The sequence below is a fragment of the Nocardia transvalensis genome (assembly GCF_015477765.1).
GTDB lineage: Bacteria > Actinomycetota > Actinomycetes > Mycobacteriales > Mycobacteriaceae > Nocardia > Nocardia transvalensis_A.
This window is the reverse complement of the sequence record NZ_JADLQQ010000001.1, coordinates 403208-633893: the sequence shown is the minus strand read 5'-3', so window position 1 is coordinate 633893 and position 230686 is coordinate 403208. Positions and strand designations below refer to the sequence as shown.

The 230686-nt window shown below is 68.3% G+C and carries 215 protein-coding genes, 1 pseudogene and 1 riboswitch (2 of these 217 cut by a window edge); of the genes and pseudogenes, 128 read left to right on the top strand and 88 right to left on the bottom strand.

Translation table 11 applies throughout. From position 1 onward, the window contains the following. The 7 genes from IU452_RS37870 to IU452_RS02860 all read left to right on the top strand — a co-directional run. Nucleotides 1-1572, top strand: the 3' portion of a protein-coding gene (locus tag IU452_RS37870; protein ID WP_228816291.1) for a hypothetical protein. 480 nt of this gene lie to the left of the window's left edge; the window shows 1572 of its 2052 coding nt (coding positions 481-2052); the start codon falls outside the window, past its left edge; the stop codon is at nt 1570-1572. Nucleotides 1573-1992: 420 nt separating this feature from the next. Continuing rightward, nucleotides 1993-2436 carry a 50S ribosomal protein L13 gene (gene rplM, locus IU452_RS02885; protein ID WP_195107262.1) on the top strand — a complete coding sequence of 148 codons (444 nt, stop codon included), beginning with the start codon at nt 1993-1995 and terminating at the stop codon, nt 2434-2436. Further along, nucleotides 2433-2936 carry a 30S ribosomal protein S9 gene (rpsI, locus tag IU452_RS02880; RefSeq protein WP_324192404.1) on the top strand — a complete coding sequence of 168 codons (504 nt, stop codon included), beginning with the start codon at nt 2433-2435 and terminating at the stop codon, nt 2934-2936. The genes rplM and rpsI overlap by 4 nt, the downstream gene beginning before the upstream one ends. Nucleotides 2937-3151: 215 nt before the next feature. Continuing rightward, entirely contained in the window at nt 3152-4519 is a 1368-nt protein-coding gene (gene glmM / locus IU452_RS02875) for a phosphoglucosamine mutase (RefSeq protein WP_195107261.1), read from the top strand. A gap of 180 nt (nt 4520-4699) precedes the next feature. Next, complete coding sequence (locus IU452_RS02870) at nt 4700-5023, top strand: hypothetical protein (RefSeq protein WP_195107260.1); 324 nt, start codon at nt 4700-4702, stop codon at nt 5021-5023. Beyond that, nucleotides 5020-6399, top strand: a complete 1380-nt coding sequence (locus tag IU452_RS02865) for a hypothetical protein (RefSeq protein WP_195107259.1) — start codon at nt 5020-5022, stop codon at nt 6397-6399. The genes IU452_RS02870 and IU452_RS02865 overlap by 4 nt, the downstream gene beginning before the upstream one ends. Then, nucleotides 6386-7354, top strand: coding sequence for a hypothetical protein (locus IU452_RS02860; RefSeq protein ID WP_195107258.1), 969 nt, complete (start codon nt 6386-6388; stop codon nt 7352-7354). The genes IU452_RS02865 and IU452_RS02860 overlap by 14 nt, the downstream gene beginning before the upstream one ends. A gap of 27 nt (nt 7355-7381) precedes the next feature. Here the strand turns inward: IU452_RS02860 and IU452_RS02855 are convergent, their stop codons facing one another. Then, entirely contained in the window at nt 7382-9031 is a 1650-nt protein-coding gene (locus IU452_RS02855; protein WP_416382263.1) for an ABC-F family ATP-binding cassette domain-containing protein, read from the bottom strand. A gap of 143 nt (nt 9032-9174) precedes the next feature. Here IU452_RS02855 and IU452_RS02850 point away from each other — a divergent pair, with 143 nt between their 5' ends. The 5 genes from IU452_RS02850 to IU452_RS02830 all read left to right on the top strand — a co-directional run bounded on the left by IU452_RS02850 (nt 9175) and on the right by IU452_RS02830 (nt 12351). Further along, nucleotides 9175-9366 (top strand): PspC domain-containing protein, encoded by a 192-nt coding sequence (locus IU452_RS02850; protein WP_195107257.1) that lies wholly within the window; start codon nt 9175-9177, stop codon nt 9364-9366. Between the two features lie 116 nt (nt 9367-9482). Beyond that, nucleotides 9483-9788, top strand: a complete 306-nt coding sequence (locus tag IU452_RS02845) for a DUF6802 family protein (RefSeq protein WP_195107256.1) — start codon at nt 9483-9485, stop codon at nt 9786-9788. 29 nt (nt 9789-9817) lie between these two features. Continuing rightward, nucleotides 9818-10129, top strand: coding sequence for a hypothetical protein (locus IU452_RS02840; RefSeq protein ID WP_195107255.1), 312 nt, complete (start codon nt 9818-9820; stop codon nt 10127-10129). A gap of 28 nt (nt 10130-10157) precedes the next feature. Then, complete coding sequence (locus IU452_RS02835; RefSeq protein WP_195107254.1) at nt 10158-12002, top strand: hypothetical protein; 1845 nt, start codon at nt 10158-10160, stop codon at nt 12000-12002. Between the two features lie 67 nt (nt 12003-12069). After that, nucleotides 12070-12351, top strand: coding sequence for a hypothetical protein (locus IU452_RS02830; protein ID WP_195107253.1), 282 nt, complete (start codon nt 12070-12072; stop codon nt 12349-12351). On the opposite strand, the gene IU452_RS02825 is transcribed toward IU452_RS02830, so the two are convergent. From IU452_RS02825 to IU452_RS02805, 5 genes are all read right to left on the bottom strand, one after another. Further along, a complete protein-coding gene (locus tag IU452_RS02825) occupies nt 12324-13523 on the bottom strand; it encodes an RDD family protein (RefSeq protein ID WP_195107252.1) in 1200 nt (399 codons plus the stop codon). The two genes, IU452_RS02830 and IU452_RS02825, sit on opposite strands and share 28 nt — an antisense overlap. Further along, nucleotides 13520-14188, bottom strand: coding sequence for a hypothetical protein (locus IU452_RS02820; RefSeq protein ID WP_195107251.1), 669 nt, complete (start codon nt 14186-14188; stop codon nt 13520-13522). The genes IU452_RS02825 and IU452_RS02820 overlap by 4 nt, the downstream gene beginning before the upstream one ends. Next, the gene (locus tag IU452_RS02815; protein WP_195107250.1) at nt 14185-15501 is read right to left on the bottom strand and encodes a hypothetical protein; all 1317 of its coding nucleotides are present in this window, start codon (nt 15499-15501) and stop codon (nt 14185-14187) included. Before IU452_RS02815 ends, IU452_RS02820 begins: the two co-directional genes overlap by 4 nt. Further along, entirely contained in the window at nt 15498-15845 is a 348-nt protein-coding gene (locus IU452_RS02810; protein WP_195107249.1) for a hypothetical protein, read from the bottom strand. Before IU452_RS02810 ends, IU452_RS02815 begins: the two co-directional genes overlap by 4 nt. A 202-nt stretch (nt 15846-16047) precedes the next feature. Beyond that, on the bottom strand, nt 16048-16914 hold the full coding sequence (locus IU452_RS02805; RefSeq protein ID WP_195107248.1) for a dienelactone hydrolase family protein: 867 nt from the start codon (nt 16912-16914) through the stop codon (nt 16048-16050). A gap of 118 nt (nt 16915-17032) precedes the next feature. Here IU452_RS02805 and glmS point away from each other — a divergent pair, with 118 nt between their 5' ends. Continuing rightward, nucleotides 17033-18898: a glutamine--fructose-6-phosphate transaminase (isomerizing) gene (glmS, locus tag IU452_RS02800; protein ID WP_195107247.1), complete on the top strand. Its 1866-nt coding sequence runs from the start codon at nt 17033-17035 to the stop codon at nt 18896-18898. A 168-nt stretch (nt 18899-19066) separates the two neighbouring features. Here the strand turns inward: glmS and IU452_RS02795 are convergent, their stop codons facing one another. Next, complete coding sequence (locus IU452_RS02795; RefSeq protein WP_195107246.1) at nt 19067-20251, bottom strand: MFS transporter; 1185 nt, start codon at nt 20249-20251, stop codon at nt 19067-19069. 134 nt (nt 20252-20385) lie between these two features. Here IU452_RS02795 and IU452_RS02790 point away from each other — a divergent pair, with 134 nt between their 5' ends. Then, entirely contained in the window at nt 20386-20850 is a 465-nt protein-coding gene (locus tag IU452_RS02790) for a MarR family winged helix-turn-helix transcriptional regulator (RefSeq protein ID WP_195107245.1), read from the top strand. Here the strand turns inward: IU452_RS02790 and IU452_RS02785 are convergent. Continuing rightward, nucleotides 20837-21262 (bottom strand): plastocyanin/azurin family copper-binding protein, encoded by a 426-nt coding sequence (locus IU452_RS02785; protein ID WP_195107244.1) that lies wholly within the window; start codon nt 21260-21262, stop codon nt 20837-20839. The genes IU452_RS02790 and IU452_RS02785 overlap by 14 nt on opposite strands. Before the next feature lie 694 nt (nt 21263-21956). Here IU452_RS02785 and IU452_RS02780 point away from each other — a divergent pair. Beyond that, the gene (locus IU452_RS02780) at nt 21957-23393 is read left to right on the top strand and encodes an NAD(P)H-hydrate dehydratase (protein WP_195107499.1); all 1437 of its coding nucleotides are present in this window, start codon (nt 21957-21959) and stop codon (nt 23391-23393) included. Nucleotides 23394-23911: 518 nt separating this feature from the next. On the opposite strand, the gene IU452_RS02775 is transcribed toward IU452_RS02780, so the two are convergent. Continuing rightward, nucleotides 23912-24730 carry an SDR family oxidoreductase gene (locus IU452_RS02775; RefSeq protein WP_195107243.1) on the bottom strand — a complete coding sequence of 273 codons (819 nt, stop codon included), beginning with the start codon at nt 24728-24730 and terminating at the stop codon, nt 23912-23914. A 136-nt stretch (nt 24731-24866) separates the two neighbouring features. Here IU452_RS02775 and alr point away from each other — a divergent pair, with 136 nt between their 5' ends. The 7 genes from alr to IU452_RS02740 all read left to right on the top strand — a co-directional run bounded on the left by alr (nt 24867) and on the right by IU452_RS02740 (nt 30659). Next, nucleotides 24867-26015, top strand: a complete 1149-nt coding sequence (gene alr, locus IU452_RS02770) for an alanine racemase (protein WP_324192403.1) — start codon at nt 24867-24869, stop codon at nt 26013-26015. Continuing rightward, the gene (locus IU452_RS02765) at nt 26012-27109 is read left to right on the top strand and encodes an alpha/beta fold hydrolase (protein ID WP_195107242.1); all 1098 of its coding nucleotides are present in this window, start codon (nt 26012-26014) and stop codon (nt 27107-27109) included. The genes alr and IU452_RS02765 overlap by 4 nt, the downstream gene beginning before the upstream one ends. Then, nucleotides 27102-27548, top strand: coding sequence for a tRNA (adenosine(37)-N6)-threonylcarbamoyltransferase complex ATPase subunit type 1 TsaE (gene tsaE, locus IU452_RS02760; RefSeq protein ID WP_195107241.1), 447 nt, complete (start codon nt 27102-27104; stop codon nt 27546-27548). The genes IU452_RS02765 and tsaE overlap by 8 nt, the downstream gene beginning before the upstream one ends. A 310-nt stretch (nt 27549-27858) precedes the next feature. Next, complete coding sequence (gene tsaB, locus IU452_RS02755; protein ID WP_195107240.1) at nt 27859-28539, top strand: tRNA (adenosine(37)-N6)-threonylcarbamoyltransferase complex dimerization subunit type 1 TsaB; 681 nt, start codon at nt 27859-27861, stop codon at nt 28537-28539. Further along, a complete protein-coding gene (rimI, locus tag IU452_RS02750) occupies nt 28536-29069 on the top strand; it encodes a ribosomal protein S18-alanine N-acetyltransferase (protein WP_195107239.1) in 534 nt (177 codons plus the stop codon). The genes tsaB and rimI overlap by 4 nt, the downstream gene beginning before the upstream one ends. Then, entirely contained in the window at nt 29066-30100 is a 1035-nt protein-coding gene (gene tsaD, locus IU452_RS02745; RefSeq protein WP_195107238.1) for a tRNA (adenosine(37)-N6)-threonylcarbamoyltransferase complex transferase subunit TsaD, read from the top strand. Before rimI ends, tsaD begins: the two co-directional genes overlap by 4 nt. Nucleotides 30101-30227: 127 nt before the next feature. Next, on the top strand, nt 30228-30659 hold the full coding sequence (locus IU452_RS02740; protein ID WP_195107237.1) for a pyridoxamine 5'-phosphate oxidase family protein: 432 nt from the start codon (nt 30228-30230) through the stop codon (nt 30657-30659). Between the two features lie 17 nt (nt 30660-30676). On the opposite strand, the gene IU452_RS38800 is transcribed toward IU452_RS02740, so the two are convergent. Further along, nucleotides 30677-32128 carry an Hsp70 family protein gene (locus IU452_RS38800; RefSeq protein WP_195107236.1) on the bottom strand — a complete coding sequence of 484 codons (1452 nt, stop codon included), beginning with the start codon at nt 32126-32128 and terminating at the stop codon, nt 30677-30679. Nucleotides 32129-32796: 668 nt separating this feature from the next. Between IU452_RS38800 and groES the strand changes: the two genes are divergently transcribed. Beyond that, on the top strand, nt 32797-33099 hold the full coding sequence (gene groES / locus IU452_RS02730; RefSeq protein WP_195107235.1) for a co-chaperone GroES: 303 nt from the start codon (nt 32797-32799) through the stop codon (nt 33097-33099). Between the two features lie 86 nt (nt 33100-33185). Beyond that, nucleotides 33186-34793, top strand: a complete 1608-nt coding sequence (gene groL, locus IU452_RS02725; RefSeq protein ID WP_195107234.1) for a chaperonin GroEL — start codon at nt 33186-33188, stop codon at nt 34791-34793. Between the two features lie 140 nt (nt 34794-34933). Here the strand turns inward: groL and IU452_RS02720 are convergent, their stop codons facing one another. From IU452_RS02720 to IU452_RS02710, 3 genes are all read right to left on the bottom strand, one after another. Next, nucleotides 34934-35239: an RskA family anti-sigma factor gene (locus IU452_RS02720; protein WP_228816287.1), complete on the bottom strand. Its 306-nt coding sequence runs from the start codon at nt 35237-35239 to the stop codon at nt 34934-34936. A gap of 1 nt (nt 35240) precedes the next feature. Beyond that, nucleotides 35241-35816 (bottom strand): sigma-70 family RNA polymerase sigma factor, encoded by a 576-nt coding sequence (locus tag IU452_RS02715; protein ID WP_195107497.1) that lies wholly within the window; start codon nt 35814-35816, stop codon nt 35241-35243. Nucleotides 35817-36260: 444 nt separating this feature from the next. Then, nucleotides 36261-36554 (bottom strand): WhiB family transcriptional regulator, encoded by a 294-nt coding sequence (locus IU452_RS02710; RefSeq protein ID WP_195107233.1) that lies wholly within the window; start codon nt 36552-36554, stop codon nt 36261-36263. Between the two features lie 660 nt (nt 36555-37214). Here IU452_RS02710 and IU452_RS02705 point away from each other — a divergent pair. The 3 genes from IU452_RS02705 (at nt 37215) to IU452_RS02695 (ending at nt 39890) form a co-directional block, all read left to right on the top strand. Continuing rightward, the gene (locus tag IU452_RS02705; protein WP_324192402.1) at nt 37215-38111 is read left to right on the top strand and encodes a hypothetical protein; all 897 of its coding nucleotides are present in this window, start codon (nt 37215-37217) and stop codon (nt 38109-38111) included. A gap of 119 nt (nt 38112-38230) precedes the next feature. Continuing rightward, nucleotides 38231-38809: a sigma-70 family RNA polymerase sigma factor gene (locus tag IU452_RS02700; RefSeq protein WP_195107232.1), complete on the top strand. Its 579-nt coding sequence runs from the start codon at nt 38231-38233 to the stop codon at nt 38807-38809. Then, nucleotides 38802-39890, top strand: a complete 1089-nt coding sequence (locus IU452_RS02695) for an anti-sigma-D factor RsdA (protein WP_195107231.1) — start codon at nt 38802-38804, stop codon at nt 39888-39890. The genes IU452_RS02700 and IU452_RS02695 overlap by 8 nt, the downstream gene beginning before the upstream one ends. Before the next feature lie 102 nt (nt 39891-39992). On the opposite strand, the gene IU452_RS02690 is transcribed toward IU452_RS02695, so the two are convergent. Continuing rightward, nucleotides 39993-40406 (bottom strand): DUF5319 domain-containing protein, encoded by a 414-nt coding sequence (locus IU452_RS02690; RefSeq protein ID WP_062512720.1) that lies wholly within the window; start codon nt 40404-40406, stop codon nt 39993-39995. A 416-nt stretch (nt 40407-40822) separates the two neighbouring features. On the opposite strand from IU452_RS02690, the gene guaB reads away from it, so the two are divergent. After that, nucleotides 40823-42364 carry an IMP dehydrogenase gene (guaB, locus tag IU452_RS02685; protein ID WP_228816285.1) on the top strand — a complete coding sequence of 514 codons (1542 nt, stop codon included), beginning with the start codon at nt 40823-40825 and terminating at the stop codon, nt 42362-42364. A gap of 209 nt (nt 42365-42573) precedes the next feature. Continuing rightward, on the top strand, nt 42574-43779 hold the full coding sequence (locus IU452_RS02680) for an IMP dehydrogenase (protein WP_195107230.1): 1206 nt from the start codon (nt 42574-42576) through the stop codon (nt 43777-43779). On the opposite strand, the gene IU452_RS02675 is transcribed toward IU452_RS02680, so the two are convergent. Further along, complete coding sequence (locus IU452_RS02675) at nt 43776-44573, bottom strand: alpha/beta fold hydrolase (RefSeq protein WP_195107229.1); 798 nt, start codon at nt 44571-44573, stop codon at nt 43776-43778. The genes IU452_RS02680 and IU452_RS02675 overlap by 4 nt on opposite strands. A 474-nt stretch (nt 44574-45047) precedes the next feature. Between IU452_RS02675 and guaA the strand changes: the two genes are divergently transcribed. Together guaA and IU452_RS02665 are read left to right on the top strand one after the other, a co-directional pair. Further along, on the top strand, nt 45048-46619 hold the full coding sequence (gene guaA, locus IU452_RS02670; protein ID WP_195107228.1) for a glutamine-hydrolyzing GMP synthase: 1572 nt from the start codon (nt 45048-45050) through the stop codon (nt 46617-46619). A gap of 125 nt (nt 46620-46744) precedes the next feature. Beyond that, nucleotides 46745-47188, top strand: coding sequence for a ribonuclease domain-containing protein (locus tag IU452_RS02665; RefSeq protein WP_228816284.1), 444 nt, complete (start codon nt 46745-46747; stop codon nt 47186-47188). Between the two features lie 67 nt (nt 47189-47255). On the opposite strand, the gene IU452_RS02660 is transcribed toward IU452_RS02665, so the two are convergent. Next, nucleotides 47256-47459, bottom strand: a complete 204-nt coding sequence (locus IU452_RS02660; protein ID WP_195107226.1) for a hypothetical protein — start codon at nt 47457-47459, stop codon at nt 47256-47258. Beyond that, entirely contained in the window at nt 47452-48987 is a 1536-nt protein-coding gene (locus IU452_RS02655) for a PspC domain-containing protein (protein WP_195107225.1), read from the bottom strand. The genes IU452_RS02660 and IU452_RS02655 overlap by 8 nt, the downstream gene beginning before the upstream one ends. Nucleotides 48988-49185: 198 nt before the next feature. Between IU452_RS02655 and IU452_RS02650 the strand changes: the two genes are divergently transcribed. Next, entirely contained in the window at nt 49186-50526 is a 1341-nt protein-coding gene (locus IU452_RS02650; protein ID WP_195107224.1) for an ATP-binding protein, read from the top strand. A 47-nt stretch (nt 50527-50573) separates the two neighbouring features. Here the strand turns inward: IU452_RS02650 and IU452_RS02645 are convergent, their stop codons facing one another. Further along, nucleotides 50574-51065 (bottom strand): AAA family ATPase, encoded by a 492-nt coding sequence (locus IU452_RS02645; RefSeq protein ID WP_324192401.1) that lies wholly within the window; start codon nt 51063-51065, stop codon nt 50574-50576. 45 nt (nt 51066-51110) lie between these two features. Beyond that, the gene (locus IU452_RS02640; RefSeq protein WP_195107223.1) at nt 51111-51644 is read right to left on the bottom strand and encodes a GrpB family protein; all 534 of its coding nucleotides are present in this window, start codon (nt 51642-51644) and stop codon (nt 51111-51113) included. A gap of 84 nt (nt 51645-51728) precedes the next feature. Between IU452_RS02640 and IU452_RS02635 the strand changes: the two genes are divergently transcribed. Continuing rightward, nucleotides 51729-52421 (top strand): response regulator transcription factor, encoded by a 693-nt coding sequence (locus IU452_RS02635; protein WP_195107222.1) that lies wholly within the window; start codon nt 51729-51731, stop codon nt 52419-52421. 249 nt (nt 52422-52670) lie between these two features. On the opposite strand, the gene IU452_RS02630 is transcribed toward IU452_RS02635, so the two are convergent. Continuing rightward, the gene (locus tag IU452_RS02630) at nt 52671-53813 is read right to left on the bottom strand and encodes a protein kinase domain-containing protein (RefSeq protein ID WP_416382262.1); all 1143 of its coding nucleotides are present in this window, start codon (nt 53811-53813) and stop codon (nt 52671-52673) included. Between the two features lie 206 nt (nt 53814-54019). Here IU452_RS02630 and IU452_RS02625 point away from each other — a divergent pair, with 206 nt between their 5' ends. Both IU452_RS02625 and IU452_RS02620 read left to right on the top strand, forming a co-directional pair. Then, nucleotides 54020-54757, top strand: a complete 738-nt coding sequence (locus IU452_RS02625; protein ID WP_195107220.1) for a hypothetical protein — start codon at nt 54020-54022, stop codon at nt 54755-54757. A gap of 350 nt (nt 54758-55107) precedes the next feature. Further along, a complete protein-coding gene (locus IU452_RS02620; RefSeq protein ID WP_228816283.1) occupies nt 55108-56985 on the top strand; it encodes a DNA polymerase Y family protein in 1878 nt (625 codons plus the stop codon). Here IU452_RS02620 and IU452_RS02615 read toward each other — a convergent pair. Together IU452_RS02615 and IU452_RS02610 are read right to left on the bottom strand one after the other, a co-directional pair. After that, nucleotides 56976-57353 (bottom strand): VOC family protein, encoded by a 378-nt coding sequence (locus IU452_RS02615; RefSeq protein ID WP_195107219.1) that lies wholly within the window; start codon nt 57351-57353, stop codon nt 56976-56978. The two genes, IU452_RS02620 and IU452_RS02615, sit on opposite strands and share 10 nt — an antisense overlap. 63 nt (nt 57354-57416) lie before the next feature. After that, nucleotides 57417-58118, bottom strand: a complete 702-nt coding sequence (locus IU452_RS02610) for a class I SAM-dependent DNA methyltransferase (protein WP_195107218.1) — start codon at nt 58116-58118, stop codon at nt 57417-57419. A gap of 117 nt (nt 58119-58235) precedes the next feature. Here IU452_RS02610 and IU452_RS02605 point away from each other — a divergent pair, with 117 nt between their 5' ends. Genes IU452_RS02605 through IU452_RS02595 form a run of 3 tightly spaced genes read left to right on the top strand, consistent with a single transcriptional unit; the run spans nt 58236 to nt 60533 of the window. Further along, nucleotides 58236-59003, top strand: a complete 768-nt coding sequence (locus IU452_RS02605) for an alpha/beta fold hydrolase (RefSeq protein WP_416382273.1) — start codon at nt 58236-58238, stop codon at nt 59001-59003. Nucleotide 59004: 1 nt separating this feature from the next. Next, nucleotides 59005-59613: a YdeI/OmpD-associated family protein gene (locus IU452_RS02600; RefSeq protein ID WP_195107216.1), complete on the top strand. Its 609-nt coding sequence runs from the start codon at nt 59005-59007 to the stop codon at nt 59611-59613. Beyond that, nucleotides 59613-60533, top strand: coding sequence for a sucrase ferredoxin (locus tag IU452_RS02595; protein WP_228816282.1), 921 nt, complete (start codon nt 59613-59615; stop codon nt 60531-60533). Before IU452_RS02600 ends, IU452_RS02595 begins: the two co-directional genes overlap by 1 nt. A gap of 293 nt (nt 60534-60826) precedes the next feature. On the opposite strand, the gene IU452_RS02590 is transcribed toward IU452_RS02595, so the two are convergent. Next, nucleotides 60827-61804, bottom strand: coding sequence for an SDR family NAD(P)-dependent oxidoreductase (locus tag IU452_RS02590; protein ID WP_195107215.1), 978 nt, complete (start codon nt 61802-61804; stop codon nt 60827-60829). A 162-nt stretch (nt 61805-61966) separates the two neighbouring features. Here IU452_RS02590 and IU452_RS02585 point away from each other — a divergent pair, with 162 nt between their 5' ends. The 5 genes from IU452_RS02585 to IU452_RS02565 all read left to right on the top strand — a co-directional run bounded on the left by IU452_RS02585 (nt 61967) and on the right by IU452_RS02565 (nt 68251). Continuing rightward, nucleotides 61967-65254, top strand: coding sequence for an error-prone DNA polymerase (locus IU452_RS02585; RefSeq protein WP_195107214.1), 3288 nt, complete (start codon nt 61967-61969; stop codon nt 65252-65254). A gap of 172 nt (nt 65255-65426) precedes the next feature. Then, nucleotides 65427-65723 carry a hypothetical protein gene (locus tag IU452_RS02580; RefSeq protein ID WP_195107213.1) on the top strand — a complete coding sequence of 99 codons (297 nt, stop codon included), beginning with the start codon at nt 65427-65429 and terminating at the stop codon, nt 65721-65723. Beyond that, the gene (locus IU452_RS37860; protein ID WP_228816281.1) at nt 65720-66859 is read left to right on the top strand and encodes a glycoside hydrolase family 19 protein; all 1140 of its coding nucleotides are present in this window, start codon (nt 65720-65722) and stop codon (nt 66857-66859) included. The genes IU452_RS02580 and IU452_RS37860 overlap by 4 nt, the downstream gene beginning before the upstream one ends. Then, complete coding sequence (locus IU452_RS02570; RefSeq protein WP_195107212.1) at nt 66856-67980, top strand: hypothetical protein; 1125 nt, start codon at nt 66856-66858, stop codon at nt 67978-67980. Before IU452_RS37860 ends, IU452_RS02570 begins: the two co-directional genes overlap by 4 nt. 40 nt (nt 67981-68020) lie before the next feature. Continuing rightward, a complete protein-coding gene (locus IU452_RS02565) occupies nt 68021-68251 on the top strand; it encodes a DUF167 domain-containing protein (RefSeq protein ID WP_195107211.1) in 231 nt (76 codons plus the stop codon). A gap of 19 nt (nt 68252-68270) precedes the next feature. Here the strand turns inward: IU452_RS02565 and IU452_RS02560 are convergent, their stop codons facing one another. The 4 genes from IU452_RS02560 to IU452_RS02545 all read right to left on the bottom strand — a co-directional run bounded on the left by IU452_RS02560 (nt 68271) and on the right by IU452_RS02545 (nt 71868). Continuing rightward, on the bottom strand, nt 68271-69524 hold the full coding sequence (locus IU452_RS02560) for a YhgE/Pip domain-containing protein (protein WP_195107210.1): 1254 nt from the start codon (nt 69522-69524) through the stop codon (nt 68271-68273). A gap of 61 nt (nt 69525-69585) precedes the next feature. Then, nucleotides 69586-70050, bottom strand: a complete 465-nt coding sequence (locus IU452_RS02555; protein WP_195107209.1) for a tRNA (cytidine(34)-2'-O)-methyltransferase — start codon at nt 70048-70050, stop codon at nt 69586-69588. A 28-nt stretch (nt 70051-70078) separates the two neighbouring features. Next, nucleotides 70079-71158, bottom strand: a complete 1080-nt coding sequence (locus IU452_RS02550) for an alpha/beta hydrolase (protein WP_195107208.1) — start codon at nt 71156-71158, stop codon at nt 70079-70081. Between the two features lie 545 nt (nt 71159-71703). Further along, complete coding sequence (locus IU452_RS02545; protein WP_195107207.1) at nt 71704-71868, bottom strand: hypothetical protein; 165 nt, start codon at nt 71866-71868, stop codon at nt 71704-71706. 557 nt (nt 71869-72425) lie between these two features. On the opposite strand from IU452_RS02545, the gene IU452_RS02540 reads away from it, so the two are divergent. After that, the gene (locus IU452_RS02540; RefSeq protein WP_195107490.1) at nt 72426-72671 is read left to right on the top strand and encodes a DUF3017 domain-containing protein; all 246 of its coding nucleotides are present in this window, start codon (nt 72426-72428) and stop codon (nt 72669-72671) included. Here the strand turns inward: IU452_RS02540 and metX are convergent. Next, nucleotides 72649-73815: a homoserine O-acetyltransferase MetX gene (metX, locus tag IU452_RS02535; RefSeq protein WP_195107489.1), complete on the bottom strand. Its 1167-nt coding sequence runs from the start codon at nt 73813-73815 to the stop codon at nt 72649-72651. The genes IU452_RS02540 and metX overlap by 23 nt on opposite strands. A 215-nt stretch (nt 73816-74030) precedes the next feature. Next, a riboswitch (SAM riboswitch) is annotated at nt 74031-74141 on the bottom strand. A 387-nt stretch (nt 74142-74528) separates the two neighbouring features. Between metX and IU452_RS02530 the strand changes: the two genes are divergently transcribed. The 3 genes from IU452_RS02530 (at nt 74529) to IU452_RS02520 (ending at nt 78318) form a co-directional block, all read left to right on the top strand. After that, nucleotides 74529-75746 carry an NADP-dependent isocitrate dehydrogenase gene (locus IU452_RS02530; RefSeq protein WP_195107206.1) on the top strand — a complete coding sequence of 406 codons (1218 nt, stop codon included), beginning with the start codon at nt 74529-74531 and terminating at the stop codon, nt 75744-75746. Nucleotides 75747-76196: 450 nt separating this feature from the next. Next, complete coding sequence (locus tag IU452_RS02525) at nt 76197-77537, top strand: MFS transporter (RefSeq protein WP_228816530.1); 1341 nt, start codon at nt 76197-76199, stop codon at nt 77535-77537. A gap of 136 nt (nt 77538-77673) precedes the next feature. Then, entirely contained in the window at nt 77674-78318 is a 645-nt protein-coding gene (locus tag IU452_RS02520) for a TetR/AcrR family transcriptional regulator (protein WP_195107205.1), read from the top strand. Nucleotides 78319-78356: 38 nt separating this feature from the next. Here the strand turns inward: IU452_RS02520 and IU452_RS02515 are convergent, their stop codons facing one another. Further along, nucleotides 78357-78788, bottom strand: a complete 432-nt coding sequence (locus IU452_RS02515) for a T6SS immunity protein Tdi1 domain-containing protein (protein ID WP_324192399.1) — start codon at nt 78786-78788, stop codon at nt 78357-78359. A gap of 217 nt (nt 78789-79005) precedes the next feature. Here IU452_RS02515 and IU452_RS02510 point away from each other — a divergent pair, with 217 nt between their 5' ends. Genes IU452_RS02510 through IU452_RS02490 form a run of 5 tightly spaced genes read left to right on the top strand, consistent with a single transcriptional unit; the run spans nt 79006 to nt 83685 of the window. Beyond that, complete coding sequence (locus IU452_RS02510; RefSeq protein ID WP_195107204.1) at nt 79006-80211, top strand: lipid-transfer protein; 1206 nt, start codon at nt 79006-79008, stop codon at nt 80209-80211. A gap of 33 nt (nt 80212-80244) precedes the next feature. Continuing rightward, entirely contained in the window at nt 80245-80679 is a 435-nt protein-coding gene (locus IU452_RS02505) for an SRPBCC family protein (protein ID WP_195107203.1), read from the top strand. Next, nucleotides 80676-81548, top strand: coding sequence for a MaoC/PaaZ C-terminal domain-containing protein (locus IU452_RS02500; RefSeq protein ID WP_195107202.1), 873 nt, complete (start codon nt 80676-80678; stop codon nt 81546-81548). The genes IU452_RS02505 and IU452_RS02500 overlap by 4 nt, the downstream gene beginning before the upstream one ends. Nucleotides 81549-81560: 12 nt before the next feature. Beyond that, complete coding sequence (locus IU452_RS02495) at nt 81561-82430, top strand: SDR family oxidoreductase (RefSeq protein ID WP_195107201.1); 870 nt, start codon at nt 81561-81563, stop codon at nt 82428-82430. A 10-nt stretch (nt 82431-82440) separates the two neighbouring features. Further along, nucleotides 82441-83685 (top strand): acyl-CoA dehydrogenase family protein, encoded by a 1245-nt coding sequence (locus IU452_RS02490; RefSeq protein ID WP_195107200.1) that lies wholly within the window; start codon nt 82441-82443, stop codon nt 83683-83685. A 49-nt stretch (nt 83686-83734) separates the two neighbouring features. On the opposite strand, the gene IU452_RS02485 is transcribed toward IU452_RS02490, so the two are convergent. Continuing rightward, entirely contained in the window at nt 83735-84595 is an 861-nt protein-coding gene (locus IU452_RS02485; RefSeq protein ID WP_195107199.1) for an alpha/beta fold hydrolase, read from the bottom strand. Between the two features lie 62 nt (nt 84596-84657). Here IU452_RS02485 and IU452_RS02480 point away from each other — a divergent pair, with 62 nt between their 5' ends. From IU452_RS02480 to IU452_RS02470, 3 genes are read left to right on the top strand one after another with little or no spacing between them, the layout of a single operon-like run. Continuing rightward, a complete protein-coding gene (locus IU452_RS02480; RefSeq protein WP_195107198.1) occupies nt 84658-85446 on the top strand; it encodes an exodeoxyribonuclease III in 789 nt (262 codons plus the stop codon). Then, nucleotides 85443-85910: a ribonuclease domain-containing protein gene (locus IU452_RS02475; RefSeq protein ID WP_195107197.1), complete on the top strand. Its 468-nt coding sequence runs from the start codon at nt 85443-85445 to the stop codon at nt 85908-85910. Before IU452_RS02480 ends, IU452_RS02475 begins: the two co-directional genes overlap by 4 nt. Then, the gene (locus IU452_RS02470; protein WP_195107196.1) at nt 85910-86389 is read left to right on the top strand and encodes a barstar family protein; all 480 of its coding nucleotides are present in this window, start codon (nt 85910-85912) and stop codon (nt 86387-86389) included. Before IU452_RS02475 ends, IU452_RS02470 begins: the two co-directional genes overlap by 1 nt. A 4-nt stretch (nt 86390-86393) precedes the next feature. On the opposite strand, the gene IU452_RS02465 is transcribed toward IU452_RS02470, so the two are convergent. Next, entirely contained in the window at nt 86394-87029 is a 636-nt protein-coding gene (locus tag IU452_RS02465; RefSeq protein WP_324192398.1) for a TetR/AcrR family transcriptional regulator, read from the bottom strand. 98 nt (nt 87030-87127) lie between these two features. On the opposite strand from IU452_RS02465, the gene IU452_RS02460 reads away from it, so the two are divergent. From IU452_RS02460 to yhjD, 3 genes are all read left to right on the top strand, one after another. Further along, nucleotides 87128-88051 (top strand): oxygenase MpaB family protein, encoded by a 924-nt coding sequence (locus tag IU452_RS02460; RefSeq protein WP_195107195.1) that lies wholly within the window; start codon nt 87128-87130, stop codon nt 88049-88051. 33 nt (nt 88052-88084) lie between these two features. Then, a complete protein-coding gene (gene trpS, locus IU452_RS02455) occupies nt 88085-89110 on the top strand; it encodes a tryptophan--tRNA ligase (protein ID WP_195107194.1) in 1026 nt (341 codons plus the stop codon). A 147-nt stretch (nt 89111-89257) separates the two neighbouring features. After that, on the top strand, nt 89258-90271 hold the full coding sequence (yhjD, locus tag IU452_RS02450; RefSeq protein WP_195107193.1) for an inner membrane protein YhjD: 1014 nt from the start codon (nt 89258-89260) through the stop codon (nt 90269-90271). A 15-nt stretch (nt 90272-90286) separates the two neighbouring features. Here the strand turns inward: yhjD and IU452_RS02445 are convergent, their stop codons facing one another. Further along, a complete protein-coding gene (locus IU452_RS02445; protein WP_228816278.1) occupies nt 90287-90787 on the bottom strand; it encodes a hypothetical protein in 501 nt (166 codons plus the stop codon). Between the two features lie 248 nt (nt 90788-91035). Between IU452_RS02445 and IU452_RS02440 the strand changes: the two genes are divergently transcribed. Further along, a complete protein-coding gene (locus IU452_RS02440; RefSeq protein WP_195107191.1) occupies nt 91036-92622 on the top strand; it encodes a serine/threonine-protein kinase in 1587 nt (528 codons plus the stop codon). Nucleotides 92623-92688: 66 nt separating this feature from the next. Here IU452_RS02440 and IU452_RS02435 read toward each other — a convergent pair whose 3' ends face one another. Together IU452_RS02435 and IU452_RS02430 are read right to left on the bottom strand one after the other, a co-directional pair. Then, the gene (locus IU452_RS02435) at nt 92689-92889 is read right to left on the bottom strand and encodes a hypothetical protein (RefSeq protein WP_195107190.1); all 201 of its coding nucleotides are present in this window, start codon (nt 92887-92889) and stop codon (nt 92689-92691) included. A gap of 108 nt (nt 92890-92997) precedes the next feature. Next, the gene (locus IU452_RS02430; RefSeq protein ID WP_228816277.1) at nt 92998-94299 is read right to left on the bottom strand and encodes a D-alanyl-D-alanine carboxypeptidase family protein; all 1302 of its coding nucleotides are present in this window, start codon (nt 94297-94299) and stop codon (nt 92998-93000) included. Nucleotides 94300-94475: 176 nt separating this feature from the next. On the opposite strand from IU452_RS02430, the gene IU452_RS02425 reads away from it, so the two are divergent. Together IU452_RS02425 and IU452_RS02420 are read left to right on the top strand one after the other, a co-directional pair. Next, complete coding sequence (locus tag IU452_RS02425; RefSeq protein WP_228816276.1) at nt 94476-96026, top strand: MFS transporter; 1551 nt, start codon at nt 94476-94478, stop codon at nt 96024-96026. Nucleotides 96027-96075: 49 nt separating this feature from the next. Further along, on the top strand, nt 96076-96636 hold the full coding sequence (locus tag IU452_RS02420) for a TetR family transcriptional regulator (protein ID WP_195107484.1): 561 nt from the start codon (nt 96076-96078) through the stop codon (nt 96634-96636). A gap of 98 nt (nt 96637-96734) precedes the next feature. Here the strand turns inward: IU452_RS02420 and IU452_RS02415 are convergent, their stop codons facing one another. Continuing rightward, nucleotides 96735-97625 (bottom strand): phenylalanine 4-monooxygenase, encoded by an 891-nt coding sequence (locus IU452_RS02415; RefSeq protein WP_195107188.1) that lies wholly within the window; start codon nt 97623-97625, stop codon nt 96735-96737. 454 nt (nt 97626-98079) lie between these two features. On the opposite strand from IU452_RS02415, the gene IU452_RS02410 reads away from it, so the two are divergent. The 3 genes from IU452_RS02410 (at nt 98080) to IU452_RS02400 (ending at nt 101327) form a co-directional block, all read left to right on the top strand. After that, complete coding sequence (locus tag IU452_RS02410) at nt 98080-98781, top strand: ATP-binding protein (protein ID WP_195107187.1); 702 nt, start codon at nt 98080-98082, stop codon at nt 98779-98781. 103 nt (nt 98782-98884) lie between these two features. Further along, nucleotides 98885-100369, top strand: coding sequence for an alkaline phosphatase (phoA, locus tag IU452_RS02405; RefSeq protein WP_195107186.1), 1485 nt, complete (start codon nt 98885-98887; stop codon nt 100367-100369). A 253-nt stretch (nt 100370-100622) separates the two neighbouring features. Then, on the top strand, nt 100623-101327 hold the full coding sequence (locus IU452_RS02400) for a pyridoxamine 5'-phosphate oxidase family protein (RefSeq protein WP_195107185.1): 705 nt from the start codon (nt 100623-100625) through the stop codon (nt 101325-101327). Here IU452_RS02400 and IU452_RS02395 read toward each other — a convergent pair. Further along, nucleotides 101317-102150, bottom strand: coding sequence for an EamA family transporter (locus IU452_RS02395; RefSeq protein ID WP_195107184.1), 834 nt, complete (start codon nt 102148-102150; stop codon nt 101317-101319). The two genes, IU452_RS02400 and IU452_RS02395, sit on opposite strands and share 11 nt — an antisense overlap. Nucleotides 102151-102568: 418 nt before the next feature. Here IU452_RS02395 and IU452_RS02390 point away from each other — a divergent pair, with 418 nt between their 5' ends. Continuing rightward, on the top strand, nt 102569-103234 hold the full coding sequence (locus IU452_RS02390) for a GNAT family N-acetyltransferase (RefSeq protein ID WP_195107183.1): 666 nt from the start codon (nt 102569-102571) through the stop codon (nt 103232-103234). Nucleotides 103235-103283: 49 nt separating this feature from the next. Here the strand turns inward: IU452_RS02390 and IU452_RS02385 are convergent, their stop codons facing one another. From IU452_RS02385 to IU452_RS02370, 4 genes are read right to left on the bottom strand one after another with little or no spacing between them, the layout of a single operon-like run. Beyond that, nucleotides 103284-104246 carry a glycine betaine ABC transporter substrate-binding protein gene (locus tag IU452_RS02385; protein WP_416382272.1) on the bottom strand — a complete coding sequence of 321 codons (963 nt, stop codon included), beginning with the start codon at nt 104244-104246 and terminating at the stop codon, nt 103284-103286. 5 nt (nt 104247-104251) lie between these two features. Further along, on the bottom strand, nt 104252-105010 hold the full coding sequence (locus IU452_RS02380; protein ID WP_195107181.1) for an ABC transporter permease: 759 nt from the start codon (nt 105008-105010) through the stop codon (nt 104252-104254). Then, nucleotides 105007-106206 (bottom strand): ABC transporter ATP-binding protein, encoded by a 1200-nt coding sequence (locus IU452_RS02375; RefSeq protein WP_324192396.1) that lies wholly within the window; start codon nt 106204-106206, stop codon nt 105007-105009. The genes IU452_RS02380 and IU452_RS02375 overlap by 4 nt, the downstream gene beginning before the upstream one ends. Then, on the bottom strand, nt 106199-106849 hold the full coding sequence (locus tag IU452_RS02370) for an ABC transporter permease (RefSeq protein WP_324192395.1): 651 nt from the start codon (nt 106847-106849) through the stop codon (nt 106199-106201). The genes IU452_RS02375 and IU452_RS02370 overlap by 8 nt, the downstream gene beginning before the upstream one ends. Before the next feature lie 381 nt (nt 106850-107230). Here IU452_RS02370 and IU452_RS02365 point away from each other — a divergent pair, with 381 nt between their 5' ends. Further along, nucleotides 107231-108358 (top strand): hypothetical protein, encoded by a 1128-nt coding sequence (locus IU452_RS02365; protein WP_195107178.1) that lies wholly within the window; start codon nt 107231-107233, stop codon nt 108356-108358. Between the two features lie 248 nt (nt 108359-108606). Then, nucleotides 108607-109326, top strand: coding sequence for a DUF1906 domain-containing protein (locus IU452_RS02360; RefSeq protein ID WP_195107177.1), 720 nt, complete (start codon nt 108607-108609; stop codon nt 109324-109326). Nucleotides 109327-109330: 4 nt separating this feature from the next. Here IU452_RS02360 and IU452_RS02355 read toward each other — a convergent pair whose 3' ends face one another. After that, a complete protein-coding gene (locus IU452_RS02355; RefSeq protein ID WP_195107483.1) occupies nt 109331-109645 on the bottom strand; it encodes a hypothetical protein in 315 nt (104 codons plus the stop codon). A gap of 186 nt (nt 109646-109831) precedes the next feature. Further along, nucleotides 109832-110665, bottom strand: a complete 834-nt coding sequence (locus IU452_RS02350; protein WP_195107176.1) for a hypothetical protein — start codon at nt 110663-110665, stop codon at nt 109832-109834. A gap of 337 nt (nt 110666-111002) precedes the next feature. Between IU452_RS02350 and IU452_RS02345 the strand changes: the two genes are divergently transcribed. Beyond that, the gene (locus tag IU452_RS02345; protein ID WP_228816517.1) at nt 111003-112274 is read left to right on the top strand and encodes a mannosyltransferase; all 1272 of its coding nucleotides are present in this window, start codon (nt 111003-111005) and stop codon (nt 112272-112274) included. Between the two features lie 5 nt (nt 112275-112279). Here IU452_RS02345 and IU452_RS02340 read toward each other — a convergent pair whose 3' ends face one another. Both IU452_RS02340 and IU452_RS02335 read right to left on the bottom strand, forming a co-directional pair. Continuing rightward, the gene (locus IU452_RS02340; protein ID WP_195107174.1) at nt 112280-112573 is read right to left on the bottom strand and encodes a 4a-hydroxytetrahydrobiopterin dehydratase; all 294 of its coding nucleotides are present in this window, start codon (nt 112571-112573) and stop codon (nt 112280-112282) included. A 21-nt stretch (nt 112574-112594) separates the two neighbouring features. Next, nucleotides 112595-112771: a hypothetical protein gene (locus IU452_RS02335; protein WP_011211296.1), complete on the bottom strand. Its 177-nt coding sequence runs from the start codon at nt 112769-112771 to the stop codon at nt 112595-112597. Nucleotides 112772-112934: 163 nt separating this feature from the next. Here IU452_RS02335 and typA point away from each other — a divergent pair, with 163 nt between their 5' ends. From typA to IU452_RS02285, 10 genes are all read left to right on the top strand, one after another. Beyond that, nucleotides 112935-114836, top strand: coding sequence for a translational GTPase TypA (typA, locus tag IU452_RS02330; RefSeq protein WP_195107173.1), 1902 nt, complete (start codon nt 112935-112937; stop codon nt 114834-114836). 72 nt (nt 114837-114908) lie between these two features. Beyond that, entirely contained in the window at nt 114909-116672 is a 1764-nt protein-coding gene (locus IU452_RS02325; protein WP_195107482.1) for an ABC transporter family substrate-binding protein, read from the top strand. Next, nucleotides 116669-117583, top strand: coding sequence for an N-acetyl-1-D-myo-inositol-2-amino-2-deoxy-alpha-D-glucopyranoside deacetylase (gene mshB / locus IU452_RS02320; RefSeq protein ID WP_195107172.1), 915 nt, complete (start codon nt 116669-116671; stop codon nt 117581-117583). The genes IU452_RS02325 and mshB overlap by 4 nt, the downstream gene beginning before the upstream one ends. A gap of 123 nt (nt 117584-117706) precedes the next feature. Next, nucleotides 117707-118876 (top strand): serine hydrolase domain-containing protein, encoded by a 1170-nt coding sequence (locus tag IU452_RS02315; protein ID WP_228816274.1) that lies wholly within the window; start codon nt 117707-117709, stop codon nt 118874-118876. A 43-nt stretch (nt 118877-118919) separates the two neighbouring features. After that, the gene (locus IU452_RS02310) at nt 118920-119078 is read left to right on the top strand and encodes a hypothetical protein (protein WP_195107171.1); all 159 of its coding nucleotides are present in this window, start codon (nt 118920-118922) and stop codon (nt 119076-119078) included. Then, on the top strand, nt 119075-119491 hold the full coding sequence (locus tag IU452_RS02305; RefSeq protein WP_324192394.1) for a hypothetical protein: 417 nt from the start codon (nt 119075-119077) through the stop codon (nt 119489-119491). The genes IU452_RS02310 and IU452_RS02305 overlap by 4 nt, the downstream gene beginning before the upstream one ends. Nucleotides 119492-119660: 169 nt before the next feature. Beyond that, nucleotides 119661-121982 (top strand): nitrate- and nitrite sensing domain-containing protein, encoded by a 2322-nt coding sequence (locus tag IU452_RS02300; RefSeq protein ID WP_195107170.1) that lies wholly within the window; start codon nt 119661-119663, stop codon nt 121980-121982. Then, nucleotides 121960-122373: a roadblock/LC7 domain-containing protein gene (locus IU452_RS02295; RefSeq protein ID WP_195107169.1), complete on the top strand. Its 414-nt coding sequence runs from the start codon at nt 121960-121962 to the stop codon at nt 122371-122373. The genes IU452_RS02300 and IU452_RS02295 overlap by 23 nt, the downstream gene beginning before the upstream one ends. Beyond that, the gene (locus IU452_RS02290) at nt 122370-122744 is read left to right on the top strand and encodes a DUF742 domain-containing protein (protein WP_195107168.1); all 375 of its coding nucleotides are present in this window, start codon (nt 122370-122372) and stop codon (nt 122742-122744) included. Before IU452_RS02295 ends, IU452_RS02290 begins: the two co-directional genes overlap by 4 nt. A 57-nt stretch (nt 122745-122801) precedes the next feature. Continuing rightward, nucleotides 122802-123407: a GNAT family N-acetyltransferase gene (locus IU452_RS02285; protein WP_324192393.1), complete on the top strand. Its 606-nt coding sequence runs from the start codon at nt 122802-122804 to the stop codon at nt 123405-123407. A gap of 7 nt (nt 123408-123414) precedes the next feature. On the opposite strand, the gene IU452_RS02280 is transcribed toward IU452_RS02285, so the two are convergent. Beyond that, nucleotides 123415-125367 (bottom strand): GMC family oxidoreductase N-terminal domain-containing protein, encoded by a 1953-nt coding sequence (locus IU452_RS02280; RefSeq protein ID WP_195107166.1) that lies wholly within the window; start codon nt 125365-125367, stop codon nt 123415-123417. Nucleotides 125368-125611: 244 nt separating this feature from the next. Here IU452_RS02280 and IU452_RS02275 point away from each other — a divergent pair, with 244 nt between their 5' ends. After that, nucleotides 125612-127024 (top strand): MFS transporter, encoded by a 1413-nt coding sequence (locus IU452_RS02275; protein ID WP_195107165.1) that lies wholly within the window; start codon nt 125612-125614, stop codon nt 127022-127024. A 14-nt stretch (nt 127025-127038) separates the two neighbouring features. After that, nucleotides 127039-127734, top strand: coding sequence for an HD domain-containing protein (locus IU452_RS02270; protein WP_195107164.1), 696 nt, complete (start codon nt 127039-127041; stop codon nt 127732-127734). Here IU452_RS02270 and IU452_RS02265 read toward each other — a convergent pair. Next, nucleotides 127725-129275, bottom strand: a complete 1551-nt coding sequence (locus tag IU452_RS02265) for a PH domain-containing protein (protein ID WP_195107163.1) — start codon at nt 129273-129275, stop codon at nt 127725-127727. The two genes, IU452_RS02270 and IU452_RS02265, sit on opposite strands and share 10 nt — an antisense overlap. After that, nucleotides 129272-129808, bottom strand: a complete 537-nt coding sequence (locus IU452_RS02260; RefSeq protein ID WP_195107162.1) for a PH domain-containing protein — start codon at nt 129806-129808, stop codon at nt 129272-129274. Before IU452_RS02260 ends, IU452_RS02265 begins: the two co-directional genes overlap by 4 nt. A 126-nt stretch (nt 129809-129934) precedes the next feature. On the opposite strand from IU452_RS02260, the gene IU452_RS02255 reads away from it, so the two are divergent. The 3 genes from IU452_RS02255 (at nt 129935) to dapC (ending at nt 134111) form a co-directional block, all read left to right on the top strand. Then, the gene (locus IU452_RS02255) at nt 129935-132535 is read left to right on the top strand and encodes a bifunctional FO biosynthesis protein CofGH (protein ID WP_195107161.1); all 2601 of its coding nucleotides are present in this window, start codon (nt 129935-129937) and stop codon (nt 132533-132535) included. 128 nt (nt 132536-132663) lie between these two features. After that, on the top strand, nt 132664-132987 hold the full coding sequence (gene fdxA, locus IU452_RS02250; protein WP_195107160.1) for a ferredoxin: 324 nt from the start codon (nt 132664-132666) through the stop codon (nt 132985-132987). Nucleotides 132988-133010: 23 nt separating this feature from the next. Then, nucleotides 133011-134111, top strand: a complete 1101-nt coding sequence (dapC, locus tag IU452_RS02245; RefSeq protein WP_195107159.1) for a succinyldiaminopimelate transaminase — start codon at nt 133011-133013, stop codon at nt 134109-134111. Here dapC and IU452_RS02240 read toward each other — a convergent pair. Together IU452_RS02240 and IU452_RS02235 are read right to left on the bottom strand one after the other, a co-directional pair. After that, nucleotides 134108-134377, bottom strand: a complete 270-nt coding sequence (locus tag IU452_RS02240) for a hypothetical protein (RefSeq protein ID WP_195107158.1) — start codon at nt 134375-134377, stop codon at nt 134108-134110. The two genes, dapC and IU452_RS02240, sit on opposite strands and share 4 nt — an antisense overlap. Before the next feature lie 9 nt (nt 134378-134386). After that, nucleotides 134387-135709, bottom strand: coding sequence for a S8 family serine peptidase (locus tag IU452_RS02235; protein ID WP_195107157.1), 1323 nt, complete (start codon nt 135707-135709; stop codon nt 134387-134389). A 185-nt stretch (nt 135710-135894) separates the two neighbouring features. Here IU452_RS02235 and pruA point away from each other — a divergent pair, with 185 nt between their 5' ends. Together pruA and IU452_RS02225 are read left to right on the top strand one after the other, a co-directional pair. Next, nucleotides 135895-137532: an L-glutamate gamma-semialdehyde dehydrogenase gene (gene pruA, locus IU452_RS02230; protein ID WP_195107156.1), complete on the top strand. Its 1638-nt coding sequence runs from the start codon at nt 135895-135897 to the stop codon at nt 137530-137532. Nucleotides 137533-137576: 44 nt separating this feature from the next. Continuing rightward, complete coding sequence (locus IU452_RS02225; protein ID WP_195107479.1) at nt 137577-138509, top strand: proline dehydrogenase family protein; 933 nt, start codon at nt 137577-137579, stop codon at nt 138507-138509. Between the two features lie 8 nt (nt 138510-138517). On the opposite strand, the gene IU452_RS02220 is transcribed toward IU452_RS02225, so the two are convergent. Next, nucleotides 138518-139387: an oxygenase MpaB family protein gene (locus IU452_RS02220; RefSeq protein WP_195107155.1), complete on the bottom strand. Its 870-nt coding sequence runs from the start codon at nt 139385-139387 to the stop codon at nt 138518-138520. 173 nt (nt 139388-139560) lie between these two features. On the opposite strand from IU452_RS02220, the gene IU452_RS02215 reads away from it, so the two are divergent. Continuing rightward, nucleotides 139561-140193, top strand: a complete 633-nt coding sequence (locus IU452_RS02215) for a TetR/AcrR family transcriptional regulator (RefSeq protein ID WP_195107154.1) — start codon at nt 139561-139563, stop codon at nt 140191-140193. Here IU452_RS02215 and IU452_RS02210 read toward each other — a convergent pair whose 3' ends face one another. Continuing rightward, nucleotides 140194-141051 (bottom strand): oxygenase MpaB family protein, encoded by an 858-nt coding sequence (locus IU452_RS02210; RefSeq protein WP_195107153.1) that lies wholly within the window; start codon nt 141049-141051, stop codon nt 140194-140196. A 131-nt stretch (nt 141052-141182) separates the two neighbouring features. Between IU452_RS02210 and IU452_RS02205 the strand changes: the two genes are divergently transcribed. Together IU452_RS02205 and IU452_RS02200 are read left to right on the top strand one after the other, a co-directional pair. Continuing rightward, nucleotides 141183-142610, top strand: a complete 1428-nt coding sequence (locus tag IU452_RS02205; protein WP_195107152.1) for an acyl-CoA synthetase — start codon at nt 141183-141185, stop codon at nt 142608-142610. Nucleotides 142611-142643: 33 nt separating this feature from the next. Next, on the top strand, nt 142644-143015 hold the full coding sequence (locus IU452_RS02200; RefSeq protein WP_195107151.1) for a PPOX class F420-dependent oxidoreductase: 372 nt from the start codon (nt 142644-142646) through the stop codon (nt 143013-143015). 381 nt (nt 143016-143396) lie between these two features. On the opposite strand, the gene dapD is transcribed toward IU452_RS02200, so the two are convergent. Further along, nucleotides 143397-144350, bottom strand: a complete 954-nt coding sequence (gene dapD, locus IU452_RS02195) for a 2,3,4,5-tetrahydropyridine-2,6-dicarboxylate N-succinyltransferase (protein WP_195107150.1) — start codon at nt 144348-144350, stop codon at nt 143397-143399. Nucleotides 144351-144390: 40 nt separating this feature from the next. Here dapD and dapE point away from each other — a divergent pair, with 40 nt between their 5' ends. The 6 genes from dapE (at nt 144391) to IU452_RS02165 (ending at nt 150595) form a co-directional block, all read left to right on the top strand. Continuing rightward, the gene (gene dapE / locus IU452_RS02190; protein ID WP_195107149.1) at nt 144391-145485 is read left to right on the top strand and encodes a succinyl-diaminopimelate desuccinylase; all 1095 of its coding nucleotides are present in this window, start codon (nt 144391-144393) and stop codon (nt 145483-145485) included. 44 nt (nt 145486-145529) lie between these two features. Continuing rightward, nucleotides 145530-146333, top strand: a complete 804-nt coding sequence (locus tag IU452_RS02185; protein WP_195107148.1) for a TIGR00730 family Rossman fold protein — start codon at nt 145530-145532, stop codon at nt 146331-146333. Next, nucleotides 146327-146881, top strand: a complete 555-nt coding sequence (locus IU452_RS02180; RefSeq protein WP_195107147.1) for a TIGR00730 family Rossman fold protein — start codon at nt 146327-146329, stop codon at nt 146879-146881. Before IU452_RS02185 ends, IU452_RS02180 begins: the two co-directional genes overlap by 7 nt. Nucleotides 146882-146906: 25 nt before the next feature. Further along, nucleotides 146907-148673, top strand: coding sequence for a long-chain-acyl-CoA synthetase (locus tag IU452_RS02175; protein WP_195107146.1), 1767 nt, complete (start codon nt 146907-146909; stop codon nt 148671-148673). Between the two features lie 108 nt (nt 148674-148781). Continuing rightward, nucleotides 148782-149660: a dihydropteroate synthase gene (gene folP / locus IU452_RS02170; RefSeq protein WP_195107145.1), complete on the top strand. Its 879-nt coding sequence runs from the start codon at nt 148782-148784 to the stop codon at nt 149658-149660. After that, entirely contained in the window at nt 149657-150595 is a 939-nt protein-coding gene (locus IU452_RS02165) for a glucosyl-3-phosphoglycerate synthase (RefSeq protein ID WP_195107144.1), read from the top strand. The genes folP and IU452_RS02165 overlap by 4 nt, the downstream gene beginning before the upstream one ends. 253 nt (nt 150596-150848) lie before the next feature. On the opposite strand, the gene IU452_RS02160 is transcribed toward IU452_RS02165, so the two are convergent. The 5 genes from IU452_RS02160 to sigE form a co-directional block, all read right to left on the bottom strand. Next, the gene (locus tag IU452_RS02160) at nt 150849-151685 is read right to left on the bottom strand and encodes a hypothetical protein (protein WP_195107143.1); all 837 of its coding nucleotides are present in this window, start codon (nt 151683-151685) and stop codon (nt 150849-150851) included. Between the two features lie 153 nt (nt 151686-151838). Continuing rightward, entirely contained in the window at nt 151839-152246 is a 408-nt protein-coding gene (gene tatB / locus IU452_RS02155) for a Sec-independent protein translocase protein TatB (protein ID WP_228816499.1), read from the bottom strand. Between the two features lie 80 nt (nt 152247-152326). Further along, entirely contained in the window at nt 152327-153877 is a 1551-nt protein-coding gene (locus IU452_RS02150) for a S1C family serine protease (RefSeq protein WP_195107141.1), read from the bottom strand. Nucleotides 153878-153887: 10 nt separating this feature from the next. Then, the gene (locus tag IU452_RS02145; protein ID WP_228816270.1) at nt 153888-154310 is read right to left on the bottom strand and encodes a zf-HC2 domain-containing protein; all 423 of its coding nucleotides are present in this window, start codon (nt 154308-154310) and stop codon (nt 153888-153890) included. A gap of 64 nt (nt 154311-154374) precedes the next feature. Beyond that, complete coding sequence (sigE, locus tag IU452_RS02140) at nt 154375-155106, bottom strand: RNA polymerase sigma factor SigE (RefSeq protein WP_195107140.1); 732 nt, start codon at nt 155104-155106, stop codon at nt 154375-154377. A gap of 282 nt (nt 155107-155388) precedes the next feature. On the opposite strand from sigE, the gene IU452_RS02135 reads away from it, so the two are divergent. The 7 genes from IU452_RS02135 (at nt 155389) to IU452_RS02105 (ending at nt 161157) form a co-directional block, all read left to right on the top strand. Then, complete coding sequence (locus IU452_RS02135; protein ID WP_416382261.1) at nt 155389-156117, top strand: O-methyltransferase; 729 nt, start codon at nt 155389-155391, stop codon at nt 156115-156117. Between the two features lie 103 nt (nt 156118-156220). Then, entirely contained in the window at nt 156221-156949 is a 729-nt protein-coding gene (locus tag IU452_RS02130) for a phosphodiesterase (protein WP_195107138.1), read from the top strand. 95 nt (nt 156950-157044) lie between these two features. After that, complete coding sequence (locus tag IU452_RS02125) at nt 157045-157704, top strand: TetR/AcrR family transcriptional regulator (RefSeq protein ID WP_195107137.1); 660 nt, start codon at nt 157045-157047, stop codon at nt 157702-157704. 18 nt (nt 157705-157722) lie between these two features. Then, on the top strand, nt 157723-158670 hold the full coding sequence (locus IU452_RS02120) for an ABC transporter ATP-binding protein (protein WP_195107136.1): 948 nt from the start codon (nt 157723-157725) through the stop codon (nt 158668-158670). After that, a complete protein-coding gene (locus tag IU452_RS02115) occupies nt 158667-160328 on the top strand; it encodes an ABC transporter permease (protein ID WP_195107135.1) in 1662 nt (553 codons plus the stop codon). The genes IU452_RS02120 and IU452_RS02115 overlap by 4 nt, the downstream gene beginning before the upstream one ends. A gap of 206 nt (nt 160329-160534) precedes the next feature. Continuing rightward, on the top strand, nt 160535-160759 hold the full coding sequence (locus IU452_RS02110) for a hypothetical protein (RefSeq protein WP_195107134.1): 225 nt from the start codon (nt 160535-160537) through the stop codon (nt 160757-160759). Nucleotides 160760-160932: 173 nt separating this feature from the next. Further along, a complete protein-coding gene (locus tag IU452_RS02105; protein WP_195107133.1) occupies nt 160933-161157 on the top strand; it encodes a hypothetical protein in 225 nt (74 codons plus the stop codon). Nucleotides 161158-161160: 3 nt separating this feature from the next. Here the strand turns inward: IU452_RS02105 and glgC are convergent, their stop codons facing one another. Further along, nucleotides 161161-162375, bottom strand: a complete 1215-nt coding sequence (glgC, locus tag IU452_RS02100) for a glucose-1-phosphate adenylyltransferase (RefSeq protein WP_195107132.1) — start codon at nt 162373-162375, stop codon at nt 161161-161163. A 126-nt stretch (nt 162376-162501) separates the two neighbouring features. Here glgC and glgA point away from each other — a divergent pair, with 126 nt between their 5' ends. Continuing rightward, nucleotides 162502-163671: a glycogen synthase gene (glgA, locus tag IU452_RS02095; RefSeq protein WP_195107477.1), complete on the top strand. Its 1170-nt coding sequence runs from the start codon at nt 162502-162504 to the stop codon at nt 163669-163671. Nucleotides 163672-163679: 8 nt separating this feature from the next. On the opposite strand, the gene IU452_RS02090 is transcribed toward glgA, so the two are convergent. The 5 genes and pseudogenes from IU452_RS02090 to IU452_RS02070 all read right to left on the bottom strand — a co-directional run bounded on the left by IU452_RS02090 (nt 163680) and on the right by IU452_RS02070 (nt 166501). Further along, a complete protein-coding gene (locus tag IU452_RS02090) occupies nt 163680-164534 on the bottom strand; it encodes a putative RNA methyltransferase (protein ID WP_195107131.1) in 855 nt (284 codons plus the stop codon). Between the two features lie 13 nt (nt 164535-164547). Further along, on the bottom strand, nt 164548-164715 hold the full coding sequence (locus IU452_RS02085) for a DUF3117 domain-containing protein (protein WP_019929283.1): 168 nt from the start codon (nt 164713-164715) through the stop codon (nt 164548-164550). Nucleotides 164716-164897: 182 nt separating this feature from the next. After that, nucleotides 164898-165455, bottom strand: coding sequence for a DNA-3-methyladenine glycosylase I (locus tag IU452_RS02080; RefSeq protein WP_195107130.1), 558 nt, complete (start codon nt 165453-165455; stop codon nt 164898-164900). Between the two features lie 392 nt (nt 165456-165847). Beyond that, a pseudogene (locus IU452_RS02075) lies at nt 165848-166207 on the bottom strand (DivIVA domain-containing protein); the annotation flags it as partial. 105 nt (nt 166208-166312) lie between these two features. Continuing rightward, entirely contained in the window at nt 166313-166501 is a 189-nt protein-coding gene (locus tag IU452_RS02070; RefSeq protein ID WP_195107518.1) for a hypothetical protein, read from the bottom strand. 222 nt (nt 166502-166723) lie between these two features. Between IU452_RS02070 and IU452_RS02065 the strand changes: the two genes are divergently transcribed. Together IU452_RS02065 and IU452_RS02060 are read left to right on the top strand one after the other, a co-directional pair. Continuing rightward, nucleotides 166724-168010: an XRE family transcriptional regulator gene (locus IU452_RS02065; RefSeq protein ID WP_195107129.1), complete on the top strand. Its 1287-nt coding sequence runs from the start codon at nt 166724-166726 to the stop codon at nt 168008-168010. 5 nt (nt 168011-168015) lie between these two features. After that, nucleotides 168016-168933 (top strand): aminoglycoside phosphotransferase family protein, encoded by a 918-nt coding sequence (locus tag IU452_RS02060; protein ID WP_228816491.1) that lies wholly within the window; start codon nt 168016-168018, stop codon nt 168931-168933. A gap of 75 nt (nt 168934-169008) precedes the next feature. On the opposite strand, the gene IU452_RS02055 is transcribed toward IU452_RS02060, so the two are convergent. From IU452_RS02055 to IU452_RS02035, 5 genes are all read right to left on the bottom strand, one after another. Then, on the bottom strand, nt 169009-170145 hold the full coding sequence (locus tag IU452_RS02055; RefSeq protein ID WP_195107127.1) for an Mrp/NBP35 family ATP-binding protein: 1137 nt from the start codon (nt 170143-170145) through the stop codon (nt 169009-169011). A 159-nt stretch (nt 170146-170304) separates the two neighbouring features. Then, nucleotides 170305-171168: a lytic transglycosylase domain-containing protein gene (locus IU452_RS02050; RefSeq protein WP_195107476.1), complete on the bottom strand. Its 864-nt coding sequence runs from the start codon at nt 171166-171168 to the stop codon at nt 170305-170307. Nucleotides 171169-171281: 113 nt separating this feature from the next. Beyond that, nucleotides 171282-172748, bottom strand: coding sequence for a lytic murein transglycosylase (locus IU452_RS02045; protein ID WP_195107126.1), 1467 nt, complete (start codon nt 172746-172748; stop codon nt 171282-171284). 124 nt (nt 172749-172872) lie between these two features. Further along, a complete protein-coding gene (locus IU452_RS02040) occupies nt 172873-173463 on the bottom strand; it encodes a DUF1003 domain-containing protein (protein WP_195107125.1) in 591 nt (196 codons plus the stop codon). Then, nucleotides 173460-174776 carry a magnesium transporter MgtE N-terminal domain-containing protein gene (locus IU452_RS02035; protein WP_195107124.1) on the bottom strand — a complete coding sequence of 439 codons (1317 nt, stop codon included), beginning with the start codon at nt 174774-174776 and terminating at the stop codon, nt 173460-173462. The genes IU452_RS02040 and IU452_RS02035 overlap by 4 nt, the downstream gene beginning before the upstream one ends. 36 nt (nt 174777-174812) lie before the next feature. On the opposite strand from IU452_RS02035, the gene IU452_RS02030 reads away from it, so the two are divergent. From IU452_RS02030 to IU452_RS02020, 3 genes are read left to right on the top strand one after another with little or no spacing between them, the layout of a single operon-like run. Then, nucleotides 174813-175769, top strand: coding sequence for an HpcH/HpaI aldolase/citrate lyase family protein (locus tag IU452_RS02030; RefSeq protein WP_195107123.1), 957 nt, complete (start codon nt 174813-174815; stop codon nt 175767-175769). 12 nt (nt 175770-175781) lie between these two features. Continuing rightward, complete coding sequence (locus tag IU452_RS02025) at nt 175782-176273, top strand: general stress protein (RefSeq protein WP_195107122.1); 492 nt, start codon at nt 175782-175784, stop codon at nt 176271-176273. Nucleotides 176274-176276: 3 nt separating this feature from the next. After that, complete coding sequence (locus IU452_RS02020; RefSeq protein WP_195107121.1) at nt 176277-176852, top strand: suppressor of fused domain protein; 576 nt, start codon at nt 176277-176279, stop codon at nt 176850-176852. Nucleotides 176853-176854: 2 nt separating this feature from the next. Here IU452_RS02020 and corA read toward each other — a convergent pair whose 3' ends face one another. After that, the gene (gene corA, locus IU452_RS02015) at nt 176855-177931 is read right to left on the bottom strand and encodes a magnesium/cobalt transporter CorA (protein WP_324192392.1); all 1077 of its coding nucleotides are present in this window, start codon (nt 177929-177931) and stop codon (nt 176855-176857) included. Nucleotides 177932-177982: 51 nt separating this feature from the next. Here corA and IU452_RS02010 point away from each other — a divergent pair, with 51 nt between their 5' ends. From IU452_RS02010 to IU452_RS01995, 4 genes are all read left to right on the top strand, one after another. Continuing rightward, a complete protein-coding gene (locus tag IU452_RS02010) occupies nt 177983-178837 on the top strand; it encodes a PHP domain-containing protein (protein WP_195107119.1) in 855 nt (284 codons plus the stop codon). 10 nt (nt 178838-178847) lie between these two features. Next, nucleotides 178848-179114, top strand: a complete 267-nt coding sequence (locus IU452_RS02005; RefSeq protein WP_195107118.1) for a hypothetical protein — start codon at nt 178848-178850, stop codon at nt 179112-179114. 51 nt (nt 179115-179165) lie between these two features. Beyond that, complete coding sequence (locus tag IU452_RS02000) at nt 179166-180755, top strand: FAD-binding protein (RefSeq protein ID WP_324192391.1); 1590 nt, start codon at nt 179166-179168, stop codon at nt 180753-180755. A gap of 668 nt (nt 180756-181423) precedes the next feature. Continuing rightward, nucleotides 181424-182635 (top strand): NAD(P)-dependent malic enzyme, encoded by a 1212-nt coding sequence (locus IU452_RS01995; protein ID WP_416382260.1) that lies wholly within the window; start codon nt 181424-181426, stop codon nt 182633-182635. 63 nt (nt 182636-182698) lie between these two features. Here the strand turns inward: IU452_RS01995 and IU452_RS01990 are convergent, their stop codons facing one another. The 6 genes from IU452_RS01990 to IU452_RS01965 form a co-directional block, all read right to left on the bottom strand. Then, the gene (locus IU452_RS01990) at nt 182699-183031 is read right to left on the bottom strand and encodes a heme-binding protein (protein WP_195107116.1); all 333 of its coding nucleotides are present in this window, start codon (nt 183029-183031) and stop codon (nt 182699-182701) included. Between the two features lie 165 nt (nt 183032-183196). Further along, nucleotides 183197-183619, bottom strand: coding sequence for a CBS domain-containing protein (locus IU452_RS01985; RefSeq protein WP_195107474.1), 423 nt, complete (start codon nt 183617-183619; stop codon nt 183197-183199). Nucleotides 183620-183687: 68 nt separating this feature from the next. After that, nucleotides 183688-184401 carry an ABC transporter permease gene (locus tag IU452_RS01980; protein WP_195107115.1) on the bottom strand — a complete coding sequence of 238 codons (714 nt, stop codon included), beginning with the start codon at nt 184399-184401 and terminating at the stop codon, nt 183688-183690. After that, complete coding sequence (locus tag IU452_RS01975) at nt 184398-185093, bottom strand: ABC transporter permease (RefSeq protein ID WP_195107114.1); 696 nt, start codon at nt 185091-185093, stop codon at nt 184398-184400. Before IU452_RS01975 ends, IU452_RS01980 begins: the two co-directional genes overlap by 4 nt. Next, nucleotides 185090-186304 carry an ABC transporter ATP-binding protein gene (locus IU452_RS01970; RefSeq protein WP_195107113.1) on the bottom strand — a complete coding sequence of 405 codons (1215 nt, stop codon included), beginning with the start codon at nt 186302-186304 and terminating at the stop codon, nt 185090-185092. Before IU452_RS01970 ends, IU452_RS01975 begins: the two co-directional genes overlap by 4 nt. A 12-nt stretch (nt 186305-186316) precedes the next feature. Further along, on the bottom strand, nt 186317-187213 hold the full coding sequence (locus IU452_RS01965) for an ABC transporter substrate-binding protein (RefSeq protein WP_195107473.1): 897 nt from the start codon (nt 187211-187213) through the stop codon (nt 186317-186319). A 243-nt stretch (nt 187214-187456) separates the two neighbouring features. On the opposite strand from IU452_RS01965, the gene IU452_RS01960 reads away from it, so the two are divergent. From IU452_RS01960 to IU452_RS01940, 5 genes are read left to right on the top strand one after another with little or no spacing between them, the layout of a single operon-like run. Next, the gene (locus IU452_RS01960) at nt 187457-188422 is read left to right on the top strand and encodes a glycine betaine ABC transporter substrate-binding protein (RefSeq protein WP_195107112.1); all 966 of its coding nucleotides are present in this window, start codon (nt 187457-187459) and stop codon (nt 188420-188422) included. Between the two features lie 58 nt (nt 188423-188480). Further along, nucleotides 188481-189395: a DMT family transporter gene (locus IU452_RS01955; protein WP_195107111.1), complete on the top strand. Its 915-nt coding sequence runs from the start codon at nt 188481-188483 to the stop codon at nt 189393-189395. A gap of 32 nt (nt 189396-189427) precedes the next feature. Further along, complete coding sequence (locus IU452_RS01950; RefSeq protein WP_195107110.1) at nt 189428-191437, top strand: bifunctional phosphatase PAP2/O-acyltransferase family protein; 2010 nt, start codon at nt 189428-189430, stop codon at nt 191435-191437. Between the two features lie 50 nt (nt 191438-191487). Continuing rightward, a complete protein-coding gene (locus tag IU452_RS01945; RefSeq protein ID WP_195107109.1) occupies nt 191488-191985 on the top strand; it encodes a hypothetical protein in 498 nt (165 codons plus the stop codon). A gap of 2 nt (nt 191986-191987) precedes the next feature. Continuing rightward, nucleotides 191988-193553: an MFS transporter gene (locus tag IU452_RS01940; protein ID WP_195107108.1), complete on the top strand. Its 1566-nt coding sequence runs from the start codon at nt 191988-191990 to the stop codon at nt 193551-193553. 172 nt (nt 193554-193725) lie between these two features. Here IU452_RS01940 and IU452_RS01935 read toward each other — a convergent pair whose 3' ends face one another. Then, entirely contained in the window at nt 193726-194355 is a 630-nt protein-coding gene (locus IU452_RS01935) for a TetR/AcrR family transcriptional regulator (protein WP_195107107.1), read from the bottom strand. A gap of 68 nt (nt 194356-194423) precedes the next feature. Between IU452_RS01935 and IU452_RS01930 the strand changes: the two genes are divergently transcribed. From IU452_RS01930 to IU452_RS01915, 4 genes are all read left to right on the top strand, one after another. Then, the gene (locus IU452_RS01930; RefSeq protein WP_195107106.1) at nt 194424-195980 is read left to right on the top strand and encodes a flavin-containing monooxygenase; all 1557 of its coding nucleotides are present in this window, start codon (nt 194424-194426) and stop codon (nt 195978-195980) included. Further along, the gene (locus tag IU452_RS01925) at nt 195977-196813 is read left to right on the top strand and encodes an SDR family NAD(P)-dependent oxidoreductase (RefSeq protein WP_195107105.1); all 837 of its coding nucleotides are present in this window, start codon (nt 195977-195979) and stop codon (nt 196811-196813) included. The genes IU452_RS01930 and IU452_RS01925 overlap by 4 nt, the downstream gene beginning before the upstream one ends. 11 nt (nt 196814-196824) lie before the next feature. Continuing rightward, nucleotides 196825-197739 (top strand): alpha/beta hydrolase, encoded by a 915-nt coding sequence (locus IU452_RS01920; RefSeq protein ID WP_195107104.1) that lies wholly within the window; start codon nt 196825-196827, stop codon nt 197737-197739. A gap of 155 nt (nt 197740-197894) precedes the next feature. After that, on the top strand, nt 197895-199685 hold the full coding sequence (locus tag IU452_RS01915) for an AMP-dependent synthetase/ligase (RefSeq protein ID WP_195107103.1): 1791 nt from the start codon (nt 197895-197897) through the stop codon (nt 199683-199685). Nucleotides 199686-199748: 63 nt separating this feature from the next. On the opposite strand, the gene IU452_RS01910 is transcribed toward IU452_RS01915, so the two are convergent. Next, entirely contained in the window at nt 199749-200660 is a 912-nt protein-coding gene (locus IU452_RS01910) for an alpha/beta fold hydrolase (protein WP_195107102.1), read from the bottom strand. A 199-nt stretch (nt 200661-200859) separates the two neighbouring features. On the opposite strand from IU452_RS01910, the gene IU452_RS01905 reads away from it, so the two are divergent. The 5 genes from IU452_RS01905 to IU452_RS01885 all read left to right on the top strand — a co-directional run bounded on the left by IU452_RS01905 (nt 200860) and on the right by IU452_RS01885 (nt 206494). Next, nucleotides 200860-201282, top strand: coding sequence for a VOC family protein (locus IU452_RS01905; RefSeq protein ID WP_195107101.1), 423 nt, complete (start codon nt 200860-200862; stop codon nt 201280-201282). Nucleotides 201283-201444: 162 nt separating this feature from the next. Then, nucleotides 201445-202446 (top strand): dihydroxyacetone kinase subunit DhaK, encoded by a 1002-nt coding sequence (gene dhaK, locus IU452_RS01900; RefSeq protein ID WP_195107100.1) that lies wholly within the window; start codon nt 201445-201447, stop codon nt 202444-202446. Between the two features lie 2 nt (nt 202447-202448). Beyond that, entirely contained in the window at nt 202449-203069 is a 621-nt protein-coding gene (dhaL, locus tag IU452_RS01895) for a dihydroxyacetone kinase subunit DhaL (protein WP_195107099.1), read from the top strand. Further along, nucleotides 203066-205486 carry a phosphoenolpyruvate--protein phosphotransferase gene (gene ptsP, locus IU452_RS01890; protein WP_195107098.1) on the top strand — a complete coding sequence of 807 codons (2421 nt, stop codon included), beginning with the start codon at nt 203066-203068 and terminating at the stop codon, nt 205484-205486. Before dhaL ends, ptsP begins: the two co-directional genes overlap by 4 nt. A 138-nt stretch (nt 205487-205624) precedes the next feature. After that, nucleotides 205625-206494: an alpha/beta fold hydrolase gene (locus IU452_RS01885; RefSeq protein ID WP_195107472.1), complete on the top strand. Its 870-nt coding sequence runs from the start codon at nt 205625-205627 to the stop codon at nt 206492-206494. A gap of 146 nt (nt 206495-206640) precedes the next feature. Here IU452_RS01885 and IU452_RS01880 read toward each other — a convergent pair whose 3' ends face one another. From IU452_RS01880 to IU452_RS01850, 7 genes are all read right to left on the bottom strand, one after another. Further along, the gene (locus tag IU452_RS01880) at nt 206641-207819 is read right to left on the bottom strand and encodes a S1C family serine protease (RefSeq protein WP_228816267.1); all 1179 of its coding nucleotides are present in this window, start codon (nt 207817-207819) and stop codon (nt 206641-206643) included. Between the two features lie 393 nt (nt 207820-208212). Next, nucleotides 208213-209697, bottom strand: coding sequence for a DHA2 family efflux MFS transporter permease subunit (locus tag IU452_RS01875; protein WP_195107097.1), 1485 nt, complete (start codon nt 209695-209697; stop codon nt 208213-208215). Beyond that, nucleotides 209694-210380 (bottom strand): PadR family transcriptional regulator, encoded by a 687-nt coding sequence (locus IU452_RS01870; RefSeq protein ID WP_195107096.1) that lies wholly within the window; start codon nt 210378-210380, stop codon nt 209694-209696. Before IU452_RS01870 ends, IU452_RS01875 begins: the two co-directional genes overlap by 4 nt. 142 nt (nt 210381-210522) lie before the next feature. After that, a complete protein-coding gene (locus IU452_RS01865) occupies nt 210523-211236 on the bottom strand; it encodes an AAA family ATPase (protein ID WP_195107095.1) in 714 nt (237 codons plus the stop codon). Nucleotides 211237-211332: 96 nt separating this feature from the next. Further along, nucleotides 211333-215175: a multifunctional oxoglutarate decarboxylase/oxoglutarate dehydrogenase thiamine pyrophosphate-binding subunit/dihydrolipoyllysine-residue succinyltransferase subunit gene (locus IU452_RS01860; RefSeq protein ID WP_195107094.1), complete on the bottom strand. Its 3843-nt coding sequence runs from the start codon at nt 215173-215175 to the stop codon at nt 211333-211335. A gap of 208 nt (nt 215176-215383) precedes the next feature. Beyond that, nucleotides 215384-219148: an ABC transporter ATP-binding protein gene (locus IU452_RS01855; RefSeq protein ID WP_195107093.1), complete on the bottom strand. Its 3765-nt coding sequence runs from the start codon at nt 219146-219148 to the stop codon at nt 215384-215386. Between the two features lie 150 nt (nt 219149-219298). Next, nucleotides 219299-220183 (bottom strand): oxidoreductase, encoded by an 885-nt coding sequence (locus IU452_RS01850; protein ID WP_195107092.1) that lies wholly within the window; start codon nt 220181-220183, stop codon nt 219299-219301. 74 nt (nt 220184-220257) lie between these two features. Between IU452_RS01850 and IU452_RS01845 the strand changes: the two genes are divergently transcribed. The 3 genes from IU452_RS01845 (at nt 220258) to IU452_RS39385 (ending at nt 222307) form a co-directional block, all read left to right on the top strand. Continuing rightward, nucleotides 220258-220854, top strand: a complete 597-nt coding sequence (locus IU452_RS01845) for a TetR/AcrR family transcriptional regulator (protein WP_195107091.1) — start codon at nt 220258-220260, stop codon at nt 220852-220854. A 25-nt stretch (nt 220855-220879) separates the two neighbouring features. After that, entirely contained in the window at nt 220880-221710 is an 831-nt protein-coding gene (locus tag IU452_RS01840) for a thioesterase family protein (RefSeq protein WP_324192389.1), read from the top strand. A 66-nt stretch (nt 221711-221776) separates the two neighbouring features. After that, nucleotides 221777-222307, top strand: a complete 531-nt coding sequence (locus IU452_RS39385) for a carboxylesterase family protein (RefSeq protein WP_195107469.1) — start codon at nt 221777-221779, stop codon at nt 222305-222307. Here IU452_RS39385 and IU452_RS01830 read toward each other — a convergent pair. The 4 genes in view from IU452_RS01830 to IU452_RS01815 are tightly spaced (at most 1 nt apart) and all read right to left on the bottom strand, a layout consistent with a single transcriptional unit that may run on beyond the window. Next, a complete protein-coding gene (locus tag IU452_RS01830) occupies nt 222202-223173 on the bottom strand; it encodes an esterase/lipase family protein (RefSeq protein ID WP_195107090.1) in 972 nt (323 codons plus the stop codon). The two genes, IU452_RS39385 and IU452_RS01830, sit on opposite strands and share 106 nt — an antisense overlap. After that, a complete protein-coding gene (locus IU452_RS01825) occupies nt 223173-224309 on the bottom strand; it encodes an FAD-dependent oxidoreductase (RefSeq protein ID WP_195107089.1) in 1137 nt (378 codons plus the stop codon). The genes IU452_RS01830 and IU452_RS01825 overlap by 1 nt, the downstream gene beginning before the upstream one ends. After that, complete coding sequence (locus IU452_RS01820; protein WP_195107088.1) at nt 224302-225528, bottom strand: FAD-dependent monooxygenase; 1227 nt, start codon at nt 225526-225528, stop codon at nt 224302-224304. Before IU452_RS01820 ends, IU452_RS01825 begins: the two co-directional genes overlap by 8 nt. 1 nt (nt 225529) lies before the next feature. Next, a protein-coding gene (locus tag IU452_RS01815) for a non-ribosomal peptide synthetase (protein ID WP_324192388.1) crosses the window boundary here: on the bottom strand, nt 225530-230686 show its 3' portion. Its footprint extends 1983 nt past the window's final position; only the last 5157 of its 7140 coding nucleotides appear in the window; the start codon falls outside the window, past its right edge; the stop codon is at nt 225530-225532.

Sequence of the window (230686 nt, the reverse complement as noted above, 5' to 3'; positions counted from 1 at the left end):
CCCGAACACGGCCGCCCGCCGGTGGGTGCCACCGGTGTCTACTCCGACGGCCGGGTGTGCCTGGTGGTGGCGGTGCACGGCGACGACGAGCAGCCGACCGAATCGGTCGGGGTGCACATCGCGCCCGATGCGATGCGCGATGCCCATTCCGCCGACAACGTGGTGATCGAGGTGATGGCGGCGGCCCGCTCCATCGGTGCCGACACCTCCACCGTGCTGCTCACCGGCAATGTGTGTTTCAACGATGCATTGCGGCTGGCGTTCCAGAACCATCTGGGCCATCGCCTGCGCGTGGCCGATCATCCGATGCACGCGCTGGTGCTCGGGGCGGCCCACCTGCTGGTCACCGACAGTGAGTACGCCGAGGAGCAGCCGTACTACCCGGGATCGGGGTACGGGCCGAATCCGGCTGCGGGGCAAGCGGGCTCCGGCGCGCCGGGCCCCGCGCGGGCCACGGGCGCGCAGGCCACTCCCGCTCCCGGCCCGGGGAATCGCGCTCCGGGCTCGATCGGTCTGGAATCGGGGCCGCAGTCGAATCCGAGCTCGGATCGGATGCCCGGGACGGCCAATCCCGGCATGTCCTCGCCGGGGCCGCGCGGTACGGCGAATCCCGGCGCGGGGCCGCCCGCGACGGACGCTGGGTGGCAGCCGAATGCGGGCCCGGCCTCCCCCGGACCACCGGGTGGCGCCGATCCCGGTGCCTCGGGTGCGGATGCGGGACGGCATATCTGGCGGGCGCCGGAATCCGCCTCGAATCCGGGGGATTCGGCACGGCATGCGTCCGGTTCGCGTCCGATCGAGCAGGGGCCGCGCCATGTCGCTGCCTCGGCGCAACCGTTGCAGCGCCAGCCCGAACCGATGGCGCGGCAGCCGGAAATGACTCCGCGGCATATGGATTCACCGCCCGGTGGAGAGGGGCGGCATGCCGCGCGGGAGGTCGGTGAGGAGCCGACGACGCGCGTCGGCCGCGGCGAGATGACCTCCGGGCCCGGCGACTACGGCAGCCGCTTCACCCGTCCGCCCGGTGCTGCCGATGATCAGGCGACTACCGTGATGGGCCGCCGTCCCGAACCGAGCGGTTCGGGTCCGGCCCCGGCCGAGCACGAGGACGAGGATCACTCGCGCAAGGGCAAGCTGTGGCACAGGGTCAAGGACAACCTGTTCGGCGCCCCGACGATCGTCGGCGCCGTCGCCCTCGCGGCCGCGGCCATGCATCCCGGCACCGGCCCCGACAGCGTGGCTCGCCCCGCCGAGGCGATCTCCGTCGACCCCCAACCCGTCGCCGGCGCATCCGCGCCGACCGCGCCGGGCCGGGCCGCCGACTTCGACGTACGCTCGGCCGCCTTCCAGGCGAACACCGACTTCGGTGCCTGGCCCGCCGTAGAGAAGGCCGCCCGCATCGCCCCCACCACCCCGCAGTGCTCCCTGACCCCTTACACCACCAGCCCCGGCCAGGGCCCCCAGTCGATCTCCGACCGCGCCGACTGCCCCCGCCTGGGCATCGACAACCTCCACTACGTTCTCCCGACCCTCCCCGACGCCATCGACCCAGGCCCACCCATGCACATCTGACCCGTCGTTCCGGCCGAAAGCATGCCGGAACGACGGGACGGGGGCGCCCTCCTACCTTCCCGGGGCCGAGTCGTCCTCTTTCCCGGAGTGGGCGGACATTCCCTTTTCCCGGCGTGAGCGGGTACTGCTTGTCCTAGCGTGGGCGGAGCCGTCTTCATGTTCCCGGCGGGCGGAGCCTTCTTCTTCCCGGCGGGCGGAGCCTTCTTCTTCCCGGCGTGTGGAGCCTTCTTCTTCCCGGCGTGCTCTTCGCCGGGACCGATTTCCGGAGGTGGGCGGGCTGCTGGTATCGTGGCCCGTTGGCGTGCGGTACGTCGCGGGTTTTCCCGTGTCGTCGCACGAGCCCCGGGTCTCAACCGGCCGCCGGGAGCACTCGACCGTTCGCCTGGCTGGCAGCTAACGACGACAGACAAGGGAAGCACTGTGCCTACGTACAGCCCGAAGGCCGGTGACGTGACCCGTAAGTGGTACGTCATCGACGCCACTGACGTAGTGCTCGGCCGTCTTGCCGTGCAGGCAGCGAATCTGCTGCGTGGCAAGAACAAGCCGACCTACGCGCCGAACGTCGATGGTGGCGACTTCGTCATCATCATCAACGCCGACAAGGTTGCCGTCGCCGGCAACAAGGCCGACCGCAAGTTCATCCACACCCACTCCGGATTCCCGGGCGGCCTGAAGACCCGGTCCCTCCGGCAGGTGCTCGAGACCCGGCCGGAGCGCGCCGTGGAGCGGGCCGTCAAGGGCATGATCCCGAAGAACAAGCTGGGTCGCCAGATTGCCGGCAAGCTCAAGGTCTACGCGGGCCCGTCGCATCCGCACGCGGCCCAGCAGCCCGTTCCGTTCGAGATCAAGCAGGTGGCCCAGTGACCGCTCCCGAGGAATTCAACGAGGACATCGTCGCCGACCCCACCGCCGAGGTCGTCGAGGAGGAGTACACCTACGAGGCCGAGCCGGCCTTCACCCCGGGCCCGGTCGTGATCGACCGTCCGGTGCAGACCGTCGGCCGCCGCAAGGAGGCCGTGGTCCGTGTCCGCCTGGTGCCGGGCACCGGCCAGTTCGTGCTGAACGGCCGCAGCATCGAGGACTACTTCCCGAACAAGGTGCACCAGCAGCTGGTGAAGTCCCCGCTGGTTACCGTCGAGCGCACCGAGGCCTTCGACGTGCACGCCCGCCTCGTCGGCGGCGGCCCGTCCGGTCAGGCCGGCGCGCTGCGCCTGGCGATCGCCCGCGCGCTGATCGAGGTCACCCCGGAGGATCGTCCCGCCCTGAAGCGGGCCGGCTTCCTGACCCGTGACCCGCGTGCGACCGAGCGCAAGAAGTACGGCCTCAAGAAGGCCCGCAAGGCTCCGCAGTACTCGAAGCGCTGATCTTGCGACATGCCGTGCTGTGCCCGATCCGATCCCGGGTCGGGCACAGCGCGTTCGAGGGCCGGATCACCTGCTCTCGTGCAGTTCGGCGTCCTCCTCGCCCCGAAGGCAGAGTATTTCCGAATTCGGCTGTGCCGGGTGCTGATTCGATGCGCCCCCTGAACGACGGTGCACGGACGTTACGATTCCTTGATTCGACCGACCAGAGGTGAGGTATGGGACGTTTGTTCGGCACCGACGGAGTTCGCGGACTCGCCAACGACTCGCTCAGTCCTGAACTGGCATTGCGGGTTTCGGCTGCGGCGGCGCAGGTTCTGAGCCGAGGGAAGAAGCGTGCGCTGGCGGTGGTGGGCCGCGATCCGCGCGCCAGCGGGGAAATGCTGGAGGCCGCGGTGACCGCGGGCCTGACCGCCGCGGGGGTGGACGTGCTCTCGGTGGGGGTGCTGCCGACTCCGGCGGTGGCGTATCTGACCGCGGCATACGACGCGTGTTTGGGCGTGATGATCTCCGCCTCGCACAATCCGATGCCCGACAACGGAATCAAGATCTTCGCCGCGGGCGGGCACAAACTCGACGACGCCATCGAGGATCGCATCGAGGAACTCGTCCATCAGAAGGCCTTCGCGCGGCCCACCGGCGCGGGAATCGGCCGGGTGCTGAGCCAGTCCGGTGTGGACGGTCATGTCGACGCCCATTACAGCCTCGCCGGAACTCACGAGCGCTATGTCGAACATCTAGTCGAGGCGACCGGGCGTGATCTGAGCGGCCTGACCGTCGTCGTGGACTGTGCGCACGGGGCCGCCTCCGATGTCGGCCCGGCCGCCTACCGCGAGGCCGGTGCCCGCGTGATCGCGATCAACGCCGAGCCGAACGGCCTGAACATCAACGAGCGTTGCGGCTCCACCCATCTGGACCATCTGCAGCGTGCGGTGCGCGAGTACGGCGCGGATCTGGGATTGGCCCACGACGGCGACGCCGATCGCTGCCTGGCCGTCGACGCCGCGGGCGCGGTGGTGGACGGCGATGCGATCATGGCGGTCCTGGCGCTGGACATGCACGAGTCGGGCGAACTGGCCCAGGACACGCTCGTGGCCACCGTGATGAGCAATCTGGGCCTGCACATCGCGCTGCGGGAGGCGGGAATCACCGTGCGCACCACCGCCGTCGGCGACCGCTACGTGCTAGAGGAGTTGCGCCGCGGCGGCTACAGCCTGGGCGGTGAGCAGTCCGGCCACGTGGTGTTCCCGAAGTACGGCACGACCGGCGACGGCATCCTCACCGGACTGAAACTGATGGCGCGGATGGCCCGGACCGGCCGCAGCCTGGCCGAGCTGGCGAGCGTCGTGCGGACCGTCCCCCAAGTGCTGGTGAACGTCCCGGTCGCCGACAAATCCGCGGTGGCCACGGCCCCCGAGATCCGCGACGCCGTAGCCGAGGCCGAACGCATCCTCGGCGATACCGGCCGGGTCCTGTTGCGCCCCAGCGGCACCGAACAACTCGTCCGAGTCATGGTGGAAGCCACCGACTCCGACCGCGCCCGCCAACTGGCCGACGACCTCGCCAAACGCGTCGCTGCCATATAGGCCCTTGCCCCGTCGCTTCACGCCGGGGCGGGGGTCCACCGCCCCTGACGGGAAAGCGAATTTTCGCTGGTCGTGGGTAACAAGGGGGAGGATAGGGACGCATTGGGCCGTACCGCGAAGTATGGTGGACGTCGAATCATGATGCGACAGCGAAAGCTTGGGTTTCCGTGAGGGGGAACAGTGAACACGCTGAAGCTGGATCCGGCGGCGATGGCCGCCTACACCACCATCGCGGATACGGTCTCGGAACAACTGGCGTCGGCGGCCGCGGTCGCGGCGGGCGCGGTGCAGCCCGAGAAGCTGTCGGCCGACCTGGGTTTGGTCGGTGCGGACTTCGCGGCACGATTCACCGCCGCGGTGTCCGAACACGCCCAGGCACTCTCGACGGCGGGCCAGCTGGTCGCCGCCTACGGGCAGGTGCTGCGCGGCTATAACACCACCGCACAGGTCACCGACGCCGACAGCGCGGGCGCCATCGCACAAACCGGGGAGGAATTGGCATGAGGCCCGCCGCGCTCATGAAACGCCGCCCCGCGAACGATTCCGGCTCCACCACGCCCGCCGCGGCCACCGACCCCTCGGTCGACCCCCCGATCGTGCAGACATTGGTGCAGCCGCTGCTTGATTTGCGCGCCTCCCTCGGCAGCGGTGTCGGCGTTCCCGACGAGGCCGTCGCCACCGCGCTGTCCAACGCCTCCGCACAAGCCGCGGACACCGAGCGCCCCCACCGCGACGGCATGCACGGCCTGGAATCGACCTGGACAGGTCCGGCGGCCGATGCCGCTGTCCCCACGTTGCGCACCACCCAGACTCGGATCGGCGAGATCTCCGACCGCGGCCCGGCCTATCTGTCATTGCTGGCCGATGCCCAGGCCACCAGTGCGCGCGCCGCCAGGAAGGTGGATCGAATCATCGAGGACTTCCGCCGCGACGCCCGCACGATCCTCGGCAATGCCACCGCCGCCCCGGACACCGACGCCGTGATCACCCGGGCCACCCAGGCACTGCGCGAGGCGATCAAGACGGTGCAGGCCGCGCAGACGGAGATGGACGATCACACCCAGCGCCTGTCGGAGATGGAGCCGCTCACCGTCACCACACCGACCGGCGCCGCCCCCACCTGGAACGGCACCGGGCAGTACGGCGTCGGCGGCACGGCCACGAACCAGTACGGCGCACCGGGAACGACCCAGCCGATGGACCCGGCGCTGGCGGCGCAGCTGCAACTGCAACAGCAGCTCATCCAGGCCGGTGTCCAGGTCGGTACGGCCGCAATCAACGCCGGTGTGGATATCGGCACCCACCTGATCGACAAGATCGCCGAGGTCGGCACGCACGCCATGGATACGGTGGCGGCCTCGGTGAACAACGTGGTGGACACGGCCGTTCCCGAACTGATCCGCCCCGGCTCCACCACCGGTGGCGACGGGTCCACCGGATCGAAGATCTTCGATTTCGGCGGTAACCAGCCGTCCGGGCAGTCGTCGCCGAGCACACCCGGCGTGGTCATCCCGCCTGCCCCGAATGCCGCACCCGCGCCGAACAATTCGTCGGCACCCGCGCCGAGCGCATCGGGCCCCGGTGCAAACCCGGCGAAACCGGAGGTGCGACCGGAACCGGCCCCGCAACCTCCCGCATCGACGGCGCCGCCCGCACCAGAACCACCCCCGCCCGCGGCCGCCGCGCCGCCCGCCCCGGACCAGTCCGGTCACGGGGGCGGTGTCGCCGGTGGCATGGCCATGCCGCCCCCGCAGGCGAACAACGATCAAGATCACAAGCCGCGCGAGGGGCAACTGGGCGTGACAGTGCCCGCGGCCGTGGCGGAGGAAGAGACGGTTCCCGCCGCCGTCATCGGCGATTTCGGCGATGACACGCTCTGATTCCGGCGGTCCTGGCAAGGACCAGGGCAATCCGTTCGACCTCGGGCTGCCGATGCTGCGGACCCCGGAGCGGAAACCGTCGAGGCGGCGCCGGTCCGGTCGCCGTCCGGTCCGGCGCGGCAATCAGGCGAGCGCCGTGCCCGAGCCGCTACCGGGCCCGCAGGGTTCGTCGTATCCGTCCGGCGAATGGGAACGGTGGCTCGATCCGAGCCCGGTGCCGCAGCGGGAACCGATCGCGGCGCCCGGCGAACGCGTGCACCACGCCAGCGAGTACGACGCCACGGACGATCCGGCCGACAAGTCCGATCTGATTCCGGTACTGATCGATCGGTCGGGAGGTAATCCCGGCGCCCGGTTGCGGCATCCGCGTCGGCCCCGCCGCGACAACCGCCGCGGCGACAAGGTGGTGGCCGCGCTGATCGTGCTGGGCCTGGGGGTCGTGGTGGTGTCGATCGTGCTGACGGTGATCCATACCGGCAAACGCGCACAGCCCGCGACCGCCACGAAGCCGGTGCCCGTCCATACCTCGGTGCCCGGGACGGCGGCCGTGGGCGTGCCGACCGCCGTCCCGAATACCATTGCGGCCGACGGCTGTCAGCAGCGCCGCACCGCGGATGTGGTGTCCGGGACCGATCCCGGCGGCACCGGCAGCGGCCCCGACGCCATCCTCGCCTTCGAACGCGCCTATTACGTGCAGCGCTCCGGTTTCGCGGCCCGGGCCGTCGTCGCCGACGATGCGACGGTGCGCACCGCCGAGGAGATTCAGCGCGGCATCAACCAGGTCCCGGTCGGCACCCGCTACTGCGTGCAGATCACCCGCGCCGGCGACGAGGGCCAGTGGGAGGTCCGCCTCACCGAACAGAGGCCCGACGAACAACCCCGCACCTTCACCCAGATCATCACCACCCGCACCATCGCCACCCGCACCCTCATCACGGCCATCCACGCGGGGTGATATCCCGGCCGACACAGCGGTCGATGCTCAGTCCTCGAATAGTTGCCCGCGATCCATGCGCCAGCGGCGGGTGGCGCGGATGCTGTCGAGCATGCGGCGGTCGTGGGTTACCAGCAGCAGAGTGCCGGTGAAGGATTCGACGGCCTGCTCGAGCTGTTCGATGGCCGGGAGGTCGAGGTGGTTGGTGGGTTCGTCGAGGACGAGGAGGTTGACGCCGCGGGCCTGTAGCAGGGCCAGGGCGGCGCGGGTGCGTTCACCGGGGGAGAGGGTGTCGCTCGCGCGCAGGACCTGGGTACCGCGCAGGCCGAATTTGGCGAGCAGCGTGCGCACGTCGGCTTCGGACCGGTCCGGGACCTCGGCGCTGAACGTGTCGGCGAGGGAGGCGCTTGCGCGGAACAGGCCGCGGGCCTGATCCACCTCGCCCACGGCCACACCGGAGCCGAGCGCCGCCGTCCCCCGGTCCGGCCGGATCCTGCCCAGCAACAGCGCCAGCAGCGTCGACTTGCCGGAGCCGTTGGCGCCGGTCAACACGATCCGATCGCCCCAATCCACCTGTGTCGTCACCGGTCCCAGCGTGAAATCGCCGCGGACCACCGTCGCATCCGACACGGTGGCGACCACCGAGCCGCTGCGCGGGGCGGGCGCGATCGACATCCGCAACTCCCACTCCTTGCGCGGCTCCTCCACCGTCTCGAGCCGCTCGATGCGGCGCTGGGTCTGGCGCACCTTCGAGGCCTGTTTCTCGGTGGACTCGGCCCGCATTTTGCGACCGGCCTTGTCGGAGTCCACTTTTCGGGGATCGCGGGCCTTGCGGCGGGCCGTGCGCACGCCGTGCTCGAGCCAGTTGCGCTGCATCTGCGCACGGGCCTCGAGGGCGGCCTTGGTGTCGGCGTACTCGTCGTAGGCCTCCCGGGCGTGGCGGCGCGCGATCTCGCGTTCCTCCAGATAGGACTCGTAGCCGCCGTCGTAGCTGCCGACCTGCTGCTGGGCGAGATCCAATTCGATGATCCGATTCACCGTGCGCGCCAGGAACTCCCGGTCGTGGCTGATCACCATCAACGGCACCCGCACCCCGGCGACGAACTGTTCGAGCCGGGCCAGCCCGTCCAGATCCAGATCGTTGGTGGGCTCGTCGAGCAGCAGGATGTCGAACCGCGACAGCAGCACCGACGCCAATCCGGCGCGGGCGGCCTGCCCGCCGGACAGTCCGGTCATCGGCGCCTGCAGACCATTGGGCAGGCTGTCGATCAGGCCCAGATCGGCCGCGACCTCCTCGGCACGCTGTTCCAGGTCCGCGCCGCCGAGCGCCAGCCAGCGTTCCAGCGCGGGCGAATACTCGTCGGGTCCGCCGTCGGCGAGTCGTTCCGCCGCGGCGTCCATGGCCCGCTGCGCCGCGGCCACTCCCGTGCGGCGGGCCAGAAATTGCAGCACCGTCTCGCCCGGCACGCGTTCGGGTTCCTGCGCCAGATATCCGACGGTGGCGTCGGGCGGGCTCAGGGTGATCTCCCCGGTGGGCGGATTCTGCTCGGCCAGCGTGCGCAGCAGCGTCGACTTACCGGCACCGTTCACCCCGACCAGACCGACCACATCACCGGGAGCCAGCACCAGGTCGAGATCCTCGAACAGGGTCCGCTCGCCGTGGCCGGCGGACAGGCCGCGTGCATGCAGAGTGGTCACCCGAGACAGTGTGCCGGTGTCGGGGTCGGACCCTGAGGTCGGGCCGTCGGAAATCAGGGTGGTGATGGGTCCTGCGCCCGATGCGCGGAAGGGTCCGCACCCAGCACAGTGGAGTCGTACCGTTCGAGACAAGGAGAAACCCGATGACCGCACCCACCCGCCGCCTCACCCGCTCGCGCAGCGACAAGTGGATCGCCGGCGTCTGCGGCGGTATCGCGCAGTACTTCGGCTGGAACGCCACCATCGTGCGGCTGCTGTTCGTGCTGTCGTGCCTGCTGCCCGGCCCGCAGTTCGTGATCTACCTGGTGCTGTGGCTGATCATCCCCAAGGCGTGATCTGCCTCGCATTCTCCGTGCTGTCCGCAGGAACTGGTGATAGACGGCTGCGCGACCGGCCTTGCGGATGACAGGATGGTGCGGCAACCCGTCGCACGTCCCTCGAGGAGCCGCACATGATCTCATCAGGCGATCTGCCGGGCATGGATCTGCCGCACGTCGACGCCCACTCCGATCTCGGGGGCCTGGGCCCCGTCGAACTGCACCATCCCACACAGGATTTGAGCGGCGACGGCATCCCGGACACCGAGACCGTCCAAGGCGATCACTCCATGGAGGTCTGGACCGATATGGACGAGGACGGGATCGCCGACCATGTCACCATCGTCGACAAGGACGGTGACTACGCGGCCTGGGAGTTCCACCATCGCCCCGACGGCACCACCGAGTGGGTCCGCACCGACCAGGGCCATATGGGTTAGCGACTGACCACAGCACGCAAGGGGTGGGTATGGGGTATGTGACGGTCGATCCGGACGCCCTTCGAAAACTCGGATCGAATCTGCGGAACTCCGGCGCTGTGATCGGCACCGAGGCGGCCGGGATCGGCGGCCACGATTTCGGCCCGGCACAGGCGGGCAGCGCCTACGGGCCGGAGGGCAAGAAGGTGCACGACGGCCTCGGACGCCTCGGTGCGTGGTTGAAGAACTGGCAGGGGGCGGTGGAGCAGACCGGCGCGCAGTTCGCCAGGCGCGCCGATGAATACGTCGCGACGGACGCGTCCACCGTGCACAGGATCAAGGCCGTCGGGGTCCAGCTGTGAGTCCCGGCCCGCGGGCGGGGGACAGCCGGTGACCTACGACTACCACGCGCCCGCCGACGCCGCTGTCGAGGAGATGCTGGACCAGGGTGCCACCGGGCTCGAGTATTTCGAGAACTATCTGCCCCGATACACCGAGGTGCGCACATCGTTGGGGCTGGGGCGGGCGGATATGCCGGACTATCTCACCCTGTGCGCGATGTACGACGCCGAACGCGAGATGGATCTGGCGCGCCTGCAGGGAGTGCACGACGCTCTGGTGCGGGTCAATATCGTGGTGGCCGCCGAGCTGCAGAAGCAGCAGGCGCAGTTGGGGGCGCTGAATGCGGTGTGGCAAGGCGGCGCCGGTGAGGCCGCGCACGCCCTGCTGGCGAGTCAATTGCGCCGCGCCGAGGACGATTACGTTCAGTCCAAGACCGTCGAAGCCGCCCTGCGCTCGGCTGTCCGCGGGCTTCGGGAGATCGTCAAGGCGAAGGCCGAGACGGTGTCGCGGTATTGGCATCCCACGGAGCCGGACATCTACGGCGTGGGCCGGGCGGATATCGACACCATGATCGTGAAGTCGTGGACCTATCTGCAGTCGCAACGGGGTGGGGTCGAACTCAGCGATGGTCAGAAGGACGAGTATCGCAAGGCCTACGAGTGGATCAGGGACAGGTTCGTCTTCCATGTGGACAACACCGTCTACGGCTTCGAGGCGCTGTGTGACAGCACGCAGAGTGCGGTGCGGCAGTTGTACAGCAAGCTGTCGGAGGAGTTGAGCAAGCTCGATACCACGCGGTATCCGATGCCTGTCGATGATGCGGGGGTGCCGACCGATCGTCCGGGGCCTGGGGTTGCGAGTGGGACCGGTAGTTCCGAATCGGTGCCGTCGCTGTCCGTTGACCGCGGGCGGAGCGCTCCGCCTGTCTCGTTGCAGTCTGCCGTGGGGGGTGTCCCCTCGCAGTCTGCCGTGGGCGGTGTCCCGTCGCAGTCTGCTGCGGCAGGTGTCCCCTCGCAGTTTTCGGCTGCGGCAGATGTCCCCTCACAGCCGGACGCCGGTGCACCCGCACAGCAGCCCGCCGGGAGAGTGCCGGGCGCGGGCGACGGCCTCGCACAGATCTCTCGGCTCGCTGGGGAGATGTCGCCACTGGTAGGCGGTTTGGTTCAGCCGCTCGAGCATGGCCTCGGCGTTTTGTCGGGGATGATCCACCAGGGAGTCGGCGACGCCGTCGGGAAACTGGACGAACTGACCGGTCATCCGGGTGAGACCCCCAGGGCCGAATTCGACGTCGCCGGACGGCATCTGACGGTCGAGATCGGCAGCGGCGAGCTGAAGCTCGACGTGTCCGAACCGAGCGGGCACGGACAGGAATTCGCAGTGCGGCTGGACGACCACGGCATTCCGGTCATCACCGCGGTCGAGCACAACCCGCCGGAGCCGAACCAACACGAGTCCGGCGCACCGCAGCCCGAGCACCACCCGCCCACCCCTCACGCCGGTGAAGAGAAGCCGGAACAGCAGGCTCCCACGAAAGACCGCGACCCCGATTCATCACCAATGGCTCCTCGGCCCGACCAGCCCAGCCCACCACCCGCGGCCCCCGACCATCCTGTTCCGCCGCCTGTGGTGTCTTCGCGTGATCAGCCCGCTGCGCCGCCTCAGGTCTCCGATCAGCCTGTCCAGCCGCCTGCGGCGTCTCCACCCGACAACCCCAAAGGCAGCGGCGCAACGTTGGCCGAAGCCGGACCCCTCCCCACGGCAGACAGCGGTGCCGCCTTGGCCGGAGCGGGCCCCCTCCCGGCCTCGGATGGCCCCACCGACAGCGGCGCCTCCCTCGCCGAGGCCGGTCCCCTCTCACCCGCCCGCAGGCGCGCCGAAAGCGATCGCGTATGAACGAGCGAACAATCGGCGCCGCCGCCCCGGCGATCCTGCCGGAACCGACCACCGGCGAGGCGCACCCATGAGCGCCGCCGACGACATCGACGACCTCGTGGACGCCCACCGCCGCCTCGTCCGGGGCCTGCAGGAGGAGTGCGACGAGCGAAGACACGACCGCTCCGCCGAGGTCGCAGACCTCTTGGCCGCCATCCACCGCGCCGACACCGAAGCAGCGGAAACCGCCCGCCACGAGGCCACCCCCCGCGAGCCCCGGCACACCGACCAGCCTCCTCAGGTGATCCCCAGCCAGCCGCCCACCCCCGACGACGACGCCTATTACCGCCGCACAAGCTGGCTGGTCTGACCGCGCATGCCGTCCTCCCCCTTCACATCCCGCCGTCGCACCGCGGGCAGGAAGTAGTCCTCGAGGTTGTCGGGCCCGGGGAGGTTGGAGAAGGTCAGCAGCCCGATGGGCAGTGCGATGGCGAGGTAGAAGTCGACCAGCCAGACGCCGAGTAGCTTTCCGAAGGAGGGAAAGCGCCCATTGTCCGGTCGTATCACGACCAGGCCGAAGATCGCCTTTCCGAGGGTCGTGTGGAAGATCGACTGAACCAGCACTCGATCCGCCGCCGATGCTGCGAGCCAAAAACCGACCATGGCAACGAGGTTGACACCCACATGGCGCCAATCCAGGCTGCGTACAGCTGCTGTGGAGAAGTCCGGGGACACGGCCACGCCGCCGCCTATCGCGCACCCGACATGCAACAGCCAATCCACCAGGAAGGCGATGGTGCGCCGCATGCCGCGCGGCGACGGATATCGTGAATCGCCGAGCGCACCGTGGCGAGTCTCCGGCCGCCCGTCGGGTGGCTTCATCACCACCTTCCCGTTTTCCCGGTGCATTTCGAAGTTATTGGTCGCACCGTTCGTGCCCCCCGTGGTCCGCGGATGGCCGTCAGGTTCGCGGTCACGGAATGTGAACCGTGGTGGCGGTCGCGACTTGGCGCGGTAGGCATACCGCAGATCGCCGCCACCCGGTCGCGAAATCACCCCGTACTTCTGTGGATCTCCGGCGAACCAGACTTCGGTGGTGCTCTGATTCACCAGCTTTCCGATGTCCTTCGCCCAGGTGCTCAGAATGAGCCCGGACACCGGCTGTCCGTTCGCATCCAGCAGTTCCACCCACTCGTTACGACCGGTGCTGATGTAGTTGATCGGCCACCGCACCCACGGATAACGCCTCAGCGCCTTCCGCCGCCGTCGCCGAATCCACCCATAGCCGCCGCCGAAGATGATCCCTACCGTGAAGACGGCCGCCGAGAGATTCGCCGAAACCCCGATCGCCGCACGTGCTCCCTCCGAGGGTGCTCGGTCCTGGATGTCGATGAGTACCAAACTCAATGGCAGACAGGCCAAGCCGGCGATCAGCAAAAGCCACGGCAGCACACTTTGTCTCCGAACCGCGGCTCGGGTGGCGGGCCAGGAGATCGCAGGCTGTGCCTTGCCGTGCGGCCCGGCGGTCGGCTCTTCGGTCATATTCCCAGCAAAGACTTTCCTAGGTGAGGGTTGGGTGCGGCGATGAACTCGATGGTGCCGGCCAGCGCCGCGACCACCGGGACGTACTCCTCCCCGGATTCGACAAAGGTGGTGGAGAGTTCCACCACGGCGATACGGGATCCATCCCGCGAGGGGACGACAGCCTCGATCTGGTAGACCTCGGTCTCCGTCGGTTCGTCGGGTTCGGATCCTGACGTCGGAAACTCGGGCGAGGGCATCCGTGTTACGCGGTCCGATATCAGTATCGTATTGCCTGAAATCTCAATGATTTCGACGTTCAGGCATCCTGCCGAGCCTTCCTTTGCGGATAGATAGTCGGCCAGCGTCAGTCGAGGGTTTCTTTGCTCGCCATATCTACTCGCCGTGATGACGAGTGTCGATGTCATGGTGCGCCCATCGCTGGATCGATGTTTACCGAGCCCGCAATACGCGACATTCAGCGAAGAGAGCCTGGTCAGAAACGTGCGCAATGTTCGGAGAACGGCCGGTGCGGCATCGCTTACACCCCCCGGCCCGAGTTGCTCGAACAGAGACGTCGCGGCGGAGATGGAATCGTCGATGCCTTGCAGGGGCAGTGCGATGTAACCTTCCGGAATAGCCACCCTGATGGTGGTCTCGTCCGCAGGTGTGTTGTCTTGCATCATTTTTCGTGACCTCCGACCCACGATTCCACCGGGTTCATGAGGGAGTGCACGACCTTGCCGGACCGAGCGAACAGGTCTATCCCTTCGGTCGCGGTGGCCGCCACGTACTGCCCACTGGTCACGCCGGTGGCCTGCAGCACGGCTACGGCGGCTTTGTCCATGCCCAGAGCCGTGGCCACATTCGGCACACCGGGAACTTTGTCGAGCAGATTCACCACGCTCGACACACCCTTCGAACTCAATGTCGGTTCGTGAGTCAACGCCTGATACATCGCGCTGCCGATGCGCTCGCCGGCCCCGACCGTCTGTGCCGCATGGGCGCCGTCGGCTACCGCCTCGGTACCCCGCAGCAGGCCCCAGCCGACCTTGCCTGCGGCCATTGCCGAGCCACCGGCGGGCGCCAGGCCCAGCGAATCCAGCCCGACCGTCTTCCACGCGTCGAGTTCCCCGTTCATCAGACCCTCGCGGATATTCGGGTCGGAGAGATCGATGGCGAGCAGACCAGCGGTGGCGGCGGCGCCGACGGCGAATCCGATGATGTCGATGGGCGGCGGGGTCACCAAGGCGACGAGCCCGCCCACCGCGGCGACAATGGACAGGATCTGATGAAGGCCTTTTCGATGCTCATCGAGAAACTTTCCGACACCTTTCACCGCGTCCGCAATCCGATCCCAGATGCTCTTGTCCGGTGGGCTGGGGGCGAAATCCTTGGCGGCGGCGTCGAGTTCGGCGGCGATCTTCTTGGCCAGCTTGTCGTGTTCGCCTTCGAGGTCGCGGGCTCGCTGGATGATCGAGGCGATCTGGCCCTGCAAGTTGTCGACGGCGGCGCTTGCCGTGCGGACCTGGGCTGCGGCGGCGTCCAAGCGCGCCTGGGCGGCGGCGAGTTCATTCGGGTCGGAGAATCGCATATTCGCCAGGCCCAGATCGGGGTTGGATTGGGCGCGCTGCAATGCAGTGACGGCTTGCGCGTGTTGTCCGCGGGCTGCGGCGGCCTCGGTTTCCAGGCCCTTGGCGGTGTCCTGGAAACCGACGAGGCCGGTGTGCCATTGGCCGAGCAGGCCTACAGCGCGTTCGAGTGAGTCCTGTGCATAGCCGAGGTCTTGGGCCAGCGTGGCGTCGAAATGAGCGCGAAAGGCATCGCCGCCCTCGCCTTTCCACACGTCGTCGTTGCTGTTGCGCAAGCGGCGCAGCAGATCGTTGGTTTCCTTGACCGCTTGGGCGGCGGAGTTGATCTGGCCGTGTAGAGCGGTGACGTCGCTGGGTGCGCCTGGCACCGGATTGAAACCTAGGTTGGGGTAGGGGTTTTCGCTCACGCCTTCGCCTCCGGCGCGGGAGACTGCCGAGGTGTCGGGCCGCCTGCTGTCCCCCTCAGCTGCTGCAGAATCTGCGCGAACTGGCTATCGACCTGCTGGTAGGCGTCGCGGCACTGGGCGATGCCGTCCGCCGTGCTGCCGGCCGTCTCGCCGATGCGCTCGACGCCGTAGTGCCATCGCTGCTGGAAGCTGTCGGCGGCGTCGTTGAGCACCTTCGTGCCGATGTCGCCGTGCCCGCCTTGCGCCATGGCCTTCAGCACGTCGTTGAGCACCTGTTCGGAGTTGCGGAGCGACTGAACGGCCTTGCTCAGCGCCTCGATATCCACCTGCAGAAAGCCGGCCAAGTAAACGCTCCTTCGTACTGTCTCGGGTAACTGGGAGGACGTGGATCCGGATGACCACTCGGGGGGTTGGACGCACGGAACGTCGATTCCGTTCCCTCGACTAATGAATCGAGGGCTGCAGAGGCCGTCGTGTACCCAGCGACCGGCCGGACCGGGACGCGCCTGGGTTGGCGTCAGGCAGACGTTGCGGGTCGAGCAGCCGTCACTTGCGCAGCATCTGAACTACGTGCAGCAGCTGCAGTTTCGACGGCTGCTGGGGCTCGTCCTCCTCGGTCGCCTCCGGGTCGAGGGCCTGGGTGTGGGGGATGACCGCCTCCGGATCGGCGAAGGCCTCATAGGTCTTGTCGCCGAGAAGTTGATAGTTCAGGTAGCCGACGAGCAGGCCGCGCGCGATGCGTTCGGTTTTGGGTTCGTGTTTGCCCGCGCCGAGGGCTGCGAGGGCGCGGCGACCCTCGACGATGCCGTTGTGTGAGGCCTTATCGATGGACCGCAGCACCATCGGACCACCCCACGCGGCGGCGAGGGACAGGGCATTGGAGCCGAACGAGCCGATGTCCTCTCCGCCGGCCAGGATCAGGGCCGGCGTGTCGATCTCGGGGGCCAGGGACTCCGCGGACGGCGCGGTGGGGGCCGGGAACAGGGCCGCGACCGCGGCGACCTTGCGCTGGGAGGCGGCGATGGCGGCGGCTCCCGCGCCCATTCCGTGTCCGGCGAGCGCGAGACGGTCGGGATGAACACTGATCCTGCCCTCGCCCAGGCGCACACCCGCGCAGATATCGAGGGTGGTGAGCAGATCGGTGGACAGGTTCAGATGTGACGGAATCGGCCCGCGTTCGGTATCGGGTGCGGCGGCGACGAAACCCCAGGACGCAAGGTGTTCCAGCAGCTTGCGATAGTTGCCGACGCCGCTCAGCCAGCCGTGGCCGAACGCGACCGCGGGCAGATTCCGGCCCTCCTCCGGGGTGAACACCACACCCGGCTGCCCGGTAATGCCCAGGTTGCCGCGCATGACCCGGTGCGGGCCGGTAGCGGACAGGGTGCTCAGGAGTGATTTCACAGACGCCGACACGTGCTCGAACTTAACCGATGTGGTGTGGAATTGCCCCGCCCTCGGGCCCCTATGCCCGCGAACAGGGCGAAGGCTGTCGGATTCGCATGTCGTACGGCTCCCAGTAGGCTGGGTACCCATGTGCGGAATCGTGGGCTACGTCGGTTACCGGGACGCGCTCGGCGTCGTCGTGGACGCGCTTCGCCGCATGGAGTACCGAGGATACGACTCCGCAGGCGTGGCGATCCTGGACGGCGCGGGCACGATCGCGGTGGAACGGAAGGCGGGGCGGCTGGCCAATCTGGAGGCCGAGCTCGCCGAGACCGGCATCGACGCATTCGCGGGGACGACCGGAATGGGGCACACCCGCTGGGCCACGCACGGCGCCCCGACCGACCGCAACGCCCACCCGCACCGCGACGCCACCGGCAAGGCCGCGGTCGTGCACAACGGGATCATCGAGAACTTCGCGCCGCTGCGCCGCGAACTCGAGGACGCCGGGGTGGAGCTGCGCAGCGATACCGACACCGAGGTCGCGGTGCATCTGGTGGCGCGCGCCTACGCCGCGGGCCCGACCGCCGGGGACTTCGTGGCCAGTGCACTGGCGGTGCTGCGCCGGTTGGAGGGTGCGTTCACGCTGGTGTTCACCCATGCCGACCACCCGGACACGATCATCGCCGCCCGCCGCTCCACGCCCCTGGTGGTGGGCGTCGGCAAGGGCGAGATGTTCATCGCCTCCGATGTGACCGCCTTCATCGAGCACACCCGCGAGGCCGTCGAACTCGGCCAGGATCAGGCCGTGGTGATCACCGCCGACAGCTACACCGTCACCGATTTCGACGGCAACACCGGCGTTCCGACCCGTCCGTTCACCATCGACTGGGATATGGCCGCGGCCGAGAAGGGCGGCCACGACTACTTCATGCTCAAGGAGATCGAGGAGCAGCCGGCCGGTGTCGCCGACACCCTGATCGGGCATTTCGCGAACGGCCGCATCGTCCTGGACGAGCAGCGCCTGGCCGATCAGGAGCTGCGCGAATTCGACAAGGTCTTCGTGGTCGCCTGCGGCAGTTCGTATCACGCCGGGCTGCTGGCCAAATACGCCATCGAGCATTGGACGCGGCTGCCCGTCGAGGTGGAGCTGGCCAGCGAATTCCGTTACCGGGATCCGGTTCTGGATCGGTCCACGCTGGTGGTGGCGATCTCGCAGTCCGGCGAGACCGCCGACACGCTGGAGGCGGTGCGGCACGCCAAGGAGCAGAAGGCGCGCGTGCTGGCCATCTGCAACACCAACGGCGCGCAGATCCCGCGCGAATCCGACGCGGTGCTCTACACCCGCACCGGTCCGGAGATCGGGGTGGCCTCCACCAAGGCGTTCCTCGCCCAGATCACCGCGAATTACCTGGTGGGCCTGGCCCTCGCGCAGGCCCGCGGCACCAAGTATCCCGACGAGGTGGCCCGCGAATTCGCCGAACTGGAGTCGATGCCGAGGCTGGTGGAGCGCGTCCTGGAGACCGCCCCGCAGGTGCGTGCCATCGCCCGCCAGTTCGCGCATCAGTCGACCGTGCTGTTCCTGGGCCGCCACGTCGGCTACCCGGTGGCCCTCGAGGGTGCGCTGAAGCTCAAGGAGCTGGCGTACATGCATGCGGAGGGCTTCGCCGCCGGTGAGCTCAAGCACGGCCCGATCGCGCTGATCGAGGAGGGGCTGCCGGTGATCGTGGTGATGCCCTCCCCGAAGGGTCGCGCGGTGCTGCATTCCAAGCTGCTGAGCAACATTCGCGAGATCCAGGCCCGCGGCGCCCGCACCATCGTGATCGCCGAGGAGGGCGACGACACCGTCCGCCCGTTCGCCGACCATCTCATCGAGATCCCCGTCGCGCCAACGCTTTTCCAGCCCCTGCTGTCGACGGTTCCCCTGCAGGTCTTCGCCGCCGAGGTCGCCCAGGCCCGCGGCTACGACATCGACAAGCCCCGCAACCTCGCCAAGTCCGTCACCGTGGAGTGACCGAAGGCCCAGCCGCACCCCGTGCGGACAAACGCACCCTCTCCGAGGACTCGAAGAGGGTGCGTTTGCGAATAAGGGGTGCGGCTCGAACTTGTGGTGGGGCTGGTTCTCCTTCCGGGGATCGGGGCTCCCCTCTCCTTTTGGCGACGGGGTCACTACGTTCGTCGATCAGCTCACGGTGACAAGGTCTTCGGCCGGTAGCTCGGTCTGCTCACGCCGTTCCAGCGCGCCGGACAGCACCGCCAGGCCGACGGCGCTGCCGGACAGCGCGACGCCCACCCAATTGGAGGCGGTGTAGCCGAAGCCCGCATCGATGACCAGGCCGCCCAGCCAGGCCGCGAGGGCGTTGCCGAGGTTGAAGGCGCCGATATTGAGGGCAGAGGCCAGGGTCGGGGCGCTGGCGGCGTAGTCCAGCACCCGCTTCTGCAGCGGAGGCACCGTCGCGAAACCCGTTGCGCCGATGAGCACTACGGTGACAGCGGCCGCGAACTTGTTGTGGGCGGTGAGGGTGAACAGCGCCAGCACCACCGCGAGCGAACTCAACGTGAGGTAGAGCATCGGCATCAGATGCCGGTCGGCGTAGCGGCCGCCGAGCAGATTGCCGATCAGGAAGCCGACGCCGAACAGCGCCATGATCCAGGTGACCGAGCTGCCCGCGAATCCGGTGACGTCGGTCATCATCGGCGCGAGGTAGGTCAGCGCCGCGAAGACTCCGCCGAAGCCGAGCACCGTCATCGCCATCGCGAGCAGGACCTGCGGATTGCGTAGCACGGCCGCCTCGTGTCGGATTCGGGCGCCGGGCTGGGCGGGCTGATCCGGAACCAGCGCGACCACGCCCGCGAATGCGGCCAGCCCGACCACCGCCACCAGCGAGAACGCCAGCCGCCAGCCGAAATGCTGCCCCAGCAGCGTGCTCAGCGGCACGCCGACGACCGCCGACACCGTCAATCCGGTGAACATCATCGAGATCGCTCCGGCGCGGCGCTCCGGTCGGACCAGAGTTCCGGCGACGATCGCGCCGATCCCGAAGAACGCCCCGTGCGCCAGCGACGCGACGATGCGACCGGTCAGCATCAGGCCGAAGCTCGGCGCGGCGGCGGACAGCACGTTGCCGCCGATGAGCAGGGTCAGGCTGATCAGCAGCATGCGCTTGCGGGAGACGCGGGTGCCGAGGCCGGTCATGACGGGTGCACCGGCGAGCACACCGAGCGCGTACCCGCTGACCAGCCATCCGGCCGTGGGGATCGAGACGCCGAACGTCTCGGCGATTCCCGGCAGCAGGCCGACCACGATGAATTCGGTCGTGCCGATGGCGAATGCCCCGACCGTGAGGGCAAGGAGGGCGAGCGGCATGAGTGAAGCCTCCACATGGCATGCGTACGAGTGTTACAAGCGACAACAATAATTGCATGCGCAATCTAATTGCAAACGCGGGCTATTGATCGGAAGGGTTATCCTGGAAATCGACCCCGTACGCAGGAGGACATATGACCGCGGACGCCACGCTCACCGGGCTCGCCGACGGCTGGTGCGCACTGTCGGTGCTGCACGATCGGATCGCGGCCCGGATCGAGCGCGCCCTGCAATCCGGACACGGGCTCAGCGTGCGCGAGTACTCGCTACTGGTTGTGCTGAGTCGCCAGCACGACGGGCCGGGAGGTCATCTGCGCATGAATCAGGTCGCCGACTCGGTGGCGCTGAGCCAGAGCGCGACGACCCGCCTGGTCACCCGATTGGAAGACCGCGGCCTGCTGCAGCGGTACCTGTGCCCCGACGACCGTCGCGGCATCTACACCGACGTGACACCGGCGGGCCTGGAGTTGCTGGGACTGGCGCGCCCCACCTACGACACCGCCCTGTCGGCCGAACTCCGCCAAGCCGCCGCCGACCCCGAACTGGCCCCGCTGGTCGCGGCCGTCGAGGCCATGAATTCGGCGGCTATTGCACGGTGACGGTGCCGCGCATCTCCGGGTGCAGCGGGCACAGATAGCGGTAGGTCCCGGGGACGGTGAAGGTGTGGCTCCACTCGCCGTTCTCGGTGATGGGACTGTTGATCCCCATCGCGGCATCCCCGATGCCCTGCACCGCATGCGGGAACCGATCGGAGAACTTCCAGGTCACGGTGCCCCCGACGCGGATGCTCACATCCGCGGGCGAGAACTTCATATCGTCCACCTCGACCGTGACCGTGGCCGGCTGCGCGGCGGTCGCCGGTGCGGTCGTCGACGTGGCGGAAGCGGTCGTCGACGGCGACGCCGATTCATCTGTCCCTGAACCACATCCACCCACCAGCAACATCACCGCCACCGCACCCCCAGCGACCCCGATATGCACACGTGCCCTGCGGTGCTTGCCAAGCGACATACCCCCAGCCTAGTCCGGCCCCGATAACCACCCGTTCGCCACACCACCCCGCAGTGCTCCCTCGCCTTCCCGTCCCCGATGTCCACGCGCAGCTTTCGACGACGCCCGACACCCAACCCGCCACACACTTCCCGAATTTGACGAGCCGTCGTATCTACGAGCGCATCCGACACTGAACTGTCGGCTTCCAACACCTCGATGCCCTTGTGCTGGAGAAGGTCCTCACCGAGTTCGCATCGGTGTTCTTGTTTCCCACGCGCTGGCGCTCTTGTTCCCCCGTGTGGGCGCTGGCGTTCTGGTCCCGAGGTCGCGCTGGCGTTCTCGTTTCGAGTTTGCGCTGGTGCTCTCGTTTCGAGTGTGCGCTGGTGCTCGTGTTCGTGTTCGTGTTGCTGGCCTTATCTGCGTGTTCGTGTTGGTGGTCTTGTCTACGTGTTCGCGCTGGCGGTCTTGTTCCCGTGTTCGCGCTGGCGGTCTTGTTCCCGTGTTCGCGCTGGCGATCTTGTCCCCGCATTTACGCTGGCGGTCTTCTTTCCTCGCATCCGGCGCCCCAGCGCCGGATGCGGGGATCGGGGAGGTGCGAGTTGTTCCGGCCCGTCGGCGTGAACGTGCGCACACGTCGGTGGGTGGTCCGAGGCGTAATCTGCTGGGCGCAGGTGGATGGTCGTTGTGGAGGAGGCGAGCGATGGCACCGGCAGTGCGCGGATACTTCACCGCCGATGAGGTGCGGGCGGCGGAAGCGGAGTTGTTTCAGCGGGTCGGGGCGGGGGTGCCGATGCAGCGCGCGGCCTATGGGCTGGCCGCCGTGGTCGCCGGGGAACTGCGGGAGCGGACCGGAGGCGTGGCGGGCCGAGCGGTGACGCTGCTCGTGGGGTCGGGGGACAACGGCGGCGATGCCTTGTGGGCGGGCTCGATGCTGCGCCGTCGCGGTGTCGCGGTGTCTGCGGTGCTGTTGTCGCCGGAGCGGGCGCACGCGAAAGGCCTTGCGGCACTGCTGCGGCACGGGGGACGAGTGCGTGACGATGTGGGCGACCCCGATCTGGTGGTCGACGGCATCGTGGGCATTTCCGGACGCGGCTCCCTGCGCCCGCGTGCGGCGGAACTCGTTGCGGGCGTGCGGGTTCCGATCGTGGCGGCGGATCTGCCCAGCGGCGTCGACCCGGACACCGGCGCGGTGGACGGCCCGGCGGTGCGGGCCGAGGTCACGGTCGCCTTCGGCGCCTACAAGCCGGTGCATGCGCTGGCGGCGCCATGGTGTGGGCGAATCGAGTTGGTGCCCATCGGTTTACGGCTGCCCGAGCCCGATCTCGCGGCGCTGGAACCGGCCGCCATCGGCGCGCAGTGGCCGGTGCCCGGACCGCGCGACGACAAGTACACCCAGGGGGTGACCGGGGTCTGCGCGGGCAGCGCCACCTATCCTGGCGCGGCGGTGCTGTGTACGGGCGGCGCGGTCGCTGCCACCTCAGGCATGGTTCGCTACGCGGGCACCGGTGCGGCCGAGGTGCTGTCGCACTTCCCGGAAGTCATTGCCGCCCAGTCGATATCGAAGACCGGGCGGGTCGAGGCGTGGGTGTTCGGCCCGGGTGCCGGTACCGACGACGCCGCCCGCGACCGACTGACCGAAATCCTCGCCACCGATCTGCCGGTCGTCGTCGATGCCGACGGCCTGACCTTGCTGGCCGCCGAACCAGCTCTGGTCGCCGACCGCCGAGCCCCCACCGTATTGACCCCGCACGCCGGTGAATTCGCCCGCCTCACCGGCAGCGAACCGGGCCCGGATCGCGTGACGGCAGTCCGCCGCCTCGCCGAGGACTGGCAGGTCACGGTCCTGCTCAAGGGCCGCGCCACCCTCGTGGCAAGCCCGGGCCAGCCGGTCCTGATCAACGAGGCGGGCGGCTCCTGGGCCGCCACCGCGGGCGCGGGCGACGTCCTGTCCGGCATCATCGGCGCCCTCCTCGCCGCGGGCCGCGCCCCTTCCTGGGCCGCCGCCGCAGCCGCCCGAGTCCACGCCCTAGCCGCCAACCTCGCCGCCCACACCTCCCCCGGCCCAGGCGCCCCCATCTCCGCAACCCCCCTCCTCCACCACATCCACCCCGCCATCCAAACCCTGCGCGCCCTCCCCGAAACCCCCTGACCCCCGCCTTCCACCCAGCCGCACCCTCTACATGCATACGCACCCCCTGCAGCGGGTGCGCATGCACGCACGGGGTGCGCGTGAGCCCGCCGCCAGTTGGAACAGCCCGGTGCCCACCGGCAAGGGCACCAGCCCAGCCGCACTCCTTACCTGCAGGCGCATCCCCTGCAGTGGGTGCGGGTGCATGCGCGGGGTGCGTTGAGCTCGCCGCCGGTTGGGGCAGCCCGCTGTCCACCGGAAAGGGCACCAGCCCCCAGTTGGGGCAGCCCGCTGTCCACCGGAAAGGGCACCAGCCCAGCCGCACTCCTTGCATACAGGGCGCCCACGCAGCCGCACCCCTTACCTGTAGGCGCATCCCCTGCAGTGGGTGCGGGTGCATGCGCGGGGTGCGTTGAGCTCGCCGCCAGCTGGGGCAGCCCGGTGCCCACCGGCAAAGGCGCCAACTCAGCCGCACTCCTTACCTGCAGGCGCATCCCTGTAGCGGGTGCGGGTGCAGGTAAGGAGTGCGGCTGGGGTGGTCAGTCGCCCTGGGCGGCCAGGGCGATCGGGTGCCACTTGCGCCAGGTTTCCAGGCGGGATTCGTAGTCGGCGGTGGCGGTCTGTAAGGGGGTCTCGCCCAGGAAGATCCGCAGTGGGGGCTCGTCGGCGTCGACCACGGCCAGGATGGCGGCGCGGGTGGCGGTGGGCTCGCCGCGGCGCTGTGTGGAACGCACTCGGTTGCGGGCCTCGCGGACCTCGTCGTAGGCCGGATTCTCGGCACTGTGGCGCGCCGACGGCCCGGCCCAGTCGGTGCTGAAGCCGCCCGGCTCTATCAGGGTGACGTGGATGCCGAACCCGGCGACCTCCTGCGCCAGCGACTGCGAGAACCCCTCCAGCGCCCACTTCGAGGCGTGGTAGGCGCCGAGATTCGGGAAGGCCGAGATCCCGCCGATGCTCGACACCTGAATGATGTGCCCGCTGCCCTGGGCCCGCATGATCGGCAACGCCGCCTGGGTCACCCACAACGCACCGAAGACGTTGGTCTCCAACTGCGCGCGGACCTCGTCCTCGGTGAGCTCCTCGATCATGCCGAACTGGCCGTACCCGGCGTTGTTCACGACGACGTCGAGCCGCCCGAACCGCTGTGCGGCCTGCTCGACGGCGGCGAAATCGCCCGCGCGATCCGTCACGTCCAGGCGCAGCGGAAGAAAGGTGTCGGGATATTTGGTGACCAGATCGTCGAGCGCGCTCAGCTCGCGTGCCGTCCCGGCGACCCGATCGCCCCGGTCGAGCGCCGCGAGCGCCCATTCGCGCCCGAACCCCCGCGACACACCGGTGATGAACCAGACCTTGCTCATGTGTGGCCCTTCCTCGTGCTGGGTGAACCTCCAAGGAAACGCTAGCCACCTGGAGTGCACTCCAAGCAAGGCCTTTCCGCCCCCGACCCGTACGCCGGTACGGCTCGCCCGGGCGGAAGTGGCAGGATCGGTAACCGTGAGTAGTGCCGATCCGCAGGTGGAAACCGTCATCGACCTCGACGCCGTCGCCCACAACGTGCGGGTGCTGCGCGAGCATGCCGGTGAGGCCGCGGTGATGGCGGTGGTCAAGGCCGACGCCTACAACCACGGTGCCGTGCAGGTCGGCCGGGCGGCGCTGGCGGCGGGCGCGGCGGAACTGGGCGTCACCACCATCGACGAGGCACTGCAACTGCGCGCCGCGGGCATCGATGCGCCGATCCTGAGCTGGCTCAACACCTCCGATGCCGACTATGCCGCGGCCATCGCCGCCGATGTCGAAATCGGCGTGTCGTCGGTGGCCCACCTGGATGCGGTCGCGCGGGCCGCGCGGGCGGTCGGCCGGACCGCGACCGTGACGCTGAAGGTCGACACCGGCCTGAACCGCAACGGCGTCTCCGATACCGAATATCCGCAGGTCCTGGAGCTGTTGCAGCGGCTGGTCGATGAGCAGGCGGTGCATTTCCGGGCGATGTTCTCCCATCTCGCGCACGCCGATCAGCCGCGGCATCCGGTCATCGATGTCCAGCGCGACAGATTGCTCGACGCCCTCGCCGCCGCGAAGGAGTACCGGCTGCAGCCCGAGCTCGTGCACCTGGCCAATTCGGCCGCGACGCTGACCCGGCCCGACCTCGCCTTCGATATGGTGCGCCCCGGTATCGCGGTGTACGGCCTGTCGCCGATTCCCGAGGCCTCCGATTTCGATCTGCGCCCGGTGATGACCTTCCGTGCGCGCGTGGCGCTGGTCAAACGCGTCGCCGCGGGCGAAGGCGTCTCCTACGGGCACGAGTGGATCGCCCCGCGCGACACCACCGTCGCCTTGATTCCGGCCGGGTACGCCGACGGCGTGCCGCGACCGCTCGGCGGACGGATCGCGGTGGGCATCGGCGAGGCGAACTACCCGAACATCGGCCGGGTATGCATGGACCAACTGGTGGTCGATCTCGGCGACAATCCGGCCGGGGTCTGCGAGGGGGACACCGCGATCCTGTTCGGCCCGGGTGACCTCCACCCGCAGCGGTGGGCCGATCTGCTCGGCACCATTCACTACGAGGTCGTGTGTTCCCCGCGCGGACGGGCCGTGCGACGCTATGTGGGCGACCCGGCGCAGCAAAGGGGTCCTCGATGAAATCCGAACGCCCGCAAGCCCTTCGAACGACGGTACGGCGCGGCGGCGTGGCAACTCTCGGCGTGCTGGGTGCGCTGGCCGGGGCGCACGCGCTGCGCCGGGTCGGCGCCGCGGTGCGGTGGCCGGCTCGTCGTGACGATCTGCGCGAGGAGGATTTCGGCCTGCTCGACCGCGATCGGGCGCGCACGGTGATCGCCTCGGACGGCGTGGCACTGGCGGTGCGCGAGTGTGGGGACGAAGAAGCCACCGCCACAGTCGTTTTCGTGCACGGCTTCTGTAACAGCATGGCGTCGTTCCACTTTCAGCGGCGCGATCTGGAAAAGCTGTGGGGGCCGAAGATTCGAATGGTCTTCTTCGATCTGCGCGGGCACGGCGGATCGGAAATGCCGAGCACCGAGAGCTGCACGGTGCCGCAACTGGGCCGGGATCTGGCCGCGGTGGTCGAGGAGTGTGCGCCGTCCGGGCCGCTGATGCTGGTCGGACATTCCATGGGCGGGATGGCGATTCTGGCTGCGGCGGCGCAGTTTCCGCAGCTGTTCGGCGATCGGGTGCGGGCGGTGGCGCTGCTGTCGACCGCGGCCGCCGAGGTCACCGCGGCCGGGGTGGCGCAGGTGCTGCGCAATCCCGCGCTCGACGGGTTCCGCACCGCCGTGCTCGCCGCGCCTGCGCTCGCTCAGGCCGGACGGGTCACCGCGCGGACCGTGATCACACCGATCCTGCACGTCAGCTCGTTCCACGGGGATGTGAGCCCGACGCTGTCGCGGTTCACCACCTCGATGATCGACCGCACGCCTGTCGAAACCATCGTCAGGTTCCTCAAAGCCCTTCAGCTGCACGACGAATCGGCGGCGCTGCCTACTCTGGCGCCGCGGCCGGCGCTGATCCTGGGGGGTGTGCACGATCTGGTGATCCCGTTCCGCAATTCGCTGGCGCTGGCGCGTGAGCTGCCCGACGCCGATGTGGTCCGGGTGACCGACGCCGCCCACATGGTGCACATGCAATATCCGGAACTGGTGAACGCGGCCCTGGATCGCCTGCTGGTCCGCAGCGGGATCGTCGCCGCGCACGGCGAGCGGAGGGTCGTCCATGGCTGAACACCGCATCCTGCCGACGGTGGAGGACACCGAGGCACTGGGCCGGGAACTGGCCGCCGAACTGCGCGCGGGAGACCTGGTGATCCTCGACGGCCCCCTCGGCGCGGGCAAGACCGCCCTCACCCGCGGCATCGCGGCCGGGCTCGGGGTCGAGGGGCGGGTCAGCTCACCGACATTCATCATCGCCCGCCAGCACCGCGCCGGTTCACATGCCGGTGCGATCCCGATGGTCCACGTCGACGCCTACCGCCTCGGTGGCGACATCGAGGAACTCGACGCCCTCGACCTCGACACCGATCTGGACGAGGCCGTCGTGGTCGTCGAATGGGGCCTGGGTGTCGTCGAACACCTCGCCGACCGCCACCTGCGTGTCCTGCTGCACCGCGAGCCCGACTCCGATACCCGCACGGCCACCTGGGAATGGATCGCTCCCTCCTGACCCTGCGTCGCGGGGACTGTCGGTGTGACGCTGCACACTTGGGGGAGGGCGAGAATCGATCCGGCGAACGATCTCGGGTGGGTTGGCGAGGTGCGTGGGGTGGCGGGGGAAAGGACGGGCCGGGTCGCCGGTACGGCAGTTGTTGTGGCGCTCGGGACTTGGGTGTGGGGGCCGTGCAGGTGTGATCGGGACCGGCGGATGCGCAGGCGGGGAAATTAGCTATGCGATTGCTAGTCTTCGGGGGGTCGGTGGTGGCGGGGCGGCGGCGATGCCTTCGGGAAGGTGACCAACCGGTATCGTTGAGACAATCATGCTTGTACTTGCTGTCGACACCGCGACACCTGCCGTTACAGCAGGACTGGTGGAACTGGAGCAGGCCGGCTCGCAGCCGCAGATCCACACCCTCGCCTCCAGGGTGACGGTGGACGCGCGCGCACACAACGAGGTGCTCACGCCCCAGATCCTCGCCTGCCTCGAGACGGCCGGCCGTTCCCGCACCGATCTCGATGCGGTTGTCGTCGGCACCGGTCCGGGCCCGTTCACGGGGTTGCGGGTCGGTATGGCCACCGGTGCCGCCTTCGGTGACGCGCTGGGCCTGCCGGTGTACGGCGTCTGCAGCCTCGACGCCATCGCCGCCGATGCCTGGCGCGAGATTCCCGCCTCGTCCGCCGCGGCCGAACTGCTGGTGGTGACCGATGCCCGCCGCCGTGAGGTGTACTGGGCCCGCTATCGCAGGGCCGGGCGGATCGACGGGCCGGGAGTGTGCAAGCCGACCGATCTGGAGCCGGGCGAGGCCACCGCGATCGCCGGATCCGCCTCGCACGTCGACTTTTTCGACCTTCCGGTGCTGCCGGTGGAGACGCCGTCCCCGGCCGGGTTGGTCGCCTGCGCCACCCCCGACCTGCTGGCACGGGCCACCCCGGAACCGCTGGTGCCGCTGTATCTGCGCCGCCCGGACGCCGTCGAACGCAGCTATCAGGCGGTGCGATGACCGCGCGCACGGAGCCGGGCATCCACATCGAACCGATGGGGCCGGCCGATATCGAACGCTGTGTGGAACTCGAGAAACTGCTGTTCCCCGAGGACGATCCGTGGCCGGAGGTGGCCTTCCAGTCCGAGCTGGCCGGGGCGCACAACCGGTATCTGGTGGCGCGCGACGAATTCGGCCGCATGGTCGGCTACGCCGGGATCGCCCTGCTCGGCACGCTGGAACATCCGGAGGCCGAGGTGCATACGATCGGCGTCGATCCGCACTGCCACCGTTCGGGCATCGGCACGCTGTTGCTGCGCGCGCTGTTGATGGAGGCGGGTAAGCGGGGCGGGCCGGTGTTCCTGGAGGTGCGCACCGACAACGCGCCGGCGATCGCGCTGTATCAGAAGCACGGCTTCCACATCATCGGGCTGCGCAAGAACTACTACCAGCCCAGCGGCGCCGACGCGTTCACCATGCGGCGGCCCGCGGTGAACGGATTTCCCCGGCCGGATGCGGGTGTCACGGAAGATACCGAGGTCCTGTCATGATCGTCATGGGCATCGAAAGCTCGTGTGACGAAACCGGAGTCGGCATCGTCCGGTGGCGCGACGACGGCACCTGCGAGTTGCTTGCCGACGAGGTCGCGTCGAGCGTCGATCAGCACGCCCGCTTCGGTGGGGTGGTGCCGGAGATCGCCTCGCGCGCGCATCTGGAGGCGATCGTGCCCGCGATGCGCCGGGCCCTGTCGGCGGCCGGTGTCGCCAAACCCGATGCGCTGGCGGTGACCATCGGCCCGGGTCTGGCGGGCGCCCTGCTGGTCGGTGTCGCGGCCGCGAAAGCCTATGCGGCGGCGTGGGATGTCCCGCTGTACGCGCTGAATCATCTCGGTGGCCATGTCGCGGTGGATACCTTGGAGCACGGGCCGATGCCGCCGTGCGTGGCGCTGCTGGTGTCGGGCGGGCACACCCACCTGTTGCATGTGACCGATCTGGCCGAACCGATCGTGGAGCTGGGCAGCACCGTGGACGATGCCGCGGGCGAGGCGTTCGACAAGGTGGCGCGCCTGCTCGACCTCGGTTTTCCCGGTGGTCCGGCGCTGGATTCCGCTGCGGCGCACGGAGATCCGAATGCGATCGCCTTCCCGCGCGGTATGACCGGACCCCGCGATCCGCGCTACGACTTCTCCTTCTCCGGCCTGAAGACCGCGGTGGCCCGCTACGTTGAGGCGGTCCGCCGCGACGGCGGCGAACTGCCGGTCCCCGATATCGCGGCCTCGTTCCAGGAGGCGGTCGCCGATGTGCTCACCATGAAGGCGCTGCGCGCGGTCCAGGATGTCGGCGTCGACACGCTGGTGCTCGGCGGCGGCGCGACCGCCAACTCCCGCATCCGCTCGATGGCCGAACAGCGCTGCGCCGCGGCCGGTATCACCCTCCGGGTCCCCAAGCCCCGCCTCTGCACCGACAACGGCGTCATGATCGCCACCCTGGGTGCCCACGTCATCGCCGGCGGCGCCAAACCCTCCCCTCTCACCGTGGCCACCGATCCGGGCCTCCAGGTCTCGACCAGCCAACTTCGCTGACCCCCGACCCCATCGGGCACCGGCAGCCAAGCAAGTCGGCGTGCCGGTGCTCCCAATTTCCTTGTCCTACGGTGATTAGGTTGTAGCTTATCTAGTGTAGGAAGAACTTCGGACCATTGGGGCTTGCATGTCGAAACCGTTCACGGAAGCCGAACGTCAGGAATTCCTCGCGGGCAAGCACATTGCCGTGCTGTCGGTCGCGGCGACCGACGGGCGCCCGCCCGCGGCCGTACCGATCTGGTACGACTGCACCCCCGGCGGCAACATCAGAATCAATACCACCGCCGGGCGTCGCAAGGCGCGGCTCATCCAGGAGGCCGGTGTGGTGACGCTGACCATTCAGCGCGAAGAGCTGCCGTACCAGTACGTCATCGTCGAAGGCACCGTCATCGACGCCGCGGTCCCCTCCCCGCTGGAAGCCCGGGAGGCCATCGCCACCCGCTACCTCGGCCCGGAAGGCGGTCGCGCTTTCGCCCAACGCATCGACGGCACCAAGTCCGTTCTGTTCACCATCCGCCCCGATCGCTGGATCACCCAGGACTACTCGGGCGACCTCTGAAAGCCGGTGCGGGTGGGTCAGTCGGTGGGGCGCAGGGGGGAGTCGGCGGAGCCGGAGTTGGAGCGGGGGAAGGTGGAGGGGGCGCGGCTTTGGGTGGGGGCGGGGGAAACCGATTCGGGGGCGGGGGTTGTGGTGCCGAGGAATGGGCCCAGGAGGTGGGGGAGGTCGGGGAGCGGGATCTGTGGCAGGTTGGGGTCGGGGCGCAGGGGTGGGGCGCTGGGCGGGCGATTGACGCTGGTGGTCGGCGCCTGAGGGCTCGGGGTGGGCGTCGGGGAGACGGAGCTGTCGGTGGAGCCTCCGGTCTGCCCTGCCGTGGTGGTTGCGGATCCGCCGGGACCGGGCGCGGGCGTCGGCGGCGGGGTCGACTGGGCGGTGTCGGTGGTTCCGGCCGGGTTCACGTCGTGGTTGGCCGCCGGGACCAGTTCCTTGACGCCGTAGCCGACGACCAGGCCCACGACAACGACCGCACAGGCCAGAGTGCCGACGAGCTTGGTGAAGGTGCCGGCCGGTGCATCGGTGCCCAGGCCGATCGTCGGGAAGGGCGACGGCTGCGCCGAATCGGCAATCAGCGCGGCGCCTTTCGCCGTCGCGGCCTCCGGCTCGGGCACGGTGCCCACCGGAATGTCGAGCAGATCGTCCAGGCCGGCGACGACGGCCGGGATATTCGCCCCGCCGCCGATCACGGTGACGGCCTGCGGATATTTCGGCGCCCGGGCGAACACCCCCGCCGCGAAGACGGCGGCCTCGCGAAGCAGGTCGGCGATCAGCTCCTCGAAATCGGCGCGGGTCAGCTTCAGCGGCTGCCCGGCGACGTGGTCGATGGTCACCGCCGGTGCGATGGACAGATGCTCCTTGGCCGCGCGGCTGCGGTTGATGAGCATGTTCCGATTGGGCCGGGTGCCGCGGCGGGCGAAGTGGCAGTCGAGCAGATGGTGATAGATCAGCTCGTCGACCGCGCTGCCGCTGATCGTCGGGGTGCGCTCGGATCGCAGCACCGTATCGTCGGCCAGATCGGCGACCGTCACGCTCATCCCGGAGGCGCCGAGGTCGATGATGGCCACCGTGTCGTAGCGGTCGAGCAGACCGGTGTGGCGCAGATAGCCGAGTGCGGCGCTGCTTTCGGGAATGAGCTGGACGTCGCGGCGCTGGCGGCTGACGGCGGCTCGGATGGCGAGGGCCTGCTCCCGGTCGCGGTAGGCGACGGCGATCGCCCCGGGCGGCGCGAGGGCCGTCTCGGCGCGGGGCACCGGGAGCCCTGCGGCCTGCGCACCGACGGGATGCACGAAGTCGCGGGGCATCTGAGTGGTCATCAACTCGATCGAGGACACCACCAGATCGCCGAGGTCGGAATGCGCCACGTCGGCGGTGACGACTCGGTAGTCGAAGCTCTGGGCACCGTTCGGTGCGGTCGCGACCAGGGCCGAGCACACCACCTCGTTCCCGGCGGAGATGCCGAGGGATGTTCGCATGTTCACCTCCCTTCGAGCGGATGGTCGTGGTGTCGCCGACCATCTCGAACGGACAGCACGGACCTCCGCGTGGATGGCGGACGGCCCGAGCTAAGGATCCGGCCGGGCCCGGATCCGTTCCGGTGTCGGGACCAGCCAACGATCACTTGCGGTCTTGCTCTCGTCTCAGGCATGCGCGAGGGTGATCGCGCAGTGGGTGAAGCAGTTGTCAAATGCTCGGCGGACCGCGTGACGGGCGTCGGCGGGCACGGTGTCGACGTAGACGCAACATCACGGAGCCGTCGTCCATAGTGTCACAATCCGTTATCCGAACGTTACAGTTTTTTCGGATCGATTGCCACGGACTTCAGGCGTGTCGCGTTTGTGCCAATTGCATTACCCGGACAGCGTCCGAACTGGTCAGCCGCACAGTTCAGACTCGAACCACATTCACTCGGGGCCATCGGGTGCCGCGGCCACACCCAGCACTACCCGCCCTTGAGCGCTGGCACTCTCCTGTATAGAGTGCTAGTTGGCACTGGATGTGCTCAGGTGCCAGCTTGACTACTGAGCAGGGGTCCCGGCACCCGCGACGACGGGGCTATGCACAGGGTCAACACAGTGACCGAAACCGTGAGTCCGGGGAACGGCCCCGGACGACCGAATCCCCTGAAAGTGGAGGGCTCAACGTGGCGAGCGTGAACATCAAGCCGCTCGAGGACAAGATCCTCGTCCAGGCCAACGAGGCCGAGACGACGACCGCCTCCGGCCTGGTCATCCCCGACACGGCGAAGGAGAAGCCCCAGGAGGGCACCGTCATCGCCGTTGGCCCGGGCCGCTGGGATGACGAGGGCGAGAAGCGCATCCCGCTGGATGTCAAGGAAGGCGACACCGTCATCTACAGCAAGTACGGCGGCACCGAGATCAAGTACAACGGCGAGGAGTACCTGATCCTGTCCGCCCGCGACCTGCTGGCCGTCGTCGACAAGTAAGCCGCCAGGCACACGCGTCTCCGCCCCGGCGTCCTTACGGCCCCGGGGCGGAGTGCGTTCGCCGGACCCACAGGAGTAGGCAAAACATGGCAAAGCAGATCGAGTTCGACGAGAAGGCTCGTCGGGCGATGGAGCGCGGTGTCGACAAGCTCGCCGACGCCGTGAAGGTCACGCTGGGCCCGCGCGGCCGGCACGTGGTGCTGGCCAAGGCTTTCGGCGGCCCGACGGTCACCAACGACGGCGTCACCATCGCCCGCGACATCGACCTCGAGGACCCGTTCGAGAACCTGGGCGCCCAGCTGGTCAAGAGCGTCGCGACCAAGACCAACGACGTCGCCGGCGACGGCACCACCACCGCCACCGTGCTGGCGCAGGCGCTGATCAAGGGCGGCCTGAAGAACATCGCCGCCGGCGCCAACCCGATCGCCCTCGGCACCGGCATGAGCAAGGCCGCCGAGGCGGTCTCGCAGGCGCTGCTGGCCGCCGCGAAGCCGGTCTCCGGCGAGCAGGCCATCGCGCAGGTCGCCACGGTCTCCTCGCGCGACGAGGCGATCGGCGAGATGGTCGGCAAGGCACTGACCACCGTCGGCAAGGACGGCGTGGTGACGGTGGAGGAGGCCTCCACCCTGACCACCGAACTGGACGTCACCGAGGGCGTGCAGTTCGACAAGGGCTACCTGTCGGGCTACTTCGTCACCGACCAGGACAAGCAGGAGGCCGTTCTCGAGGACGCCTACGTGCTGCTGCACCGGGAGAAGATCTCCTCGCTGCCCGACTTCCTGCCGCTGCTCGAGAAGATCGCCGAATCCGGTAAGCCGGTGCTGATCGTCGCCGAGGACATCGAGGGCGAGGCGCTGTCCACCCTGGTGGTCAACGCGATTCGCAAGACCCTCAAGGTGGTCGCGGTCAAGGCGCCGTTCTTCGGTGACCGCCGCAAGGCGTTCCTGCAGGACCTGGCCGTCGTCACCGGTGGCACCGTGATCGAGCCGGACCTGGGCATCACGCTGCGCGAGACCACCGTGGATCAGCTCGGCAAGGCCCGGCGCGTGGTCGTCACCAAGGACGACACCACCATCGTCGACGGTGCGGGCACCCAGCAGGACATCGAGGCCCGGGTGGCGCAGCTGCGCGCCGAGATCGAGGCCACCGACTCCGACTGGGATCGCGAGAAGCTGGAGGAGCGGCTGGCCAAGCTGTCCGGCGGCGTCGCGGTCATCCGGGTCGGCGCGGCCACCGAGACCGCGCTCAAGGAGCGCAAGTACCGCGTCGAGGATGCGGTCAGCGCGGCCAAGGCGGCGGTCGAGGAGGGCATCGTGCCCGGCGGTGGCACCGCACTGGTGCAGGCCGCGGCCAAGCTGGCCGAGCTGCGCGACTCGCTGACCGGCGATGCGGCGATCGGTGTCGACGTGGTGCGCCGGGCGCTGCAGGCGCCGCTGTTCTGGATCGCCACCAATGCCGGCGTCGACGGCGCGGTCGTGGTCAGCAAGGTCACCGAGGGCAAGGACGGCTTCAACGCCGCCACCCTGTCCTACGGCGACCTGGTCACCGACGGTGTCGTGGATCCGGTCAAGGTCACCCGCTCGGCGGTGCTGAACGCCGTGTCGGTGGCCCGCATGGTGCTCACCACCGAGAGCGCCGTGGTCGACAAGCCGTCCGAGGAGGCCGCTCAGGACCACCACGGTCACGCGCACTGAGCGCTGCACGAAAACAGGGGCCGTTCACATCCGTCGCGGATGTGAACGGCCCCTGAGTTTTCGCCGAGCTTCATTCCCTGCGGAGCCACATGAACGTCAGGGGCGGATCGGACGGCAGAAAATTCATCCGGAGCGAGGGCTCAGTGGTCGGTGGTGGAGTCCGATGCGCGATGGTTGCAGCCGCAGGGATGCGGCCGGCGGGCCGGGGCGGGAGCTTGGTCTTCAATCGCGGCGAGCAGTCGATCACGGAGTGAGGCGGGCGGTGGGGTCGCGACCGCCGAGGCGAACTCGGCGAGGGCTTCCCGAGTCAGCTGCACTTCCCTGGTGAAGTCCGCGCGCAGCACCGGATCGCCGCTGTCGAGTAGCTCCTGCACCGCGCGCTGGTCCTCGTCGCCGATCGATCCGAGCGCGACCGTGTGCGCGAGATCGATCTGGCTTTCGTTCATCTCACGTCACTCCCAAACTCTTCTTGAGTCGTGTCAATCCGTCGCGAATACGGGACTTAACAGTCGGTAACCCTACTCCCAAGTAAGCGGCTACCTCCGCATAGGTCCGGCCGCCGAAATAGGCGAGTGATATCGCCTCCCGCTGCGTCTGTGTCAGTGTGGCGAGGCCCTCCAGCACCGCCTGCTGTTCGAGTCTTCGTCCTACCTCTTCGGTGACCTCGTCGAATTCGTTACCGAGACTGCTTGCGCCGTAGGCGACCTCGCGCTGCGCATGCGCCTGCTCGGCACGGACACGGTCGACCGCCCGGCGATGGGCAAGGGTCATCAGCCAGGTGACCGCGGAGCCCTTGGCCGGGTCGAAATTGGCTGCGGTACGCCAGATCTGGAGGTAGACCTCCTGGGTCGTCTCCTCCGCGTAGCCGGGATCGTGTAGGACACGCAGGACTAGGCCGAAGACCCGAGCACTTGTACGGTCGTACAGCTCGGCAAAGGCTTGCTGGTCGCCTCGCCCGCACCGCGCGAGCAGGGCGGCGAGTTCGATGCTTTCGGCTGCGCGCGCCGTCACCGCAGAGTCCACGCTCGGCGTTCCCACCTGCCCGTCCCCGACTTCCTCTTGGAACGAGTCGCCCTCTGCGGCCGGCGGCCGCGTTGTCACAACGCTCCATTCTGTGTCATCGGCCACTACCGTAGCGTGCCGCTATAACCTCCTCTCGTCGGGGTGCAGCAAACAGCCTGCAGCCCAGCGGTTTTCGGACATTTCCGGACACGCCGAGGAGTGTTCCGAATGGACACGCCGTGACACGCCGGGAACCTCTACGAAACGCTGGTGCGGCAGGTAGGCAAGGCTTCTGGCCATCTCACAGCAGGCGGATCGGCGGTGGCCGACTCAGCCTGCGCGCCTACTTCGATATTCACCGGCCGTGAATCCAGTGGCCGGTTGTTTGCTAGGCATTCGGCGCGCCCGGGCTTTCGGATGGGCCCGCGGGTGTGAAGAATTTCGCGCCCGATTCCGGGGCGTAGCTCAGACCGCCATCCGGCGCCGATTGCGCCGGGCGTGCATCTCGCGTTCGGTCTCCGACATTCCGCCCCAGATGCCGTAGGGCTCGCTGACCTTCAGGGCGTGGCTGCGGCACTGCATGAGTACCGGGCAGGTCCGGCAGATTTCCTTCGCGCGCAGCTCACGTTGGGCCCGGGCGCGGCCTCGCTCGCCGTCGGGATGGAAGAACACGGATGAGTCCACGCCGCGGCAGGAACCGCGCATCTGCCAGTCCCAGACGTCGGCATTCGGACCAGGAAGATGGGTGGGCATGGGCATGTGAACTCCTTGTGATGCGAGCTCGTCGGCGTTGTCGAGCGATGCTTTGTTAGCAACGGTCTGTCCGGGCCCGGACGCGGCCGGAAGAGACCCCGCCGAGATCGGGCTCGGACCGTATCACCGGAAGTCCGGCGATCGCAGTTCGCGGTCGCCGCAATTTCGCGCGGCGCCAACGACGGCGATGACGTACGTTAGGACGCACGACGAAATCGAGTCAATAGTTTCTCCGTCGGCGATTGAAATGCCGACGGATCTCAGATTTAACCTTCGCGCTATTTACTTTCGGCCCGCCACTGGTGATACTGATCGGTTGGCCAGGATGGGGCTGGGTTCGATGATGCCCGTTCGGGGCATCGAATGCGCTGCTCAGGCCATATTTTTCCAGGTAGAAGTGCTATCTACCCACCCGATGGGGCCGCGTTGTGGTATGTGACGAGAAGCACCGGCGCCCCGTTTCCCCTTGCACTCGAGATGGCCGGGTCGAGGCGCCCAGGTTAATTATCCGAAAAGCATACAAATTCCTAACGCACGTGCTGGGTGATAGCCCACAACAGATTTACGAGATGGAAACATCGCCGGGGCGTTATCAATGCTGAACGGTTGCCCGCACTTCCGGCCGGTACCTGCGCGGCGCCGCCGGGCGGTGGATAGAGTGCGGCGGTGCACGAGTTCGCCCCGCCTTTGGATGGATTGCTGCAGCAGGGAAACGCGGTGTTTGCCGAGGCGGCATTCGGCGCCCGTCCCGGCATTGCCGTCGCGGAGTTGCCTCCGATCGCCGGACCCGTCGATTCCTGGTTGCGTGCCGTGGTGCTGGGCGGCCAGGGCCGCTACGCCGCCGCCCGCGCCGAGTTGCGGCGCGCGCGCCGGCTCACGTCCGATCCTGTGCAGACCTCTCTGATCGCCAGTACCGAGGCCTCGCTGCTGCGGCAACTGGGATGGCATGCCTCTGCGTCCGCGCTGGACGGCCGGGCCTTGGCGCTGGTGCTGCCCGGCCTGCGACGTGGCGTCGAAGGGGCCTCTGCGGCGCGTATCGAGGCCGTTTGCGACGCGTTGACCGGCCTCGCCGCCGACGCTCTCGGGACCGCTCGACCGGGATTGGCGGCGCGGCTGCTGGAACGTTGCCAGCCCTTTGTCGAGGATCTGTCGGGGGCCTGGCGCCCGCGGCTGCGCTGGCATTGGGTGTCCGCCGAGACGGCATTGGCGACATCCGGCGCGAATCCGGGCGAGTCGGCGCTCGCCCATGCCGAGGCGGCCTCGGCGTTGGCCGAATCGAGCCCTTCGGTGCGTCACCGCGTCAAGTCCCGCCTACTGCTCGCCGCCGCGGCGGCCGCCGCCGGTGATCTCGACCGGGCGGGCGCCTCGGCCGCGGTCGTCGCGCAGGAGTGCGCCGACCACGATCTGCTGCCCCTGCGATGGGCCTGCGCGATGCTCCGATCGGGCATTTCGGACGGACCCGCCGCGGCGGCCGCGGCCGCCGACGCGGCCGGGTGCGCACGGGCTCTGGCCAGGCACGGTGGGCTATTACGTTCCGGCAACGGGGTTCTCGGCGACTTCTGACCCCCGGTCTTGCCCGGCTCGCGGATTGAAGCGGTTATTGTTGGAGCGTTCCGCCGACCGGTGGAAGCACTGGTCAAGAACCGACCGTGCCACTTGTAACGCCAGGAATATCTCTGACGATGACGCACACGGGCGAGGAGTTGGACGCCGCCGTCGCAGCAGCTGCGCAGGGCGATCGTTCGGCTTTAGCCCAGGTACTGGAGATCATCCGCCCGCTGGTGGTGCGCTATTGCCGCGCGCGGATCGGAGCCGCGGAGCGTGGGCAGCTCTCCGCGGACGACGTTGCGCAGGAGGTCTGTTTGGCTGTGATGACCGCCCTGCCTCGTTATCAGGACCAGGGGCGGCCGTTCATGGCATTCGTCTACGGAATCGCTTCGCACAAGGTCGCCGACGCCCACCGCAATGCCGCCCGTAACAAGGCGGACGCGATGGCCGAAGTACCAGATGTCATATCCACCGACCAGGGGCCGGAGCAGCGCGCTCTCGAATCCGAAACCAGCCGGCAGATGAACGCTCTGTTGGCCACGCTTCCGGAGAAGCATCGAGAGATCCTGATCCTGCGTTTGGTCATGGGTCTGTCAGCAGAAGAAACAGCACTTGCCGTGGGCAGTACGGCTGGTGCTATACGAGTGGCCCAGCATCGGGCGCTCGCGAAACTGAAGTCACAAGTGGCGAGGGCAGGTGAAATGTATGGCTAGGGATGGCGAGCGCGGTCGGGGCGACTGGAAGGCGCGGCTTGGATCGCAGAACAGCGATCCCTATGCCGAGGCTTCCGGTGACACCGGACCGGTCGACATCGCCGCGGTCCGCCGCGACGATGCGCTCATCGATGCCATCGCCGGCGATGGACCCGTAGCGACCGATAGTGCCGAGGAGTATCAGCTCGCGAGTCTGCTCGCGAACTGGCGGGGCGAGATCGTCGAGGCGCCGATGCCGGCCGGACCGGATCTGGACACCATTGTCGCGGCGGTCAATCAGGAAATCGGTGCGCGGAAGTCGAGGATCAACGTCGCGCACCGGCGACATCTTCGGCTGGTTCGTCCGCTCATGGGCGCGGCGGCTGCGCTGGCGCTGATCATGGGTGGGATGACGGCGTTCTCCTACAGCGCGCAGCCGGGTGATCCGCTGTGGCGGGTCAAAGAGGTCGTATTCAGCCAACAGGCGCAGTCGACCATCACCCAGCGTGCCGAGGATTCGCTTGCCGAGGCGCAGGGCTACATCGCGGCGGGCCAGCCCAGTAAGGCCAAGCAGGCGCTGGAGAGCGCCCAAGCCAACGCCACCCAGGTCAACGACGTCAAACACAAGAGCAATCTGGAGAGCCGGGTGGAAGCGCTGCTCGCGCAGCTGCCCCCCGAGGTCAAGGGCACGGTGGCGCCGACCTCGCCGTCGGGAACGAGTCAGCCCGGCAAGAATCCGACGACCACCGGCAACGAGACGGCGGGCAGCGGGTCCAAGGAACCTGATATCAGCATCCTGCAGTCGCCGAACGAGCCCACGACCGACGGTAGCGGGACGACCGGCCATGTCCCCCCGACGCCTACGCAGCCACCGACGGTGCCCCCCACCACCGCGGAGCCGCCGACCGGAGCACCCACCCAACCCCCGACGCAGGACCCCACGGTGCCGACCACCGTCGCCTCACCGGGCGGCGGGGCGGGGCCGGGGGTGACCGCGCCGGTCGTGCCGACCAGCGCGCCGGGGGCCGTGCGCCCGACAGCGCCGATCGTCCCGACAACCTTCATCGTCCCCGGCGGTTCCCTGCCGGGCGGAGTCAGCTGATCGAGATCCGGCTCGGGCGACCAGTGCGCCCGAGCGAAACATCCACCGATCGCCTACCGGCGGTCGGTTTCGTCGTTTATGTGCCGAATGCGGGCCTGTGAGTCAGGCGTCGAAGCCGTCGAACCCGTCGCCGTGCAGCGCCTCGTTCATCGACGCGTCGGCGTAGCCGCGGCAGTAGTCCCACGTGACGTAGGCCTCCGGCTGCGGATCGTAGGCGGGCTCGTGCGGGCGGACCGTGCCGTCGACCAGGAGCTGGAGCAGATTGGCGCGCAGCATGTCCCAATCGTGGTAATGGTCCTGCCGGCAGTCTTCGCAGCTGACCACGAGCCCGCGGATACCGCGGTGTGCCAGCAGCGCCTCGTAGACCGCGAGATCGGCGAGATCCTCCTCGACCGCTAGGCGCTCATGAGGATCCAGCGGTTCCCCCGGCTCGATGGCATCGAGCGCGGCCGACGGGTCGGAGGGATCTCCGGCGAACGGATCCGGCGGCAGGCCAGGTGGTAGATGGTCACGCACAATCCCACGGTACGCAGAACCACCCCCTCCGCGCCAGCGCTGTGGGCATTTTGACGCGCTTGTCGCAGCAATTCGGCGAACTACTGCGGCACATCGGGCATTCGGCGTGTCGGCAATCCCTGGCAACCCCGCGTGTCGTGGCTTGAGCGAGCGTCAGCGGGGGAACCAACAGCACAGCGCGCTAGGGCGCACAGCGGAGCCGAGCGCCGGCGAGGTGGAGCTGTGAGCTGGACTACATCGGCACTGCCGCAACCCAGTGGCGGCGGAGGTGGCGCAATCGGTTTTACCCCGTGCCTCTACCATGGACGCAACAAGGGTGCCGGGTTTCGATCTTCGGCTCCGCCAATCCGTCAGATGTTCGCGATCCGGGCGTTGTCCCGGGTCGTTGCTTTCGAGGTCCAGGAGGGGTCGATCCGATGAGTAGTCCCGTGATGGGCGAACGCGCCGTCCGCCCTCTTACGGGTGGTGACGATCCGAACAAGATCGCCATGCTCGGCCTCACATTCGACGATGTGCTGTTGCTGCCGGCCGCTTCGGATCTCATCCCCAGCTCGGTGGACACCTCCAGCCGGCTGACCCGCGAGATCACGCTGCGCACCCCGCTGGTCAGTTCCGCGATGGACACCGTCACCGAGGCCCGCATGGCCATCGCGATGGCCCGCGCCGGCGGCATGGGTGTGCTGCATCGCAATCTGTCCGCCGCCGAACAGGCGTCCGCGGTGGAGACGGTGAAGCGGTCCGAGGCCGGCATGGTGACCAACCCGGTGACCTGTCGCCCCAGCGACACCCTCGCCGAGGTCGACGCCATGTGCGCCCGCTATCGCATCTCCGGCCTGCCGGTGGTGGACGAGACCGGCGAGCTGGTGGGCATCATCACCAACCGCGATATGCGCTTCGAGGTGGACCAGAACCGCCGCGTCGCCGATGTGATGACCAAGGCCCCGCTGATCACCGCGCAGGAGGGCGTCACCGCCGAGGCCGCGCTGGGCCTGCTGCGCCGGCACAAGGTGGAGAAGCTGCCGATCGTGGACGGCAACGGCCGCCTGCGCGGGCTCATCACCGTCAAGGACTTCGTCAAGACCGATCAGTACCCGAACGCCACCAAGGACCGCGACGGCCGGCTGCTGGTCGGTGCCGCGGTCGGTGTGGGCGAGGACTCCTGGTCGCGGGCCATGTCGCTGCGCGATGCCGGGGTGGACGTGCTGATCGTCGACACCGCGCACGGCCATCAGGCCCAGGTGCTGCAGATGGTGTCCAAGCTCAAGGCCGAGGTCGGCGACACCATTCAGGTGGTCGGCGGCAATGTGGCGACCCGGGCGGGCGCGGCCGCGCTGGTCGAGGCGGGCGCCGATGCGGTGAAGGTGGGTGTGGGCCCCGGCTCGATCTGCACCACCCGCGTCGTGGCCGGTGTCGGCGCACCGCAGATCACCGCCATCCTCGAGGCCGTCGCGGTCTGCAACCAGGCCGGGGTGCCGGTCATCGCCGACGGTGGCGTCCAGTACTCCGGCGATATCGCCAAGGCCATCGCGGCCGGTGCCTCCACCGTGATGCTGGGCTCGCTGCTGGCCGGTACCGCCGAATCGCCGGGCGATCTGATCCTGGTCAACGGCAAGCAGTTCAAGAGCTATCGCGGCATGGGCTCGCTGGGCGCCATGCAGGGCCGCGGCCAGGCGCAGTCCTTCTCCAAGGACCGCTACTTCCAGGACGACGTGCTCGCCGAGGACAAGCTGGTGCCCGAGGGCATCGAGGGCCGGGTGCCGTTCCGCGGTCCGGTCAACCAGGTGATTCACCAGCTCGTCGGCGGCCTGCGCGCGGCCATGGGCTACACCGGCTCGCAGAACATCGCCGATCTGCAGCAGGCGCAGTTCGTGCAGATCACCGCCGCCGGACTCAAGGAGAGCCACCCCCACGACATCACGATGACCGTCGAGGCGCCCAACTACACTGGCCGCGGCTAGTGCGCTCGACGATCTGTGCATGACCAGCCCGCTCCGCGGGTAATCAGGAGTGCCTGATCTGCGGAACACCTCACAAGGGGCGGGCTGGCCCCTGCGCGGGCTCGGCTGCTGACGTCATCCAGGGCAGCAGCTTCCGTCGCCTGACGAAAGCCGGAACCGCGCCGGGAAGGGTCGCGGCAGCGGCCCGATGGAACAAAGGAGATGTACAAGTGCGCGACATGGTCGAGATCGGCATGGGCCGGACCGCCCGGCGTACCTACGAACTGGACGATGTCGACATCGTTCCCTCGCGGCGGACCCGCTCGTCCAAGCAGGTGTCGCTGGCCTGGCAGCTGGACGCCTATCGCTTCGACATCCCGCTGGTGACCCACCCGACCGACGCGCTGGTGTCGCCGGAGTTCGCGATCGAGCTGGGCCGCCTCGGCGGGCTGGGCGTCATCAACGGCGAGGGGCTGTGGGCCCGGCACGCCGATGTGGCCGCGCGCATCGATCAACTGGTCGAGGTGGCCGAGAAGGAGGGCACCGAGGCGGCCGTCGCGCTGCTGCAGCAATTGCACGCCGCGCCGATGCAGCCGGATCTGCTGGCCGCGGCGGTGGCGCAGGTGCGCGCCGCGGGTGTGACCGTGTCGGTGCGGGTGAGTCCCCAGAATGCCCGCGCCCTCACGCCGAGCCTGGTGCAGGCCGGTGTCGACCTGCTGGTCGTGCACGGCACCATCATCTCCGCCGAACATGTCGCTGTATCCAATTCGGCGTCCGCGGGGCCCTACGTGGTTACGCAAGCTACCGCCTCCGGGCCTGACGCGGACGCCGGTGGCGAGCCGCTGAACCTCAAGACCTTCATCGCCGATCTGGACGTGCCGGTGGTGGCGGGCGGGGTCAGCGACCACCGCACCGCCCTGCATCTGATGCGCACGGGTGCGGCCGGTGTAATCGTCGGCTACGGCTCGACGCCGGGCGCGACGACGACCGGTGAGGTGCTCGGCATCGGTGTGCCCATGGCGACCGCGATCGCCGATGCCGCCGCCGCGCGCCGCGACTACCTCGACGAGACCGGCGGCCGCTATGTGCACGTCATCGCCGACGGCGACATCGTGTCGTCCGGTCAGCTGGCCAAGGCCATCGCGTGCGGCGCCGATGCGGCGATGGTGGGCGTGCCGTTGGCGCTGGCGCAGGAGTCGCCCGGTCGCGGGTGGTACTGGCCGTCGGCCGCCGCCCACCCGTCGGTGCCGCGCGGCGCCCTGCTGAAGTTCGCCGACGAGGACGAGCGTCCCACGCTGCAGCAGGTCCTCTACGGACCGTCCAGCGACCCGTGGGGTTCGGTGAACCTCGTTGGCGGCCTGCGCCGTTCGATGGCCAAGGCCGGCTACTGCGAACTCAAGGAGTTCCAGAAGGTCGGCCTCAGCGTCCGAGCCTAGGTTGTCCTGGTCATCACCTTGTCGCGGAGGAACTCCCGGATGGCGGCGTTGACCTGGCCGGGGTGGGTCATGTTCACGGCCTGGCGGGCGCCCTCGATCTCGACGTAGCGTGAATTCGCCAGTCCGCGGGCCATTTCCAAGGCATGGGTGCGGGCGATACCGGCTCGCGTGGGGTGGATCACCAAGGCGGGACAGGTGATTTCGGGGAGCCGGTCCAGCACGGAATCGCGGCCCAGCAGACAGCCCGCGGCGATCTCGAGGTCCATCGGGTCGCGGGCCAGCCAGCGTTTGGTCCATACCGCGCGGTACCAGGCGTCGTCGCCGATCAACCACTGCGCCAAGTGTTCTGCCAGTGTGCGCCGGGCGGCCGGTTCGTGCCAGCGGTCGAGGAACCGGCGGGAGTTGGCCAGTTCCTGCGCCGTCGGCTCGTGTGCCTCGGTGGCGATGAGGATGAGGGCGGCCACCCGTTCCGGGGCCAGCAGGGCGGTGCGCATGGCGCTGAACCCACCCTGAGAGATACCGCCGACGACCGCGCGCTCGACACCGAGCTGATCCAGCACCGTCAGGACATCGCGGGCCGCGGTCCAGTAGGTGAACGGCAGCCCCTTGTCGCGCGTGCGGCCGTGCCCGCGCGCATCCCAGGCGACGATGCGAAATTCCGGGGACAGTGCGGCGGTCTGCGACGCGAACATGGTTCGATCCATGAAGAATTCGTGCCCGAGCAGCACTACCGGGCCGTCGCCGCCACTGTCCTCGTAATGGATCTCGGCATCGATCGCACGGGCGAATGGCACGAGCACGAGGATAGCTGGCTCGGCCCCCACACACGGCCGGGTTCGACCGCGGATCGATGGTGCTCGCTGATCTTGCCTCGTCGCCGGGCTGCTGCCGATTCGCCCACGCACCATTGTTGTGCCCCATTGCGTTTCGAGGCTCCGACAAAGAGCATGCCGGAACGACGGGGAAGAAGCCCGCCCGATCCGCCGTACCCACCACTCCAGCTCCCGCTTGCCACTCTCGGGTCCTGCACACTCTTGGACGCCGTGCTGGCCCGACAGGGGGCCTACCCACGCAACGACTGATTTCGTGAGCACATGGGTAACTCGTCGGGCACGCCCAAAACTGGCGAGGCACCTAACGCAGGACCTGTGACCAACCTGAGCGGCTCCCAACTTGTACGGCCTGAGACGCGGGGAGGCGGGGAGCGGGGAGGCGGGGGAGCCGGAGGCGCGGGGAGGCGGCAGAGCCCTGGTCTTTAAACTGGCTCGGTGGCAGAAACCCAGCGACCAGTTCTCGTCGTCGACTTCGGGGCGCAGTACGCGCAGTTGATCGCGCGGCGGGTGCGCGAATCCAGTGTGTACTCCGAGGTGGTTCCGCACACCGCGACCGTCGAGGAGATCGCCGAGCGGCAGCCGCTCGCGGTCATCCTGTCCGGCGGCCCGGCCAGTGTGTACGCCGAGGGCGCGCCGCGGCTGGATCCCCGGCTGTTCGACCTGAACGTTCCGGTCTTCGGCATCTGCTACGGCTTCCAGGCGATGGCGCAGGCGCTGGGCGGCACCGTCGCCCATACCGGCACCCGCGAATACGGCCGCACCGAACTGAACATCGACGGCGGCGTGCTGCACGGCGGTCTGCCCACCATCCAGCCGGTCTGGATGAGCCACGGCGACGCGGTGACCGACGCCCCGACCGGATTCGAGGTGACCGGCACCACCGCGGGCGCACCGGTGGCGGCGTTCGAGGACCGGGAGCGCCGGCTGGCCGGTGTGCAGTACCACCCCGAGGTCCTACATTCGCCGCACGGCCAGCAGGTGCTGAGCCGCTTCCTGCACGAGATGGCCGGAATCAAGGCCACGTGGACGCCCGCCAATATCGCCGACGCGCTGGTCGCGCAGGTGCGTGAGCAGGTCGGGGACGGGCATGCCATCTGCGCCCTGTCCGGCGGTGTCGACTCCGCGGTGGCCGCCGCCCTCGTGCAGCGTGCCATCGGTGACCGGCTGACCTGTGTTTTCGTCGATCACGGCCTGCTGCGGGCCGGTGAGCGCGAGCAGGTGCAGCGCGACTTCGTGGCCGCGACCGGCGCCAAACTGGTCACCGTCGACGCCGAGGACAAGTTCCTGGGCGAACTGAAGGGCGTCACCGATCCGGAGGAGAAGCGCAAGATCATCGGGCGCGAGTTCATCCGCTCGTTCGAGGATGCGGTCGCGCAGATCGTGAAGGAATCCGGGCAGGGCAGCGCCACCCACACCGTCGAATATCTGGTGCAGGGCACCCTCTACCCGGATGTGGTGGAATCCGGCGGCGGCTCGGGCACCGCGAATATCAAGAGCCACCACAATGTCGGCGGCCTGCCCGAGGATCTGGAGTTCGAACTCGTCGAACCCCTGCGGCTGCTGTTCAAGGACGAGGTGCGTGCCGTCGGCCGCGAACTGGGGCTGCCCGAGGAAATCGTTGCCCGCCAACCGTTCCCCGGCCCGGGACTGGCCATCCGCATCGTCGGCGAGGTCACCCACGACCGCCTCGAGACGCTGCGCCAGGCCGATGCCATCGCGCGCGAGGAGTTGACCGCGGCGGGATTGGACAAGCAGATCTGGCAGTGCCCGGTGGTGCTGCTGGCCGACGTGCGCAGCGTCGGAGTCCAGGGCGACGGCCGCACCTACGGTCATCCGATCGTGCTGCGCCCGGTCTCCAGCGAGGACGCCATGACCGCCGACTGGACCCGGCTGCCCTACGACGTGCTCGAACGCATCTCCACTCGCATCACCAACGAGGTGGCCGAGATCAACCGGGTGGTGCTGGATGTGACCAGCAAGCCGCCGGGCACCATCGAGTGGGAGTGACCCTGGGGCACGGCAGATTTCACCCTCCGGCAAGGGCGATGTAGTTCCCAGTGCCGGTCGCATTCAGTTCCCTTCGCCACGGTTGACGATCAGAATCTGAAGGAAATCACCTGCGAAGGATGCTGATGGGGAATACATCGAAGGCCCTGTGCACCAAGCCGATAACGGTCGCCGCGTCGCTGGTCCTGGCCGCGTTCGCGGCCTTGGCGCTGCTGTTCGCGCCCGCCGCCGGGCTCGGGGGCGGAACCGAAGCGGTCGGTAATGCGGTGCAGGTGCGGTTGGTCGCCGACTCCGTTCCCGCGCGGGCATGGGAGACCTTGCGCCTGATCGATGCGGGGGAATGGCCGCCCGCCGATGCGCCGGGCACCCATGGCGGTGAAACCTGGCAGAACCGGGAGGGGCTGCTGCCCGCCACGGACGGGAACGGCCGACCCATCCACTACCGGGAATGGGACGTCAATCGCAAGAAGCCCGGACAGTCCCGCGACGCCGAGCGCATCGTCACCGGCAGCGACGGATCGGCGTGGTACACCGGCGATCACTACCGCAGTTTCACCAGAATGCGTTGAGAGCAGTGCGGCACGAAGGGGCTCGGATCCGATCGGATCCGAGCCCCTTCGCGCCGCAGCGCTGGAATCACTTCTTCTTTCGCGGCGCGATCACCAGGATGACGCCGACCACGATGGCCACCCCGACCACGATCCACCCGATCGGGACGATGCTGTGCGAGGGCCAGGACGACGGCCCGATGAATGCCCACACGCTGACCAGCAGGGCCAACACCCCGGCCAGTAGCAGCGAAAGCGACGGTCCGCGACGGGTTTCCGAGTTGTCAGCCACGCTTCACCTCCACATTTCCGAACTGCATGTCTACGTTGAGGGTGAGCGTCGGACCGTCGGCGGGACCGGTAATTCCCCGGGGACAGTCCAAGTCCGCCGCGTTGCCCGTACACGTGGTGTCGACCCGCATCGACGGCGGGAGGATCACTCGGAAGTCGGCCATGCGGCCATCGACGTTCACCATGCGGTTCTCGGTCAGCCGCAGTTGCCGCAGATCCAGCGTGCCGTCACCCATGTTCACCCGGTAGTCCGAGGCTAGATCGGCCGCCGTGGTGGGCGTCCACACGTGATCGCCCATGGCGCCACGGTCGAACTGCACCGGCCCGGCCATCGAGGCCAGGACCACGAACCCCGCCAGCGGAGCCAGCACCACCAGCAGTCCCCAGCCGCGCCGCAGGAAGGCCCCGAGGATCAGGCCCAGGCCGACCACCGCCAGCGCCACCGCGCCGATCCGAGCGGGCGTCATCCACTCCACACCGACGGCGGCCACGGCTCCGGCGGCGGCCGCCGCGAGGATCGCGAGGCCGATCACCATCGGCGTGAGCCGCGAGCGCGGACGCCGCGGCGGCGGTACCGGCACGACCGGAGCGGCGGGGGCCGGTTCGGGGAGATGCCAGGCCAGCGGGGCGACGCCGAGCGGATCCCAACCGGACGGGGTCGGTGCGACGTGGGTGGGAGCCGGGTTGGTGCGACCAGGCGCGGCCGTCGTCCGCTGCTCGGGCTCGGGCCGGTCAGCGGGGGTCTGGTCTTTTCCCAGCACCACCGTGTCCTCCTGGGACGAATCCCGGGGACCGGCAGGGGAATCCACGAGTTGCTCGGTGTCGCCGTCCTTCGTCACCTCGGCCTCGGCCGAGGCGCGGGCGACGACCTCGGTGGGAGCGGTTGCCGGGTTCGGCGAAAGGGGTTCGGTGGCAGCGTCTTTGGGCTGATCGGGCTCGTAATGATCCGGCAGCTTGGTGTAGGGCCCGTAGGTGGCGCCCGACCAGGGGGAGCCGCCGGGGAACATGGTGCCCGGGTAGCCCGTCGCGGCGATCCCACCCTCGGCCAGGAACGGATCGAGAGTGTCGGCGGGTGGCTCGGGCTGCCGCAGATACAGCAGCCACCAGCCCGCCAGCATCAGCGCGAAGCTGAACAGCCCCGACCCGCCGAACCCGACACCGAACGGGCCCATGGTGCTGATCGCGATGGCCAGCGCCACGATCAGCACGATCGTCTTGGTCGGCGAGTGCGCGGTGTGCCCACGGCCGAGCAGCCCCTCCGCCGGCGACACCTCGTTGTGGGCGGAGGGCAGCATCAGCCAGGCCGCCAGATACAGCACGACCCCCGCGCCGCCGAAGAGGGTCGCCACCACGAACGCCACCCGCACCAGGACGGGATCCACGCCGTAGCGACGCCCGAACCCTGCCGCCACCCCGGCGATCGGTCCCTGTCGCGGCAGCCGCACGGGGCGAGTCCGCCACAGATGGTGGAGCTGTTCGTTGAATCCGGTCCGGCCGGAACCACCGGCCCACCCGCTCGCTCTGGTCATGTCTCCATGGTGGTGCGATCGGGCCCCGCCCACATCGGGGATCCCCCTGAAATGAACCAGGAACCCCCGAGGCCGGTGTCATACGCCCCGCGACCACCGGTTCGCGATCCGGTTCGCCCGTCAGGCCGATGTCCCCGAGAGGGGAATGGGGGTGAATCCCGATGGTCGCTGTCGGAGTGCCGTGCCAGTATCGAAGGCATGTACCCGTCCCTGCCCGAGTTCGATGCGCGTGGTGTCGCGCCCCCGTCTCGGCGGTTGGAGCGGCGCTCCGGCGGGCGGGTCGTGGGAGGTGTTGCGGGGGGTCTCGCCGATCATCTCGGTGTCGACGTGTTCAAGGTGCGGATGGCCTTCGTGCTGCTGTCCGCGCTGATGGGGGCGGGCATTGCCGCCTACGGGCTGCTGTGGATCTTCACCCCGGCCGGTGGGGACGCGCCGCCACCGTCGGCCTCGGAGCGGCGGCAGTCGGTCGGCCTGGTGCTGCTGGGCCTGGCGCTGTCGGTGTCGATGTCGTGGTTGTTCAGCGGTACCGCGGCCACGGTGGTGGGTCCGATCATCGTGGTCACCGTCGGTGCGGCCCTGGTCTGGCGGGAGTTCGACGCCGAAGGTCCGCGGTCGATTCTCGGTCTGCCCGTGCGACCCACCGTGCTCACCTGGACGCGCATCCTGGGCGGGATCACGCTGATCGTGGTCGGGCTGGGCGTGGTGATCATCGGCCGGATCAACCTGAGTTCCCTGGGTTCGGCGATGCTCGCGGTCGCGGTCACGCTGATCGGGGTCGGCTTGCTGACGGTGCCGCTGTGGCTGCGCATGATGCGGGCGCTCAATGCCGAACGCTCCGCGCGCATCCGCAACGAGGAGCGCGAGGAGATCGCCTCCCATCTGCACGATTCGGTGCTGCAGACGCTGGCGTTGATTCAGCGCCAGGCCGACGATCCGCAGGAGGTCATGCGGCTGGCCCGCAGCCAGGAGCGCGAACTGCGCAAGTGGCTGTTCGAGGATTCCATGCCGGCGCAGTCGAGCCTGGCCGCCGCGCTGCGCACCATCGCCGGTGAGGTCGAGGACCAGCACGGGGTGAAGGTGACGCCGGTGACCGTCGGCGATGTGTCGATGGATCCGGGCGAGACCGGATTCGGCCTGCCCAAGGAGCATTTCACCGCGCTGCTGGGCGCCACCCGCGAGGCGCTGGTGAATGCCGCCAAGCACGCCGGTGTGCCCACCATCGACCTGTTCGCGGAGGTCGAACCGCATCAGGTCAGCATTTTCGTGCGTGACAGGGGCTCCGGCTTCGACCCGTCCGCCGTCCCCGCCGATCGCCAGGGCCTGGCCAAATCCATCCACGCCCGCATCGAGCGCCGCGGCGGCACAGTAGAGGTGAAATCCAACCCGGGCCGCGGCACCGAGGTCCGAATCATCCTGCCCCGCCACGACTCCGAGGGACAGGAAGAGGTCGACGAGACCGCATGGGCGACCGACGGCGAGACCCCCGAAGCCGCACAGCCCACAAGCGCCGAACATCAGCACGCCCATCCCGGTCATTAGTAACCGGGTGTCCCCGCCGGGATCCCCATGCGGCCGAGACGAATAGGTCAGCGAGCCGGAGGCGGCCCGGCGAGGGCCGCCAGCTGATCCACCACCTCGTCGAGGGGCTTGCGGGTATCGATCTCCACGGTGGCCACCGAGCGCAGTAGCGGCTCGACTTCGGCCGTGTCCGCGGCGATCCGAGCGCGCTCCTCGGCGTTCTTCCCGAAGGGGTTCGTGTCGCGGTGGGTGATGCGCTCGAGCATCACCTCCAAGGGGGCGCTGAACAGGACGATCTCGTCGAATCGGGGATAGAACTCGACCTGGTTCGACACCGTGCCCGCGAGGAACAGCGGTTCCCCCGAACGCTCGTGCTCGGTGATCAGCGCGTCGATGCGATCCACCCGCCACTGCGGTTCCGAGTCGGTGCCGTCGGGATGGGGAACGTCCTCGATCCAGTCGCCGACATCGGTATCCACGACCGCATAGCCTCGCCGGGCCAACGCATCCAGGGCCGTCGACTTCCCCGTGCCGGACATGCCTGTCACCAGGATCACCACACCGCTCAGCGTAGGCGCCCGAAAAGGAATGCGGCCGTGCGGGTCTCAGTCGACCCAGACCGGGACGAGCGGGAGGCCGCGTTCGGCACGGGCGACGTCGACGAGCCGCTGGATCAGGTCGGTCTTGCGCCGCGTGTACTCGAGCGGATCGGAGGTCTCGGTGGCCAGGCGCTGCTTGAGGGCGGCATATTCCGCGGCGGCGGCCGGGTTCGCGAGCAGATGGTCGCGCAGGATGCGCTCGTTCTGGTCGTCCCATTCGGCGGCGGGCACGATGTGCAGGTGATGGGTGCGCTGCCCGGTGGCGTCGTCGCGCGGATAGAACAGCCGTCCGCTCATTCCGTTCTCCTCGCGGCGATAGCCCAGCCACGCCAGGTTGTCCTCGCGGGCCACGACCTCGTCGAGATCGCTCACCGAGGCCATCAGATCGATGACCGGTTTGGCGGCCAGGCCGGGGACGGACGTACTGCCCATGTGCTCGATGTCGAGGAAGAGCCCGGGCAGGGCGGTGGTCAGTTCGGTGATGGCGGCCTGTGCGTGCCGCGGCCAGTCCGGGTCATAGGGAACCACGATGATCGACACGAAGTGATCCTATGTTTTCCGGATAGGGTGGTGCTCGGTCGAAGGAACCGGGGTCACAGCGGACCGGCTCTCGGTGTGGTACCGATGAGTGGGCGAACTGCCCCGGCAGCGCTTCGGTCCGAGGTGAGGAGAACAGTGAGTATCCGGGTCTTTCTGGTCGACGACCACGCCGTATTCCGGTCCGGCGTGCGGGCGGAGCTGAGCCGCGAATCCGATATGGAGGTCGTGGGGGAGGCGGGCACGGTCGCCGAGGCCATCGCCGGGATCAAGACCTCGCGCCCGGATGTGGTACTGCTCGACGTGCACATGCCCGACGGCGGCGGGGTCGCGGTGATGCAGGGGATCGAGGACGGCCCGGTGTGTTTGGCGCTGAGCGTGTCCGATGCGGCCGAGGACGTGATCGCGGTGATCCGGGCGGGTGCGCGGGGATATGTCACCAAGACCATCTCGGGACCCGAACTGGCCGACGGCATTCGGCGGGTGGCCGGGGGCGATGCGGTGTTCAGTCCGCGACTGGCCGGTTTCGTCCTGGACTCGTTCACCGGCCGATCACCGGCCCCGGAGCCGCCCCTGGACCCCGAACTGGATTCGCTGACCCCACGCGAACTCGAGGTGCTGCGCCTGCTCGCCCGCGGCTACACCTACCGCGAAATCGCCGAAACCCTGTTCATCTCGGTGAAAACCGTAGAAACCCACGCCTCCAACGTCCTGCGCAAAACCCAGCAGTCCAACCGCAATGCCCTCACCCGCTGGGCCCACCGCCGCAGAATTGATTAGCTGTGTTTATTGGCGGCGGCTCCGCCGCCGCGGGTTTGCGGCGCCCTGGTGGCTCGTCGTTCAGGTGCCGCTGCTTGCTCCTTCGTCGCGTACGCAGCGACCCCTGAACGACGAGCCGCGCCGCAAACCGTGCGGGTTTGCGTAAGTGCAGATGGTCTGTGTATTGCCTTGCCGTTGAACAGGTTCGACGTGTGGGCTGGTTATTTCCAGCGTGTTCCGTCCAGTTGGTTTCGTCGTATTTGGCCGGGATTACATTGCCGCGACGAGGATTACGATCAGGATGAGCAGGCCGATCAGTAGGCCCACGGCGATCGCCAGCGGGGCCGCGTTCGGTCCGAGGTTGCCGAGGTTGTTCAGGCTGAAGCCGCTCGATTTCTGTTGCGGCGCAGTCGAACCCGGGGCGACTGCGCGTGGCGGCCGGGGCAGCGGAGTGGAGTGCGGGCTGCGCAAGCCGCTGGCGGAGTTGCGGGCCGCCCATGCCGGGATGGTGCCGTCCTCGGTGCGGACCGGGGCGCCGAGGATGTAGGGGCCGGTGCCCGGGCCGAAGACGGCGGTGAGAATTTCGTTGCGCGCCTCGGCCATGGCGGGGCGGCGCTGCGGGGCGGGTTCCATCATGTGCAGCAGCACCTCGGTGAGCGCGCCGCTGCGGCTGGGCGGAATGATCTGCGCCATCGCCGCGCGTTCGACGATCACATTGTTGTCGTCGTGGAATCCGTACGGCGGCTGCCCCTCGATCGCGGTGTACAGCGTTGCGCCGAGGGAGAATACGTCGCTGGCGGCGGTCGGCTTCGCGCCGCGTGCCACCTCCGGTGGGAGGTAGGCGGGGGTGCCGGTGATCACGTCCTCCGGTTCGTCGGACAGATCCCCGGCGCCGCTCGAGATGCCGAAGTCGCTGAGCTTCACCATGCCGACCTCGCCGCCGCGATCGGCCACCAGGATATTTCCCGGCTTGATGTCGCGATGCACGATCCCGGCGGCATGCGCGGCGGCCAACGCGTCGGCGACCTGCGCGCCGATCTGCGCCACCTCGATCGGCGGCAGCGTATCCACCAGCGCCAGCGCCTTCGCCACGCTGCGCGAGGGCAGATACTCCATCACCAACCACGGCTCACCGGCCTCGAGCACCACGTCGTAGACGGCGATGGCGTGCTCGTGCGAGAGCTTGGCCGCGACCCGGCCCTCGTGAATGATCCGGTTGCGAACCTCGTTGGCCTCTTCTTCACTGAGCCCGGCCGTGGACAGCACCTGTTTGATGGCGACATCGCGATCGAGTAGCCGGTCGTGGGCCAGCCACACCGCGCCCATACCGCCGCCGCCGAGCTTCGACTGCAGGCGGTAACGGCCGGCGACCAGATAATCGGGGCCGACGATGGGGCGGGCGCGTTCTGTCACGGCGCGAGGATAGCGGAAAACCATCCTGACTGGCCTGCTTCGCAACCCGAGGTTTGCGCGCGTGCCGCTTGACGGGAATCGGGGGTGGGGTTCTACTGAGGAAGAGTCGAACGTATATTCGATTCAGATCGATAGCTGGATCGGTGCTGAGAGCGTCCGGGCCGGCTGCGGTAAGAGTCCATCGGTGGGAGATTAGGTGGTCGAAGATGGGTTCGCCGGACAACGTGAAACTCGAACAGCTGGCGGAGTTGCGGCGGCGGATGGCCGCGGTCCCGGCGCGCGGTGCGGTGTCGGCAGGTCGGTTGCCGATGGGTGCCGACCTGCGCCGGGAGCCGCTGCCGGTGCCGTCCGCACTGGTTGAGCTGCTGCCCGAGGGTGGTTTGACCAAGGGGTCGGTGGTGGCGTACTCGGGTGCGGGTTCGCTGCTGACCGGTCTGCTGGCCGCGGTGACCGGCAGCGGTGGGCATGCCGCGGCGGTCGGGTTGCCGCGGCTGGGCTTGCTCGCCGCGGCCGAAATGGGGGCCCGGTTGGAGCGTTTGGCGGTGGTGCCCGATCCCGGCTCCGACCCGGTGGAGGTCGCCGCGGTGTTGCTCGACGGTTTGGATCTGGTGGTGCTCGGCCTGGGCGGTCTTTCGGTGCCGCCCAGCCGCACCCGCGTCCTCGCCGCCCGCGCCCGGAGCAAGGGCGCCACGCTGGTGGTGACCGGCGGGACCTGGAGCGGCGCCGCGCTGCGCATCCATGCCCAGGTCGCCGGTTACGAGGGCCTGGGCCGCGGTTGCGGCCGCTTGCGCACCGTGCGCCTGGACGTCTCCGTGCGCGGCCGCTCGACCCCACCCCGCACCGGCCACCTCGAACTGTGCCCGCGCAATGGCCGCGTGGAATGGGTTGCCGCCCAGGTGAATACACCCCGCCTCCTGGAGGCCGCCCGCGATGTCGCCTCCTAGCCCCCGCACCACCCTCCGGGCGCCGGAGTGAAACCGCCTGTGCCCCCTACGGACCGAGACGGACCGCCATCGGGGTGGGGCCTGTTGTCCGGGCTGGTTCGTCTGGTTGTGCGCCGCACTCCGGTCACCGGAGTGATCCTCGTGTCCCCGGGGGCCTGGACGTCACCGGGGGGTCTAGAAGGCTCCCGCCAGCGAAAGCAATGGACGCAGCCGTCTTTCTCGTTTCCGGCCTGGGTGTGTCTCTCGTTCCTCGTCCGGGTGCGCCTTTCGTTCCCTGTCCGGGTGCGTTTTTCGTTCCCTGCCCAGGCGCGCCAGCGCCTGGGCAGGGATCTCGACGAAGGGGCGTACCGATGCGGGTGAGGAAGCGGCGTAGCTCTCGGGTGCTGGCGCTGTGGTGCCCGGATTGGCCTGCCGCGGCGGCGGCAGCCCTGGCCGATATTCCTCCGACGCGGCCGGTGGTGGTGTTGCATGCCAATCGGGTGGTGGCGTGTTCGGCGGTGGCGCGGGCCGAGGGGGTGCGGCGCGGGATCAAACGCCGGGAGGCGCAGGCGCGGTGTCCGGATGTGTATGTGGCGCAGGCGGATCCGGATCGGGATGCGCGGTTGTTCGAGCCGGTGGTGGCGGCCGTGGATGCGACGGTACCCGGGGTGGAGGTGCTGCGCCCCGGGCTACTGGTGCTGGCCGCGCGCGGTGCCGCGCGATTCTTCGGGTCCGAGGAGGCCGCGGCCGAACGGCTCGTCGACGCGGTCGCGGCGGCCGGCGTCGAATGCCAGATCGGGATCGCCGACGAACTGTCCACGGCGGTCGTCGCCGCCCGTCGGGCCACCATCGTGCCGAGCGGGGAGGGCGCGCGATTCCTGGCGCCGCTGCCGGTGGGGGAACTCGCCCTGGAGCCGAGCCTGGCCGCTCCGGAGCGCGAGGAACTGGTGGATCTGCTGCACCGCTTGGGTTTGCGCCGCATCGGTGACTTCGCCGCGCTGACCCCGGCCGAGGTCGCCTCTCGGTTCGGCGCCGATGCCATCCGCGCGCATCGGTCGGCGCGCGCCGAACCCGAACGCCTGCCCTCGGCTCGCCCACCCGATCCGGACCTGATGGTGGAGTACCGCTGCGACCCACCGATCGATCGCGTCGACGCCGCCGCCTTCGCCGGACGTCTGCTCGCCACCCGCCTGCACGAACGGCTCTCCGCCGCGGGAGTGGCCTGCACCCGGCTGTCGGTCGTGGCCGAAACCGCCGCCGGAGAACAACTTTCCCGCATCTGGCGCTGCGCCGAACCCCTGACCCCCGAGGACACCGCCGACCGCATCCGCTGGCAACTCGACGGCTGGCTCACCCACCGCACCCTGACCCACCCCCCAACCGAGGACCCCGACTTCGGTCCCGTCTACGGCAGATCCACCTCCGACACGACCACCGACCCCGCCGGGGGAGAGACGCCCCCGGCCCGGCCCCGCACCACCGAGCGGGTGAACCGAGCCGTCCCGAACCAGGCGAGGGGAGCGGTGTCCGCCTCCGACCCGGGTACGGGTGCCGAGGGTGGCTCGCGGGACAGGGGAGGTGGACTGGGTGTGCGGTCGAAGGGGTTTGGGAGGAGCCGTGTCGCAGGGGGAGGCCGGACGGGCTTGGTGCGCAATGGTTTCGGGGTGGTGCCTAGCGCGCCGATTACGGTGTTGCGGTTGGAGCCGGTCGAGGTGGTGGCGGCGGGGGCGCTGCAGTTGGGGTTGTGGGGTGGGGTGGGGGAGGGAGATGAGCGGGCGCGGCGGGCGTTGGTTCGGGTGCAGGGGTTGCTGGGTGGGGAGGCGGTGCAGGTGGGTGTGCTCAGCGGTGGGCGTGGGCCCGCCGAGCGGGTCACGCTGGTGGCGTTCGGCGACGAACCGGTCCCGGTGACCGATCCGGCGCTGCCCTGGCCGGGACGGCTGCCGCAACCCGCGCCCGCCGTCGTGCTGATGAACCATCCGGAGGTGGTGCTGGAGGCCGCCGACGGCACCCCGGTGTGGATCACCGACCGCGGCATGTTCAACGCCGACCCGGCACGGCTGAACTGGGGTCGGAAACAGTGGGAGGTGACCGGCTGGACCGGACCGTGGCTGGTGGACGAGCGCTGGTGGTCCGGCGACCGCGCCGGCGACTGCGCGGTCCGTACCCAGGTGATGCTCGACGACGAGGTCCGTGTTCTGTTGCTCCTCGGCTACGGCCGCATCTGGCACGTCGAGGGTCTCTACGAGTGATCAGCCCGCTTCGGCAGTTCCTGCACAGACCACTTGTTGCCGTCGGGGTCGGAGAAGTAGGTGAACAACCCCCAGCCCTCGTCCTTCACCGGAGTCGCATCGACACCCGCGGCGACGAGATGCCGGTAGGCCTGCTCGGCGCTCTCGACCACCATCAGCATTCCCTCGACACTGCCCGGCGCGGCCTGTGTGATGCCCTTGCCCAGACAGATCGAACAACCCGACCCCGGCGGGGTGAGCTGCACGAAACGGATGTCCTCCGTGGGACTTTCGTCGAAATCGGCGTGGAAGCCGATCTTGGTGTAGAAGTCCTTGGCCCGATCGACATCGGTGACGGGGATGGCGACGAGTTCGATTTTCCAATCCATGCCCGAAGCATCTCACCCGGCACCGACAAGAACGCGAAAACGGCGGAGCCGCAGCACACTCGGTCAGCGAGGCAGCGTCCACACCATCGCCATCGTGAACGGATGCCCGCGCAGATGCGCCCACTTGGGTTTGGCCTCGAGCCAGCCGTCGTCGATCACGGCCTCGGCGGTCTCGGCCAGCTGCCACCCGGCCGCCACACCGGCATTCACGTGATCGCTGAACAGATGCAGGTGCGTGCTGATGGCCAGCGGCTCGCCGGACCGGGCGGTGTAGTGGGTGGGCATCCCGGTCACCATGATGAACTGCGGGTGATAGCTGACCAGCACGAACGTGGCGCCGGGTGCGGCCAGCCGGCGCGCCTCGGCGTAGAACGGGCCCAGTTCCGGCAGATGCTCATCGATGAGCGAGGAGATCACCAGATCGTAGGCGCCGCTTGCCAATCCGCTCTCGCGCACATCACCCTGCCGCAGAGTGGTGTGCACGCCGCGGTCACGGGCCCGGGCCAGCATCCCCTCGCTCAGATCCACCCCGTCGATGTGCGTGATACCGCGCCCGCGCAACCAAGCTCCGGTACGCCCGGTACCGCACCCCAGATCGGCGGCCCGGTGCACCTGACCCCACTCCGGGCGGCGCAGCCGATCCAGCAGTGCCAGATCCATCTCGTCCAGCACCGTCTGCTCGTAGGTCGGGGCCCATCCGTCGTATCCGGTGGCCACGTCGACGGTGCGATAGTTACGGCGATCGAAATCCGCGAAGGTCGGCACCGACGCAGTATTGCGCACCGACGCGGGCACGACCCAGGCATTTTTCCGCACACCGCCGCTATGGCGCCGGGCACAACCAGCGGCCACGACGCCGCCGAGCCCGTATTCTGGCTGATCGTGGAGTCGACCGTTACCCGGGTGCCGCTGGACGGCGTGCTGATCGCCTATCGCGATTCCGGGACGGCGACCGCCGAGCATTCGCTGTCCGAGGTGCCCGTGGTGCTGGTGCACGGGATGGGCGGAGACGGACACACCTGGGACCGGTTCGCCCGCCGGCTGGTGCGGCTGGGCCGCCGGGTGATCATCCCCGACCTGCGCGGCCACGGCCGCAGCGCCCACACGGCGTCCTATCGATTCGACGAATTCGGTGCCGACGTGCTGCGGCTGCTGGACCGGCTCGGCCTGACCCGGGTGGATCTGGTCGGACATTCGCTGGGCGGTTACGCCGTCTCGTGCGTGGCGATCGAGCGGCCCGAACTGGTCCGGCGCCTGGTGATCGAGGAACAGCCGCTGCCGCTGCGCTCCGGTGACGAACAGCTCACCCTGACCCGCCGCCTGCCCACACCGCCGGAGCTGTGGCACGCCACCAGCAGCCTCCTGCGCCATCCGCGGGCGGTGCTGTCCTTCGACCGGTCGATGACCCGCCTCGCCTTGGAGCAGTTCCGCAAGCCGAATCCGGAATGGTGGGAGCGGCTGTCGGACATCACCGCGCCGACCCTGATGCTGCGGGGCGGCCCGGGTGGCATGGTCGACCCGGAGAAGCTGGAGATATTCCGCGGTTGTGTCCCCGACTGCACCGTCGAGGCCTTCGCCTGCGGTCACAGCATCCACCGCGACCGCTACCGCGAGTTCGCCGCCGCGGTGCTGCCGTTCCTCGGCCACTGAGATGCGGACTCGGCGGTCTGCTGTCGGTCCGTGCTTCTACAGTGAATCCGTGTCCGCTCTAGACCGTCCGACCCTGTTCTTCCCCGACGAGCCGCCCTTCCGGGAATGGCTGCAGGCCAACCATGCCGCGGTCGACGGCGTCTGGTTGAAGTTCGCGAAGAAGAGCGCGGGCGTCGCCTCGCTCGACCACGCGGGTGCGCTGCGCCAGGCGCTGTGTTTCGGCTGGATCGATGGGCAGGCGCGCCCGCTGGACCAGGATTTCTACCTGGTGGGTTTCACCCCGCGCCGCAAGCGCAGCCCCTGGTCGCAGCGCAATATCGGCCTGGTCGAGGAGCTGATCGACCAGGGCCTGATGCATCCGGCCGGACATGCCGAGATCGAGCGGGCCAAGGCCGACGGCCGGTGGGCCAATGCCTACGGGAGCAAGCTGCCCCAGGACTTCCTGGACGCACTCGCCGCCAACCCGAAGGCCGCGGCGTTCTTCGAGACGCTCGACAACCAGATCCGCTTCACGGTCGGCTATCACCTGGGCACCGCGGTGCGACCGGAGACGCGGGCGCGGCGGCTGGAGCGGATCATCGCCAAACTCGAGGCGGGGCAGCGGTTCTGATGGTGACCGGGTTCGAGGGGATGTCGTGTTCGGCCGCCGCCGCGGTCGATATCCCCTTACCGGGCAGTGCAACCCACGTGACCGGGTGGTTGTGCGTCGAACAGCCGGGGGCGTGGGGGCGCGACGTGATCGGCGACGAGGTGCTGGGTGTGGAGATCACCGCCGAACTGGCGTCGCGCACCAAGGCGGCACGGGTGCGCCCGACCCTGATCCGGCGTCCCGGCCGCGCCGAATTCACCGGTGTGCGAACGGTCCTGATCGCCGGTTCGCGCCCGGAGGGGTCCTGGTGCGAGAGGTTCGAGATCACGGATGTGAAGCAGCTGCTCGACCTGGACCTGCACCTGCTCAACGGTCCCGCGCCGGGTATCGGTGAGCCGGTGGCCGATCCGCCGGTCCTGGTGTGCGCCCACGGCAAACGCGATCAATGCTGCGCAAAGCTCGGCCGCCCAATCGCGGCACGGTTGGCCGCCGAATATCCCGACCGGGTCTGGGAGTGCTCGCACACCGGCGGCCACCGATTCGCGCCCGCAATGGTCCTGCTCCCGTCCGGCCTCACCTACGGCCGCTTGGACGGCGACGCCGCCGTCGAGGTGGTGGCCCAGGCACACCGGAACCTGGTGCCCCTCACGGGTTTCCGCGGACGCAGCTGCTACACCCCGCTCGAACAGGTCGCCGAAATCGCAGTCCGCGAACGCATCTCGGCCTCCGCTGACGACCTCACGGTGACAACGGTCCCCGATGCACCCCCTTCCGGCGATCCCGCCACCTTCGCGGGTGCCGCCGAGGTCACCCACCGCGACGGCCGCCGCTGGCTCGTCACCGCCCACACCATCGCCCACGCCCCGCGCCAGGCCAGCTGCGGCGCCGCCCCCAAACCGGCCACCACCCTCCGCGCCGACACCCCCCTCGAACTCCCCTGAGCCCCACCCATTCTCGCGTTCCTCGCCACATAGCCGCCCCCGCCTCGCGGCCGCCATCTCGTGTCCCCTCCAGTCTGCGCGGCTGTCCCCGTCTTCGTGATCTTGTGTTTCGTTCGGTCCGCGCAGCTGTCCCCGCCCATCGGCTGCCATCTCCTGTCCGTTCGGTCTACGCGGCCGCCCCCGTCTCGCGGTGGTGATCTCGTGTTCCGTTCGGCCCGCGCAGCTGTTCCCGCCTCGGGCCGCCATCTCGTTCCCCGCCCGGTCCGCCCTGCGGGCCGGGCGGGGGCTGGGTACTACCAGTGGGTGCCGGGGACGAGGCGGGCGGCGCGGCGGAGGGCGGTGCGGGTGAGGCGGCCTGCCGTGGAGGGCTGGCGGCGGGGTTGGGGCTGGGGGATGAGGGCTTCCGGGTCGGGGAGGTCGTCTGGGGAGGCTTCGCCCTTGGCGGCGGGGGAGTCCGGGAGTGCGCGGTAGTAGCGGTGCAGGATCGCGTCCTTGAGGCGCGGGGCGAACATGGTGCCGTATTCGCCGAGGGTGCCGATCGGGACGTCGATGCGTTTGGGGCGCTCGGCGAGGGCGCGCACGATGGTCGCGGCGGCCCACTCCGGCGATTCCGAGGGGCCCTGCTTGCCGCTGGGCGCGATCATCGGGGTGCGCACCAGCGGCATGTGGATGGTCGTGAAAGTGATGTTGTCGGCGAGCATTTCGGCCGCGGTCACCTCGGCGAACTTGTCCAGCGCGGCCTTGCTGGCGAGGTAGGCGGCAAACCGCGGGGTGGCCACCTGCACCCCGGCGCTGGAGATGTTGACGATGTGGCCGAACTTGCGCTCACGCATCTGCGGCAACAGCGCCAGCGTCATCCGGACCGCGCCGAAGTAGTTGACCGCCATGGTCCGTTCGAAATCGTGCAGCCGGTCGGTGGAGCGGTGCACGGCGCGGCGAATGGAGCGACCGGCATTGTTGACCAGCATGTCGACGTGGTCGTGCTCCTCGAGGACGGTCTTGACGGTGTGCTCGACCGATTCGTCGTCGGTGACATCGCACTGATAGGCGTAGGCCTCGCCGCCCGCCGCCTCGATCTCGTCGACCACGGCTTCCAATTCCTCGCTCCGGCGGGCGAGCAGGAATACCACCGCGCCCTTGGCGGCGACCGCGACCGCCGCGGCCCGGCCGATACCTGAGGAGGCGCCGGTGATGAGGACGTGTTTGCCGGTCAGGTCCCGGCGGGCGCGCCGACGAGCCAGATAACCGCCGGATGCGTGAGTGTCGGGCATCTCCGCTGCTCCCTTGCAGATCGATTTGTCATGAACTTACTCCAAAGTAAGTTCCCTCGCCAATGCGACTGAATCACAGTCCGGCAACCCCCTACCCACGACACCTGAATCGAATGTATGTTCGATGCAGATAAGGGACCGAGTGGTTTGCCGGAGGTGTGCATGGGCTGGGGTAACGGCCCGCCGACATGGGCGGAGCTGGAGCGCGTGCTCTCCGGCCGGGCCCGCCCCGGCGACCCGCCCGGCGACGGCGGCGACAGCCCGGCCTGGACCCGCAAGCGCGACGCCTATCGGGCCGGGCCCCGACCGCCCGCAGACGAACCGCCCGTGCCCTATGCGGAGCTGCACGCCCATTCGGCCTACAGCTTCCTCGACGGCGCCTGCCAACCGGAGGAACTGGTGGAGGAGGCGGTGCGCCTGGGCCTGGAGGCGCTCGCACTCACCGACCACGACGGGTTCTACGGTGTGGTGCGGTTCGCGGAGGCGGCGGCCGAATGGGGCCTGCCGACGGTCTTCGGCGCCGAGCTGTCGCTGGGGTCGGGACACTCTCCGTCCGAACCCCGCACCGGCGCACCCGATCCCGCCGGTCCGCATCTGCTGGTGCTGGCACGCGGCCAGGAGGGCTACCGTCGGCTGTCGCGGGAGATCTCGGCCGCGCACATGGCGGCGGGGGAGAAGGGCATTCTGCGCTACGACCTGGACCGGCTCACCGCGGCCGCGGGCGGGCACTGGCAGATTCTCACCGGCTGCCGCAAAGGCCACGTGCGCCAGGCACTGCAGCAGGGCGACGCCGAGGCGGAGGCGGCGCTGCGTGAGCTGATGGACCGCTTCGGCGCGGATCGCGTGACCGTGGAGCTCACCCACCACGGCATCCCCGAGGACGATGAGCGCAATGCCCGGTTGCTCGCCCTGGCCGATCGCGTGGGCGTACCGGTGATCGCCACCACCGCCGCGCATTTCGACGCACCCCACCGCCGTCGGCTGGCCATGGCGCTGGCGGCGGTCCGGGCGCGGCAGAGCCTGGACGAGATGGACGGTTGGCTCGGCCCCACCGGCGGCGCGCATCTGCGCTCGGGCGCGGAGATGGCCCGCCTGTTCGCGGCCTGCCCGCAGGCGGTGGCCAATGCCGCCACCCTGGCTCGCGAATGCGCCTTCGATCTGAAACTCATCGCGCCGAAACTGCCGCCGTTCGTCATTCCCGACGATCACGACGAGAACTCCTGGCTGCGAAAACTCGCCTATTCCGGTGCGGCCCAACGCTACGGATCGCCGGAGCGAAATCCCGAGGCCTATCGCCAGATCGAGCACGAACTGCAGGTGATCGCCGGGCTCGGCTTCCCCGGCTACTTCCTGGTGGTGCACGATATCGTCAGCTTCTGCCGGGACAACGACATCCTGTGCCAGGGCCGGGGTTCGGCGGCCAATTCCGCGGTCTGCTATGCGATAGGCATCACCAATGTCGATCCGGTGGCCAACGACCTTCTGTTCGAGAGGTTCCTGGCGCCCGAACGCGACGGGCCGCCCGATATCGACCTCGATATCGAATCCGATCGCCGCGAGGAGGCGATCCAGCACGTCTACACCAAATACGGCCGCGATTACGCCGCCCAGGTGGCCAATGTGATCACCTATCGCGGCAAGTCGGCGGTGCGCGATGCCGCCCGGGCACTGGGCTTTTCGCCCGGCCAGCAGGATGCGTGGAGTAAACAGGTGAGCCGCTGGACGGGAGTTTCCGGCGAGGTCCACACCGACATTCCCGCGGAGGTGCTGGAATTGGCCGGCGAGATCGAAGGGCTGCCCAGACATCTGGGCATCCATTCCGGTGGCATGGTGATCTGTGATCGGCCCATCGCCGACGTGTGCCCGGTGGAATGGGCGCGCATGCCCGGCCGCAGCGTCCTGCAGTGGGACAAGGACGATTGCGCCGCAGCGGGTTTGGTGAAATTCGATCTGCTCGGCCTCGGCATGCTGTCGGCGCTGCACTACATGATCGATCTGGTGCGCGAGCACACGGGTGAGGTCGTCGAACTGCATGAATTGGATCTGAAGGAGCCCGCGGTCTACGACATGCTGTCGCGGGCGGATTCGGTGGGCGTATTCCAGGTGGAGTCGCGCGCCCAGATGGCCACCCTGCCGCGATTGCGGCCGCGCACGTTCTACGACCTGGTCGTGGAGGTGGCGCTGATCCGGCCCGGCCCGATTCAGGGCGGATCGGTGCATCCCTATATTCGCCGTCGTAACGGGGCCGAGGAGGTCGTCTTCGAACACGAGGCGCTGCGAAATTCGCTGAAGCGGACGCTGGGGGTGCCGCTGTTTCAGGAGCAGTTGATGCAGATGGCCGTCGACGTCGCGGGCTTCACCGCGGCCGAGGCCGATCAGCTGCGCCGGGCCATGGGTTCCAAGCGCTCCACGGAGAAGATGGAGCGGCTGCGTGAACGCTTCTACGAAGGGATGCGCGAATTACATGGCATCACCGGCGAATTGGCCGATCGCATCTACGAGAAGGTGTATGCGTTCGCGAATTTCGGCTTCCCGGAAAGCCATTCGCAGAGTTTCGCCGCCCTGGTCTTCTATTCGGCGTGGTTCAAACTGCACCACCCGGCGGCTTTCTGCGCGGGTCTGCTGAATGCTCAGCCGATGGGCTTCTACTCCCCGCAGTCGCTGGTCGCCGACGCGCGCAGGCACGGGGTGGTGGTGCACGGGCCGGATGTCAATCACAGCCTCGCCGCGGCCACCCTGGAACAGCGGGGCACCCAGGTGCGGCTCGGCCTGGCTGCGGTCCGGCACATCGGCACCGACCTGGCCGAGAAGATCGTGGCCGCACGGAAATCCGGGCCCTACACCTCGTTCCTGGATCTGACCGGGCGGGTGGAGCTGACCGTGCCGCAGGCCGAGGCGCTGGCCACCGCGGGAGCGCTCGACAGCCTCGGGCTCACCCGGCGGCAGGCGCTGTGGGCGGCCGGTGCGGCGGCCGGTGAGCGTCCGGACCGGCTGCCCGGCACCGGTGCCGCCACCGCCGCGCCCGCCCTGCCCGGCATGGGGGAGCTGGAGCTGGCGGCCGCCGATGTATGGGCGACCGGGGTGTCGCCGGGCAGCTATCCCACCGAATTCCTGCGCCCGCGGCTGGATGAGCTCGGCGTGATTCCCGCAGGTCGGCTGCGCGCGGTGGCCGACGGGTCGAAGGTGCTGGTCGGTGGGGCGGTCACGCACCGGCAGCGGCCCGCGACCGCCGCCGGGGTCACCTTCATCAATCTGGAGGATGAGACCGGCATGGTGAACGTGGTCTGTTCGGTGGGGCTGTGGCAGCGCTATCGGCGCGTCGCGCAGGGGGCGCCCGCACTGCTGATCCGCGGCCGCGTTCGGAACGCCGAAGGCGTGGTCAGCGTGGTCGCCGAACACCTTCAGCCGATGGATCTTCGGATGGCGTCGAAATCCCGCGACTTCCGCTGAGTCTTCGCACCCCTTCGTCGGCTCTCACACCCGTTTCGGCGGTGGTAGAGGGTGCGTTTGCACAGAAAGGGTGCGGCTGTGCATTCGGCCGTGACAGGTGCCGCAGCCGCTGGATACCGTGCAGGAGTCGCTGGGGAAACGAACGATAGGGGGGTTCATGTCGGATTCGTGCGTGATCGATACGGCTGCCGTGCGGCAGTTCGGAAGTGTTGCGCGGCAGGCATTTCGGGAGCTCGATACCGCGGCCGGTGCGACGGTCGAGGGGATCGCTGCGGTGGCGGAGCTGATTCCCGACAGCGCGACGGTGCCGGTGTGGTGTGAAACCGCCTGTGCGCTCGCTAATTTCGTGCAACACAGCGGCGACTGGTTCGACGGGCTGGCCGAGTATGCCGAATCCGCCGTCACCGCCTGTCTGCGGTCCGATCGCGCCGCCGCGGACAGCCTCGGCCGAGTGGCGGTGCTGATATGACACCGCCGCGCTCGGTGCTGGCGACCTGGCGGGCATCGGCGGCCGCCGAGCGGTTGCGCATCGAACTCGACCGGCGGATCGAGGATGTGGAAACACTGTCGGCCGCGGTGTACGGCGAATGTCATCGGCTCGACGGCGATCGGTGGCAGGGCGCGGCCTACGATGCCGTGCTCACCCACGTCGACACGGCACACCGGCGCAACCGGATGTTCTGCGAACGCGCCGCGGCGCTGCGCGATGCCGGGGTGCGGGCCCTGTCCGAGCTGCACGACGCCGTGTCGGTCCTGCTCGACTGCGTGGCCGATGCGGAGGCCGACGGATGCGTCGTCGCCGACGACTGGACCGTGACCGCCGAGGCCGACCACCCGGCCGGACGGTGGGCCGAGGTGATCGCCGAGGCCACCGCGGCCGTCGACCGCGCCGACGAGCGTGGACGACAGGCCGTCCTGGCGGCCACGACCGAGATGACCTATCTGGCGGCATTGTTCACCTTGCCGCGCCCACCCGCGCACGGCCCGACGCCGGGTGTCGAAACCTGCCTCGCGGCACCGGTATTCATCACGCAATCACCACCGGCGGTGGACGCGCCGACCGCGGGCATCACGATGGAGCAGCTCGTCGCCATCATGCCCGAGCTGCCGCCGGATCGGGCGCAGGAGTATCTGCCTTCGCTCAATGCGGCCATGCGAGAGGGGGAGATCACCACGCCGCTGCGCCAGGCCGCGTTCCTGGCTCAGCTCGCCTACGAGAGCTGCGAGTTGCGGTATTTCGAAGAGTTGGGCGACGACGACTATTTCCGTCAGTACGATCCCGGCCGCCCCAACACCGCCGCCGGCAATACCGAACCCGGCGACGGCCCGCGCTACCACGGCCGCGGTCCCATCCAGCTGACCGGCCGGGCCAACTACCGCGCGGCGGGCGAGGCCCTCGGCCTCGACCTCGAGGGCGATCCCGCGCTGGCCGCGCGCCCGGATATCGGTTTTCGAATCGCCCAGTGGTACTGGACGTCTCGCACCCTCAATGCCCTCGCCGACGCCGGTGACTTCGCCGGGGTCACCCAGGCCGTCAACGGCGGCTACCACGGCCTCGCCGCTCGCGAGGCCTACTACTACCGCGCACTGGAGGTACTCGGATGACCGGCCTGCGACGAGGGGCGGCAGTGCTGGCTCTGATTCTCGGCGTACCGGTCGCGTCCGGATGTGCCGGAGAATTCTCGGGGGCCTCGTCGGCGACGTCCGCCGTATCGGTCGGCAGCAACGCGTGGGCAGCGGCGGGTACACAGCCGTTCGTCCATCGCTCGCGTACCGAATTCGTCGTCTCCACACCGGAAACGACGATCGGACGGTATCCGGGCAGCTACACCGATGTCGGCTTCACTCGGGACAATTCGCAGGTGTTCGCGCTCGACGGGACGGGCGGGCTGGCAGCCGTCCCGACCACAGGCGGCACGACACCCCTGCGGATCGACTGCCGCTGCGAACGGATCTTCCCGCTGCACGGCGCCGTCGTGGGCTGGTGGCAGCAGCCGGACAGTTTCGTGCAGGCCGATCTGCACGGCCCGAAACCCGCTCTGCACCGAACGGTTACGCTTCCGCCGCTGCGAGAACCGATCGCGCCGGGCAATGCGCTGTCCGATCCACGTCTGCTCGCGGCCGACGAGCGCATGCTGATCATCGCTCGGGTCGAGGCCCCGCCCGGCGCGTCCTGGGGCATCAACCACCTGTTCCTCGTCGAGTTGAGCACTGGCACGGTGCGGGAGCTGGGGCGTGTCGACGGCGTCAACACGGCCCTGGCGGCGGGTACGGTCCGCGCCGACGGCTGGGAGGTGATTCTTCCCGGCTATCGCCGCGACGGAATCGCCTGTGGGACAGCACGAATGGTCCGTATCGCACTGCCCGAGGGACAGTTGGACGTGGTCGGCATGCCCGCGGTATCCACCTGCTCGGCGCTCGAGGATCTGCGCTGGACGGGCTCGGTGGTGACCGCGACCGGATTGGCCTGGGAGCCGGGTTCGCCCGACCGGCTGACCGAAACGGCCGTGTGGAGCGGATCCGGGGCACAGTGGGACAGGCACGGGGATACCGAGACGCTCCGGTACGCCCCGCTCACCTCGCAGGCCACGCTGCGGATCCAGCGCACCGGGACCCACCGGGTGCGCGCCGATCATGCGGGCGACCTCGTACTGGCCGTCACCACCGAGGTGCGGGTGCTGGCACACGATGTGGCCGACATCCGTCTGCCGTGGCCGCAGCCATGAGCACTACGCTGCCGCTGACTGCCGACAACAGGAGCAAGACGTGCCGACCGTGGTCCGGGCGACCATTAAGCCCAACAGCAGGAAGGGCCCCCGCGTCGAAACCCTCGACGACGGCACGCTGCAGCTGTACGTGCGTGCCCCGGCCGTGGAGGGTAAGGCGAACAAGGCCGCCATCGAACTGCTGGCCGAGCACTTCGGGGTCCCCAAGAGCCGGGTCCGCCTCGCGGCGGGGGCCACATCTCGGTTCAAGCGCTTCGAGATCGACCGCTGAATCCGCGGACCACCGGCGGTTACGTCTGCTCCGGGGGGTGCACCCGCGCCCGCAGGCGTTCGTAACCGAGGGTCGTCAGCACCCCCACGATCACCGCGAAACCCACACCGACCGTGCACATCACGATCGCGCGGGTCAGCCCGGCCGAGGCGCGGGCGTCGAAATACAGGATCGATCGCACCCCGAGAAACACCTGATGCATCGGCTCGAACTCGGCCAGGACACCGTAGAGCCCGGGCGTCGCCTCGATCGGCATGATGCCGCCGGAGGAGGGCAGTCCGAGCGCGATGAACAGCAGCATGTTGATCGGCATGCCGAGGTTGTTCAGCACCGGCATACGCAGTGCGGAGGCGACCGTGGCCACCATCGCCAGATTGGCCAGCGCGGTCATGCCGATCGCCAGCGAGGCGAATGCGCTGTAGAAGTAGAGCGCCACCGGATGGCCGATCGGCATGCCCAGACGATTGGCGATCAGCTGGTAGGCCGCCGCCATCACCAGGGCCACCACCGCGACGAGCGCCCATTTGAACAGCAGCACCCGCCACCGGGAGATCCCCGGACCACTCCCGACGGCGCCGTCGACTCCGGTGCTGACCAGCGTGCTTCCGGTGAAGCCGGCGAATACCACCAGCAGGGTGTAGTAGAACGCGGAGATGCCGTTGGCCGTACCCGCGGGAAGCGGCTGGTACTGGGTGACGTTCACGTGCACCGGCTCGGTGAGGGTGATCAGCGCGGCATCCGGCAGCGGCACCCCGTTACCGCGCGCCCGCTCGGTGGCCTCCGCACCGAGCCGCCGGTTGACGTCGTCGAGGACGGGAGTGACGAGCTGGGTGGTCAGTGTGGCGGCGGTCGTGCCCGCTCGCGGGTTGGTCCGGACCTCGATACTCGGGGGAGTGCCGTCGCCGGAGCCGGGTGTGCTCAGGGCCGTCAACCGCGCGCTGAAATCCTCGGGAATCACGATCGCACCGAAGGCAGTCGCATCCGACAGCTGCCGCTCCGCCTCCGCGGCGTCGGTGACCTGCAGCCGAACTCGGTCCTCGGGGAAGGCGGCGTGGATCTCGCGGGCTACGGTCGTGCCGTATTCGCCGCGGTCGGCATCGACCAGCACCAGCGGATAGTCGTGCAGATTCCGCTGCGGATCGAGAATGCTACCCAGATACGACAGGGCCAACAGGCTCAGCAACCCCATCGCGACAATCAGCGGGACGGCCCAGAGCTTGTGGTCCCAGCCGTTTGCGGTCTCCGAGCTTTCGTCGTCGGTCGTCGACGTCACAGCGCGACGCTAACAGCGCACCAGGGGCAAACAACATGCGACATGCGGGCGGGGCCGCCCGTCACACCGCGCCCGGGAACCCGAGCTGGCGCCACGCCTCGTACACGGCCACCGCCGCCGCATTGGACAGGTTCATCGACCGCCGCCCCGGCAGCATCGGTATCCGCAGCTGGTCCGTGATGCGCGGATCGGCCAGCACGTCCTCGGGGAGCCCCGTCGGTTCCGGGCCGAACAGCAGGGCGTCCCCCTTGCGGTAGGAGATGTCGGTATTGCGGGTGGTCGCCTTGGCAGTGAAGGCGAACACGCGCTCGGGCCGGATGGATTCCCATGCGGCGGCGAGATTCCCGTGCACGCTCACCGACGCCAGATCGTGGTAGTCCAGTCCGGCCCGACGCAGCTTCGGCTCGGACAGATCGAACCCCAACGGCTCCACCAAGTGCAGCTCACACCCGGTCCCGGCGGCCAACCGGATGGCATTACCCGTGTTGGGCGGGATACGAGGCTCGAAGAACACCAGATGAAACACGTGCCCAGTATCCCGCCCGGGGCTGGGGTTACTCCGACAGGCCCATTCCGCGGGCGAGCACGGGCCACGACTCCTTGAACTCGTCCTGCCAGTAACCCCAGGAGTGCGTACCCGGGGTGTAGTGGAAGGTGGCGGGGATGCCGAGCGACTCGAGCTTCTGCTGCATGTTGCGAGTGCAGTAGGCGGTGGCGTTCTCGATGGCACCGCCGACCAGGAGCTGGCCCACGAGGCCTCCTATGCCGAGTTGATTGGTCTTGCCGTCGATCTGGGTTCGTCCGTCGCCGAGCTGTGCTTTGCGTCCGTCGATCGTGTCGTATTCCCCTGGCTCGCCGGTGCCCGAGGAGAAGTACAGCTCGAGCCCGCGCAACTGGTCGGCGTGCAGATACGGGTCGTTGGCCACCCATTCGGGAGACCCTGTCGGCCCCCACATATTGTGAGGGTTCCCCCCGGCCATTCCGACGGAGGTCCGCACGAAGTAGGAACCCATCGGGTCGCTGGTCTGAGCGCAGCCGCTGTAGGCGGCCGCCGCCTTGTACAGCCCTGGTTTGGCGATGGGCAGCGCCAGCACCGAGGTGCCGGACGTGGAGATCCCCGCGATGGCGTTGACGCCGTTGGTGCCGAGTACCGAATCCATCAGCGGCGGCAGCTCTTCGGTCAAATATGTCTTCCACTTGTTGCGGCCGAGCACCGGGTCGTCGTTGATCCAGTCCGTGTAGTAACTGCCTTTTCCGCCGATCGGCATGATCAGGTTGACATTCTTGTCGGACATGAACTGTCGTACATCGGTTTGCGCCTGCCAGGAGGCGACGCTTTCACCCGCGTCCAAGCCGCTCAGCAGATAGAGGCTCGGTCGCGGCTGCGAAGTATCCGCGGGCAGTTGGACTTCCACCGGAAAGGACCGGTCCATCGCCGCGGAGTACACCTCCAAACGGACGTTGCGGTCGTCGACCTGCTCGACCCCGGTTATCCGAGAACCGTCCTCCGACGCGGTAGACGAGGCCGCCCATTGCAACTGAGCGGTCGGGTCGGCAGACGCGGTCGATGCGCCGACTGTCGCCAGAGCACCGACAAGTAAACCGATTGCCAAGCTGTTGCCTGCGATTCGCATACGGTGAGAGTTGAGTGCTGCTGCGCTGACGGTCAGGTTCATGCGCCCAGCTTTCAACATCGGGGTTCATCAGGTGGGCAGCGACACGCCGAATCGCAGCTCAAGCGCCTTTTCTTCGCAATTTTTACGATTCCAACAATGAGATTTAGGAGTATATTTCTTGGATGAAAAGGAACTGAACGGTTCGTGATCTCTTCGATGCCCAACCGCCGCAGATCTGTTTGCCTACCATTAACCATGGTCGATTCTCTGCTGTAGATTGATCCTGGCTAGCTCTTCCTGGAAGTACGTGTCGATTGCTATCTAGGAGCGAGAAAAAGGCCCCGGTGGCAGGCCGGGGCCTTATTCGTATTGAAGAACTCGATCGACGGGACTGCCGCCCAGGGTGGCAGGGAACTTGCTGCTGCCTCGACGCGCGGGCAGGGGGGCGGTGCGCCGAGAAGCGGCCGAGGGCTGTCTTTTCGGGCGGCCGGCGATCGGTTCGTCGGCGTCGTGCGTGGTACGGCAGTCGCTGTCGTACCACGCACGACGCGATCAGGCACCAATCACAGCATGGAGCCGGTGAACACCGCCAGGACGGTGTTGGCGGCCCACGAGCCCATCAGGGTGGACGGCGCGAGGACCGAACCCACGACGGGCAGAACCGTCGAGAAGATGGCGGTGGGGATCAGGTTCATGATGTCGCATATGGCCGAACCGATAACAGGCATTGCATGTCCTTTCGCGTTCGGAGAGCTTCTTGTCGTTGGCAAATCTACAGGACTCGTATGTGAGCTAGTCAACATCGGGCAAATATTTGAGGTAACCGTTTGATATCGGCGGGGCAACGAAATAGAGTTATGAGTATTTCGTCGAATCAAAACCTCTTTATCCTCTCCCCGAAAACTGCGTCTGAACTGGCAATCTGCTCGTAGAGCGGGCTTGAATCCTGCGGAATATGGATTTCTCTATCCCAATATGGATTTCTCTATCCCGCGGGTGTGCGACCTCTGGGTTCACAAAATCTGCTGAATACAGAGTTCAAACATCAGCAATAACACCAAGATTGAGCTAATAAGCAACTAGGTAGCAAACAACCGTTGGGTTCTCCGTCGGGCTGCTTGACAACCCTGTTGTCGGCCATGGGCTTTCGGATCAGGGATCGCGGCCGCGCGCCCGGATCCAGCGTCCGCTGCGATGATGCGAGAATCGAGGCGTGACCGAAGCTCCCGCCACCCACACCCACGACCCCGGCCCGACCGGACAGTTCTTCCGGGCCAATCTGCCCATGCTGCTGGTGGTGGCGGTACTGGCGGTGGCCGCGGTGTTCCTGGCGCAGGATCGATGGCGCCGCGGGGCCTTCTTCATCGGCGGTGCGACGCTGCTCGCGGCGACGCTGCGGCTGTGCCTGCCGACCGTGCGAGTCGGGCTGCTGGCGGTGCGCAGCCGTCCGTTCGATGTGGGCGCCTACACGGTGCTCGGCGGCACCATCATCGCGCTGGCGGTGACGATCAGCGGCCTCGGCGTGGCCTGACACTGCGCGCCAGCTGCATCGTCTCCACCAGCAGCTTGCCCACGGCCTCGGTCTCGGTGAGGAATCCGTCGTGCCCGTCACGCGACTGCACTACCTCCAGACCCGTGCAGCCGGGCAGCAGATCGGCCAGCTCCTGCTGGGTGCGCAGCGGGTAGAGCCGGTCGGAGTCGACACCGCCGACGATGCACGGCACCGGCGTGGCGGACAGCGCCACCTCGACACCGCCGCGTCCGCGGCCGACGTCGTGACGGTTCATCGCCTCGGTCAGCAGGACATAGGTGGCCGGGTCGAAGCGCTGAATCAGCTTCTCCGCCTGATATTCCAGATAGCTCTGCACCGCATAGCGGCCGCCGTCCCACGGATTCTCGTCGCCCTGGGGGCGGTTGCCGAACCGGTGGTCGAGCTCGAATTCGGTGCGGTAGGTCAGATGCGCGATGCGCCGGGCGATACCCATGCCCGCGGTCGGTACCCGGCCGGTGCCGTGATAGTTGCCGCCCTGCCAGTCCGGATCGGCCTGGATCGCCGCGATCTGCGTGGTCTGGGTGCCGATCTGATCGGCGGTGGCCCGCGCTCCGACGGCCAGCACCAGTGCGGCGCCCACTCGTTCGGGATGGCCGACCATCCACTCCAGCACCCGCATACCGCCCATCGATCCGCCGACGACGGCCGCGGCGCGATCGATACCCAGCAGATCGAACAGGGCCGCCTCCGCCGCCACCTGGTCGCGAATCGAGATCTCGGGAAACCGGGCACCCCAGGGCTTTCCGTCCGGAGCCGGGGACGAGGGGCCGGTGCTGCCCTTGCAGCCGCCCAGCACGTTGGTGGCGATGACACACCATTCATCGGTGTCGAGCGGGGCTCCCGGCCCCACGATGCCGTCCCACCAGCCCGGCAGCGGATGCAGCTCGTCGGGCGGCCCGACCACGTGCGAATCGCCGGTCAGCGCATGCTCGACCAGCACGATGTTGTCCAGATTCGGCGACAGCTCACCCCAGCGCTGCACGGCCAGCTCGACGCCGGGGAGCACCGCTCCGTTCTCGAGCCGGATATCACCGATACCGATGGTGCCGAGGCGCCCATCGGACGGCGGCAACAGGGCGGCAGCCATCGAGGAGGAGGTGCTCGACTCGATACTCACGGTCACCGCGCCGCCGCCGTAGATCCGGCGCACGCCGTCGCCCCGTAGTTCCTCTGCACCGGTCCGATGGTAGCGACCCGGACATTGCGCGCGATCTGCACGCCCCAGGGCGTGATCGAGTTACTCATGTTCCTCCCAAAGGGGTCGCCGAGGCTCGGCTCGCTGGTGTTTATCGGGCTTCGACAGGCGAACAGCAACAAGACATGTCGGTGACCTCCTGATCGTCGCGCTTGCTCTCGACCTTCGAGAGCCCGGTCATCACCCGGAGCACCCCACCGCAACTGGAGGGTTGCCGGCCAGCGAGCCGGGGCTTGGCGCTGGCACTCATGACCTGAAGCCCGATGGTAACCGATCGCCCGTTCCGGACTCCACCTGTCTGATTACTCACACGGTCACCAGGTATCCCCGCCCTCCCGGCCTGGGGCGTGAGTGCAGCGCCTCCCGTTCCGTCCCTCACACCCCCCGTCGGAATGCGGAATGGACCCAGGCGTTAACTCTATTGACGCGAGACTTATGCGTGCGGTGACGTGGGTATCTCTCCATGGGACCGTCCCTGGATGTGAGGCACGGCGCACCAGTACGCTTGTCTTGTTTAGCACCAGAAGTCCCGTGGACAACGCGGGGCGTATACGTTGTCTGTTGAACAGCTAGGTCCGCTCACAAGCGTGTTTCACCTGGCCGTGCAATGGGAGCACCTTCCTAGGAGGACACGAAGATCCATGTCCAAGATCAAGGTTGAAGGCACCGTCGTCGAACTCGACGGCGACGAGATGACGCGGATCATCTGGCAGTTCATCAAGGACAAGTTGATCCACCCCTACCTCGACGTCGACCTCGAGTACTACGACCTCGGCATCGAGTATCGGGACAAGACCGACGACCAGGTGACCATCGACGCCGCCAACGCCATCAAGAAGCACGGCGTCGGCGTCAAATGCGCCACCATCACCCCCGACGAGGCGCGCGTCAAGGAGTTCGGGCTCAAGAAGATGTGGCGGTCGCCCAACGGCACCATCCGCAACATCCTCGGCGGCACCATCTTCCGCGCGCCGATCATCATCTCCAACGTCCCGCGCCTGGTTCCGGGCTGGACCAAGCCGATCATCATCGGCCGTCACGCCTTCGGTGACCAGTACCGTGCCACCGACTTCAAGGTGCATCAGGCCGGTACCGTCACCCTCACCTTCACGCCGGAGGACGGCAGCGAGCCGATCGTCCACGAGGTCGTCAAGATCCCCGAGGACGGCGGCGTGGTCATGGGCATGTACAACTTCAAGAAGTCCATCGAGGACTTCGCCCGCGCGTCGTTCAACTACGGCCTGCAGCAGAACTACCCGGTGTACCTGTCGACGAAGAACACCATCCTGAAGGCCTACGACGGCATGTTCAAGGACACCTTCCAGGAGATCTTCGAGGCCGAGTTCAAGGATCAGTTCGACGCCGCCGGCCTGACCTACGAGCACCGGCTCATCGACGATATGGTCGCCTCCGCCCTGAAGTGGGAGGGCGGCTACGTGTGGGCCTGTAAGAACTACGACGGCGACGTGCAGTCCGACACCGTGGCGCAGGGCTTCGGCTCGCTGGGCCTGATGACCTCGGTGCTGCTCACCCCGGACGGCAAGACCTGCGAGGCCGAGGCCGCGCACGGCACCGTGACCCGCCACTACCGCCTCCACCAGCAGGGCAAGCCGACCTCCACCAACCCGATCGCCTCGATCTTCGCGTGGACCCGCGGCCTGGCGCATCGCGGCAAGCTGGACAACACCCCCGAGGTCATCGGCTTCGCGCAGACCCTCGAGGATGTCGTCATCAAGACCGTCGAGGACGGCCAGATGACCAAGGACCTGGCCCTGCTGGTCGGCGGCGACCAGGGCTACCTCACCACCGAGGAGTTCCTCGGCGTGCTCGACGCCAACCTGGCTCGCGAGCTTCGCTGACGACGAAGGTTCGCGCCAGGGCTGTGAGCGCGAATCGAAGATATCCGGGCACCCGCCCCACCGATCTCCGGTGGCCGCGGGTGCCCGAATTGTTTTCGGGGGCGGGAGTCGTTGTGCCGCACCGGTTCGCCGGTGAGTTGCCGTAAACGTGGGTTTCGCGTATTTCGACAGGGATCGGGCGTAGTGATCTCGGTGACAGCAGGGCCTGTTCCGACGGCGGTGAAGCAACTTGATTCCGTTTGAAAACGATTGGGCGGCAAGGTGGTTCGACCCGGTCGCGGACGGGTCCGCACGGGCCGTGCAGGGCGGTGAGTGAGATCACGTTTGTCGGGGCTTTCGGGGTCCCTACCTGCCGTGTTGCCCTTAACCGTGGCCTCCGTAATCGCGCCCGTCGTCGCCTCCCCGCCCGACCTCGTCTCACCGGCCGTGCACGCGCACGGCCATTCCGACATGCCCGCCCGCCGCTGGCATATTCCGGCCATGCTGGCGCTGGCGCTGGGTGGTTTCGGCATAGGCACAACCGAGTTCGTCACCATGGGTTTGCTGCCCAATATCGCGCATGCCATGCATGTGTCCGAACCGACTGCCGGGCACGCGGTTTCGGCCTACGCGCTCGGTGTGGTCGTGGGCGCCCCGGTGCTGGCCGCACTATGCGCCCGGGTGCCGCGCAAACGCCTGCTGATCCTCCTGATGGCGGCGTTCGCACTCGGCAATGCGGCCTCGGTGGTCGCCCCGTCGTTCGACATGCTGCTGCTGGCCCGCTTCGTGTCCGGTTTGCCGCACGGCGCCTACTTCGGCGTGGCCTCGCTGGCCGCGGCGACACTCGCACCGGTAGGGCAGCGCGCCAAAGCGGTTGCTGCCGTTATGCTGGGGCTGAGCGCCGCCAACGTCGTCGGCGTTCCCGCCGCGACCTGGCTCGGCCAGCACCTCGGCTGGCGCGCCTCCTATGTGGTGGTCGCGGTCATCGGCCTGGCCACCGTCGTCGCGATCGCGCGATTCGTCCCCGAACTCACCGGCGTCCGGGTGAGCGATCCCCGGACCGAACTCGGTGCCCTGCGCCGCTCCCAGGTGATCTTGACGCTGCTGGTCGGCGCCATCGGCTTCGGCGGCATGTTCGCGGTCTACACCTACATCACCACCACCCTCACCGATGTGGCGCATATGCCGATCGCCTGGGTGCCGCTGGTGCTGGCCCTGTTCGGACTCGGCATGATCGCGGGCAACATCCTCGGTGGCGTGCTCGCCGACCGCGGCGTGGACCGGGCGGTGTACGTGGCGATGATCTCGATGGTGGTGCTGCTGGCGATCTTCGTTGCCGCCGCCCACAATCCGTTCACCGCGGCCGTCGGCGCCTTCCTGGTCGGCGCGACCGGTGCCTCGCTGTCGCCCGGTCTGCAGACCCGGCTGATGGACGTCGCCCACGATGCGCAAACCCTGGCCGCCGCCCTCAACCATGCCGCACTGAACATCGCCAACGCCGCGGGCGCGTGGCTCGGTGGTGTGGTGATCGCCGCCGGAATGGGTTACACCGCACCGGCCGCCGTCGGCGCCGCGCTGGGCGTCGCCGGTGTCCTGCTGTTCACGGTCACCGTGTGGCTGGCCCGCCGCAGTGGCGGCCCCGCACATGCGCAGCTCCACGAACACGGTGAGCGACTGGTCACCGCGCCCGTCCACCCGGTCGACATCCGCCCGACCCGCCGCCCTTCCCGCGCCGCCCTCAGCGCGGGCACCACCCGCCTGTTCAACCGCTGCGTCACCCCCCAGCGCCGCGCCCGCCTCCCACGCCGCTGACCCAGCCGCACCCCTTAGCTACACACGCACCCCCTGCAGCTCCTGGAGGGGGTTGCGTGTGTAAAGATCGGGTGTGGCTGCGGCGGTGGGGCGCGCATTTCCGTTCAGATCTGAATGTAAGTGTAGAATTCGCGGGATGACCAGGTCGGCAGCGTCGAAACCACAGCGGCGGACGCAGGAGCAGCGCAGCAGTGAGATGCGGGTGCGGTTGCTCGATGCGACGATCGACTGCCTGGTGGAGTACGGCTATGCCGGGACGACGACGCCGCGGGTTGCCGAGCGGGCGGGGGTCACCCGTGGTGCGCAGGTGCATCATTTCGGGTCCAAGACCGATCTGGTGGTGGCCGCGATCAGTCACCTCGCGCAGCGTCGCACCGAGGCGGCGATGCAGGAGCTGGGACGGGTGCGCGTCGGCGACGATCCGATCGGTCAGGTGCTCGAATCGCTGTGGACGCTGCATCAGGGGCCGCTGTTCATCGCCGCGATGGAGCTGTGGGTGGCCGGGCGGACCGATCCGCTGCTGGCCGCGGAGGTCGAGAAGGTCGAACCCTTCGTCAACAACGCCGTGCTGATGGCCGTCGCGCAGTTCGTCCCGGACGAGTTGCGCCGCAAGGAAGCTCGCGATTTCGTCTACACCGCCATGGACGCCCTGCGCGGCATCCTGGTCTCGAATTTCATCTCCTCGGATCCCGACCGAGCCCACCGCCGCTGGCAACGCGCCTCCGCCCACCTCCGCCGCGCCGCCGAATCGGCCCTCCCGGGCCTGAACCTCTCCGACTGAGCTCCCGCCCGAAGGTACGCCGGGGCGAGGGGAACTGGTTACAGGCCGTGGGCCTGGGCTACGAGGTCCAGGAAGACCCAGAGGTCGCCGTGTTGGTAGGTGTGGGGTTCCTCGGTGCCGCCGAGGAAGGGGTAGGGGGTTGCGACGTAGACCTGGCCTATGGCTAGGGGGCCGATGCGGTCGCAGATCTCCGAGACGTGGTCGGGACGCAGGACGAAATCGGCGAAGCGGGGTTCGGTCAGGACCTGGTCGGCGAATTCCCATGGGCTCACGAAGGGGCCGTAGCCCGTGGCGCCCGCGCGGTAGGGGTACAGCACCGCGTAGTCGCCGGACTGCAGGTTGGCCAGGAAGGCATGGCCGAGGCTCGAATAGCCGACGACGGAGTCGAAGTGGGCGAAGTGGGGAGCCCAGCTCGGGATGGCCTCGGCGGTCGGAACGGGCTCTATCAGCCGGAAGCAATCGGAGGTCACCGGATCATCCAACCAGGCCCAAACGCGGCCGCTCCCGTACACCGTACAACGCGGGATGTATGTAGCGCTTTCGCGATCTGACCGCGCCTCGGCATCGATGCGGGACGTACCCCTTGCGCAGTTACATACAGCTCCGTATGTTTGTTTCTGTCCGGTCCCGAAGGGATCGCCCATGCCGTCACCGCGGTGCGGTCGGCGGCCAGATGTGAGGAGTTCGATGGCGAACAAGGTCTACGTCGTCGGCGTCGGCATGACGAAATTCGAGAAGCCGGGGCGGCGCAAGAACGAGGACGGCAGCGACTGGGACTACCCGGACATGGCCCGCGAGTCCGGCACGAAGGCACTCGCGGACGCCGGAATCTCCTACGACCGGGTCCAGCAGGCCTACGTCGGCTACGTCTACGGCGAATCGACGTCGGGTCAGCGCGCGGTCTACGAGCTGGGCATGACCGGTATCCCGGTCGTCAACGTCAACAACAACTGCTCGACCGGCTCCACCGCGTTGTACCTTGCGGCGCAGGCGATTCGGGGCGGCCTGGCCGACTGCACGCTGGCGCTGGGCTTCGAGAAGATGCAGCCGGGTTCGCTGGGCGCCATGTACGACGACCGGGCGCAGCCGATGGACAAGCACATGATGGCGCTCGCCGAGATCTCCGAGGTGCTGTTCCCGCCTGCCCCGTGGATGTTCGGCGCGGCCGGCCGCGAGCATATGAAGCAGTACGGCAGCACCGCCGAACACTTCGCCAAGATCGGCTACAAGAACCACAAGCATTCGGTGAACAACCCGTATGCGCAGTTCCAGGACGAGTACACGCTGCAGGAGATCCTGGATTCGCGGGTGATCTACGACCCGCTGACCAAACTGCAGTGCTCGCCGACCTCCGACGGGTCGGGCGCGGTGATCCTGGCCTCGGAGGCGTTCGTCGACGAGCACGGCCTGGCGGAACGGGCGGTGGAGATCGTCGGGCAGGCGATGACCACCGATTTCGCGTCCACCTTCGACGGCACCGCGAAGAACATCATCGGCTACGACATGAATGTCCAAGCGGCGCAAAAGGTCTACGAGCAGTCCGGCCTGGGCCCGCAGGACTTCCAGGTGATCGAGCTGCACGACTGCTTCTCCGCCAACGAACTGCTGCTGTACGAGGCGCTGGGCCTGTGCGGTGAGGGTGAGGCCGCCAAGCTCATCGACGACAACCAGACCACCTACGGCGGCAAGTGGGTCGTCAACCCCTCGGGCGGCCTGATCTCCAAGGGACACCCCTTGGGCGCAACGGGTTTGGCGCAGTGCTCGGAGCTGACCTGGCAGCTGCGTGGCCAGGCCGACAAGCGCCAGGTCGACAACGTGACCGCGGCCCTGCAGCACAACATCGGCCTGGGTGGTGCCGCCATCATTACCGCCTACCAGCGCGCCAACCGCTGACACAAAAGCACTTTCGACGAAGAGAGACTGACAATGGGGCACATCGAGTACACGAAGAAGATGACCGCCAGCCCGGAGGCGCTGTGGGCCGTGGTCGGCAATCCGAACACCTGGGGCGACTGGTTCTCCATTCACGAGCGCTGGATGGAGGAGCCGCCGGCCACGTTGGCGCCGGGTAACAAGCTGGTCGCCAAGGTCGTCATGCTGGGCATGGCCAACAAGTTCGAGTGGAACGTGGCCTCGGTGGAGGCGCCGAACAAGCTGACGCTGACCGCGACCGGAATGGCCGGTGTGAAGGTCGAATTCACCTTCGAGATCGCCTCCGCGGGCGACGGCAGCGAACTGTCGGTCAGGGGCGACTTCGAGGGCGCCCTGATCAAGGGTGCGCTCGGCAAGGCCGTGGAGAAGGACGGCATGAAGCAGTTGGAGAAGTCGCTCGACGCGCTCGACGTCCTGGCCGCAGCATGACCGAAACGACCACGCGGGTCGTCGAATTCGACGACGCGGGCCTGGACAACTGGAGCGACGAGGAGCGCTTCGAGGTGACCAGGGCCCGGATCGCCGAGTATGCGGCGGCCACCAACGATCCCATTCGGGCGCACCGCGACGGCGATGTCGCCCCACCGGTCTTCGCGATCGTGCCGGTCTTCGACGCCATGATGGTGCCGGTCATCGACGTGGCACCGATGGATATCTTCGGCCGGGTCGTGCACGGGGAGCAGGACTTCCACTTCCACCGCCCGATCCGTCCCGGGGAGACGCTGGTGTCCCGCGCCCGCGCCGTCGGGTACACGGGCCGCGATAACGGCAGTACCATCGCCATTCACATCGAAAGCCGCGACGATGCGGGCGATGTGGTCAACGAGCAGTACCTGACCGCCTTCTTCCGCAATATCGACGCGGGCCGGACAGTGGGCGCGGCGGCTCCCGGACACAAGTTCGACGAGGCCCTGCGCGCACAGGACCCGGTCGCGGTGGTGGCGCAGCACATCGACGACGACCAGACCTTCCGTTACGCACCGGCTTCCGGCGATCCGGTGCCGTTGCACCTGGACGAGCAGGTCGCCAAGGACGCCGGATTGCCGGGCATCATCGCGCACGGCCTGTGCACGATGGCATTCGCGTCGTGGGCGGTGCTCACCGAGGTCGGTGGTTCGGATGTGCACCGGCTGAAGCGATTCGCCGTGCGGTTCGCCAAACTGGTCTTCCCCGGCGACGACCTGGAGACCCGGATCTGGAAGGTGAAGTCCGACAACGGCGTCACCACCTACGCATTCGAAACCGTGCGCGGCGAGGACACCGTGCTCAGCGACGGCCTGGCCGAGATCGCGGACTGATAGGAGACAAGTATGGGCGCACTGGAAGGCAAGGTCGCCGTCATCACCGGCGCCGGCCGGGGGATCGGGCGCGAGCATGCGCTGCTGTTCGCCCGCGAGGGTGCGGCGGTCGTCGTCAACGACCTGGGCGGCGACAACGCGGGCGAGGGCGCCGATACCGGTCCCGCGCAGGAAGTGGTGAACGAGATCGTCGCCGCCGGTGGTCGCGCGGTCGCCAACACCGATAACGTCGCCCAGTGGGACGGCGCGAAAAACCTGGTGGATCAGGCGGTCTCGGAATTCGGCAAGCTCGATGTCGTGATCAACAACGCGGGCATCCTGCGCGACGGTTTCATCGCCGGGCTGGAGGAGGCGCAGTGGGATGCGGTGATCGCCGTCCATCTCAAGGGCCACTTCAATGTGCTCCGCCATGCCGCCGCGTACTGGAAGGATCAGTCGAAGGCGGGTAACCAGCCCAATGCCGCCGTGGTGAATACGGCCTCGGCCTCTGGTGTCACGGTCCCGAATGCGGGACAGGCCAACTACGGCGCGGCCAAGGCGGGGATCGCCGCGCTGACCCTGGTCGCCGCCGACGAACTCGAGCGCTACGGCGTGCGGGTCAACGCCATTGCCCCGATGGCGCGGACCCGCCTGACCCTGGCCACCCCGGGGATGGGAGCCATCTTCGCCGCCGAGGTGCCCGAGGGCGAGTTCGACGCGTTCAGCCCGGCCAACATCTCGCCGCTGGTGGCGTATCTGGCCTCCGACAAGTGCGCGATCACCGGCAAGGTGTTCGCGGTGCAGGGCGGCGCCATCTCGGAGCTGGCGGGCTGGCACGACGTGAAGACCATCGAGACCGAGGGACCGTGGCTGATCGACGATATAGCCGCCCGTCTTCCATAGGAGAACAACGATGTTCGAGTGGTCCGAGACCGATGAACTGATCCGCGGCGCGGTGCGCAGCTTCATCGATAAGGAGGTGCGGCCGAACCTCGACGCTCTGGAGAGCGGTGAGCTGGCGCCGTACCCGGTCATCCGGAAGCTGTTCGCCGAGTTCGGCATCGACGCGCTGGGGGCGGAGGCGGTCGACAAGCTGCTGGCCAAGCAGCGCGCCCGCGAGCTCGGGGAGGCGCCCGCCGAGAAGAAGGACAGGTCGTCCGAAGGCGGGCCGTTCAGCGGTCAGGAGTCGCTGATGGCGGTGCTGGTCGGTGAATTGTCCGGTGTTAGTATGGGTTTGGTCACCGCGATGGGTGTCAGCATCGGTCTCGGCGCCACCACCATCCTGTCGCGGGGCACGCTCGCGCAGAAGGAGCGGTGGCTCAAAGACATCGTGACCATGAAAAAGGTTGCGGCATGGGCGATCACCGAGCCCGACTCCGGCAGCGACGCGTTCGGCGGCATGAAGACCTACGTCAAGCGCGACGGTGACGACTACATCCTCAACGGGCAGAAGACCTTCATCACCAACGGCCCCTACGCCGACACCGTGATCGTCTACGCCAAGTTGGAGGAAGGCGATCAGGACAAGCGCAACCGCAAGGTGCTGACCTTCGTGCTCGACAAGGGCATGGAGGGCTTCACCCAGGGCAAGCCGTTCAAGAAGATGGGCCTGCACTCCTCACCCACCGGCGAACTGTTCTTCGACAACGTCCGGCTGGGCAAGGATCGGCTGCTCGGCGAGACCGAGGAGCACAAGGGCGGTGACGGCCGGGAGAGCGCTCGGTCGAGCTTCACCGCCGAACGGATCGGCGTGGCGTTCATGGCGCTGGGCATCATCAACGAATGTCACCGGCTGTGCCTGGATTACGCCAAGAACCGCAAGCTGTGGGGTCAGGAGATCGGCCGTTTCCAGCTCGTGCAGCTCAAGCTGGCGAAGATGGAGATCGCGCGCATCAACGTGCAGAACATGGTCTTCAACGCCATCGAGCGGGCCCGCGCCGGAAAGCCTCCCACCCTGGCCGAGGCCTCGGCGATGAAGCTGTACTGCTCCGAGGCCGCCACCGAGGTGGCCATGGAGGCGGTCCAGCTGTTCGGCGGCAATGGCTACATGACCGAGTACCGCGTGGAACAGCTCGCGCGCGACGCGAAGTCGCTGATGATCTACGCGGGCAGCAACGAGATCCAGGTGACGCACGTCGCCAAGGGCCTCCTGGGGTAAACGGCCGGCGGATCGGCGCCGAGGGGTTGTGACCGATCCGCCGGCCTATTCACACCGCGCGCAGATGCGTGCGGCTGGCGTAGACGTGTTCGGCGATGAGGGTGGCGATGCGGTCGGGGGCCTCCAGCATGGGGACGTGCCCGACGCCGTGGACCAGGATGCGGTCGGCGGAGTCGGGCAGCTCTCGCAGGAACCGTCCGGCATAGCGGCGGTTCGGGATCACCCGGTCGTATTCGCACAGCAACAGTCGCACCGGGGTCCGCAGCGTCGACAGGTCCTCGAGCGCCTGCGTGCGCAGGCCGGTGATCAGCATCGGCAGCATGGCCTGGCAGTGCAGTGCCGCGGTGATCGTCGCCTCCAGGGCGCGCCGCGACACCGTGCCGGAATTCTTGCTCAGGAACAGCGAGGCGAATCGCCGTGCGGGAGCGCTGAATCGGACGACCGGACCGACTCGCCGACCGATTTCGACGATCGGGACCAGACTCAGGAATTTCAGCTCCACCCACAGCTGCAGCAGCGACGGGCTCTGCCAACCCCCGGCCGGGGCGATGGCCGTCAGCGTGCGGGCGCGCCCGCGGCGAGCCAGTTCGAATCCCACCCACGCCCCCAATGAATTTCCCGCGATATGGCAGGTGCGCCACCCCAATTCGTCCAACTGGCCCTCGATCTGATCGGCGAGCATGTGCACATCGAGGTACCAACCACGCAACGCGGGTCCGCCCCAATGGCCGCGGAAGGCCGGAGCGAATACCTCGCAAGTGCCGGACAATCGAAACGCCACCTGTTCCCAACAGTGCGGGGACAACATGAACCCGTGCAGTAGCAGTAGGGGGTCGCCCGACCCTGTGTGCAGGGCCTTCACGGGCGTGACCGGGGCGTTGGGCTGGGTGGTGCCTGACGACAACGTCATCACCCCTTCCTGGACCTCGATGTCCGCGGGAGAGTGTGTGAGCAGCATTGTACGGTCGATAGGTGCCCTACATCATTTCTTCGATCAATGTGAACGGCGTGCGTGCCGCGACCGGCAAGACGGGTAGGGGGATGCTCGAGTGGCTGGCCGCCACGGAGGCCGACATCATCTGCCTGCAGGAGACGCGGGCAACCGATGAGCAGACTCGTGCCGCCCTCGCGCCCGCGCTGGACGCCGGGTGGTATCTCTCGCATGCGGAGCCGGGATCGAAGGGCCGCGCGGGGGTCGGGATCCTGTCTCGGCGGGAGCCGCGATCGGTGCGGATCGGCTTCGGCAGCGCGGAATTCGACGGTCTGGGCCGCTATATCGAGGCCGACTTCGATGACGCGATCGTGGCCAGCGTCTATGTGCACACCGGTGAGGCCGATACGCCGCTACAGGACGAGAAGTACCGGTTCCTCGGTGAATTGGGCGCCCATATGAAGGCACAGACCCGTGACTTCGTGATCTGCGGCGACTGGAATGTGGCCCACACCGAACTGGACATCAAGAATTGGAAGGGCAATCTGAAGAACGCCGGTTTCCTGCCGGGCGAGCGGGCCTGGATCGATGAGATGCTCGCCGCCGGGTACGTCGATGTGGTGCGGACCCTGCATCCCGGTGTGCCAGGCCCGTACAGCTGGTGGTCCTATCGCGGTCGCGCCTTCGACAACGATGCCGGGTGGCGCATCGACTACCACCTGGCGCGCGGTGAGGTGGCCGGGCGGGCCAAGCAGGCGGTGGTGGAGCGCGCCGCCGAATACGCGCTGCGCTGGTCCGATCACGCGCCGGTGACGGTGCAGTACCGATGAACCTGTCCGGCAAGCGGATTCGGGGCCTGCTCGCGCTGGGCGGGCTGGTGATCGTGGTGGTCGTCGCGCTGCTGGCCTCGCGCGGCCATTCGACGCAATCGTCGTCGAATTCGGTGACCGGGTCGAAGGCGAGCGTCACGACGACCACGTCGGTGGTGGCATCGGAGCCCGGCCGGGCACCCGGCGTGCCCGACCACGCCTATCGAACGCTGCGGGAGATCGACGCCGGTCGCTGGCCCGATTCGGCCGACGCACCCGGAACCAAAGGCGGCGACCAGTGGATGAATCGCGGTGGGTCGCTGCCGAGGACCGACTCCTCGGGCAAGCAGATCACCTACCGGGAGTGGGACGTCAATCCGAAGAAGCCCGGCCGGTCCCGCGATGCCGAACGTATTGTGACCGGCAGCGACGGTTCGGCCTATTACACCGGCGACCACTACAAGACCTTTACGAGGATGCGCTGATGGCTACTTCGATGACCCTGGCACAGTTCCTGACCGGCGCTCCCACGGCACGGACCGAGTCGGGCGGCGATCCGGTGTTCGGCACGCTGGCAGTGGACGCGGCGAAGTTCAGCTCCGTGCGCTACGAGGCGCCCGAGGGATATGTCTGCCGCGAGCTACGAGGCCCCAAGATGCGCACGGCGACAGGCGTTTTCGACGAATTCGCCCCCGCATTCCAATTCCCCTACTACTTCGGCGAGAACAAGGACGCCTTCGACGAATGCCTGCGCGACCTCGACGATTTCGTCGGCCGCGCACCGGGCTACCTCGTGGTCGTCAGAGAGGCCTCGCACCTGCTCGCCGACCAGCCGACCCAACTGCCCTGGTTCACCACGGCCATGCGCGATACGGCCGCCTACTGGGCCAAACGCGATGTCGTCTACCGCGTGATCCTGCAGGGCGCCCCCCGGTCCGTCGACGCGGTGTCCCTCACCCTTTGACTCGTCAGCGGAGGTGGTGGGCGAGGTCTTCGCCGAGGAGGACGAAGACGTCGGTGGTGTGGTCGATCAGGTCGTCACGGGTCATGGGGAGGTCGCCCTGCAGCCAGCTGGTCAGGACCTGGACCAGGCCGCCGACGAGATAGGTGGCGCGGAATCCGATCGCCGGGTCGAGTTGCCCGCTTGCGATGCCGTAGAAGTCGGTGCCCTGAGCGGCGACGAGATTCGCGAACGAGCGGATGGTGTCCAGAGTGCGTGAGCGGAGTTCCGGGGTGGCCGCGCTGATGATCAGGGCCACGCGGGTCTTGCGGGGGTCGTCGGTGAGGACGTGGATGCCCGCCGCCACCGCCGCCCGGGCCATGCCGCGGGTATCGGCCGGGGCGGTTCGCAGCGCGGCGGTGATGGCGTCGGCCAGTTCCTCGGCAAGCCTGTCCAGCAGGGCGGACAGCACCGCCTCGCGACTGTCGAACTGTTCGTAGTAGTAGCGCTCGTTCAGTCCGGCCTGGGCGCACAATCCGCCGACGGTCAGTTTCTCCAGGCCCTGGCTGCCGACGAGCTCCAGTGCCGCGTCGAGGAGAGCGATCCTGCGTTGGGCGCGGCGCTCCTGCGCGGAAACTCCGCCGTAGTTCCGCTGCACCGTCACGGTTCGATTGTGGCACGGCCCCAATTCTGGCAGAGACCCTTGCCAGATTTGAGATTCTGGTGGAGGCTATTGCCAGATTCTCGGCACAGGAGGCAACGATGCCCGGTTACTTCTCCGACGACTCGATGATTCGGCGGGTCATGCGCAAACGCGCGGTGGGTCTCACCTATGGGCAGCGCGCGCTGGTGGTCGGCGCGGTACACCCGCTGCTCTACGTCGGCACCGCGGAGAACACCGAGCACCGGCGGACGCCCTACACCCGGCTCGCGCTCACCGGCCGCCTGTTCGAGGCGGTTTTCCTGGGAAGTAAGGAGGAGGCGGACCGGGCGCTGGCCTTCACTCGGAACAAGCATGGGCGCGTCGACGGCGGCATTCCCGAGGACGCCGGGCCCTACCCGGCCGGTTCGCACTACTCGGCGCTGGATCCGCACCTGATGTTCATGACCATGGCCTTCACTTTCGACTCCGCCGAGGTCATGCACGATCTGCTGGTTCGCAGGCTGACGGCGACCGAGCGTGAGGGTCTGTACCAGGACTATGTCCGGTGGGCCGAGCTGTTCGGTATGCCGCGCACCGCCGCGCCGGACAGCTATCCCGAGTTCCGCCGCTTCTTCGACGACTACCTGGCTTCCGACGAGGTGTTCCTCACCGAGGAGGCCCGGCTGGTCGGTGGATATCTGGCCGGGAAGCAGGTCCCGTATCCGCTGGGCGTGCCGTTGCACCAGGTCGTCACCGGTGTCCACCTGCTGGTCCAGGGCAGCCTCCCACCCCGCATCCGCGAGATGTACGGCATTCGCTGGGGTGTGCGCGAAGAAGTGTCCTTCCGCACGATGGCCCAGGCCGTCCGCACGGCCCACCTCGCCCCGCCCCTGGCGCCTCGCGTGCTCCGGCGCACCCTCGCCGGGCCCAGCACACCGGTTTACCGCATGCTCACCGCCAGCGAAAAACGCCTGGTCAACTCGGGCCTCCCGAGCATGCCGGGCGTCGATCCCCGCAACTACGTCCAGCGCCAGGCGGGGTGAGGGGTCTTCGAGCGGGCATGGGAAGATCGGGGCATGTCGAGTCCTGCTACATCCGGTGAGCGCAAGCAGCGGGTCCTGTCGGGGATCCAGCCGACCAGCGATTCCTTCCATCTCGGCAACTATCTTGGTGCGCTGCAGTATTGGGTGCGGTTGCAGGACGACTACGACGCTCTCTACTTCATCCCGGATATGCACGCCATCACGGTGCCGCAGGATCCGAAGCAGCTGCGCAACCGGACCAAGCGGGCGGCCGCGCAGCTGCTGGCGCTGGGCATCGACCCGAAGAAGTCGACCCTGTTCGTGCAGAGCCAGGTCCCCGAGCATGCGGAGCTGACCTGGGTGCTGCAGTGCATCACCGGCTTCGGCGAGGCCAGCCGGATGACCCAGTTCAAGGACAAGTCCGCCAAGCAGGGCTCGGAGAACGCCACCGTCGGCCTGTTCACCTACCCGGTGCTGATGGCCGCCGACATCCTGCTCTACCGGGCGCATCAGGTACCGGTCGGCGAGGATCAGCGCCAGCACCTCGAGCTGACCCGAAACCTGGCCCAGCGCTTCAATACTCGCTTCAAGAAGACGTTCGTGGTCCCCGAGGCGCACATCGTCTCCGGCACCGCCAAGATCTACGACCTGCAGGATCCGACCTCGAAGATGAGCAAATCCGCGGCCACCGACGCCGGGCTGCTCAATCTGCTCGACGACGCCAAGGTCTCGGCGAAGAAGATCCGCTCGGCGGTCACCGACACCGGCCGCGAGATCCGCTACGACCCGGAGACCAAGCCGGGTGTCAGCAACCTGCTGGTGATCCTGTCCTCGCTGACCGACACTCCGATCGTGACCCTCGAAAACGACTACGAGGGCAAGGGATACGGCGACCTCAAGAACGATGTGGCCGACGCCCTGGTCGAATTCGTCACCCCCCTGCAGGCGAAGGTGAACGAGTACCTCGACGACCAGGCCGAACTCGATCGCATTCTGGCTACCGGCGCCGAGCGGGCCCGCGAGATCGCGAGCAAGACCGTCGCCCAGGTGTACGAGCGGGTGGGCTTCCTGACCCGCTGACCCGGCGGGTGGTGATTCCCGACGGCCGCGGTGGGGTACTGCCGATGTGACCGACGCGCTGGGCGAATCTGACGCTTCCTGCGGCGCGAAGGTGCGACAGTAAAAAGGGCAGACCGCAGGCAGGACCGATTGGTTCCGGGAGGTCGGGTGTTCGACAAGGTCAGGGGCCGGATCGAACGCGAAGTGCAGGCGCGGCCGTGGCTGGATCATGCGATCCGGGCCGGGGGCCGCTACCAGCGCCAGCGCGGTGACTACTACGCGGCCGGGATCACGTATTTCACTGTCCTGTCGATGTTTCCGCTCCTGATGGTCGGATTCTCGGTGGCCGGGTTCGTGCTGTCGCGCAACCCGGATCTGCTGCACGAACTGCAGGACAAGATCGTGCAGAACATTCCCGGCTCGTGGGGCGGCCAGCTGACCAAACTCATCGACCAGGCCATCGATTCCCGCACCAGCGTCGGGGTGATCGGTCTGCTCGGCGCCGCCTACGGTGGGCTCGGCTGGATGGCCAATCTCCGGGCCGCGCTGACCGAGCAGTGGGAACAGCAAGCGCCGGAGGGCAACTGGGTCGGCAGCAAGATCTCGGATCTTCTCGCGCTGCTCGGGTTGGGCGCGGCGATGGTCGTGTCGCTGGGCCTGTCGGCGCTGGCGGGCAGCGGTCTGGGCCTGGATCTGCTGAAGCTGGCGCACCTCGACCACGCGCCCGGGGTGGGCGTGCTGCTCACCGTGGTGTCGCTGCTGCTGGCGGTGATGGCCACGTGGGCGGTGTTCGTGTGGATCATCGCCCGCCTGCCACGCCAGCCGGTGACACTCGTAAGCGCGGTGAAGGCGGCCCTGATCGCCGCGATCGCCTTCGAGATCTGGAAGCAGATCGCCAGCTTCTATCTGAAGAAGGTGACCACCAGCCCAGCCGGTGTCACCTTCGGCCCGATCATCGGTCTCATGGTGTTCGCCTATATCACCGCCCGCATAATTTTGTTCGCCACGGCCTGGGCCGCGACTGCCCGAGAGAACGAGGTGGAGTCCGAAATACCACCGCCCGCACCGGCGGTCATCGAGCCTCGCATGAGCGCGGGGTTGTCGGCCGGTGCCGGGGCGGTGCTGTTCGGTGCGGGAGCGGCGGTGGCGGCCCTGCTGACGGGACTACGGCGGCGACGGTAGGTACATATCCGATCGTCAGAGGCGGACGAAGGTCCCCTGGCCGTTGATGAGAAGGCGTTCGGGGATCGGTACGCCGTTGGGGCAAGTCACCACGCCGCCCGGCACCGGTACGACCGCGGAGATGATCCGGTCACCTGTGAGCGGGCCGCTGGTGACGGTCAGGCTGAAGGTCGCTGTCGCCAGGCTGACTTCGAACGCGGCCGTTCCCTGCTCGAGAGTCAGGGTGTCGCGGTTGACCCAGACCAGGTCGGCCGATCCGGAAAAGGCGGTGGGCGGGCATCCCGCCACCTGGTTCGGGGCCGCCGTGGCCAGAAAGGCACTGTACTTCTGGTAGCGCGGATCCAGCGACGTGCAGTTGCGATGGTGGGAGGTGTAGATCCCGCTGAGTCCCCCGCCGCTGACGGCGAAATCGACCTGACCGAAGACCTCACACGTCAGATCGACCGAGGGGAGATTTGCTTCGGTCTTGTTCACGGTCGCAGGTACCGATCCGGCGACCGACGAAGCGGCCAGCACTCCGACCCCTGCGAGTACGGCGGAGGCAAAAACGCGCCCAACAGTAAAAGCGCTCACGGCACACCTACCTTTTCCATGCCAACCGGCATAACTGGTTCCGTTTCCCGACCCAGCCGAAGTCGCGCGCCTCTATCTTTACCTCGCGCCCCCGCAATCACCCGTTACAAACGCCGACGGTCCCACGAAGTGGTGGCCGGACTAGCCGGTATGATTCGGCGGGTCCGTTCGAGTTGTCTGGGGGGTGTCCGGTGCTGGATGTCGGGGATGTGTGCGCCGGGTATGTGATCGAACGGGTGTTGGATCGGGCGGGGATGGGGTCGGTGTATCTGGCTCGGCATCCGCGGCTGCCTCGGGTGGTGGCGTTGAAGGTGTTGAATCGGGAGTTGTTCGGCCGGGCGGAGATGCGGGAGCGCTTCGAGCGTGCGGCGGATCTGGTGTCGCAGCTCGATCATCCGGGCATCGTCACCGTCTACGACCGGGGGATCGATGACGGGCGGCCCTGGATTTCGATGCAGTACGTCGACGGGATCGATGCGGGGGAGGTGGACGCGGTCGCGTTGCCGCCCGTCCGGGCCCTGCAGATCGTCAGGAAGGCTGCCGAGGCACTCGATTACGCGCATGCGGTCGGCGTTCTGCATCGGGGTGTCAAACCGGGCAATATCCTGCTGGCTCGTGCGGATGAGCGAGTCCTGGTGACGGACTTCGGCCTTGCCGGGCTCTTGGACGATGCGGCGCTGTCATCGCATCCGCAGCTGTGGGCGACCGCGGTCGCCCACGCGTCGCCGGAGCAGTTGACCGGCATTCCCGTCGGCCCGCGCGCCGACCAATATGCCTTGGCGTGCACGCTGTTTCGGTTGCTGACCAGGCGTACGCCGTTCGAATCGACCGATTCGGCCGAGATTGTCCGCGGGCACCTGCAGTTGACGCCGCCCACCCTCGGCGCAATCCGGCCGGATCTACCGCCCGCCCTCGACGCCGTCCTGGCCCGGGCGCTGGCGAAACGGCCGGAGCAGCGCTTCGATTCGTGCTCCGAATTCGCCGCGGCCGCATGGGAAGCCATGCACCCACCCACCACTCGCTATGCCACACCGCCGCCCCTGCCGCAGCCCTCTGCGCACGCCGCGCCGCAATACCCGTACAGCGCACCGGCACCCGTGGCGCAGCAGCGCGGGCGCACCGGACTGGCGGTCGGAATCGCCCTGCTGGTAGGCGTTCTCGTTGCCGTCGGCGCCCTTGTCGTAGTGGTCATGCGCAACGGCAGTTCCCATCCGTCCGCGCATGGTTCCGCAGTGACAACCGCGGAGCGACCGACCTCGCCGGAAGCCATACCCTCGGTCGTGAAGACCTCTCCGACCACGACCGACAGCAACGTCATGCCGCCCGTCGCCACGGTCATCCACGACACGTTCCCGCGCATGGTTCCGGCTCAGGGCGGGAAGAATTCGGGCTTTCTGAATGCCTCGTGCTTCTTCGATACGGTCAACAAGGACACGAAGTGGGACAATCTCCCGTATTTCGGCAATTGGGTGGCAAAGGCGAACTGCCCGGGCGCGATCGATGCAAATCCGCGGGGGCAGTACATCTATTTCCTCTACGACACGAGCGCCGACGCGCAGGCGGTGATCGACGGCCTGCTACCCAATACCAAGACCGACCGATCCAAGGACGGCAGGACCTACACCACCTACACCATGCCGGGGATAGGCTCGAGCGGCAGCACCTACATGGTCACGAGGTTCACCGGCGACACGAATCGCGAGCGGATCCTCCTACTGTCGATCTTTCAGACAACCGCCGAGAACATGAATTGGTGGCAGTCCGCGCCCTTGAACTGACTGTGCGGACAAACGAAAGCCCTTGGGGAGCGTCTGTTTACACTCCCCAAGGGGCTTTCGTCATGATCAGCGGTTGGAGTGGCTGTGCTGGCCACCGCGGATCTTGGCCTCCGTCGGCTGGGCGGCGGCACCCTTCTTGCCGGCCTTCGACGGGTCGGCGCTGTTCTTGTCACCGAAGCTACCGGTGCTGGCCTGACCACCCTTGTGGGCCTGCTCCGCAGTGTCGGCACGATTACCGAATTGGCCGGGGTTCTTCGGGTCAGCCATTGTTGCTCCTCTCTCCGGTTCTGTTGGTGGGAGCCGTACAACCGGCTCGTTCAGCGAATGCCCGGGCAATCGCGAGTCAAACAGGGCGGGGGCAGATAGTGGCGTCGGTTACCGCCGCGTCCGTCCGGTGAGCGACCACGCGGCGATTACCAGCACGATCACCGCGGCCAGCGCCCCGACGACGAGGACCGTGGTGAGGCTGTCATGGCGGCGTCCGTCCGGGGCGCTCGCGGCCGGTGTATCGCGCGGCGGCGGAGACGCAAGGGTCACACTGGGATTCGCCGGCGTACCGGTGTCGCCGGGCAGCGAATCCACGCTTGCGCCGGAGGGCAGGGCGAACCCGTAGTCGAGCAGTCGCGCGGCCTGCTCGGGCGGCCGGATCGGCAACACATCGGCCTGCAACAGCGTGACCACCAGCCGGTGTCCGTTGCGCTCGGCGGCGGTGACGAAGGTCTGGCGGGCGTCGTCGGTGTAGCCGGTCTTACCGCCGAGATCGCCGTCGTAGTCGTAGAGCAGCCGGTTGTCGTTGGCGATGGGGAAGCCGGGATGGTCCTTGTCGTCAGGGATTTGGGGATTGGCGGGGTAGCCGGGGAAGTCCACCTGTTGGGTGCGGACGATCTCGGCGAAGGTGGGGATGGTCATGGCCTCGCGGAACAGCTCCGCCAGATCATAGGCCGAGGTGCTCATGCCCGGCCCATCCAGGCCGGAGGGCGTGGCGGCGCGAGTATCCAAGGCCTGCAGGCGCTTTGCCACCTCGTTCATCTTCGCGACGGTGGCTTCCTGGCCGCCGAGTTGGGCGGCGATGGCGTGCGCGGCGTCGTTGCCGGAGCACATGAGCAGCGCCTGCATCAGCTGCTTGTTGGTGTAGCGCCCACCGGGCCCGATGCCGACGCGGGTGCCGTCGGCATTGGCGTCCTCCTGGGTGCCGACCACCACCTTGTTCAGATCGAGGTTGCGCAGCGCCACGATGGCCAGCAGCACCTTGATGGTCGAGGCGGGGCGGTAGCGGCCGTGGGGATCCTTCGCCGCGAGCACCCGGCCGGTGTCCATATCGGCGATCAGCCAGGCGGTGGCGGAGAGTTCGTCGGGGACCGGCGGGGCACCGTCCGGGAGCACCAGCCCGCATGCGCCGAGTTTGTCGCCACCGACCGCCGGTGAAGGGACCGGTAGCGGCTGCGGGGCGGTGTCACCCGGTGCGGGCACCTCGGAGGTGTCGATCGCCGGGGGAGGGGTCGACCTGTTGGGGCAGGAATCGGTGTTCGGGGTACTGAACGGCGTGGTGGTCGTCGGTGCCGCAACCGCCGGGGGCGACAGCGCAGCGTCGAGGCCGGTCAGCGCCGTCGCGCCGAGGACACCGGCCGCCAGCGCGGCAGCCGCGAACGATCTGGAGCGGCGAACGCGCCGGGTCATGCAGGTGCTCATCGCTTTGGAGCTTAAGCGGACACGGGCCCGATGCCGAGGTGAGCACGACCCGCGGACAGGTATTGCAGTGACTCTAAAATGATGGCTACTATCAAAAAGTAGAACCAATCAAATGGATGTGCCTGGCAGGCCACGGGGGCGCAGTCGTAGGAAAGGAAGTCGCCATGACCGGGAACGAGGCCGCGGTGGCGCGGAAGAACGACGAGGGGGCGGGGAAGGCGCGGTGGCTGGCACTCGGCGCGCTGGCGATCACCATGCTGACCGTCGGCCTGGACACCACCGTTCTGGTGGTTGCCCTGCCTACGATGGCGGTCGACCTGCAGGCGAATACCGCGGCGCTGCAATGGTTCACGACCGCGTATACGTTGGCCCTGGCCGGTCTGATGCTGCCCTCGGGCGCGCTCGGTGACCGCTACGGCCGCAAGAAGTTCCTGCTCGCCGCGATGGTGCTGTTCGGTGCCGCATCGGTGGGGTGTGCGTTGGCGACCTCGTCGGGACAGCTCATCGCCGCCCGGGCGGTCCTGGGTGTCGCCGCCGCGGCGATGATGCCGCTGTCGATGTCGGTGCTGCCGGTCATGTTTCCCGATCGGGTGGAACGGCAACGCGCACTGACGATCTGGGTCGCCGCGGTGATGCTGGGCATGCCGTTGGGCCCGATCGTGGGAGGCTTGCTGCTGCAACACTTCTGGTGGGGATCGGTGTTCCTGATCAACGTGCCGCTGGCGATCGTCGGTCTGCTCGCGGTGGCCGCGCTGATTCCGGAATCTCGCGGCGACAACGCCTTTCGTATCGACGTTCTCGGTGTATTGCTCTCGGCCGGTGGCATGCTCGGGTTCACCTACGGCTTCATCCGCCTGGGCGAACAGGGCTGGGGTGACGGCATCGCCTGGGTCACGGTCGTCGCCGGAATCGCGCTGCTGGCCGTGTTCGGGTGGTGGCAGCGCCGCGTTGCCCATCCACTGGTGGACTTCGCCCTGTTCACCACCAGCGGATTCCGTTGGGGTACCGGATATTCCGTGATGGTCCAGTTCGCGATGTTCGGGTTGTTCTTCACGGTGCCGCAGTATTTCCAGGCAGTGTTGGGCGCGGATTCGCTCGGCAGTGGGCTGCGACTGCTGCCATTGATGGGTGGGCTCTTCGTGGGAGCCCGGATCGTGGACAAGCTGCTGCCGAAGCTGGGACTGCGAGTCGTACTCACCGCCGGCTTCGCGCTGCTGGCCGCCGGTCTGACGATGGGGGCGCTGGCTGACGTGGACAGCGGCTACGGCTACATCGCGACGTGGATCACCGTGCTGGGTGTCGGCATGGGTTTCGTCGCGCCGTCGGCAATGGGCATGGCGATGGGTGAACTGACCCCGGAGCGGGCGGGGTCGGGGTCGGCGCTGCTGACGGCTCTTCGGCAGGCGGGCGGTACCGTCGGTGTCGCGGTACTGGGTACCGTGCTGTCTGCGCAGTACCGGTCGGAGTTGGGAGGTTACGACCACGAGCCGGTCTCCGACGGTGTCAACGCCGGAGTCGAGGTCGCCCGCACACTGGGTGACCCGCAGATGCTCGGTCAGGTCCAGTCGGCCTTCGTCGGTGGCATGGGCGCGATGCTGTGGGTGTGCGCGGGGATCTGTGCGGTGGCCGCCGTGCTCTCGGCGATCTTCACCCGCGGTTCGGTGTCCGACGCCGGGGCCGAGATCGGTAGGGGACAATCGGTGCATGTCGGCTGATTCGAAGGCACCGCCAGCCAGGGTCCATCCGGGAGCCGCGACGCCCCGGATGGGCCTGCGCGAGCGGAAGAAGGAGAGGACCCGCCGCACGATCCGGACGGAGGCCTTCCGCCTGTTTCGCGAGCAGGGTTATGCCGACACCACGATCGAACAGATCGCCGAGGCGGCCGACGTATCGCCCAGCACCTTCTTCCGGTACTTCCCGTCCAAGGAACGGCTCGTCCTCACCGACGATCTGGATCCCGTCCTGATGCGGGCCCTCGAAGCACAGCCTCGCGACCTGACACCCATGGCCGCCTTCCGGCAGGCCGTCCTGGATACCCTCGCCGCGATCGACGAGGAGGAACTCGAATTCGAGCGCCAGCGGGTGAAATTGATCTTCGGCGAACCCGAACTGCGGGGAGCGCTCGGCCAGGAGACCGAGCGCAATGTTGCGATGCTTGCGGACATGATCGCTCGCCGCGCGGGGCGTTCGCCCGATGATCTGGAAATCAGAGCGTTCTCCGGAGCGCTGGTCGGCGGTCTGCATGCGGCCTTCGAGGACGGCGAATTCGACCTCGACAGGCTGGTCCGGGTCTGCGAATTCCTCGAGGCGGGGATGCCCCTGTAGGTCCCGGCCAAAAGCATGCCGGGACCTACAGGCGATGACGGATCCGGCGGGGCCTAGAGGCGATGACGGATCGGGCGGGGCCTAGAGGCGATGACGGATTACGCCGACCGGTGAGCCAGTTCGCGGGCGACGACGTCGTCGGTCATTGTCGAGAAGAAGCCGCCCACCACGTCCTCGATCTCGGAAATCGAGTCGGCGCAGTACAACACGGGCTGGTAGTGGGTGATGTCGTAGACCGCCGTGCCCATCTCGTGGATGTTCAGCGGCCGCAACTCCGCACTCCGGAACTCCTCGATCTCGCCGTAGGACGACAGCAGACCCGCGCCGTAGCAGCGCACCTCGCCCTGCTCGCGAACCACCCCGAACTCCATGGAGAACCAGAACACGTCGGCCAGGAACTTCAGTGCCGCATCGGTTTCCAGCCGAGCCACCGCCGCGCCCACCTCGGCGTAGATCGCGGCGAAGCGCGGGCTGGCCAACTGGTTGGCGTGGCCGATGATTTCGTGGATGGCATCCGGTTCGGGGGTGTACAGCGGCGCCGAATGATGGCGAATGTACTGGGTGGAGTGGAAGACCCGGTCGGCGAACGAGCCGAAGAACTGCCGCAGCGGCACCAGACCGGCCGCCGGTACGTAGCGGAATCCGCTGAGCGGCACCAGCTTTGCCGTGACCTCGTCCAATTGCGGGATGTGGTCGGCGGGCAACCCTAGCCGCTGCTCCCCGGCCAGCACCTCCGCGGAGGCGTATTTGCGGTGCTTGCGGGCCAATTCGGCGGAGACGATCCGCCAGACATTCTGTTCTTCGTCGGTGTAGTCGACCTGCGGTAACGGCTCGCCGGGGCGATACGACAGCGCCATGGCGGCGATGGCGTTGCGGCGGGCCCGATACTCCGGGTCGTGCACACCGGGGTGCTCGTCGCTCAGATGCACCGTCACATCACCGTCGGTCCCCTTGGTCACCGGCGAGTACAGCTGAGCTTCATTGAACATACCTCGATGCAAGCACTGACCGACCGATCCGACAACAAACGTTCGCCCAGCTGTGCAAATTGTCTAGTGTGCCGTTTACGTCCATTCCCCATCCCGGCGCCCCCTATTCGTCTCCCGGCCGCGCCCACCGCTCATTCCCCGGCTGCGCCCACCGCTCATTCCCCGGCTGCGCCCACCACTCACTTCTTGGCTGCGCCCACCACTCACTTCCTGGCTGCGCCACCACTCATTTCCTGGCGTGCTTTCCGCCAGGAAAGGGGCATTTCGCGACACTTTGTTCGAAGCGAGCGGCTGGGGGTAGTGCCATAGCGCGGACAGGACTGGAGGGTACGGCCGCCGGATCGGATTGTGGTGCTCGGGACGACGCGGTGGCCGGCCGCTATCGGTGGGATGAGCGAGTGCCATGGTGGAGCACGGGATCTGCTGGTCTGTGTACAGGCTGGAAGGTTGTTCGGTGGTCCGGCCGCGCGGCGAGCTCGATCCCATGACCTATCGCCGATTGGGCGATGATCTGGTGAAGTTCGCGATGGAACAGCCGCGGGCGGTCATCGTGGTCGTGGACGAGCTCCGAGTGCGGTCGGATCCGCTGCTGACCGTCTTCGCCACGGCGTGGATGCGGGTGGGCGAGTGGCCGGGCGTCCCGATCGTGGTGGTAGCAGAGGACGACGACCTGCGACGGCGGTTGGCGCACACCGCGATCGACCGCTTCGTCGCGGTCCACGCCTCCGTAGGCGAGGCGCTGGATGGGGTCGACGAGCCCGCGCCGCGGTGGCGTGCCCGCCTGCCGCTGGTTCTCTCCGGTGACTGCGCCCAGCGGGCACGGCGCGTCGTCGAGGAGGTGTGCCTGCGCTGGGGCGTGCCGGAGGTGTGCGCCGATGCGCAGCTGGTCGTCACGGAACTCGTCGAGAACGCCCTCGCCCACACGGCGGACCGCGAAATCCAGCTGCGCCTGGAACTTCGGCACAATCTGCTCACCGTCGCGGTGGCCGACGAGGACCCCCGCGAGGCCATGCTGCGCGAGTCGGTGGGCGCCGCCGCGTGGCTGCACGGATTGCATGTCGTGGCCCGCATCGCCCGGTCGTGGGGGTGTGCGCCGCAGTGGCCGATCGGAAAGGTCGTCTGGGCCGCGCTGCAGACCGATGGGCGGGTGCAGTGAATTTGTCGCTTTCATCCCCATTTCACCGCAGTGTTGCTCGCGGTTCAGCCGTGCCGGGCACGATCCGCTCGAGTTGTTGTCGTTCGCGAAGAGTGGGTGTCGAATGCCGTTCGTCTCGTCCGGATCTCCGGGTGTTCGGGTAGGGGTCGTCTCAGGGGCCGCCGCGCTGCTGATCGGTTTGCTCGCCGCGTGCGGGTCCGATTCGGGAGAGCAGTCGAACGGGCAGTTGATCACGCCCGGTGCGCACGGCACGCTGAGCGACAACGGCGGCGCCCGCCGCGCCACCGGCGATCGCAGTGCGGCCCTGCGGGATTCGATCAACTCGCGGCAGGCGAAGAATGTGATCCTGCTGATCGGCGACGGGATGGGTGATTCGGAGATCACCGTGGCCCGCAATGTGGCCGAGGGTGCGGGCGGCTATTTCAAGGGAATCGACGCGCTGCCGCTGACCGGGGCCTACACCCACTACTCGCTGGACAAGAACACCGGAAAGCCGGACTACGTCACCGATTCCGCGGCCAGCGGGTCGGCGTGGGCGACCGGAACCAAGACCTACAACGGCGCGATCGGTGTGAATATCGCGGGTGCGCCGCAGACCAACCTGCTCGAGATCGCCAAGGCCAACGGGAAGGCCACGGGCAATGTGACCACCTCGGAGATCCAGGACGCCACCCCGGCCGTACTAGCCGCGCACGTGACCGACCGCAAATGCTATGGGCCCGAGGAGACCTCGTCGAAGTGCCCGACCAATGCGCTGGAGAACGGCGGTCTCGGCTCGATCAGCGAACAACTGCTGGCGACCCGTGCCGATGTGACCCTGGGCGGCGGGGCGAAGAGCTTCGAGCAGCAGGCGACCGCGGGTGAGTACCGGGGCAAGACCCTGCGCGAGCAGGCGAAGGCCCGCGGGTACACCATCGTCTCCGACCGGGCCGGACTCGACGGGGCTACCAAGGCCGATCAGGACGCGCCGCTGCTGGGCCTGTTCGCCCCCGGCAATATGCCCGTCCGCTGGACCGGTGAGACGGCGGTGCGCGACGGCCTGACCCGGCCCGCTCAGACCTGTAAGGACAATCCCGCCCGCAATTCCGCCGCCATGCCGGATCTGGCGGGCATGACCCGCAAGGCGATCGACCTGCTGAAGGATCGCAAGGACGGCTTTTTCCTGCAGGTCGAGGGCGCGTCGATCGATAAGCAGGACCATGCCGCCAATCCGTGCGGTCAGATCGGTGAAACCGTGGACTTCGATGCCGCCGTGCAGGCCGCGCTCGAATTCGCCGAGCGGGACGGCAACACTCTGGTCATCGTGACCGCCGACCATGCGCACAGCAGCCAGATCGTCCCGCTGGAAACCAAATCCGCGGCGTTGACCAGCAAGGTGGTCACCAAGGACGGCGCCGAGATGGCCATCTCCTACGGCACCGCCGACGAGGGCGGCTCCCAGGAGCACACCGGCAGCCAGCTGCGCGTCGCCGCCTACGGCCCGCGTGCCGCCAACGTCGTCGGCCTCACCGACCAGACCGACCTGTTCTTCACGATGGTCGATGCGATGGGCCTGGACCGGGGAAAGCACCCGGTCCAGGCAAAGTAGCGGCGATCCGGTCCAGGCAACGTAGTGGCGATCCGGCTCGGGCAACGTAGTGGCGATCCGGCCCGGGCAACGTAGTGGCGATCCGGTCCGGGCAAGGTGGTGGCGATCCGGTCCAGGCGAAATAACTTCAGATGCCGTCCGGAACTATGCGGCCAGTGCATAGATTCGAGACGAAAGGAATTTCTCGCCTGTGTGCGGTGTCCTTAGAGTGGGCAACGGCCGCCCACCGGACACCGTCGTAGATAGGTGCGAGATGCCCAACCTGTATCCGGAGATCGCCTTCGGCCCGGCCGCGCTCGAGCGGCAGCGGCGAGCGGGTAGTTATGTGAATTACGGAGCACAATTGGAACCCGGTCGTACTGCCGACGACCGGGATCCTCCGCTCGATACCCGGCGCGGCGCATTCGTCCGAGCGGCCGACTTCTTCTTCCTCGCCACCGTGACTCCGGGCGGATGGCCCTATATCCAGCATCGAGGTGGGCCGAAAGGCTTTGTCCACGTGCTGGATTCGAGCACGATCGGGTTCGCCGACTTCTCCGGCAATCAGCAGTACGTGACGACGGGCAATCTGGAACACAACCCGCGCGTGGCGATGTTCTTCGTCGATTACCCACTGCGGCAACGGCTGAAGCTGTTCGGGCGGGCCCGGGTGATCGAGCGCGACGACGACCCGGACCTGCTCGAGCGACTACTGGCGATCGGGTCGTCGACCATCCGCAGCCGCGCCGAACGGTCGATTCTCATCACCGTGGACGGCTACGACTGGAACTGCAGCCGCCACATCCACCCGCGCTACGACAAGCAGCGCCTGGACGAAGCGCTCGCCCTCGAACGCGCCGACGCGGCACGCCGAGCCGAGCAATACACCGAAACCATCGAGGCCCTGCGCGCGGAGAATGCGGCGCTGAAGGCGCGACTCGAGGCGAGTTGCGGGGTCACTGAGCGGGTCATCCCGTAGCGAGCATGGTGACGGCCACGGCCGCCGCGATCAGGCCCACCGCCTGCGGCTTGGCCACCCGCTCCCGGAGCACGGTGACGCCGAGCAGCACCGGGATCACCGGATACAGCGCCGACAGCACGACCGCGATCACCACGAGTTGCTGCTGGGTGGCCGAGAGATAGCACAGCAGCCCCACCGCCGCGATGGCCCCGGCGAGTGCGGCGGGGAGCGTGGTACGCGACCACAGCCGCAGCGAGGCGGAGGCCGATGCGGCCCACGGCACGATGGTGAGAATCGCGGCGGCGCGCCCGGCGGCGACCGGCCAGCCGCCCGCGGCGGGTGTGGCCTGCGCGAGAGCCAGGTACTGCACCGCGATACCGAAACTCGCGATCAGCCCGTCCGCCGCGGCGCCGGGCGTCGAGGTGGACGTGGTACGCGTGCGCGACACCAGCCACAGGGCGGGAACAGCGGCCAGCATGCCCAGCCAGGCCAGCGCCGAGGGTCGCTCGCCGAGCAGGGCCACCCCGGCCAGCACGGGCAGCGCCACCCCCGCCACCGCGCTGATCGGCACGACCACACTCATGGCCCCGCGGCCCAGACCCCGGAACAGAAACACCATGCCCACGCCGCTGCCCACCCCGGACAGCGCGCCCCACGCCAGGTCCGCGAGCCCGACCGCGCGGGTCGGCACGAGGGGCGCGATCGCGACGGCGGCCAGCAGGCCCCCGGCCTGTCCGAGCAGCGCCACGGCGATGAACGATGCCCGCCGCGCCAACACCCCGCCGGTGAAATCCGAAAGGCCGTAACAGATTGCCGAAGCCAGTGCGAGAAGGGCTCCCATGGTCACCTCCGCCCCGTGACCACCGCATCGACGGTCGGTTCTTCCGCATGAAACCGCATGGTCCTCGCATTACCCGAATCCCCGCTGTGCAAGCCCCTCCTCCGCCGATCGCAAGCAGGCGGGTCAGGTGTTCCCAGTTGTTAACCAGCAATTGATCATTCGGCCCCGGCGACACCGATCGGCCGGGCCGGAATCGGTGCCTGACCGGGCGTTTGCGACGCGCCGGGCGACACACGAGCGGTACTGGGGAATTTACATTTCGCCTGCGGGGCCGACGGCAGGTGTTCCGTTATCGTTCATCTCACTGTCCGATGCTGCTGCTGGCGCGCCAGGGTGGAACGTCGATCCGGAGCGTTGTGACCCGGGGAAGGCACCTGCCCGAACGTGGCCGGAGACCGTCCCGAAAGATCGAGGGAACGTGCCTGCACCCGTTACTCTCACCGGCCGCCTCGTGCGACTGGAACCCATTGCGCCGCATCACATTCAGGGGCTCGCCGAGGCGGGCTCGGGCGATCGCGACGCCTATGCGTTCACGCCCGTTCCGCACGGGGTGGACGAGGCCGCCGACTATGTGGCGGAAGCCGTTGCCGGACATGCCGCCGGGACCGCGCTGGCCTTCACCATCGTCTCCGTCGCCGACGACCGGGTGCTGGGTTCGACCCGGTTCACCCGCTTCGACTACTGGCAGGGACCGCTGGTGTGGCCGGTCGTGCACGGCCTGCCGTCGGGTGACCCGCTGCGTGCGGTGCCCGATGCCGCGGAGATCGGCAATACCTGGCTGTCCACGCACGCCCGCGGGGCGGGGGCCAATCCGGAGTCGAAGCTGTTGCTGTTGCGGCATGCCTTCGAGGTGTGGCGGGTACGCCGCATCGCGCTGCGGGCCGACGTGCGAAACCTGCGCTCCCGCATGGCCATCGAACGCCTCGGCGCCACCAGCGACGGTATCCGCCGGGCGCACTCGCGCGGCCTGGACGGCGAGATCCGCAGCACCGCGTTCTACTCCATCCTGGACGAGGAATGGCCGACGGTGCGCGCCACGATCGAAGCGCAGCTGGCGACCACCGGCCGCCTGCTCAACGCCTGAGCGCAAACTCGGGCCATCGGAGACCCGGACGCGATGGCCGCCCGAATCCTCAACGGGCGGTGACGAATCCCCGCGCGACCAGCCAGTCGCGGGCGACGACTGCCGGCTCGCGCCCTTGAATGTCGACCTGGCCATTGAGTTCGGTAATGGTCTCGTTGGTCAGCAATGCCGAGATCGGTGTCAGAATGTCCGCGATCTGCGGATGCGCGTCGGCAAGGCTCTTGCGCATCACCACGGCGGCATTGTATTTCGGGAAGAAGCTGAGGTCATCGTCGAGCAGCTTCAGGTCCAGCGCCTTCACCCGCCCGTCCGTACTGGTGACGTCGCCGAATTGGCACGTATTGTTCGCCACCGCGGTGAACACCAGCATGTCCTGCATGACCTGCTTGCGCACCTTGCCCGGGTCGATGCCGTACTTGCGCAGCATGCCCGGGAATCCGTCCTGCCGCACGCTGAATTCGGTCCCGACGCAGGTCGGCCCGGCGGCGCCGGAATTGACCAGCCGGGCGTAATCGGAGATGGTCGTCGCGCCGGTCTGCTGGGCGTTGGCGGCGTTGGTCGCCATCGCGTAGGTGTTGTTCATCGGCGCCGGGGCGGCCCACACCATGCCGTGCCGAGCGAGGTCGGCATCGCGGACGGCCTCGAACTGCTCGGCCGGGTCGGGGATCGGGGTCTCGTTGCCGAGATAGTTGATCCATCCGGTGCCGGTGTAGTCGTAGGCGATATCCACCTGGCCCTGCAGCTGGGCGTCGCGCAAGCTGTTGGAACCGGTGATATTGGTCATGTCGCGCACATCGGCCCCGGCCGCGACGAGAGCGAATTCGATGAGGTAGCCGAGAATGTTCTGCTCGGTGAAGTCCTTGGAGCCCACCGTGATTCGCACGCCCTCCAACTGCGGGACAGGCTGGATGCTGCCCGGTCCTACGCGCAGCGGAACGGAGCCACCGGACTCCAGCCCGCAGCCGGTCAGTGCCAGCACCAGGCCGACGACGGCCAGCAACGCCTGCAACACTCGCCTCACCGCAGCCCCCTGGGTCCGAGGAACCGTTCGGCGAGCGCGCCGAGCCAGTCCACCAGCAGGGCCAGCGCGACCGCGAGAATCGCTCCCACCCACAAGGTGACGTTGTCGCGCAGCTTGTAGCCGGTATCGATGAGGATGCCCAGCCCGCCCGCGTTGACCAGGAACGACAGCGTCGCCGTGCCCACCGCCAGCACCAGCGAGGTGCGCAGTCCAGCCAGGATGTAGGGCACCGCGAGCGGAAATTCGATGCGACGCAACACCGTTGCGGCCGACATGCCCTGCCCGCGCCCGGCGTCGATGAGCATCGGATCCACCTGCTGATAGCCGAGGATGGTGTTGCGCAGCACCGGAAGCAGCGAATAGAGGGCGATGGGGCCGACGCCGATCCAGAACCCGGTCTTCTTCGTCCACAGGTAGGCGAGCACGATCAGGCCGATGGTCGGTGCGGCCGAGCCGATATTGGCGATACCGACGAACAGCGGTGCCAACCGCCGATACCGGGCGCGGGTCAGCAGCGTGCCCAGCGGCACCGCGATCACGACCACGATCGCGATGACCGTCGCGGTGATCACCACGTGCTCTCGGGCGGCCGTGGTGATGTTGTCGACGTTCATGCTGGCCTGCTGCGTGGCGGTCAGCTCTCGGTTGAACGCCCATGCGAGCACCCCCGCGGCGGCCGCGACCGCCAGCACGGGCTGGGCGAGCAACCGGATGCGGTCGGCCTGCCGCTCGGTGCGGGGAGACACGGTGGTCATGGCTGATCACCCGAATCCGTTGTCGCCGTGGTGTGTTCGGCCCGCATCTCGGACAGGTGCGCCACCAGGGTGTCGATGGTGATCAGGCCCGCGTATTCGCCGCGGCGGCCGGTGACGACCGCGTTGGCGGTGCTCTCGGTCAGCAGTGCCTCGAGCGCCTCCTGCAGCGTCGAGCGCAGCGACACCGTGCCCGTCACGGGCAGGCCGACCGTGCGCAGGGATGAGGCATGCGCCAGCTGAGCGGCGGAGACCCAGCGCAGCGGGCGGCGCTGGGCGTCGAGCACCAGGCCCCACTTCCACTCCCGCTCGGCGAGTGTGGTGCGCAGCGGCTCCACCTCGTCGGTTTCGGCGGCAGTGGGGCACTGTCCCAGCTCGACGTCCTGAACCCGGACCAGGGTGAGCTGCTTGAGCCCGGCGTCGGCGCCGACGAAACCGGCGACCGTCTCGTCGGCGGGCTCGGCCAGGATCGCAGCGGGAACGTCGTATTGCAGCACCCGGGACTGGTTGCCCAGCACCGCGATCCGGTCGCCGAGCTTGACGGCCTCGTTGAAGTCGTGGGTAACGAACACGATCGTCTTGTGCAGTTCGCCCTGCAGGCGCAGCAGTTCGTCCTGTAGCAGGCCGCGGGTGATCGGGTCGACCGCGCCGAACGGCTCGTCCATCAGCAGTACCGGCGGGTCGGCGGCCAGCGCGCGGGCGACCCCGATCCGCTGCTGCTGTCCGCCCGACAGCTGCCGCGGATACCGGTTGCGGAAGGCCTCGGGGTCCAGGCCGACGAGCTCGAGCATCTCGTCGACACGGGCGGAGACCCGGGCGCGATCCCAGCCGAGCAGCCCGGGCACGGTGGCGATATTGCGAGCCACCGTCAGGTGGGGAAACAGCCCGGCCTGCTGGATCGAGTAACCGATCCGGCGGCGCAGCCGATCCGGATTCTCCCTGGTGACATCGCGGCCACCGATGGTGATCGTGCCCGAGGTCGGTTCGATGAGCCGGTTGATCATCCGCATGGTGGTCGTCTTGCCGCAGCCCGACGGCCCGACGAACACCACGATCTCCCCGGAGGGGATGGTGAGCGAGAAGTCGTCGACGGCCGGCTCTCGTTGTCCCGGATAGCGTTTGGTGACCGAGTCGAGCACGATCTCCGCGCTGGGGTGATCCCCGGCGCGCTCGGGTGTTGCGGTCGCGGTATCAGTCACGGATTCCCCTCGGGGTGGTGAAGCGTCCGACGAGGACGAAGACGGCATCGAGTGCCAATGCCAGCACGATGATCAGCACCGTGCCGGTCAGCGCCATCGGCACCGCGGTCGGGCTGCCCAGCCGGGACAGTCCGGAGAAGATCGAATTGCCCAGCCCCGGGCCCTTCGCGTAGGCGGCCATGGCGAGAATGCCCATGCTCAGCTGGGTGCTGACCCGCACGCCCGCCAGGATCGACGGCCAGGCCAGCGGCAATTCGATCCGCAGCAGCACCCGCAATCGGTTCATGCCCACGCCGCGCGCCGCGTCGGAGACCGCCGGATCGACCGATGACAACCCGACGATCGTATTGCGCAGGATGGGCAGCAGCGCGTACAGCACCAGGGCGGTGACGCTCGGGCGCACGCCCAGTCCCAGTATCGGAATGAGCAAGCCCAACAGAGCGAAGGACGGGACGGTGAGAATGATGCTGGCCGCGGCGGTGGACAACGCCGAACCCCAGGGACTGCGGTGGACCGCGATGCCGATCAGGACGGCCACCACGGTCGCGACCAGTACCGACTGGATGACCGCCGACAGGTGCAGGTACGAGTCGGTGAGCAGCTGGATGCGGTGGTCGACAACGAAAGTCCACAGAGTATTCACCGGTGCCGCCCTCCCGCGTCTCGGCGTCCGCGCGGGCTGAGTGTATCGACGTGGTCTCGGCCTAGGGCGCATTTCGGCCGGTTTGTCGGGACGGCAAAGAATTCACCATTACGAACGGGCGGCGGTTGCGGGTATCGTCGGGATCGGTCGTCTGTGAAACGTTTCCGCCCGGGCGGCGGATAAATCGACCGGTGGGGGGAGGTGCCGAGTGCGCCGAGCCCTACGATGTACCCGGCGGTGCCCGGCAGCGCCGCCGTCGCGGTCCCTGTCCTGCTGCCCCCTCATCGGCAGGGCGGGGATCTGCATCCAATTCGTTGCGCTCGTATTCCGGATCGAGAGGGCGCGCAGGGACCATCCGACACAACGAGGTTTCGGGAGCTCATGCGACAGTCGACCGAGTGCGAGGAGCCGAACTGGATCGATTACGGCGAATTCGGTGAGCGTTTCGTTCGCCGCGCGGTGACCCCGGCCCGCATCGAGGCCGCGGTATCCGGCATGGCCGGCAAGGGCATGACCATCGGCCCGTTCTCGCTCGGGCCCGCCGGATTGGCCGGTCTGGTCGCCGAGGGCAGCGTGGGCAAACCGGTGATCGCCCGCAGCGGTCCCCAGGTCACCTTCGAGGTGCGGGTACCGGTTTCGATGCATGTCACCGTCACCCTGGGTGGACAGCGGCTGCGGTTGGAGGCCCTGGTGGAAATCGACCTCACCCTGCATGCCCGCACCGCGGATCCGCTGCTGATCGTGATCGATGTTCCGCGTATCCGCTCCCGCGACGTCAGTTTCGTCATGCGGGCCCAGGCCGTCGGCGCGGGGTTCGAACTGCTGCTGGATCCGATTGCGGCGCTGGTGCAGCGCGAGGTCGCCAACCGGCTCAACGCCATGATCGCCGATCCGGCGGCCCGGCGGGGGCGGGTGTTCGATGTCGAGGCCATCATGAACGGCACGCGCTCGCAGTATCTTTCGCAGGAGCGGTTCGACTGGATCGACTACGCCGAATTCGGTCGCCGATTCTTCCCGCGCATCGTCACCGCGGCCCGCGTCCGCGAGGTGGTCGAAGGGCTGGCCGGGCGCAATATCGAGGTCGGCCCCATTCGCACCGGCCCGCGCGAGGCCGCGACGGTCGAGGTGAAAGGGACGGTGCGGATGCCGCGCCTGGACGAGCGCGCGGGCGAGGATCCGGTGTCGTTCGATCTGACCCTGCCCGTGGAGCTGGACATCACCGTGGATGTGCTCAAGGCCAACCGGTATCGCGCCGAGGTGGAGATTCCCCTGGTTCTCGTCGCCCGTGCCGCCGATCCCCTGCTCATCGTCATCGACGCGACACCGCCCGAGCCCGACCTGATCGCCGTCGACATGCGAGCCGAGGGGTGGCGCGCCAAGACCCTCGGCGCCCTCGCCGGTATCCGCAAACAGATCGCCGCCCAGGTCGCCGCGGTGATTCGCCGCGAACTGGCCGACCCCTCCGGCCGCACCATCGACGTCGCCGCCCGCCTCGACGCCATCGCTTAGGCGGAACGCCGGGCGGAGCCCTCTTCCTTTTCCTGCATGCGGGTGGGGCTCCTCGTTTCTTTCCGGCATGTTTTTGGCCGGAAGTTACTTGTGGTGTTGATGTGTCTCATGAGCCTGGCGGTTCTGGTGTGCATGTGGTGAAATGAGTCGTCGTTCGAGACTCCCGGCGCGCAGATGGCATCGGCGGATGTCGTCGGGGAAGGTGCGCCGGGCACGTCGGCAGTTCCACCGCGTGAAGGAGGTCGTCGATGCGTTCCGTTCCGATGTCCCGACGCGCACTGCTGGGCTGTGCCGCCGGTGCGGCCGTGGCCGCCGGTGTCACGGCCTGGGCTCCGGCGGCGACTGCCGATCGGGCCCGGTTGGGCACCTTGCTCGACTACGCCGGTGGCGTGCCCGCGGCCGCGGCCATTCGCGATGCCGGGCACATCGGAGTCATCCGCTACGTCTCGGACCGTCGCCCGGGCGCGGAATGGATGGCGGGAAAACCGCTGCAGGCGCGGGAGGTCGACGCGCTGCGCGAGGCCGGACTGACGATCGTGTCCTGCTACCAATTCGGCAAGGGCCCGACCGCGGACTGGCGCGGCGGACTGGAGGCCGGTAAGAAGCACGCCGACCGCGGCCTGCAGCTACATCGCGCCGCGGGCGGGCCGGACGGCGTCCCGATCTACGCCTCCATCGACGACAACCCCACCCCCGCCGATTTCGCCACCATGATCGCGCCCTACCTCGCGGGTTGGCAGTCGGTGGTGGGCAACGAGAACCTCGGCGTCTACGGCAACACCCCCACCATCGATCTGGCCCGCGCGGCGGGCCTGGGTTCCTGGTACTGGCAACACAATTGGGGCACCCCCCGCGGCGTCGTCCACCCCGCCGCCAACCTTCACCAGTTCGAGATCGACAAGCGCACGGTGGACGGCGTGGGCGTCGACGTCAACGCCATCCTGACGCCCGACTACGGGCAGTGGTGATTACTTACGTCTGGCAGTGACAGGTCGGGTCGAGGGTCAGGTCCGGTTCGTCGGGGACTACGCGCAGGACCGGTTGCAGTTCCGGGGCGTCGCGATTGCCCATCCAGGAGAACAGGGACCAGCGCGACAGGCCGGAGAATGCCGAGCCCAGGCTGAAGAACGAGCCGACCGAGCCGACCGACAGCACCGATCCGACGCTGCCGATGGACAGGATGGAATAGGCCGAACCGATCGACAGGATCGAACCCTCGGAGCGGATCGACAGAATCGACCGGTGCGAGCGCGTCGACAACACCGATTTATACGAGCGACGCGACATCACCGACCGGCCGGAGCGGCGCGATCGGAGGGAATCCGATTGCGGCCGGACCGAATCCGGGAGTGCGGATACTGCGGACCGTTCGATCTGATCGACAGTCGCCATAATTAGCGGTCTACCACAGCTCACACCCGCTCGACGGGGATTGGGGCAAAAAGCCCGCCGGTGTCGTCTCCGGGCCTGGATCTACCCCTGGGCCTGCGGTGCGGGCTGTGCCGCCGCCTGCGGCGCACCCGGCGAGACGGTGAAGAATCCGAGAGTCGGCAGGAACGCGCAGCTGATCGGCGGCTGGTCGGCGGCCGGTTGGGTGGTCAGCGAGCCCGAGACGACGGCGACGATCCGGCCGGGGCCGGTGTCGGCGATCGCCGACAGGGTGGCCGGACCGTCCGGGTTGATATGCGCCTCGTCGGTCAGCGGCAGGGTGCCGCCCTGGCGGGTGTCCAGGTTCAGCCACTGCACGGTCATCGGCGGGTTCTGCTGCGGCGTCAGGCCCTTGGTGCCGAGCGCGGTGAACACGAAACCGGCCTGTCCGGCCTGCGGGCCCGGCGGCGGCAGTTCGGCCGGACCGGGGACCGCGAGCGCGGTGCCGATCGAATCGCGGCCCGGGCCGATGCAGCCCCGGCCGATGCTGGGGTAGAGGAACTGCGCGATCGCCGGACCGTCCTTCGGCAGGTCGGGCCCGCCGCCGTTGCTGCCGCTGAGGAAGGCGATGATGGCCTTGAGGGTCTGCTTGATCTGCGGCGGCAGGCCCGCCGACTCGAGGATCTGCTGCGCCTGCTCGAGGATGGTCTGCTGGGCGGGGGAGGCGATGTCACCGGCCTGGGCGGCGGCGCCGACGATGGCAGGTGCCAGCGCGGCCAGCGCGTCGACCGGAACACCCTCGGGGACCAGCGGGACGGCCGCGGAGCTCTGCGGCTTCGGGGACGGAGCGGCGACCGCGGTCGTCGACGCGGCGAGACCGGCACCGGCCGTCAGGGCCAGCACGGACAATGCGAACCGCGTTCCTCTGCTGCGAAGCACTGGTGTAGCCGTCCTTAACCTCGGGAACCTCATCGTGGGCGATACGGGCCGCATCGCTGCGCGTCACTTTAGGGTTCGAGTCCTGCGTTGTACAGCCGTCGATGTGATCTTGCCTTCACTTATTGGTCGAGTAATCAAACCGGGCAGTGCGCTATCAGAAGATAGCCCTATCTCCTGTGACTGAAGTGATCAGAGATACAAATGTTACAAAAGCGACGAGAGGCTCATCCTGGAATCTCCCGTGCCGCTCGCGCCGGTAATCTTGTCCCCGCCCGCCACCCGACCCGAAAGCTTGCGTGCCGTGAACCGACACCCTCGACCGGCCCATGCAGCAGCGCTGGACGGGACCTGTGACCTCGGAACTCGTGGGCGCCGCATCGCCCTTGCCGCCCTGGGTCTGTCGGTGCTGGCGCGGCTGCTGTGGATGCTGGTGGCGCCCAACGGGATGAACCTGGTCGACCTGCACGTCTACGTCGGCGGGGCGGCCGATCTGGGCACCGGCCATCTCTACGACTTCACCTATGCGGAGAAGACACCGGACTTTCCGCTTCCGTTCACATATCCGCCGTTCGCCGCGGTGCTCTTTTATCCGCTGCACTACCTGCCGTTCACCGTGGTCGCGGTGGCGTGGCTGTTGCTGATCGTGGCGGCGCTGTATGCGGTGGTGCGGCTCAGCTTCGCCTTCCTGCTCGGTGCGGCGGCGCGCGAGTACCGGTACCGCACAGCGGCAATCGGCTGGACCGCCCTGGGGCTGTGGCTCGAACCGGTCCGCACGACGATCGACTACGGGCAGGTCAACGTCTTCCTGGTGCTGGCGGGCATGGCCGCGGCGTATTCCGCGCGCTCCTGGCTCTCGGGCCTGCTGGTCGGTATCGCGGCCGGAGTGAAGCTCACCCCGGCGGTCACCGGGCTGTATTTCGTGGCCCGGCGGCGCTGGGCGAGCGCGGTGTGGGCGGCCGTCGTCTTCGCGGCGACCATCGGGGTCAGCTTCGCGCTCTCACCGACGGAGACCCGCACCTACTTCGGGCCGCTGCTCGGCGACGCGAACCGGATCGGGCCGGTGGGCTCGGTGTGGAATCAGTCGCTGCGCGGTGCCCTGAGCCGCCTGCTCGGCCACGACGCCGGATCGCCGTGGCACGCATTCGGGCACCGCATTCCGTTCGGGCCGTGGTGGCTGGCGGCGGTGCTCGTGGTCACGGTCCTGGCCTGGTTCGCCTGGCGGGCACTGGGTTCCGACGATCGCCTCGGCACGCTGCTGGTGGTGCAGCTGTTCGGGCTGATGGTCTCGCCGATCTCCTGGTCGCACCACTTCGTCTGGCTGCTGCCGCTGATCCTGTGGCTGCTGTACGGGCCGCTGCGCGCGGCCGCGGGCGCTCGGGTGCTGGCCGGTTACTGGCTCGTGACCACCCTGATCGGCGTGCCCTGGATCCTGTCGTTCTTCCAGCCCACGATCTGGACGATCTCCCGGCCGGGCGTGCTGTCGTGGCTGGGGGCGGTCGACGTCATCGGGGTGTTGGTGTTCTACGTGTGGCTGATACGCACCGGTGCCCGGCCCGAGCAGCGGACCGGGGCCGGAACGCCCGCGGCCGACGCTGCCCGCGCCGGGTAAGCCCCCTAACTCTGCTGGGCCAGCCGATCGATCTCGTGCGCCAGCGCCACATCCAGCTGGGTGAGCCCGCCCGCGGAGTGGGTGGACAGCGTGAAGGTGACCCGCCGCCAACGGATATCGATATCCGGATGATGGTTGGCCGCCTCCGCGGCGGAGGCGACGCGGCGGACCAGTTCGATCCCGGCCAGAAACGACGGCGCCTCGACGGTGCGGGCGATGCTGTTGCCGGTGTGGGTCCAGTCGGGGAGGTCTTCGAGCGCGGTGGACAGTTCCTCGTCGGTGAGCAATGAAGTACCCATACCCCCGGTTCTACTCTCCGGCTAGGCCGCGCGCGCCTGCTTCAACGCCTTCTTCAGATCCTTACCGCACACCCCTGCGGCCTCGGCCTTCTTCATGCGCATGATCACGACAGGGCATTTCACGCAGCGCGTCTTCTTCCGACAGCACTTCTTCTTCGGCTTCAGGCTCGAGACCTTCTTCGCCTTCACCTTGCCCATGGTAGGTAAGCGTACCCTAACCCGAGCGCCCGAATTGGTCCCCTTCCGGATTTCGGTACTGTGTAGCTGGCCGCATGCCCGGTGAGTCGTGACCGCACCTGTCTTGCAGATCCCTCTACGGCGAGGGTCGGCCGCATCACTTCATTCAGCAGGAGGATTCAAGGTGTCGTCTGTCGAGTTCCGTAACGTGGCGATCGTTGCGCACGTCGACCACGGCAAGACGACGCTGGTCGATGCCATGCTCAGGCAGTCCGGTGCGTTCGCCGAACGGGCCGAGCTCGTCGACCGGGTGATGGACTCGGGCGATCTGGAACGCGAGAAGGGCATCACCATTCTCGCCAAGAACACCGCGGTGCACCGGCACAACGCCGACGGCAGCGTCACGGTGATCAATGTCATCGACACTCCCGGCCACGCCGATTTCGGCGGTGAGGTCGAGCGCGGCCTGTCCATGGTCGACGGTGTCGTGCTGCTGGTCGACGCCTCCGAGGGCCCGCTGCCGCAGACCCGCTTCGTGCTGCGCAAGGCGCTGGCCGCATCGCTGCCGGTGATCCTGGTGGTGAACAAGACCGACCGGCCCGACGCGCGCATCGACGAGGTCGTCGAGGAGAGCCACGACCTGCTGCTGGACCTGGCCTCGGATCTGGACGACGAGGCCTCCGAGGCGGCCGAGCTGGCGCTGGACCTGCCGGTGCTCTACGCCTCCGGCCGGGAGGGCAAGGCCTCCACCAAGCGCCCCGAGAACGGCAACGCGCCCGACGCCGAGAACCTCGACGAGCTGTTCGAGGTGCTCCTGAAGTACGTGCCCGCGCCCAAGGGCGATGCCGCCGCGCCGCTGCAGGCCCACGTCACCAACCTCGACGCCTCGCCGTTCCTGGGCCGCCTCGCCCTGGTCCGCATCCACAACGGCACCCTGCGCAAGGGCCAGAACGTGGCCTGGATGAGCGCCGAGGGCACAAAGAACGTCAAGATCACCGAGCTGCTCAAGACCGTCGGTGTGGAGCGCAATCCGGCCGAGGAGGCGATCGCGGGCGATATCGTCGCGGTGGCCGGTATTCCGGAGATCATGATCGGGGACACGCTCGCCGATCCGGACAACCCGGTTGCGCTGCCGCGGATCACGGTCGACGAGCCCGCCATTTCGGTCACCATCGGCATCAACACCTCCCCGCTGGCCGGCCGCAACGGCGGCAAGAAGCTCACCGCCCGGCTGGTGAAGGCCCGTCTGGACCAGGAACTGGTCGGCAACGTGTCGCTGCGCGTGCTGAACACCGAACGTCCCGACACCTGGGAAGTGCAGGGCCGTGGCGAGCTGGCGCTGGCCATTCTGGTCGAGACCATGCGTCGCGAGGGCTTCGAGCTCACCGTCGGTAAGCCGCAGGTAGTCACCCGGACCATCGACGGCAAGGTGCACGAGCCCTACGAGGAGCTCACGGTCGACGTGCCCGAGGAATACCTCGGCGCGGTCACCCAGCTGCTGGCCGCCCGAAAGGGCAAGATGGTGCAGATGACCAACCACGGATCGGGTTGGGTCCGAATGGAATTCATCGTGCCCTCACGGGGGCTCATCGGCTTCCGCACCGACTTCCTCACCGAGACCCGCGGCACCGGCATCTCCAACGCCGTATCGCACGGGTACGCCCCGTGGGCCGGTGAGATCCGCGCCCGCCACACCGGCTCGCTGGTCTCCGACCGGTCCGGTTCGGTCACCCCGTACGCGATGATCCAGCTCGCCGACCGCGGCACCTTCTTCGTGGAGCCGGGCGCCGACACCTACGAGGGAATGGTCGTCGGCATCAATCCGCGCTCGGAGGATCTCGACATCAACGTCACCCGCGAGAAGAAGCTGACCAACATGCGCAGCGCCACCGGTGACGTGCTGGAGACCCTCGCCCGTCCGATGGTGCTCGACCTGGAGGGTGCGTTGGAGTTCTGCGCGGCCGACGAGTGCGTCGAGGTGGGCCCGGATGTGGTGCGGGTGCGCAAGGTCATCCTCAGTGCCACCGAGCGTGCGCGAGACCTGTCCCGCCGCAAGGCCCGCGACCGCGCCTCCCAGGGAGCCTGATTTCGCACCGACTCCTTTGGGAGGCAGGACTGTAGAGTGCCGGACGTGAAAACGGGGGCAAGCTTGCGCGCGATGCGGCGTGCGGTCGTGATGCTGCTGGCGACACTGGTGACGGTGCTCGCCGGCTGTACCGCGAATCCGCCGCCGCCGATCGAGAGCACCGACAGTCCCAAGACCACGCCCGCCAAGCCGACCAAGAGCACGGTGGTGGTGGCGGTCGACGACATCGGGATCGGATTCAATCCGCATCTGCGGTCCAACCAGTCGCCGACGACGAATGCGGTGGCGTCCATGGTGTTTCCGAGCCCGTTCAAACCGGTGCCGTCGCCGACCGCGCCCGGCGTGACCGACTGGGTGCCCGACAACGCGCTGATGGTGTCGGCGGATGTGACCGCGCAGGCGCCGTTCACGATCACCTACAAGATCCAGAACCAGGCTTCCTGGTCCGACGGCGCCCCGATCGCGGCCGAGGACTTCCATTACCTGTGGCAGCAGATGATCAGCCAGCCCGGTGTGGTGGATCCGGCGGGCTATCGCCTGATCTCGGATGTGGCATCCTCCGAGGGCGGTAAGACGGTGACGGTCACCATGAATGCGCCCTATCCGGCGTGGCGGGAGCTGTTCACCGATCTGCTGCCGTCGCATCTGCTGAAGGATTCGCCCGGCGGCTTCCAGCGCGCGCTCGCGGTGGAACGCGGGCTGATCGACCAGAACCCGATCTCGGGCGGTCAGTTCCGGGTCAAGCAGGCCGATGCCGGTCGCGAGGAGATTTTGCTGGAACGCAACGACCGGTACTGGGGTACTCCGGCGGTGCCCGATCAGATTCTGATGCGCCGCGGCGGAACTCCCGCCCAGCTGGCCGAATCGCTGCGCTCCGGCGATGCGCAGGTGGCTCTCGTGCACGGCGGTGCGGCCCTGCAGGCGCAACTGGCCGCCATTCCGGCGGTCCGCACGGCCGTGATGCCGCAGGCCCGTGAGATGCAGCTGACGCTCAACGCGCGCACCGGGGACCTGGCCGATGTGCGGGTGCGGCGCGCGGTGCTGGCGCTGCTGGATCCGGCGCTGCTGGCGACCGTCGGTGCGCAGACCGGAGCCTGGGTGGAACCGGCTCGCGCCCAGGTGCTTTCGCCCTCGGATCCCGGCTACGTGCCGACCGCCCCGCCGCGGCCGTCCGCCGACGAGGCGTTCGCCCTGCTCGCCGAGGCCGGATTCGGGCGGGCGCCCGAACCGCCGCCGCAGGGCATCTCGCCCACCTCGCCCGCCCCGCAGCCGCGGCCGGTGGCCAGGAACGGAAAGACGCTGACCATCCGCATCGGCGCGGTGGACAAGGATCTCACCACGCTCGCGGTCGCCAACACCGCCGCCGATCAGTTGCGCAGCGCCGGTATCGACGCGAGCGTGCGCAGCCTGCCCGCCGACGAGCTGTACGGCAAGAATCTGCTGGACGGCACCGTCGACGCGATCGTCGGCTGGGAGCAGGCCGGACAGGATCCGGCCACGGTGCTGGCCTCGCGCTACGGCTGCCCGCCCGCCCCGCCGGTACCGCCCGACGACGGAACCGCGCAGCTCGAGGCGATGCGCAAGGCGCCGAGCAACATCTCCGGCATCTGCGATCCGGCGCTGCAGGCGGATATCGACAATGCGACCCGCGGCCTGGACGTCCCGCGGGTGCTGGGCGATGCCGAGCCCAAGCTGTGGGAGCTGGCGACGGTGCTGCCGATCATGCAGGACAACGGCGTCGCCGCAGCGAGCTCGCGGATGGACGGGGTGTCGCTGAGCGGATCCATTCAGACCGGCATCTTCGGCGGCGCGGCGACGTGGCGGCGGCTGTCGTGAGTGGTGGGGCACTCGGTGGTCTCCTGCTGGTGCACGCGCACCCGGACGATGAATCCATCACCACCGGCGGCACCATCGCCCACTATCGCCGTCGCGGGGTGCCGGTGACCGTGGTGACCTGCACCCTCGGCGAGGAGGGGGAGGTCATCGGCGAGCAGTGGGCGCAATTGATCAGCGCCGAGGCCGATCAGCTGGGCGGGTACCGCATCGCGGAATTGACCAGGGCGCTGGCGGAATTGGGGGCCGGACCGCCGCGGTTCCTCGGCGGCGCGGGCCGCTGGCGCGACTCCGGAATGACCGGCACTACCGCCGACCCGCGCCCGATGGAGCCGGTGCACCCGCGGGCATTCGTGAGCTCCGGCGCGGCCGCGGTCGAGGCACTGGTGCAGGTGCTTCTGGAGCTTCGGCCGCAGGTGGTGATCGGTTACGACCCCCGCGGCGGATACGGGCATCCGGATCACGTTCGCGCGCACCGGGTCACCATGGACGCGGTCGACGCCGCGGCCGAACGCGGGTGGGCCACACCGAAGGTGTACTGGACCGTCACCGATGCCACGGTGCTGCGCCTGCACACCGAGGCCCTGGCCCGCCGGACCGTGGACCGCCTACCGGGCGCACTACCCACCGGCTGGCGCCTCCCCGCCGAGGGCGAATTACCCTGCGTCCCCAGCGATTCGGTCACCACCACCATCGACGTCTCCGACGCGCTGGCCGCCAAACGAGCGGCCCTGCGAGCCCACGCCACCCAAATCAGCGTCGCCCCCTCCGGCCGCGAGTTCGCCCTGTCAAACAACGTCGCCCAGCCGGTCCTCCCCGAGGAGCACTACCTCCTCGTCCGAGGCCGCCTCGGCCCGGCGGGCCCCGACGGCCGCGAACACGATCTGTTCGCCGGCCTGAGCCGCCCGAACTGACCTACGGCACAACGAATCCGCCTTCGTAGCGGTACGGCAGTTGTATTCCGTTGCGCCGCAGTCTGGTTGGCTCTACTGTGGTGTCCGGTGCCGGGCAATCTCGTGATTGAGGGGGGTCGATCCATGCGACGGATGATCGGTGCGATATTCGCGGCGGCCGTGCTGACGGGCTGGGGCGGGACCGCCGTGGCGGCCGAGCCGGTCGAGACGAACCGCGCCGCACTGCAGCAGGCGATGAACGAGGTGATTGCCGCCGGTGCCGTCGGCGTGCAGGTGCGCGTGCACGATCAGCAGGGCGACTGGACCGGCAGTGCCGGAGTGGCCCAGCTGGGTCGTCCGGAAGGGGTGCCGACCGATGGGCGATTCCGCATCGGCAGTATCTCGAAGACCTTCGTGGCGACGGTGCTGCTGCAGCTGGTCGGCGAGGGCAGGCTCGGACTGGACGATTCGGTGAGCCGCCACCTGCCCCAGTTCGGGCTGGACCCGCGGATCACCGTCCGGATGCTGTTGCAGCACACCAGCGGGTTGTTCAACTACACCGGCGAGCAGGATCCGGACGGAACGCTGGTGCCCGGGCTGTTTCCGCAGTCGGGTAAGGCGGCCGTGGACGCGTTCTTCCGTGACTATCGGCCCGCGGAACTCGTGCGATTCGCGCTGAGCAAGCCGGCTCGATTCGACCCGGGCGCGGAGTGGTCGTACTCCAACACCAACTACGTTCTGGCCGGACTGCTGATCGAGAAGATCACCGGCACGCCCTACGGCGCGCAGATCTACGGCCGCATCGTGGCCCCGCTCGGCTTGTGGGGCACCATCGTTCCGGGCAGTTGGAACGGAATTCTCGGCCCGCACGCCCGTGGCTACCTCTCGTACAGAGAGGGCGATGCCGTGAACGTCGTCGACTTCACCAATCAGAATCCGTCCTGGGCCTACGGGGCGGGCGAGATCGTCTCCACCACCCAGGATCTCGACACCTTCCTCGCCGCATTACTCGGTGGCAGACTCCTCCCGCCCGCTTTGCTTGCCGAGATGCGTAGCGAGCGTGCGATCGGACCGCACGGCGGTTACGGTCTCGGGTTGATGCGCATCGCACGGGGCCCCGGCTGCGACACCGTCGGCCACAACGGTGGGCTTCCCGGTTATCAGTCGGACATGTACAGCACGGTCGATGGAAGCAGGCGCGTCGAAGTGTCGGTTACCCACGGGCCGGGAATCGACCTCGAGGACCCGGCCGCGTTGAAGAAGTTCGGACTCGCCAGCGAGAAGCTGACCAATACGGCTGTCTGCGGCGACTGACTTCGCCGCGGACCGCACTCGAGCGCCGCCTACACTGACCCGCATGTACAACTGGGCCCTGCAGGACGCCATCGTGGCGTTCGTCGAAAGCCAGAAGCCGCACTGGCAGGCACAGCACGATCTCTACCTGTCGGCGCTGTATGCGTTCGTCGATATGCAGAGTCACCTGTTGGCCCTGCTCGGCTTCCCCCCGGTGCCGTGACGGCGGCCTCGATCGACCGGGTGGATACGCCGGTCGCCGGGCGCGGCCGGGGGTGGTCGGTGCTGGGTGGGGCGCTGGCGGCCCTGCTGGTCTTCGACGCCGTGCTCTCGCTCGCGCTCGAGGTGCTGTATCTGCCGACCTATGTCGGTGGCACGCCGGTGCCGATCAGCGCGGCCGCCGCCGCGGTGGGCAATGTGCTGCTCGTGGCCGGGATGGGCGTGGTGGTCTCGCGCCCCGCCGCCATGGCGCTGCCGTTGATCGCCTGGCTGCTCGGCTTCCTGATCTGTTCGACCGCCGGGCCCGGCGGCGACGTCCTGCTCACCGACGACTGGAGCTCCCCGCTGCTGCTGGCGTGCGGCCTCATCCCCGCGGGGTTCTACCTGTTCCGCCGCGCCTTCCCCGCCGCCTCCTGAACCTGTTACAGCGAATATTCGTTATCCGTAGTTGAATTGCGATGTTTTCGTTACTCTCTCTCGCTGTACGGGACAGGCACTGCCGATGGTGGTGCGCGAGGAGGTAGGGCGATGCATCGTCTGCCGATGGCTGGGGGGAAGCGTGGGCATCTCGGCCGTCTCTGATCGGATGGGCAAACCGGCTGTGGGCACGGCACATTCGAGCCGGCGCGGGGTCCGCGGCCGGATCGGTGTGCGGGTGCGCCTGCTGGCGATCGTGCTCATCTCCAGCGTCACGCTGCTCGGTATCGGCGTCGGTGCGGCGTCGTATCTGGTGAAATCCGGTCGGGCCGCGAAGGAATGGGCCGAGCTGGCCAGCAGCACCACCACGCCCGCCATTCTCATGGTGCAGGCGTTCGAGGAGGAGCGCCGGCTGTCGCTGCTGTATCTGGCCGGTGACCTCGACGCCGCGAAATCCCTTGCGGCAGCGCGGAAGAAGTCCGACGAGGCGCTGGCGGCGGTGATGGCCAAGGGCGATGCCGCCCGCAAGCTGAACCCGAGCGGCGCCAAATCCGATATCGAGGGTTACAACAAGCTGTTCGCCATGGTCCCGCAGGTGCGCGGCGGCGTGGATGCCCGCCAGGCGCCGCCGGAGCAGATCTTCGGATTCTTCACCCAGGTCATCGGGACCATCATCGCCGCATCCATGCTGGCCGCCCGCGTGGCGCCGGACGCCGATATCGCCATCGAACTGGGTTACGGCGTGGAACCGCTGCGCGCGGCCGAGGCGCTGTCGATCGCCGACACCTTGGGTGCGGTGGCGCTGACGCTCGGCACGTTGTCGCCCGCGCAGCTGAGCGAATTCACCAGCCATGTCGGCGAATTCCGCGGCGAGATCGCCTATTCCGGTGCCGTGCTGAAGGATCGGCGTCTGGCCCAGCTGAAGGAGATCACCGCGGGGCCCGCTTATCAGCAGGTGATCGCGATGCAGGATGCGATCACCCAGCGCGGCGCGGTGGCCGCCGAGGACGCCCCCCGCACGCGGTCCACCCCCGAACCCGACCCGCTCCCGATGACGACGGCGGCCTGGCAGGAGGCCTCCGGTCAGGTGGTGTCGGCACTGCTGAAGCTGTGGGAGGACCAGAGCCGCGACGCGCACGTCATCGCCCGCGAGCGGGGCGATCAGACCGCGCAGAAGTCGTTGCTCGGCGGTGCCGCGGTGCTGGTGATCGCGGTGCTGGCCTTCGTGGCGGCGCTGCTGCTGGCCAACCGGTTCATCGGCCGCATGCGTCGATTGCGCCGCGACACCCTGGAATTGGCCGATGAGCGACTGCCCGACCTGATGCGCCGACTGGGTGAGGGCGAGAACGTGGATTCGAAGGCGGAGGTGTCGCGCCTGGATTTCGGTACCGACGAACTCGGTCAGGTGGCCGATGCCTTCAACCGGGCCCATGTCGCGGCGGTCTCGGCGGCGGTCGCCGAGGCCAAGACCCGCACCGGCGTCAACGCGGTATTCCTCAATATCGCCCACCGCAGCCAGGTCGTGGTGCACCGTCAGCTCGCCCTGCTCGACCAGGCCGAACGGCAGGAGGAGAACGCCGATCAGCTCGAGCTGCTGTTCCAGCTGGACCACCTGGCCACCCGCGCCCGCCGCAATGCCGAGAATCTGATCATCCTCGGCGGCGAGCAGCCCGGCCGCCGCTGGCGCAAGCCGGTGCCGCTGCTGGAACTGGTCCGCAGTGCCGTCGCGGAAAGCCTGGACTACACCAGGATTCAGACCGGCCGCATTCCCGAGGTGCACGTGGCGAGCAATGCCGTCGCCGACCTGATCCACCTCATGGCCGAGCTGATGGACAACGCCACCGCCTTCTCGCCGCCGCAGTCGCGGGTGGAGGTGTCCGGTGCCGTGGTCGGGCGCGGTGTGGCCGTCGAGATCGTCGATCAGGGCCTGGGCATGACGGATGCGGAACTGGCCGAACGCAATGCGCTGCTGTCGAATCCGCCGGACTTCAGTGTCGCCACCCTGTCCAGCGATACCCGGCTCGGGCTGTTCGTGGTGGCGAAACTGGCCACCCGACACGGTGTTTCGGTGCGGCTGAACGAATCCGTCTACGGCGGCGTGCGGGCGATCGTGCTGATCCCGACCGCCCTGCTGCAGTCGGGCGTCGACCGGGCCGACGAACAGCCGCACGACCGGCTGGAGTTCGCCGAAGCCCCCTCCCCGGCGCCCGAGCCCGAGCCGGTGCGCCGTTCGGCCTGGTTCACACCGGCTTCCGAGCAGCCCCGGCCCGAATTACCGCGGCGCCGCCGCCAAACATCCGGCCCGGCAACGGAAACGGCGCTGCCCGCGCTCGCTCCGGTGCGACAGCGATCGGCCGACGAGGCCCGTAACCTGATGAGCGCCATCGAGAACGGAACCCGCCGGGGTCGGAGACCGTCCACCGAATCCGATTCCACCGCAATCCCATCCACTCGACGAGAAGGCAACGATGACCACTTCCCAGCGAACTGACCTCGGCTGGCTGCTCGACGATCTGATCACGGGGCTGACCGGCGCCCAGTCGGCGGTGCTGCTGTCCACCGACGGACTGCTGCTCGGTCACTCGAATCAATTGGACCGCTCCGATGCCGAGCGATTCTGCGCCATGGCGTCGGCCCTGCACAGCCTGGCCCGCAGCGCCGGTCACCATTTCAAGGCGGGCGGCGTCTGCCAGACCGTCGTGGAGCTCGACGAGGCGGTGCTGTTCATCACCGCCGCCGGTGCGAATGCCTGCCTGGCCCTGCTGGCGTCGGAGAACGCCGATATGGGCATGGTGGCCTACGAGATGAACCAGACCGTGCAGCGGGTCGGCACGCATCTGGCGGTCGATCCGCGGACCGACCCCGGCTCGAAACGGCCATGAACTATCCGCGCGAATCCTGGTACGAGGAGGACGCCGGTCCGCTGGTCCGCCTCTATGCCGTCACGCGCGGCCGGGGTCGCGTCGAGCGGCCGGAACTGAATATGGCCACGCTGGTGGTCGACGTCGGACGCGGCGCCGCCCTGCGCCGCACCGAACCGGAGTACGCGGCCATCGTCCGGCTGTGCCGCACCCCGCAGTCGGTGGCCGAGGTGGCAGCGCTGCTGCGACTACCCCTGTCGATGACCAAGGTGCTGATCGGCGATCTCATCGACGACGGCCGTTTGGCCCACCGCTCACCGCAACCCACCATCAGCGCCGACTCCGACCTGGGCCTGCTTCAGGCGGTCCTGAACGGCATCCGCGCACTCTGAGCACCGCACCCGGTACGTTGGTGCCGAATGGAATCGAACGGTGTCGAGGAGATATTTGTGACAGGCCAGACTGTTTCGGTCCGCCTCGCGACGGTGCAGGACGTGCCGCGTGCGCTCGAGACGCTGGGGCAAGCGTTTCGCGACTATCCCTACATGCGTCACATTCTGGCCGCCGACGATCACCAGCGCCGCGTCACACAGATGCAGGCACTGATGCTGGAGCGGATCGGGTTGCCGCACGGACGTGTGTGGGTGGCCGACGACTGCGCCGCGGTGGCGGTCTGGACGACGCCGGACAGCACGGGCGTGCTGGATGCCTTCGCCGAAATCGAATCGCGGATGGTGGAGTTGGCCGGGGATCGGGTCGAGGCGATGCGGGAGGCCGAGCAGGCATTGTCCCCGCACCGGCCCACCGAGCCCACCTGGTTCCTGGGCGTGGTCGGTGTCGATCCCCAGCTGCAGGGGCGCGGCCTGGGAAAGGCGGTCATCCGTCCGGGCCTGGCCGAGGCCGACCGCGCCGGGCTGCCCGCCTATCTGGAGACCTCCGACGAGCGCAACGTCCACATCTACCGCAGCCTGGGTTTCGAGGTCACCGCGGAGGTCGAGCTGACCCGCGGCGGGCCGCGCACCTGGAGTATGGTGCGCGAGCCCGCGACAGCGTAGGCGCCCTTCAGGCCAACTGGGCGGCAAGGCGTTTCGCGTTCATGTAGGCGATTGCCTCGATCGTGACCATGGGGTTGACTCCGGAGGCGGTGGGGAAGCAGGAGGCGTCGGCGACGACGATATTGGGCACCTCCCAGGTCGCGCCGTCCGGGTTGGTGGCCGAGATGCCCGCGGAGCCACCCATGCGGGCCGAACCCATGATGTGCAGCGCGCCCATCGAGCATTGGCCCGGGCCGTATCCTGCGGCCCGGCAGGCGGTCGCGAATTCGGCGTGCGAGCCGCCGCGGCCGGGCTCGTAGCCGATTCCGGCCTGGTGCCCGGAGAAGATGCGGCGTGCCCCGGCGGCTTCGAGAATGCTTGCGGCGCCCTCGATTCCGGCGTGCATGTGGGCGGCGTCGTAGTCCGACAGCCGGTACCTCACCACCGGTTCGCCGCTGCCGTCGACCGACACCGTGCCCGGATCGCGGTCGCGGGTGATGATGCCGATCGCGTTGGTGCGCGCGAAATCGAGCAGGGTGTCGCGATGGGCGTCGGCGCCCCGCCAACTCATGAAGCCGGTGGCCATGCCCGGATGGATGGGCCCGGTCTCGTAGATGACGCCGTAGCCCTTGCCGTCCAGGTCGGCGTGCCGGCGACAGATGCGGCCCTGCAGGGCCCCTTCCCACGGCCGGATCTCCTCGTCGAAGACGCCGAACACCGCGGCGGCCGGATGCAGGCGCAGATGACGGCCGATGTTCCTGTTGCGCAGCCCGGAACGCCGCAGCAGGGCCGGAGTCTGAATGGCCCCGGCCGCGACCACGACGGCGCGAGGGTGCACCTCGATGTCGACCCCGTCGGCGGTGACCGCCGAAACACTCTCGGCGCGGCCGTTTTTCACGCCGATACGGCGCACATCGGCATCGACCACCAGGCGCGCGCCGCGCGCGGCTGCGTCGGCGAGCCAGGTCTTGGTCACCGATTGTTTGGCGCCGAGGCGGCAGCCGTAGCCGCATCGACCGCATTCGACACCGGCGTCGCAGGCGTCGGTGACGTTGCGCGGCAACGTATCCACCTCCCAGCCCAGGGCCTGGGCGCCACGCTCGAGCACACTGTCGCGTGCCGACAGCGGAGACCGCCGGTCGGTGACGGCGAGCCGCTGCTGCACCACCTCCAATGCCGCACTGAATTCGGCCTCGGCGAACTGCGGTGTGCCCAGCTCGGCCCATTCCGCCCGGACATCATCGGGAGTGGGCAGCGAGGTACTCCAGTTGACGACCGTGCCGCCGCCCAGGCAGGTGCCCGCGACCAGGGTGATCTGGCCTTCGGCGGACGAGGCGCCCGGTGCATAGAGCTGCTGCAGGCCCGCGAGTTCCCCAGCGCCGAAATCCCGGTCGTCGTAATAACTTCCGCGCTCGAGCACCACGACGTCCAGGCCCGCCTCGGCCAGCACCGCCGCCGCGGTACCCCCACCGGCGCCCGACCCGACGATCACGACATCGCAAGTGAGAGAGGTGTTTCCGGTATAGCGCAGGGGAGCCAACGCGGGCTGCGGGGCCTTCTGCAGCGGGCCGGCCGGGCCCGGATACCCGATCTCCTTCCACAGCGGATTGATACCCGACGGCCCGGGAGTCACGTTGTAGGACAACAGCGCTGCCTGTTTGAGCGCCTGGAAAATCGCGCGCACCGGTACGAGACGGGAATCGGCGAGACGGAGCAGCGCCTGCTCCCGCTCCTGCTGCGACAGGCCCGAGAACCGGCGAAACCCGCGCCCGGTGAACAACCCGGTCAGCGGCGAATCCCACAGATCCAGCAGCATCGCCAACTGCTTCTTGTCCGCTTCCCGGGGACTGCGCCCCAGCAGCCGAAATACCGTATCCACCGAACCCAGCTCGGTGGCCGAGGGCAATGTGAGCCCGTCCCCCGGTGTGAACGTATCGCAGATCATCCCCAGCGCGGCGCGCTGCTTGGCCGTAGGTTCCATGAAAACTCCACCCTTCCAACGCCAGCAGTGTTCTATCACGGCGCACGAATTCCCGCTCACCGATTGCGATCAGAGCCAGCCTAAATGCCGAAAAATGATCAGAATCAGCAATCACATGTGAGCGCTCTGGACCGCGGCCCCTTGCGCAGATGTGAGATAACTCACGCCCGATTTGTCCGATTACCGGTGTTCGCGGGTCCGTCATGATGCCTTGGCGATCTGCACGACGATACGAGGAGGACGCATGGACACGGAGCGAAATACGGGTTCCTGGAGGGATTTTCGACAACATGCGGAGGTGGCCACGGTGCTCGCCGGAGGGGTGCTGGTCGGGGCGATCACCATCTATCTGGCCGCGAGCCTGCTGCCGACCGCGGTGGAAGATATCGGCGGTGAGCGGTTGTATGCCTGGAATACAACGGTTTTCCTGGTCGCTCAGGTGGTCGGGACGCTGGTGGTGAATCGGCTGCTGGCCGGTCGTGGGGCGGTCGGGAGCTATCTGATCGGGTTCGGGGTGTTCGCCGCCGGATCGCTCGTCTGCGCGGTGAGCCCGATGATGCCGGTGCTGTTGATCGGGCGCGGGGTGCAGGGTTGGGGTGCGGGCCTGCTGACCGGGCTGGGCTTCGCCTCCGTCCATTCGGCTTTGCCGCGTGCGCTGTGGGTGCGGGGGAGTGCCTTGATTTCCGCGATGTTCGGGGTGGGAAATTTCGTGGGACCGGCCCTGGGCGGGGTGTTCGCCCAGTTCGGTTCCTGGCGGGCGGCCTTCGCTGTCCTGGCGGTTGTGGCCGTGATGATCGCGGCGGTCGTGCCGCGGTCCCTGCCGAAAGGGCAACGGTTGCAGGGGAAGTCGCCGGTGCCGGTCGCCGCGGTGGGGTTGGTGGTGGCCGCCGCCGCGGCGGTGAGTGTGGCCGCAGTGGTGCCGGGCGCGGTCGCGATGACGGTCTCGCTGGTGGTGGCGGTCGCCGCGGTGGTGGTCTTCGTGGTAGTGGAAAAGGGTGCAGAACAACGGATTCTGCCCGCGGCGACCTACCGGGGTGGATCGCCGCTGCGCTGGATCTACGCGACCATCATGCTGCTGGCCTCCGGGGTGGCCGTGGAGACCTTCCTGCCGCTGTTCGGTCAGCGGATGGGTGGGTTGCCGCCGATCGCGGCCGGATTCTTCGGTGCGGCACTGTCACTGGGCTGGTCGGCGAGCCAGATCGTCGTGTCCTCGGTCCGGCGCGACCGCACGATTCGGCTGCTGCGGATCGCCGGACCGGCGCTGTTGGCCGCCGGGTTCGCCGTACTCGCCGTGCTGCAACGCGACCACGCCTCGCTGCCCATGGTCCTGGCCTGGCTCCCGGTCCTGCTGATCGCGGGCGCGGGAATCGGTATCGCCATGCCGCATCTGTCGGTGGCGGCCATGACCAGCACCGCGGATCCGGAGGAGGGACGAACGGCCGCGGCGGCCATCGCCACGGTGCTGACCGTGTCGACCGCCTTCGGCGCCGCGGTCGCCGGGCTGCTGGTCAATGTGGGAGGTCCGGGCATGGCCGCATCCGCGCGCTGGCTGCTGGTCGGCTTCGCCGTCATTGCCGCGCTCGCGATTCCCACCGCCGTGCGCACCAACCGTTCGGCTCGGGTACCGGATGATCGAAGGGAGACGGTTCAGGCGTAGTCGGAGGTGGGCGTATGGCGACAGTGTCGGCGGAGATGGTCGAGGCGGTGCGGGACGGGGTGGCGGACAGATTCGGTTCCGACCTCGTCGCTCACGATCTGGCCCATCTCGACCGCGTGGCCCGGCTGGCCCGGCGCATCGCGCGGGAGGAAGGGCAGGACGAGGTCCTGCCGCAACTGATCGCCTACGTCCACGACTTCCACCGCATCGCAGAGCAGGAGCTCGGACGACCGGTGGCCTCGGAGGAGGTGCTGCCGCGGATCCGGAAGTTCTTGTACGACAGTGAGATTCCCGAGCCGGTCATCGACGAGGTGGAGCGCGCGGTGATATTCAACGAGCGCTATCTGATCAAGGGCGACAGCCTCGGCGGCGGCAGCAGTGCGGCGCGGATCGTGCGCGACGCGGACAAACTCGATGCCATGGGAGCCATCGGCATCGCCCGCGCCTTCATGTTCGGCGGTGCTCATCGGGCCCCCCTCTGGGATCCGGAGGCCGAACGGATGGCCACCTATCGATCCGGTCCGACGTCGTCGGTGATCGCCCACTTCTACGAGAAACTCGTCCGTCTGCCGCAGGAGATGCTGACCGATACCGGGCGTCGCCTGGCGGGGGAGCGGGCGGCGTTCCTCGTCGAGTACCTCCGCAGATTCCACGAGGAATGGGGTGATTCGGAGACGGCGCCGGTGAACGAACTCGACACTCAGCGGTGACCGAGCTGTCCCGGGGTGATCGTCTCGATCAGCTCCCAGGCCCGTTCCATCGGTACGTCGACCACGTGGTAGCGCTTCTTACCCGCGGCCGTGGCCGCGATGAGCGTGGCAAGTCCGGCGCGGCGCTGGAAATAGGTCTGGCGGACGGTCCAGCCGATGATCCCGGGAGCCTCGAGACAGTCGCGGTCGCGGTCGAGGGAGCCGTTGCGGGTGATGAGCCAGGTGGGGCGCGAATCCGCGGCCGGGAGTACAGCGTGGCCGAGTCCGCGGTAACGATCCTGCGCCACCGCGGCCGCGATGATCGCGAACAGGGCCAGCACGATCCATACCCACACCGGAATGCCCACTCCGGCAATGGTTACCGCCAGCAGCGCTACGGCCGCCGCGGCCACCGGTCCCAACGCGCGGGTGTAGCGCCGACGGCGTGCGCGCGGACCGTGCGGCACCAATTCGATCAGCGCCGGTGCCGCCGCGTCGAGCTCACCGGCGGTATCCGGCGTGCTCTCGGCCGGGGCCGGTTTCGGCCCGATGCTGAGCAATCGGGCCAGCGTGCGATCGACGGCTCGGCGCGGGGCCTGCGGCAGAATCTTCTGCCGCGGACTGGTTCCCGTCATGATCGCCTCGAGCTCGGCGGCACCGGCCAGCCGCAACAGCAGCGGCTCCTTCACCGTGGCGCCGCGTAACCGGGCCAGATCCAAGGTGATCTGCCGGGTGGTGAACAGGCCGTGCCGGATGTGCAGGGTGGCACCGTCGTCGAGGACCCGCAGCCCGAAATAGGTTGCCAGGTAATGCGCGCAGGCGGCGACCGCGGTGATCGCCAGCAGCGTGACGATCCCCACCAGCACCATGACCGCGAGGAATACGGCGCCGCGCGCACCGAGCCCCTGCACCGTCCGCGAGTCGACGACAACCTCGGCCACACCGTATTGGAACGCCAGACCCACGATCGACCCGACGATCGCCAATCCGGTCAGCGACAGCGGCGCATACCGCACCCAGGCCGGTTGCCAGTGCGCGATCTCGACACCCTCATCCGGCCTCGGTTGTTCGCCGGGTTCGGCGGTAACATCGTGCACCACAACGTCTTCCGGCTCCCTCGACAGGAGCAGGGCACGCAGCTCGGGAACCTGCCGCGCGTCGACCCCGTCGAGGTGAAACCCCTCCTCTCGGTCGGCCTGCTGCCCGGTCCCGATCGCGAGGACCGCCAGACCCAGCACCCGGTGCAGCAGATCGGCCTGAACGTCGACCGACCGAATCCGTGACCGCGGCACCGTGAGCGTCCGCCGCTGCAGCAGCCCGCGTCGCAACTCCACATTTTCCGGTCCGATCCGATAGGTGGTGGTGAACCAGCGCGTCAGCGCCAGGCCTACGATCACCGCCAGCGCCACCAGCCCCCAGACCGGATTGTCGCTGCGGGTGCCGACGATCACCGTCACCACCAGCACCGGTATGTAGCGGACGACCTCGCGCACCGGATGCACCAGCAACATTCGCTTGTCCAGCCGCTGCCACGCCGCCTGCGCCGCCGCCGTCTCGGTCATGTGGCATCCCCGCGGTGCGCCGCGGCGACCTCGGTCAGCTGCGCGACCGTCCGTTCGGCCACCGGTAGGTCCAGTGCGGTGATTCGCACCGCGCCCGCCGAGGAGGCCGTCGTCACGGTCACCGTCGCCAGCCCCAGCAGCCGCTCCAGCGGCCCGCGTTGGGTATCGACGGTCTGCACCCGGGTGATCGGAGCCACCCGGCTCTCCTGGGTGAACCACCCCGTACGGGTATAGACGGCCTCGTCGGTCACCTCCCAGCGATGCACCGCATACCGCCACAGCGGCACCACGCCGATGGCGAACGCCGCCGCGATCAGTGAGACCGCCACGACCGCCGCCTGCAGGGCCCGGTGGCCGTCGTCGACGAACACCCACACCAGTTCGCCGATCAGCACCACCACCCACCCGATCGCGGGCCCGAGCGCCCACAGCAATTTCGCCCGTGAGCTGGGCCGCCAGGCGGGCCCCGCCATGATCGTCGGCGCCTGCGCGCCCGGAAATTCCGGTGCGCCCGGATTGTTCGGTGGTGCCATGCTGCCATGGTTCCACGAACCAGCCGTGTCCCGGAATCGGTCGCATTGCCCGGAATAGTGTGGCAGCCGACGAGGTTGTCCTCGCTCACAGGTACTGGAAGGAGACATGGTCCGGATGGGTAGCGCATGATCGACGGAGTGACCGAACTGCCGAACCCGAGCATTCCTTCCGCACCGCCGACACCGTCGGCGATGCGCCGTGCCCTGCGGCGAGCCCGCGACGGGGTGACGCTGAACGTCGACGAGGCCACCGTGTTGCTGCACGCCCGCGGCGACGATCTGGCCGATTTGACCCGCAGCGCCTCCCGAGTGCGCGATGCCGCCGTGGAGTCGGCCGGTCGACCTCGGACCATCACCTACTCGCGCAATGTCTTCATCCCGCTGACCCGGTTGTGCCGGGACAAGTGTCACTACTGCACGTTCGTCACCGTGCCGGGCAAGCTGCGCGCCGAGGGCAAGGGCCTGTATCTCGAGCCGGAAGAGGTGCTCGACATCGCCCGCCGCGGCGCCGCCCTGGGATGTAAGGAGGCGCTGTTCACCCTCGGTGACCGGCCCGAGGACCGCTGGCCCGAGGCCGCGCAGTGGCTCGACGAGCGCGGGTACGACTCCACGCTGGACTACCTGCGCGCCGTGTCGATCATGGTGCTGGAGGAGACCGGGCTGCTGCCGCATGTCAACCCCGGCGTCATGTCGTGGGAGGAGATCTCGCGGCTCAAGCCGGTGACACAGTCCATGGGACTGATGCTGGAGACCACCGCCACGCGGCTGTTCACCGAGAAGGGCAACTGCCACTACGGCAGTCCCGACAAGGATCCGGCGGTGCGGCTGCGCGCGATCACCGATGCCGGACGCCTGTCGGTGCCGTTCACCACCGGCATCCTCGTCGGCATCGGCGAGACGCTGCATGAGCGTGCGGAATCCATTCTGGCGATTCGCAAGCAGCACAAGGCTTTCGGGCATATCCAGGAAGTCATCGTGCAGAACTTCCGGGCCAAGCAGGACACCGCGATGCGCGACACCCCGGATGCGGATATCGAGGAGTTCCTGGCGACCGTCGCGGTCAGCCGGCTGGTGCTGCCGCCGGATGTGGCCGTGCAGGCCCCGCCGAATCTGGTGTCGCTCGAGGAGTGCCGCGCGCTGATCGACGCCGGTATCGACGACTGGGGTGGGGTGTCGCCGGTGACCGCCGATCATGTGAACCCCGAACGGCCCTGGCCGGATCTGGACACCCTCGCCGAGATCACCGAGGCATGCGGATACGTTCTGGCCGAACGGACTTCGGCCCATCCCCGCTATGTGCGCGCCGGTAACCCTTGGGTGGACCCGCGCATCGGCGCCCACGTCGCCGCGCTGAGCGATCCCCGCACCGGTCTGGCGCTTCCGGATGCGATTCCGCAGGGCCTGCCCTGGCAGGAGCCCGACGAATCGTGGGAGTCCGCGGGCCGGGTGGATCTGCACTCGGCCATCGATACCGATGGCCGAAACACCGAGGCGCGCAGCGATTCCGGGCTCGGGAGCGAGGTGCTCGGCGCCTTCGGCGACTGGGAAACCATCCGCGAGCAGGTTCGTGAACTCGCCGCCGCCGCGCCGGAACGATTCGACGCGGATGTGCTGTCGGCCCTGCGTGCCGCCGAACGCGATCCGGCCGGGCTGACCGACGAGCAGTACCTGGCGCTGGCCACCGCCGACGGACCGGAGCTGGACGCCATCGCCGCGTTCGCCGATCAACTGCGCCGCGATACCGTCGGTGACGACGTCACCTATGTGGTGAACCGGAATATCAACTTCACCAACATCTGCTACACCGGCTGCCGCTTCTGCGCATTCGCCCAGCGCAAGGGCGATGCCGATGCCTTTACGCTGAGCACCGGCGAGGTCGCCGACCGCGCGTGGGAGGCCTACGTCGAGGGGGCTACCGAGGTCTGCATGCAGGGCGGTATCGATCCCGATCTGCCGGTCACCGGATATGCCGATCTGGTGCGCGCGGTGAAGAAGCGGGTGCCGTCCATGCACGTGCACGCCTTCAGCCCGATGGAGGTCGTCAACGGTGCCTCCCGCGGTGGTCAGAGCATCCACGACTGGCTTGCCGCGCTGAAAGAGGCCGGGCTGGACACCATTCCGGGTACGGCCGCGGAAATCCTGGACGACGAGGTGCGCTGGGTGCTCACCAAGGGCAAGCTGCCCACCTCCGCCTGGATCGAGGTGATCACGACCGCGCACCGGCTCGGCATCCGCTCGAGTTCGACCATGATGTATGGGCATGTGGACAGCCCCAAGCACTGGGTCGGCCATTTGCGGGTGATCCGCGGAATCCAGGACGAGACAGGCGGTTTCACCGAATTCGTGCCGCTGCCGTTCGTGCATCAGAGCGCCCCGCTGTATCTGGCCGGTGCCTCGCGCCCTGGCCCGACGATCCGGGACAATCGCGCGGTCCACGCCCTGGCCCGCATCATGCTGCACGGCCGCATCGACAATATCCAGACCAGCTGGGTGAAGCTGGGTATCACGGGTACTCGGGTGATGCTCACCGGCGGCGCCAACGACCTGGGCGGCACCCTGATGGAGGAGACCATCTCCCGTATGGCCGGTTCCGAACACGGCTCGGCCAAGACTGTCGCCGAACTGTCGGAGATCGCCTCCGGAATCGGCCGCCCGGTCCGGGAACGCACCACGATCTACGGTGTTCCGCCGCATCGGGCACCCGTTATGTCCCTGCCGGTCGGGTAGGGCTTCGGTGGGTCGGCGACGCGACACGAGTTAGGCAAGGCTGACCAGTAGTAATGTGAGGGTGCCGGGATACTGTTGCGGGGGCGCGGAAGTATCCCGCAGGCAAGGACCAGACTAGGAGAGCGGCAGTGCCGTACATCATCGCTGAACCGTGCGTTGACGTGAAGGACAAGGCGTGCATCGAGGAATGCCCCGTGGACTGCATCTACGAGGGTGGCCGCATGCTGTACATCCATCCGGACGAGTGCGTGGACTGTGGTGCATGTGAACCGGTGTGCCCGGTGGAGGCGATCTTCTACGAGGACGACACCCCGGACCAGTGGAGTGGATACGTCAACGCCAACGTCGACTTCTTCGACGAACTCGGTTCGCCCGGCGGCGCCACCAAGGTGGGCAAGGTCGACTACGACCCGCCGTTCATCGCCGCACTACCTCCGATGGCGAACGAGTAGGCGCATTGGCTACGCGTGGCCGGGTGAGCAGCCTGCTACCCGATTTTCCTTGGGACACCATCGCTTCGGCGAAGAAACGGGCGGCCGAGCATCCCGACGGCATCGTGGATCTGTCCGTCGGGACGCCCGTCGATCCCGTTGATCCGCTGATCCGGCGGGCTCTCGCCTCGGTCGCGGAGGTGCCCGGCTATCCGGCCACCCACGGCACGCCCGAGTTGCGGACGGCCGCGGTCGATGCGCTGAAGCGTCGGTTCGGGGTCACCGGCGTGGAACCCGATGCCGTGCTGCCCGTGATCGGCACGAAGGAGCTGATCGCCGGATTGCCGCGGCTGCTCGGGCTCGGCACCGACGATCTCGTGGTGATTCCGGAGGTGGCGTATCCGACCTACGAGGTCGGTGCGCTGCTGGCCGGCGCGCGGGTCGCCCGGGCCGACGGGACGGCGCAGCTCGGCCCGCAGCGGCCGGCGCTGATCTATCTGAACTCGCCGTCCAATCCGACCGGCCGGGTGCTGGGCGTGGAGCATCTGCGCAAGGTGGTGGCCTTCGCGCGCGAACGCGGTGCGATCGTCGCCTCCGACGAGTGCTACCTGGGCCTGGCGTGGGACGAGCGCGCGGTGTCGATTCTCGACCCGCAGGTCTGCGACGGCGACCATACCGGCCTGCTGGCGATGCATTCGCTGTCGAAGACCTCCAACCTGGCCGGCTACCGCGCCGGTTTCGTGACCGGCGATCCGGCACTGGTGCGCGAACTGCTCGAGGTGCGCAAGCACTCCGGCCTGATGATGCCGTTCCCGGTGCAGGCCGCCATGACCGCGGCACTGAGCGACGACGCCCACGAGGCCGCCCAGCGCGAGCGCTACCGGGCTCGGCGCGAGATTCTGCGGAAGGCCTTGCAGGAGGCGGGCTTCCGCATCGACCACTCCCAGGCGGGTTTGTACCTGTGGTCCACCCGCGGCGAGAACGGCCGCACCACCCTGGAATGGCTGGCCGACCGCGGCATCCTCGCCGCCCCCGGCGACTTCTACGGCCCCACGGCCGCCGACCACGTCCGCATAGCCCTCACGGCCACCGACGAACGCATCGCCACCGCCGCCGCCCGCCTGACCGTCCGGAACCTGGCTTAGGCGCGGGGTGGGCGGGAGTCCTGGGTGAATGCCGGGTTTCCGCTCGCCGGTTCGATGCGGGGGTCGGCGAAGATGGTCGCGCCGTTACCGGAGGTGGTCAGGCGCGCCGCGGCGTCGTCGGTCACCCGGATTGCGTAGAGTCCGGCATCCGGGTCGACGGCGACGAGGCCGAACGCGGTGTCGACATCTTCCTTGGCGAGCTGCAGGACCCGCAGGGCATCGGTCAGGGCCGAGCCCGGCGGCAACTGGACGGTGAGCATCGGCATTCCTCCACGCTACGCGCGGTTCCTCGCCCGGCGTAGCTCTTCGAGAATCGCAGCGGTGTCGGCGATTCCATACCCGCAGTCGTAATCGAAGCCGCCGCTGCCACGGTCGGCCGCCGTGCGGTGGATCAGGGTGCGCAGTTGGGCCGGTGGCAGGGCGGTCGCCGACCACTTGGTCCGGACGGCCGCGACCAGGCCGGCCGCCACCGGGCAGGCGGCGGAGGTACCCGTATCCGGTTCGTCCTCGCCGAAGACCTTGGATCCGAGGAAATGGGTGTAGGTGCAGATGTCCGGTTTGCGGTCGGCCAACCGGCCGGGCCCCTGGGACGAATAGCCGACGCGCTGTCCGCGGGCGTCGACGCCGCCGATGGTCAGCACGCTCGGATGCGAATTGGCACCGGTGATCGGCCGATCTCGAAAACCGCAGCGCCCGTCGGGGCAGTCGCGCCCGCAGTTGCCCGCGGCGAACAGGATGTCGGCCCCCGCGGCCTCCAGCGAACCGACGATCACATTGAACGGATGCGAGGGATTGTCGGAATAGTTGCCCGGCTGCCCCACGGGAAAATCCCACTCCGGCGAGAACGACCCCCAGCTGTTGCTGACCACCAGCGCCCGCGAGGCGGCAGGCTGGTCGGTGAGCACCGTGCGCAGGTGGGCATAGGCGGCGAGGGCGTCGGACAGCAGGCCGTCTATCGTGGAGTCGCCCTGCCGGGTGCTGCGCAGGACCGGGATGTCGAGGAACGAGGCCTGCGGTGCGGCGAGCGAGGCGTCGAAGGCGCACATGCTCCCGTGCTCGACGGGGAATCTGCCGGGTGTGCCGGTGACGCCCGGGGGATTCCAGCTGCGTCCCGCGTCGATGGTGATATGCCCGCCCCGCACCGCGTCGACGTGCGCGGCGTTGATGCCGGTGTCGACGATGGCGAGCGCCACGTCCTTGCCGGTGAGCCCGGCCGCCGTCAGCTCCTCGACGCGCAACTGCGTGCCGATATCGTGCCAGCTCCCGACCGCCGGATCGCCACCGCAGGTGAGCACGGGCTGGATGATCGGGTCGGTGAACACCCCCGCGACGGCTCGCTTCCCGGACAGCGCTGGCAGGGCGGCGCTGTCGTCGTCGCCGATCTCCCCGCGCACCAGGACCGAGGCATGGTCCGGCTGCAGCGAGTAGGCCGCCTGGTCCGCCGTCGGTGGCCGCGGCACGGCCACCGGCTCCCAGACGTCGTCGAGCGTGAAACCGGGCAGCTTACCGGTCACATCGGAGGCGGCAACGGTCACGGTGGGATCGGCCACGGCCGCAATCAGATCGGCGGCCGGGCGAAGTTGGATGACGACGCGCATAGTTTCTCATCCTGCCGTCCTCACCGCGGATTCGCTCGCAGTGTGCTCGACTCCGCGCGTCGAGCGTGCAAACCTGACGTGCGGTTCTGTCCCTCGACGGTAAGGCCGCGGCGTCGAGATTCGGTCACTTCGCGGCCCCGCCTGCATACCGACGCGGTGTCGGGTACGGCGTTAGCCTGGAAGCCATGGACGCTGTCACAGTTGTCCCGACTCCGGCGAACGAACCGGTGCATTCCTACGCGCCGGGAAACCGGGAACGAGAATTGCTGGTCGGTAAGCTGGCCGAGATCTCCGCCGACGTCGTCGACGTGCCGCTGGTGATCGGCGGTAAGCATCAGCCGGGCGGCGGTCCCCGGCACGACATCGTGATGCCGCACCGGCACCGGCACGTACTGGGCACCTACACCGACACCACCCACCAGGAGGGCCGCGCGGCGATCGAGGCCGCGGTGGCCGCGGCGCCCGGGTGGCGGGAGTTGCCGTTCGAGCAGCGGGCCGCGATCCTGCTGCGGGCGGCCGATCTGCTGGCCGGTCCGTGGCGGGAGACCCTGGCCGCCGCAACCATGCTGGGCCAGTCCAAGTCGGTGTATCAGGCCGAGATCGACGCCCCGTGCGAACTGGTGGATTTCTGGCGGTTCAACGTCGCCTTCGCGCGGCAGATTCTGGCCCAGCAGCCGGAATCGTCGCCGGGCGTGTGGAATCGGATGGACTACCGGCCGCTCGAGGGTTTCGTCTACGCCATCACGCCGTTCAATTTCAGCGCCATCGCCGGAAATCTGCCCACCGCACCGGCCTTGATGGGCAATACCGTGGTGTGGAAGCCGTCGCCGACCCAGACGCTGGCCGCCTACTACACCATGCGGCTGCTGGAGGAGGCCGGATTGCCGCCCGGCGTGATCAATATGGTCACCGGCGACGGCGCCGAGCTGTCGGAGGTGGCGCTGACCGATCCGCGGCTGGCGGGCATCCACTTCACCGGGTCGACCCGCACCTTCCAGTTCCTGTGGCAGCAGGTGGGCACGAATCTGTCGCGCTATCACGGCTATCCGCGTCTCGTCGGTGAGACCGGCGGCAAGGATTTCATCGTCGCGCACGCCTCGGCGGACCCGGATGCGCTGCGTACCGGCCTGATTCGCGGTGCCTACGAATATCAGGGCCAGAAGTGCTCGGCCGCCTCCCGCGCCTATATCGCGAAATCGGTGTGGCGGCGGATGGGCGAGGACTTTCTCGCCCAGGTCGCCGAGTTGAGCTACGGCGACGTCGCGGACCTGTCGAATTTCGGTGGGGCACTGATCGACCGGCGGGCCTACGATAAGAACGTGGCCGCCTTGGAGCGCGCCCGTGCCGCCGGGCTGGACGTTCCGGTCGGCGGCACCTACGACGACGGCGAGGGCTGGTTCGTCCGGCCCACGGTGCTGCTGGCCGACGATCCGCGCGACGAGGCATTCCGCACCGAGTACTTCGGGCCGATCCTGTCGGTGCACGTCTACGACGACGCCGCGCCCGGCGCCTATGCCGCGGTCCTCGCCGAGGTGGAGTCGGGCGCGCCCTACGCCCTCACCGGATCGGTCTTCGCGCGCGACCGGGAGGCCGTCGAACAGGCCTCGGCCGCACTACGTTTCGCCGCGGGCAACTTCTACATCAACGACAAGCCGACCGGCGCGGTGGTCGGTCAGCAGCCGTTCGGCGGCGCCCGCGCCTCCGGCACCGACGACAAGGCGGGCTCCCCGCTCAACCTGTTGCGCTGGATCGCGCCCCGCACCATCAAGGAGACCTTCACCCCGGCCACCGATTACCGCTATCCGCATATGGAGAGCCGGTGAATCCGCTGCGTCCCGCCATCTTGGCGGCGGCGGGCTCGTCGCGCATGAAGCGGGCCGTCACCAGGATTCCGGCGACGGCGAATGTGGTGCGCCGATTCGTGGCGGGCGAGTCGCGGGCCGATCTGGTGTCGGTGGCGCGGGAGCTGCTGCGCAGCGGGCGGATGGTGAGTGTGGATTTCCTCGGCGAGTACACGACTCAGCGATCCATGGCCGACGACGCCGTCATGGAATATCTCGCGTTGATCGACGATCTGGCCGCCCTGTGCCGCGCGGACGGCGCGGGGCCGGGGCAAGGAAACGACGTTCGGCCCGTGGAGGTTTCGGTGAAACTGTCGGCCCTGGGCCAGGCGCTGGGCGACGAGGGGCCGGAGATCGCCATCGCCAACCTGTGCACCTTATGCCTGCGGGCGGCGCAGGCGGGTGTGTGGGTGAACGTCGACGCCGAGGACCACACCACCACCGACGCGACGCTGGCGGCCGTGCGGCAGTTGCGCGTCGAATTTCCGTGGCTGGCCGTCGCCGTGCAGACCTATCTGCGCCGCGCCGAGACCGAATGCCGGGAACTGGCCGCCGTCGGCGCGCGAATCCGGTTGTGCAAGGGCGCCTATCGGGAACCGGAGGAGGTCGCCTATCAGCGGCGGGCCGAGGTGGACTCCTCGTATCTGCGCTGCCTGGATGTGTTGATGCGCGGCGGCGGCTACCCCATGGTGGCCACGCACGATCCGGATATGATCGCGGCCGCCGCCCGGTTTGCCGCCGAACACGGTTTCGGGACCGATGATTTCGAGTTCCAGATGCTCTACGGCATCCGCGATGCCGAGCAGCGCCGACTGTCCGAGAACGGGTATGCGGTCCGCGTCTATGTGCCCTACGGCACCCAGTGGTACGGCTACCTCATGCGGCGGCTGGCCGAGCGGCCCGCGAATCTGGGCTTCTTTCTGCGCGCCTTGGCCGAACGGCCCACTGCCGCCGCCTGAACCGAGCCCTACACCAGCGCCAGGCCGAACCGCCGCCGCATCCGCAGGTCGAACAGCAGGTAGTTGAACGGGAAGACCCGGATCACCGTCGGCATGCGCACCCACACGAACGACACCGCGCGCAGGATGGCCAGGTAGCGACGCTCGTCGCGGTCGGTCCAGGTCATGCCCATCTGGTCGCGCAGATGCTGCGGCAGCAGGGCCGTCACGCCGAAGCGGTGGATGCGCGCGAACACGAATCGCGGCACCGGGGAGAGCATCTTCAGGTCGATCAGATCGTTGAAGTAGCGACGGACCGGCTCGTCGATGGTGCGCTGGGCGAGGTTCTCCTCCCAGTACCGGTAGAAGGCCGCGCGGTCGGCGGGCCACATCTCCGGCCGCATCTGCAGCGTGGTGCCCAGCCGGGCGCTGTACCGATAGAAGGCCTCGGCCAGCTCGGGTTCCATCGGGCCGCGCATGCGGGTGTAGAGGTCGTCGATGCCCCAATACAGGCATGCCGCCACCCACAGCTGCAATTTCGGGTCGAAGGCGTTGTATTTGACCGGGCTGCCCGGCTTGGAGCGGATGGGCCGATGCGAGGCGTTGACTGCCTCCCGATAGGCCTTGCGATCCTCCTCGGTGCCCATCCAGGCCACCGCGAGGTAGGTCAGCGTGGTGCGCAGTCGCTTGATCGGATGCAGCGTGACCTTGCCGCTGTCGACCGGGCTCTCCAGGACGCCGTAGCCGACCGGAGGATGGCTCAGTTGCATGACGACATTCGCGGCCCCACCGAGGAAGGCGGCGATACCGTCGAGGTGCTCGCGGACTTTTTCCGGGGTGAGCGGCTCGATCGCCGAGGGGGTCGGCTCGTACTCGGGCACGCGCAGCGGGGCGGTCATCGTTGACTCGTCTCCTCGATCTCGCTTCACGCCGCGAGGCGGAAGAAGTGTGAGAAACTTCTCGTCTCACCTTCTCATCGCGATCATGGTCTGTCAAGGCCGGCGCCGCACCTCGTGATGATATGGGATGATCTTCTTATCATCGTTTCGTTGCATCGAGAGGGGATTCCGTCATGGCCAAGCTGGCCAAACTGCTGCCGCTGGTGCGTGACGCGGGCCCCGAGGACAGCAACCAGACCCGCGTGCTCGATGCGGCGCTGATGGCCTTCCTCGATTTCGGCATCAAACGCACCAGCATGGTGGAGGTGGCCCGGCGCGGCGGGTTGTCGCTGGCCACGCTGTATCGCCGATTCGCCGGCAAGTCCGATCTCATCCAGGCCGTCGGGCTGCGGCAGGCCCGGCAGTTCATCCAGCAGGTGGACGCCGCCGTGCAGCGCCAGATCGATCGCGATGCGGGCGCGGAGGATCAGATCGTCGAACTGTTCGTCGCCTTCCTCGACGGACTGCGCGGCAACCGGCTGCTGGATCGGCTGCTGAAGACCGAACCGGAGATCGTGCTGCCGTATCTGACCGTGCAGGGGGCGCCGGTCATCGAACTCGGGCGCGACTATCTGGCCGAATTCATCACCCGCCTGCAGCGCGAAGACAAACTTGCGCAGTACGACCCGCTGCCGCTGGCGGAGACGATCGCGCGCACCGCGCTATCGATGGCGCTCACCCCGCAGACGGTCATTCCGCTGGGCGACGAGGCGGCGCTGCGGCAGTTCGCCCGCGATCACATCGTGCCCGGATTCCGCATCCGCTGATCACACCAGCCGCAGCCCGAGACGCTGGCGGATGCGCATATCGGTCAGGAAGGCATTGATCGGAAACAGCTTGACCTGCCGGGGCATTCGCTCCTCGACCGCGCCCACGGTGCGCAGCAGCCGGGCCAGCCGGCGATCGTCGCGCTCGTTCCAGGTCATGCCCATCTGCTCGCGCAGGTGCGGCGGCAGCAGTCCGGCCACGACGAAGCGGTGGAATCTGCCGAAGGCCAGCTGCATCGGGCGGGGGAACATCTTCAGGTCGATCAGATCCTCGAAGTACGCGCGCACCGGCGGATCGATGGTCATGCGGGCGAGAGTCGACTCCCAGTAGCGGTCGAAGGCCGCTCGGTCGGGCGGCCACAGCTCCTGCGGCATCTGCAGGGTCGTCCCCAGCCGGGCGCAGTGGTGGTAGAAGGCGTCCGCATCCGCGTCCGACATCGGGCCGTGCATGCGCTCGTACAGGTCGCGGGCGCCCCAGTACAGGCAGGCCGCCACCCACAGCTGCAGGCTCGGGTCGAAGGCGTTGTACTTCACCGGGCTCGTCGCGGTGGAGCGCACCGGGCGATGCGACCAGTTGACCGCGGCGCGGTAGGCGGCGCGCTCGTTGTCGCTGCCCAGCATGGCCACCGCCAGATAGGTCAGGGTGGTGCGGGTGCGCTTGAGCGGATGCAGCATGACCTTGCCGCTGTCCACGGTGCTCTCGAGGACGCCGTAGCCGACCGGTGGCGAGCTGAGCTGCATGATGACATTCGCCGCGGCGCCGAAGAATGCCGCGGATCCGTCCACATACCGCGTGATATCGAAATCGCTGCCCGGAAGCCCGGGTTCGTGCGTCGTTGCGCGAAGCGGCCTGGTCATCGTTGACCTCTTTGTCATGAGAAGCTTGTTCACTAAAGTTCTCACTGGCTCACGGCTGTGTCAACCGTCACATTCGAGCGTAAGCCGAATCGCAATGACGGCGTGCAAGTTCCGGTTGGTACGTTGGGCGCGTGTCGTACGGGTCGTTACCGCTGTTGCGTTCGCTGAATCCGGTCGCCGTCGCCGCGGGGGCCGATATCCCCGATGCGGTCACCATCGACGGGGAGACGTTGTCGCGCAGCGATCTGATCGGTGCGGCGACCTCGGTTGCCGAGCGGATCGCCCGTGCCGATCGGGTCGCGGTGCTGGCGCGGCCCACGGCGACCACGGTGCTGGCCGTGGTCGGCTGCCTGATCGCGGGGGTTACCGTCGTCCCGGTGCCGCCGGATTCCGGTGCGGCCGAACTCGAGCACATGCTCACCGACTCGGGTGCGCAGGTATGGCTCGGCGACGCACCCGAGGGGGCGACGCTGCCGGTCGTGCCGGTGCGCAAACATGCGCGCTCCTGGCATACCTATCCCGAACCGACGTCGGAGACAACGGCTTTCGTGCTCTACACCTCGGGGACAACCGGTGCGCCCAAGGGGGTCGTGCTGAGTCGCGGGGCGATCGCGGCGGGGTTGGATGCGCTTGCCGAGGCGTGGGCGTGGACGGCGAACGATGTTCTGGTGCACGGGCTTCCGCTGTTCCACGTGCACGGGCTGATCCTGGGTCTGCTCGGCCCGCTCCGGGTGGGCAGCCCCCTCGTGCATACCGGTAAACCGACGCCGGCGGCGTATGCGGCGGCCAAGGGGACGATGTATTTCGGCGTACCCACGGTGTGGTCGCGAGTAGTCGAAGACCCCTCGGCCGCGCGGGAATTGGCGAACGCTCGACTGTTGGTGTCGGGCAGTGCGCCGCTGCCGGTGCCGGTCTTCGAGCGGCTGCGGGAACTCACCGGACATGCGGCGATCGAACGCTACGGCATGAGCGAAACCATGATCACGCTGTCCACGCGGGCCGACGGCGAACGGCGGCCGGGGTGGGTCGGGACGCCGGTCGCCGGGGTGCAGACCCGGCTGCGGGACGAGGCGGGTAATGCGGTGCCGCACGACGGGGAAAGCGTCGGCGGCCTGCAGGTACGCGGTCCGATGCTGTTCGACGGGTATCTCGACCGGCCCGAGGCCACCGCCGAGTGCTGGACCGACGACGGCTGGTTCCGCACCGGGGATGTGGCCGTCATCGACGGTGACGGCTTCCACCGCATCGTCGGCCGCGAATCGGTCGATCTCATCAAGTCCGGCGGTTACCGCGTCGGCGCGGGCGAGATCGAGACCGCGCTGCTCGGCCACCCCGCGGTCGCCGAGGTTGCGGTCGTGGGGGTGCCCGACGACGATCTGGGCCAGCGCATCGTCGCCTTTGTCGTACCGCGCGGCGCAGCGGGCGAATCCATCGAGAAGGACCTCATCGACCATGTCGCACAGCAACTCTCGGTGCACAAGCGACCCCGCGAGGTGCGGCTGGTGGATTCGTTGCCGCGCAACGCCATGGGCAAGGTGCAGAAGAAACTATTGGCTTGACCTCTAGCGCACTCGAGGTTCTAAGGTCGTCGCGTGATCGCAACACTGTCGCCCGCCCAGATCGAGTATCTGCGCGCCCAGCGATTGGGCCGACTGGCCACCATCCGCCCGGACGGCTCTCCCCAGAACAATCCGGTCGGCTTCCGCTACAACGAGTCCCTCGGCACCATCGATATCGGCGGCCACAACCTCGGCGCCTCCCAGAAGTTCCGCAACCTCGCCAAACACGACCGAGTAGCCTTCGTCGTCGACGACATCGAATCCCTCGACCCCTGGGAAGTCCGCTGCCTCGAAATCCGCGGCACCGCCCAAGCCCTGCGCGGCGTGGACACCTTCATCCCGGGCGGTTCCCCGGAACTCATCCGCATCACCCCCGAACGAGTCCTCGCCTTCGGCATCGAGTAGTAAATCCCCCGCCGCTCGCTGCGCTCCCGGCGGGGAACCAATGGGCCTGTCGGCGGCGGGGAAGCAATGGGCCTGTCGGCGGCGGGGAAGCAATGGGCCTGTCGGCGGCGGGGAAGCAATGGGCCTGTCGGCGGCGGGGAAGCAATGGGCCTGTCGGCGGCGGGGAGCCAATAGGCCTGTCGGCGCGGGAAACCAACAAGTCTGTCGGCGGCGGGGCGACCAATAACGCCTTATGGCGCGTGCCTCCACATGCCCGGCGTGAGCCCCTCCCATGTCCCCACCGCGCCGCGAGCTCGTTGATGAGGAGGGCGAGCCTCATCTCTGCGAGGCGGGCCTCTCATATCCCCCACCGCGAGCGCTAGCGAGCGGTGGGGGACTCGCTCAGTTGGCGTGGAGGGCGGCGTTGAGTTCGATGCCGGTGCCCTTGCGGGGGACGACCTCGACGGTGCCGGTGAGGGAGTTGCGGCGGAACAGGAGGTTGGACTGGCCGGACAATTCGGCGGCCTTGGTGGTGCGGCCGTCGGGGAGGGCGACCTTGGTGCCGGCGGTGAGGTAGAGGCCTGCCTCGATGATGCAGTCGTCGCCGAGGGAGATGCCCAGGCCCGCGTTGGCGCCGAGCAGGCAGCGTTCGCCGATCGAGATGACGTGCTTACCGCCGCCGGACAGGGTGCCCATGATCGAGGCGCCGCCGCCGATATCGGAGCCGTTGCCGACCACCACGCCGGCGGAGATGCGGCCCTCCACCATGGAGGCGCCGAGCGTGCCCGCGTTGTAGTTCACGAAGCCCTCGTGCATGACCGTGGTGCCCTCGGCCAGATGCGCACCCAGCCGCACCCGATCGGCATCGGCAATACGCACCCCGGACGGCAGCACGTAGTCGACCATGCGCGGGAACTTGTCGACCCCGTACACCGCGACAGCCCCGCGGGCGCGCAGCTTGGCCCGGACCAACTCGAAGTCCTCGACCGCACACGGTCCGTGGTTGGTCCACACCACGTTGCTGAGCAGGCCGAAGATGCCGTCCAGGCTGGTGCCGTGCGGGCGGACCAGTCGGTGCGAGACCAGATGCAGCCGCAGGTAGACGTCGTGGGTGTCGGCCGGTGCGGCGGACAGATCGGCGATGGTGGTGCGCACCGCGACGACCTCGACGCGACGGGCCTCGTCGAAACCGACGAGCTCGGCGAACTGGGTGTATTCGGGATCGGCCGGGCTCAGCTTCTCGGTGCCGGATGTGGCGAACTCGCCCAGCTCGGGATACGGATACCAGGTGTCGAGGACCGTCCCGTTCACGGTCACCGTCGCGAGGCCGACTGCGGATGCTCCCTGAATACTCACGCCGAGCAGTCTATTGGCTGGGTTCATTAGGGTGGGTGGGGTGACCCTCGATCTGCGTGCCGACCCCATTGCGCTCACCGCCGCCCTCGTCGACATCCCGAGCGTCTCTCAGGACGAGGCGGCCATCGCCGATGTCGTCGCCGATGCGCTGCGGACCCAGACCGAGGGCTTCGAGGTGATCCGCGACGGTAACGCCGTACTGGCCCGCACCAACCGTGGCCTGCCGACCCGGGTGATCCTCGCCGGGCATCTGGATACCGTGCCGATCGCCGGCAACGTGCCCGGCCGGTTCGTCGTCGAGAACGGTGAGCAGCAGTTGTACGGCTGCGGCAGCGTGGACATGAAGTCGGGCGATGCGGTCTTCCTGCACCTGGCGGCCACCGTCGCCGAGCCGATCTGCGATCTGACACTGATCTTCTACGACTGCGAGGAGATCGCCGCCGAATTCAACGGCCTCGGCCGCATCGAACGCGAACTGCCCGAATGGCTCGAGGCCGACCTCGCCATCCTGGGCGAGCCGTCCGGCGGCCGGATCGAGGCGGGTTGCCAGGGCACGCTGCGGGCCCGGCTCACGACGTCGGGCACCCGCGCCCATACCGCGCGAGCCTGGCTGGGCAACAACGCGATTCACCAGCTGGCGCCGATTCTGGACCGGCTGCGCAACTACCGGGCTCGCGAGGTCGACATCGACGGCTGCGTCTATCGCGAGGGCCTGTCGGCGGTGCAGGTATCCGGCGGTGTCGCGGGCAATGTGGTCCCGGACGAGGCCGAGGTGGTGGTGAATTTCCGCTTCGCGCCCGACCGCACCCTCGACCAGGCGACCGAGCATGTGCGCGAGGTCTTCGCGGGCCTGGACATCGGATTCGAGCGCACCGACGGCGCCCCCGGCGCCCTGCCCGGCCTGTCGGCCCCCGCGGCGAAGAATCTGGTCGAGATCGTGCACGGGCACGGCGGGGGAGGGGTGCGCGCCAAGTACGGCTGGACCGATGTCTCCCGGTTCGCCGCGCGCGGCATCCCGTCGGTCAACTTCGGCCCCGGCGACCCCAACCTGGCCCACAAGATCGACGAGCACGTCCCGACCGCGCAGATCACCACCGTCACCCAGATCCTGCGCAGCTACCTGACCGGTGCGTGACCGGGACCACGGAGTGGCATTACCAGCGCTGCTAGCGTGGTCCCATGGCCACCGACTCCGAGCCCGATTTCGTCCGATCGCCGAAGTCGACCCCGAAGTTCCGCGGACCCATCATGTTGCGTCGTGATCGAAAAGATGGCACCGGCACCACCGATCAGCATTTGCTCGATGGTCGCGGGCCTACCGACTGGGTGCATACCGACCCCTGGCGAGTGCTGCGCATCCAGAGCGAATTCGTGGAGGGCTTCGGCGCCCTCGCCGAGATTCCGCGCGCGGTGGCCGTTTTCGGTTCCGCCCGCACCCGGGTCGACACGCCGGAGTATCAGGCGGCCCGTGCGATCGGCGGTGCGTTGGCGCGGGCCGGGTTCGCGGTGATCACCGGTGGCGGCCCGGGCGTGATGGAGGCGGCCAACCGGGGAGCGTCGGAGGCGGGCGGATTCTCGGTCGGACTCGGCATCGAACTGCCGATGGAGCAGGGCCTCAACGAGTGGGTGGACCTGGGCATCAACTTCCGCTACTTCTTCGCCCGCAAGACGATGTTCGTCAAGTACTCGCAGGCATTCATCTGCCTGCCGGGTGGTTTCGGCACCCTCGACGAGCTGTTCGAGGCGCTGACACTGGTCCAGACCCGCAAGATCACCCGATTCCCGATCGTGCTGTTCGGCACGCGGTACTGGTCGGGTTTGGTGGATTGGCTGCGGGATTCGCTGCAGGGATCGGGCAAGATCTCGCCCGGCGATCTGGGCCTGCTGCATGTGACCGACAGTGTGGAGGAAGTGATCGACATCGTGGTGCGGGCAGCCGAATCGCGCGCCGAGAACGCGCTCGGTACGGAGGATCAGTGGTGAGTGAGCGGTCGTATGCGGTGTGCGTCTACTGCTCGGCGAGCGCCGCGGCACCCGAACAGTTGCGACTGGCCGCCCAGGTCGGTACCGAAATCGCCCGGCGCGGTTGGCAATTGGTGTCCGGCGGCGGCCATGTGTCGATGATGGGTGCGGTGGCCACCGCGGCCCGGGCCGGTGGGGCGCGCACGATCGGCGTGATCCCCAAACAGCTGGTGCATCTCGAGGTGGCCGACGTGGATGCCGACGAACTGGTCGTCACCGACACCATGCGCGAACGCAAGCAGATCATGGAGGAGCGCGCCGACGCCTTCCTCACCCTGCCCGGCGGTGTCGGCACGCTGGAAGAATTCTTCGAGGCCTGGACCGGCGGATACCTTGGCCTGCACGACAAGCCGCTGGTGGTGCTCGATCCGCGCGGACACTACCGGGGCCTGTTCGACTGGCTCGACGAGATAAAGGGTGCGGGATTCCTCGGGCAGCCCGCGCTCGACCGGGTTACGGTGACATCGGACCTGGCATCGGCCTTCGAGGCGCTGGCCGAGCCGCTCTGAGCTCGAGCCCTGGTGGAGGAAAACCGTGACCGCGGATGCCCGCAACGTCTCCCTGTTCGATCTTGCCCGGAAACTGCCCGGAATGGCTTGGGAGGCACCGGGAATGCTCCGCGGCGCGCTCGGCATGCTGGTGCGCCCGCACGACCGGGTCTCGGTGGGCCTGCACTTTCAGCGAGCCGCGCAGCGGGTGCCGGACCGGACGTTCCTCCGCTTCGAGGGACGTGACTACACCTATGCAGAGGCCAATGCCGAGGCCAACCGCTATGCCGATGTGCTGACCTCGCGCGGGGTGCGGCGCGGGGATGTGGTCGGGGTGCTGATGACCAATCGGCCCGAGACGCTGATCGCGATACTCGCGGCGGTGAAGCTGGGAGCCACGGTCGGATTGCTGAATCACCATCAGCGCGAACAGGTTCTGGCGCACAGCTTCGGCCTGCTGGACAGCGCGGTGAACGTGATCGGCGAGGAGTGCCGCGAGGCGCTGGAGTCGCTGCCCGAGCCGCCGCCGAATCTGCTGTACTCCGCCGAACTCGCGGATCTGGCCCGCGGCGCCGATGCCACGAATCCGCCGGTGTGCGAGGACATCCGGGCTCGTGAGCGCGCCTTTTTGATCTTCACCTCCGGTACCACCGGCATGCCGAAGGCCAGTGTGATGACGCACCTGCGGTGGAACAAGAGCATGTCGGGGATCGGCGGGCTGGGCATTCGGCTGCACGCCGACGACACCCTGTACTGCTGCCTGCCGCTGTACCACAATAATGCGATCACCGTGGCGCTGGGCGCGGTGGTGGGCGCGAAGGCGACGCTGGCGCTGGGCCGGAAGTTCTCGGTGTCGCGGTTCTGGGACGAGGTGATCGCCTCTCGCGCAACGGCATTCATCTACATCGGCGAGCTGTGCCGCTATCTGCTCAATCAACCCGCGAATCCGGCCGAACGCCGCCATTCGGTGCGTATGGCGATCGGCAACGGACTGCGCCCGGAATTGTGGGATCAGTTCCGGCAGCGTTTCGGCATCGGGCGGATCGTCGAATTCTATTCGGCCAGTGAGGCGAATATCGCCTTCATCAACGCATTCGGGGTGGACCGCACCGCCGGATTCGGCCCGCTGCCGTATGCGGTGGTCGAATTCGACGAGGCCACCGGCAAACCCAGGAGGTATCCGGACGGGCGGCTGCGCCGGGTGGGCTCCGGCGGGGTCGGGTTGTTGCTGGCCAAGGTGACCGACAGGTCCCCGTTCGACGGATACACCGACCGGGAAGCGACCGAATCGAAGCTGGTGCGCGATGCCTTCACCGAGGGGGACTGCTGGTTCGACACCGGGGATCTGGTGCGCGATCAGCATTGGCGGCACATCTCCTTCGTGGACCGCCTGGGCGACACGTTCCGCTGGAAGGGTGAGAACGTCGCCACGACCGAGGTGGAGAGCGCCTTCGACGGGGCCGAGGCGGTGGCCGAGGCCGTTGTGTTCGGTGTCGACATTCCGGGCACCGACGGGAAGGCCGGTATGGCGGCGGTGACGCTGCGGCAGGGCGTCGACTTCGACGGCCGCACCCTGGCCGCTCACCTCTTCGAGCGACTGCCCAGCTATGCGGTTCCCCTGGTCATCCGCATCGTCGACGAGCTCGAGACCACCTCCACCTTCAAGAGCCGCAAGGTCGAGCTCCGCAAACAGGGCTACACCCCCGACGAGGCGTCCACCCTCTACGTCCTGTCCGGGCGCAGCGACGGCTACGTCCCCTACTACGACGCCTATCCCGACGAGGTCGCCGCGGGCAAATCCCCCAGGCCCTGAACGCCGCACCCTGCCGTCCCTGCGCACCGGCTATGACCGTGCATACCGGGTGTGAGGTGCCAGAAGGGGTGCGGCGGCTGTGGGACAGGGGTCGGTACAGTCGAGGACATGAGTTCGACACCGGTGTTGTCCACTTTGTGCGGTAAACCGGTGGCGACCGATCGGGCGCTGGTCATGGCCATCGTGAACCGGACGCCCGACTCGTTCTACGACAAAGGGGCCACCTTCACCGACGACGCGGCCCTGGCGGCGGTCGCCCGGGCCGTCGACGAGGGTGCCGACCTGGTCGATATCGGCGGGGTGAAGGCCGGGCCGGGAGACGAGGTGGATGCGGCGGAGGAGGCGCGCCGGGTGGTGCCGTTCGTGGCGGCCATCCGTGAGCGCTATCCGGACCTGCTGATCAGCATCGACACCTGGCGCAGCGAGGTGGCGCGGGCCGCCGTGGCCGAGGGCGCGGATCTGATCAACGACACCTGGGCGGGTGCGGATCCGGATCTGGTCGCGGTGGCCGCCGATCTGCGGGTCGGTATCGTCTGCAGTCACACCGGCGGGGCCAGGCCGCGCACCCGCCCGCATCGGGTCCGCTACGACGATGTGGTGGCCGAGGTCACCGACACCGTCGTGCGGGCGGCCGAGGAGGCCGCCGCGGCCGGGGTGAGCAAGGACGCGATTCTGATCGATCCGACCCACGATTTCGGCAAGAACACCTATCACGGGCTGGCACTGTTGCGGGCGATGGACGTTCTTGTAAATACCGGGTGGCCGGTCTTGATGGCGCTGAGCAACAAGGATTTCATCGGGGAGACTCTTGGTGTCGGCCTATCCGAGCGATTGGAGGGCACATTGGCGGCAACGGCATGGTCCGCCGCGGCCGGCGCCCGAGTTTTCCGTGTCCACGAGGTCGCCGCGACTCGGCGGGTGGTGGACATGATCGCCGCGATTCAGGGCATCCGGCCCCCCGCACGAACCCTGCGAGGTCTGGTATGACAACCAACCCCGAAACTTCCGACTGGGCTACCGCCCGCACCTGGGACCGTCCCGAGTGGACGGTCGATGAACTGATCGCCGCCAAGGCCGGGCGCACGGTCTCGGTGGTGCTGCCCGCGCTGAACGAGGAACGCACCGTCGCCGACGTGGTGACCAGTATCCGGCCGCTGGTGGGGACGCTGGTCGACGAGCTGGTGGTGCTGGACTCCGGGTCCGTCGACGCGACAGTCGACCGCGCCCGCGCCGCCGGTGCGCGGGTGGTCACCCGGGAACAGGCCGTCCCCGAGCTGGACCCGGTGCCCGGTAAGGGCGAGGTGCTGTGGCGCTCCCTGGCCGCCACCACCGGGGATCTGATCGCATTCGTGGATTCCGACCTGATCGACCCGGATCCGATGTTCGTGCCGAAGCTGCTCGGACCGCTGCTCACCATCGACGATCTGCACCTGGTGAAGGCGTACTACCGGCGCCCGCTGCGGCACGGCGAGACGGTGGATCACAACGGCGGCGGCCGCGTGACCGAACTGGTGGCCCGCCCGCTGCTGGCGGCGCTGCGCCCGGACCTGTCGAAGGTGTTGCAGCCGTTGGGCGGTGAGTATGCGGGCACCCGCGAGCTGCTCACCTCGGTACCGTTCGCCCCCGGCTATGGCGTCGAAATCGGCCTGCTGCTCGACACCTACGACCTGCTGGGCCTGCCGGCCCTCGGCCAGGTGAACCTGGGCGTGCGCACCCACCGCAACCGCCCCCTCTCCGACCTGGGCGTCATGAGCCGCCAAATCGTCGGAACCATCCTGGGCCGCAGCGGAATCCGCGACTCCGGCGCCGCCCTCACCCAATTCCCGCTGATCGGCGACGAATTCACCGCCATGACCACGGAAGTCTCCCTCGCCGACCGCCCCCCGATGAACACCCTCCGCCCAGCCCGCGTCGCCGCATAACCCCGCCGCTCGCTGCGCTCGCGGCGGGGAACGAAGGGCCGCTGCGGCGGGGAGTAGTGAGCCCTCAGCCAGTGTCATCCCGGGCGGAGGTTTCGCGTCTCCTGCTGCTAGGTCGGGGGCCGCGCCATCCGTGTCGTCCGAACGGGAAGCCTTCCCATTCCCTGTGACCCGGTCGGTGGTTGCGTCAGTGTTGTCGTCTCGGGGAGGGCTTCTCATTCCCTGTCGTCCGGCCGCCAGGCCGGACGACAGGGTCCTATCTTTCGTGGCGGTAGATGGGGGTGAGGAGGTCGGCTTCCAAGGGTTCGCCGGTGTTGCGGTCGTAGCGGACGCCTACTACGGCGGAGAAGGGGTGGGTGCCGGCGCGTTCGTGGAGGGTGGCCAGGCGGGTGGCCAGGAGGCGGATGGCGCCCAGGGAGCCGGGTGGGTGTAGGCCGTCGATCACCAGGATGGCGCCGCGGGTGTCGGGGCGGGGGAGGCGGGCCAGGTAGGCGATGTCGTAGGGCTCGGTGCCGCCGGGGCGGTATACCCGGCGGGCGGCGCGGTCCTCGATGCCGCGGCGGACCCGTCCCGCGCGGGCGACGGTGCGGCGCAGGCGTGGGTCGGCGGCGACGAGGTAGCGCAGGCTCGGCGACAGCTCCGGGCCACCCAGCACGATGAGCCCGTCGCGATCCAGATCCAGCGGTCGTCCGGGGAGGAAGCGCTCCACGCCGACGGTAAAACCCAACTCCCGCAACAGTTCCACCAGCCGGTGCGGCGCCGCGGCATCGGGCGCGCCGACCAGCGGCGCCGCCCGGGTGGTGCTGCGCACATCCGGTGTGAGGATGGTCAGCGGCCCGTGCCCGAAGAACAATCCCTCCGGCACCGGTCCCTGCGTACTGACCTGGTGAATCCGTGCACGCGAAAGGCCTGCCGCCGCACCGATTCTGGCGAAGGTCCACCCCTCGGCATGCAGCTCCCGGATGACGGCCCGTCGGATGCGCGTGAGTTCGTTGATGGTCTGCTGGGCCTGAGCAACGCCTTCGGTCGCAGCCTTGAGGCGCTCGACCTTGTCTTCGATCGCGAACACCCGTGCCACCTCATCGGCCGACATGTGCGCAGTCTAGACAGCTCGACAGCGCTAGGTGTCCATCCCGCTTGACATAAGCATTTCCGTTCGGAGCGATCAATCACCCGGATCTACCTGGGCCGATACCTCGAAACCGGCGAAACGACGCCAGCGAGCGGCCGTGACGAGCGCAAATCGTTACGTCGCGTCGAAGTCGATGGGTGGTTTCTCGTTGCGCGCCAGCGGTTTCGGCGGCTCCGGCGGCGAATAGCTCGGAGGCGGCGAATATCCCGACCCGTTGGACGTACTGGTCGGTTTGTCGAAATTTCCGGTGAACAGCGAATCGTCCCCGTTGAGCAGATGTTTGGTCACCACCGACCGCGGCGTCATACCGCGGAGCTCGGTGAGCGGCCTGCGCAGCTCGTTGATCTCCTCCAGCGGCTTGCGCAGTTCGTCGAACTCCGGCCCCAACTCGCTGCGCAGTTGAGTGGTCGCCCCACTGGCGTAGTCACGCACCTGCCGCAAGCTCTGCGCGGTCCAGCGAATCGCCCCCGGCAGCCGCTCCGGTCCGAGAATAACCAGCGCGGCGACCACCAGGATCACCATCTCGGGCCAGCCGATGTTGAACACACAGACAGGCTACCTGGGCCGACTCGCGCGAGCCCAGGTAGCCCGCGACGTCGGAATCAGTCGGATTCCAGCGTGACCTGGACGTCCACCCGGCGCCCGTCACGGATCAGTTGGACGGGGACGGTCTCGCCGATCTGATGCGACTGCACCGCGACGGCGAAGTCGGCCTTCTCCCTGATTTCGCGGTCACCGACCTTCACGATGATGTCGCCCTCGGAAATTCCGGCCTTCGCGGCCGGTCCGCCGGCTCGCACGTCGGCGACCTGTGCGCCGGTGAGCGCATCGTTCTCGACCTGCTTGGTGCGGGTGCTCACGCCCATGTCCGGGTGGTGGACCGAGCCGTCGCGGATCAACGTCTGCGCGATGCGCTGCACCAGATCGACCGGAATGGCGAAGCCCAGGCCGACCGAGCCGCCGCTCTCGCTGCGGATGGCGGTATTGATGCCGATCAACCGACCCTGGTCGTCGACGAGCGCGCCACCGGAGTTGCCGTGGTTGATCGCCGCGTCGGTCTGCACGGCGTCGAAGGCACCGGCCGAATCGTCGCCGGCCTCCGGCGACTCCTCGATGGCCCGGTGCAGCGCGCTGACGATGCCGGAGGTGACAGTCTCGTTCAGACCCAGCGGCGAACCGATGGCGAGCACATCGTCACCGACCTGGACGTCCGAGGACTTGCCCAGCCGGGCCACGGTCAGGTTGTTGACGTCGACCTTGAGCACCGCCAGATCGGTCTTGGGATCGCGCCCGACCAGCCGGGCCGGTACCCGGTTGCCGTCGGAGAAGGTCACCTGGATCTTTGCCTTGCCGGTCTTGTCCAACGCGGCCATCGAGATGACGTGATTGTTGGTGACGATGTAGCCGTTGCCATCGATCACCACGCCCGAACCGAGCGCACCGTTGTCACCCACCGTCTGCCGGATCGACACCACCGACGGCAGCACCGCGTCGGCCACCTTCGCCACCTGGCCGTGGGGCTTGTCCGGTGCGCTCTCCTGCGCCAGCGTGACCTTGCGGGAGGTGAGCGCCGAGGTGGCCTCGGCGGTGAGCCGACCCACCAAACCACCGACCAGGCCGACGGCCAGGGCGACCACCGCCAGGATCGCCAATGCCTTGGGTGCCACCCTGCCGCCGAACAGCACCTCCCGGGCGGTGAGCTTCGGTGCCGGGGGCAGTTGCTGTGTGCGCGGGGCGGCGATGGCGGGTGAGCCCAGCCGGGCGGCGGAGTCGGGGTCGCGCCACGGGTCGGCGGGTGCGGCAGGGGTGGCCGACTCGGTCTCCGCATCCGGATCCCGCTGCAGAATTTCGGTGGAACCCTCGGGACGGCCGAACGCCTCGGCCAGCACCGCATCCGGGGGCCGGTTCACCAGTTCGGGGCCGTCGTGCTTCGAAGTCGGGGCGGCGGGGGTGTGGGGGGCGAACGATCCGGCCTGACCGGTGGGCCGGCGGAAGGCGCGCGCGGTGTGGGTATCGATATGTGGCCGGTACACCGGGCGAGGTCCCAGCACGGGTGCGTCCGGCGGCCGCAGGTTCCCCCTGTTGGCCGCCGAATCCGACGCGGCACTGCGGTCGTCGGACGTCGATCCGGTGTTCGTCGATTCGGAGGTCACGTGCTGAACTCTACTTGCGCCACCATCCGGTCCACCGCCTGCTGTCGGACACGAAATGGAACGAATCCGCCCGCAGCCCGAGGAAACTCGTGCCGCGCGACATATCCTCCACACTCTGTCCGGTGAGGTCGGCGAGCGGAATGCGGCTCAGCGTGTCGTGCAGGTCGGTGGGCGCGGAGATCTGCCGCTGTGCGGCCCGGCGCAGCGCGATGCGCGCCTGCTGCTGTGCCTCGACCTCGGCCGCGCATTCGGGGCATTTGGCGAGATGTTCTGCGGCGCGCAGATAAGCGTTCATGCGCAGCTCGCCGTCGACGTAGGCGGCGATGGCCTCGCTGGCCAGATGTTCGGTGGGAGCGAAACGAGGCGGACGTCCCGAGGGGCGGCCTGCCGCTCGGCCGAAATCGCGGCTTGCCGCGGCGTCCTCGCCACTCATACGGTGCACACCCTTCCGACGGACAACAGCTGCGCCGGGATTCGCCGCCGGACAGCGGCGCTGGTCACCCGACCTTCTCGTCAGCGGCGAACCGCTGCTGAGAACCATTATGCGCAAGGTGCTCCCGCAATGCCTGGCGGCCGCGGTGGATGCGACTGCGCACGGTGCCCAGTTTCACCCCGAGGGTGGCGCCGATTTCCTCGTAGGACAGGCCCTCGATATCGCACAGGACCACCGCGGCGCGGAACTCCGGAGCCAGCGCGTCCAGCGCCGACTGCAGATCCGGGTCGAGGTTGGCGTCGTGATAGACCTGCTCCGGGCCGGGACCGTCGGCGGGCACCCGGTCGTAGTCGTCGGGCAATGCCTCCATCCGGATCCGGTTGCGCCGACGCACCATGTCCAGGAACAGGTTGGTCGTGATGCGATGCAACCAGCCCTCGAAGGTGCCCGGCTGATAGTTCGACAGCGAACGGAAGACGCGGATGAACGTCTCCTGGGTGAGGTCCTCGGCGTCCTGCGGGTCGCCGGTCAGGCGGTAGGCCAGCCGGTACACCCGGTCGGCGTGCTCGCGGACCAGTTCGTCCCAGGTCGGCATCATGGACCGGTCGCCGGTGGCATCGAAGGCGGCGGTACCGGTCAGTGGGTCCTCGGCCTCGCCGGGGACGGGCGGGGTGTCGGCATCGACATCCGGGGTGGTGGTGTCGCTGCCGGAGGCGGGCAGCTCGTAGTCCGCCCGGCCGTCGATCGGCAGGCTGGACTCGGGCAAGGTGGCGTACTCACGCGCCGCATCGACCATGTGGATGGGGTTACCTCCTACTCGGGACCGTGGCCGGCGCAAAAACGTGACATTAGAGATGTCGCGTACGGGATACAACCGATTTCTCGGTGCCGGTTGTTCCCGGGCGCCCTCCGACGGTCGGTCGGCCTTTGCGTAGCCCTTAATATGTCGGCTCCCGATGTGCCCGTCGTATGGGGATGCTGAGGGACACCTGAGAAAAATTCGCAGCGGTGTGCCCCCTACTGCCTCACCGCCGCGGCCCGTCGCTCGCGACGTGGGGGTGTTCCGCGATTAGCCTTTATGCGTGAGCGAGCTTGCGAGCGAATCAAGGACACAGCGCGCCTGGCGCACGGCGGCACCGAGCGCCAGCGAGGTGACGTCGTGAGCCAGTTACCCGCGGCATCGGCCCTGCAGCGCAACCTCGCCTACGTCGAGGAATCGGTCGTCGAGGACGAGATCCTGCTCGCCGCGCGGGAGCGGGCCACCGAACTCGGCGCCGCGCCGGTGCCGCCCGCGGTGGGGGCGTTGCTGAGCATGTACGCCCAGCTGCTGGGCGCGCGGGCGGTCGTGGAGGTGGGCACGGGCGCGGGGATCAGCGGATTGTGGCTGCTGGACGGCATGCGCGAGGACGGCACGCTGACCACGATCGACTCCGAGCCGGAACATCAGCGCGCGGCCAAGGACGCGTTCCGCACCGCCGACATCCCACCGGCGCGCACCCGGCTGATCAACGGCCGCGCGCTGGATGTGCTGCCGCGCCTGGCCGACGGCGCCTATGACCTGGTCTTCGTCGATGCCGCGCCGCTCGAGCACCCGCAGTATGTCGCGCAGGGGGTGCGGCTGCTGCGCGAGGGCGGGGCGATCGTCTTGCACAATGCCCTGCTCGGGGGCCGGGTGCCCGATCCGGCCCAGCGCGACCCGGCCACCCAGGCCGTGCGCGCCGCCACCCGGGCCATCGCCGAGGATCCGGATCTGACCAGTGTGCTGATCCCGGTGGGCGACGGGCTGCTCTGCGCCTCGCGGGGGTGACGACAAGGCTCGCCGGGCGCGGTTGACCGGCCGGCGGGTGGGTATCGCCTGTGCTATAAGCGGGTCGGTCCCGACTGCGGCCGCCAGAGACGAGGTGATTGCCATGCCCCTCCCGGATCGCATTGTGACGGAGGCTTTTTCGGCCCTGGCGCGGCTGCGTCACGCTCGAGTGTTCCATCCCGAGGGCCTGCCGCTGACCGGGGCGCTGCACGCGGTGGACGACGATTACGCCCGGCTGATCGGCGGCCGGGACAAAACCGTCCTGGCCCGGATGTCCAAGGCCACCAGCATGCCCGACGGCATCCCCGACGTCCTGGGATTGGCTCTGCGCGTACTGGATTGGCGCGATCGGCCCTGGGATCTGGCGCTGGCCACCACGGGGACCGGAACCCTCGGGCGATTTCTGCTGCGGCCGGTGCGCAGTTGGGCCGAGGCCCGCTACGGCAGCCTGATGGCCTACTCGTTGTTCGACGGTCCGGCCGAATGGATATTCGCCACACCCGATTCCGCTCAGCCGCAATCGGTTTCGTTGGATGCGCTGTGCGAGTACCGCGACGGGCACCGGCTGGAGTTCGTGCTGCGGGCCGCGCCGTTGCGGGGGAGCGCCCGGACGCTGGCCGAGATCACCGTGTCGCGGCCGGAGATCGGCGAACACGCCGCGCCCGGCTTCTTCGATCCGGTACTGAACCGCCCGTCCGAGGTGCGATTGCTGCCGCAGGTCGTCGCGTCGGTGCGGGAGTGGGCCTATGCGGGCAGTCGGCGCGGTCGCGGCGAACCGGCCCGCGTGGCGGCGGAGGGGATGGCCGGCTTCCAGGGGCGCAAGCTGCACTGACGCAAAACGGGCGAACCGCCCTCGTGAATCGTTACGAAACAGCAGGTCATTGGCTATTGCCTGCCGGTTGAACGAGCGTTTAGTATATTGAACATGTGTTTAAGGGAGCAGCCTTATCGGAAGGATCCGCCGACGACCTGAGCACGCGCGCTCGCATTCGCGACGCCGCGATCGTCGTCTTCGGCGAGCAGGGTTTCGGGGTCGGGGTGCGTGCCATCGCCGCCGCGGCGGGCGTATCACCCGGGCTGGTCAATCACCACTTCGGTTCCAAGGACGGGCTGCGGGAAGCCTGCGATGAGTACGTGCGCGCTCTCATCCGGCAGGTCAAGACGGACTACATCCGCAAGCCCTCGTCGAGGGGTCTGCTCGAAGCCTTGGGGGAGATAGGGGATTTCGCTCCCTATATCGCCTACATGATGCGCGCCTTTCAAGCCGGTGGCTCGCTCATGACGACTCTGTACGAGCATCTGGTCGAGGACGTCGAAGGCTATCTGACCGTGGGGATCGAAGCCGGAACCCTGCGGCCGCCACGAGATCTGAAGGCGACGGCGCGATACCTGGCCCTGCACAACGGCGGCGCGTTCTTCCTGTTCCTGCAGCTGTACGCCGCCCGGCACGACGGAAAGCTCGACTATCGAAAAGCGCTGCAGGAGTACGGCGAAATGGCCGTGCTGCCGGCGCTGGAAATCTTCACCAACGGCCTCTTCACCGATTCGACCATGCTGGAGCAATACGAACAGATCGGTGAACCGTAAATCTCACAAGGAGATTCGATGTCATCGGCAATCAGCGTCCGAGACCTGCACAAGCATTTCGGACAGGTGCACGCCCTCGACGGTCTCGACCTCGAGGTCGCCGAAGGCGAGGTGCACGGCTTCCTCGGCCCGAACGGCGCCGGGAAGTCGACCACCATCCGGATTCTGCTGGGAATTCTCGCCAAGACCTCCGGCGACGCCCGCGTGCTCGGCCGCGATCCGTGGACCGACGCGGTCGCCCTGCACCACGACATCGCCTATGTCCCGGGCGATGTCACGCTGTGGCCGTCGCTGTCCGGTGGCGAGACCATCGACCTGCTGGCCCGCATGCGCGGCGGGATCGACACCGCCCGCCGGGCCGAGCTGATCGACCGCTTCGAACTCGATCCGCGCAAGAAGGCGCGCACCTATTCCAAGGGCAACCGACAGAAGGTCGCGTTGGTCTCGGCCTTCTCCTCGAATGCCACCCTGTTGCTGCTGGACGAGCCGACCTCGGGGTTGGACCCGTTGATGGAACAGGTGTTTCGCGAATGCGCTCAGGAGGCGGCCGAGCGCGGCGTGACGGTGCTGCTGTCCAGCCACATCCTCTCGGAGGTGGAGGCGCTGTGTGATCGGGTCACCATCATCCGCGCCGGGAAGACGGTCGAAAGCGGCACCCTGGCCGAGATGCGGCACCTGAGCCGCACCTCCATCAGGGCCGAATTGACCGGCGACCCCGGCGATCTCAGTCGCCTCGCCGGTGTGGAGGACATCAGCATCGAGGATCACACCCTGCACTGCCAGGTCGACGGCGACCACCTGGGTGAACTGATCCGGATACTCGGCGATGCCGGGGTCCGCAGCCTGGTCAGCCAGCCGCCGACGCTGGAGGAACTGTTCCTCCGGCACTACTCACAGGACGGGCGCCCGGCCGCCGACAACGGCGTCGGCGGCCACCCCCGCAATCTCGCGGAGGCGTCGAAATGACCACCGCCACCGTCGCCCGGCATTACCGCCGCGCGGAATCCGCCTGGACTGCCTCGTATTTCACCGGAACACTGCGGCTGCTGAGGCTGTATCTGCGCCGCGACCGGATCGTGCTGCCGCTGTGGGTGCTGCTGCTGTCGGTGCCGCTGGGCAGCGTCTATGTCGAGAGCACCGAGAAGGTCTATACGACCCAGGCCGATCTGCAGAATTTTGCGCACTCGATTCTGACAAGCCCGGCGCAGCTGGCCATGTACGGCCCGATCTACAACACCACCTCCGCGGCCGCCGCCGGTCTGTGGAAGGCCGGGATGTTCCACACGCTCATCGCGGTCGCGACGATCCTCGTCGTCATCCGGCACACCCGGGCCGAGGAGGAGACCGGGCGCGGAGAGCTGCTGGCCTCGACCCGGCTCGGAAAGTTCGCCAACCTGACGGCCACATTGATCATCGCCTGCGGCGGGGCGCTGGCCGTCGGGCTGATCGGTGCCGCCAGCATCCGGGCCGCCGGGGTCCCCGGTACCGATGCGCTGGCATTCGGGCTCGCCGAGGCGGCCGCGGGCCTCGTCTTCGCGGCCGTGGCCGCGGTGGCGGCACAGTTGAGCGCCAGCGCACGCACCGCACGAGGCATGGCCTTCGCGGTACTGGCGGCCTGCTACAGCCTGCGTGCCATCGGTGACGCCCGCGCCGCGGACGGGCCGACCAACCTGTTCACCTGGCTCTCGCCGCAGGGGTGGTCGCTGCAGGTGCGGCCGTTCGCGGGCAACCACTTCGGGATTCTGCTGTTGCATGTGGCGGCGACGGCCGTGCTCATCGCGGTGGCCTACGTCCTGCTGAACCGGCGTGACCTGGGTGCGGGCCTGATTGCCGAGCGTCCCGGCGCGCCCGCCGCCGGGGCGGCGCTGGCGGGACCGTTCGGGCTGGCCTGGCGGCTGCAGCGCGGAACCCTGCTGGCGTGGACGATCGGGGTGTCGCTGTACGCGTTGGTCTTCGGCAGCGTCATCCACGGCATCGGCGACGAGTTGGGCGACAGCAAAGCCATCAACGACCTCGTCACCCGCCTCGGTGGCGCCCAGGCGCTCGAAGACGGGTTCGCCAACATGGCGTACACGATGATCGGAGTGGCCGCGACCGCCTATGCGATTTCCGCGGCGCTGCGGCTGCATTCGGAAGAGACCGCGCAGCACGCCGAGGGGATCCTCGCCGGTGCCGTCGGCCGAATCCGTTGGGCGGCATCGCATATGGCCTTCGCCCTCGTCGGTCCCGCCGTGATCCTGCTGGTGTCCGGGGTCATCGGTGGTGTGGTCTACGGCGCCGCCGCCGGCGATATCGGTGGCAAACTGCCGCGGATACTGGGTGCGGCACTGGTGCAACTGCCTGCCATCTGGCTCTTCGCCGGTGCCACCGTGCTGCTGTTCGGATTGCTGCCGCGCTGGGCTCCGGTGGCGTGGGGCGTGTTCACCGCCGCGATAGCTCTGTATCTGCTCGGAGCCATTTCGGGTGTGCCGCAATGGCTTCTGGATCTCGCCCCGTACAGCCATCTGCCGAAGCTGCCCGCCGAGTCGTTCACCGCCACCCCCGTGGTGATCATGGTGGTCGTCGCGGCCGCGCTGATCGCGGTCGGGCTCATCGGATTCCGCCGTCGCGACCTGCGCCAGTGAGGCCGTCGTCCCCGGGATGCTCGTGTGGCATCCCGGGGGCCAACCCGTAGCGGGAACGACATGCAAACTATGCCGGCTCGTCATCGAAACCACCTCTGAACTGCCGATTTCTCTGTCCCGCGTTGGGTATCCCGTCGTTAGCGGGTCGAGCGCACAGTGCCCGAACGGCATCCGGGCAGGCGACGGCCGCGAGGCGGAGGACTGGCATGGCTGGCGAATACGGAATCTTCTTCGGTGAGCGCATGCCGCCGGGCTGGCTGGTCCCGGCGCTGCTGGTGCTGGCACTGATACTGTCCACCGCCCTGGTGGTGATGGTGTTGATCAGCGGAGCGGACTTCCACGACCAGCCGTCGCGGGTGCCCAAGCCCACGCCCGGGGCGTGTGAGCCGTTCTGCACCGCCACCACGCCGCAACCCGTCCCGCCGCGCTGATCCCGGGCAATCTCTCCCGGACGGCACCGTCCACCGGTTTCCGAATGCGACACGCCGCGCGTGCGGCGGACAGTTACCCAGCAGCGCGCCTTCTGCCCGACAGGTTGATAGGCTGCCGAATCGCGAGCGGATAACATTGGGAGAGTAAGCGATTCGATCGCGGAGGAGGCGTAATGGTCCTCTATCGCGGGCTGGTGGTCGGGGCCCTGTTGCCGCGCGGATGGCCCATCCTGGCGGCGGTCGTGCTCGGCATCGTGCTCTTCCTCGCACTGTTGGTTTTGCTGTTGGTCAGCGGCACCAACTACAACGAACCGGCCGGCATCACGCCCGTCCCGCGGGGTTCGTGCTACCCGTTCTGCACGGCCTCACCCACCCCGCCCCCGCCCGGCTGGCAGTAGGCCCTACACCCAGATCCCTTTGCCGACGGTCACCACACCGCCGTTGCTGACCGCGAATCGTTCCCGGTCCCGGTCCAGGTCGACGCCGATGATCTCGCCCTCGCCGACCATCACGTTCTTGTCCAGGATCGCGCGCCGCACCACCGCGCCGCGGCCCACCCGCACCCCCGGCATGAGCACACTGCCCTCCACGGTCGCGCCGTCCTCGACGAACACATTGGAACTGAGCACGGAATTGCGCACCGTCGCGGCCGACAGAATGCTGCCCGCACCCACGATCGACTCCTGCGCCAGCCCGCCCTGGGCGAATTTGGCGGGCGGCAGATTCTCCGCGGCCCCGCGGATCGGCCAGTGCTTGTTGTAGAGATTGAAGATCGGATGCACCGATACCAGATCCATATGGGCGTCGTAGAAGGCGTCGATGGTGCCGACATCGCGCCAGTAGCCGCGGTCGCGGTCGGTGGAGCCGGGCACATCGTTCTCGGCGAAGTCGTACACCCCGGCCTCGCCCTGGGCCACGAGCGCCGGGATGATGTCGCCGCCCATATCGTGATCGGAGTCGGAGTCGTCGGCATCGGCGCGGATCGCGTCGACCAAGACCTTCGTGCTGAACACGTAGTTGCCCATGGACGCAAATGTCACATTGGGGTCATCCGGCGTGCCGGGCGGGTGGACCGGCTTCTCCAGGAACTGGGTGATGCGGCCGGAGTCGTCGGAGTCGATGCACCCGAACGCGCCCGCCTCGGCGCGCGGCACCCGGATACCGGCCACCGTCACCCCGGCGCCGGAGTCGATGTGGTGCTGCACCATCTGCTCGGGGTCCATGCGGTAGACATGGTCGGCGCCGAACACCACGATGTAGTCGGGGTCCTCGTCGTAGATCAGATTCATCGACTGCAGGATCGCGTCGGCACTGCCGGTGTACCAGCGCGGGCCCAGCCGCTGCTGCGCCGGAACCGGCGTGATGTATTCCCCGGTGAAGCCCGACAGCCGCCATGTCTGGGAGATGTGGCGGTCCAGCGAATGCGACTTGTATTGGGTGAGTACGCAAATGCGCAGATAGCCGGCGTTGACGAGATTGGACAGCACGAAGTCGATCAGACGGTACGCGCCCCCGAACGGGACCGCCGGTTTGGCGCGGTCCTTGGTGAGCGGGAAGAGACGCTTGCCCTCACCGCCGGCGAGCACGATCCCGAGTACGTGCGGCTGGCTCCTCACCCCATCCAACCTACCGGTTTCGGGGTATCCGGGTGGTGACCACGGAGGTGAACGATTAGGTTGGACCAAGTGAGTTTCGGCGCGGATGGCGGTCACGAGCCGACGGAACCGGTGGACCGGGAACGGTTGCGGGTCGCGATGCTGACCCGCGAATATCCGCCGGAAGTGTACGGCGGGGCCGGGGTCCACGTCACCCAGCTGGTGCCGCAGCTGCGGCGGCTCTGCGAGGTGACCGTGCACTGTATGGGTGTGCCGCGGCCCGACGCCGTGGTGCATCAACCGGATCCCACTCTCTACGCGGCCAATTCGGCCCTGCAGATGATGTCGACGCAGCTGCGGATGGCCCATGCGGTCGGCGGGGTGGACGTGGTCCACTCCCACACCTGGTACACGGGTCTGGCCGGGCATCTGGCGGCCACGCTCTACGGCATCCCGCACGTGCTGACCGCGCACTCCCTCGAGCCGCGCCGCCCGTGGAAGGCCGAACAGCTCGGCGGCGGGTATCGGCTGTCGTCCTGGTCGGAGCGCAATGCCATGGAGCACGCCGACGCCGTCATCGCCGTCAGCGAGGGCATGCGCCACGATGTGCTCGACGCCTACCCGACCATCGATCCGACGCGAGTGCACGTGGTGCACAACGGGATCGACGCGCAGCTCTGGTATCCGGGCGGCCCGGCCCCGGCGGACCGCGACGTCCTGGCGGAGTTGGGCGTGCGCACCGATGCGCCGTGCGTGGCGTTCGTCGGCCGGATCACCAGGCAGAAGGGCGTGGCCCATCTGCTGGCCGCCGCCCGCGACTTCGACCCCGACATCCAGCTGGTGCTGTGCGCCGGGGCTCCCGATACGCCGCAGCTGGAGTCCGAGGTGTCGGCGGCGGTGGAGGAGCTGGCCCGCGGGCGCGGCGGCGTGTTCTGGGTGCGGGAGATGCTGCCCACCGAGCAGGTGCGCCAGATTCTGGCGGCGGCAACGGTATTCGTCTGCCCGTCGGTGTACGAGCCGTTGGGCATCGTGAACCTGGAGGCCATGGCCTGCGGCACCGCGGTGGTCGCCTCGGATGTCGGTGGCATCCCGGAGGTCGTCGACGACGGCACCACCGGCCGTCTCGTGCACTACGACGCCGACCGTCCGGAGGAGTTCGAACGCGGCCTGGCCGAGGCGGTCAACGCGATCGCCGCCGACCCGGTCCTGGCCGAGGCCATGGGCGCCGCGGGCCGGGCCCGGGCTATCGCCGAATTCGACTGGTCGGAGGTGGCCCGGCAGACGGTCCAGCTCTACGACCGCATCCGCAAGGGCTGAGTCCCGAGCTAGCGCGGGCGGTAGGTGGTGACGGTGACCGAGGCCGTCACCTGGACCATGGCGGGCAGGGCCGCGATGCGGGCGGTGCGCCGGTCGGCGGCGTGGTGGGCGGAGGGGCCCATGGCGGCGACATTGGTGATGTCGGTGTGGCCGAGCTTCATCGGATACTCGACGAGGGTGCGGTCGAGTTGCTCGAACCGGCCGGACAGGGTGTCGGCGAGGCGGTCTTCCTTGGCCGCGTCCACGCTGACCATGCCCAGGGGGTCGATCAGTTCGGACAGGTGTCGCGAGGTCGGGGTGACGACCAGGAAGCGGCCGTCGGGGGCGAGTGCACGGGCCACCTCGTCCGGATTGCGGGGTGCGAACACCGACAGCACATGGGTCAGCACGCCGTCGCGGATCGGCAGGCCGCGCCAGGCGTCAGCCAGCACCGCCGCGGCACGCGGATGCGCGCGGGCGCCGCGCCGGGCGGCGGGTTTGGATACGTCCAGGGCGATCCCGTACGCATGCGGCGCGGCCTCGAGCGCCGCCGCCAGGTAATAGCCGGTGCCTGCGCCGATCTCCACAATTGCGTCCGGAACCGGACAGGGAGCGGCGACCGCTGCGGCAATCGCGTCGGCGATCGGGGCGAAGTGCCGCTCACCCTGGAAGGCGGCCCGCGCGTCCAGCATGGCCGCGGTGTCGCCGGTCATCTTGGTCGACGCCCCGGTCAGCAGGCTGACATACCCCTGCCGGGCGATATCGAAACTGTGCCGCCGTGCGCAGAGCAGCGAGCGGTCGCGCACGGTCACGGCTTCCCCGCATTCGGGACAGGCCAGCAACCGCGCGACCGCGGCGAGCTGTATCGCCGGGTTCGCCGGCATCGTACGAGGTCGGCTAGCTGGTGACTTCGGTGAGCTCTTTGCCGAGGGCCGCAGCCTCTTCCGGCGTGAGCTCGACGACCAGACGCCCGCCACCCTCGAGTGGAACCCGCATGACGATTCCACGCCCTTCCTTGGTTGCCTCGAGGGGACCGTCCCCGGTACGGGGCTTCATGGCCGCCATCCTCTGCTCCCTCCAGATCCGCGCGGTCTGCTGCGCACTTTCTTGGAACTCGTGTGTTGTCACCAACAGGCAGCCGCTCGCGCGCGGAACCCCGCGCCCGGAGGGCTGCACCACGCCTATTCTTCCTCATCACGGAACTGGGCGGGTACCTGAGTTCGAAAACCGACCGCCGCGGCGCGTGTTCACCCGCGCGGAGCGACCCAGCAATCGGCCAGATGATCGTCGACCATACCGGTCGCCTGCATCAGCGCATAGGCCGTCGTCGGGCCCACAAATCGGAAGCCCCGGCGTTTCAGTTCCTTTGCCAGAGCAATGGATTCGGGGGTGGTGGCGGGCACGTCGGCGAGGGTGGGCGGACGCGGGCGCGGTGGCGGCGCAAACGACCAGAGCAGCTCGTCCAGGCTCTGGTCGAGCTTGCGAGCAACCTTGGCGTTTCCGATGCAGGATTCGATCTTGGACCGGTTGCGCACGATACCCGGATCGTTCAGCAACCGTTCGACGTCGGCATCGGTGTACTCGGCGACCCGGTCGATGGCGAATCCGTCGAAGGCCGCCCGGAACGCCGGACGCTTGCGCAGAATCGTGATCCACGACAGTCCCGACTGGAAAGCCTCCAGGCACATCCGTTCGAACAGCGCGTCGTCCCCGTGCACCGGCCGTCCCCACTCCTGGTCGTGGTAATCACGATAAAGCTGCGACGACTGCGCCCATCCGCACCGGATCTTGCCGTCGGTGCTCATCGCCCCTCCCGCGAGTTCGTGCCCGGCCGGCTGTCGTCGAGCGGATGCGTCGGCGGCTGCACCCGCGGGATCTGCGGGCTCTGGACCCCGGGCAGGTCCGGCTCCCCCTCGCCCGACGGCGACTGCCCCTCACGACCGCCCCCGTTCGGGGTATCCGCGCCGCCATTCGCTTCGCCGCCTGTCGGAGTGCTCTCGGCCTCGGCGTCGGTCCCGGTATTTGCGGCTTCGGCGTCGGTCCGGGTGTTCGGGGCTTCGATGCCGGGCCACGTGTTCGTGGGCCCGGCGTGCTTGTGGCCGGGATCCGCCTGTGCTCGGCCATCGGGGACAGGTTCGGCTTGGTGGCCCCCGAGGCGGACGTGTTGGGTCGCCCACGCGGTCGCCCGCGGCGCGGGTGGGTCGGTGCGATCGGCCTCGCCGTTGCTCGGGAGCCGGCCGGTCGCCGCGCCGTCGGTCGCTGCCCGGTCCTGCTCACCACGGGCCTGCGCCAGCTGGCTCTCCAACTCGTCGATGCGGGCGGCCAGCCGGGTCAGCGCCCAGTCCACCTCGCCGGCCTTGTAGCCGCGGAATACCTGCTGGAAACGCAGCGCACGCACATCGGCACCTCTGATGCCCTCGGCCGGCAACACCGTCGCCGTCGTGCCCTCCGGCAGCGGGCCCAGCTCCTCTCCGCGCCCGAACACCGCGCTTGCGACCAGGAACAGCAGCGCGGCCACCAGGCCGACGATCAGCACGTACAACAGCAGCGTGAGCATAGCGTCGAGAATAGGACCCCCCTCCGACAGACGACGTGCAGGCGGGCCGATCCCTCGTCCAACGGCCCGCATGCACGAATCGCGCGGCGCCTCTTTTCCTTTGCCTCACCGCTCCCCGGTGCGACGAAAGCAATAGGCCGCCGCGGCCAGATACTGACGGCAGCCACTGCCGTGCCCGGCATGGATGGCGAGGATGAAACGGGCTCGGTCGTCGGTGAGATCGGCGGGTTCGTGCGAGCAGTTGCGGCTGCCCATCAGCCACAGGTCTCGGAGGTCGGAGGGCGGCGCGTACATGGGTGGTACCTCCAGCGGACGTGCGGCGCATCCGGCGCCGGAAACCGGGGCCCCTGGGATCGCCGGCCCGGTTTCGGGTTGTCACGGCTGTGAAGGATCTGTCGTGTCGACGCCGGATGCACTTAGTACTTTCGCTGTGTTGCGACCGATATGAAATCGCGCACCGTTGGCGTTGGTGTTGGCCTACTGTTGGCACAAGAGCGGTGAAACAAGGACGTAACAATGGTGTTGGGTCGGCCCTGGACCGGATTCGAGGCGGTCGCTTTACAGGAGGCGACGCGAAAATCCGTGCGAGAGTTCGCCGCTCATCTCGGTGTGGAAATGACGACGGTCGCCAACTGGCGGTCCGGGCTCAGTGCGGTGACACCGCGACCGCTGACCCAGGAATTGCTCGACACGTTGCTGGTGCAAGTCTCCGCCGACGTCCGTGAGCGTTTCGAACAAATTCTCGCCGAGGGCGAACAGGCGCTGGGATCGCGTCGCCTGCCCGCCCGCCGCGCAGGACTGCCCTCGGCCCCGAGCATGGGCCACGAAGCGGCGCTGCTGGCGCGGCTCGACGAGACCCGGGCCCTGGTCGATCGCACCCTGGCCGCCTGCACCGTGGGCCCCGCCATGGTCGAGCTGATGGAGGAGCGCACCGCCGGGCGAGTACTCACCTACACCCGCACCGCGCCGTCGGCGGTCCTGGCCACCCTGTTGCCGGATGTGCTGGAGGTGCAGTCGATTTCGGCACAGCGCCAGCCGGCCGCCATCCAGGCCCGACTGTCCGAGGTCACCGCGGTGCTCGGGCTGCTGGTCGCCGATGCGCTGATGAAACTCGGTCAGATCGAACGGGCCAACTTCTGGTACGGCACGGCACGGATGGCCGCCGACGACACCGGTAATCGCCGCCTGCGGGCTCGGGTGCGCGCCCAGCATGCGATGCTGCCGTACTACTACGGCAGTCCGGAGCAGGCGGTGGTGCTGGCCCGGGCGGCCCAGGCCCAGCTGCCTGAGCTCGCCGACGATGCCACCGCCCTGGCGGCCGCGGCGGAGGCGCGGGCGCTGGCCCGGCTCGGCGACAGCGACGGTGCCGAGCTGGCCATGGCGCGCGCGCGTAGCCGCGCCGACGAACTCGGGGAGACGACCACCGACGAGGCGTTCCGGTTCAGCGAAAAGCGCCTACTGCTCTATCAATCCGGCACGCTGACCAATTTGGGGCGCACCGCGCAGGCGCGCCGGGTTCAGGAGCAGGCACTGCAGCTGTATCGGGGCAGCCCGGGGGTGGTGGTCGATCCGGCGCTGATCGAGCTGGACATCGCCGTCGGTTACGCCCGCGAGGGGGCGGTGGACGAGGCGTGCGAGCTGGCCGTGCGGGTGTTGACCCGATTGCCCGCCGAACATCGCACCACGATCGTGGTGACGCGGGCGGCGGCGGTCGTCGACGCCATTCCCGAAGGCAGCCGCGGGCGACGGGCGGTGGACGAACTACGGCAACTGGTGGCGGCGGGTGCAGGGGAGCCGCGGTGATCACGATGTCGGAGTCGGCCGGGCGCGCGACCACCGCGGCATTCACGCCGCGGCGCACCCGCCGGATACTCGAACGAGCCTGCCGCGACGGCGGATTCGATCCCCGCGACGCACGGCTGCTGCGCCATCACACCAATGCGGTCTATTTGCTGGCTCGCGCGCCGATCGTGGTCAAGATCGATAGGCCGTGCGTGATGCGGTCCGCGGTGGATGTGGTCGCCCTGGTGCGCTGGCTGCACGCGCAGGACATTCCGGCCGTCGAACTGGCCGCCACCGTGCAGCCGCTGCACATCGGTGGCTGCATGGTGACGTTCTGGCGATACCTGCCGCAGCAGCGCCGGATCGTGGCCGCCGATCTGGCCGAACCCCTGTCGCTGCTGCATGCTCTGCGCACCCGTCCACCGCAGTGGGTTCCGACCCGCCACCTTGCCGAGACCTTCGACCGCATAGCCCATTCCATCGAGGCGAGCACGATCCTGTCCCCGTTCGACCGCCGCCTGCTGCACGACGAACGCCTCCGGCTCACCGCCGAGGCCCCCGGCATCGACTACGCCCTGCGCCCCGGCCTGATCCACGGCGACGCCCACCACCGAAACACCCTGTGGGACAGCACCACCGCCCGCGGCGTCCTCTGCGACTGGGAAAGCGCCGCCATCGGCCAACCCGAATGGGACCTGGTCACCATCGAGGTCCACTGCCGCCGCTTCGCCCACCCCACCGTCGAATACGAGAAATTCTGTCGCGACTACGGTTTCGACATCCGCGACTGGCCCGGCTACCCCTGGCTCCGCTCCCTCCGCGAACTCCGCATGATCACCACCAACGCCTACAAATCCACCCCCGGCACCCCCAGCGCCCGAGAAGTTTTGCGCCGCATAGACGGTCTCCGGCACCGCATTCCCCTCACCTGGAATATTCTGTAGCGCAAAAATCCCGGCCAAAAGCGCGCCGGTGTGAGACGCCGGTTTACCATCATTCTGGCGTGCTTTGGCCGGAATTTACATGTGGCGGGTGGTGTCGATGCCCAGGGACATGCCTGCTAGACCGCGGCGGCGGGTGGATAGTTTGTCGGAGATGTCGAGTAGGGCTGCGGCGGCCGGGTTCTCGGGGCTGCGGAGGACGAGGGGGGTGCCTTCGTCGCCTGATTCGCGGAGTTCCTGGGTGATGGGGATCTGGCCGAGGAGGGGGACGTTGGCGCCGACGGCGCGGGAGAGGCGGTCGGCGACGGCTTGGCCGCCACCGGAGCCGTAGAGGTCCATGCGGGTGCCGTCGGGGAGGTCGAGCCAGGACATGTTCTCGACGACGCCGGCGATGCGTTGGCGGGTCTGCAGGGCAATGGCGCCGGCCCGCTCGGCGACCTCCGCGGCGGCCGGTTGGGGTGTGGTCACGACCAGGATTTCCGCGTTCGGGATCAGCTGTGCGATGGAGATCGCGACATCGCCGGTGCCGGGCGGCAGGTCCAGCAGCAGGATGTCCAGATCACCCCAGAACACGTCGGCCAGGAACTGCTGCAGCGCACGGTGCAGCATCGGTCCGCGCCACACCACCGGCGTATTGCCCTGGGTGAACATGGCGATCGAGATGACCTTCACATCGTGCGCGACCGGCGGCATGATCATCCGCTCGACCTGGGTGGGCCGCTGATCGGTACCCAGCATGCGCGGCACCGAATGCCCGTAGATGTCGGCGTCGAGCACACCCACCGACAGGCCGCGCGCGGCCATCGCCGCGGCCAAATTCACGGTGACACTGGACTTTCCGACGCCGCCCTTACCGGAGGCCACCGCGTACACGCGGGTCAGCGATCCGGGCTGAGCGAACGGGATCACCGGTTCGGCCGAATCGCCGCGCAATTTCTTGCGCAGTTCGGTGCGCTGCTCGTCGCTCATCACGTCGAGCTCGACGGTGACCGCTCCGGCGCCGGGCACGTCGGCGACGGCCTTCTGCACCATCTCGGTCAGCTTGGTGCGCAGCGGGCAGGCCGCCGTCGTCAGGTAGATCTCGACGTGGACACCGCTGTCGGCGCCGATCGCGACGCTTTTCACCATGCCCAGTTCGGTGATCGGTTTGCGGATCTCCGGGTCGTTCACCTTGGCGAGAGCGCCCCGCACATCCGATTCCGTTACCACTGGCATGCAGCCGAGTCTAGCGATGGGATCCCGGCCGAAAACATGCCGGGATGACGAGGGGGTGCATGCCGGGATGACGAGGGGGTGCACGCCGGGATGACGAGGGGGTGCACGCCGGGATGACGGTGGAGCTCTTCCGTCATCCCGGCATGTTCCTGGCCGGGATCAGATCCGGGGCAGCTGGCTGGCCCGGGGAGCGACGCCGGTGCGGTAGGCGACCTCCCAGGCCATCACGTTCGCGACGTAGGCCATCGAGTTGTTGTAGCGCATGATGGCCCTGGACTGCTGGGACAGATCGTTCATATCCAGTCCGCCGTCGCATAGGTACTTGCCGGCGGTCAGCGCCGCGTCGAACAGGTTCTGCGGATCGGAGATCCCGTCGCCGTCGCCGTCGGCGGCGTACTTGCGATAGGTGTCCGGCAGGAACTGCATCGGCCCGACGGCGCGGGCATAGGTCTGCATCCCACCGTCGAGTTGGCCGCCGTCGGTCTCGCGGACCACATTGTTGCCGTAGAGGCTGCCGTCGAGCACCGGCCCGTAGATGGGGTCCAGCGTATTGCCCTTGGCATCGGCCTTGCCGTACGCGTGATGCGATTCGATCCGACCGATACCGGCCAGCACCGACCACGGCATATGGCAGGTCGGATTCTCCTGGGCCAGCACGCGTTCGGCATTCTGATATGCCGAGTACGCGATACCCGGCATGCCCAGCGGTCCCACGGGCAGATCGGCCGGAACCCGACCGTCCGGTTGCGCAACGTGTTTCACGATCGGCGGCCCGGGATGCTTGGCCGCGCGCATCATCTCGTCGGCGACCGGATGCCCGACCAGCTCGGCCTTCGGGGCCTGCACATCCTGCTCTTCACTCAGAAGGTGTTGCGGCGCAGCCGGTGCCGCATGTTCGGCGGAATCCACGCTCGATGCCGATGCCGCGCTCACGGCGACGACCCCGGCGGGCACCAGTCCGGTCAAAGCGATAACGGATCCGCGCCGAACGGTGACGGTCGGCTGCTTGCGGTGACGTCCCACGGTGTGGTGGCCCTCCCATGCTCGCTGTGTGCGCCTGTCCTGACACAACGAGAAGAGGTTACCGCATTCGAGACCTTTTCGTTACGCCTTCGTGACCATTTTTCTCGTTTATCTCACTGCGGTGGAGCAGGCAGCGGGACAACGATACCGAATGGAAGCGTAATCGCCGGAGCGGGGGGAGCGACGGGAGCCTCCGAGGGTACCGGCTCGGCCGGTGCCACGGGCCCGGGTTCCGGTGTCTTGGCAGGCATTTGCGGCTGCTGCTCCGGTGCGGGAGCGGGCGCCGGTGCCGCAGGGGCGGGCGCGGGAGCACCCGGCAGACCCGGCGCGGGCTGACCCTGCGGAGCGACGCAGCCGGCCGGCTGCGGCGCCGCATTCGGGTCGTGCGGCTTGGCATTCGGATCGGTCGGCTTGTTCGGATCGGCATGGGGGTCGCTGCCCGGCTGGGGCTGCCCCTCGGCCGCCCACTGCTGCTCCTCGACCGGCCTGCCGGGCTCGCCCGGTTTCGGCATCGGCGCCGGAACTGCTGCCGGATCACAGGAATTCGGCTTCGGCGGGGGCGGCGGGCAGAAGATGCCGCACGGGATCGGCGGCAGGCCCGGGATGTTGATCATCACCTGAGCCGGCGGCTCGGTCGTCGTCGTGGTCGACGGTGCGGGAGCGGGCGGTTCGGAGGTGGTGGTCTGGCTCGGATAGCTGCCGTTGGCGGCCAGCATGCTCGAACCGGCGCCCTCGGGCATGGCACCCGGCGGCACGAGATCGGGGGAGATCTGCACCGGGGTGGGTGCGCCGCCGGTCTTGTAGGCGTTGGACCAGCTCAACACCTGAGCGGCGTAGGCGAGGGAGTTGTTGTACCGCAGCACCGCCCGCAACTCCTGTTGCGGGTCGCGCAGATCCAGCCCGCCCGAGCAGAGGTACTTGCCCGCGCCGAGGGTCGCGTCGAAGACGTTGTTCGGGTCGGGGACGCCGTCGCCGTTGCCGTCGGAGGCATACAGCGACCAGGTGCCCGGCAGGAACTGCATGGGCCCGACGGCGCGCACGAAACCGCCGTCGGCGGCCTTGATGATCTCGTTCCCGGGCAGGGTGCCGTCCAGGGCGGGGCCGTAGATGACGCCGACGGTGGTGCCGTTGGCGTCGGTGCGGCCGAACCCGGCGTGGTTGGACTCCACCTTCCCGATACCGGCCAGCAAATGCCAGGTCAACCCGCACCCGGGCATGGTGGACTGCAGCGCGAGCTCGGCATTGCGATAGGCCGCGAGCACGACCTCGGGAATTCCCAGAGTGCCGCCGGCGGGCAGCGCGATATCCCGCAGCGGGACGGTGCCGCCGAACAGTGGGACACCATCGGCGGGTGGGGTCATCGCGCGCAATTTCCGCGGCGGTTCGGGCGCGGCGGGCACCAGACCGACGGCTTGATCGCTCGCCGCGGCGGTGTGATCCGACGGCGCTGTCGCCGCCGCCAACCGGGCCTCGGGAGCCTTCGGCGCGCCGGGGCGAGCGGTGCTGTGAGCCGCCGACCCCGAAGCCACCAAACCCGCCACCACCAGCGCCGATACGGTAATCGGACCAGATATTCGCATCGGCACACCAATCCCCTCGTAGTCGTTGAGCGATCGGCCTAACTGCATAGTGTCTGGCACGGTCGCTCCGGACAACGTGATCCAGGTTACCCGGCAGTCAGCTTGTTGTTCTCAATATTTACGGTCAGTTGCCTTCGATCTGCGGCGAAATCGGTACTCGGCCCCTCTTTCGGTCGGTACTCTTCTTCGATTTCGTCGCCGCGACAGATTCTTCACCCTCGAGTGGTGCATTCAGCTCGAGGCGCGTCAGCGCGTCTTTGATCTCCTCGAGTTCGCGGCGCAGATAGTCGCGGGTGGCAACCTCACCCACGGCGATCCGCAACGCCGCCAGCTCGCGGGCCAAGAATTCGGTGTCGGCCTTGGTCTGGGCGGCCCGGGCGCGATCTTCCTCGAGCGACACCCGGTCCCGATTGTCCTGTCTGTTCTGCGCCAACAGGATCAACGGCGCAGCATACGCGGCCTGCGTGGAGAAGGCGAGATTCAACAGGATGAACGGATAGGGGTCCCAGCGCAGACTCACCGCGAAGACGTTGAGCAGGATCCACGCCACCACGATGACGGTCTGCAGCGCCAGATAGCGGCCGGTGCCGAGGAAGCGGGCGACCCGCTCGCTGGTGCGGGCCATCGCCTCGGCGTCGAAATCGAACCGGAACCGGGATTCGACGGGCGTTTCGAGGCGTTGACGCGCCAGGGGCTTGTCGGTGCGGTCTGTCATGGTTGTTCTCCCGTGCCGTCGGCGGCGTGGGCGCCGGTCTGCAGCGCGTGGGCCTCTTCATCGTGTTCGCGCCAGTCCTCGGGCAGCAGATGGTCGAGGACGTCGTCCACCGACACCGCGCCGAGCAGATGGTTCTCGTCGTCGACCACCGGACCGCAGACCAGGTTGTAGGTGGCGAAATATCGGGTCACGGCGGGTAGCGGCGCGTCGGGCTGCAATCGCGCCAGATCGGCGTCGAGGATGCCACCGATCAAATTGGCCGGAGGTTCGCGCAACAGTTGCTGGGTGTGTACGCAGCCCAGATAGCGCCCGGTGGGCGTGGCCGTGGGCGGGCGCACCACGAACACCATCGAGGCCAACGCCGGGGTCAGATCCGGATTGCGCACCCGTGCCAGCGCCTCGGCGACCGTGGCGGCGGGGGAGAGGATCACCGGCGCGGGCGTCATCATGCCGCCCGCGGTGTAGGGCGAGTACTCCAGCAATCGTCGCACCGGCTCGGATTCCTCCGGATCCATCAGCGCCAGCAGCGACTCCGCCTCCCCGGTGGGCAACTCGCCGAGCAGGTCGGCCGCGTCGTCGGGATCCATCGCCTCCAGCAGATCGGCGGCCCGCTCCACACCCAGCTGCTGCAGCAGCCGGACCTGATCGGTTTCGGGCAACTCCTGCACCACGTCGGCGAGTCGCTCGTCGTCGAGGGCCCGGGCCAGCTCGATGCGCCGCTTCTCGGGCAGTCCGCGCAGCAGATGCGCGACGTCGGCCGGGCGCAGCCCCTCGAACTGCCCGAGCAGCTGGGTGACGTCCTGGCCGGGCAGATTCAGTTCGTGCTGGGTCAGCCCCCGCACATGGGTCCAGTTCACCACGTGCACCGCGCGTCGCCGGCCGAGTCTGCGGTGCCCGCGCACCGCCACCCGCGACACCATCCAGTCCCGGGTCCGGGTCTGCTCGATACCCAGATCCACCACGAACACGTCGACGTCGTGCAGATCGGGCAGTTCGGGATCGTCCACCCGCACCTTGGAGTCCAGGACCTGCGCCAGCGCCAGCATTTCCCCCGGCCGCTGCTCGAATCGGCGCAGGCTGACGGTGCCGGTGTTGAGGGTCACCGAACCCGGTTCGATCGCGGTGACACGCAGCATGGGTACGAAAATCCGTTTGCGGGTGGGCAGTTCGACGAGCAGGCCGAGCACCCGGGGCTGCTGGCGGTCGTATCGGATGGAGATCACCACGTCCCGGACGCGGCCGATAGACTCGCCGTCCGGACCCAGCACCACCAGGCCCGCCAGCCTGGCGGCGAAAACCCTCGTCGCTGCCATGGTTGCCAGGCTAGAGGTCGAATGAGGAGGCCGCGCATGTCAACCCGCCGTTCGGTGCTCGCCGTCCCCGGCAGCAATCCGCGGATGATCGAGAAGGCCATGGGACTGCCCGCCGACGAGATCTTCCTCGATCTCGAGGATGCGGTGGCTCCGGCGGCCAAGGCCGCGGCCCGGGCCAACATCATCGCGGCGCTGAATTCCTCCGGCTGGGGTAAGCAGATCCGGGTGGTGCGCGTCAACGACTGGACCACCGAGTGGACCTACGCCGATGTCATCGCGGTGGTCGAGGGCGCGGGCGCGACGCTGGATGCGATTCTGCTGCCGAAGGTGACCGACGCCGGTCAGGTGCGGGCGCTGGATCTGCTGCTGACCCAATTGGAGAAGTCCGCCGGGCTCGAGATCGGGCGCATCGGTATCGAACCGCAGATCGAGAACGCGCAGGGGCTGCGCGCCATCGATGAGATCGCCACCGCGAGCCCGCGCGTGCAGACCCTGGTGTTCGGTCCGGCCGATTTCATGGCGAGTATCAATATGCGCACCCTGGTGGTGGGCGAACAGCCGGAAGGTTACGACACCGGCGATGCCTACCATCACATTCTGATGACCATCCTGCTCGCCGCCCGCGCGCACGGGTTACAGGCGATCGACGGGCCCTATCTGCAGATTCGCGACCTGGACGGTTTCCGGCGCGCCGCATCCCGCACGGCCGCACTGGGTTTCGACGGAAAATGGGTGCTGCATCCGACCCAGATCGAGGCCGCCAACGAGATTTTCTCCCCACGCCAGGCCGATTACGATCGGGCCGAGGAGATCCTGGACGCCTACGCCTATCACACCTCCGCCGACGGCGGCGCCCGCGGCGCGGTGATGCTGGGCGAGGAGATGATCGACGAGGCGAGCGCGAAGATGGCGCGGGTCATAGCCGATAAGGGCCGGGCCGCGGGAATGGTGCGAACCACGCGTTTCGCGCCCCCGTCGATGGCCGAAAACTAGCATGATGGAACCATGACCAATCCGTTGGGGAACTCGAACCGCAACCGGCCGGCCCTGCCGACGCCACCGTCGGGCTGGCCGGTCGGGTCGTATCCGACCTATGCCGAGGCGCAGCGGGCGGTCGACTATCTGGCCGATAATCAGTTTCCGGTGCAGAACGTGACCATTGTCGGCGTCGACCTGATGCAGGTCGAGCGGGTGCTGTACCGCCTGACGTGGGGCAAGGTGATCGGCGGAGGCATGGTCTCGGGCGCCTGGCTGGGCCTGTTCCTGGGTCTGCTGCTGAGCCTGTTCACCAGCGGCGGCGCGATCGGCCCGCTGGTGGTGGGTCTGGTGGGCGGCATCATCTTCGGTGTCATCTCCACCTCGATCCCGTATGCCGCTACCCGCGGGCAGCGCGACTTCGCCTCGACCATGCAGTTGGTGGCCGGGCGCTACGACGTGCTGTGCGAACCGAAGACGGCCGAGCAGGCCCGCGACATGCTGGCCCGGCTGGCGATCTGACGCATGCAGGTGCTCGACGAGGTCCGGGCCGCCGTGCTCGGACACTATGGTGTGTCGTCTGCCGATTCGGCGTCGGTGACGTTTCTGGGGTTGGAGCCGATCGAGATCCTGCGCATCCCGGTCGGTGAATTCGTGCATTACGTGACGCTCGGCGGGGCGCGGCACCCGATGACCGATCCGACTGCCGCCCTGGCCGATCCGGTGCGCGGTCCCCGCGCGGAACTGGTGCTGACCCTGCGCGGCGGCGTGAGCGAAACGACCGGGCTGGTCCGCGGGCTCGGCGTGCTGATCGCCTCGCCCGCGGTGGAAGGCATTGTGCTGCAGCCCGATGCGCTGCTGGATCTCGGAGAACCGTTGTGGCGCAACTCCTCGTTCACCGCCGCGCTGCTGGGCCCGAGCGAGATTCCCGAGGTACCCCTGCCGGAACCCGCTGAGCCCGTGCGCTTCCTGGCGGTGGCGCCGATCACCGCCACCGAGGCCGCATGGGTGCGCGTGCGGGGCGCCGGGGCGCTGCGCGAGGCGTGGGCCGAGGCGGGAATCGACGTGCGCGATCCCGCGCGAGGCGCCGCCAGCCTGTAGTCCTACAGCCAATTGTTGCGGCGGAAGGTGACGAACAATCCGGCGACCGCGAGCAGAATGACGATCCAGATGCCGCCGTAACCGTATGTCCAATGCAGTTCCGGCATGTGGTCGAAGTTCATGCCGTAGATGCCCGCGATCATGGTCGGCACCGCCGCCATCGCCGCCCATGCGGAGATCTTGCGCATATCGGTGTTCTGCTGCACGGTCACCTTCGTCAGTGCCGCATTGATCAGCGCGCTCAGCGATTCGTCGAAATCGGTGATCCGTTCGGCGACGGCGGTGTGATGGTCGGCCACGTCGCGCAGGTAGCGCCGGATCTCCTTGGGCACCGGCAATTCCGTGCTACGGGACAGCAATTGCAGCGGCAGCGCCAGCGGATTCACCGCGCGCCGCAGTTCCACCACTTCTCTCTTGAGTTGATAGATCGATTCGGTGGCGAGGCGATTGCGCGGGGTGAAGACCTCCTCCTCCATTTCCTCGACGTCCTCCTCGATATCCGCCATCACCTCCACATACCTGTCGACCACATGATCGGCGACCGCGTGCAGCACCGCTCCGGGGCCCAGGGCGAGCCGTTCCGGACTCGCCTCGAGTTCCCGCCGCACCCCGGTGAGTCCGGTGTGGTCACCATGGCGGACGGTGACCACGAAATCGCGGCCCATGAACACCATGATCTCGCCGGTTTCGACGATCTCGCTGACGGAGTGCAGATCGTGTTCGACGTATTTCACGGTGCGCAGCACCAGAAACAGAGTGTCGTCGTAGCGCTCCAATTTGGGCCGCTGATGCGCGTGTACGGCATCCTCGGCCGCCAAGGGGTGTAGGTCGAAAGTCCTTGCCACCTCGTCCATCTGGAATTCGTCCGGCGCGTGCAGACCCACCCAGACGAAACCGGCCGCGCGCTCGCGGACCTCGGTCAGGGCCTCGGCCGGAGCGAACCGGCCGGGCAGCCGATGCCCGTCGACATACACCGCGCAGTCGATGATCGCGCGCGCGGTGGGCACCGGTATCCGGGGCCGGGGCTGATCCGCCTTCCCGCGTCCGCGGAACGACGGCAGTGGCGGAATCTGAGGCACGGGTTGGATGCTAGCCGTCGACCTCGTCTCGATCTTGGGCAAGATGGACGGGTGCGCATCGACCTGCATACCCACTCCACCGCATCCGACGGCACCGACACTCCCGCGGAGTTGATCGGCAAGGCCGCCGAGGCGGGCCTCGACGTCGTGGCGATCACCGACCACGACACCACCTCCGGCTGGGCCGAGGCCGCCGCCGCGCTGCCGCACGGGATGGCGCTGGTGCGCGGTATGGAGATGTCGTGCATGGGCATGGGGGAGGACGGCTGGCCGGTGTCGGTGCATCTGCTGGCCTATCTATTCGATCCCGCCGACGCGTCCTTCGCCCAGGAGCGGGAGCGGTTGCGCGCCGAGCGTGTCGCCCGGGTGCGGGCGATGGCCGAGCGCATGGCCGCCGACGGCTTGCCGGTAGACCCGGAAGCGGTGCTCGCCTCGGCGGGCGCGTCGGCCGGGCGTCCGCATCTGGCCAGAGCCCTCGTGGCGGCGGGGGTGGTGCCGACGGTGAGCGCGGCCTTCGAAGAACTGCTGGCGCCGCGCGGACGCTACTACGTGGAGAAGGCCGACACGCCGCTGCGCCGCGCGGTCGAAATGGTCACCGCCGCGGGCGGGGTGACCGTGGTGGCCCATGCGCGGGCCCGCAGCCGCGGCAGATTGCTCGCCCTCGACGAGATCCGCGACCTGGCCGCCCTCGGGCTGGCCGGGCTCGAGGTCGATCATCCCGACCACAGCGCGGCCGATCGGGTGCTGCTGCGCGAGCTGGCCGACGAACTCGGGCTGCTCACCACCGGCTCCTCGGACTACCACGGGTCCAACAAGACCATCCGGCTCGGCGAGTTCACCACCGATCCCGAGCAGTTCGAGACGTTGGCGGGCAAGGCGAGCGGGGTGCCGGTGATGGTGTCGTGAGTGAGGGGGCATGAGGGTGTTGCGGGCGATGAGCGGAACGGTCGCCGCCGGGATGGTGGCGCTGACGCTGGTGGTGATCGGCGCCGAGATCCTGGGCGTGCGGCGGGGTTTTCCGGGTCCGGGTGCGGCGACGGTGATATGGCATATCGGGTTGTCGGCGGCGGCCGTCGCGGCACAGATATTTACCGATCGGCGTCGAGGTTTCGCGGCCTTTTCCGGGTCGGTGGTCGTTTTTGTTGCGGCGGGTTACCTTTTGGTTACGCAATGGTGGAATTGAGTCTCGCGTAACAGTTGCGGTCGGATGAATTGTGGCCGAATATTTTTCTTTGTGACGGCCGTTGAGTTCGATGTGCTGGTGGTAGGTGGTGGGCCCGCGGGGGCGTGGGCCGCTCTTGCCGCCGCTCATGCGGGGGCTCGCGTGGTCATGGTCGACAAAGGGCGCTGTGGCAGTAGCGGTCCCACCGCCAGAGGGCTTGTCGCGCTGTGGAACATCCCGCCCGGTCCGGCGCGCGAGGAGGCGGTGCGGCGCAGCGTCGCCCACGGTGGCTACCTGGGTGATCCGGAGTGGATGCACCGGGTGCTCGACGAGACCCACCGCCGGGTCGATCAGCTGGTCCGCTGGGGGTACCGGTTTCCGGGTGAACGGGCGGGGCTGCCCGCCCGGGTGTGTCTGGACGGGGCGAAGTATCTCGGTCGCATGCGGCGCAGCCTGATCGTGGCGGGGGTGCGGATCCTCGATCACCATCCGGCGCTGCAGCTGCTCGTCGACTCCGAGGGGGTGGTGACCGGCGCGTCCGGGGTGCAATTGCGTAACGGTTTCCGCGGCTGGACCGTGCGGGCGGGGGCGGTGGTGCTGGCCACCGGCGGATGCGCGTTCCTGTCCGGCGGCGTGGGCACCGACGTCGACACCGGTGACGGACTGCTGATGGCCGCCGAGGTGGGTGGCGAGTTGTCCGGGATGGAGTTCTCGAGCGCTTATGCGCTGGCACCCGTCGGCGGGGTGCGCCTGGCCGCGGTCCCCGACGGGATGCCCGCACCGGTCACGGCGTCCGCGCCCGATCTGGCCCTGCACTTCGCCACCCTGTACGACGAGACGGGTGCGGCCATCGGTGGCGAACCGTTCGGCTCTCGCGCGGCGGCCTTCGAGGCCATTGCCGACGGCCGCCGGGTCTACGCGGCGCTCGACGAGATTCCGGGGCCGCTGCGCGAGCAGTTGGCCCGTGGCTGGTCGATCACCGGTGCCCGGGTGCCGGTGCGGGCGGTGCTGGAGGGCACCGTGCGCGGCACCGGCGGCCTACGCATCGTCGGGTTCGATTGTGCGACAACGGTTCCCGGTTTGTTCGGCGCCGGTGACGTGACCACCCGGGAGCCGATCACCGGCGCGGTGGGCGGATTCGGCGGTCAGGGCGGGGCCTGGGCGATCTCGTCGGGGGTGTGGGCGGGTGCGGGTGCGGCCCGGTTCGCGCGCGGGCGCAGACGCCTGGGTAAGGCGCGCCGGACGCCCGGGGCGGGGCTGAGCACGTCGGCGAGTATCGACCCGCGGGCGGTGATCGGTCTGGTGCAGGAGCACACCCTGCCGTTGCGGCGCAGCTACTGGCGCAGCGCGGGCAGCCTGCGCGACAGCATCGCCGAACTCGACGGCATGTGGCCGGTGACCGAATGCGATCTCGGCGGCGACGGGCCGGAGCGCCTACGTGCCCGGGAGGCGGCGGCCCTGCTGGCAGTGGCCCGCTGGACCAAATACAGCGCCCTGGCCCGCACCGAAACCCGCGGCATGCACCGCCGCACCGACCACCCCGGAGTAGGCAACGACTGGCAGATCCGCCTCCTGGCAGGCGGCGTCGAATCCGTCTGGGTACGCCCGGAACAACACGACCCCGGCACGACAACGCCCCACGCCGATCTCACCCCGGCCTGACGCACCTCCGGCCTGCCGCCCCTTCCCGTCCCGGCCCGCCGACTTCTTCCCCATCCCGGCCCGCCGACCTTTTCCCCATCCCGGCCCGCCGACCTTTTCCCCATCCCGGCCCGCTTTTGGCCGGGATCTCACACCACCACCCGAAACCGGTGCGACAGTTCACCGTTGCGGGCCGCTCAACGGCGAGTTTCCGCCTACCCCCGGGTAATTCGCGGGGCCTACGCTCGGGAATTGGCACCCTGGACCCGCGCCCGCGCCGACCCGGCCGGTGGGCGAGCCGCGACAGGCCGTCCCGACTGGGGATTTGGCAACCTGTCGTCGCTGCTGGCAGAATGTTCCGATCCCTGGCCGACGCCACCGCCCGGTCGGGGGAGGTTGGTGAACTGCGCCCCGTGACGCACGGCTCCGGGGCCGCGGCCCACCCCACAGCATTGCCCGGACCCACCCGGTCCGGTTCTCGCTCGACGGATCTGTTCAGCGATACGCCGTAATACCCGATGCGGCTTGCCGCGATGTCACTATCGAACGGTATTGCGCGACTGACCCTTGCGTGATCAGCACCCTCCGCCGAGAGCACTGAGTAACCAGAAATACCCCTAATCCGAATACCCGACGGTAACCGCGAGACGGTTCAGTCGACACCGAGCAGGAGTGAAATCGTGTCACCCGTGACTGATGCACCGAACGCCGCCACAGCGAGCCGTGAATCCGATTCGGCGAGCCTTTCCGCCATCACACACGAAGAAATTTTCGCGGGCCATCTCGGGGGCAAGCTCTCGGTGGAACTGACCGCTCCGCTGGAGACCCAGCGCGATCTGTCCATCGCCTACACCCCGGGCGTCGCGCAGGTGAGCCGGGCCATCCACAAGGACGAGGCCCTGTGCAAGCGCTACACCTGGACCGACCGACTGGTCGTGGTGGTCAGCGACGGCACCGCGGTGCTCGGCCTGGGCGATATCGGCCCGCGGGCGTCGCTGCCGGTGATGGAGGGCAAGGCCGCGCTGTTCAAGAAGTTCGCGGGCCTGGACTCCATCCCGATCGTGTTGGACACCAAGGATGTCGACGAGATCGTGGAGACACTGATCCGGCTGCGCCCGAGCTTCGGCGCGGTGAACCTGGAGGACATCTCCGCCCCGCGCTGCTTCGAGATCGAGAAGCGGGTCATCGAGGCGCTGGACTGCCCGGTCATGCACGACGATCAGCACGGCACCGCGATCGTGGTGCTGGCCGCGCTCAACGGCGCCGCCAAGGTGCAGGGCCGCGGCGTCGAGGGCCTGAAGGTCGTGGTGTCCGGCGCCGGTGCGGCCGGTGTCGCGTGCACCAACATCCTGCTGGCCGCGGGCGTGTCCGACATCGTCGTGCTCGATTCGAAGGGCATCGTCGGCCGCGACCGCACCGATCTCAATGCGGTGAAGGCCGAGCTGGCGCAGCGCACCAACCCGCGTGGCCTCACCGGCGGCGCGACCGAGGCGATGGCCGGAGCCGATGTGTTCCTGGGCCTGTCGGCGGGCACCATCGCCGAGGAGCTGATCGCCTCGATGGCGCCGGAGTCGATCGTGTTCGCCATGTCCAACCCGGACCCGGAGATCCACCCCGAGGTGGCCCACAAGTACGCCGCGATCGTCGCCACCGGCCGCAGCGACTTCCCCAATCAGATCAACAATGTGCTGGCCTTCCCCGGCGTGTTCAAGGGGGCCCTCGATGCGGGCGCGCGCCGGATCACCGAGGGCATGAAGATCGCCGCCGCCGACGCCATCCTGAGCGTGGTCGGTGACGAGCTGGGACCGGAGAAGATCGTGCCGAGCCCGCTGGACCCGCGTGTCGCTCCCGCGGTCGCCGAGGCCGTGGCCGCCGCCGCGCGCGCCGAAGGCGTTGCGTAACGACCCTTTTCGGCTACCTGGCGGGCGCTTCGTTCAACGGCGAACGAAGCGCCCCTTTTGTTCTCACCGCGGCTTGTGGCAGGCCTTGCGATAGTCGATCACCGGTTGGCGCAGGGCCCGGAAATCCTTGATCTCCTGTTCGTGAGACCGACGGTAGGACTGCCATTCGGCCCTGCGTTCACCCTTGGGCAGGCCCTTCACCTTCGCCAGTTCGGCGGCCAGATCGGGATGCGCGGCCAGGAAGGAGGCGACCTGCGGCGCCACCTGCGCCCGGACCTGCGCGCGGGCCTCGGGACTGCACTGCGGGGTGTCGGCGGAGGCGATGCCGGGGACGGCGATGGCCAGGGCGGCAATGCCCGCGGAAGCGGCGAGCAGGGCGGCGGCGGTGCGCTTCATACTTGTCTCCTTGCGACGGATCGGCTGCACCTCCCTGATTCTCCGGCGGTGGCTGGGGATTGCCTGGGGGTCCGCTGCCAACCGCTCGAGACTTCCACCGATGTCCACATGCCGGAGCCTGCCCGGCTATCGAGCAGGCCCCGAATTGTGGAAGGTGACGTACGGTCAGTGCGGGACGGCGACCGACGAGATGAGCCGCGCCAACTCCTTGTCGCTGATATTGCGGGCCAGATCGGATTCGCAGATCATGCCGACCAGGCGTTTGCCGTTCTTCGTGTCGATGACCGGGACGCGCTTGATCTGATGAGCCTCCATCATGTCCAACACCTCGCTGACCTCGGTGTCGGCGTCGACCCAGCGGGGCGTGCCCTGGGCCAGATCGCCGGCGCGGACGCGGCTGGGGTCGTGGCCCTCGGCAATGCAGCGGACCACGATGTCCCGATCGGTGAGCATGCCGATGAGGCGATCGCTATTGCAGATGGGCAGCGCGCCGACGTCCAGATTGCGCATCATCTGCGCGGCACGGTCCAGCGTCTCGTCGGCGGGGACACAGGTGGCGTCCCGGTGCATGATGTCGCGGGCTTTCATGGCTTTCACGCAAACCTCCTGTCTCGAACGGAAGGAGCTTGCACTCCTGGGCCACCTCATATCGTGATCTAGATCACAAGACAGGTCAATCGGCCGACTGGTCGGTGGGCACCCGGGCGGCGGAGGCGGCCGGTGCCGGGGACGCTGGCCCAGACGGCGAAGGCGAGCAGGGCGTCCAGGGCCAGGGCCAGGACCGCGACCAGGATGGCGCCGACCAGGACGCGGTCGTATTTGTAGAGGCTGATGCCGTCGAAGATGTAGCGGCCCAGGCCGCCGAGATTGACGTAGGCGGCAATCGTGGCGGTGGCGACGACCTGCAGGGTGGCCGAGCGCAGGCCGGTGAGCAGCACCGGCAGGGCGTTGGGGACCTCGACCCGCAGCAGCACCTGGCGTTCGGTCATCCCCATCGCCCGGGAGGCGTCGACCACGTCGCGGTCCACATTGGCGATGCCCGCGTAGGCTCCCGCCAGCAGGGGTGGCACCCCCACGGTGATCAGCGCGAGCAGCGGGGGAATCAGGCCCAGGCCCAGCAGCAGCACCACGAAGGTCAGCAGGCCGAGGGTGGGCAGCGCACGCATCGCGTTGGCGAAGCCGACGATCAGGCCGCCGCCGCGGCGAGTGTGGCCGATGAGCAGCCCGATCGGCACCGCGATCGCCGCCGACAGCGCGACGGCCAGAAAGCTGTACCACAGGTGTTCGAGCAGGCGCTGTTCGATCCCGGCGCGCCCGCCCCAATTGGCCGAGGTGGTCAGATAGTGCCACGCATCGAGGAAAAGATTCATGCGCCAACACCTTTCGCCGGGTCGACCGCCAACCGCATCCGGCGGGCGAGCGTGGGCCGATCGGTGTGCAGCCACGGGGTGGCCCAGCGGCCGAGTAGGAACAGCACGCGATCCACGACCAGCGCGAGCGCCAGCACGACGATGATGCCGGCCACGATCTCGTCCGGATAATCGCGTTGATAGCCCTGCGTGAACAGCTTGCCCAGCCCGCCCACGCCGATGAGCGCGCCCACCGTCACCGCCGAAATATTGGTCACGGCCACCACTCGGAGATTGGCGACGAAAACCGGTAGCGCCAACGGGAATTCGACGGTCAGGATGCGCCGCAGCCGGGTATATCCGATGGCGTCGGCGGCGTCGAGCACCGCCGCCGGCACCGCATCCAGCGCCGCCGGTACCGCGATCACCAGCAGCGCCACCGAGTAGATGCTCAGCGCGATGACGACATTGAGCGGGTCGATGGTCGCGATCCCGGCCAGCGGCGGAATGATCACGAACAACGCCAGTGAGGGAATCGTGTAGGCGACACTGGCCACCGTGATCGTGGTGCGCCGCACCCACCGCACCCGCCGCGCGAGCGCCCCAACCGGAATAGCGATCACCAGCCCGATCACCAACGGCACCAACGCGAGATACAAGTGAGTACGAGCGAATCCGGCGATCTCCCAGAAGTTGTCGACCAGATACTTCACGGCGTGTCTTCCCTCACCCCCGGGGTTCTCACATCCCTTGCGCCGGCCGCCCCAGCGGCCGGCGCAAGGGCCTCCTGCTCGAAGAAGTGGCGATTGCGCTCGGTGTCCTCGCGAATGCGCTGGCGCGCCAGCTGTTCGATCACCTCGGTGGCGTACAGCGATCCGACCGCCGCGCCCGCATCGTCGACGGCCACCCCGATGGCCGAGGGGGAGGAGATGGCCGCATCGAGGGCCTGGCGCAGGTCGCCGCCGGGCGGGAACAGGGATCCGCCCGCCGACATGCAGTCGGCCAGTTCGTGTCCGGCCCGTACCCCCTCGACGCCGGTCACGTCGACCCAGCCCAGCGGACGGCGGGATGCGTCGACCACCAGCACCCACTCACCGGGTTCCAGGCGGAGCTCGCGCACCCGCTCCGGTGTCGCGGTGCGGATCTCGTGCAGGGTCACCTCCTGCGCGCTGCGGAACGACAGCCCTCGATAGCCGCGGTCCCGGCCGACGAAATCCGCGACGAAATCCGTTGCGGGCTGGGCCAATACATACTCGGGCCGGTCGTACTGCTGCAGGACGCCGCCGCGGCCGAAGACCGCGATGCGGTCGCCGAGTTTGATCGCCTCGTCGATATCGTGGGTCACGAAGACGATCGTCTTCCGCAATTCGGCCTGCAGGCGCTGCATTTCGGCCTGCAGTTCCTCGCGCACCACCGGATCGACCGCACTGAACGGTTCGTCCATCAACAGGACGGGCGGGTCGGCGGCGAGAGCGCGCGCGACGCCGACGCGCTGCTGCTGTCCACCCGACAGCTGCGCCGGATAGCGTTTGGCCAGACCACGATCCAGCCCCACCCGGTCCAGCACCTCGAGCGCGGCCCGACGAGCGGCGCGACGGGACTGCCCCTGTAGCACCGGGACCGTGGCGACATTGTCGAGCACCGTCCGATGCGGGAGCAGCCCGCCGCTCTGGATGACATAGCCGATGCCCAGCCGCAGCTGCACCGGGTCGACGCGCGAAATATCTTTCCCGGCAACGGTGATCGTGCCCGTACTGGGGACGATCATCCGGTTGATCATCCGCATCGACGTCGTCTTACCGCAACCGGACGGGCCGACGAACACCGTGAAGGAACCGGATTCGATGTGCAGATTCAGATCGGTGACGGCGGTGGTGCCGTCCGGATAGGTCTTGGTAACGCCGCTGAACTCGATATCGGCCATGGCTGGGCCCCTCTATCCGACCGGCTTGTCCAGCCCCTGCGCGGCCACCCACGCCTTGGCGGCGGCTGCGGGCTCGGTCTTCGTCGAGCCGGAAACCGCCTCGTTGAGCGAGACGAGTTCGTCCGTGGTCAATTTCGCGGAGACCGCGTCGAGCACCTTCAGCGCCTTGTCGGACTTCTTCTTCGCGTTGAACACCGGAACCACGTTCTGGGCCGGGAAGGTGTGCGCGGGATCGGCGAGGATCACCAAATTGTTCTCCTTGATGGCCGGTGAGGTGGTGAAGATATTGGCCGCGGTCACCTGGCCGGAGGTCAACGCGCGCACCGTCGCCGGACCGCCGCCGTCGGAGATCGGCACGAACTTGTCGGCGGGGATATCCAGGCCGTAGTTCTTCTTCAACCCCGGCAGGCCGACAGTTCGTTCGGCGAATTCCGGAGGCCCGCCGAAACTTATCTCCGACGAGTGCGCGGCCAGATCTGCGATGGTGTGCAGATTCCATTTGTCGGCGGTGGCGCGGGTGACGACGACGGCGTCGGAGTCCTCGCCGGGTGCGGGGGTACCGAGGGCCAGATCGGCACCGAGCTTCTGGGTCAGTGCCGCATTCACATCGGCGGCAACGGTTTCGGTCGAGGACTCGTCCAGATATCGCAGCAGATTGCCGGTGTAGTCGGGGATCACGCTGATCGAACACTGGCGCAGCGCGGGAATATAGGCCTCGCGGCTACCGATATTGAGTTTGGTGTCCACCGTGAAACCGTTGGCGCGCAAGGCTTCCGCGTACACATTGGCGACGGTCTCCGATTCCGGGAAGTTCGCCGAGCCGACGGTGAATTTGTTGGCGTCGCCCTCGCAACCACCGGAGCCGCCGGCCAGCGGATCGGAGTTGCCGCCACACGCCGACAGCGCCATCGCGGCAGCCAGGGCGACGGCGGTGGCGAGCAAGCGGGCGGCGGTGAGCGCGGGGCGAAGCCCGCGCCGCCGCGCAGAAGTGGTGGTGGTGGATTTCACTGCTGTCCTTCCGAGTGACCCGGCACTGCGAGGTGGGTCTGGGTGCTCCGATTACGATTCGTCCCCGGGGCGGCCACCTTCCTGGCTGTCCATATTGGCAGCCGGGTGTCGTTCTTACTAACTATCGGGAGTAGGTGTCGCCGAATGGAGTTGTCCGCGCCGGTGCGGATCGCGGTCCGCGCGGTGGTCGCCGTGGTGGCCGCCACCCTGGTCGTTTCCTGTTCGGACCGGGATTCGTCGCCGTCGATTGTGGTCGGGGCGGGAAATTCCGTTCAATCGGAATTGATTGCGCAGATCTATGCGGGTGCGCTGGCTCGCACCGGTGTGCATACGGCCGTCAAGACCGGTTTGGGCCAGCGCGGCGATCTGCTGGCGGCCCTCGATGCCGATACCGTGACGGTGATCGGCGACGACAGCGGTGATCTGCTCACCGCCCTGGATTCCGGCTCGCCCGCCCGCATTCCCGACAAGCCGGCGGCCGACGCCCTCGCCGCCGACAAGTCCGACGAGCCGCCGACGGTGGCGGCAGCGCTGAGCAGTGCCCTGCCCGAGGGCCTGGCGATCTCGGATCTCGCCGACAGCACCGATCTTCGCCCGTCGTTCGTGCTCGCCCACGAAGCCCATCAGGTGGCCGCACTGCGCGACTTGGCCCCGCGGTGCGGCGAGCTCACCGTCGGCATCGCCACCGGCAGCGAACTGGACCCGCTGCGCCGTTCCCCCGACCCGCAGCGCGACGTGCTCGACCCGCTGCGCACCGTCTACGGCTGCGACATCACCCGCTACACCGTGTACCCCGGCGATGCGGATCTGCGAAAAGCATTGCAGGACGGCCAGGTACAGGCGGGCGTCTTCACCGCCCCCGCGGCCCTGCTGCCAGGCGGCGACGGCGACCTGGCCACCGTCGCCGACTCCGCCTATGCCTTCCGCGCCCACAGCATCGTCCCCCTCTTCCGCAAGGGCACCCTCACCGACACCCAGATCAAGAAACTCAACTACGTCGCGGGCGAACTCACCACGGCCGACTTCACGGACATGGTCCGCGACGTCCGCGACAACCACACCCCCGCCCCCGACCTGGCCCGCACCTGGCTCGACAACCACTCCCTCTGATCCCGCCCCGCCGGGGTGGGCGTAAAGTCGGTGAGAGATCACCAGAGCGGGGGTCGACATGGTTATTGTTGTCGCGCTGGGGGTTTTGGCTGCGTTTCTGTTCGCGGCGGCGGGGTTTCTGCAGCAGCAGGCGGCGCGCAAGGTAGTCGTGGAGGAGCCGCACGCGGCGCGGGTGGGCGGACTGTCGGTGCTGATGCGGCGGCTGGTGCGCAGCCGTACCTGGTTGCGGGGGTGGTTGACCAATCTGGCCGGGTTCTTCACGCAGGCCGCGGCCTTGCACATCGGATCCGTGGCGTCGGTGCAGCCGCTGATGTCCACCCAGCTGTTGTTCGCGGTGCCGCTCGAGGCCGCGGGACGGCACCGGCGGCCGCATCCGCGGGATCTGGGCTATGCCCTGCTGGTCTGCGGGGGTTTGGCCGTGCTGTTCAGTGTCGAGGGTGCCGCGCCGCTGTCGGGTGACCCGGAGCGCGGGCGGGTGCTGCTGGCCACGGCGTCGGCGGCCGGGCTGGTCGTGCTGCTCACTCTGGCGAGTACCCGGTGCAGCATCCGCGTCGCCGCACACGTCGTGGCCGTGGCCGCGGGCGTCTGCTTCGCCATGAGCGCGGTGTTCATGAAGCTCACGGCCGAGGATCTGCTGGGGCGCGGAGTGGCGGCGACCGCGGTCGACTGGCCCGGATATTTGCTGGCATTGTCCACGCTGTCCGGGCTGGTGCTGGAGCAGGCGGCCTTCGCGGGCGGTCCGCTGCCGTGGGCGATCGCGGCCATGAGCGTCACCAACCCGGTGACCAGCTATCTCGTCGGCATTCTGGCGTTCCAGGTGGGGGTGCCCACCGATCCGGGCGCGCTGGCCGGGATCGCGATCGCGGGTGCCCTGGTGGCCTGCGGTATCGGCGGCCTGGCGCATTCACCGCTGGCGCAGGCGTTCTATGCGGGAACCAGGTTTGCCGATGAATCGCCCGCATCGACATCGTAAAAGGCTGCGCCGCAGTGTGTTATGACGGTGACGTGGGCAATCGTCCGGTGCTGTGGCGCGATATCGCTGTCGGCCTGGCCGTGTTCGGGCTGTATCTCGGCGTCGATGCGCTCTACAGCCCGCAGCGGCGAGCCATGGCCGACGGTAACGCGCGCGCCCTGTTCGACCTCGAGCGCTGGCTGCATCTGGATATCGAACACGCGCTGAACCGGTGGCTCGCCGACCATCAGGCCCTGGCGACCCTGGCCAACTACGAATACGCGTTCACCTATGTGATCAGCGCATTCGCGCTGCTGTTCTGGCTGTATTTCCGCCGACCCGAGGTGTATCCGCGCGCCCGCGACCAGTTCCTGCTGCTGAACGTGCTCGCCATCGCCTGCTTCGCGGTCTATCCGCTGACGCCGCCGCGCCTGCTGGCCGATCTCGGCTTCATCGACACCGTGGTCACCGGCCGAACCTGGGGATCGTGGGGTTCGTCGCTGGTATCGGGTGCCAACCAGGTCGCGGCCGTCCCGTCGCTGCACGTGGGCTGGGCGCTGTGGGTGAGCGTCGTGCTCGCCCGGATCGCCAGCGGCGTCGCGGTCCAGCTGATCAGCGCCGTCCACGTGCTGGTGACCGCCTACGTGATCGTCGCCACCGCAAACCATTTCGTGCTCGATGCGGTGATCGCGGTGCCGTTCGTCGTGGTGAGCGTGCTGCTGGTCGACCACTGGTATGCGCGCCCGCCGGCGGTGCCACCGGCCGACGCGTTCTTCCTGCACGTCGAGGACGCGGGCATACCGCAACAGGTCGGCGGCATGGTGGTGCTGCGGCCCGGTGCGGACGGTGGCCCGACCGTCGACCAGGTTCGCGCTCTGGTGCGCGCCGAACTGGCGCACCTGCCCCGCTTCCATCAGCGCCTGATACGTCCGGGCCGTTGGCGCCGCGCCCGCTGGGTGGACGCCGACATCGACTGGACCTGGCACGTCACCGACCGCACGATCGAAACCGGCAGTGCCGCAACGGGTGGCCTCGCCGACGCCACCGCCGCACCGTGGACACCGGAGGTCGCCTCCGTCGTGGCGGAGCTGGTCGCCGAGCCCCTGCCCCGGGATCGGCCGCTGTGGCGGGTGGTGCTGGTCCGGGACCCGCTCGCCGGGGCCGTGGGCGTCGTGCTGCTGGTGCATCACACCGTCGCCGACGGCATCGGCACCGTCCTTCAGGCCCTGCATCTGCTGCGGCCGGTGATCGATCTGACCATCAACGACCGCCCCGAACCCTCCCGGGGCACACGGATTCTCGCCCGGGCGGTCGGTCTGGCGCAGTTGGCCGCCGATCCGCGCCCGGCCGGGCGCCTGCCGGACGGCTCACCGCTACGGACCTTCGTCGTCGCCCCGCTCGATCTGGAAGTCGTTCGCGCCGTGGCCCATTCGCATCAGACCCGGGTCACCGACGTGCTGCTGGCCGTGATGGCGACCGCGGTGCGCCGGCTCCGGCCGGATCTGGCCGAGCAGCTGCGCGGGTCGCTGCGGGTGGCGGTGCCGCTCATGGTGCGCGACCCATCGTCGAACGCCGAGGGCAATCTCACGGCGGCGGTGATGATCGACGTGCCCCTCACCGGCGACGACGCCGCGGCGCGACTCGCCGATATCCGCGCCCGCAGCGCGCGGCTGCATTCCGGAACTCGCGCGCTGGCATCGCATTTCGTCATGGCCACCGGCCTGCGACTGCTGCCCGAACCGGCCGTCGGCTGGTTCGCCCGCGCCGTGTACGGCGGTCGTTTCTTCCACGCGATCGTCTCGAATATGGCCGGTCCGGATGCGCCGATGACCTTCGCGAACGTGCCCATCGCCCAGGTATTTCCGATCCTGCCGTCGGCACCGGGCGTCCCGCTGGTGGCCGGGGTGCTCAGCTGGCACGGGGTGCTCGGCGTCGGGTTGTCGATCGATCCGGCCGTCCTCGACCCCACCGCATTCGCCAAGCAGTTGCCGCAGGTCCTGACCGAATTGCACACCGCGATCTTCGCCGCCGATCCGGGCCCGCCGGTCGGTTCCGGCGAGTAGTCTGAGCGAGTTGATCACGCCGTAGCACGAGCCACCCGAGGGGCCGAGGCATGTTCAGTCGACTCATCACGGCCAGCACGATCACCGCCTGCGCCCTCACGGCCCTACTACTGGTCATCACCGCCGCCTGCGGCCGTTCCGACGACAAACCCGACTCGCCGCCGCCCACCGGCACTCTCACCGTGACCGAGGCGGTGACCCAGACCTACGAGCGGTTCTTCGACGGCTCCACCTCGGCCGACGACAAGATCGCACTGGTGGAGAACGGCCAGGCATTCGCCGACACCATCAAGGCCCAGGCCGACTCCCCGATCGCCAAGAGCACCACGGCCGAGGTCACCAACGTGGCCAGCACCGGCACCGACCACGCCGACGTCACCTTCACCATCCTGTTCAACGGCAAGCCGGCACTGGAGAATCAGCAGGGTTCGGCGATCCGCCCCGGCAGCACCTGGAAGGTCAGCGCCGCCACCTTCTGCGCTCTGCTCACCCTGCAGGGCAACCCGCCTCCGGTGTGCGGGACGGCCACCCCGATACCCACCAGCTGAGCATGACCGCCGGAGCGTCCGAAGTCCGTGCCGCACGGCCGAATATCGCCCTGGCCACGGTCACGGCGGTGCTGTTCGTGACCTTCCTGGACACCACCATCGTCAGCGTCGCCCTCGGCGCCATCCGGGCCGACATCCATACCGGTGTGACGGGGCTGCAATGGGTGGTCAACGCCTACACCCTCGTCTTCGCCAGCCTGATGCTGACCGCCGGATCACTGGGCGATCGCTGGGGACGCAAGCGGGTGATGGTGGTCGGCCTGGTGATCTTCTGTGCGGGATCGGTGATTTCGGCGGTGGCGACGAGTGTATCGGTGCTGATCGCCGGGCGCGGGGTGATGGGACTGGGTGCGGCCGCCTCCGAACCGGGCACTCTGTCGGTGATCCGGCACATCTTCCCCGACCGCAGCGTCCGGGCCAAGGCGCTGGGCGCCTGGGCGGCGGTGTCGGGGCTGGCACTGGCGCTGGGGCCGGTGATCGGCGGCCTGCTGGTCGGCGCGTTCGGCTGGCGGTCGGTGTTCTGGTTCAACCTCGCCGTCGGCGTGGTGGTGCTCGCCGCCGCGCTGCGGTACGTGACGGAGAGCGCCGACCCGCAGCCCGGGCCGATCGACTGGGCCGGATTCCTGCTCGGCGCAACGTTTCTCGCCTGCGTGATCTATGCCGGGATCTCGGGGGAGGAGGTCGGCTACGATGCCGTCTCGGTCGTCACCCTGTTCGTCATCGGTGCCGTCGCCTTCCTCGGTTTCCTCGCCGTCGAAATGCGCGCGCGCAACCCGATGTTCGACTTCCGCTACCTGAAGCGACCCATGGTGCGCAGTGCGTTGATCGTCGCCTTCGCGGTGTACTTCGGCATCTTCTCGATCTTCTTCTTCACCGCGCTGTATCTGCAGGAGGTGATCGGGTACTCGGCCTGGCGTACGGCGGCCGTCTTCGCACCGATGGCCGTCGCCATCATCCTGGGCTCGCTGCTTTCGGGCTTCTGGGTGGCACTGCGCGGTTCGCGCACACCCATGATCTCCGGCTGCCTGCTCGGCGCGGCAGGTATTCTGCTCGCCCGCGAATGCCTGGGCGTCACAGTGGAATTCACGCCGCTGGCACTGGCATTGACGGTCGCGGGCCTGGGCTTCGGCATCGCCGTGGTGCCGCTGACTTCGGCGGTGCTGTCGGGAGTGCCCGCGGAGCATTCGGGGATGGCGGCCGCCGCCACCAATACGATGCGCCAGGTCGGGGCCGTGGTCGGCGTGGCCGCGCTGGGTGCGCTGGTCAACTCGTTCCTCAACGCGGATCTGGTGGCACGGCTCAACGAGCTGGGCATTCCGGCCAACTTCCAGGCGATCGTCATCGACGCCATCGAGACCGGCAATGTGCCCGCCGGTGGCGACCCCGCGGCCTCGGCCGCCTACGGACCCATCGTGGATCAGGTCATCCACGCCACCTACGCGGCCTTCCACCGCGGACTCGATGTCTCCCTGCTGGTTTCGGGCGTCATGATCCTCGTCGCCGCCGCCGTCACGGCCTTCACGATGTACCGCGCGCGCGACCGCTCCGGCTACGAATACGAGACCTGAGGCGACCGGTGCGGGGTGACCGGAGCGTTCCCTCCACGCCGCCCCGGGCACTCCGCCCGGACGCGCCTCCACGGTAGAAGCGGGGCGGCCCGGCGAAAACCGGATCGGCTTGGACGGCAACGAAATACGCTGGCCAACACGACATCCGCAGTGTCCGGTCCGGACGTGCGCTTCACTCCCGCAGGGCGGCGGTCAGCGCGGGGCTCAGCGCCAGGGCGGGCAGCGACTCCACGAGCATATCGATCAGTTGGTCGCGGGTGATGATCTCCTCGCGCAGCCAGCTCAGCGTCGTCTCCTCGACGAAGGCGATCCAGCCGCGCACGGCCAGCCGCAGCCGCGGCTGATCCGGATCGTCGACCGGAATGGGAACCGCCGCCAGGACCCGATCGACGATCGTGTTGCGGGACTCTTCGGCCAGCGCCGCCATCTCCGGATTGGTGCTGGTCGGACCGCGCAGCACGGCCAGATAGGTGATGCGGTTGGCGCTGACGTAGTCGATGTACCGCTGCACGGCGTCGCGCAGCCTGTCGAACAGTCCGAGGCTGGTGTCGGGGGCGGTGTGGGCCAGCAGGTCGGCGCTGGCGTTGCGCAGGATCGCCAGCTGGAAGTCCTGTTTGGAGGCGAAGTAGTGGAACAGCAGGCCCCGCGAGATCCCCGCTTGTTCGGCGATCTTGCCGATGGAGATGTCTTCGAGTGCCCTCTCGCGCAGCATCTCGGTGCCCAGATCGATGAGCTGCTGACGCCGTTCGTCCGGGTTCAGGCGCACCCGCTTACCATTCTCACCTGGACTTTTGTCGCTCACAGTGTAATCTTACTGAACGGGAGTCAATACTGTTGACTGCTGCTCAATAACCCCTTACGCTCGGTTATATGAGTCGCAAGGTTACAGACAAAGGTGTCGACCGGCCCGCCCGTCACGTCCATGTTCTGATCGTCGGCAGCGGGTTCTCGGGCCTGGGGATGGCGATCCGGCTCAGCCAGCAGGGCCGCGACGATTACCTGGTGATCGAGCGCGGCGACGATGTCGGCGGCACCTGGCGAGACAATACCTATCCGGGTGCGGCCTGTGACGTGCCGTCGCAGCTGTACTCCTACTCCTTCGCACTCAACCCGAACTGGTCGCGGTCGTTCTCGCGCCAGCCGGAGATCCAGCGCTACATCCGGGATGTGGCCGACCGCTACAAGGTGCGCGACAAGCATCTGTTCAACTGCGAGATGACCGGCGCGCGCTGGAACGACGCCGCCGCGCGGTGGGAGGTGCAGACCAGCCGGGGCGCCTTCACCGCCGACATCCTGGTCTCGGCCATCGGCGCGCTGTGCGAGCCGAATCTGCCGGATATCAAGGGCATCAACACCTTCGAGGGCGAGATCTTCCACTCCGCCCGCTGGGATCACGACGCCGAGCTGGCCGGTAAGCGGGTCGCGGTGATCGGCACCGGCGCCTCGGCCATCCAGATCGTGCCCTCGATCGCGAAGCAGGTCGCCCGCCTGGACGTCTATCAGCGCACGGCCCCGTGGCTGCTGCCGCGCATCGACCGCCCCTACACCCTGCCGGAGCGGCTGGCGTTCAAATACGTGCCCGGCGTGCAGCGGCTCTCGCGCGCGGCCATCTACGCCGCCCGCGAGACCCAGGTGATCGGCCTGGCCAAATTCACCCCCGCCATGCTGGGTCTGGAGCTGATCGCCCGCGCCAAACTGGCCTACGAGGTGCGCGATCCCGACCTGCGCCGCAAGGTCACCCCGAACTTCCGCATCGGCTGCAAGCGCATGCTGATCTCCAACGACTACTACCCGGCCCTGGGCCGCGACAATGTCGAGGTCGTCACCGACGGCATTCGCGAAATCCGCGAGCATTCGATCATCGCCACCGACGGCACCGAACGCGAGGTCGACGCCATCGTGGTCGCCACCGGCTTCCATGTCACCGATTCCCCGGCCTACGAGACCATCGCGGGCCGCGACGGCCGCACGCTCGCCGAGGTTTTCGAGGCGAGCGGCCAGCAGGGCTACAAGGGTTCGGCGATCGCCAACTATCCCAATATGTTCTTCCTGCTCGGCCCCAATGTGGGCCTGGGCCACACCTCGATGGTGTACATGATCGAATCGCAGATCAACTACATCACCGACGCCATCGCCACCTTCGACCGGCTCGGCCTGCGCACCGTCGAGGTGCGCAAGGACGTGCAGGACAAATTCAATCGGGAGCTGCAGGGCAAACTGGTCGGCAGCGTCTGGAACACCGGCGGCTGCGCCAGCTGGTATCTGGACAAGCACGGCAACAACACCACGCTGTGGCCGGATTTCACCTTCCGCTTCCGTAAGATGCTCGAAAAATTCGACGTTGCGGCCTATGACACGACGGTCGCGACAACCTCCGAGAAATCCGGGGCCCAGGGCGGGTCCGATCTGAAAGTGGTGACGGCGTGAGCAAAGATGCTTACTTCACGGGCAAGGTCTGCGTGATCACCGGTGCCGGCTCGGGCATCGGCCGAGCCCTGGCGGAGGATCTGTCTCGTCGCGGGGCCAAACTCGCGCTCTCCGACATCGATGGCGACGGCCTGGCCGAAACCGTCCGGCGCTGTGAGGCGTTGGGCGCGCAGGTCAAATCCGACCTGATCAACGTCGCCGAGCGCGAGGCGGTGCTGCAGTACGCGGAGGCGGTCAAAAAGCATTACGGCGTGGTGCATCAGATCTACAACAACGCCGGTATCGGCTACCACGGCGAGGTGCTCGACTCCCGGTTCAAGGACATCGAGCGCATCATGGATGTCGACTTCTGGGGCGTGGTCAACGGCACCAAGGCGTTTCTGCCGCATCTGATCGAATCCGGCGACGGGCACGTGATCAATGTGTCCAGCCTGTTCGGAATCCTCGCCGTGCCCGGCCAAAGTGCGTACAACGCGGCCAAATTCGCCGTGCGTGGGTACACCGAAGCGCTGCGCCAGGAGATGCTGGCGCGCCGGCAGCCGGTCAAGGTGACCTGCGTGCACCCGGGCGGCATCAAGACCGCCGTCGCGCGCAATGCGACCTATGCCGAAGGGCTCGACGCCAAGAAACTGGCGTCGTTCTTCGACAAGCAGCTGGCCCTGCACTCGCCGGAGATGGCGGCCCGGACCATCATCGAGGCCGTGCGCAAGGGGCACGGCCGGGTGTTGATCGGCTGGGAGGCGAAGCTGCTGGATCTGGGCGTGCGCATCACCGGGTCGTTCTACCAGCGCATCGGGGTGCTGGTGAATCGCCCCATCCTGCCCCGACGGTGAAAGTGCCTGTCATGCCCGGTATTCCACTTCCCGTGCCGGTGGCTCGGGTAGTGCTGCATCCGATCTTCCGGTACACGATGCACCATCGGGTGCCGTGGCAGGCGCAGCGGGCGCTGCTCGAGGCCGCCGCGGTGCTGCAGACCCTACCCTCCGGCACCCGGGTGCAGCGGCGGCGATTGGGCGGCCGCCCGGCCGAACGCATCACCGTCGGCACCGAAACCCGGTGCGGCGCGGTGCTGTACCTGCACGGTGGCGGCTACACCGTCGGCTCGCCCGCCACGCATCGCTCGCTGGCGGCCCATCTGGCGCGCGAGCTGCGTCGTCCGGTCTTCGTGCTCGACTACCGGCTCGCCCCGGAGCATCCGTACCCGGCCGCACTCGACGATGCCGAGAACGCATTCCTGGAGCTGGCCTCGACCGGGCTGCGCGCGGAAGATATTGCGATTTCCGGTGATTCGGCCGGAGGCGGGCTGTCGCTGGCGCTGGCGCTGCGGCTGCGTGATCGGCACGGAATCCGGCCCGCCGCACTGGGTTTGATCGCCCCGTGGGCCGATCCCAACGACGTTCCGGCTCGCTACCGGGATCTGGTGACCAACCGGCCGTGGTCGAATGCCTGCGCCGCCGCCTATCTCGGGGACGGCGACGGCCGCGATCCCGGATATGCACCGCTGCTGGGCGATCTGCGCGGGTTACCGCCGGTTTACGTGCATGTGGACACCGGGGAAAGACTGTACGACCAGTGTGTTCGGCTGGTTTCGGCGCTGCGCGAGGCCGAGGTGCCGACCCAGTTTTCGATCACGCGCGGACTCTGGCATGTTGCCCAGTTGCAGGCCTCGCTCGTGCGCCCGGCCGCGGCCGCGGCGCGCGAGCTGGCGGCATTCCTGGAAGACTCACTGCAACCTGCGCAAACACGTTCCATAGGATAGGTTTGCGGGCTCGTGCCCACCGGGAACGGCAGCCCTGAGCGCCCCCGGTCGGACCGTCCTGCGCACCCCCAACCAGACCAACCGGGCGGTCGAACGGGCACAGCCGCCGCGGCTGGCGTACATTACCCGTGAGTTAACCACGTGGAAGGGCACCGATGCGAGAGTTCGAAGTCCCGGCTACTTACACCATTCCCGAGGTCGCCAACATGTCCGATGGCGCCTTCCGGCATGCCGAGCGCACGCCCGGACTGGTGGTGTTCAACAAGCCGGACGGCAAGGGTGGCTGGGCCGACGTCACGGCGGCCGAATTCGCGAAGTCCGTCACCGCGGTGGCCAAGGGTCTGATCGCCTCCGGCATCGAACTCGGTGATCGCGTCGCCATCATGGCCTCGACCCGTTACGAGTGGGTGGTTCTGGACTTCGCCATCTGGGCCGCCGGCGGGTGCACCGTCGCCATCTACGACAGCTCCTCGGCCGAGCAGGCCCGCTGGATCCTCGAGGATTCCGGCACCAAGCTGCTGGTGGTCGCCACCGATAAGCATCGGGCCACCATCGCGGAGATCGAGGGCAGCCTGGCCGAGCTGCGCGAGACGCTGCGGTTCGACGCGGGCGCCATCGACGAGCTGATCCGCCGGGGCGCCGACCTCGACGACCAGGTGGTGCGGGATCGGCGCGGCCAGGTGAAGGCGGCCTCGCCCGCGACCCTGATCTACACCTCCGGCACCACCGGGCGGCCCAAGGGCGTCATGCTCTCGCATGCGAATCTGTATGCCGAATCGGCCGCCGACCGGGACGTCATGCGGGCCTTCCTGCGGCCGGGCAACCGCTCGCTGCTGTTCCTGCCGCTGGCACACATCTTCGCCCGCGCGGTCGCGCTGGCGGCCTTCGACGCGGGTGTCACCGTCGCCCACACCGACGACTGGTCGACGCTCGTCGACCAGTTCGGCAAGTACAAGCCGGACTTCATCCTGTCGGTGCCGCGGGTGTTCGAGAAGGTCTACAACGGCGTCAAGGCGAAGGCCGAGGAGGGTGGCAAGGGCAAGATCTTCGATCTCGCCGCCGACACCGCGATCGCCTACAGCGAGGGGCTGCAGACCGGCTCGGTCGGACTGGTGCTCAAGCTCAAGCACTTCGTCTTCGACAAGCTCGTGTACAGCAAGCTGCGCGAGGCGATGGGCGGGCGCTGCACCGCCGCGGTCTCCGGCGGCGGCCCGCTGGGCGCCCGGCTGGGGCACTTCTTCCGCGGCGCCGGGGTGATCATCTACGAGGGCTACGGCCTGACCGAGACCACCGCGGCGATCAGCGTGAACGTCCCCGACAACATCAAGATCGGCACCGTCGGCCCGATGATTCCCGGCCACGCGGCCAAGATCGCCGACGACGGTGAACTGCTGCTGCGCGGCAACGTCGTCTTCGACGGCTACTGGAACAATCCGGAGGCCACCGCCGACGCCTTCGAGGACGGCTGGTTCAAGACCGGCGACCTGGGCGCGCTGGACGATGAGGGCTTCATCACGATCACCGGGCGCAAGAAAGAGATCATCGTCACAGCGGGCGGCAAGAACGTCTCCCCGGCGGTGCTCGAGGACGCCCTGCGCGCCCACCCGCTGATCAGCCAGGTCATGGTGGTCGGTGACGGCCAACCCTTCATCGGCGCGCTGATCACCCTCGATCCCGAGGCCCTGCCGAAGTGGAAGGAACAGCACAAGCTTCCCGCCGACACCCCGATCGAGCAGCTGATCGCCAATCCCGACCTGGTCGCCGAGATCGACGCGGCGGTCGCGGAGACCAACAAGCTGGTGTCGCACGCCGAGCAGATCAAGAAGATCCGCATCCTGCCGGTCGACTGGACCCAGGAAAGCGGCGAGCTCACCCCCAAGTTGTCGCTCAAGCGCGCGGTTGTGATGAAGAACTACGCCGCCGACGTGGACGCCATCTACAACTGAATCTCGTTTCGGCCCAGCCGAATTCGACGGCCCACCCTCTTTGTGGAGGGTGGGCCGTCGGCGTCAGGAGAGGAAATCCGCCAGCAGCGGGATCATCGCGCCGGGGCAGTCCTCGTGCACGGTGTGGCCGCAGCCGGGCAGCACGGTGGCCTTCGCACCGGGGATGCGGGCCGCGAGCCGAGTGGCCTGGCTCGCCGGAAGCCATTCGTCCTGTTCGCCCCACAGCACCAGCGTCGGCGCGGTCACCCGGCCGAGCCCGGCGTCGGTGAGCCCGAAGTCGAGGTGGCGCCACAGTGCGAGGAAGGCGCTGCGGTTGTCGGGGCGGGAGAACGGCACCCAATAACGGTCGACGAGTTCGTCGGTGACCAGATCCTTGTGGTGGAAGGTGCTGCGAATGCTGTCGGCGTACATCTCGCGTGTGCCGAGCGCGGTCGCGAGTTCACCGAGCACCGGGGCGGTGAACAGCTGTGTGCTGGGCGCCTTTTCGGCATCGAGGCCGGGGGAGTCCAGCAGGATCAGCCGTTCCACGCGTTCGGGATGTTGCTCGGCGAAATACAGGCTCCATGCCCCGCCCCACGAATGCCCGACCATCGCCGCCCGATCGAGCCCGACGGCGTCGAGGAAGGTGCCGATGGCCTCGGCCATGGCAGGCAGGTCGAAGGCGAAGCCGGGACGCCGCAGTTCGGTATAGCCCTGGCTGGGCAGGTCGACGGCGTAGACGGTGTGTTGCCGAGCCAGCGCCGGAATCACCTCGCGCCACGAGTACTGCCACAGCCCACCGCCGGCTATGAGCACGACCGGGGAACCCGTACCGGTGACGGTGTAGTGGAACCGGGCGAGAGCGGTATCGGCATAGCGTGATTCGCCGGGCGCCGGTGGGTCGTCGGTCGCGTTCGCCGCGGCGGTCGGCAGCAGGACCGTCAGTGTGGCGAGGATGCCGATCGCGAGTCGACGGGCTCGGTTGCGGGTTCTCATGGGCACTCCGTGATCAATGGATGGTTCATCGATCCGAAGACGATTCACCGGCCTGAGACGTGACGTTACGTGAGCGGCGGCACACCGACAGCGTTTCAGCGGTGGCCACCGATGAGTTTCGAGCGTGAGTACCGTCTGCAGAATGGGGCGGTCGCGTGCGCGATCGCTCCGGAAGTCCATCGCGTGAGAGGGGTAACTCATGAAGTCCGTGAATCCGTACCTGCTGTTCAATGGCAACGCCGAGGAGGCTTTCACCTTCTACCAGTCCGTGTTCGGAGTCGACGCGCAGTTCGTCCGCTTCAGTGAGATGGGCGGCGGCGCCGGATTGCCCGAGGGGGCCGCGGATCTGATCGCCCACGTGGCCATCCCGCTGGGAGGTGAGCACATGCTGATGGCCTCCGACTGTCCGCCGGGCCAGACGGTGAACACCGCCAACCCCGCCTATGCAGTCAGCGTGGACGTCGAATCCCGCGAGGAGGCCGAACGCCTCTTCGCCGCCCTCTCGGCCGGCGGCGACGTCACCATGCCCCTCGACAAGACCGAATGGGCCGAGGCCTTCGGCATGGTGACCGACAAGTACTCGGTACCGTGGATGATCGGCTACACACCGGCCGAGCGGTGAGAGCACCTGACCATAGCGATATTCGAGCCGCCCGTCCTCCGGCAGGAGGACGGGCGCTTTGTTCGGCTGCCCTCGGACCATCCGTGCGCGGCCGCGCCGAAAACGGCACCCGAACCCGCAGGGTGATGGCAGCCTTCGTAGCGGAGCGGACAGGAGGGTGCGATGAAGAAGTTGATCAACGATCCGGCCGAGGTGGTGGCCGAGGCGCTGGCGGGGGTGGCCCTCGCCCATCCGGAGCTGCGGGTCGACGCGAAGAACCGCATCGTCCTGCGTGGGGACGCACCGGTGGCGGGCAAGGTGGGATTGGTTTCCGGGGGCGGTTCGGGGCACGAACCGTTGCACGGCGGGTTCGTGGGGCCGGGGATGCTCGATGCCGCCTGTGCGGGTGAGGTTTTCACCTCGCCGGTGCCGGATCAGATTCTCGCCGCCACCACCGCTGTCGACGGTGGAGCGGGGGTGGTGCACATCGTCAAGAACTACACCGGCGACGTGATGAACTTCGAGATGGCCGCCGAGCTGGCCGCGGCCGAAACCGGCGCCGAGGTGGTGTCGGTGGTGGTGAACGACGATGTGGCCGTGCAGGACAGCCTCTACACCGCCGGGCGGCGCGGTGTGGGCGGCACGGTCGTGGTGGAGAAGATCGCCGGGGCCGCCGCCGAGCGGGGCCGTCCGCTGGCCGCGGTCGCCGACGTCGCCCGCGCGGTGAATGCGAACTCGCGCAGCATGGGTATGGCCCTGACGTCGTGTACCGTGCCCGCCGCCGGGAAACCCACCTTCGCGCTGGGCGAGGGTGAGATGGAGATCGGTATCGGCATCCACGGCGAGCCCGGCCGGGAGCGGGTGCCGCTGGCCTCGGCGCGGGAGGTCGCGCGGATGCTGGCGGAACCGATTCTGGCGGATCTGCCGTTCCGCCGGGGCGATGCGGTGATCTGTTTCGTCAACGGCATGGGCGGCACGCCGCTGCTGGAGCTGTACGTGATGTATCACGAGGTGGCCCGCATCCTGCAGGGCCACGGGATCGAGGTGGCGCGTTCGCTGGTCGGCCCATACATCACCTCGTTGGAGATGGCCGGTTGTTCGGTGACGCTGACCAAGGTCGATGATGATCTGCTGAACCTGTGGGATGCGCCGGTGCGCACACCGGCCCTGCGCTGGGGAGTGTGACTGTGACAGAACTCGATCCGGTCCGCTGGCTGCGGGAATTCGCCGCGTTGATCGACGAGAACACCGATGCCCTCACCGAACTCGACGCCGCCATCGGCGATGCCGACCACGGCAGCAATATGCGGCGCGGGACCTCCGCTGTCGTCACGGCTCTCGACGCGTCCGGATCCGGGCCCGCCGGGGAAACCGTGAAACAGGCCGCGATGGTGATGATTCGGACGGTGGGCGGCGCGAGTGGTCCGCTGTACGGCACCTTCTTCCTCCGGTTCGCCACCGCTGTCGGCGAGAACGGTGTCGACGCCGCAACCTTCGCGAAGGCTTTTCGCGCCGGGCTCGACGGTGTGAGAGCCCGGGGTAAGGCCGAGGCGGGAGACAAGACCATGATCGACGCCCTGGCGCCCGCGGCGGACGCGTTCGACGAGGGCCTGTCCGCCGGAAGTGAATTCGCGCAGGCGCTGGATGCCGCGCTGGCCGCCGCCGAACAGGGCCGCGACGCCACCACCCCGATGCAGGCCCGCAAGGGCCGCGCCTCCTACCTCGGCGGGCGCAGCATCGGCCACCAGGATCCCGGTGCCACCAGTGCCGCGCTGCTCGTGCGCGCGGCCCGGCGGGCGGTGCCGTGATCGGCATAGTCGTTGTCTCCCACAGCCGTTCGCTGGCTCGCGCCGCGGTGGACCTGGCCGCCGAGATGCTGCCCGATCGGTCGGTCCGCATCGAAACCGCCGCCGGGCTCGACGAGGACACCTTCGGCACCGACGCGGCCGCCGTGGCCGACGCCATCGCCGCCGCCGATTCCGGCGACGGCGTCCTGGTCCTCATGGACCTCGGCAGCGCCGTCCTGTCCGCCGAACTCGCCCTCGACCTCCTCGACCCGTCGCCCCGGGTCCGGCTGTGCGCGGCCCCGCTCGTGGAGGGCCTGCTCGCCGCCGCCGTCTCCGCCGCGGGCGGCGCAGACCTCGCCGAGGCCGCCACCGAAGCGGAAAACGCCTTACTGGCCAAACAAACTCAGCTCGGTCCGACCGCCGACGCCGACTCGGTGCCGGTCCATGACGAGCAGGGCGGGGACAGTGTCTCGGCGGTTTTCGTGGTGAGCAATCGGCATGGGCTGCATGCGCGGCCGGCGGCACGGTTGATCGGTGCGCTGCGGGGGCTCGAGGCGCAGGTGTGGTTGCGTGATGTGACGGGCGAAAGCGGGCCGGTGGCCGGGCGGAGTCTGAGCAGGGTTGTGGGGCTGGGGGTTCGGGCGGGGGAGGAGGTCGAGGTCACCGCGACGGGTTCGGACGCGCAGGAGGCGGTCGACCGGGTTGTCGCGCTGGCCGCGCGGAGGTTCGACGAGGACGATGCGGCGGACGGCGATCGGTCGGTCGAGCACCGGGATCGGGGGCCGTTTCCGGCGTCTGTCGGCATCGGTATCGGGCCCGTCTGGCATGCGGCGGCCGGGACATACGAGCTGCCCGGTGGACCGGCGGGGGCGCCGATCGAGGAATGGCATCGGCTGGAGGATGCTCTCACCGCGGCGCGGGATCGTTTGCGGGCGCGGATCGGACGGGCGGCCGGAGAGGCGGGAATCTTCGAGGCTCACCTGTATCTTCTCGAGGACGAGGAGTTGCTCGGTGAGGTGCGTCGGCGTATCGACGAGGGAGCGGCGGCGGCTCGGGCGTGGCACGACGTGATGGGCAGCGCCGCAGCGGCGTGGGAGCAGCTGTCCGACGAATATCAGCGGGCCCGGGCCGCCGATATCCGAGCGGTCCGCGACGACGTCTTGGCCGAACTGCTCGGGCAGCGCCTCGACATCGAAAGTCGCCCAGGGGTTCTCGTCGCCGAAGATCTGACCCCGGCGCAGATGGCCGGGCTGGACGAGTCGGTCGTCGCCGGGATCGTGCTCGCGGCGGGCAGCCCCACCGCGCACAGTTCGATTATCGCCCGCGCCAAGGGGATTCCCGCGGTCGTCGGTGCGGGGGCGCAGGTGACGGATATCGTCGAGGGGACCGTCTTGGTACTCGACGGCACGACGGGGCAACTCGTCATCGGACCCGATCCCGCGACCCTCTCCGAATTCACCACGCGCGCAGCCGAACAACGCGAGCGGCGCCGGGCCGCCGAGGCCGTCGCGCACCAACCCGCCGTCACACCCGATGGCATCACGGTGGCGGTCGGGGCGAACGTGGGAAGCGTCGTGGATGCGGCCGACGCCATGCGCGGTGGCGCCGACCTCGCCGGGCTGGTGCGCACAGAATTCCTGTTCCTCGACCGCGATCGCCCGCCCCGGGTGGACGAACAGGAATGGATGTATAGGCAGATCGCGGAGGCCTTCGACGGCCGCCACGTCGTTTTCCGCACTCTCGATGTGGGCGGCGACAAACCCCTGCCGTATCTCACCGGGCCGACGGAGGCCAATCCGTTCCTCGGCCTGCGCGGCATTCGCCGGGCCTTGCGGAATCCGGAACTGCTGCGCGATCAGCTGCGCGCCATCGCCCGCGTCGCCGCCGACCACCCCGTGGGCGTCATGATTCCCATGGTCACCGCCGTCGACGAGGTGTGTGCGGTGCGCGAGATGCTGGAACAGGTCGTCCCGCAGCATATTTCACTCGACTTCGGAATCATGGTCGAGGTGCCCGCGACCGCCCTCGCGACATCCGCCTTCGCGCCGCACGTGGACTTCTTCAGCATCGGCACCAACGACCTGACCCAATACGCGCTGGCGGCCGAACGCGGCAACGCCTCCGTCGCCGACCTGGCCGACCCGCTCGCCCCCGGTCTCTTGCGCCTGATCGAGTCGGTCTGTCGCGGCGCGGACGGTAGGCGCGTGGCCGTCTGCGGCGAACTCGCCGCCGACCCGGACGCCGTACCGCTGCTGCTCGGCCTGGGCGTCACCGAACTGAGCGTCGCCCCGCCCGCTGTCGCGCAGGTGAAGGCCGCGGTGCGGGAACTGCGGAGCGACGACTGCGGGGCGAGGGCGGCGCAGGCGCTGACCTGTGCCTCCGCGGCCGAGGTCCGGGCGCTGGCGGCGGCACGGGGCGGCTCGGCGAACACGCGGTAACTTGTCCGAGGCCGCGGAAGTGCCGCGGCAGAAGGCAGGTTGGGCGCAGTGATCGAGTCGACGACGGCACGCCGCGGCGAACATACGTTCGGGACAAGTGAGTTCGCTGTGGCCGAGGACGGCCGCCGCCTGCACTACATGGTGCAGGGGAGTGAGGGGCCGACCGTCGTATTCGAGTCGGGCATGGGATTCTCGCGTTCGATCTGGGGCCTCGTACAACCGCTGGTGGCCGGCCGGATGCGCACCGCCGTCTACGACCGGGCCGGGATCGGGCGCAGTGACGACGCCGCGCACCCCCGCACGCTCGGCCGGATGGCCGCTGACCTGGACACCGTGCTGCGCGCGCTGGGGCCCGGACCGTTCGTCCTGGTCGGACACAGCTGGGGAGGACCGATCGCCCGCGTCGCCGCCGCGGCCGATCCCTCCCGGATCCGCGGGCTCGTCCTGGTGGATCAGAGCGACGAGAATTGCGAGCTGTACTTCACCCGTTCGGCGCGAACGCGATTCGCGACGACCCGCCTGCTCATGCCCGCGCTGGCACGCATCGGTCTGTACCGGTCGTTCGGCAGCAAGGCGGGCGCGGCGCAACCCGTCGACGTCCTCGCCGACCATCGCGCCGAGGACTTCACCGTGCGTGCCGCGCGGGCCCTGATCGCCGAACAGGACCTCTTCCTCGCCGAACTGCAGCGGCTGCGCGAGCATCCGCTCGTCCTGGATTCCGTCGAGGTCAGCGTCATCACCGGCACGGGGGCGCAGCGATTCGACAAGACCGTCCGGCAGGCCATCATCGCCGCCCACCGGCGCACCGCCGAAGCGCTGCCGAACGGCCGACTGGTCGAGGCGCCGCGTTCGGGTCATCTGGTGATGTTCACCGAGCCCGACGTGGTCGCGCGCGAAATCCTCCGTGTTGCCGGGCCGAGCGACGAGAGCGCTCAGCGGGTTTCGAACAGCGACAACCGAATCGACTTGCGCAACACCACATCCGACAACGACAGGCCGAGCCGGTAACCCCACGGGGTCGAGCCCCGGTGCCGATCTCGTTCGCGGTCCCCGAGGGGTGCTCGGTGAGAAACTCCCGCACCCACAGGTCGAATATGGCGGTGCGCAGCACCATGATTCCCGGGCCTCGCCGCCGCGCCGAGAGTGAACTACCGTCAGCCGACCGGGCCCTTCCCGAGTTTCACCTGGGCCGTTCGGGTCTGGCCGGTCTGGTCGGCCACCGTCAGGGTGACTGTGTCGCCAGGATGGTACAGATCCATGGTGTTGACCAAGGCGGTCGCGGAATCCACGACATGATCGTCGATCCTGGTGATGACCATGCCCGGCAGCAGGCCCAGCTGATCGGCCGGTCCGCCGCGCACGACATTGCGCACCAGGGCGCCCGCACCGTTGGTGTCGCTGACCGAGACACCGAGGAAGGCGGACGGGCCGATATGCACCCGATCCGACGCTTGCCCGGCCTGGATCTGCTTGGCGATGGAGATCGCCTTGTTGATCGGGATCGCGAAGCCTTCGCCGCCGCCGGTGCCGAGCCGGAAGCCCTGCGAGGCCGCGGTATTGACGCCGATCACCTCGCCGGAGCTGTTCACCAGCGGGCCGCCGGAATCGCCGGGTTGGATGTCGGCGGCCACCTGGATCAACCCCGTCAGCTCCTCGGAGGAACCCGTGGATTCGTCGCTGGCGGTGATCGAGCGGTTCAGGGCGGTGACCCGTCCGGCCGCGGCGGTCGGCGTGCCGGTGCCACCGGCATTGCCGACGCCCACGATCGGATCGCCGACCGCGACCTCGTCCGAATCGCCGAGCGGTGCCGTCTTCAGCCCGGAGGCGCCCTGTAGGCGCACGACGGCCAGATCGTCCTGGCGGTCGTAGCCGATCACGGAACCGGAGTACGTCCGGCCGTTGCTCAGGGTGGTCACCTGGATCTCGGTGGCGCCCTGGATCACGTGGTTGTTGGTCAGGACGTCCCCGTTCGGGGTGATCACGATCCCGGTTCCGGCACCTTCACCGCTGCGCAGGCCGAGCCGGGTGTTGATGATCGCGACGCCCGGCGCCACCTTCTTCGCGGCCTCGGCCAGATCGGCCGGGGCGGTTCGCGCGTCGATCGATTGCACACTGCCCGGCAGCTGTGCCGACGGCCCGCCCGGAGCCAGTTCGTGGGATCCGAAGCGCGCGCCCACCAGCCCGATGGTCACGGCCAAGGCGAGCACGACGACCGCCACCATGCCGAAGATGTTCAGCCCGGACCGCGGCCGACGACCGTAGTGCCTCGGCGGTACCCCATACGGACCCGGCGGCGGCCCCGGCCACCCGCCCTGATTCGGATACACGGTCATCACGTCCTCGTTAGATCCACAACCTCTCTCTCCATTAAGCGCCCCCTTCCTGAGAGCCCGCTGGGTACTTCCAGTGCAACGGCAACGTCCCCGGCATCACTTCCCCGAACGGCCGCCGAGTCCGCAAACTCTGCCCCACCATCCGCCCGTCGAACCTGGATCCGCTGCTGCGGAAACGAGCCACCTCGGAGCAGATAACCGCTGCCCGCGTCTGGGCGGCCTTCCTCGTTACCCGTCTGGGCGGCCTTCCTCGTTACCCGTCTGGGCGGCCTTCCTCGTTAGCCGTCGGGATCGCCTTCCTCGTTAGCCGTCGGGACCGCCTTCCTCGTTAGCCGTCGGGACCGCCTTACTCATTACCCGTCTGAGCGCCCCCTAGGGCGTTCAGACGGGTCGTCAGTGGCCCACGTCCACCGGAACCGCTGTCGTGTCCGCAGGGGTGTCGGATTGCTTAGGTTTGCGGGAGCCGATGAACAGGGACGAGGCTGCTGCGCCGATCAGGAGGACTACGGCGGGCAGGATCATGGACTCGCTCAGGGCCCTGCTGAACTTGTCGAGGATTTCGGTGGGGAGGCGGGTCATACCGGCTCCGCCCTCCGGGGTCGTGCCGCCGCTCAGGCCCTGGGCCGTCATGCGGGAAGAGATGAGGGCGCTGATCGCGGCGCTGCCCAGGACGGAGCCGACCTGGCGCGTGGTGTTGTAGACACCGGCTCCGGCGCCCGCCTGGTGGATCGGCAGGTTGCGGGTGGCCGTCGACGCCAGCGGTCCCCAGATTCCGGCGTTGGCGAAACCGGCGAGACCGGCCGCCACCATGAAGATCGGGATCGAGCCCTCGGGCGTCATCAGTCCCACGAACCAGAAGATCGCCGCCGAGAACAGGGCGAACCCGATGGTCGGGATGATACGCGGCGCAAGCCGATCGGAGAACTTGCCGATGATCGGCGCCGCGAACCCGGTCACGATGGCCATGGGTGCGAACACCAGAGCCGATTTGGTCGGCGAATAGTCCCGCACCGCCTGCAGATAGAAGTACCCCGGCACCATCAGCGCGGCGGTCGAGGCACCCATGGCCGCGATGGCCAGGCTCGACAGCGCGAAGTTGCGCTCACGGAACAGACCCAGCGGCACCAGCGGCTCACCGGTATTGCGCGCCTGGTTGACCACGAACAGCCCCAGCACCACCAGACCGGCGATGATCATCGTCCAGATCAGCCCGTCCCAATCGCGCGTATTGCCCTCCTGAATCCCGAAGACCAGCAGGAACATTCCGACACCGCTGAGCAGCACACCGACGATGTCGAACTTGTGCTCGTGCGTCGGCAGGGCCGGCACCAACCACACCGCCAGCGCGAAGGCCACCACGCCGATCGGCACGTTGATGTAGAAGATCCAGTTCCAGCCCAGCTTGTCGACCAGCACACCACCCAGGATCGGGCCGATCAGTGTGGCCAGGCCCGCGACGCCGCCCCACATGCCCATGGCCGCGCCGCGCTTGTTCGGCGGGAAGGTGCGGGTGATGACCGCCATGGTCTGCGGCGTCATCAGCGCCGCGCCCAGACCCTGCACCGCGCGTGCGGCGATCAGCATCTCGATGGTGCCGGACATACCGCACCACAGCGAGGCGAGGGTGAACACCGTCAGCCCGACCAGATAGATGTTCTTGGGGCCGAAGCGATCACCGAGGCGCCCGGTCACCAGCAGCGGCACCGCATAGGTGAGCAGATAGGCGCTGGTCACCCAGATGACCTTGGTGATATCGGCGTGCAGGTCGGTCATGATCGCCGGATTGGCCACCGCAACGATGGTCATATCCAGCAGGATCATGAAGAACCCGACGACCAGCGCATTGAGCGCCAGCCACGGATTGCGTTGTGTGGTCATGGATTGGTTCCTTTCCGGAATTCGGCCAGCACGTCGTCGGTGACCGCGGAGCCCCAGTCGGCGCCGAGACCGCTGCGGTAGGTCTCGATGCGGGTCCCGTCCGGTGCGAATTGCTCCCAGGCCAGCGTGCCGTCGCCGAGTTCGGTGACGATGCGGCGCAGCCAGGCCAGTTCGGCCTCGACCTGACCGCGCAGGTATTCCAGGACCATCCAGTACCGGCGCGGCACCGCGTTGGCGGTGAGCCAGGAGTGGACGGCCTCGAGTTCGGTGAGGTCGTTCTCGAGCCAGCCGATCCGTTCGTTCAGCAGGCCGATGACCGTGTCCGCGGGCAGGTTGTGCGCCTCGGACACGGCCAACGGGAATATCGGATAGTCGCGGATCGGCTTGCGGATGAGTTCGGATATCCGGGCGCGCAGCGCGGTGGTGCCGGCCTCGGTGATCCGATAGGTGGTGCGTTCGGGCCGGTTCCCGGCCCTATCGGTGCCCTCGGCGTGCACCATGCCCTGTTCGGCCAGCCGCGTCACGGTGTGATACAGCGAGCCGGGCCGGATCTTGACCAGGTAGTCCTCTCGCCGGTGCAGCAGCGTCTGATACATCTCGTACGGATGCATCGGCCGCTCCTCCAGTAGTGCGAGCACGGCTATCGCCAGCGGCGTCAGCGTCGCACCCGGCTGCTCGGTCATTGCTATCCACGCCCTTCCCTCGCCACCGACTCTGAAACAGACCGGCGACCTCCTCCGAGACAAATATTCCATGCCGAATATACGATGCGGAACATCGGACCGACAAGGGAGGATGACGACAGTCACAGCCCTGCCGGGGGGCTTACAGATGCCGCAGATACAGGTCGGGAGAGTCCAGGAAGGCCCGCCAGTTGTGGACCATCTCGAGCCGGTCCCACTCGCGATACTCGATACCGTCGGCGGTGAGCTCCATGATCTCCGCCTCGGGGCAGGCCGCCAGGATGGGGGAGTGGGTGGCCATGATGACCTGCGAGCCTTCGGCCGCGAGGTCCATCAGCACGCCGACCAGTGCCAGGCAGGATTGGAATGACAGCGCGGCCTCGGGCTCGTCGAGCAGCCAAAGCCCCTGCCCGACAGGGCGATCGGCGATGTAATGCAGAAACGACTGGCCGTGGGAGAGCGCGTTCCACACCTGATCGGTGTCGCGCACACGCATGGCGTCGGCCCGCTCGAACAGGTTGATCATCGACTCGGCGCGGAGGAACCCGCCGTTCGTGGGTCGCGGGTACACCCCATCGCACCGCAGATGATCACCGAGATCGCTGTCGCCCGAGGTCCCGCCCGGCGACCACAGCAGATCCGCCCCGTGCATGCGACTGGTCCAGCTCCCGGCGATGGCCTCCACCAGGGTCGACTTGCCGATCCCGTTCTCCCCCACCAGAACCGTCACCGGCTTCTCGAAACTCAGCCCATACGCACACACTTCGGCAATCACCGGCACCTCCATGTACCAGGAGTCCGGATCGAAGCGCTCGGTCGGCACGAATTCGACGCGGCGCAGCAGTAGTTTGCTCATGCGTGCGATACCTCCTGGGCGATGCGAGATCCCGGCCAAAAGCATGCCCGCCGCCGATCTGCCCCATTCTTGTCGCCCGGCTTCACAGCGGAAACCCTATGCCGTCGGCGCGAAGGCCTCTTCGACGATCTCCGCCTGCTCGACCGCGTGCACCTTGTTCGAACCCGAGGACGGGGCCGACATGGCGCGGCGCGAGATGCGGCGCAGCTTGCTGAACCGCTCCGGCAGGATCTCCGGGAGGTTCAGGCCGAAGAACGGCCACGCACCCTGGTTGGCCGGCTCCTCCTGGACCCAGACGAGATCGGTGGCGTTCGGGTAGGTCGCCAGCTTCTCGTTCAGGCGGTAGGACGGGATCGGGTACAGCTGCTCGATGCGGATGATCGCCACATCGTCGCGGTTCTTCTTGGCCTTCTCCGCGGCCAGCTCGTAGTAGAGCTTGCCGGAGGTCAGCAGGATCCGCTTCACCTTGTTACGGTCGCCGTCGCCGCTTTCGTAGGTGGGTTCCTCGAGCACCGACCGGAACTTGTTGTCGGTGAAGTCCTCGATATTGGAGACCACGGCCTTGTTGCGCAGCATCGATTTCGGCGTGAAGACGATCAGCGGCCGGCGGATGCCGTCGAGCACGTGGCGGCGCAGCAGGTGGAAGTAGTTCGACGGGGTGGACGGCACCGCCACCGTCATCGAACCCTCGGCACACAGCTGCAGGAACCGCTCGATGCGGCCGGAGGTGTGGTCCGGACCCTGGCCCTCGTGGCCGTGCGGCAGCAGCAGCACGACCTCCGACAGCTGGCCCCACTTGGCCTCACCGGAGGAGATGAACTCGTCGATGATCGACTGCGCACCGTTGACGAAGTCACCGAACTGCGCCTCCCACAGCACCAGCGCATCCGGGTTGCCCAGCGAGTAGCCGTATTCGAAGCCGACGGCCGCGAATTCGCTCAGCGCCGAGTCGTGCACGGCGAACCAGCCCGGGTTCTTGCTGCCGATGTTGTGCAGCGGCGTGTACTCCGCACCCGACTTGCGGTCTATGACCACCGCATGGCGCTGGGTGAAGGTGCCGCGGCGGGAGTCCTGACCGGTCAGGCGCACCGCGCGACCCTCGTCGATCAGCGTGCCGAAGGCCAGCAACTCGGCGAAGGCCCAGTCGACCTTGCCCTCGTAGGCCATCTCGCGGCGGCGCTCCAGCACCGGCTTGACGCGCGGGTGGACCGTGAACCCTTCCGGCACATTGATGAACGCGTCGCCGATGCGCTGCAACACCGTCTTGTCCACGGCCGTGATCACCGTCGACGGCACGGTCTGCTCCATCTCGACCGACGGGCTCGGCGACGGCGGGTACTTCTCCAGCTCCCGCACCTCGTTGAACACCCGCTCGAGCTGACCCTGGTAGTCACGCAGGGCGTCCTCGGCCTCTTTCATCGAGATGTCACCGCGGCCGATCAGGGCCTCGGTGTAGGCCTTGCGGACGCTGCGCTTGGTGTCGATGACGTCGTACATGTACGGCTGGGTCATCGACGGGTCGTCACCCTCGTTGTGGCCGCGACGCCGGTAGCAGATCAGGTCGATCACGACGTCCTTGCGGAACTTCTGGCGGTAGTCCACGGCCAGTCGCGCCACCCAGTCGCAGGCCTCCGGATCGTCACCGTTCACGTGGAAGATCGGCGCGCCGATGAACTTCGCGATGTCGGTGGCGTATTCGGTGGAGCGGCTGTTCTCCGGGGCGGTGGTGAAGCCGATCTGGTTGTTCACCACGATGTGCACGGTGCCGCCGACGCGGTAGCCGCGCAGGCCCGACATGTTCAGCGTCTCGGCGACCACGCCCTGGCCCGCGAAGGCCGCATCGCCGTGCAGCATCAGCGGCACGACCGAGAAGGTGCGCGCCTCTTCGCCCTTGGTGACGAGATCTTCCTTGGTGAGCAGGTCCTGCTTGGCGCGGACCAGACCCTCCAGCACCGGGTCGACGGCCTCGAGGTGCGACGGGTTGGCGGTCAGCGACACCTCGATGTCGTTGTCGCCGAACATCTGGATGTAGGTGCCGTGCGCGCCGAGGTGGTACTTCACATCGCCCGAGCCGTGCGTGGCGGCCGGGTTCATGTTGCCCTCGAACTCGGTGAAGATCTGCTTGTAGGGCTTGCCGACGATGTTGGCCAGCACGTTCAACCGGCCGCGGTGCGGCATGCCGATGACGACCTCGTCGAGGGCGTGTTCGGCGCACTGGTCGATGACGGCGTCCATCATGGGGATGACCGACTCCGCGCCCTCCAGCGAGAAGCGCTTCTGACCGACGTATTTGGTCTGCAGGAAGGTTTCGAAGGCCTCGGACGCGTTGAGCCGCGACAGAATGTACTTCTGCTGGGCGACGGTCGGCCTCTCGTGCTTCTGCTCGACCCGCTCCTGAATCCACTGCAGCTGTTCGGGATCGAGGATGTGGGTGTACTCGACGCCGACGTGGCGGCAGTAGGCGTCGCGCAGGACCGACAGCACGTCGCGCAGCTTCATGCGCTCCTGGCCGTGGAAGCCCGCGACGTTGAATTCGCGGTCCAGGTCCCACAGGGTCAGGCCGTGCTGGGTGATGTCGAGGTCCGGGTGGCTGCGGAACTTGTCCTTGACCAGCCGCAGCGGGTCGGTGTCGGCCATCAGGTGGCCGCGGTTGCGGTAGGCGGCGATGAGCTCCTGCACGCGGACGCTCTTGTCGACGCCGCGCTCCTTGATGTCCTTGCGCCAGCGCACCGGCTCGTACGGCACGCCCATGCCGTGGAAGATCTCGTCGTAGAACTCGTCGGAGATCAGCAGCTGGTGGATGGTGCGCAGGAAGTCACCGGACTCCGCGCCCTGGATGATGCGGTGGTCGTAGGTGGAGGTCAGCGTCATCAGCTTGCCGACACCCATCTCGGCCAGCTGCTGGTCGCTCATGCCCTGGAACTCGGCCGGGTACTCCATGGCGCCCGCGCCGATGATCGCGCCCTGGCCGGGCATCAGCCGCGGCACCGAGTGGTTGGTGCCGATGGTGCCCGGGTTGGTCAGCGAGATGGTGACGCCGGTGAAGTCCTCGGTGGTGAGCTTGCCGTCGCGGGCCCGGCGCACGATGTCCTCGTAGGCGCTGTGGAACTGCGCGAAGGTCATCGTCTCGCAGTTCTTGATGGCGGCGACGACCAGCGTGCGGTTGCCGTCCTTACCCGGTAGGTCGATGGCCAGGCCCAGGTTGGTGTGCGCGGGGGTGACCGCGTTCGGCTTGCCATCGATCTCGGCGTAGTGCCGGTTCATGTTCGGGAACGCCTTGACCGCCTGCACGATCGCGTAGCCCAGCAGGTGGGTGAACGAGATCTTGCCGCCGCGGGTGCGGGCCAGGTGGTTGTTGATGACCAGACGGTTGTCGATCATCAGCTTGGCCGGGATGGCGCGCACGCTGGTCGCGGTGGGGATGGTCAGCGAGGCCGACATGTTCTTGACGATCGCCGCGGCCGGACCGCGCAGGACCTTCTTCTCGTCCTCGGCCTGCTCGGCGACCTTCGGGGCGCCCGTGGTAGGGGCGGCGTTGGAGGTCGGGGCGGGCGTGGTCTTCGGGCTGCGGATGGACGGGGCGGCGTTGTTCGGCGCTGCGGGAGTGGTCTGAGTAGGGCGAGCCTCCGGCGGCGCGGCGGCGGCGGAGGCGGCCGCGGCCACCTTGGGAGCCGGCGCAGGCGCGGGCGTCGCGGGGACGATCTTGGTCGGCGCGGCAGCGGGGGCCTGGGTCGTCGCGGGGGCGGCGGTCGGGGCGGCAGGCTTGCTGTTACCAGTGTCACCCCCCGGCGTCTCCGGGGTGTAGTCGGCCAGGAACTCGTGCCAGCTCTCATCGACCGACGACGGGTCTTGCTTGTACTTCTGGTACATCTCGTCGACGAGCCACTGGTTCTGTCCGAACTGGGATGTTGAGCTGCTCACAGCAGGTGTTCGCCTCATTTCGTTCTTCGCGCTGCGACGTTTGTGACGTGCTCGGCACGGGTAATCGGCTCGATACGCGCCGATGCGCCCCTTCTGAGGATAGGCCCAGCCCCACCCAGCGTCCCATCACGCCTTCCGCGGGTTCCTTCAGGTTGGGTAAAGTTCCGCCTTCGGGACCCGCAGCTCCATCGGAGCTTCGGCTCGAGACCGCCGGACAGACCTAGCCTCATGTGTGTCGACCAGTCCTCTGGTGAGAATATTCCTTCGCTTGCGGGTGTCGCTCCCCACAGTCCGGGGGTGTTGCCGCCCACAGCCGGGAATACGAGCCCCCCGCCCGCAGGAGTTCGCTGTGTGAGCCGATTTCGGCGATCCGCCCGCGTTCCACGACCGCGATGCGATCGGCCCGGGCGGCGGTGGCCAGCCGGTGCGCGACGATCACCGACGTGCGGCCGCGGGTCACCGAACGGCTGGCCGCCAGCACCTTTTCTTCGCTGGCGGGATCGAGGACCGCGGTGGCCTCGTCGAGCAGCAGCAGATCCGGGTCGACGAGTTCGGCGCGGGCCAGGGCGATCAGCTGCCGTTGCCCCGCGGACAGTCCGCGCCCGCCCTCGCCGACGGGCTGATGCATGCCGTGCGGGAGGGCGGCGATCATGTCCAGGGCGCCGACGGCCGCGGCGGCCCGTTCGATCTCCACACGGTCGGCATCCGGTTTGCCGAATGCGATATTGCTCGCGATGTCGCCGGTGAACAGGTGAGCTTCCTGCGGGACGACGCCCAGGCGGGCGCGGTAGTCGGCGAGGACGTAGTCGCGGACGTCGGTCTCGTCGACTCGGACGGCGCCGGTGCCCGGTGGGGCATCGCGTGGCAGGTCGTACAGGCGCGCAAGGAGTTTCACAATTGTCGACTTACCCGCTCCGGTCGCTCCTACCAGTGCCAGGCTGGTTCCGGCGGGGATGTGTAGCGAAATATCTTGCAGGGCGAGGTTTTTGGCGTCCGGATAGCGGAAATTCACGTTCGCGAAGGCGACGTCCGCCCGCAGCCGTGCATCGATCGCCACGGCGTCGGGCGGGTCGGCGGCGATGGAGGACGGGGTGCGCAGCAGCGTCGCGATCCGCTGCAGCCCCACCCGCGCCTGCTGATAGCCGTCGAAGATCTGCGACAGTTGCATGATCGGGCCGAACAGCAGGCCCAGGTACAGCACGAACGCGACCAGGGTGCCGGGGGTCGTAGAACCGTGAGCAACATCACGGGCGCCGACGTACACGACCACGGCCTGTGCCAGGTCGGCCCAGGCGACGACAGCGGCGAAGTACAGGGCGATGGCCCGCTGCGCCCGCATGCGGCTGCGCCGGTACCGGTCGGAGAGACCGGCGAAATGCCGGGCCGCCTGCGCCTCATGGCGGTAGGCCTGGATGGCGCGCAGACCGGCGACGTTTTCCTGGAAATCGGCATTGACGACGGCCACCCGCTCCCGCGCGGCCGAATACGCCACCGCGGACACCTTGCGGAACATCAGCGTGGCCGCGAGGAGCGGCGGCAGTGTGGCGAAGACGACCAGCGCCAGCCCGGCGTCGATCACCACCAGCGCCACCGCGATTCCCGCCGCGGTGACGATGCTGATCAGCGCGGTGCTCAGACCCGTCTGCAGGAAGGTCGACAACGCGTCGATATCGGTCGTCATCCGCGTCATGATCCGGCCCGACAGCTCGCGTTCGTAGTAGTCGAGCCCGAGCCGCTGCAGATGCGCGTAGCTGCGCACCCGCAACCCGTACAGCAGCCGCTCCCCGCCCCGCGCCGAGAGCAGCGTCGCGACCGTCTCGTCGGCCCAGCTGAGCGCGACCAGAACCGCACCGCCGATCGCGGCCGCCGCCAACACCTTTCCGCTGCCCATGGCCACGCCGTGGTCGAGCGCATACCGCGTCAGCGCGGGGAAGGCGACACCGATGAAACCGTCGATGGCCAGCAGTGTGACCACGATGGCCAACAGCCACCGCACCGGGCGCAGCAGCCGCCGCAGCCGGAAATCGGGTTCGGGCCGTTCCAGTTCGCGGTCGTCGAGTCCGGGTTGCGCCGTGGCCTCCGGCAGCCTGGCGAGCGGGCCACGGATCTCCGGGGGCACCTCGGTGCCGACGAGGCTCGACGATTCCACGGCATCGGAGCTGCGCCAAGGGTCGCCCGAACCGGCAGGTTCCGGGTCGGAGAGGCGGATGACGCGGTCGGCGTGGGCGAGGGTGGATTCGCGGTGGGCCAGGATGAGGGTCGTGCGGCCGGAGCGGGCGGGTAAACCGTCGAAGATGGCGGCTTCGGTGACGGCGTCGACGGCGGAGGTGGCGTCGTCGAGGATCAGGATGCGGGGGTTGGCGAGCAGGGCGCGGGCCAGTGCCAGGCGCTGGCGTTGGCCGCCGGACAGGGTGAGGCCGCGCTCGCCGACGACGGTGTCGTAGCCGTCGGGCAGTTCGGTGATGAAGTCGTCGGCCGCGGCCTGCTTGGCGGCCTGCCGGATCTCGGCCTCGGTGGCATCGGGGCGGCCGAGGGCGATATTGGCGGCGATGGTGTCGGAGAACAGGAACGGCTCGTCGAAGACCACACCGATCGCCGATCGCAGGTGCGTCGCGGGGGTTTCGGCGATGTCGACCTCGGAGTCGGTGCCGCGCAAGCTGATCCGACCCGCCGTGGGGGAGAAGAAACGCGGCAGCAACAGTGCCAGAGTGGATTTTCCGGACCCCGCGGGGCCGATGATCGCCACCGTCTCCCCGGGCCGCACACTCAGGTCGAAATCGCGAAGCACCGGTCTGTCGGGATCGAAACCGAAGGTCACACCGCGTATTTCGATGCCGAGCGGTCCGTCCGGCAGCGGTTTCGGCTCGGGCGGATCGATGGTCGCGGGCGCCTCGTCGATGACCTGATACACGCGTTCGGCGGCGGCGCGGGTCAGCTGCGCCATGACGATCACGGTGGAGATGATGCGCGTACTGGATGCGAGCATGGTGACGTAGGCGGCGAAGGCGAGGAATGTGCCGACGCCGATCACCGCGTGCAGCGCCAGCGTCCCGCCCAGCGCGATCACCGCCACCAGGCCGATCTGCGGGATCGCCGTCACGAGCGGCGCGAACCGGGAGTCGATCCGCGCCGCCCGCATCCGCTCCGCATACAACCGGCGACCGTGCTGTTCGAGCAGCGAAACCATCCGAGCCTCTTGCCCGAACCCCTTCACCACCCGAACCCCGGTGACGGTCTCCTCGACATGTTGCGCCAGATCGGCGGCCCGCTGCTGCGCCGACCAGGTCGCCGCATGAAACAACGGCCGCATCCGATACACCACGAACCCCAGCACCGGCATCATCAACAGCGCGACCGCCGCCAGCAGCGGCGACAACACCGCCATCACGACCGCGGCCATCGCGAAGATCAACACCGACGCCGCCGACAACGGCGCCATGGCCAATAACCCCTGCACCAACTGCAGATCACTGATCGACCGCGACACCACCTGCCCGGTCCGCAACCGATCCTGCCCCGGCCCGTCATACCGATGCAGCGCACTCAACAACCCCACCCGCAGCTCGTGCTGAACATCCAGCGCCAGCCGCCCCGCCATCCACCGCCGCCCATACGAGGTCGCGAACCGCACCCCGGCCAACCCCACCAACACCCCCGCCACGACCGAGATCGCCCCCAAATCCCCCACCCGAGCACTGTCCAACGCCCGCTTGGCGGCCAACGGCACGGCCACCTCCGCCGCCGCTCCGGCCACAACCGCCACAACCACCCCGGTCAACAGCCCCGGATGCGCACAAGCAGCACCCCACAACCGGCGGATCCACCCAGCTCCACCGCCGCCCGCGCCGCCCTCACTCACCCCCGTCGATCTCACCCACCCGACGTTACCTATGCCCACCGACAGAGCGTTGCCGGTGGGCAGGCGCCATGCGTTATCCGATGAGGCGAGGACACCCGGTTTCGTGACCAGGAAGTTGGAGAAGCTGCCCATGCGGGTGCCAAACCCTCGGCTCGTGCTGAAGAACTTTCGCCGACGACAAAGCGGCGGCAGGCGAGTCGGGTCTCCTGAGGACGCCGATTACATACTTCCGGCGGTCCGTCGCAAGGACATTCGCAGCCAGGAACGCTCCGGATTCTACGGTTACGTCCCCGCCGGGCAGGTGATGCCGGTCAGCTGCTCCGAGAGCGTCCACAGTTGCTCTGCGAGGTCGGGGTCGGCGGCTTCGGGTGATCGGCCTACCAGTGTCGGGTGGCCGCGGTATTCGTAGAAGCCGTTCGGGCCTATGTAGCTTGCGGGTGGTAGGGCGCGGCTGGCGGCGAACAGGGTTGGGAGTGCGCCGGATGCCGCGTCCTGGGCGATGAGTGCGTTGCCTGCGCGCATCACGGCGCCGAGCAGTCGGCTGCCCGAATGGCTCTGCAGATTGGTTGCGGCCCAACCTGGGTGGGCCGCGACGGACAGGCGGCCCGAGGCGGTGAGCCGGCGCTGCAGTGCGAGAGTGAACAGTAGGTTGGCGAGCTTGGACTGGGCGTAGGCGCCGGCGGGACTGTACGGGCGTGATTCCCAGTTCGGATCGTCGAGCGCCAGGTGGCTCCGGCGGTGTGCCTGCGAGGACACCGTGACCACACGATCGGTGATGCGGGGCAGCAGCAGTGCGGTCAGTGCGAAATGTCCGAAATGGTTGACGCCCATGTGGGTTTCGAAGTGGTCTCGGGTGCGACCTTCGGGCACCAGCATGATTCCGGCGTTGTTGATCAGTACGTCGATATCGCCGTCCCAGCTGTCGGCGAATCGCCGCACGGACGACAGGTCGGCGAGGTCGAGAGGGCGCACCTCCGTGATTCCGGAAATCCCGGCCACGGCCGCGCGGCCGCGTTGGACGTCGCGGACGGCCAGGATGACCCACGCACCCGCCCGCGCCAGTTCTCGGGCGGTTTCGAGGCCGAGGCCGCTGTTGGCACCTGTGATGACGACCGTGCGGCCTTCGAAGGAAGGCAGATCCGCGGCGGTCCAGCGATGATTTCCCATGCGCCAAATGTAGGCGTCGACTACATTGTAGTCAATGACTACATTTGTGGGTGGTTGGTTATCCTGCAACCACCATGAAGCCCACCTCACCGCGTTATCACCACGGCGACCTGCGCGCGGCCGTGCTCGAGCGAGCGGAAGCGACGCTGCGCGAGTCCGGCGTCGACGGGCTGTCGCTGCGGCAGCTCGCGCGGGATCTGGGCGTGAGTCACGCCGCGCCGAGCCGCCACTTCCGCGACAAGCAGGCCCTGCTCGACGCGTTGGCGCTGACCGGATTCGCGCGACTGGCAACGGTTTTCGCCGAGGTGCCCGCGGAATGCCCGGTCGCCGACCGGATGCTCGGGCTCGCTCGCGCGTATGTGCGGTTCGCCGTGGACAATCCGGCGCTGCTGGCATTGATGTTCGCCCGCAAACACAGCCCGAGTTCGGGCGCTGAGATGGCGGAGGCGGTGAGCCGGGCGTTCGCCACGCCGTTCGCGCTGATCTCCGAGGCCCAGGCGCGCGGGGAGATCGTCGGCGGCGACCCCACACGGATCGGAATGTCGACGGTGGCGTCGCTGCAGGGGCTGGCCACCTTCGTCGGGTCGGGTTTCATCGAAACCGACACTGCCGACGAGGTGCTCGCCGAAATGATCACCCACCTCATGAACGGCCTGCGGCCCCGCTCATGACACACGAACGACGAGGAGTTTCGCAGTGACCGCGACCGAGACACGGGCCCACCCCTTCGACCTGGCCACCGAACTGACGGCGCTGGGTGACGGCCGATTCGGCGGCCGGACGACCGCTCACTACGCCAACATGGTCGGCCCGTTCGGCGGGATCACCGCCGCGATGATGGTGCGGGCGATCCAGGACGACCCGCGGCATCTGGCTCATCCCGTCTCTCTCACAGTCAATTTCGCAGGCCCGATCTCCGACGGCCCCTTCGAGATCGAGACGCACCCGGTCCGCACCAACCGCAGCACGCAGCACTGGTCGGTAACCCTCAGCCAGAACGACGCCGTCACCACCACGGCAACCGCGGTGTTCGCCGAACGCCGCCCCACGTGGACGAACACCGAGATCGCCCCACCTGCGGCCCCCGCGCCGGACACCATCGCACCCACCGACATCCCCACTTTCGTGGCGTGGCCGGGCAATTACGACATGCGCTTCATCGAGGGCGACATCCTCGACATCGGCCGCGGCCACCCGTCGACCTCCACCACCACCCTCTGGGTCCGCGACAAACCGACGCGCCCTCTCGACTACCCCGCCCTCGCCGCCCTCAGCGATATCTTCTTCCCCCGAGTCATGCACCGCCTCGGCCGCCTGGTGCCCGCCGGCACCGTCACTCTCACCACCTACTTCCACGCCACCGCACCCCTTCTCCGAGCCCAGTCCAACCACCCCCTCCTGGCCACGGCCCGAGCCCACCACTTCGGCAACGGCTATTTCGACCAGGCCGCCGAACTGTGGAGCCACGACGGCGAATTGCTGGTCACCAGCCACCAACTCGTGTACTTCAAGGACGCGGATATATAGAGAGCCGGCCGCGACCGCGGTGGGTGAAGACGATCGAGACGAAGCGCGCGAACCGGGAATCCCGGCATCACCGACGACGAGCTTCGCGCCCTGATCCTCTCCGATGCTCTGTTCCGGATACCCGCGCTGTGGTGTGCCGAAGCCAACGCCGACGCGGGGAGGAACACCTATCTGTACGAGTTCGCGTGGCGCAGCCCGGCGCGCAACGGTGCGCTGCGGGCCTGCCACGGCCTCGATGTCCCCTTCACCTTCGACACCCCCCACAGTCCCCTCGCCGCCAGTCTCATCGGTTCGGAGATCCCGCCGGATTTCGCACCACTCTCGACCGCGATGCGCAGTGCCTTCGCCGCATTCACCACCACCGGCGACCCGGGCTGGCCGCAGTTCGACAGCACCGAGAGAATCCGCCGAATCTGGACAACCCCACCCTCACTGGGCAGGGACTCGCTGTCGACCTCTCGTCGGATCTGGCAGCGGCGAAAGCAAGATCATCATGAATCACCAACCGACGCTGCTCTCACCCATCCCTGGGTGGGTTCGACCGGGAAGCAGGGGATGAGGACCGGGTGGGCTGGGTCCAGGGCGTTGAGGGCGTAGCGGTAGGTGCGCTCGTTGAAGGCGATGCTGTAGTGGTCGGAGTGGTCGGCCGGGCAGCCGTCCTGCACGGTGATATCGGTGACGGTGGGGCCGTGGAGGAACTGGCGGGTGTATGGGTTGGAGCCTTGGTCGTATCGGGTGGCTATGACGGTGTAGGTGACGCCGGGGCGGGTGTCGCCGTTGGCCCAGATCTGTTGGGTGACTGCGGATTCGGAGCGTTGTTCGGCTATTGCGGGTGCGGTCGAAGCGATCGGGTCCGCGCCCGTTCGCGCAAGCAAGGTGCTGAGGGGTTCGAGGTCGAATCCGGGGACGTTGGTGCCGTGGTTGATGGGGGCGATGGCGATCATTTTGTCGACGTAGCGGTTGCCGTCGAGGAGGTTGAGGTAGTAGGCGGCGGCGAAGGCGCCGTAGGACCAGGCGAGCAGGTCTACCCTGGCCGCCCCGGTCCGCGCTCGGACCTTGTCGACCTCGGTGGCGATGTCCTGGGCGGAGTCGCGGGCGTGGGCGAGGCTCTGGGAGGGGACGTTCGGGTACGGGGTGATGTTTCCGTAGTTGAAGGTGAAGACGCAGTAGCCGTTGTTGCGCAGATACGGGGCGTCGGCCGAGAATGCCTCCGCCGTCGAGAACAACGGATTGATCAGGACGACCGGATTGGGGTGGGCGGGGGTGAGGCGGCAGGAGGGATCGTTGGCGCCGGGAGGCGCCCAATTCGGGTCGGCCAGGACGTGGAGCCGGTTCGCTTGGGCCGCAGCAAGATCCCAGACCACCGGCAGCGGTTCGGCGGCCGCCGGGCCCGCATGCAGCGCCGCGGCCGCGGCGAGCAGGGCCATCGCCGAGGGCAGTGCGAGCGCGGTGAGTCGGCGCATTACCGCCCGGCTTCGGCCATCATCCCCGCCATGCCGCGCACCATCATCGGTGTGGGCACCAGCCGGGTGCCGACGGCGCGGGCCACGCGGAACAGCGGATGCGCCGACTGGTCGAAGGTGCTCATGAACCGTGACCGCGCGACCATCCGGCGGGCGCGCTCCCGGCGCCGATTCTCGTACTCGCGCAATCCGCGGATCGGGTCGGCGTCGGTGGCGAGGCTGCGGGCCAAGGTGACGGCGTCTTCGATGGTAATGCTCGCGCCCTGACCGGCATTGGTGAGCATGGGATGCGCCGCGTCGCCGAGCAGAGTGACGGGCCCGGATCCCCAGTGTTCGAGGAACGGCCGATCCTGCATCGGCACCACGGCGATCGACTCCTCGGGTGTCGCACGGATGACCTGCTGAACCTCGTCGGCCCAGCCCTCGTAGGCGTGGCGGATGATGTCCTTCCCGCCGGACCAGTTCCGGGAGATCTCGGCGGGCATATCCTTTGTGCCCCACCAGTACACGCGCCCGCCGCCGAGGCGGTTGATGCCGAAACGCTGTCCGGCGCCCAGGTAGTGGTAGGCGGCACCCGAGCCCAGGCGCGGGTGGTCGAAGCCGGAGACGATCGCCAGCCAGCAGATGTAACCGGCGTCGCGCGGCTCCTCCGGCCCGGTCAGCCGCCGCCGGACGACCGAGTCGATGCCGTCTGCGCCGACGAGGATGTCGCCGTGGGCGCGCCGCCCGTCGGCGAATTCGACTGTGACGGACGCGGAGTCGGTAGTGAACCCTGTCGCCACCGCACCGTCGGTGGAGGGAATTCCATCGGCGCTGTCCCGCAATACATCTCGCAGATCGTCACGGCTGGTCAGAAGCCCCGATACACCCAGCCGGGCATGGACTTCCCCGAACGGCAACTCCTTGAGGGTCCGCCCCCGAAAGCTGTTGAACCGATACGACTCGAGGGTCTCTCCACACGCCGGGTCGATGCCCAGAGCACGCAACGCCGCAACACCATTGGCGGCCAGGGTGATCCCGTAGTTCGCGGTTCGGTCCCGGGCTCCGTAGACATCGACGTCGAGTCCGGCATCGCGCAGCGCGATGGCGGCGGTGAGACCGCCTATTCCGGTACCGAGCACGATCGCCTTACGCATCTCGTTCTCCGATCGTCTGCTGCACCAACCGCTCCCGTACGGGCAGCGCCGTCGGGACGGGGAAGGTCAGTGGCGCACTCAGCGATCGGACCAGCTGCCGGTGCGGTACGAGCCGCACGGCCGTATTGCGGACCGCGGCGCGCAGCCGCGAGGCGCCCTGTTCGAAGCGCGCGACGCGGCGGGCGCCGTTGACCATCGTGCGCGTCCGATCCCGGCGCTCGTTCTCGTAGCCGCGCAACGCTGTGACGGCGTCGGGAGCCGTGGCGAGGTGGGTGGCGAGGACGACCGCGTCCTCGATCGCCATGCCCGCGCCCTGCCCGAGGCTGGCCAGCATGGGATGGGCCGCGTCGCCGAGCAGCGTGACGGGCCCGCTGCCCCAGTTCTCCAGGAAGACGCGATCGGTTTCCGGGACACCGAGGATCGCGTCCTCGGGCGTCGCGTCGATCACCGCGCGCACCTCCTCGGGCCACTCGGCGTAGGCGCGCACGATCTGTTCCTTGTCGGGACGCCAGTTCCGGGCCTCGGCCTCCGGCATCTCCTTGGTCGCCCACCAGTAGGCCAGCCCGTGACCGATATCGATGAGCCCGAACCGCTGCCCCGCGGCCCAGTAGTGACTGGTGGATCCGGTGGGAAATCGATTGTGCGCGAAGGGAACCAGCGCCAGCCAGGCAATGTAGCCACCGTATCGCTCCACCTCGTCCGGGCCGACGAGCGTCCGGCGCACGGCGGAGTGGATACCGTCGGCGCCGATGAGCGCATCGGCCTCGGCGGTGCTGCCGTCGGCGAATCTCACCCGGACCCCGCCGGAAGGCAGCGTCTCGAATCCGGTGGCGACGGCGCCGAGATGGAAGGTGATGTCGTCCGCATGCGCAAGCATCGCCCGCTGCAGATCCGGCCTGCCGATCAGCACGGTGTCGTAGGGCATCGCGGCTCCTGCCTCGGTGACCGGAAGCTCCCGGATCAGGGCGCCGCCGGAGTCGAAGATCCGATAGCGCTCGAGGACTCGGCCCCGCTCCTCCAACTGGAGGTCGAGGCCGATACTCCGCAGCGCGGTATTGGCATTCGCGGCGACCGAGAGGCCGAAGCCCGCGGGCTTCAACTCCGGCGCCCGCTCGTAGACCTCGACATCGATGCCCAAGGCGCGCAACGAGATCGCGGCGGCGAGACCCCCGATGCCCGCGCCGATGACGATCACTCTCGGTGGTGTCTGTGCTGTCATGTCATGCTCCGATCAGATCGGTGACGATGGTCGCGACGTGTGCGACACGTGGTTCCTCGACGATCGTCAGGTGGTTGCCGGGGACGTCGATGATCTTCAGTCGCCCGGTGATCAGCTCGCCCCAGCCGTTGGCCGGGTCGTCGAATTTCGTGCCACCGACGCGGTGCATCGTTTCGAGCACCTCCGGAAGCGGTTCGGCGGCGTGGATCAAGGTCAGGTCCACATCGGCGGGCGCCGGGCGGTAGTTCACGACGGCACAGGCATGGGCGGCGTAGACGTCGAAGAGCCTGCGGATCACCGTCTCGTTGCTGCCCGGCGGCAGGACTCCCTCGCGCACGGCGAGTTCGGCCACGTACTCGAATTTCTCGTCCAGCGTGGTCAGGTGGGCAGGGATCGTCTCCAACGGGGAGTCGCCGCCGCGTCGCAGCAGCAGCAGTTCCCAGACGAAATACCGCAGCAGCGTCTCGGCCTCCTCGTCGGCGGACAGTTGCGCGCGGCGGGCCGGGTCCAGCACGACGCTGTCGAGCACGATGAATTCGTCGACCCGTTCGCCCGCATCGTGGAGCAGGCGGGCCATTTCGAAGGCGACGATCCCGCCGAAGGACCATCCGCCCAAGGTGTAGGGGCCCTCGGGTTGCACGCGCCGAATCGCCTCGAGGTAGTAGGCGGCCAGCTCCGGCACGCTCGACAGCGGTTCGGTGCCGAGCGCGGCGCCCGGCGCCTGCACACCGTAGAACGGCCGATCCGACCCGAGTCGCCGGGCCAGCGGCACGTAGCACAACACGTTGCCGCCCAAGGGATGAACGAAGTACACCGGACGACCACGCCCGTCCGCGCGGATCGGAACCAGAGGGTCGAACGACGACGCCGCCCCGCTGTCGCGCAGCCGCGCGGCCAAGGCGGCCACCGTGGGGGCGACCACGAACTCCGAGAGCGCGATGGCGACTCCGTATCGTCGTTCGATCGACGCCACCAGCCGCATCGCCGTGAGCGAGGTAGCACCCCGATCGAAGATGTCGTCCTCCACGCCGATCTGCGGCAGCTGCAGTTGGTCGGCGACGATTTCGGCGATGGCGTGTTCGTATTCGTCCCGCGGCGCGGTGGCGTCGCGAGCGCTGTCGGGGGTGAGCGGTATCCGGCGCAGCGCCGCATCGTCGCGTTTGCCGCTGGGGGTCAACGGCAGCGACGGGAGCCATTGGAAGTGCGTCGGCACCAGGTATTCCGGCAGTTGCGCGCGTAGTTTGCTGCGCAGACCGTCCAGGTGGGTGCGCTGCGGGTCGCCGACCAGGAATGCGACGAGGTACGAATCGGTGTCGGTGCGGTTGCGCACAACGACGGCGGCATCGCTGATGCCCGTGCCCTCGATCCCGGTGATAGCCAATTCGATCTCTGCCGGTTCCACCCGGAAACCGCGGACCTTGACCTGCGTGTCGGCGCGCCCGACGGTCGCCACCGAACCGTCGGGCAGCACCAGACCGAGATCTCCGGTGCGGTAGAGACGTTCGCCGGGAGCCCCGAACGGATCCGGCAGGAACCGCTCGGCGGTGAGCTCAGGCTGGTTCAGATATCCGTCGGCCGGACAGACGCCACCCAGATAGATCTCGCCCTGCCCGCCGACCGGCACCGGGCGCAGCCGGGAATCGAGCACATGGATCGAGGCGCCATCGATCGCCCGGCCGATCGGTGGCAGCGCGGGGAATCGGGCAGGGTCGCCGGTCATGGAATAGCTTGTGGCCACGTGTGTTTCGGTCGGACCGTACTGGTTTTCCAGGAGTACGCCCGGCAGCCGGGTACACAACTGCCGGATCGCATCGGTGACCAACAGTTTTTCTCCGGAGGAGATGAGGACCCTCAGGCTGCGCGGGAAGGTGTCGAGCGCCACCGCGGTCTCGGCGAGTTGCTGCAGCGCGACATACGGCAGGTAGAGCCGGGTGACGCCGTCGCGGTCGAGACGGCGCAGCAGCGCGGCCGCATCGCGCCGCTCGGCGTCGGGAATCAGCGCCAGCGTGCCACCGCCGCGCAGCGTGGCGAAGATTTCCTGGAAGGAGACGTCGAATCCGAGTGGGGCGTATTGCGCGGTGACTCCGCCCAGCGCGGCGCCGGCCGTATCGTTCTGCCAGGCCACCAGATTGGCCAGGGCGCGATGCGGCATCGCCACGCCCTTGGGCTGTCCGGTGGAGCCGGAGGTGAACAGCACGTACGCGGTGCTCTCGGAGATGATTTCGGGTAGCGGCGCGTCGGCGGCTTGGGCGCCGAGCAGATCCTCGGCGAGCAGGATGCACTCGCCCTGCAGCAGCGGTGCGTGTTCTGCGGTGGTGATCACCCGGAATGGCTCGGCTTGGGCCAGCACCGCCGCGATGCGCCGCCGTGGGTAGGTGACGTCCAGCGGGACCGCCGCGACACCGGCCGCGAGCACTCCGAGCAGAACCGCGATCGTTTCGGGGGAGCGCGGCATCGCGATACCGACGGTGTCGCCGAGACGGCATCCCTGCGAAATCAGGTGCCGCGCAACGCGATCGGCTGCCCGGCCCAGCTCGGCATAGGTGTAGCGCCGATCGTCGAGCGCGACGGCCGTCGCCGAGGGTGTCCGGGCGATCTGCGCGCGGACGGCGGAGACGATGTCGGCCGGTGTGCGATCCGGTGCCACGGTCGGCGCTGCCGTCGCGGCGAGGAATGCGACGGACGGGGGCTCGTACGGTTCGTCCACGATGCGGCGCACGATCGCGAAGAGGTCGTCGAGATACACATCGGCCTGGGCAGGGGTGAACACCGTTCCGCGGCAATCGATCCGGAACCAGATTCGCCCGTCGGCCGGATGGGTGAACGTGTTGACCAGCAGCGCCAGATTGGTCTCCTCCCACGTGTGGAAGTCGAGCATCGAGATCTCCGCGAGCCCCAGAACCGTTGCGAGCTGGCGGAAATGGACATAGTTGAATCCGGTGTCGAGCACGCTGGAACCGAGATCGCGTTGGATCGCGCTGAGCGGGTAGCGGCGGTACGGGAAGCTGTGCTGCTCGCAGCGCTGCGCTTCCCGCACGAGTTCGAGCCAGTTCGGGGTGTCGACGCTCAGCCGCATCGGCACGGTATTGAGGAACAGCCCGGACATCCGCTCGGCGTCGGCCAGTTCGGGCCGACCATGGGTGATGAGCCCGGTCGTGATGTCGGTGGCCCCGCCGAACAACCCCAGCGCGGCGCAGTGAGCGGCGAACAGCACCGACTTCATCGGCACGGCGTGCGTGCGCGCGAAGCGGCGCACCGCTTCGGCCAGTTCATCGGGCAGCGCGGCGATGCGGGTGATCGGGTCATCCGGGCCGGGGGCGGTGTGCGCGGCGAAGGCCGCGGGCAGTGTCGGCACGGCACCGGCGAGACGATCGCGCCAGAACTGTTGTTGCGCAGGGTCTTCGAGCGCCGTGCGCTCTGCTAGCACATACTCCGCAGCCGAGGGGAGCGCGCGCTGTGCGACCGGATCGATGCGCAGGCCCAGACCGTGGGCGTAATCCTGCAGTAGCTCGCCGATCAGGGTGGCGACGCTGCCGCCGTCGAGGATCGCGTGATGGAAACTCAGCACCAGCTCCACCGTGTCCGGGCAGAGCAAGACCTGCAGCAGCGACAACGGCGCGTGCTCGAACCGATAGCGATGTGTGCGCCGGTGTTCGACATGCTCGGCGATCGTCGCCCGGGCGGTCTCGGCGTCGCCGTCCCGCAGGTCGGCGATGTCCAGGCCGCCTGGGGCGCTGTGGTGCACGACCTGCAGCGGTTCGGAGAAATCACTCAGGTTCAGGCTCGAACGCAGTGCCGGATGCCGGATCACCAGCCGGTCGAAGGCGTGCCGGAACGCGCGCTCGTCCCAGGGCATCGACAGCGTGTAGCGGAAGACATCGTGATAGGTCGCGGAATCCTCTTGCGCGCGGCTGTAATACAGCATGCCGAGCTGAAGCCGAGTGAGCGGGAAGGCATCTGCCGCGCTCGCCAATGCCGCTCGATCCACCTGCGACACCAGCTCGAAAGGGGCCAGTGACGTATCCGCGCCGACGGTGGCCGTGGTCGCGACGCCCGCCACGGTCGGGTGCCGCACCAGATCCTCGAGCGCGAAACGGATGCCGTGCTGCTGAGCCCTCGCCCGGATCGGCAACATCAGCATGGAATCGCCGCCGAGCGCGAAGTAGTCGTCGTGCACGCCGACGTTCTCGACGCCGAGCACCTCGGACCAGATCTCGGCGAGGACCGCCTCGGTGGTGGTGCGCGGGGCGGTGCGGTGACCGGTGGTCACCTCGCCGGTGTCCAGGGGGCGCAGCGCACGGCGGTCGGCCTTGCCGTTGGCCGTGAGCGGAATACGATCGATGCGCACGAATCGTGCCGGAATCATGTAGTCGGGCAACGTCTTCGCCAGCTCGTCACGGATCGTAACGCTGTCCGCGGCGCTATCGGCGAGGTAATAGCCGACGAGATAGGTGCCGCGCCCGGCGGAGCTGTGGTCCAGCACGATCGCGTCGCGGATGCCGGGCACCTCGGCCAGTGCGTTGCCGACCTCGCCGAGTTCCACCCGGTTGCCGCGAATCTTCACCTGATCGTCGAGGCGGCCGAGATATTCCAGATTGCCGTCGGCCAGCCAGCGCACGCGATCTCCGCTGCGGAACAGTCGTTCGCCGGGCACGAACGGGTCGGCAACGAACCGCTCCTCGGTCAGCTCCGGCCGCCCCAGGTAGCCCCGGGCCACCCCGACGCCACCGATGTACAGCTCGCCCGGGACTCCGACCGGCTGCAACCGGCGCTCGGCGTCGAGGACGTACAGCCGGATATTGTCGATCGGCCGCCCGATCGGGACCCGATCCACGGCCGCGGAGTCGGTGGGGCACCGATAGTAGGTGACGTCGACGGTGGCCTCGGTCGGTCCGTACAAATTCACCAGTTCGACTGCGCCGGTGCCGAAGATGCGGCCGAACTGGGCCACGCGGGCGGGCGGGAGCGCCTCACCGCTGCAGAACACCAGCCGCAGTGCGGTCAGTGCCTCCCGCAACTCGGGGGCGGACTCCAGCAGCTCGAGGAAGGGCCCGAACATCGACGGCACGAAATGCACGACGCTGCACCGCTGTTCGGCGATCGTTCGCGCGATCACCTCCGGATCCTTCTCGCCGCCCGGCGGCAGCAACGCCACCGT

What these genes read in the sequence shown, in the direction of transcription:
- glmM (WP_195107261.1), top strand. Translation starts at nt 3,152, where the DNA reads ATGGGACGTTTGTTCGGCACCGACGGAGTTCGCGGACTCGCCAACGAC.
- IU452_RS02865 (WP_195107259.1), top strand. Translation starts at nt 5,020, where the DNA reads ATGAGGCCCGCCGCGCTCATGAAACGCCGCCCCGCGAACGATTCCGGC.
- IU452_RS02860 (WP_195107258.1), top strand. Translation starts at nt 6,386, where the DNA reads ATGACACGCTCTGATTCCGGCGGTCCTGGCAAGGACCAGGGCAATCCG.
- IU452_RS02850 (WP_195107257.1), top strand. Translation starts at nt 9,175, where the DNA reads ATGACCGCACCCACCCGCCGCCTCACCCGCTCGCGCAGCGACAAGTGG.
- IU452_RS02845 (WP_195107256.1), top strand. Translation starts at nt 9,483, where the DNA reads ATGATCTCATCAGGCGATCTGCCGGGCATGGATCTGCCGCACGTCGAC.
- IU452_RS02840 (WP_195107255.1), top strand. Translation starts at nt 9,818, where the DNA reads ATGGGGTATGTGACGGTCGATCCGGACGCCCTTCGAAAACTCGGATCG.
- IU452_RS02830 (WP_195107253.1), top strand. Translation starts at nt 12,070, where the DNA reads ATGAGCGCCGCCGACGACATCGACGACCTCGTGGACGCCCACCGCCGC.
- IU452_RS02825 (WP_195107252.1), bottom strand. Translation starts at nt 13,523, where the DNA reads ATGACCGAAGAGCCGACCGCCGGGCCGCACGGCAAGGCACAGCCTGCG.
- IU452_RS02820 (WP_195107251.1), bottom strand. Translation starts at nt 14,188, where the DNA reads ATGATGCAAGACAACACACCTGCGGACGAGACCACCATCAGGGTGGCT.
- glmS (WP_195107247.1), top strand. Translation starts at nt 17,033, where the DNA reads ATGTGCGGAATCGTGGGCTACGTCGGTTACCGGGACGCGCTCGGCGTC.
- IU452_RS02795 (WP_195107246.1), bottom strand. Translation starts at nt 20,251, where the DNA reads ATGCCGCTCGCCCTCCTTGCCCTCACGGTCGGGGCATTCGCCATCGGC.
- IU452_RS02790 (WP_195107245.1), top strand. Translation starts at nt 20,386, where the DNA reads ATGACCGCGGACGCCACGCTCACCGGGCTCGCCGACGGCTGGTGCGCA.
- IU452_RS02785 (WP_195107244.1), bottom strand. Translation starts at nt 21,262, where the DNA reads ATGTCGCTTGGCAAGCACCGCAGGGCACGTGTGCATATCGGGGTCGCT.
- IU452_RS02775 (WP_195107243.1), bottom strand. Translation starts at nt 24,730, where the DNA reads ATGAGCAAGGTCTGGTTCATCACCGGTGTGTCGCGGGGGTTCGGGCGC.
- IU452_RS02765 (WP_195107242.1), top strand. Translation starts at nt 26,012, where the DNA reads ATGAAATCCGAACGCCCGCAAGCCCTTCGAACGACGGTACGGCGCGGC.
- tsaE (WP_195107241.1), top strand. Translation starts at nt 27,102, where the DNA reads ATGGCTGAACACCGCATCCTGCCGACGGTGGAGGACACCGAGGCACTG.
- tsaB (WP_195107240.1), top strand. Translation starts at nt 27,859, where the DNA reads ATGCTTGTACTTGCTGTCGACACCGCGACACCTGCCGTTACAGCAGGA.
- rimI (WP_195107239.1), top strand. Translation starts at nt 28,536, where the DNA reads ATGACCGCGCGCACGGAGCCGGGCATCCACATCGAACCGATGGGGCCG.
- tsaD (WP_195107238.1), top strand. Translation starts at nt 29,066, where the DNA reads ATGATCGTCATGGGCATCGAAAGCTCGTGTGACGAAACCGGAGTCGGC.
- IU452_RS02740 (WP_195107237.1), top strand. Translation starts at nt 30,228, where the DNA reads ATGTCGAAACCGTTCACGGAAGCCGAACGTCAGGAATTCCTCGCGGGC.
- IU452_RS38800 (WP_195107236.1), bottom strand. Translation starts at nt 32,128, where the DNA reads ATGCGAACATCCCTCGGCATCTCCGCCGGGAACGAGGTGGTGTGCTCG.
- groL (WP_195107234.1), top strand. Translation starts at nt 33,186, where the DNA reads ATGGCAAAGCAGATCGAGTTCGACGAGAAGGCTCGTCGGGCGATGGAG.
- IU452_RS02720 (WP_228816287.1), bottom strand. Translation starts at nt 35,239, where the DNA reads ATGAACGAAAGCCAGATCGATCTCGCGCACACGGTCGCGCTCGGATCG.
- IU452_RS02710 (WP_195107233.1), bottom strand. Translation starts at nt 36,554, where the DNA reads ATGCCCATGCCCACCCATCTTCCTGGTCCGAATGCCGACGTCTGGGAC.
- IU452_RS02700 (WP_195107232.1), top strand. Translation starts at nt 38,231, where the DNA reads ATGACGCACACGGGCGAGGAGTTGGACGCCGCCGTCGCAGCAGCTGCG.
- IU452_RS02695 (WP_195107231.1), top strand. Translation starts at nt 38,802, where the DNA reads ATGGCTAGGGATGGCGAGCGCGGTCGGGGCGACTGGAAGGCGCGGCTT.
- guaB (WP_228816285.1), top strand. Translation starts at nt 40,823, where the DNA reads ATGAGTAGTCCCGTGATGGGCGAACGCGCCGTCCGCCCTCTTACGGGT.
- IU452_RS02665 (WP_228816284.1), top strand. Translation starts at nt 46,745, where the DNA reads ATGGGGAATACATCGAAGGCCCTGTGCACCAAGCCGATAACGGTCGCC.
- IU452_RS02655 (WP_195107225.1), bottom strand. Translation starts at nt 48,987, where the DNA reads ATGACCAGAGCGAGCGGGTGGGCCGGTGGTTCCGGCCGGACCGGATTC.
- IU452_RS02650 (WP_195107224.1), top strand. Translation starts at nt 49,186, where the DNA reads ATGTACCCGTCCCTGCCCGAGTTCGATGCGCGTGGTGTCGCGCCCCCG.
- IU452_RS02635 (WP_195107222.1), top strand. Translation starts at nt 51,729, where the DNA reads ATGAGTGGGCGAACTGCCCCGGCAGCGCTTCGGTCCGAGGTGAGGAGA.
- IU452_RS02625 (WP_195107220.1), top strand. Translation starts at nt 54,020, where the DNA reads ATGGGTTCGCCGGACAACGTGAAACTCGAACAGCTGGCGGAGTTGCGG.
- IU452_RS02620 (WP_228816283.1), top strand. Translation starts at nt 55,108, where the DNA reads ATGCGGGTGAGGAAGCGGCGTAGCTCTCGGGTGCTGGCGCTGTGGTGC.
- IU452_RS02615 (WP_195107219.1), bottom strand. Translation starts at nt 57,353, where the DNA reads ATGGATTGGAAAATCGAACTCGTCGCCATCCCCGTCACCGATGTCGAT.
- IU452_RS02600 (WP_195107216.1), top strand. Translation starts at nt 59,005, where the DNA reads ATGCGGACTCGGCGGTCTGCTGTCGGTCCGTGCTTCTACAGTGAATCC.
- IU452_RS02595 (WP_228816282.1), top strand. Translation starts at nt 59,613, where the DNA reads ATGGTGACCGGGTTCGAGGGGATGTCGTGTTCGGCCGCCGCCGCGGTC.
- IU452_RS02590 (WP_195107215.1), bottom strand. Translation starts at nt 61,804, where the DNA reads ATGCCCGACACTCACGCATCCGGCGGTTATCTGGCTCGTCGGCGCGCC.
- IU452_RS02585 (WP_195107214.1), top strand. Translation starts at nt 61,967, where the DNA reads ATGGGCTGGGGTAACGGCCCGCCGACATGGGCGGAGCTGGAGCGCGTG.
- IU452_RS37860 (WP_228816281.1), top strand. Translation starts at nt 65,720, where the DNA reads ATGACACCGCCGCGCTCGGTGCTGGCGACCTGGCGGGCATCGGCGGCC.
- IU452_RS02570 (WP_195107212.1), top strand. Translation starts at nt 66,856, where the DNA reads ATGACCGGCCTGCGACGAGGGGCGGCAGTGCTGGCTCTGATTCTCGGC.
- IU452_RS02550 (WP_195107208.1), bottom strand. Translation starts at nt 71,158, where the DNA reads ATGCGAATCGCAGGCAACAGCTTGGCAATCGGTTTACTTGTCGGTGCT.
- IU452_RS02545 (WP_195107207.1), bottom strand. Translation starts at nt 71,868, where the DNA reads ATGCCTGTTATCGGTTCGGCCATATGCGACATCATGAACCTGATCCCC.
- IU452_RS02540 (WP_195107490.1), top strand. Translation starts at nt 72,426, where the DNA reads ATGCTGCTGGTGGTGGCGGTACTGGCGGTGGCCGCGGTGTTCCTGGCG.
- IU452_RS02530 (WP_195107206.1), top strand. Translation starts at nt 74,529, where the DNA reads ATGTCCAAGATCAAGGTTGAAGGCACCGTCGTCGAACTCGACGGCGAC.
- IU452_RS02525 (WP_228816530.1), top strand. Translation starts at nt 76,197, where the DNA reads ATGCCCGCCCGCCGCTGGCATATTCCGGCCATGCTGGCGCTGGCGCTG.
- IU452_RS02520 (WP_195107205.1), top strand. Translation starts at nt 77,674, where the DNA reads ATGACCAGGTCGGCAGCGTCGAAACCACAGCGGCGGACGCAGGAGCAG.
- IU452_RS02510 (WP_195107204.1), top strand. Translation starts at nt 79,006, where the DNA reads ATGGCGAACAAGGTCTACGTCGTCGGCGTCGGCATGACGAAATTCGAG.
- IU452_RS02505 (WP_195107203.1), top strand. Translation starts at nt 80,245, where the DNA reads ATGGGGCACATCGAGTACACGAAGAAGATGACCGCCAGCCCGGAGGCG.
- IU452_RS02500 (WP_195107202.1), top strand. Translation starts at nt 80,676, where the DNA reads ATGACCGAAACGACCACGCGGGTCGTCGAATTCGACGACGCGGGCCTG.
- IU452_RS02495 (WP_195107201.1), top strand. Translation starts at nt 81,561, where the DNA reads ATGGGCGCACTGGAAGGCAAGGTCGCCGTCATCACCGGCGCCGGCCGG.
- IU452_RS02490 (WP_195107200.1), top strand. Translation starts at nt 82,441, where the DNA reads ATGTTCGAGTGGTCCGAGACCGATGAACTGATCCGCGGCGCGGTGCGC.
- IU452_RS02485 (WP_195107199.1), bottom strand. Translation starts at nt 84,595, where the DNA reads ATGACGTTGTCGTCAGGCACCACCCAGCCCAACGCCCCGGTCACGCCC.
- IU452_RS02475 (WP_195107197.1), top strand. Translation starts at nt 85,443, where the DNA reads ATGAACCTGTCCGGCAAGCGGATTCGGGGCCTGCTCGCGCTGGGCGGG.
- IU452_RS02470 (WP_195107196.1), top strand. Translation starts at nt 85,910, where the DNA reads ATGGCTACTTCGATGACCCTGGCACAGTTCCTGACCGGCGCTCCCACG.
- IU452_RS02460 (WP_195107195.1), top strand. Translation starts at nt 87,128, where the DNA reads ATGCCCGGTTACTTCTCCGACGACTCGATGATTCGGCGGGTCATGCGC.
- trpS (WP_195107194.1), top strand. Translation starts at nt 88,085, where the DNA reads ATGTCGAGTCCTGCTACATCCGGTGAGCGCAAGCAGCGGGTCCTGTCG.
- IU452_RS02435 (WP_195107190.1), bottom strand. Translation starts at nt 92,889, where the DNA reads ATGGCTGACCCGAAGAACCCCGGCCAATTCGGTAATCGTGCCGACACT.
- IU452_RS02430 (WP_228816277.1), bottom strand. Translation starts at nt 94,299, where the DNA reads ATGACCCGGCGCGTTCGCCGCTCCAGATCGTTCGCGGCTGCCGCGCTG.
- IU452_RS02425 (WP_228816276.1), top strand. Translation starts at nt 94,476, where the DNA reads ATGACCGGGAACGAGGCCGCGGTGGCGCGGAAGAACGACGAGGGGGCG.
- IU452_RS02420 (WP_195107484.1), top strand. Translation starts at nt 96,076, where the DNA reads ATGGGCCTGCGCGAGCGGAAGAAGGAGAGGACCCGCCGCACGATCCGG.
- IU452_RS02415 (WP_195107188.1), bottom strand. Translation starts at nt 97,625, where the DNA reads ATGTTCAATGAAGCTCAGCTGTACTCGCCGGTGACCAAGGGGACCGAC.
- phoA (WP_195107186.1), top strand. Translation starts at nt 98,885, where the DNA reads ATGCCGTTCGTCTCGTCCGGATCTCCGGGTGTTCGGGTAGGGGTCGTC.
- IU452_RS02400 (WP_195107185.1), top strand. Translation starts at nt 100,623, where the DNA reads ATGCCCAACCTGTATCCGGAGATCGCCTTCGGCCCGGCCGCGCTCGAG.
- IU452_RS02395 (WP_195107184.1), bottom strand. Translation starts at nt 102,150, where the DNA reads ATGGGAGCCCTTCTCGCACTGGCTTCGGCAATCTGTTACGGCCTTTCG.
- IU452_RS02380 (WP_195107181.1), bottom strand. Translation starts at nt 105,010, where the DNA reads ATGACCACCGTGTCTCCCCGCACCGAGCGGCAGGCCGACCGCATCCGG.
- IU452_RS02365 (WP_195107178.1), top strand. Translation starts at nt 107,231, where the DNA reads ATGCGACAGTCGACCGAGTGCGAGGAGCCGAACTGGATCGATTACGGC.
- IU452_RS02360 (WP_195107177.1), top strand. Translation starts at nt 108,607, where the DNA reads ATGCGTTCCGTTCCGATGTCCCGACGCGCACTGCTGGGCTGTGCCGCC.
- IU452_RS02355 (WP_195107483.1), bottom strand. Translation starts at nt 109,645, where the DNA reads ATGTCGCGTCGCTCGTATAAATCGGTGTTGTCGACGCGCTCGCACCGG.
- IU452_RS02340 (WP_195107174.1), bottom strand. Translation starts at nt 112,573, where the DNA reads ATGGGTACTTCATTGCTCACCGACGAGGAACTGTCCACCGCGCTCGAA.
- IU452_RS02335 (WP_011211296.1), bottom strand. Translation starts at nt 112,771, where the DNA reads ATGGGCAAGGTGAAGGCGAAGAAGGTCTCGAGCCTGAAGCCGAAGAAG.
- IU452_RS02325 (WP_195107482.1), top strand. Translation starts at nt 114,909, where the DNA reads ATGCGGCGTGCGGTCGTGATGCTGCTGGCGACACTGGTGACGGTGCTC.
- IU452_RS02315 (WP_228816274.1), top strand. Translation starts at nt 117,707, where the DNA reads ATGCGACGGATGATCGGTGCGATATTCGCGGCGGCCGTGCTGACGGGC.
- IU452_RS02310 (WP_195107171.1), top strand. Translation starts at nt 118,920, where the DNA reads ATGTACAACTGGGCCCTGCAGGACGCCATCGTGGCGTTCGTCGAAAGC.
- IU452_RS02300 (WP_195107170.1), top strand. Translation starts at nt 119,661, where the DNA reads ATGGGCAAACCGGCTGTGGGCACGGCACATTCGAGCCGGCGCGGGGTC.
- IU452_RS02295 (WP_195107169.1), top strand. Translation starts at nt 121,960, where the DNA reads ATGACCACTTCCCAGCGAACTGACCTCGGCTGGCTGCTCGACGATCTG.
- IU452_RS02290 (WP_195107168.1), top strand. Translation starts at nt 122,370, where the DNA reads ATGAACTATCCGCGCGAATCCTGGTACGAGGAGGACGCCGGTCCGCTG.
- IU452_RS02280 (WP_195107166.1), bottom strand. Translation starts at nt 125,367, where the DNA reads ATGGAACCTACGGCCAAGCAGCGCGCCGCGCTGGGGATGATCTGCGAT.
- IU452_RS02275 (WP_195107165.1), top strand. Translation starts at nt 125,612, where the DNA reads ATGGACACGGAGCGAAATACGGGTTCCTGGAGGGATTTTCGACAACAT.
- IU452_RS02270 (WP_195107164.1), top strand. Translation starts at nt 127,039, where the DNA reads ATGGCGACAGTGTCGGCGGAGATGGTCGAGGCGGTGCGGGACGGGGTG.
- IU452_RS02265 (WP_195107163.1), bottom strand. Translation starts at nt 129,275, where the DNA reads ATGACCGAGACGGCGGCGGCGCAGGCGGCGTGGCAGCGGCTGGACAAG.
- IU452_RS02260 (WP_195107162.1), bottom strand. Translation starts at nt 129,808, where the DNA reads ATGGCACCACCGAACAATCCGGGCGCACCGGAATTTCCGGGCGCGCAG.
- IU452_RS02255 (WP_195107161.1), top strand. Translation starts at nt 129,935, where the DNA reads ATGATCGACGGAGTGACCGAACTGCCGAACCCGAGCATTCCTTCCGCA.
- IU452_RS02240 (WP_195107158.1), bottom strand. Translation starts at nt 134,377, where the DNA reads ATGCCGATGCTCACCGTCCAGTTGCCGCCGGGCTCGGCCCTGACCGAT.
- IU452_RS02235 (WP_195107157.1), bottom strand. Translation starts at nt 135,709, where the DNA reads ATGCGCGTCGTCATCCAACTTCGCCCGGCCGCCGATCTGATTGCGGCC.
- pruA (WP_195107156.1), top strand. Translation starts at nt 135,895, where the DNA reads ATGGACGCTGTCACAGTTGTCCCGACTCCGGCGAACGAACCGGTGCAT.
- IU452_RS02225 (WP_195107479.1), top strand. Translation starts at nt 137,577, where the DNA reads ATGAAGCGGGCCGTCACCAGGATTCCGGCGACGGCGAATGTGGTGCGC.
- IU452_RS02220 (WP_195107155.1), bottom strand. Translation starts at nt 139,387, where the DNA reads ATGACCGCCCCGCTGCGCGTGCCCGAGTACGAGCCGACCCCCTCGGCG.
- IU452_RS02215 (WP_195107154.1), top strand. Translation starts at nt 139,561, where the DNA reads ATGGCCAAGCTGGCCAAACTGCTGCCGCTGGTGCGTGACGCGGGCCCC.
- IU452_RS02210 (WP_195107153.1), bottom strand. Translation starts at nt 141,051, where the DNA reads ATGACCAGGCCGCTTCGCGCAACGACGCACGAACCCGGGCTTCCGGGC.
- IU452_RS02185 (WP_195107148.1), top strand. Translation starts at nt 145,530, where the DNA reads ATGGCCACCGACTCCGAGCCCGATTTCGTCCGATCGCCGAAGTCGACC.
- folP (WP_195107145.1), top strand. Translation starts at nt 148,782, where the DNA reads ATGAGTTCGACACCGGTGTTGTCCACTTTGTGCGGTAAACCGGTGGCG.
- IU452_RS02165 (WP_195107144.1), top strand. Translation starts at nt 149,657, where the DNA reads ATGACAACCAACCCCGAAACTTCCGACTGGGCTACCGCCCGCACCTGG.
- IU452_RS02160 (WP_195107143.1), bottom strand. Translation starts at nt 151,685, where the DNA reads ATGTCGGCCGATGAGGTGGCACGGGTGTTCGCGATCGAAGACAAGGTC.
- tatB (WP_228816499.1), bottom strand. Translation starts at nt 152,246, where the DNA reads ATGGTGATCCTGGTGGTCGCCGCGCTGGTTATTCTCGGACCGGAGCGG.
- IU452_RS02145 (WP_228816270.1), bottom strand. Translation starts at nt 154,310, where the DNA reads ATGAGTGGCGAGGACGCCGCGGCAAGCCGCGATTTCGGCCGAGCGGCA.
- sigE (WP_195107140.1), bottom strand. Translation starts at nt 155,106, where the DNA reads ATGGTCGATGCGGCGCGTGAGTACGCCACCTTGCCCGAGTCCAGCCTG.
- IU452_RS02135 (WP_416382261.1), top strand. Translation starts at nt 155,389, where the DNA reads ATGCGTGAGCGAGCTTGCGAGCGAATCAAGGACACAGCGCGCCTGGCG.
- IU452_RS02130 (WP_195107138.1), top strand. Translation starts at nt 156,221, where the DNA reads ATGCCCCTCCCGGATCGCATTGTGACGGAGGCTTTTTCGGCCCTGGCG.
- IU452_RS02120 (WP_195107136.1), top strand. Translation starts at nt 157,723, where the DNA reads ATGTCATCGGCAATCAGCGTCCGAGACCTGCACAAGCATTTCGGACAG.
- IU452_RS02115 (WP_195107135.1), top strand. Translation starts at nt 158,667, where the DNA reads ATGACCACCGCCACCGTCGCCCGGCATTACCGCCGCGCGGAATCCGCC.
- IU452_RS02110 (WP_195107134.1), top strand. Translation starts at nt 160,535, where the DNA reads ATGGCTGGCGAATACGGAATCTTCTTCGGTGAGCGCATGCCGCCGGGC.
- IU452_RS02105 (WP_195107133.1), top strand. Translation starts at nt 160,933, where the DNA reads ATGGTCCTCTATCGCGGGCTGGTGGTCGGGGCCCTGTTGCCGCGCGGA.
- IU452_RS02090 (WP_195107131.1), bottom strand. Translation starts at nt 164,534, where the DNA reads ATGCCGGCGAACCCGGCGATACAGCTCGCCGCGGTCGCGCGGTTGCTG.
- IU452_RS02085 (WP_019929283.1), bottom strand. Translation starts at nt 164,715, where the DNA reads ATGGCGGCCATGAAGCCCCGTACCGGGGACGGTCCCCTCGAGGCAACC.
- IU452_RS02080 (WP_195107130.1), bottom strand. Translation starts at nt 165,455, where the DNA reads ATGAGCACCGACGGCAAGATCCGGTGCGGATGGGCGCAGTCGTCGCAG.
- IU452_RS02070 (WP_195107518.1), bottom strand. Translation starts at nt 166,501, where the DNA reads ATGTACGCGCCGCCCTCCGACCTCCGAGACCTGTGGCTGATGGGCAGC.
- IU452_RS02065 (WP_195107129.1), top strand. Translation starts at nt 166,724, where the DNA reads ATGGTGTTGGGTCGGCCCTGGACCGGATTCGAGGCGGTCGCTTTACAG.
- IU452_RS02060 (WP_228816491.1), top strand. Translation starts at nt 168,016, where the DNA reads ATGTCGGAGTCGGCCGGGCGCGCGACCACCGCGGCATTCACGCCGCGG.
- IU452_RS02055 (WP_195107127.1), bottom strand. Translation starts at nt 170,145, where the DNA reads ATGCCAGTGGTAACGGAATCGGATGTGCGGGGCGCTCTCGCCAAGGTG.
- IU452_RS02045 (WP_195107126.1), bottom strand. Translation starts at nt 172,748, where the DNA reads ATGCGAATATCTGGTCCGATTACCGTATCGGCGCTGGTGGTGGCGGGT.
- IU452_RS02040 (WP_195107125.1), bottom strand. Translation starts at nt 173,463, where the DNA reads ATGACAGACCGCACCGACAAGCCCCTGGCGCGTCAACGCCTCGAAACG.
- IU452_RS02035 (WP_195107124.1), bottom strand. Translation starts at nt 174,776, where the DNA reads ATGGCAGCGACGAGGGTTTTCGCCGCCAGGCTGGCGGGCCTGGTGGTG.
- IU452_RS02030 (WP_195107123.1), top strand. Translation starts at nt 174,813, where the DNA reads ATGTCAACCCGCCGTTCGGTGCTCGCCGTCCCCGGCAGCAATCCGCGG.
- IU452_RS02025 (WP_195107122.1), top strand. Translation starts at nt 175,782, where the DNA reads ATGACCAATCCGTTGGGGAACTCGAACCGCAACCGGCCGGCCCTGCCG.
- IU452_RS02020 (WP_195107121.1), top strand. Translation starts at nt 176,277, where the DNA reads ATGCAGGTGCTCGACGAGGTCCGGGCCGCCGTGCTCGGACACTATGGT.
- IU452_RS02005 (WP_195107118.1), top strand. Translation starts at nt 178,848, where the DNA reads ATGAGGGTGTTGCGGGCGATGAGCGGAACGGTCGCCGCCGGGATGGTG.
- IU452_RS01990 (WP_195107116.1), bottom strand. Translation starts at nt 183,031, where the DNA reads ATGAAGCGCACCGCCGCCGCCCTGCTCGCCGCTTCCGCGGGCATTGCC.
- IU452_RS01985 (WP_195107474.1), bottom strand. Translation starts at nt 183,619, where the DNA reads ATGAAAGCCCGCGACATCATGCACCGGGACGCCACCTGTGTCCCCGCC.
- IU452_RS01980 (WP_195107115.1), bottom strand. Translation starts at nt 184,401, where the DNA reads ATGAATCTTTTCCTCGATGCGTGGCACTATCTGACCACCTCGGCCAAT.
- IU452_RS01970 (WP_195107113.1), bottom strand. Translation starts at nt 186,304, where the DNA reads ATGGCCGATATCGAGTTCAGCGGCGTTACCAAGACCTATCCGGACGGC.
- IU452_RS01965 (WP_195107473.1), bottom strand. Translation starts at nt 187,213, where the DNA reads ATGGCGCTGTCGGCGTGTGGCGGCAACTCCGATCCGCTGGCCGGCGGC.
- IU452_RS01960 (WP_195107112.1), top strand. Translation starts at nt 187,457, where the DNA reads ATGGAGTTGTCCGCGCCGGTGCGGATCGCGGTCCGCGCGGTGGTCGCC.
- IU452_RS01955 (WP_195107111.1), top strand. Translation starts at nt 188,481, where the DNA reads ATGGTTATTGTTGTCGCGCTGGGGGTTTTGGCTGCGTTTCTGTTCGCG.
- IU452_RS01945 (WP_195107109.1), top strand. Translation starts at nt 191,488, where the DNA reads ATGTTCAGTCGACTCATCACGGCCAGCACGATCACCGCCTGCGCCCTC.
- IU452_RS01940 (WP_195107108.1), top strand. Translation starts at nt 191,988, where the DNA reads ATGACCGCCGGAGCGTCCGAAGTCCGTGCCGCACGGCCGAATATCGCC.
- IU452_RS01930 (WP_195107106.1), top strand. Translation starts at nt 194,424, where the DNA reads ATGAGTCGCAAGGTTACAGACAAAGGTGTCGACCGGCCCGCCCGTCAC.
- IU452_RS01920 (WP_195107104.1), top strand. Translation starts at nt 196,825, where the DNA reads ATGCCCGGTATTCCACTTCCCGTGCCGGTGGCTCGGGTAGTGCTGCAT.
- IU452_RS01915 (WP_195107103.1), top strand. Translation starts at nt 197,895, where the DNA reads ATGCGAGAGTTCGAAGTCCCGGCTACTTACACCATTCCCGAGGTCGCC.
- IU452_RS01910 (WP_195107102.1), bottom strand. Translation starts at nt 200,660, where the DNA reads ATGAGAACCCGCAACCGAGCCCGTCGACTCGCGATCGGCATCCTCGCC.
- IU452_RS01905 (WP_195107101.1), top strand. Translation starts at nt 200,860, where the DNA reads ATGAAGTCCGTGAATCCGTACCTGCTGTTCAATGGCAACGCCGAGGAG.
- dhaK (WP_195107100.1), top strand. Translation starts at nt 201,445, where the DNA reads ATGAAGAAGTTGATCAACGATCCGGCCGAGGTGGTGGCCGAGGCGCTG.
- IU452_RS01885 (WP_195107472.1), top strand. Translation starts at nt 205,625, where the DNA reads ATGGTGCAGGGGAGTGAGGGGCCGACCGTCGTATTCGAGTCGGGCATG.
- IU452_RS01880 (WP_228816267.1), bottom strand. Translation starts at nt 207,819, where the DNA reads ATGACCGTGTATCCGAATCAGGGCGGGTGGCCGGGGCCGCCGCCGGGT.
- IU452_RS01875 (WP_195107097.1), bottom strand. Translation starts at nt 209,697, where the DNA reads ATGACCACACAACGCAATCCGTGGCTGGCGCTCAATGCGCTGGTCGTC.
- IU452_RS01870 (WP_195107096.1), bottom strand. Translation starts at nt 210,380, where the DNA reads ATGACCGAGCAGCCGGGTGCGACGCTGACGCCGCTGGCGATAGCCGTG.
- IU452_RS01865 (WP_195107095.1), bottom strand. Translation starts at nt 211,236, where the DNA reads ATGAGCAAACTACTGCTGCGCCGCGTCGAATTCGTGCCGACCGAGCGC.
- IU452_RS01860 (WP_195107094.1), bottom strand. Translation starts at nt 215,175, where the DNA reads ATGAGGCGAACACCTGCTGTGAGCAGCTCAACATCCCAGTTCGGACAG.
- IU452_RS01855 (WP_195107093.1), bottom strand. Translation starts at nt 219,148, where the DNA reads ATGGGCAGCTTCTCCAACTTCCTGGTCACGAAACCGGGTGTCCTCGCC.
- IU452_RS01850 (WP_195107092.1), bottom strand. Translation starts at nt 220,183, where the DNA reads ATGGGAAATCATCGCTGGACCGCCGCGGATCTGCCTTCCTTCGAAGGC.
- IU452_RS01845 (WP_195107091.1), top strand. Translation starts at nt 220,258, where the DNA reads ATGAAGCCCACCTCACCGCGTTATCACCACGGCGACCTGCGCGCGGCC.
- IU452_RS01830 (WP_195107090.1), bottom strand. Translation starts at nt 223,173, where the DNA reads ATGCGCCGACTCACCGCGCTCGCACTGCCCTCGGCGATGGCCCTGCTC.
- IU452_RS01825 (WP_195107089.1), bottom strand. Translation starts at nt 224,309, where the DNA reads ATGCGTAAGGCGATCGTGCTCGGTACCGGAATAGGCGGTCTCACCGCC.
- IU452_RS01820 (WP_195107088.1), bottom strand. Translation starts at nt 225,528, where the DNA reads ATGACAGCACAGACACCACCGAGAGTGATCGTCATCGGCGCGGGCATC.